The following is a 219,304-nucleotide window of genomic DNA, read 5'->3' on the forward strand; positions in this document are numbered from 1 at the left end:
CCGGGCTGGGCCTCTCCACCGCCCAGACGATCATCCATGCCCACGGCGGCCGGATCGAGGTGGAGTCGAACGAGCGCAGCGGCACGACCGTCACCGTCGGCATGCCGCTGAGCGAGGCCGACGGCAGCACCCGCCGCTGACGTACGACGAGGGCCGAGGACGTCACCGTCCCCGGCCCTCGTACGTGGTCGCTCGCGGCCTGCGTCAGGCCCGGTTGACCGCGCTCACCACGGCCTTCAGGGAGGCGGTGACGATGTTGGCGTCGAGCCCGACGCCCCACAGCACCTTGTCGCCCACGGCGCACTCGACGTACGCGGCGGCGATGGCGTCGCCGCCGGCCGAGAGCGCGTGCTCGTGGTAGTCCAGGACGCGGACGTCACCGCGGTCGGCGTACGCGGGGTTCCCCGCCGCCTGCTCGGCAGCGACCAGCTCACCCAGGGCGTTGGTGAAGGCGTTGATCGGGCCGTTGCCCTCGCCGGTCAGGGTGCGGGCCTCGCCGTCGACGTAGACGTTGACGGTCAGCTGGTCCTTCTCGCCCGCAGCCGAGGAGGTGTGCACCGAGTTCAGGCGCAGCGGCTCGGTGCGATCCAGGTACTCCGCGCTGAAGACCTGCCAGATCCGCTCGGGGGTGATCTCGCCGCCCTCGGTGTCGGTGTGCTGCTGGATGACGCGGCTGAACTCGATCTGCGCGCGACGCGGCAGGTCCAGGTTGTGCTCGGCCTTCAGGACGTAGGCGACGCCGCCCTTGCCCGACTGGCTGTTGACCCGGATGACGGCCTCGTAGCTGCGGCCGACGTCCTTCGGGTCGATCGGCAGGTAGGGCGCCTCCCACTCGATGTCCCGCACGGAGATGCCCTGCTCGTCGGCACGGCGCTCCAGGTCCTCCAGACCCTTCTTGATCGCGTCCTGGTGGGAGCCGGAGAAGGCCGTGTAGACCAGGTCACCGGCGTACGGGTGGCGCGGGTGGACCGGCAGGCCAGTGCAGTACTCGACCGTGCGGCGGACCTCGTCGATGTCGGAGAAGTCGACCTGCGGGTCGATGCCCTGGCTGAACAGGTTCATGCCCAGGGTCACCAGGTCGACGTTGCCGGTGCGCTCGCCGTGGCCGAAGAGGCATCCCTCGACGCGGTCGCCGCCGGCCATCAGGCCCAGCTCGGTGGCCGCCACCGCGGTGCCACGGTCGTTGTGCGGGTGCAGGCTGATCGCGGAGTGCTCGCGGCGGGTCAGGCCACGGCTGAAGTACTCGATCTGGTCGGCGTAGGTGTTGGGCGTCGACATCTCGACGGTCGCCGGCAGGTTGAGGATGATCTCGCGACCCACCTCGGGCTGCCACACGTCGCTGACCGCCTCGCAGACGCTCAGCGCGAAGTCGGTGTCGGACTGGGTGAAGATCTCCGGGCTGTACTGGTAGCCGAAGTCCTCGGTGCCCACGATGCCGCCCAGGTGCTGCTCGGCGTACTTCATCACCAGCTCGGTGCCGCGCACCGCGATCTGGGTGCACTCGGTCGGGGTGACGCCGAAGACGACGCGCTGGAAGAGCGGCGCGGTGGCGTTGTACAGGTGGATGGTGGCGCGCGGGGCACCGGCCAGCGACTCGGCGGTGCGCTCGATCAGGTCCTCGCGAGCCTGCGTCAGCACCGAGATCTGGACGTCGTCGGGGATCCGGTCGCCCTCGATCAACTGGCGCACGAAGTCGAAGTCGGTCTGGCTGGCGCTGGGGAAGCCGACCTCGATCTCCTTGTAGCCCATGGAGACCAGCAGGTCGAACATCTTCAGCTTGCGGGCCGGCGTCATCGGGTCGATCAGCGCCTGGTTGCCGTCACGCAGGTCGGTGGAGAGCCAGCGCGGCGCCTTGGTGATCTTCTGCGACGGCCAGGTGCGGTCGGGCACGGTCACCGGCTCGAACGCCCGGTAGCGGCCGAACGGCATGGGGCTCGGCTTCTGCTGGTTGGCGGCGTTGCTCAGGTTGGTCATGGTCTTCCTCGTCTTGTGGTCGAACGGGCGACCGGCGCGCAGCATGCACTCCGCAACGAGGGGGCCGGGGGTTTCAGGCCTCGTTGCGGCAGCGAAGAAGAAGGGCGAATCGCATCATGACCCGGCCATGCTAACTCCGAGTGGGCGCGGATGGCGATCCGGGGCTCTCGTAGGCTCGCCCCATGGAGTCCAACCCGCCCCGACTGCTGGTGGTGCACCACTCGCCGACGGCGAGCTCGCGTGCGCTCACCGACGCCGCGCTCACCGGCACCCGCCTTCCCGAGCTCGCGGAGCTGGGGCCGCTCGAGGTCGTTGTCCGTGAGGCGCTCGAGGCCACCGCCGACGACGTACGCGGGGCAAACGGGCTGCTGCTCGGCACCCCGGCCAACTTCGGCTACATGAGCGGGGCGCTCAAGCACTTCTTCGACTCGACGTTCCTGCACCTCGGCGGGGCACTGGGAAGTGACGGCCAGGGCAGTGAAGGCCAGGGCGACGGCGCCGCAGCCACCGGCGCCAAGCTCCCGTACGCACTGTGGGTGCACGGCCGCTACGACACGGTCGGCGCGACCCGCTCGGTGGAGTCGATCGCCCAGGCACTGCCGTGGCGCCGGGTGCTGCCCCCGCTGGAGCTGCTCGGCGACGTCGACGACGACGCGCGGGCGGCCGCCACCGAGCTCGGCGCCACCGTCGCCGCCATGACGCTGGAGTCACGATGAGGAGCCTCGCCGCCCTGGCCACCGTGCTCCTGCTGGTGCTGACCGGGTGCAGCGGCGGTGACGACGACTCGTCGGCCCCGTCGCCCTCGGCCTCCACCGCCAGCGAGACGGCCGAGCCACCCAAGCCGCCGCGGCGCCCCCAGGTGGGCGACTGCTACCGGCTGAGCTTCGACGAGGCGTTGGCCCCCACCGCCCCCACGAAGCGGGTGCGCTGCGGCCGCAAGCCCACCGCCATCACGTTCCACGTCGGCAAGGTCGAGCGCAACCGTGCCGGGCGTCCACGCCCGGTCGACTCCGTGCGCGTGCAGCGCCAGGTCGCCCGAGCCTGCCCGGAGCGGCTCGCCGGCTTCCTCGGGGCCACCCCCGAGCAGCTGCGCCGCAGCCTGGTGCGCGCGATCTGGTTCACCCCCACGCTCGAGCAGGCCGACGCCGGTGCGGACTGGTTCCGGTGCGACGTCGTGGCCGCCGGCCCGGGGCGTACGTTCATGGTGCTGCCCCGGAAGATGGCCGGGGCCTTCGGCGACGACGGGTTGCGGGAGAAGTTCTCCCTCTGCGCGACGGGCGAGCCCGGGACGAAGTCGTTCACCCGCGTGACGTGCTCGGCGCCGCACGCGTGGCGTGCGGTCTCCACCGTCGACATCGCCGGTGACGGCTACCCCGGCAAGGACGCGATCGCCGCCGCCATGGACGACCCCTGCAGCGACGCCGCCACCGACGCCGCGAGCAACCCGCTCGACGTGCGCTGGTCGCAGGAGGGCCCCACCCGGGCGCAGTGGCGGGCCGGCCAGCGCTACGGGATCTGCTGGGTGCCCTGACCCGCGCCCGTCATCGGCTCAGAAGCCCAGCTTGCGCAGCTGACGCGGGTCGCGCTGCCAGTCCTTGGCGATCTTGATGTGCAGGTCGAGGTAGACCGGCGTGCCGAGCAGCGCCTCGATCTGCTGCCGAGCCGCCTTGCCGACCTCGCGCAGCCGGGCGCCCTTGTGGCCGATCATGATCCCCTTCTGTGAGTCACGCTCGACGTAGAGGCTGGCGTAGATGTCGAGGAGCGGCTTGGACTCGTCGCGGCCCTCGCGCAGCCCCATCTCCTCGACGGTGACGGCGATGGAGTGGGGCAGCTCGTCGCGCACGCCCTCGAGCGCGGCCTCACGGATCAGCTCGGCGACCAGGATCTCCTCCGGGGCGTCGGTGAGGTCGCCGTCCGGGTAGAGCGGCGGGCCCTCGGGCAGCTGCTCGACCAGCAGGTCGGCGAGCAGGTCGATCTGGTCGCCGGAGACCGACGACACCGGGATGACCTGCGCCCACTCGGTGTTGGTGGCCCGGCCGAGCTCGGTGATCGCCAGCAGGTGCTCGGCGATCTGCTCGGGGGTGGCCAGGTCGGTCTTGGTGGCGACCGCGATCTTCGTGGTGCGCTTGACCTTGGCCAGCTCGTTGACGATGAAGGTGTCTCCGGGGCCGATCTTCTCGTTGGCCGGGAAGCAGACGGCGACGACGTCGACCTCGGCCCAGGTGGTCATCACCAGGTCGTTGAGGCGCTCGCCGAGCAGGGTGCGCGGGCGGTGCAGGGGGGTGTCGACGAGGATGAGCTGGGCGTCGTCACGGTGGACGATGCCGCGCACGACCGTACGTGTGGTCTGCGGCTTGTTGGAGGTGATCACGACCTTCGAGCCCACCAGCGCGTTGGTGAGGGTCGACTTGCCGGCGTTGGGTCGGCCCACGAAGGAGACGAATCCGCTCCGGTGGGCGGGGGTGGTCTCGTGGTCGTCGTTCATGCCTGTTCCCTTGCCTCGGTCGCCGCGTCGTAGTCGGCCCAGATCTGCTGGTCGCTCTTGCCGGCCGCCTTGCCCGCCCGGTGGATCGGTGCGGGGTCGACGGCGCGCGGCTGCCGCGCGGCGGTGCTGCGCCAGTAGCCCATCACGTCGTAGGCCGAGGTGGGCAAACGGCGCTCACGCATCAGGTGCTTGCGGATGGCCCGCATCTGCGCCGACTCCCCCGCCATCCAGAAGTAGCCCTCGCCCTCCGGCCAGTCGATCGCCTCGACGGCGGCTGCGAGGGCGGAGGTCTCGTGGTGCGGCACGTCGAGCCAGGTCACGTCCGACTCGGGCGGCAGGTAGGACGCGACGTCGGAGGGCACCTCGGCCCAGATCCGGGTGGGCACGTCGACCGCCTCGCGGATCCTCGCCATCGCCGGCAGGGCGGTGAGGTCGCCGACCAGCAGCAGCCACGCCGCGTCGTCGGGCATCGCGAAGGAGCCCTTGGGCTCGGTGACCGTGACGACGTCGCCGACGCAGTCACCGGCCGCCCACTCCGTCACCAGGCCGGTCTCGTGGACCACGACGTCGAGCACCAGCTCCGCGCCGTCCCACGACCGGACGGTGTAGTAGCGCGACTGGAACTGGCCGGGCACCACGAGCCCCACCCACTCGTCGGCGATCCCGGTGCTGCGGAACTCCGCCAGGCCAGGTCCGCCGAGGACGAGGCGCACGAAGTGGTCGCTGAGCTGGGTGCGCCGCAGGACCTCGGCGCTGAACTGCTGGGCTCGGGTACTCACGTGCTCAGGTTAGTTGGTCCCCGACCAGGTGAGGGTGCCGCGAGGGTCGCCCAGGTGCACCTGCACCCCGGCCCCGGCGAAGTCGCGCACCACGGCGGCCTCCGCGTCGGTCAGCCCGGCGCCGTCGGAGAGGCGTACGACCGCCTCCAGGCCCGTCGAGCCGGACGCGATCGCCATCGCCACGCAGACCTGCACCGCGCCCAGCTGCAGCGAGGGAAGGTCGACCGAGGCCGCGGCGTACGTCCGTCCGTCGCGGTCGCGGACGGCTGCCCCCTCGGCTGCCCCCACCCGGGCTCGGGTGGCGCGCGCCAGCGTCACCAGCTTGGCGTCCTCGGCGGAGAGCTGCTGCTCGGTCATTCCTCGTCCTCCTCGACGTCGTCCGACGCCTTGTCGTCGTCGCCGGCCACCTCGACCGGACTCACCAGGACCGTGCCGATGCGGTTGCGCCGACCGGTCCCCTCCTCTGCCTCGAACCGCAGGCCGTGGACCTGCACGACGGCACCGGGCAACGGCACCCGGCCGAGGTGCTTGGCCAGCAGGCCACCGACGGTGTCGACCTCGTCGTCGATCACCGAGATGCCGAAGAGCTCCACGAGGTCGTCGACGGAGTAGCGCGCCGAGACCCGCGTGCCGCCCTCGACGACCTCGGCCTCGTGCCGCGCCACGTCGTACTCGTCGGTGATCTCCCCGACGATCTCCTCGAGCACGTCCTCGATGGTGACCAGGCCGGTCGTGCCGCCGTACTCATCGACGACCAGCGCCAGGTGCTCGCGGCGGGCCTGCATCTCGGCCAGCAGGGCGTCGGCGGGCACGGTGTCGGGCACGAAGTGGGCGTCCCGCATGACCTCGTCGACCCGCATCGTGGTCTCGAATCTCCGGGTCGTCGAAGTCACGGCGTACGACGTCCTTGAAGTAGGCCACGCCCACCACGTCGTCGAGGTTCTCGCCGACCACCGGGATGCGGGAGTAGCCCGAGCGCAGGAAGAGGCTGGTGGCCTGGCGCAGGTTCTTGTGCCGCTCGATCCAGACCATGTCGGGCCGCGGCACCATCACCTCGCGGCAGATCGTGTCGCCGAGCTCGAAGACGGAGTGGATCATCCTCCGCTCCCCCTCCTCTCGATCACGTGGGAGGCCTCGGCCAGGTCGACCAGCTCCCGCAGCTCGGTCTCGGAGGCGAAGGGGCCGCGACGGAAGCCGCGGCCGGGCGTGATCGCGTTGCCCAGCAGGATCAGGAACTGCGGCAGCGGTCCGAGGACCCTGGTCACCGCCACGACCGGCCCCGCCGCGGCGAGCGCCACGGTCGCGTCGTGCTGGCGCCCCAGGGTGCGCGGGGCGACACCCACCAGGACGAAGGAGACGACCGTCATGGCACCGGCGCTGGTCAGCGCGGCGGTCCACCACCGACCGTGGACGAGGTCGTGGACCCACAGGGCGACCGACCACCGCGGCGACCTCGCAGGCGATGCGCAGGAGCAGGATCGTGCTGAGGTAGCGGGCCGGCTCGTCGAGGATCGTGCCGAGCGCCCTGGCTCCGGCCCGTCGCTCGTCGGCCAGGTCGGCCGCCCGGGCCCGGGAGAACTGGCCGAGGGCGCTGTCGGCCGCCGAGAGCAGGCTCGCGAGCAGCACGAGCACGACCACCGTGACCAGCAGGGAGACCCCGCTCACGTGGCGCTCCTCAGCTCTCGCAGGGTGTCACTCGGACGGCCGGGCGCGCCACTGCGCGAGCAGCTGGTCCTGGAGGCCGAACATCTCCTTGTGCTCCTCGGGCTCGGCGTGGTCGTAGCCCAAGAGGTGCAGGATGCCGTGGACGGTGAGGAGCTCGATCTCGGCGAGGGTGCCGTGGCCGGCCGTCTCGCCCTGGCGCTCGGCGACCACGGGGCAGAGCACCAGGTCGCCGAGCACGCCCTCCTCGGGCTCCTCGTTGACCAGGCCGGGCCGCAGCTCGTCCATCGGGAAGGCCAGCACGTCGGTGGGGCCCTCTTTCTCCATCCAGTGTTCGTTGAGCTCGGCGATGGTCTCCTCGTCGACGGCCTTGATGCAGAGCTCGGCCTGCGGGTGGACGCGCATGGCGTCCATCACGAAACGGCTCAGGGCCGAGAGGTGCTGCACGTCCAGGTCGTACCCGGACTCGTCGAGGACCTCGATGCTCACGGACGGCTCTCCTTCTTGCTGCTCCTGCTGGGGGCGGACGAGCCCTCGCGACGGCTGGCCGCGATCTCGCTCCGGGCGTCGAACTCGTCGTACGCGGCGACGATCTTGCCGACCAGGCGGTGGCGCACGACGTCACCGCTGGTCAGGCGGTTGAAGACGACGTCCTCGACGCCGGTGAGGATCAGCTCGACGACCTTGAGGCCCGACTTCACGCCGCCCGGGAGGTCGACCTGGGTGACGTCACCGGTGACCACGATCTTGGAGCCGAAGCCCAGTCGGGTGAGGAACATCTTCATCTGCTCGGGCGAGGTGTTCTGCGCCTCGTCGAGGATGATGAACGCGTCGTTGAGGGTGCGTCCGCGCATGTACGCCAGTGGTGCCACCTCGATGGTCCCGGCGGCGAGCAGCTTCGGGATCGTCTCGGGGTCGATCATGTCGTGCAGCGCGTCGTACAGGGGGCGCAGGTAGGGGTCGATCTTCTCGCTGAGCGTGCCGGGCAGGAAGCCCAGGCGCTCGCCCGCCTCCACCGCGGGACGGGTCAGGATGATCCGGCTCACCTGCTTGTTCTGCAGGGCCTGGACCGCCTTGGCCATCGCCAGGTAGGTCTTGCCCGTGCCGGCCGGGCCGATCCCGAAGGTGATCGTGTGCTGGTCGATCGAGTCGACGTAGCGCTTCTGGTTGAGCGTCTTCGGACGGATCGTGCGGCCCCGGTTGGACAGGATGTTGTGGCTCAGCACCTCCGAGGGGCTCTCGGGGGCGGCGGTGCGCAGCATGCCGATGATCCGCTCGACGGTCTCGCGGGTGATCCCCTGGCCGGTGCGGATGATGGTGACGACCTCGTCCAGCAGCTTCTCCGCGAGCGCGACCTCCTGCGGCTCACCGTGGAAGGTGATCCGGTTGCCGCGGACGTGGATCTCGGCCTCGAAGGCATCCTCGATCAGCGACAGGAACTCGTCACCGGGGCCGAGCACGCTGACCATGTTGACGCTGGGCGGGACGACCACCGTGTGCTTGGTGAGGAGGGGTGACTCAGACATGGATGCTTTCAGCGTCGGCAGCGGGATCTTCCCCATGCTACGGGAGCGGCGTCACGCCGCCCACCGAGAATCGGGGCGACGCCGTGACCGGGGCTCGGCTCAGCCGGGCGGCCAGGTGAAGGGGCGCCCACCCAGCACGTGGAGGTGGGTGTGGAAGACCGTCTGGCCGGCGCCCGCGCCGGTGTTGAACACCAGCCGGTAGTCGTCGCCGACCCCGTCGGCGCGGGCCACCTCGGCAGCAGCGCTGACCAGGTCGGCCACGGTGGCCGGCTCGGCTGCCGCCAGCGCGGCCGCGTCGGCGTGGTGCGACCGCGGCACGACCAGCACGTGGGTGGGCGCCTGGGGCGAGACGTCACGGAAGGCCACGGTCGACGGCGACTCGTGGACGACGGTGGCCGGGATCTCGCCCGCCACGATCTTGCAGAAGAGGCAGTCGGCGTCGGGAGTGCTCATGGCCCCACCCTAGGACGGGCGATGATGCGTGGATCACAGGGCTGGCCTGACCCGAACGCCCACGCAATCAGGGGGTGGTGATTACCGTTGGGTACATGAGCACCTTGTCCAGCCTGCGCCACCGCCGGCGCGCGATCGCCGCTGCCCTGGCCGTCGCGACACTGACCCTGGCCGGTTGTGGCACCGAGCAGTCCACCACCTCCGGGGAGACCACCGAGTCCACCCCCGACGCCACCCCGTCCCCCTCCGACGACTCGTCCGAGGCGCCCGCGCCGATCACCGTGGCGGTCCCGCTGTACTACGCCGGCGACGCCGGGGGCCAGGTCCGCCTGTTCCGCGAGTTCCAGCAGGTCGAGGGCCAGGCCCTCACCGAGGCAGCCCGGCTGGTCGACGGCGGCGAGCCGCTCGACCCCGACTACCGGACCCTGTGGCCCGGCGGCGCCGTGAAGCGCGCCGCCGTGACCGGCAACCTGATCACGGTCACCCTCAAGGGTGACGCGTTCACCGAGCGCCCCGACGGCATGCCCGAGGCCGAGGCCAGGCTGGCGATCCAGCAGATGGTGATGACCCTCCAGGGCGTCGAGCAGAGCAACGCCCCGGTGAAGTTCGTCCGCCCGCAGCCGGAGTCCACCGACGGCACCGAGTCCGACCCGCTCCCGACCACCCTCTTCGGCGTGGACGTGACCGAGCCGGTCAAGCGGGCCAAGTGGATCAACACGATGTCGATGCTCAACGTGACCGTCCCGGCGCAGGGCTCTGCCGTCACCGGCGACGAGCTGGTCGTCGAGGGCGTCGCGAGCTCCTACGAGGCCAACGTGCCGTGGGAGATCCGTCAGGGCGACACCGTCGTCCTCGAGGGCTTCGCCACCGCCGACGGCTGGATGGACCGCCTCTACCCGTGGGACATCACCATCAACATCTCCCAGCTCGAGCCCGGCGAGTACACGTTCGTCGCCCGGACCTCCGACCCCTCCGAGGGTGAGGGCCGTGGACCGACCGAGGACTCCAAGGACTTCGTGGTCAACTGACCGACCCCGCCCTGCCGCCGCCCTGACGCCACGCTGACTGCGTGGCCCTGACGTACGAGGCCCCGCCGACCAGCCGGTCGGCGGGGCCTCGTCCCGTCCGGCGGGCACCCAGCGGTCAGGTGCTCCAGCGCCGGGTCCGCGAGAGCAGGGCGCCGACGGCGACCACGCCCGCGGTGGAGGTACGCAGCACCTCGCGCCCCAGGCGTACGGTCACGGCCCCCGCCGCGGCGAAGGCCTCCAGCTCCTCAGGGGCCACGCCTCCCTCGGGACCCACGACGACGAGGACCTCGCCCCGCTCCGGCAGCTCGACGGCCGACAACGCCGACATCGCGTCCTCGTGCAGCACCAGCGCGACGTCGGCCGCCTCGATCCGGGCCACGACGTCGCTCGTGCTCGACAGCGCAGTCACCTCCGGGTGCCAGACCCGTCGCGCCTGCTTGGCCGCCTCGCGCGCGGTGGAGGACCACTTGGCGTGGGACTTCGCGGCCCGCTCACCACGCCACACGGCGACGGAGCGGGAGGCTGCCCACGGGACCACCACGTCGACGCCCACCTCGGTGAGCACCTCGACCGCGAGCTCCCCGCGGTCGCCCTTGGGCAGCGCCTGGACCACGGTGACCCGCGGCTCGGGGCGAGGAGCGTCGTCGAGCTCCTCGACGACGAGGTCGAAGGCACGCTTGGCGGTGCTGGAGACAGGCCCGGTGACGGACCGGCCGGAGCCGTCGGTCAGCACGACACGCTCCCCGACCGCGAGGCGCCGCACCGCCACGGCGTGGTGCGCCTCGTCACCGGTGACCGCGACGGTGGCGCCGACCGTCACGCCTGCCAGGTCGTCGACCACGTGCACGGGGAGCGTCATGGCCTGCTCAGTGGTTGCCGAAGGCGTCGCGGAGACGCCCGAAGACCGACTTCTGGCTGGAGCGCATGGTGCCCTCGGCGCCTCCTCGCCGCGCAGGGTGGCGAGCTCGCGGAGCAGCTCCTCCTGGCGCGCGTCGAGCTTCGTGGGCGTCTCCACGACGACGGTGGCGATCAGGTCGCCGCGGCCACCACGCAGGCCCGGGACGCCCTTGCCGCGGAGCACCTGCTCGGTGCCCGACTGGGTCCCGGGACGGACCTCCAGGTCGTAGGTGGTCTCGCGCTCGGCCTTCTCCTCGCCGTCGTCGGAGCCGTCGATGTCGGCCTCGAGCAGGGGCAGGGTGAGCGTCGTGCCGAGGGCGGCCGCGGTCATCGGCACGGAGACCGTGCAGTGCAGGTCGTTGCCGTTGCGGACGAAGGTGGGGTGCTGTGCGACCCGGATCTCGACGTAGAGGTCACCGGCGGGGCCACCACCGGGGCCGACCTCGCCCTGCTCGGTGAGCTGGACCCGGGTGCCGTCGTCGACGCCGCCGGGGATCTTGACGTTCAGGGTGCGGCGCGAGCGGACCCGGCCGTCGCCGGAGCACTCACGGCAGGGGTCCGGGATGATCGATCCGTAGCCGCGGCAGGCGGCGCAGGGACGCAGCGTACGGATCTCGCCGAGGAAGGAGCGCTGGACCTGCGCGACCTCGCCGGCACCGTGGCAGGTGCCGCAGGTGACGGGCTCGGTGCCCTCGGCGGTGCCGGCGCCGTGGCACAGGCTGCAGGTGACGGCGGTGTCGACCTTGATCTCACGGGTGACGCCGAAGGCGGCCTCGGCCAGCTCGATCTCGAGCGCGATGAGCGCGTCCTGTCCGCGGCGGGTGCGCGGACGCGGGCCACGCCCACCACCGGCACCACCGGGCGCCGCTCCGCCGAAGAAGGCGTCCATGATGTCGGTGAACGAGAAGCCGGCCCCCTGGCCGAAGCCCCCACCCTGGCTGAACGGGTCGCCGCCACGGTCGTAGTGCGCGCGCTTCTGCGGGTCGGACAGGACCTCGTACGCCGAGGAGACGTGCTTGAACTTCTCCTGGGCCTCGGGGTCGGGGTTGACGTCCGGGTGCAGCTGGCGGGCGAGCTTGCGATACGCCTTCTTGATCTGGTCCGCGTCAGCGTCGCGGGAGACACCGAGAAGTTCGTACAGGTCCTGGCTCAACGTCGTTCCTCGTACTGGTTGATCGATGGGTGGGTCGTTGGACGGGCGTCAGGCCTCGTCGAGGATGCGCGAGACGTAGCGGGCCACGGCCCGCACGCTCGCCATGGTGCTCGGGTAGTCCATCCGGGTGGGGCCGACGACGCCGAGGGTGGCCAGGGCGTCGTTGCCGGGGCCGTAGCCGGACGAGACCACGCTCGTCGCGGCGAACTGGCTGAAGGGTCCCTCGGTGCCGATCCGCACGGTCAGCTCTCCGTCGGCGCTGGCCTCGCCGAGCAGCTTGAGCAGGACGACGTGCTCCTCCATCGCCTCGAGCAGCGGGCGCACGGAGGTCTCGAACTGGTCGCCGTGGCGGGCCAGGTGCGCGGCACCCGAGACGGCGACCCGCTCCCCGCGACGGTGGTCGGACATCGCCTCGACCAGCACCTCGGTGACGGCGGTGATGAGGGCGCCGTCGGCGGCCGGCACCTGCCCGGGCAGCTCGCCCAGCGCGGTGCAGGCGTCGGCGATGCGCTGCCCGGCGGCGACGCGGTTGACCCGGGTACGCAGCTCCGCGAGGCGGTCGTCGTCGAGCAGGCTCTCGCCGGTCTCGACGATGCGCTGCTCCACCCGGCCGTTGGAGAGGATCAGCACGACCAGCAGCCGGGTCGTCGACAGCGCCACGAACTCGACGTGGCGCACGGTGCTCCGCGACAGCGTCGGGTACTGCACGACGGCGACCTGCTGGGTCAGCTGCGACAGGGTGCGCACCGAGCGCTGGACGACGTCGTCGAGGTCGACCGCGCCGTCGAGGAAGGTGGCGATGGCCCGCTTCTCGGCGGCGCTCATCGGCTTGAGGGTGGCGAGCCGGTCGACGAAGAGGCGGTAGCCCTTGTCCGTGGGCACGCGTCCGGCGCTGGTGTGGGGCTGGTGGATGTAGCCCTCGTCCTCCAGCGCCGCCATGTCGTTGCGCACGGTCGCCGGCGAGACCCCGAGCCCGTGCCGCTCGACCAGGGCCTTGGAGCCGACGGGCTCCTCGGTGGCCACGTAGTCCTCGACGATGGCTCGCAGGACGGCGAGCTTGCGTTCCTGGGACATGCCGGCTGCTCCTGTTCCTCGTCGACGCGGTGGGTCCTCACGTCCGACGAGGCGGTCTGGCACTCACGTCGGACGAGTGCCAAGCCTACCCGCCGGTCCCCACCGATGCCGAGCGCGCGCGGCTAGGCTCCGCGCATGGACTCCCCCTTCGTCGAGGTCGCCGACCGCGTGTGGGTCTCGCGCCGCCCGTGGCTCGACGCCAACGTCACCGCCATCGGGGGTGACGACGGCCTCCTGCTCGTCGACACGCACGGCTCGCGCAGCGCGGGTGAGGACGTGGCCGCCGGCGTACGAGGCCTGGGTGCCGGCCCCCTCCTGGGCGTCGTCAACACCCACTGGCACTTCGACCACACCTTCGGCAACGGCGCGGTGCTGGCCGCGCTCGGACCTGTGCCGGTGCACGCCCACGAGACCGCCCTGGCGGAGTTCACCGCGTTCGCGGCCGAGGCGCGGACGACCCGGGCGGTGGCCGGCCACCCCGAGAGCGAGGGGTACCACGAGGAGGTCGCCGCGACCGAGCTGCACGCACCGGACCACACCTTCGCCTCGGTGCGGGTCCTCGACCTGGGCGGACGCCTGGTCGAGCTGGTCCACCCCGGGCGCGGCCACACCGGGGGCGACGTCGTCGTCAACGTGGCCGACGCCGACGTGCTCGTCGCCGGCGACCTGGTGGAGCAGTCCGGCGCCCCGTGCTACGGGGAGGACTCCTGGCCGCTGGAGTGGCCGCTGGCCCTCGACACGGTGCTGGGGATGCTGCGTCCCTCCGCCGTCGTGGTGCCCGGGCACGGGGCGCCGGTCGACCGGGAGTTCGTGCAGGACCAGCGCGCGGCGGTGGGCATCGTCGCCGAGACGATCCGCGACCTCGCGGCTCGTGGCGTACGCCAGTCCGACGCCCTCGCCGCAGCCCAGTGGCCCTACCTGCCCGAGGGACTCGTCCACGCCGTGGCCCGGGGCTACGAGCACCTCCCCCGGAGCCAGAAGCGCCTGCCGCTGATCTGAGGCGCCGCCGGCGGATCAACGGCGGATCAACGGCGGATCGGCGGCACGCCGCCGACGCTGCCGACGGCTGTCGGCGCTCGCGCCTAGCGTTGGACCCGTGCCTTCCCCCACCGATCGTTACGGCTCCGACGTCCTCTCCGGCGACTGGCGCGCCCCCGTGCGCGGCCGCGCCACCGAGACACCCGTGCAGATGGGCATGGTCGTCGAGGAGGTGACGACCGAGTGGTGCGGCGAGGTGGTCGGCATCGACCGCGACCTGCGCACCGTCACCCTCGAGGACCGTCGCTACAAGCGGCGGACCTTCCCCATGGGACCGGGCTACCTGGTCGAGGGCAAGCCGGTCATTCTGACGCCGCCGGTGCAGGTGGCTGCTCCGAAGAAGGCGACCCGTACCGCCTCGGGCTCGGTGGCCGTGCACGACGCGAAGGCCCGCGTGGCGCGGCAGAGCCGGATCTTCGTCGAGGGTCGCCACGACGCCGAGCTGGTGGAGAAGGTCTGGGGTGACGACCTGCGCATCGAGGGCGTCGTCGTCGAGTTCCTCGGCGGTGTCGACGACCTGGCCGACCACCTCAAGGAGTTCCGGCCCGGCCCCGGTCGGCGCGTCGGGGTGCTGGTCGACCACCTCGTGCCCGGGTCCAAGGAGAGCCGGATCGCGCAGGCGATCATGCGCTCCGAGGTGGGCAAGCACGTGCTGATCGTGGGCCACCCCTTCATCGACGTCTGGCAGGCGGTCAAGCCAGAGCGCCTGGGCTTCGAGAAGTGGCCGTCCGTGCCCCGCCACATCGACTGGAAGAAGGGCACCTGCCAGCAGCTGGGGTGGCCGCACCGCGACCAGGCGGACATCGCCAGGGCGTGGAAGCACATCCTCGGCGGCGTGCGTGGCTTCCAGGATCTCGACCCCGCCCTGCTCGGTAGGGTGGAGGAGTTGATCGACTTCGTCACTGCCGAGTGACGGGCCCCGAGCTCCAGGAGGAGTCATGAGCAACCCCGAGCAGCCGACCGAGGGGCCCGATCCGACGCAGCCGTCGGGCACGCAGCCCCCTGCCACGCCCCCGGGCCAGCCCCAGTACGGTCAGCCTCCGTACGGCCAGCCTCCCCACGGTGGCCCGCAGGGCGAGCCCCCGTACCCGCCCCAGGGACATCCGGGACAGCCGCAGTACGGCCAGCCTCCGCAGGGCCAGCCGCCGTACGGGCAGCCCCAGTACGGGCAGCCCCAGTACGGGCAGCCGCAGTACGGCCAGCCCTCCTACGGCCAGCCCCAGGCGCCCCAGTTCGGGGCAGCCCTGTCGGGTCCGATGAACCCGACCCAGGAGCGCTTCCTCGCCTCCGCCTCCCACTGGGGCGCGCTGATCGCAGGCATCTTCACCTCCGGCTCGCTGGCCTGGCTGGTGCCGCTCGCGGTCCTCATGCTCAAGGGCAAGGAGTCGCCGGTCGTCCGTCGTCAGGCGGTCGAGTCGCTGAACTTCCAGATCTCGATGCTGATCTACGGCGCCATCGTCCTGGTGCTCGCCCTGGTCACGCTCGGCGTCGGACTCCTGCTCTTCCTGCCGCTGGCGGTGTGGTGGCTGGTCGCCGTCGTCCTGGCTGCGGTCAAGGTCAACAACGGCGAGGACCACCGCTACGCAGCGATCTTCCGCTTCGTCACGTGACGCCGGCTTAGGCCCCGCTCAGGTCAGCAGGTCGCGGACGACGCCGTCGGCGAGCAGCCGACCACGGTCGGTCAGCACGATGCGGTCGCCGGTCTCGACGAGCAGGCCCTGAGCCACCTGGCCGGGGACGGCAGCACGCTCGTCCGCGTCGAGCGCGTCGAGCGGCAGGCCCTCGCGCAGCCGGAGCTCGAGCAGCACGCGCTCGGTGTGTGCCTCTGCGGCGGTCAGCACCTCGCGGCCCTGAGCCGGACTGAGGCCCTCGGCCAGGCGCCGACCGTAGGCCGCCGGGTGCTTCACGTTCCAGAAGCGCACGCCTCCGACGTGGGAGTGGGCCCCGGGCCCGACGCCCCACCAGTCAGCCCCGCGCCAGTAGAGCAGGTTGTGCTGGCACCGGCTCTCCGGACGCCTGGCCCAGTTGGAGACCTCGTACCACTCCAGGCCGGCCGCCCGGAGCGCGCGGTCGGCGACGTCGTACTTGTCCGCCAGGTCGTCCTCGTCCGGCATCGGCAGCTCGCCACGGCGTACGCGGCGTGCCAGCGCCGTGCCCTGCTCGACGATCAGGGAGTAGGCGGAGACGTGGTCGGGGGCACAGGCCAGCGCCGCCTCGAGCGAGGTCTGCCAGTCGGCGAGGCTCTCGCCGGGAGTCCCGTAGATCAGGTCGAGGCTGACCTCCTCGAAGCCGGCGGCACGGGCCCACTCGACGGCACGCGGCACCCGGAGCGGGTCATGGGTGCGGTCGAGGGTCTCCAGCACGTGCGGCACGGCTGACTGCATGCCGAAGGAGAGGCGGGTGAACCCGCCCTCGCGCAGCACGGCCAGGCTTTCGGGGGTGACCGAGTCGGGGTTGGCCTCGGTCGTGACCTCCGCGCCGTCGACCAGGCCGAACTCGTCGGAGACCGCGCGCAGCATCGAGACCAGGTCCTCGGCCGGCAGCATCGTGGGCGTCCCGCCGCCGAAGAAGACGGTCGAGACCCGGCGGGTGTCCTCGGCCAGCACGCGCCGGGCCAGTCGGACCTCGGTGGCGGCAGCGGCCGCGTACGAGGCGATCGAGGCCCCGGCGACGTCGCCCAGCTCGGGCGCGGTGTAGGTGTTGAAGTCGCAGTAGCCGCACCGCACCCGGCAGAACGGCACGTGCAGGTAGAAGCCGAGCTCGCGCTCATCGGCCCCGTGCAGAGCGGTCGGTGGAAGTGCCCCGTCCTCGGGGGCCGGTTCACCGTCGGGGAGGGCGGAAGGCACGGCCCCATCCCACCACAGGGCCTCGGTCGGGAGGAAAACCGCTGCACGGACGACGAAGGGCGCCGACGCAGTCGCGTCGACGCCCTTCGGCTGTCCTGTCCGGACGAACCTGTCAGTCGTACATCGAGTCGAGCAGGTCCTGGTAGTTCGCCTGGACGACGTTGCGCTTGACCTTCATCGAGGGGGTCAGCTCGCCGGACTCGATGGTCAGGTCGTGGTCGAGCAGGCGCCACTTCTTGATGGTCTCCCAGCGGTTGAGCTGGGCGTTGGTCTCCTTGACGTAGCCCTCGACCATCTCCTGCGCCTGGGGGCTGTTGACGATCTCGGTGTACGACTTGCCCGAGAGGCCGTTCTCCTCGGCCCACGGCTGGATCGCGTCGGGGTCGAGGGTGACGAGGGCGACGCAGTACTGACGGCCCTCACCGAAGACCATGAACTGGCTGGCGTAGGGGCAGACCGCCTTGAACTTGGCCTCGATCGCCGGCGGGGCGACGTACTTGCCGCCGGAGGTCTTGAAGAGCTCCTTGATGCGGCCGGTGATGGTGAGCAGGCCGTCCTCGTCGAGCGAGCCCTTGTCGCCGGTGTGGAACCAGCCGTCGGCGTCCAGCGCCTTGCTCGTCTCCTCGGGGAGGTTGTGGTAGCCCTCCATGACGCCGGGGCCCTTGATCAGGACCTCGTCGCCGTCGCCCAGCTTGACCTGGGTGCCCGGGAAGGGCAGGCCGACGGTGCCGAACTTGTTGTGGTCGGGGTGGTTGACGAAGGCACCGGCCGAGACCTCGGTGAGGCCGTAGCCCTCGAGGATCTGGATGCCTGCGACGTTGAAGAACTGGGCGATGTCGCTGTTGAGGGCGGCGGCGCCGGAGATGAAGAAGCGCACGCGGCCGCCGAAGCGGGCGCGGATCTTCGAGTAGACGAGCTTGTCGAAGAGGTTGTGCTGGAAGTTGAGACCGGCGGGGATCTTCTCGCCGGCGGCCTTGCGGCGCTCGTACTCGCGACCGACCTCGAAGGCCTTGTTGAAGATCTTCTCCTTGAGGCCACCCTCGGCCTCCTGCATCGTGACGATGCGGCCGTAGGCCTTCTCGAAGATGCGGGGGGCGGCACCCATGAAGGTGGGCTGCACGACGGCCAGGTTGTCGACGATCTTGTCCACGCGACCGTCGATCGCGGTGGCGAAGCCGCACGCCATCTGCGTCGACATCAGCACCTTGCCGAAGACGTGGGCCATCGGCAGCCACAGGAACTGCAGGTCGTCCTCGCTGAGGATGTTCATCGAGGCGATGGCGGTGCCCTCGTAGACCCACGAGGAGTGGCGCAGGCGCACGCCCTTGGGGCGGCCCGTGGTGCCCGAGGTGTAGACGAGCGTCGCGAGCTGGTCGGGGCGGATCTCGGCCGCCTTCTGCTCCAGCAGGCCCGGGTTGGCCGCCAGGTGGGCCTCGCCGAGGGCGGCGAGCTCCTCGAGGCTGATCACCCAGTCGCCGTCGGCGGTTCCGTCGAAGGTCACGACCTTCGCGACGTAGGGCAGCTCGGACTTGCGGTTGCGCAGCTTGGCGATCTGCTCGTCGTCCTCGGCGAAGACGACCCGGCACTCGGAGTCCGCGAGGATGTACGCGGTGTCCTCCTCGTTGGTCGTCGGGTAGACCGTGGTGGTGGCGCCGGCGGCGCACCCGATCGCGAGGTCGGCCAGGAGCCACTCGTAGCGGGTGCCGGAGGTGATGCCGACCCGCATCTCGGGCTGCAGCCCCAGCGCGAGGAGGCCGCCGGACAGCTTGCTGACCAGCTCACCAGCCTGCGCCCAGGTGACTGACTCCCAGGTCTCCGCCTTGGTCGGGTAGCGGAACGCCTCCCGGTCGGCTGACTTGGCGACCCGGTCCCAGAACTGGACTGCCGTGTTCGGCAGCATCGTGTCCACGAAACTGGTGTCATACGTGATGGGCATGCGTCTCCCCTGCATCGGTGCCATGTGCGGACGCCCTCCGACGTCCGTGAAGGACTTGCTGACCTTTGTGGGACGTAACCTAGATCACTCTGCAACTCACCGGTAGCCATTCCACGCCTCGAGTGCGAAATAGGTGCCACAACCGGCCCACCGGGCTCGAGAATCCCCGAAATGCGCGAAACCCCTCGGACGACCGAGGGGTTCCGACGACGCCGGGAGGGCGTACGAGGTGGGCGCTACTTCTTGGTCTCGCCGCCGCCGCTGGTGGCGAGCGCCGCGACGAAGGCCTCCTGGGGCACCTCCACGCGACCGACCATTTTCATGCGCTTCTTGCCCTCCTTCTGCTTCTCGAGCAGCTTGCGCTTGCGGCTGATGTCACCGCCGTAGCACTTGGCGAGCACGTCCTTGCGGATGGCGCGGATGTTCTCGCGGGCAATCACCCGGGCACCGATGGCGGCCTGGATCGGCACCTCGAACTGCTGGCGCGGGATGAGCTCCTTGAGCTTGGCCACCATCATCACGCCGTAGGAGTAGGCCGAGTCGCGGTGCACGATCGCACTGAACGCGTCGACCGGCTCGCCCTGGAGCAGGATGTCGACCTTGACCAGGTCGGCGGCCTGGTCGCCCTTGCGCTCGTAGTCGAGCGAGGCGTAGCCCTTGGTGCGCGACTTCAGCTGGTCGAAGAAGTCGAAGACGATCTCACCCATCGGCAGGGTGTAGCGCATCTCCACGCGGTCCTCGGAGAGGTAGTCCATGCCGAGCAGCGTGCCTCGCTTCTGCTGGCACAGCTCCATGATTGTGCCGATGTAGTCGGACGGCGACAGGATCGTCGCGCGCACGACCGGCTCGAGGATCTCGTGGATCTTGCCCTCGGGGAACTCGCTCGGGTTGGTCACCTCGAGCTGGGAGCCGTCCTCCATGATGACCTCGTAGACCACGTTGGGGGCCGTCGAGATGAGGTCGAGGTTGAACTCGCGCTCGAGGCGGTCGCGGGTGATCTCCATGTGGAGCAGGCCGAGGAAGCCGCAGCGGAAGCCGAAGCCCAGCGCGCCGGAGGTCTCCGGCTCGTAGGTCAGGGCCGCGTCGTTGAGCTGGAGCTTCTCGAGCGCCTCGCGCAGGTCGCCGAACTGGTCGCCGTCGATCGGGTACAGCCCGGCGTAGACCATCGGGTTGGGGTGCTTGTAGCCGCCCAACGACTCGGTCGCACCGCTGTGCTGGGTCGTGATCGTGTCACCGACGCGCGACTGGCGGACGTCCTTCACACCGGTGATGAGGTAGCCCACCTCACCGACGCCGATCTTGTTCGCCTTCACCTGCTCGGGGCTGATCACCCGAGCTCGAGGAGCTCGTGGGTCGCACCGGTCGACATCATCTTGATGCGGTCGCGGTGGGTGAGCTCGCCGTCGACGACCCGGACGTACGTGATGACGCCGCGGTAGGTGTCGTACACGGAGTCGAAGATCAGGGCCCGGGCGGAAGCGTCGGCGTCGCCGACCGGAGCGGGAGTCTGCTTGACGATCTCGTTGAGCAGCTCCTCCACGCCCACGCCGCTCTTGGCGGAGACGCGCAGCACCTCCTCGGGCTCGCAGCCGACCAGGCCGGCGAGCTCGGCGGCGTACTTCTCCGGGTTGGCGCTCGGCAGGTCGATCTTGTTGAGCACCGGGATGATGTGCAGGTCGGCGTTCATCGCCAGGTAGAGATTGGCCAGCGTCTGGGCCTCGATGCCCTGAGCGGCGTCGACCAGCAGGATCGCTGCCTCGCACGCCTCGAGGGACCGGGAGACCTCGTAGGTGAAGTCGACGTGCCCGGGGGTGTCGATCATGTTGAGCACGTAGGTGCCGGGCTCGGCCTCCTGCTCGTTGCCGTCCTTGACCGTCCACGGCATCCGCACGGCCTGCGACTTGATCGTGATGCCGCGCTCGCGCTCGATGTCCATGCGGTCGAGGTACTGGGCGCGGGCCTCGCGCTCCCCCACGACGCCGGTGAGCTGCAGCATGCGGTCGGCCAGCGTCGACTTGCCGTGGTCGATGTGGGCGATGATGCAGAAGTTGCGGATGATCGACGACGGGGTCGAGCCGGGCATCGGCGCGGGGTTCGGGCTCATCTGCTGCTTTCTCACAGGCACGGACGGGATCGCGCCATTCTCCCACGCCGACCGGCCAGAGCCGAACCCCCGCTGCGCGTCGCCGCTGCCGGCGCGAGGTGGTCCGGCAGGATGGGCAGGTGCTCCCCCTCCCCCCGTACCCGGTCCCGCCGCTGGACAGCGCACGGCGCCTCGAGTGGGCCCACCCCCACCGTGGCTGCGTGCCGAGGTCGAGGTCCGCTGCGGCGCCCCGGTGCTGGGCGCGGAGTCCGTCGAGGCGGGCTTCACCCCCGGGATGGCGACCGTGCTCACCTGCGCCGACGGCTCGCGGCACTTCGTGAAGGCCGCTTCACACCGGGCGCAGCGCGCCTACGCCGCGTCGTACGCGAGGAGGTGCGGCACCTGCGCACCCTGCCGCCGACCGTGCCCGCCCCGGCGCTGCGGTGGGTGCTGGAGGCCCCGGAGTGGATCGTCTTCTCCACCGAGCACGTCGACGCGGCCCCCGTCGCCCGCCCGTGGACCCGTGGTGACCTCGACGCCTGCCTGGACGCCCTGGCCCGGGTCGCCGAGACCGGCAGCCCGGCGCCGAGCGGCATGGAGCTGCCCACCTTCACCGACGAGACCGCCTCGTGGGCGCAGGCGTGGACGGGCCTGACCCCGCCGACTCACCCCGAGCGTCTCGACGAGGCGGTCGACCTGGCTCGACGCGCCACGACGCTGCTGCTCGGCGAGACGCTCGTGCACGGCGACCTGCGTGCCGACAACGCGTTGGTCGACGAGGGCGGCAACGCCTGGTTCTGCGACTGGAACTGGCCGGCCACCGGTCCCGCCTGGCTGGACTCGATGATGCTGCTGGTGGGCGCCTACGGTGACGGGGTCGACGTCGACCAGGTCATCGAGAGCCGTCCGCTGCTGCGCGAGGCACCGGCCGAGGCCGTCGATTCGCTCCTGGCGCTGATGGCGGGTTATTTTCTCCGGGCAGGGTGTGGCTCGGTTCCACCGAACTCACCGCACGTGCGTGACCACCAGTACTGGACGGGAACGGTCTGCTGGCTCTGGCTGGCGGAACGCCGCAGGTGGTGACAACCGGCGTTGTCCATGATCGGCCCCGGGCCGGACGAGGGCAAACCCTGCTGGCAACGCCCGTCCGCCCCATCGTCAGGCCCTTCCCGGGGGGCTCCGGGCAGGCAGGCATCCTTCCAGAAGCAGGAGCTCCTCATGGCGAACATCAAGTCGCAGATCAAGCGCAACAAGCAGAACGAGAAGGCGCGCGAGCGCAACAAGGCCGTCAAGTCGGGCCTGAAGACCGCGGTCCGCAAGTTCCGCGAGGCCGTCGCCGCTGGCGACAAGGAGGCCGCGATCGCTGCTGGCCGCGAGGCCAACCGCAAGCTCGACAAGGCCGTCTCGAAGGGTGTCATCCACCCCAACCAGGCTGCGAACCGCAAGTCCTCGATCTCCAAGCAGTCCGCCGCTCTCTGAGCCGGACCCGCTGACGCAGGAGGCGCCGCACCCCGCCGGGGTGCGGCGCCTCCTGCCATTTCTGCCACTCGTTCCGGCATGGCTCCAGCGGGAGTGATCCGGGTCACGGTTGCTCAGGTCGAGGCGCCTCCGGCCGACGGTCAATCGGGGGCATCCTCGTCCATCCGGAAGGAAACATGACTCCGTCGACCTCGCCCACGGGCGCAGAGCGGCACCTCCACCAGGAGGAGCTGATCGTGACCAAGACCGATCTCCAGGGACGGCTGACCTACGCCAACGACGTCTTCCTGCACTTCAGTGCGTTGACCGAGGACGAGGCCATCGGGCAGCCGCACAACCTGATCCGGCACCCCGAGATGCCCGGCGGCGTCTTCGCACTGCTCTGGGAGCGGGTCCAGGCCGGCAAGGAGATCTTCGCCTACGTGAAAACCTCGGCCACGACGGCGTCGCGTACTGGGTCTTCGCGCACGTCACCCCGACCTTCGACGGCACGGGCGCGATCACCGGCTACCACTCGATGCGTCGGGCCCCGCGCCGCAGCGCCCTGCCCGCCGTCGAGCGGGTCTACGCGCAGATGCGCGCGTTGGAGGCCGGCAAGCCGGCCCGGCCGGCCGCTCAGGAGTCGTTGGAGTGGCTCGTCGGGCAGCTCGCGGAGCAGGACATGGACTACGACGCGTGGGTGTGGAGCCTGGAGGCAGCGGCATGACTCGACGACGCCAGACGCAGCTCGCGCTGCAGCAGGAGAACGCCGCGCTGAGGGACGTGGTGAGGGAGCTGGCGCGGGTGGCTGCGGCCACGAGCCGCGGCGACCTGGAGGAACGGGTCCAGCCGCTCCCGGCCGTCGAGGGTCTGGACACCGAGCACGTACGCCGTGACGTCAACCGGATGATCGACGTCACCGACGGCTTCGTGCGGGAGGCCAGCGCCTCGCTGCTCGCCGCCACTGCCGGGCGCCACGAGCGCCAGCTGCTGCTGCGCGGCCTGCCGGGGACCTTCCGCGGCCACGCCACGACGATCAACGACGCACGTCGCACGATGGCGGAGAGCGACCGCGCCATCGCCGCCTTCGCCGAGCAGCGCCAGGGGGCCGTGCTCGAGTTCGAGCGCGAGATCCTGACCAGCTCCCAGCGGGTCGACGCCGCCGCGTCGGACATGACCCAGACCGCCGCCGCGATGCTCCAGGACGTCACCGACCTGCAGCAGGACGCGGTCAGCGCGGGCGACTCGGTGGCCCACCTGGCCGAGTCGTCCGAGGTGATCAGCCAGGTCGTCGGCCTGATCGCCAACGTCTCGGGCCAGACCAAGCTGCTCGCGCTCAACGCCTCGATCGAGGCGGCGCGCGCCGGTGCGGCCGGCAAGGGCTTCTCCGTCGTCGCCGACGAGGTGAAGCGTCTCGCCGAGGAGACCGGTGCGGCGTCCAAGCGCGTCGAGGAGCAGCTCAGCGAGGCACGCAGCGCGATCGACGCGGTGTCGACGGCCCTGGACGCGATCGTGGCCTCGATCGACGGCGTACGCACGCGGGTCGACGCCCTGGACGACCGCATCGCCGGCGCGACCGACGACAGCCTGCGGGCGACCTCGTCGTACCTCGACAGCCACGTCCGCAGCTTCCTGGAGCGTCTGCGGTCCTGAGGACGGAGCCGGGCGCGTCCCTCAGCGGTGCGAGCGGCGCAGCCCGGCGATCGTCAGGACGAGCCGCTCGAGCGTGTAGTTGGCGTCGTGGGCAGCGCCCTTGATGTCGGCATCGGCCCGGGCGACCGCCCGCAGTGCCTCGGCGATGCCCTCCTCGTCCCACCCACGTGCCTGGGAGCGGATGCTCTTGACCTTCCACGGCGGCACGCCGAGGTCGCGGGCCAGGTCGGCGTCGCGACCCCCGCGGGTGGTGCTGCCGAGGAACTTGGCGACGCTGCGCACCGACCCCGCCACGGCCGAGGTGACCAGCACGCCGGCCGTCCCCCCGTCGAGGGCCCAGCGCAGCTCCTCCAGCGCCTGGGCGGTGTGACCGGCCATCACGGCGTCGGCCACGGCGAACGACTTGGCCTCCGCGCGCCCGCCGAAGTAGCGCTTCACCACATCGAGGGTGATCTGCTCGCCGGGGAAGTCGCTGGTCAGCTGGTGCGCCGCCGCGGCGAGGGCTCGCAGGTCCTGCCCGACGGCGACCACCAGGAACTCCGCTGCCTCCGGCGCGATCCGCGCACCCCAGTGGGCGAACTCGCCCTTGGCGAACTCCTGGAAGCCCGAGGCGTACTTGACCTCGGCCGCCTTCACCTCGGTCACCGAGGCCAGCTTGCGCAGCTTGGTCAGCAGGCCGCTGCCCTTGGACCCTCCCCCGTGCATCAGCACCAGCGCGACGTCCTCCACGGGGGCCTTGGCATAGTCGAGCACCCGGTCGTGCAGCTCCTCGGGCAGGTCCTCGAGGCTGCGTACGACCGCACACCGGGTCGAGGAGAAGAGCGACGGGGCCGACATCTCCTCGAGCGAGGAGGCGGTGAGCTCGGAGGCCAGGGCCTCGGAGAACTCGCCGTCGGCGTCGTGGGCGCGCACGGCCTGGCGCACCGACGAGACCGTGCGTTCGTTGAGGAACTCCTCCTTGCCGGTCACGAGCGTGACGCGACCGAGGACCTGCGATGCGCTGGGTGCCTGAGCCATGGTGCGGCAAGCCTGCCACACCCCGCCGACAGCTCAGGGCGACGGCGTCCCCACGGCGGGGAGCGCCGTCGTGGCCAGGCCCCCGTCACGCACGACGACCAGCGAGTCGCCGTCCCGGTCGGTGCGCAGGACAGTCATCCCGGCGCCCCTCAGCACGTCCAGCAGCGCCGGCGCCGGGTGTCCGTAGGTGTTGTCGCGCCCGGCCGAGACGAGCGCGACGCTGGCCCCGGTGGCGGTCAGCCACTCCACGGACTGGTGCCGACTTCCGTGGTGGGGCACCTTGAGGACGTCGACCTCCAGGGCTCCGAGCGTACGACCGAGGCCGCGCTGCGCCTCCGGCTCGACGTCGCCGGTGAGCAGGACGTCGACCCCGCGCACGGTCGCCACCAGCACCACGCTGGCGTCGTTGGGCCCGGCGGCCGCCAGGGCCTGGGGCGTGGCCGACGGCTCCGGCCACACCCGGTTGACCACGACGTCGCCCACCTGCCGCGGCACGCCGTAGGCACTCACCACCGGCGACAGGCCACGCTCGGCCAAAGTCGCGGTCACGGCCGCGGCCGACTCGGCAGGGTCGGAGACCGGCGACACCTCGACCTCCCCCACCGTGCGACCGTCCAGCACCCCGTCGAGCCCGTCGACGTGGTCGGCGTGGAAGTGGGTCAGCACCAGGAGCGGCACGTGCTCGATGCCCAACCGGTCGAGGCAGCGGTCGACCAGGCGCGCGTCCGGACCGGCGTCGACCACCACCCCCGCCCCGGGACCGGCGTTGAGGACCACGGCGTCGCCCTGACCCACGTCGCAGGCCGCGACCACCCAGCCGTGCGGCGGCCACCCGGGAGTGGGCACCGGCACCAGGACGGCGAGCAGGCCCAACCCTGCGGCGGCGAGGCTCCAACGGGCACGGCGCAGCAGCCGGTGGGCCGTCAGCGCCGCCACCACGCACAGCGCCGTCAGGAGCACGAGCGGCCACCCACCCGTGCCCCACCCGATCGACGGGACCGGGAGCCCGGCTCCCCACCGCGCCACCACGACGATCCACCCCACCGACCAGGCGGCCGGCATGGCGACGAGCTGGCCCACGGGCACCACGGCGATGGCCAGGAGGCCACCGGCCAGGCCCAGCACCGTCGCCGGCGCGACGGCAGGCGCCACCAGCAGGTTCGCGACGACGGCGACCAGGCTCACCTCGCCCGAGAGCGCTGCGACCACCGGCGTGCAGGCGAGCTGGGCCGCGGCCGGCACGGCGATCGCCTCGGCCGCCCACCGAGGCACCCACCGCGCGAGCGCGTCACGCCAGACGGGCGCCACGAGCAGGATCCCTGCGGTGGCCAGGACCGAGAGCGCGAACCCCGCCGCGACCGCCATGCGCGGCTCCCAGGCGAGCAGCGCGAGCACGGCGACCGCGAGCGTACGGATGCCGCGTCGACGGCCGTCGTGGGCCAGCGCCAGCAGGGCGACCGCCCCCATCGCCGCCGCCCGGACCACGCTGGGCTCGCTGCGCGCCACGAGCACGAAGGCCACGATCGTCAGCGCGCCCAGGAGCAGCCGACCACGACCACGGACGCCGCACCAGCGCCCGAGCAGGACGACGAAGCCGAGGACCAGCGTCAGGTTGGTGCCGCTGACCGCCAGCAGGTGCGTCAGGCCCGTGGTCCGGAAGTCGTCCGCGAGCTCGGGGTCGAGCTCGGAGTCGTCACCGACCACCAGCGAGGGCACCAGCGCCCGCTGGTCGCGTGGCCGCGGCGCGACGGCGTCGCGCACCCCTGCCCGGACCACCTCGGCCGCACGCCACCAGACGTCGGGCTCGCCGACGACCGTCGGCTCCCCACGCGGGCGGACCAGGGCAGCCGCGTCACCGTCGGCCGTGGCGAGTACGCCCCGGAACCGCACCGTCGCCCCCAGGCGTACGTCCTCCCACGCCCCCTCCCCGAGCACGACGACCGTGCTGCGTACGTCCCACTCACCGCGCGCCGCAGTGATCCGGTGCACGAGGACCCGCACCACGACCGTCCGCTCCCCCGCGCTCGCGAACCCGGAGGACGCCACCGGCCGTGGGTCGCTGACCACGCTGCCGACGACCGTCGCGGGGCTCGAGCGGGCGGCGACCTCGGCCACCGCGCCGCTCCCGGCCCCACCCGTACGCAGCGACGCCGACGTCACCATGGCGACGAGGACGAGCAGGGTCGCGGTCGCCGTCACGGCCGGCGAGGTGAGGGACAGGTCGGACGCACGCCGCCGGGCGGCCACGGTCAGGGCGACGAGCGCCACCACCACCGAGGCGGCACCCACCAGGAGCAGGCCTCCACCGGGCGGCCTGAGCGCTCCCCACAGGGCCGCCCCCCAGGCCACGGCCGCCAGCCACGGCAGGCGCAGGTCGGCCGGGGCCGGGAGCGCCACCGGGTCAGACCGTGACGAGGGGTGAGAGCCGTTCCATGGTCACCTCGCCGATGCCGTGCACCTCGAGCAGGTCCTCCACCGAGGAGAAACCGCCGTGGGTGGTGCGCCAGTCGACGATGGCGGCAGCAGTCACCGGACCAACGCCCGGCAACGCCTCCAGCTCGGCCTGGGTGGCGAGGTTGAGGTTCACCAGTCCGCCGGGGGCCTGTGGGCCTCCGGCAGGTGGCGGGGCCCCCGGGGCCGGGGCGGGGGCGCCCACGACGATCTGCTCGCCGTCGACCAGGACCCGCGCCAGGTTGAGGCTCTGCAGGTTGACGCCCCGCCTGGCTCCGCCGGCCGCCTCGACGGCGTCGACGACCCGCGACCCCTGGGGCAGCACGACGATGCCGGGGCGGCGGACCTTGCCGGCCACGTCGACCACCACCTCGGTGGACGACTCACCACCGACCGTCGCCGCAGCGGCCCCCTCGGGAGCCGTCGTCGCGGGCGTCGCCCCGGCGGACGGCTGGGGGGACGGCTGGGCCGCAGTCTGCGAGGCCACGGGCGTGACGACCACCGACTCCTTCGCCCGCACCAGCCACCAGGAGGTGCCCGCCAGCGCCACGGCGGCGAAGACCGCCACCCAGACCAGGTGGGCCAGTCGCAGCCCGACCCGGTCCAGCCCCGAGGTGCCGGCCTCCGCGACCCGGCCGAGCGCGGAGGTCGTCGGTCGCCGCGCTGCGTGCCGCCCGGGCGCTCGTACGCCGTCGCCCACCCCGTCGGGCCCGAACCCGTCGCGCCCCGCCTCGTCCCCCACCGCGTTCGCCACGGGAGCCGGCTCGGCGACGACCGGCGCCACCACCGCGCCACGGACCTGCGTGTGCTCGTCCCAGGACCAGTCCTCCATGCCCTCCGCCCACGGCGGGACCGCCACGGTCCCCGCCCGGGTCACCTCGTCGCGCGCCTGCTCCCACTGGCCGCTGAGCGCCGCCAGCCGGCGGGCGACGGCCTGCTCGTGCTCAGGTGAGGGGCGTCGGTTGCGCATGCCCTGAACCGTAGGGAAATCCCGACGACCGCGTCGGCCGGGGATCGCCGGCCTGTGGACAACTCGGTCAGGGCCGGCCGGCAGCCACTCACAACCGGGGGGCGAGCACCCCGGCGAGCATGCCCGGACCCACGTGGGCGCCGAGCACCGCGCCGACCTCGGTGCAGTGCACCTCCCGGCCCTCGAGGTTGTCGGCGAGCCGCTCGGTCAGCCGGGTGGTCAACGCCTCGGCACGACTCGGGTTGGCCAGGTGGGCGATGCAGATGTCCACCGGGGTGGACCCAGCGGCCTGCACCAGGAGGTCCTCGAGCCGGGCGAGCGCGCGGTTGGCGGTGCGCACCTTCTCCAGCGAGGCGACCCTGCCGTCGCGGATCTCCAGCAGCGGCTTCACCGACAGGGCACCACCGAGGACGGCGGCTGCCGCACCGATCCGGCCGCCGCGGCGCAGGTACTCCAGGGTGTCGACGTAGAACAGGGAGCGCGACGCGGCCGACCGGGCCCGAGCCGCAGCGGCAGCCGCCTCCGCGTCGCCACCGGCGTCGACCACGTCCTGCGCGGCCAGGGCTGCGTACCCGGTCGCGGCACCCACCTGACGGGAGTCGACCGTGGTGACCGGGACGGGTGCCTGTCGCGCCGCCAGCTGGCACGACTCGTAGGTGCCGCTCATGTCGGCCGACAGGTGGACCGAGACGATCTGCTCGGCCCCCGCCTCGGCCAGCTCGCGGTAGACCTCGAGGACCGCGGCGGGGTTGGGGCGCGAGGTCGAGACCGGGGTGAAGGCCTTCAGCGCGGCAGCGACTGCCTCGGGCGAGGCGCCCTCGGTGCCCTCGTCGTACACGTGGGCACCGATCACCACCTGGAGCGGGATCACGGTGATCCCGCGTGCCTCCGCGACGCCGGGGGCCAGGCAGGCGGTCGAGTCGGTGACAACCACGGTGCGGGTCATGGCGTGCACCCTAGTGCGTCCCTCCCGTCAGCGACGTGTCCACGCCGACGGAGGGCCCCTTCGGGGCACCCCCTCGGTCACACCGTGGATCCGTCAGACGACGATGTTGACGAGCTTCGGCGCGCGGACGATCACCTTGCGCACGGTCTGGCCCTCCAGGGCCCGCTGGACGCCCGCGTCGGCCAGCGCCGCTGCCTCCAGGTCGGCCTCGGAGATGTCGGGCGCGACCTCGAGGCGGCCCTTCACCTTGCCCTTGACCTGGACGACGCAGGTGACCGAGTCCTCGACCAGGAGGGCCTCGTCGACCTCGGGCCAGGCGACCTGGGCGACGGAAGGCTGGTGGCCCAGGCGCTCCCACATCTCCTCGGCCGTGTAGGGCGCGACCATCGACAGCAGCATCGCGACGGCCTCGGTCGCCTCGCGCACGGCCGGGTCGGCCCCACCGCAGCCGGAGTCGATCGCCTTGCGCACCGCGTTGACCAGCTCCATGGTGCGGGCGACCATCACGTTGAAGCGGTGGGTCTCGACCAGGTGGGCGGCGTCGTGCAGCACCTTCGCGGTGACCTTGCGCAGCGCCAGGTCGCCGGTGGTGACCTCGACGCCGGGCTCGGAGGTCACGTCGCCGCTGAGGCGCCAGGCGCGCTGCAGGAAGCGCAGGGAGCCGGCCGGCGAGACGTCGGCCCAGTCGATGTTGTCCTCCGGCGGGGAGGCGAAGACCAGCGTCAGGCGCACGGCGTCGACGCCGAACTCGGCGAGCTGGTCACCGAGGTTGACGCCGTTGCCGAGCGACTTGCTCATCTTGCGGCCCTGGTTGAGGACCTTGCCCTGGCTCAGGTAGGCCGAGAAGGGCTCGTCCCAGTTGACCAGGCCCATGTCGCGCAGCGCCTTGGTGAAGAAGCGCGCGTAGAGCAGGTGCAGCACGGCGTGCTCGTCGCCACCGACGTACAGGTCGACGGGGCCCCACGCGTTGGCGAGCTCGGTGTCGAAGGCCTGGGTGTCGTCGTTCGGGGAGACGTAGCGGAAGAAGTACCAGGACGAGTCCACGAAGGTGTCCATGGTGTCGGTGTCGCGCTCGGCGGGACCACCACAGGTCGGGCAGGTGGTGGCCACCCACTCGGTCGCACCGCCCAGCGGCGAGGTGCCCTTGGGCTTCAGGTCGGCGCCCTTCAGCTCGGGCAGCAGCACGGGCAGCTGCTCGACGGGCACGGCGACCTCGCCGTCGACGGGGCAGTGCACGATCGGGATCGGGGCACCCCAGTAGCGCTGGCGGCTCAGCAGCCAGTCACGCAGGCGGAAGTTGACGGTGCCGGTGCCACGCGAGTCGGCCTCGAGGATCTCGATGGCCTTGTGGATGCCGGCGGTCTTGTCGGCCAGGCCGTCGAGGGGCCCGGAGTTGACGTACGTCCCGTTCCCCGTCGTCGCGACGAAGGTCTCCTCGGGGTTCTCCTCGCCGGTGTCGACCACACGGCGCACGGGCAGCCCCATCGCCTTCGCGAAGTCGAGGTCGCGCTGGTCGTGCGCCGGCACGGCCATGATCGCGCCGGTGCCGTAGTCGGCCAGGACGTAGTCGGAGGCGTAGACCGCCACCTGCTCGCCGGTGACCGGGTTGGTTGCCGTGACACCCAGGTCGACACCGGTCTTCGGCCGGTCGGTGGCCAGACGGTCGATGTCGGAGGCCTTGCGGACCTCGACCAGGTAGTCCTCCAGGGCCTGGGCCTGCTGGGCGGAGACCAGCTTCTTCGCCAGGTCGGCGTCAGCGGCGACCACCATGAAGGTCGCGCCCCACAGCGTGTCGGGGCGGGTGGTGAAGACCGTGACCGGCTCGACCTCGCCGGAGTCCAGGGTGATGTCGAAGGTGACGTGAGCGCCCTCGGAGCGACCGATCCAGTTGCGCTGGGCGTTGACGACCTTGCTCGGCCAGGTCGGCGCCAGGTCGTCGAGGGAGTCGAGCAGCTCCTGGGCGTACGCGGTGGTGCGGAAGTACCACTGGGTCAGCTCGCGCTTGGTGACCTCGGCGCCGCAGCGCTCACAGGCACCGTCGACGACCTGCTCGTTGGCCAGCACCGTCTGGTCGTTGGGGCACCAGTTGACCGGCGACTTCTTGCGGTAGGCCAGCCCCTTGGCGTGGAACTGCGTGAAGAGCCACTGGGTCCACTTGTAGTACTCGGGGTCGGAGGTGTTGAAGCGGCGCGTCCAGTCGAAGCTCACGCCGTAGCGGCGGAACGACTCGTACTGCGTCTCGATGTTGCCGTAGGTGTACGTCGCCGGGTGCTCGTCGTTCTTGATCGCGGCGTTCTCGGCGGGCAGGCCGAAGGAGTCCCAGCCCATCGGGTTGAGCACCTCGTGGCCCTTGAGCCACCAGTAGCGCGAGATCACGTCGTGCAGCGCCATCACCTCGGCGTGACCCATGTGCAGGTCACCCGACGGGTAGGGGAACATCGTCAGCGCGTACTTCTTGGGCTTCTCGGTGTCGTCGTGCGCGACGAAGAGGTCGAGGGAGTCCCACACGCCGCGCCACTTCGCCTCGAAGGCGGCCGCGTCGTACGTCGGTTCGGCTGCGTTGGTGTCGTGCTCGCTCATCGTCTCTCCTCGTCGGGTGCTGCGTGTCGCCCCTCGGCACAAAAAAACCCTCCGTGCAGGAGGGTGGCCAGGCCGATCGTGATGATCAGCGCGGCAGGCCGAGAAGGAGCGTCGTACGCATGTCCCCATCCTAGCGCCGACGGCTCGGCGGTGGCGATCCGAGGGGCGTCCGCCCTCGACGCGCTCCCCCGCACCGTGCCACGCTCCACCTCCCGCCCCATGGGGGCCGACTACGAGGAGATCCATGGACACCTTCCGCACCGCCGTCGAGACCCGGGACCTGGAGGCCGTCGAGGACCTGCTGGCCGACGACGTCGTGTTCCGCAGCCCCGTCGCCTTCCAGCCCTACCCCGGCAAGGCCGTCACGCTCGCGATCCTGCGGGAGGTGGTCGAGGTCTTCGAGGGCTTCACCTACGTCCGTGAGCTGCACGACGAGGGCGGCGGCGCGTACGTCTTCGAGGCGACCGTGGACGGCCTGGCGATCACTGGCTGCGACTTCCTGACGCTCGACGGCGACGGCCGGATCGTCGACTTCATGGTGATGACGCGGCCGCTCAAGGCGTCGCAGGCCCTGGCTGCCCGGATGGCCGAGCGCTACCCGGCCATCGTGGAGGCCGCCTCGGCCTGGACGCCGCGCGCCTAGCCGGCTGCCGCCCGCGCGACGTCCGTCGGAAATGCGAGAAGGCCGCCCGGAGGCGGCCTTCTCGTGATGGTGGAGCTGAGGGGACTCGAACCCCTGACCCTCTGCATGCCATGCAGATGCGCTACCAGCTGCGCCACAGCCCCATCTTTGTCCCCCGCCTTGCGGCCGGCAACGAGGAAGACATTAGTACATGGTTTCCGACCTTGCGAAATCGGGGTCCCGTTCGTGGCCACCCGACCCGTTCGGGCGCTCAGACGTGGCGGTTGTAGGCCGCCAGACGACGCACGGGTGAGGCCCCCGCGGCGCCCTCCGACTCCTCCAGCAGCACCCAGTGGCAGTTGCCGAGGGCCTGGAGGGTGAGCACGGTCTCCGGCGGCCAGCCCAGCCACGCCGTCAGGCCGACCTTGAGGGCGGCGCCGTGCGCGACGACGACGCCCAGCTGCCCCGGCGACAGCAACGCGACCGCCTCGTCGAGCGCCGGAACGAAGCGTGCCTCCAGCTGCGCGCGGGACTCCCCGCCCGGCACGACGTCGTACCGGCCCGTGCGGAACGCGGCGAACTCGTCGGCGTTGGTCTCGGCGTACTCGCCATGGGTCAGGCCCGCGCGCTCCCCCAGGTCGAACTCGCGCAGGCGCGGGTCGACCTCGACCTCGAGACCGGCAGCCTCAGCGACCTTCTCGGCGGTCACGCGCGCACGGGAGAGGTCGGAGGACCGTAAGAGGCTCGGGCCCATCGCCGCGATGACGGGCGCGACCTTCTCGGCCTGGACGACGCCGGTGTCGTCCAGGGGAACGTCGGTGTGGCCCTGGATGCGGTGCTCCAGGTTCCATGCCGTCTGCCCGTGCCTCAGCAGGAGCAGGCGACGCGGTGCAGCAGCGTCCTGGATCACTCGGCGTCGTCGGAACCGGCCAGCTCGGCGACCGGGGTCTCGTCGGCAGCGCGGTCCGCGACCTCGGCGGCCGGGGCGATCGACTCCGGGAGCTTGATCTCCGGGCAGTCGCGCCACAGGCGCTCGAGCGCGTAGAACTGTCGCTCCTCGGCGTGCTGGACGTGGATGACGACGTCGGCGTAGTCGAGCAGGACCCAGCGGCCCTGCTGGTGGCCCTCACGGCGCAGCGGCTTCTCGCCGACCTGCTCGCGCAGCTGGTCCTCGATCTCCTCGACGATGGCGCGCACCTGGCGGTCGTTCGAGGCCGAGGCCAGGACGAAGGCGTCGGTGATGGCGAGGGTGTCACTCACGTCGTAGGCGACGATCTTCTCGGCCAGCTTGTCGGAGGCCGCGCGCGCCGCGATCTGGACGAGTTCGAGGGCGTGCTCGGTGGCGGTCACGGGAGTTCCTTCTGCTCCGTGGCGCCCGCCGCGGAGTCGGTGTAGAGGTGGTGCTTGGCGATGTACTGCACGACCCCGTCGGGCACGAGGTACCAGACCGGTTCGCCGCGCGTGGTGCGCAGACGGCAGTCGGTCGACGAGATGGCCAGCGCCGGGATCTCCACCATGGTCACACGATCGGCCGGAATCGCCGACAACGTCGAGGGGTCCATCTCGTAGCCGGGCCGGGTGCAGCCCACGAACCGGGCGAGCTCGAAGAGCTCCGCGGCGTCGCGCCAGGTGAAGATGTCGGCCAGCGCGTCGGCACCGGTGATGAAGTAGAGCTCCGCGTCCGGCATCTTCGCCTTCAGGTCGCGCAGGGTGTCGATCGTGTACGTCGGACCGTCACGGTCGATGTCCACGCGCGAGACGCGGAAGCGCGGGTTGGAGGCGGTGGCGATGACCGTCATCAGGTAACGGTCCTCGGCCGGCGACACCTCACGGTCCGCCTTGTGCCACGGGTCCCCGGTCGGGACGAAGACGACCTCGTCGAGGTCGAACCAGGCCTGGACCTCGGAGGCGGCCACGAGGTGGCCGTGGTGGATGGGATCGAACGTCCCACCCATCACCCCGACCCGTCGGGGGGCGCTCAACTCAGCTGTGCTCGCGCCCGCCACCGAAGGCGACGAGGACGCCCATGGAGGCGAGGAAGATCAGCAGGACGACGGCTCCGACCACCCACGGGTTCACGCCGGCCCAGAGGTGCGACTCTTCGGCGGCCAGGACAATCTCGTTCAGCGACATGGCCGTGATCCTACCGGTAGCCGCCGACGGTCAGCGGACGTGCCCGTCACCCGTGACGACGTACTTGCTCGACGTCATCTCGGGCAGGCCCATCGGACCGCGCGCGTGCAGCTTCTGCGTGCTGATCCCGATCTCGGCCCCGAAGCCGAACTCACCACCGTCGGTGAAGCGGGTCGAGGCGTTGACCATGACCGCGGCCGAGTCGACGGCAGCCGTGAAACGCCGGCTCGCGGAGAGGTCCTCGGTGACGATCGCGTCGGTGTGGCCGCTCGACCAGCGGCGGATGTGGGCCACTGCCTCGTCGAGCGAGTCGACGACCCGCGCGGCGATGTCGAGCGCGAGGTACTCGGTCTCGTAGTCCTCCTCCGTGGCCGGCACGACCCAGTCGAAGTCGGCGAAGGAGTCGTCTCCGTGGATCGTCACGCCGGCCCCCTGCAGCGCCTCCACGACGCGCGGCAGGAACTCGCCGGCGATGTCGGAGTGCACGAGCAGCGACTCGGCGGAGTTGCAGACGCTGGTGCGGTGGGTCTTGGAGTTGAGGACGATGGCCAGCGCCTTGTCGAGGTCGGCGCCCGCGTCAACGTAGACGTGGCAGTTGCCGACGCCGGTCTCGATGACGGGCACGGTGGACTCCTCGACCACCGAGCGGATCAGCCCGGCACCACCGCGCGGGATCAGCACGTCGACCAGGCCCCGGGCGCGCATCAGCTCCTTGACGCTGTCGTGGGTGTCCCCCGGCACGAGCTGGACCACGTCGGCAGGCAGGCCTGCGGTGACCACGGCCGTACGCAGCGCCTCGACGATCGCCGCGTTGGAGCTGCGCGCGCTGGAGGAGCCGCGGAGCAGCACGGCGTTGCCGGACTTGAGGCAGATGCCGGCGGCGTCGGCCGTCACGTTGGGGCGGGCCTCGTAGATCATCCCGACGACGCCGAAGGGCACGCGCACCTGGCGCAGCTCGAGTCCGTTGGCGAGCGTCGATCCCTGCAGCACCACGCCCACCGGGTCGGGCAGGCCGGCGACGTCACGCATGCCGTCGGCCATCGCCGCCAGGCGGGCCTCGTCGAGCCGCAGGCGGTCGATGATGTTGGGCGGCGTGCCACCGGCCTCGGCACGGGCCACGTCGTCGGCGTTCGCGGCCAGGATCGCCGGCGCCTGGTCGAGCAGCGCCTGTGCCATGGCGTGCAGGGCGGCGTCCTTGGTCGCGCGGGTGGCGACGGCCAGCTCGAAGCTGGCCTCGCGGGCGCGCAGGGCTACGGCGGTGACGTCAGACGTGCTCATGGTCCAAGCCTAGGTCGCGCGTGGCGCACCGGCGTACGCACGCCTGTCCCCCGGACAGCAACGGACCCCGCCACCCACGAGGGGTGACGGGGTCCGGAGTGGCGCTGCGGCGCGATCAGCCCTTGCGAGCGTTGATCTGCTCGGTGGCAGCCGGGAGGACCGAGTGCAGGTCGCCCACGACACCGAAGTCGACCAGCTCGAAGAGGGGGGCCTCCTCGTCCTTGTTGACCGCGATGATGGTCTTCGAGGTCTGCATGCCGGCGCGGTGCTGGATGGCACCGGAGATGCCGGCGGCCACGTAGAGCTGCGGCGACACGGTCTTGCCGGTCTGGCCGACCTGGAAGGTGTGCGGCTTCCAACCGGAGTCGACGGCGGCACGGGAGGCACCGACAGCGGCGCCCATCGAGTCGGCGAAGTTCTCCACCGGCTCGAAGTTGCCGCCGGTGCCACGACCACCGGAGACCACGATGGCGGCCTCGGTGAGCTCGGGGCGACCGGTCGACTGACGCGGCTGCGAGGCCACGATCTGGGCGGTCTTGGCGGCGTCGGAGATCACGGCGTCGAACTGCTCGACGGTGCCGGCGCCGGCCTTCTCGACCGGCGCGGCCGAGTTGGGCTTGACCGTGATGATCGGCGTGCCCTGGGTGACCTTGGCGGTGACGGTGAAGTTGCCGGCGAAGACCGACTGGGTGGTCACGCCACCCTCCTGCACGTCGACCGCATCGGTGATCAGGCCGGACGAGGTCTTGATCGCCAGGCGTGCGGCGACCTCCTTGCCCTCGGCGCTGGACGGGATCAGCACGGCGGCCGGGCTGGTCTTGGCGACCAGCTGCTCGAGGGCCTCGGCCTTGGGAGCCACGAGGTAGCCCTTGATCTGCGCGTCGTCGACGACGTAGACCTTCTCCGCGCCGTAGCCCTTGACGGCCTCCGCGACGGCGTCACCCTCGGCGGCCGCACCGATGAAGACGGCCGACGGCTCGCCGAGGCGGGCAGCGAGCGCGAGCAGCTCGTACGTGGGCTTCTTGACGGCGCCGTCGACGTGGTCGACGACAACGAGAACTTCAGACATTCTCAAACGCTCCTCAGATGAACTTCTTCGAGGCGAGGAACTCGACCAGCGCCGTGGCGCCCGAGCCGTCCTCGTCCTTGACGATCTCGCCGGCGGTGCGCGGCGGGCGGGCGGCGGTGTCCTCGACGGCCGTCCAGGCAGCCGCGAGGCCGACCTGGCCGGCGTCGACGCCGAGGTCGCTCAGCGACAGGGTCTCGAGCGGCTTCTTCTTGGCCGCCATGATGCCCTTGAAGGACGGGTAGCGGGCCTCGCCGGACTGGTCGGTCACCGAGAGGACCAGCGGCATGGTGCCGCCGATGACCTCGGTGGCGGCGTCGCCGTCACGCTTGATGCGGACCTGGTCGCCCTGGGTCTCCACGACGGCGGCCTGGGTGACCTGCGGCAGGCCGAGGCGCTCGGAGAGCATGGCCGGGACGACGCTCATGCCGGCGTCGGTGGAGGCCATGCCGGTGACGACGAGGTCGGCGGGGCCGACCTTCTCGATGGCCTTGGCGAGGACGAGCGAGGTGGCGATCGCGTCGGAGCCGGCGATCGCGTCGTCGACCACGTGGACGCCCTTGTCGGCGCCCATCTGGAGGGCCTTGCGGACAGCGTCCACGCCCTTCTCCGGGCCCACGCACAGCGCAGTCACGGTGATCTCCTCACCGTCGCGCTTCTCCTTGATCTGGAGAGCCTGCTCGACCGCGTACTCGTCGAGCTCTGACAGAAGACCGTCGACGCCCACTCGGTCGACGGTGTTGTCCGACTCGAACTGCCGATCGGCAGTGGCGTCGGGGACGTACTTCACGCAGACAACAATGTTCATGGCGGTGTGCCCGAAGGCTCCTCCTGTGCACTCGGATGTGTACGCGAGAGTACAAGGAGAGACCCCACCGCGGAACACGGGTCCACGTGGGGTCTCTCACATCGTCCTGGCCCCTCTCAGGGGCGCTCGCGAGGGGTGTCGATCAGCACTTGATGATCTTGCAGGCGAGCTTCTTCAGCAGGCCCAGCAGGACGTTGACGACCGCCTTGATCGGGTCGGTTCCCGGTGCCGGCGTGGTGGTCGGCGGCGTGGTGGGCGTCGGGGTCGGGCTGGCCGTGGGCGTCGGGCTCGCGGTGGGCGACGGCGAGGCGGTCGGCGACGGCTCGTCGGTCGGGGTGGGCTCGTCGGTCGGCGTCGGGGCGACGACGTTGACGGTCGCGACGACGGTCTCCGGCGACTTGGCGGTGCAGGTGACGGCGAGGGCGCTGGTGCTGCCGTCGCTCTTCGTCATGGCCAGGTCGGCGGTGAAGCCGTCGATGGTGACGTTCTGCGAGCCGAGCGTGTCGGCCACGACCGACCCCTTGCCGCTGACCGGCAGGCTCAGCGAGCCGGTGGTCGACGGGATCGGCGTGCTCGGCAGCGTGGCGCCCGCGGTGAAGCTCTTGCTCCCGAGCTTGGCGTTGACGGTGGCCGGGCCGGCGAGCGAGCGACCACCCAGGAACGTGTACGCAGCGGCGCGCACGTTGTCAGGGATGGTCACGGTGCCGGAGAAGGTGGCCTCCGCGGACTGGCCCTGGACGACCTCGGCGGGCGCGGAGATCTCAGCGTCCAGGGTGAACTCCTGGTTGGTGACGATCGAGGCGGAGCAGTTGAACTTGAGCGACGTCGGAGCGGCGTTGGCCGACGACGACAGGCCGATCAGACCGACGGTGCTCAACGCCGCGGCGGCGATGAGCGCCACCGGGCGCTTGGTGAATGAACGCATTGGGTTTCCCTCCCTAGGAACTGCGCTACGCCTCCGTAGGTTACCCCCGCGTAACGCATATGTGACGGTAGCCACACGACCCCCTGGGAGCCCTTTACGTTCTCACATGACGGACTCCCCAAAATGAGGCAAGCCCCGCCGCGACCACGGGGTCGCGACGGGGCTCGACGTCAGGAGTCAGCGCGTCACTTGACGGTGAACTTCGCGGTCGCCTTCGACTTCTTGGCGGTCTTGTTGCCCTGGAACTCGGCGATGACCGTGTACTTGCCCTTGGCCTTCACCTTGGTGAAGACGCCCTTGGCCACGCCCTTCTTGCTGAGGGTCACGGTGCGCTTGCCGACGACCTTCTTGCCCTTCTTCAGGGTCAGCTTGACCTTGCCCTGGACGGCCTTCTTCTTGTTGTTCACGACCTTGACGTTGACCGTGGCCTTCTTCGCCTTCTTGGCGTAGCCTGGGCGGTGGCCTTGGTGGCGACCTTGGCCGGAGCGGTGGACTTGGTGACCTCGACGGTCGCCACGGCGGCAGCGGCGTCCTTCGCCACGCAGGTGGCCTCGACGTCAGCGGTCGTGCCGTCCGACTTCTCCGACTTCAGGTTCGCCTTGAAGCCGGCGATGGTCACGGTCTGGGTGCCCACGGCAGTGGGGGTGAAGGTGGCCGACCCCTTGGCGGGCAGCACCAGCGGCTGCACCTCGGTGCCACCGGGAACCTCGGTACGGGCCACCTGGGCCACGAGCGGGAGGTCCTGGCCGCCGAACTTGGCGTCGATGTCCGCGGTCCCCGAGAGGGCGCGCGCGTTGAGGATGTAGTAGGCCGACTGGCGCACGGTGTTGGAGGCCGACACGGTGCCGTCGAAGGAGAGGGTGAGCGGCTTGCCCTGCTCGGCCGTGGCGGGAACCTCAACCGCGGCGTCGAAGCCGAACTCCTCGCCCGTCAGGATCGAGACGGAGCAGTTGAACTTGAGCGAGACGTCGGCCGCCTGGGCGGTGGACGTGACGGTGCCGAGGCCGACGAGGGCGACGGCCGCGGAAGCGCCGGCCACGACGGCACGGCGGAAGATGTTGGTACGCATTGAGGCTGTTCCCTCCAAGGAAAACGTGGAGCACCGGCGTGTTACCAGTGCGTAACTTCAAGGGTGAGCGTAGTCACAGTCGTCGAGGAATGGAAGCGCATCGCCAATTGTCTCGACATGAAGCTCCACGCGCGGGGGCGCGGCGCACGACGTCTCAGCCGCGAGGCCGCACCAGCCACTGCACGAGGCCGCCCGTCAGGAGCACCGCCCCGGCCGCACTCCCCCACCGCAGCACGGTGGCGCGTACGTCCGCCCCACCACACGACACCGGCGTCCGGGCGCGCGAACCACCCGAAGGTCACCGCGTCGGCGGCACGCAGCCACCAGCCCCAGGGACTCCCGGGGTCGGCCTTGAGAGCGACGAGCAGGCAGGCGCCGGCCAGCAGCAGCGCGAGGAGCACGCAGAGCCACCACACGACGTACGCGGTCGTCGTGCGCAGGCGGGAGAGGGCAGCCACGGCGGGGCTCGACGGTGCCGTGCGGCTCAGTGGCCGACGAACTCGGCCTTGCCCGGACCGTTCTCGACGAACGAATCCATGCCGATCTGACGGTCGGCGGTGGCGAAGAGCGCCGCGAACTGCTGACGCTCGATCTCCAGGCCGGTCTCGAGGTCGGTCTCGATGCCGCGGTCGATCGACTCCTTGGCCGCGCGCAGCGCCAGGGTCGCCCCCGTGGTGAACTGCGAGGCCCACTCGACGGCTTGGGTGTAGACCTCGTCGGCGGGGACCACGCGGTCGACCAGCCCGATGGCCAGCGCCTCGTCGGCCTTGACGAACCGGCCGGTGAAGATCAGGTCCTTCGCCTTGGCCGGCCCGACCAGGCGCGTCAGCCGCTGGGTGCCACCCGCGCCCGGGATGATGCCGAGCAGGATCTCGGGCTGGCCCAGGACCGCGTTGTCGGCCGCGAAGCGGACGTCGGCGCAGAGCGCGAGCTCGCACCCGCCGCCCAGGGCGTAGCCGTTGATCGCGGCGACGACCGGCTTGGGGATGCGCGTGAGGGCACCGAGGGAGGACTGCAGGCCGGCGGAGCGCTTGACCATGTCGGCGTGCGACATCTGGGCCATCTCCTTGACGTCGGCGCCGGCGGCGAAGACGCGCTCGCCGCCCCAGATCACCACCGCCTTGACGTCGTCACGCTCGGTCGCCTCGAGGGCTGCGGCGCGGATCTCCTCCTGCACCTGCTTGTCGAGGGCGTTCATCTTCGGCCGGTCGAGGCGGATGGTCCCGACCCCGTCGTTGACCTGGAGACTGACGAACTCACCCATGACTTCTCCTGCACTCGTCGGCGGCGACCCGGCGTGGGCGCCCGTGTGGCGCGAGCCTAGCCCTGCCCGGCCCTGCCGCGGTTCCTAGCCCCGACCGCCTCTGGGGCTCGGGGGTGTGGCGATCCCCGACGAGGGGTAGTGGGAGGTCATGGCCATCTCACGTCGTATCGCTCGCCCCCTGCTCAGCAGCGCCTTCCTCGCCACCGGCGTCCAGGTGCTGAAGGATCCCGGTCCCGCCGGTGAAGGCCTCCGCGCCTGGGCCGACCGGGTCGTCCCGGCCGCCCGGGCCAAGGGCATCCCGCTCCCCAGGACCCGGCGGTGCTCGCGCGGGCTGCCGCCGCCGTCCAGATCGGCGCGGCCGGTGCACTCGCCCTCGGCAAGGCGCCGCGTCTCTCCGCCGCCCTCCTGGCCGCCTCGCTCGCCCCCACCGCCCTGGCCGCGAACCCCCTCGACTCCTCCGCCGACCCCCGCCACCGGCAGCGCAACATCGCGGAGACCGCCAAGAACGCCAGCCTGCTCGGCGGTGTGCTGCTGGCCAGCGTCGACACCGAGGGCCGTCCGGGCCTGGCCTGGCGCGCCCGCCGCGCAACACGCGACGCCAAGCGGCAGGCTGCCCACCTCGCCAAGGAGGCGCGCCTCGAGGCCCGCCTCGCGGCGAAGTCACTGACCTGACGCGCGGTCCGGCCCGCCGCCACCATCACGTGGCTATCGTGAGCGCGTGACCCTTCCGCCCAGCCTCTCCACCACGCGCCCGGGGGTGGCGCGTGTCTGGTGGCCGGCCGACCTCGTCGACGGCGGGTTCCGCGAGGCGACCAGCTTCGTCGCGGCGCTCGTCGCCCGGGGCCTGCACGACCACGGCCGTGTGGAGGCGTGGATCGACCCGGCCGACGAGACCTCCCAGCGCGTCGCCACCTGGGCAGGGCTGCAGCGCGAGGGCATCGTGCGCGGCGGCCACGTGGAGGACGGGCAGCACCATGACCGCATCGTGTACGCCCGCCTCGCCACCGACCCGCCGATCACCGAGCCGGGCGGCTTCCGGGCGCTGCTCAACTCCTTCCTCCCCCGCAAGCGCGCGATCGGGCAGATGCTCATGCGCGACCCGGACGACCGGGTCCTCATGTGCGAGCTCACCTACAAGCCCGACTGGGACCTCCCCGGTGGCGTGCTGGAGGTCGGCGAGTCGCCCGCCACCGGCGTCACCCGCGAGATCGACGAGGAGTGCGGCATCCACGTCCCGGCCGGGCGCCTCCTGGTCACCGACTGGCTCCCGGAGTGGAGCGGGTGGGACGACGCGTTGTGCCTGGTCTTCGACGGCGGCGTCCACGACGTCGACCTGCCCCAGCGGGTGACGCTGGAGGAGCGGGAGATCCGCGCCGTCCGCTTCTGCACCCTCGACGAGGTGCGTGCCAACGCCGCCGAGTTCACCGCGCGCCGCGTCGAAGCCGCGCTCGCGAGCGTGCCGTCGGGAGCTGCGTACACCGAGTCGGGTCGCCCCGCCTCGTCACCCCACCCCCACTGACGCCTTGTTCCGCTGACGCCTTGTTCCGCTGGGTGGAAAACCCCCATCAGGACCTCACCCAGCCCTTCCCGGCGAAATCTGTCTGAGGTTTCATTGGGGGCATGACGTGGGTGACTGACTTCGCGGCCGGCAACAAGGACCAGAAGGACCTCCTGGGTGGCAAGGGGGCAAACCTGGCGGAGATGACGAACCTGGGGCTGCCCGTCCCACCGGGGTTCACGATCTCGACGGAGGCCTGCCGCGCCTACCTGGCCGAGGGCGGTGACCCCGAGGGTCTCCAGGACGAGATCGCCGAGCAGCTGGCCGCGCTCGAGACCGCCATGGGACGCCGTCTCGGCGACGAGGCCGACCCGCTGCTGGTCAGCGTGCGCTCCGGCGCGAAGTTCTCGATGCCCGGCATGATGGAGACCGTCCTCAACGTCGGCCTCAACGACGCCTCGGTCCGCGGCCTGGCCGCGCGCAGCAACGACGAGCGGTTCGCGTACGACTCCTACCGCCGCCTCGTGCAGATGTTCGGCGGCACCGTGATGGGGGTGGAGTCGGAGCACTTCCACGACGCCCTCGACGCGCTGAAGACCGAGCGCGGCACGGAGGCCGACCTCGACCTCGACGCCGACGACCTGCGCGGCCTCGTGGAGACCTTCAAGGCGATCATCCGCGAGCACACCGGCCACGACTTCCCCCAGGACCCGCGCCAGCAGCTCGACCAGGCCATCCACGCCGTCTTCAACTCGTGGAACACCGACCGCGCCGTCCTCTACCGCCGCCAGGAGCGGATCCCCGAGGACCTCGGCACCGCCGTCAACGTGCAGGCGATGGTCTTCGGCAACGGCGGCATGACCTCGGGCTCGGGCGTCGCCTTCACTCGTGACCCCGCCTCCGGCGACCAGGGCGTCTACGGCGACTACCTGCAGAACGCCCAGGGCGAGGACGTCGTCGCGGGCATCCGCAACACTGTGTCCCTGGCCGACTTCGCCCAGGTCGACCGGAAGTCGCACGACGAGCTACTCGCGATCATGGCGACGCTCGAGAACCACTACCGCGACATGTGCGACATCGAGTTCACCGTCGAGGACGGCAAGCTCTGGATGCTGCAGACGCGCGTGGGCAAGCGCACCCCCGAGGCGGCCTTCCGGATCGCCATCCACATGGTCGACGAGGGCCTGATCGACATGGACGAGGCCGTACGCCGCGTCACCGGCGCCCAGCTCGCCTCGCTGATGTTCCCGCGCTTCGACGCCACCGCCGAGCGCACCCTGCTCGCCAAGGGCATGAACGCCTCCCCCGGCGCCGCCGTCGGTCGCGCGGTCTTCGACTGGCGCACCGCGGTCGAGTGGGCCGAGCGCGGCGAGGACGTCATCCTCGTCCGCAAGGAGACCTCGCCCGAGGACCTGCACGGCATGGTCGTGGCCCAGGGCATCCTGACCAGCCGTGGCGGCAAGACCTCGCACGCCGCCGTCGTGGCGCGCGGCATGGGCCGCACCTGCGTCTGTGGCGCCGAGGCGCTCGACGTCGACACCAAGAGCGGCCAGTTCACGGTCCGCGGCGGCGTCACGGTCCGTGAGGGCGACGTCATCTCGATCGACGGCTCGACCGGCGAGGTCTTCGCCGGCGCCGTCCCGGTGACCCCCTCGGCCGTGGTGCGCCACTTCGAGGGTGAGGAGGTCGTCGGCGACCCGCTCGTGGACGCCGTGGCCCGCATCGTCGCCCACGCCGACAGCACCCGGCGTCTCATGGTCCGCACCAACGCCGACACCGCCGACGACGCGGCCCGCGCGCGCCGCTTCGGCGCCCAAGGCATCGGCCTGTGCCGCACCGAGCACATGTTCCTCGGCGACCGGCGCCAGCTGGTCGAGGACCTGATCGTGGCGGAGGACGCTGCTGGTCAGACCGAGGCGCTCGCCGCCCTCGGCCCCCTCCAGCGGGGAGACTTCGAGGAGATCCTCACGGCGATGGACGGCCTGCCGGTCACCATCCGCCTCATCGACCCGCCGCTGCACGAGTTCCTGCCCGACATCACCGACCTGTCGGTGAGCCTGGCGCTGGCCGACACCAAGGGCCACCGCAAGAAGCACGAGCGCAAGCTGCTCGACGCGGTCCAGCGGCTGCACGAGCAGAACCCGATGCTGGGCCTGCGCGGCGTACGCCTGGGCATCGTCATCCCTGGCCTCTTCGAGATGCAGGCCCGGGCGATCCTCGAGGCAGCGGCTGCCTGCGTCCGCCGGGGCGGCGACCCGCGCCCGGAGATCATGGTCCCGCTGGTCGGGTCGGTGCGCGAGCTCGACCTCATCCGTGGCCGGATCGAGCAGGTGGCCGACGAGGTCCAGGCCGACCTCGGCCAGGAGATCGACTACAAGGTCGGCACGATGATCGAGCTGCCGCGCGCGGCGTTGACGGCCGACGAGATCGCCCGTTCGGCGCAGTTCTTCTCGTTCGGCACCAACGACCTCACCCAGATGACGTGGGGCTTCTCGCGCGACGACGTCGAGGCCGCCTTCTTCTCGACCTACATCGAGCACGGCGTCTTCGGGATCTCCCCCTTCGAAACCCTGGACGTGGAGGGTGTCGGCCAGCTCGTCCGCACGGCCGCCGAGCGGGGCCGGGCGGCCAACCCCGACCTGCACCTGGGAGTCTGCGGCGAGCACGGAGGCGACCCGCACTCGATCCACTTCTTCGACGAGGTCGGCCTCGACTACGTGTCGTGCTCGCCCTTCCGGGTGCCGATCGCGCGCCTCGAGGCGGCACGTGCCCACCTGATGAAGGGCTGAGCCCTCTGACGCCGAAGGGCGCCGACCCGCGTGGGTCGGCGCCCTTCGGCGTCGTCAGGGTGCCTCAGAAGAGCGCGGAGGCCAGGTTCTGGCGCCCGCGCAGCACGCGCGGGTCGTCGTTGCCGACGGCGCCGAAGAGCGCGACGAGGTGGTCGCGCACCTTCGTACGCTCGTCGCCGGACGTGCGGCGTACGGCCTCGACCAGACGGTTGAAGGCGTCCTCGACGTGGCCGCCCAGCATGTCGAGGTCGGCCACCATGATCTGGGCGTCGAGGTCGTCGGGCGCGTCCGCGGCAGCGCGGCGGGCCTCCTGCAGGTCGACGCCGCGGGTGCGCTGGAGCAACTTGGCCATCGCGAGCCCGGCCGCCGCCTCGGTGTCGGCGGGGTTGGCGTCGACCAGTTTCTGGTACTCGGCCACGGCGCGGTCGATGTCGCCCTCGCCGAGCGCGTCCTGGGCGGCGGCGTAGCGCGGGTCGACCGCGGGGACGCCCGCCTCGTCGGCCACGACGGTGCTGCGGGGCTGGTGGCGCCCGGTGATGCCCTGGGTGGTGAGCTGCTGGGCGACCTGGGTGAGGGCGGTGCGCAGCTGGTCGATCGGCGCGACGTCCTGGAAGAGCGGCATCGGACGACCGTCCACGACGGCGACCACGATCGGGATGCTCGGGATCTGCATGGCCTGGGCGATCTGCGGCACGGCGTCGACGTCGACGGTCGCGACGAGGAAGCGGCCCTCGAACTCGTCGGCCAGCGTCGTCATGTCCTCGGCCAGGTCGGCGCTCTCCGGCATGCGGGCCGCGGAGAAGAAGACCAGCAGGACGGGAGCCGTCATCGACGCCTCGAGCACGGCCTGGAAGTTCTGCTCGTCGGCCGGCACCGAGTAGGCCGTGCCTCCCCCGACACCGCCACCACCGCCACCGGTCGCCGCACCGCTGGCGGGCTGGCCGGAGGGAGCGCTGGGAGGAGCCTGACGCTTCAGCGCGGAGAGGTCGTAGGCACCGGGACGGGAGAACGGCTGCTGGCTCATGGCGCCCATTGTCGCGGATGCCGACAACGGCCCGCCCGCAGGCTCGGCCTGTGCACCTCCCCCTGCCCGTCCGGGCGCGGCGCCGCTCTCGCATACTCCACGGGTGACCACCCGCTCCACCGGCCCTGCGCGCGCCGCGCAGGCGTTCACGGAGGCGAGCACGTGGCGGCAGGTCGGGGGCCGGCTCGCGGTCCTCGCGCCCGTCCACCTGGCCCTGGCCTGGGTCGCCTCGACGTCCCGGCTGCCGGAGGTGCCCGCCGGGGCGGTCTGGCCCGCGGCCGGGGTCGCTGCCCTGTGGATCTCGACGGCCTCACGGCGCAGCCTGCCGTGAGACCTGGCCACGCTGGCGCTGAGCACGTTCGTGGTCGCCGCGGCGCGCGGCGATGTCCTCCCCAGCCTCGCCGCTGCCGCGGTGGCGGCGGCAGCCGCCTGGCTCTTCCGACTCCTCGTACGCGGGTGGTCGCCCTCACGGAGCACGCCCGCCACCGCAGTCGCACGCCTCGCTCCGTTCCTCTCGCTGGCCGCCGCGTCCGTGGTGGTCGCCCTGGCGGAGAACGCGGCGACCGCGGCCGTGCTGGCGCTGACCGACGGAGCGGTGGAGTGGCCCGTCGGGCTGCGCTGGTGGCGGACCCTGACGGGCGTCTTCACGCTCACCGCGACGGGGCAGCTCGTGCTGGCGGCGATGGCGTCGTCCGGGGTGCCGCGCAGCGGAGCCGTGGCCGGACGGAGGCCCCTTCCCGCCCGACGGGTCCTCGAGGTCGTCGCCCTGCTGCTCCTCACGCTGGGCCTGACGGCCGTGACGCTGCAGCTCTTCCCCGACCTCCCCCTCGCGTTCCTGCTCTTCGTCCCGGCTGCCTGGGTCGGCGTCCGCTTCCCTCCGGTCGCCGCCGCGAGCAGCGCCGGCGCCGTGGGCGGGGCGACGATCGCCTTCACCCTCGCCGGCCGGGGGCTCTTCTCCGACCTCGGCTCCGCCCTGGTCTCCGTGCTCGTCACGCAGACCTTCTTCGTGGTGCTCTTCACCACGACACTGGTGCTGTCCCTGCTGAGCACGCAGCTGCGCACCGCGGAGCAGCGAGCCCAGCAGCGTGCCCAGCTCCTGGACCGGGTGATGACCGCCAGCAGCAGCGGCGTGGTGCTCATCGACCGGGACGAGCGTGTCCTGCTGGCCAACCGCGCGGGCCGCCAGCTGCTCAGGCTGCCCAGGCCCCCCGTCACGGCCGACCAGCTCGGCTTCGGGCGCTTGACGCGCGGCGACGGCACGCCCCTCACGCCCCACGAGCAGCCGCACCGTCGGGCGCTCGCCGGCGGCACCGTGACCGACGAGGACCTCCACCTGCCGGACGGCACGCGCACGTCCGTGCTCCGCGTCACCGCACTCCCGCTGGGCGACGAGGTGCTGCTGACCTTCGCCGACGTCACCGCGGAGCTCGCCCACACCACCGCGTTGCAGGAGTTCGCGGGCGAGGTCGCCCACGACCTCAAGAACCCGCTCACCGTGGTGGAGGGCTGGAGCGAGGTCCTCGAGGGCGAGTTCCTTGAGGCCGGGGCCGTGCCGTCGAGCAGCGGCCTGCCGATGGAACGCCGCGTACGGACCGCGGCCGCACGGATGAGCAGCCTCATCGACGACCTGTCCAGCACCGGGTGGCGGCCGACCGGGTCCTGCTGCACCAGCTGCTCGACAACCTGGTCGGCAACGCGGTGAAGTACGTGGCCGCCGGCACGCGACCCCGGATCCTCGTACGCAGCCTCCTCGACGGGGACGGCCGGGTGCGCGTCGAGGTCGCCGACAACGGCCTGGGCATCCCCGACGACCAGCGCGCCAGGATCTTCGAGAGCCTCTACCGGCTGGACCGGCCGGGCTACTCAGGGACCGGCCTGGGGCTCGCGATCTGTGCCCGCATCGTGCAGCGGCACGGCGGCGTGCTGCGCGTGGAGGACGGCCCCGGCGGGACCGGCAGCACCTTCGTCCTGACGCTCCCCGCGGCCGACTGAGACCGTGACGCCCCGTGGTCCCGTGAATGGCCGGTGGAGTGGTCCAGACACTTACCGTCAGCGATGCCGGAATGTGGGAACGGCCCTTCCCTCCCCTGCTCGCGGAGTGGTAGAAACGATGGGTCTGCTGACTGCCGCCAGCAGACGCATCCCGACCGGCGCGACAGCCTGAGCACCTGTCGCCCGTGAGTTCCGTGGGGGGACAACTGTGATCGACGTCGGTTTTGACTTCACCGGCCGCCACGTCCTGGTGACGGGCGGGACGCGCGGCCTCGGCCTCGCCATGGCGCAGGCCTTCCGCACCGCCGGCGCCCGGGTGTCCGTGACCGGCACGAAGATCCTTCCGTCCCTGTACGACGCCGACCTCTCGGGCTTCGACTACCACCAGCTCCAGCTCTCCAGCGCCGACGCGATCGAGTCCTTCGTCGAGAAGATCGGCTCCGTCGACGTGCTGGTCAACGCGGCTGGTGCGCGCCTCTCCTCCAGCATGGACGAGCACGAGCGCGAGTTCCTCTGCCACTCGGCCCGCCTCGGCTTCGTGGGCCCGCAGCGCCTGACCCAGCAGCTGCGCCACCGCATCTGTGCCTCCACGGCCCCGGGCGGCGGCGCCGTCGTGCACACCAGTCCGACGCTCGCGTGGCTGGAGCTGACCCAGACCTCGGCCGACGCGGAGAACGAGCTGCGCGCGCAGACCGCCCAGGCCGGTCGCGCCTGGTCGCGCATCGGGGCCCGGGTCAACACCGTCCTCACGCCCCACCGGGTGGCGGTGCCCAGCCAGCAGCGCCTCGTCGCCAGCGTGGTGACCGTCGACTCCGGCACGGTGCTCACCCGCCCCCGGACCACCCCCGAGGTGAACGCCGACGAGGTCGCCACCATCGCGATGTTCCTGGCCAGCACCGGCGCGGCCGCCCTCAGCGGCCAGACCATCCACGCGACGGTCCGCCGCTAGGCCAGCGGGTGCCCCTCAGTTGGGGCGGGGGCCACGCAGGCCAGCGCGCTGCACGACGCGCTGGATCGACTGGTCCCGCTCGTTGGGTCGACTGACGAACCGGATGTCGCGCAGGCCCTGCTCCTGGGCGGCCGACTCGAAGCAGAAGTGGCCGTAGCCCAGGACCCGCCCCACGAAGGGCTTGGTCACGGTGATGTCGAGGATGCGCGACAGGGGCATGGTGGCGGCCTGCCGGTCGAGGACCCCCTTGACGCGGAAGACGCGCATGTTCGTGATGACGAACCGGTCCATGTGCTCGGTCAAGGCCAGCCAGGCGGCGTGCCCCCACAGCAGCAGCCAGACGACCAGCGGGAGCCAGCCGATCTCGGCCCGCACGAACGGGACGGCCAGCAGCACCAGCCCGCCGAGCACGAACTCCATCCCCGCGCGCACGTAGGCGGCCCAGTGGTGGCGCACCTCGTCGACCACCACCTCGCCCTCGTCACGCAGGAGGTACTGGCCGATGTCGGGGTCGAGGAACCCGGAGATCAGGCCCATGGTCAGCCGGCCGCCATCGTCGCCTCAGCCCAGGGCGGAGAAGAAGTCGAGCAACGCCTCGAAGAGCTGGATGAGGAGCTCCCAGAGGTTGGAGAAGAGGGACTCGCCGGAGTCGGCCAGGCCTGCCGGGTCGGAGAACATCCAGTAGAGGAGGAATCCGACCAGGAGGATGAGGATCACCTTCTTGGCCTTCATTGCTCGCTTGCTCCGTCCGAGATCAGGTCACAGGTCCCGACATTGGTACCAGTCGTCGACCGGCAAACCGCGCAGGCGCACCACGCGCCACGCGAACTACCCAGAATTTCGTGGCCGCGCGCCGGCCGACGACCCGTCAGCGGTCGAGCAGCTGGTCGGCGGCGGTGTGCGGGTCGAGCCGCCCCGCCACCACGCGGCCTGCGAGGTCGGCCAGGATGCCCTGCTCCCCCACGCTGCCCCAGCGACGGCGCATCGTCTCGAGCGCGATCGCCTCGACCTCCCGCTGCGCCCGCGCGGTGCGGCGTCGGGTGAGCTCGCCGGACGTCGACAGCCACTCCTTGTGCTCGGCGAGCTTGGCCACCACCTCGGGCATCCCCTCACCGGAGCGGGCGACCGCCTTGAGCACGGGCCGGCGCCACGACCCCTCGGGGCGCTCGGAGTGCGACAGCATCGTGCGCAGGTCACGGCGTACGACGTCGGCGCCGTCACGGTCGGCCTTGTTGACGACGTACAGGTCGCCGATCTCGAGGATGCCGGCCTTGGCGGCCTGGATCCCGTCACCCATGCCCGGTGCCAGCAGCACGACGGTGGTGTCGGCCAGCCCTGCGATCTCGACCTCGCTCTGGCCCACGCCCACGGTCTCGACCAGCACGGTGTCGAAGCCGACGGCGTCGAGCACCCGCACTGCCTGGGGCGCGGCCCACGAGAGGCCACCCAGGTGGCCGCGCGACGCCATGGAGCGGATGTAGACGTCGGGGTCGCCGGTGTGGTCGCCCATGCGTACGCGGTCGCCAAGGAGCGCCCCGCCGGAGAACGGCGACGAGGGGTCGACGGCCAGCACGGCGACCCGCTGGCCGCGTCGCCGCAGCTCGCCGACCAGGGCGTTGGTGGAAGTCGACTTGCCAACCCCGGGAGATCCCGTCAGACCCACGACGTGCGCCCGGCCCCAGTGGGGGGCCAGCGCCGTCATCACCTCGTGCAGCAGCGGCGAGGCGTCCTCGACGAGCGTGAGCAGCCGCGCGACCGCCGCGTGCTGCCCCTCGCGGGCGCGGGAGACGAGATCGGGGACCGACACCTCGCGGCGTCGGCCCCCGGTCCGTACGTTCATCGGTGCGGTCAGGCCTTCGGGACCCGGATGATCAGGGCGTCACCCTGACCGCCGCCACCGCACAGGGCGGCAGCGCCGATGCCGCCGCCGCGACGCTTCAGCTCGTGGGCCAGGTGCAGGACGATGCGGGCGCCCGACATGCCGACCGGGTGGCCGAGGGCGATCGCGCCACCGTTGACGTTGACCTTGTCGGACGAGACGCCCAGCTCGCGGGCCGACTCGATGCCGACGGCCGCGAACGCCTCGTTGAGCTCGAAGAGGTCGATGTCGGAGACGGAGATGCCCTCCTTCTCGACGGCCTTCTTGATCGCGTTGGCCGGCTGCATCTGCAGCGTGGAGTCGGGGCCGGCGACCTGGCCGGAGGCGCCGATCTCGGCGATCCAGGTGAGGCCCAGCTCCTCGGCCTTGGCCTTGCTCATCACGACGACCGCGGCAGCACCGTCGGAGATCTGCGAGGCCGACCCGGCGGTGATGGTGCCCTCCTTGGAGAAGGCGGGGCGCAGCTTGCCCAAGGACTCGGCAGTGGTGTCGCCACGCACGCCCTCGTCCTGGGAGACGGTGACCTCGCCCTTGCGGGTCTTGATCACGACCGGGACGATCTCGTCGTCGAAGAGGCCGTTGGCCTGGGCCTTGGCGGCGCGCTGGTGCGACTCGGCCGCGAACTGGTCCTGCTCCTCGCGGGTCAGGTTGGCACCGGCAGCGTTGCAGCCCTCGGTGAGGCCGCCCATCGCCTGGCTGGTGAACTGGTCGTAGAGCGCGTCGTAGGCCATCGAGTCGACCAGCGCGGTGTCGCCGTACTTGAAGCCCTCGCGCGACTTCGGGAGCAGGTGGGGGGCCTGGGTCATCGACTCCATGCCGCCGGCGACCACGATCTCGTGCTCACCGGCACGGATCAGCTGGTCGGCCAGCGCGATCGCGTTGATGCCCGAGAGGCAGACCTTGTTGATGGTCAGCGCGGGGACGTTCATCGGGACGCCACCCTTGACGGCGGCCTGGCGGGCGGTGATCTGGCCCGTGCCGGCCTGGATGACCTGACCCATGATCACGTACTCGACCTGGTCGCCCGAGACGCCGGCCTTCTCCAGGGCGCCAGCGATGGCGACGCCACCGAGGTCTGCGGCGCTCTGGTCCTTGAGGCCACCGAGCAGACGGCCGATCGGGGTGCGCGCGCCGGCGACGATGACAGAAGTGGTGCCTGACATGGGTGGGCCCTCCTTGGATCCGAACAGATGGGACGAGCCTAGACCCCGACCTCACAGGGTGGTGCGATGTCCCGGATGTGGACCCGATGACGCGCCCACGGGGGCGGGGGCGACCATGGTGCGCATGACTGTGCAGATCCCCTCACACCTGTTCACCGCGATCGACCACGTCGGCATCGCCGTGCCCGACCTCGACGAGGCCATCGCCTTCTACCGCGACGTCTTCGGCATGGAGGTCGCCCACTCCGAGACCAACGAGGAGCAGGGCGTGCGCGAGGCCATGGTGGCCGTCGGCGAGTCCGGCTCCTTCATCCAGCTGCTCGCCCCGCTCAACGAGCAGTCCACGATCGCCAAGTTCCTCGACCGCTCCGGCCCGGGCCTCCAGCAGCTCGCCTACCGCGTCACCGACGTCGAGGAGGTGAGCGCGATCCTCCGCGAGCGCGGCGTGCGACTGCTGTACGACGCCCCCAAGCGCGGCACGGCCAACTCGCGCATCAACTTCGTGCACCCCAAGGACGCCGGCGGCGTCCTGGTCGAGCTCGTCGAGCCGGCCGCCGACGCGCACCACTGACGCGTCCGGACGGGCGGCACGGGCCGCGGGGCCCGGCGTACGCCGTCGCGCCCGCAGCCGCCCGTCCGCCCGAGCCCGTGTGAACTGCCGCACACCCCTTCCCGTGAAGGTTACTGACACGTAACCTTCACCGGAACGCCCTTGATCCTCCCTAGGAGAGCACCGTGCAGAACATCCTCGACGCCATCGAGTCCGGCAGCGCCACCGCCGAGGACTTCTCGAACCTCGAGATCCCCGACCACTACCGCGCCGCGTTCGTCCGCAAGGAGGACGCGAACATGTTCGAGGGCATGGCCAGCCGCGACAAGGACCCGCGCAAGTCGCTCCGCGTCGACGACGTGGCCCTCCCCGAGATCGGCCCGGGCGAGGCCCTGGTCGCCGTGATGGCCTCCGCCATCAACTACAACACCGTGTGGACCTCGATCTTCGAGCCCGTCTCCACCTTCGGCTTCCTCGAGCGCCTCGGCCGCACCGGCGCCCTCGGCAAGCGTCACGACCTGCCCTACCACGTGGTCGGCTCCGACCTCTCCGGCGTCGTCCTGGCCACCGGCCCGGGCGTGCAGAAGTGGAACGCCGGCGACCGCGTCGTCGCCCACTGCCTCTCGGTCGAGCTCGAGGGCCCCGACGGTCACAACGACACGATGCTCGACACCGAGCAGCGCATCTGGGGCTTCGAGACCAACTTCGGCGGCCTGGCCCACATCGCCCTGGTCAAGGCCAACCAGCTCATGCCGAAGCCGGAGCACCTGACCTGGGAGGAGGCCGCCTCCCCCGGCCTGGTCAACGCGACCGCCTACCGCCAGCTCGTCTCCGCCAACGGCGGCAACATGAAGCAGGGCGACAACGTCCTCATCTGGGGGCGCCTCGGGCGGCCTCGGCGGCTTCGCCACGCAGTACGCGATCAACGGTGGCGCGACCCCGGTCTGCGTCGTCTCCAACGAGGAGAAGGCCAAGATCGCCCGCTCGATGGGCGCCGAGCTGATCATCAACCGTTCCGAGGAGAACTACCAGTTCTGGAACGAGGACGGCACCCAGCAGAACCCGAAGGAGTGGAAGCGCTTCGGCGCGAAGATCCGCGAGCTCACCGGCGGCGAGGACATCGACATCGTCTTCGAGCACCCGGGTCGTGAGACCTTCGGCGCCTCGGTCTTCGTGACCCGCAAGGGCGGCACGATCACCACCTGCGCCTCCACCACGGGCTACATGCACGAGTACGACAACCGCTACCTGTGGATGAACCTCAAGCGCATCATCTCCAGCCACTTCGCCAACTACCGCGAGTCGTGGGAGGCCAACCGCCTCATCGCCAAGGGCGCCATCCACCCGACCCTGTCGAAGACCTACACCCTCGACGAGGTCGGCCAGGCGTCGCTCGACGTGCACAAGAACGCGCACCAGGGCAAGGTCGGCGTGCTCTGCCTCGCCCCCGAGCCGGGCCTGGGCGTGCTGAACCACGAGATGCGCGAGAAGCACATCGACGAGATCAACCGCTTCCGCGGGGTCTGAGGAGTGAGGCGGAGGGACGCCGAGCTGGAGCAGGCCGAGGAGTGAGCCGCAGCCAGGCCGAGCGCAGCGAGGTCTGGCGAAGGCGAGCCCCGCAGCGCCTGCGACCTGATGACCAGCGAGGTGTCCCGAAGCCGAGCCCCGCAAGACGCCCCGCACGTCAGCACCGCGAGGTCTGATCCGGAGGCCAGACCTCCCCGCAGCACCCGGAACCTGTCGGTTCCCTCACACACCCCGGCGCGCCGGACTTCATCCACGTGAAGTTCAGCGAGCCGGGGTGTGTTCGCTTCTCCCATGAGTCAGACTGGTCCTTCGGGGGGTCGAGAAACCCACACCAGCACTGAAAGGGCGTTCCCACACATGAGCCGCGACGAGGGCCTGTCCATCTTCGACTCGGAGCCGCAGGAAGGCTCCGACGAACAGAAGACGCAGCGCGTCGCCGTGCAGCCACGGTCCAGCGAGGTGGAGAAGACCCAGGTCCAACCCGCCGTCGCGGCCCCGGTGCGCGTCACCCAGGCGCGCCCGGCCACGCCCGGGGCCACCGCTGCGCCCGTCCAGCCCGGTCAGCCCGACCTGCCGCTGGTGCGCCGCGGCGGCTACGACAAGGACGCCGTCGACCGCCACCTGGCGCGCCTGGCCTCGAGCCAGTCCGAGCTGGCGGCCCAGCTCCAGCGCACCAAGGCGCAGGTCGCTGCCATGGAGAGCGAGCTGGAGCAGACCAAGGCCCTGCTCGCCGAGGCCGAGAAGCCCACGTACGCAGGTCTGGGCGGTCGCGCCGCCTCCATGCTGCGCCTGGCCGAGGACGAGGCCGCCGACGTGCGTGCCGCCGCCGAGCGCGACGCCAACGACATCCGTGAGCAGGCCCACCGCGACGGCAAGGCCATCCGCGCCGAGGCCGCCCGCGAGGCCGAGGACATGCGCACGGTGCAGCTCAAGGAGCTCGAGGACAGCCGCGCCCGCGTGATGGCCGACGCCGAGCAGGAGCGCACCCTGGCGATCGCCGAGGCCGAGGACCTGCGCGCTTCCGCCAAGCGTGAGGCCGACCAGCTCCGTCTGGCCGCCCAGCAGGAGGCGCAGGACCTGCGCACCACCGCGATCCGCGAGGCCGAGCAGGCCCGCGCGGCAGCCGACCGTGAGGTCCAGGAGGCCCGCCGCACGCTGGCCGTCGAGAAGGAGCGCCTGGCCAAGGAGGCCGCCGAGCACCACTCCTCCGCGACCGCCGAGACCGCCCGACTGGTCGCCGAGGCCGAGGAGCGCGCCACCACGGCCGAGGAGCGCGCCCGCGCCGCCACCACCCAGGCCACGACGCAGCGCCAGCAGGCCCAGACCGAGGCGGAGGCCGTGATCTCGCGGGCCCGCCGCGAGGCCCAGCAGATCGTCACCTCGGCCAAGACGCAGGCCGAGGCCATCGCTGCCGCTGGCCACGCCGAGTCGGAGCGCGAGCTCGCCGCCCTGCGGGCCGAGGTCGACCGAATGGCCAAGCGTCGCGAGGCGATCACCGCCCAGCTCGGCGCCCTGCGCGACGTCGTCGCCGGGTTCGCGGAGGACGACAACTGACCTCGGGGTCGGGGCTCGGCAGTGGCCGACGCCCCCGGCCTACGTCAGCGGGTCAGTACCTCAGGCGTCGGCGGGACGCCCGTCGAGGAAGCGCCGGAGCACCTCGACGAAGACGTCAGGACGCTCGGAGTGCACCCAGTGCCCGGCGTTCTTGATGCTGACCTTGCGCACCCGCGGGAAGAGCGCCTCCATCGCGGGGGCGTACTCCTCCTTCACGTAGTGCGAGTCGGCGCCCGCGATCCAGAGCACGGGGCCGTCGTACGGCGCGACGCCGTCGCTCCACTCCTCCGGCCAGCCGCCGATGTCGGCCAGGTGGGCCCGCAACCCGTCGAGGTTGGCGACCCAACCCCACGCGCCGTCCTTGTCGCGGCGCAGGTTCTGCAGCAGGAAGCCTCGTACGCCGGCTGACCGCACCGCGTCCCGCAGCGCCGCGTCGGCCTCGTCGCGCCGCTCGAGCGTCGCCAGGTCGATGGCCTTCATCGCGTCGATGTAGCCCGCGAACTCGTTCAGGTGGCGGTAGGTCACGGGCGAGATGTCCACGACCACGAGCCGCTCGACGACCTCGGGGTGGCGCAGGGCGGTCAGCATCGCCACCTTGCCGCCCATCGAGTGACCGACGAGCGCGACCGGGCCCAACGGCCGCAGCTGCTCGGCCAGCCGGTCGGCGTCAGCGACGAGGTCGACCTGCTCGGTCCACGGCGACTGGCCGTGGTTGGGCATGTCGACGAGCAGCACGCGGTGGTCCGCGGCGAACTGCTTGCCGATCTGGGTCCAGTTGCGCCCTTGGCCGAAGAGGCCGTGGCAGAAGACCAGGGGGCTCCCCTGCTCCCCCAGCTGGACCGTGTGCAGGGGGGCGGCGGCTGTGCTCACTCGCCGAAGCCGTCGAATCCGTCGAACATGTCGCCCATGGTCTCACCCAGGCCGCCGAAGGCGTCACCGATCCCCTCGCCGATGCCACCCAGCATGTCGCCGAAGCCGTCGAGTCCACCGGCGAAGAGCGCTCCCATGAACATCCACTGCATCGGGGCGAAGGCACCGTAGTAGCCAGCGGCGTACGGCTGGTAGGCGCGCCCACCTTGCCAGTACGGCACCCGCTGGGAGCCCACCATGACCTGGCGGACGTGGGGTTCGGCGCCGGCGCGCACCCGCTCGACGTCAAGGGCGCACGCAGGGACGTCGCGCAGGGCACCACCCGGCGGCGCCCAGGCGACGTCGGCCACCGACAGCCCGTGGCGCGGGTCGAAGAAGCACGGCGGGCGTCGGGTCGGCAACGGGAGCCCGGCCACGCGGGCGCGCACGCAGGCCATCGCGTAGCGGCCGTCCTCGAGGATCTCGGTGACGTGACGCACCTCGTCGGGGGCGCTGAGGCGGGCAGCGGCCAGCTTGGCGGCCTCGTACGCGTCCAGCGCGCGCTGGTAGTCGGCGGACGCCCCTTCGTCGAGCGCGTGCGCGGCCACGTCGGCGTCCAGCTCCTGGAGCTCGACCCCGAGTGCGGTGACGTCCTCGTCGACCAGGACTCGCACGGGTGCCAGCTCCGCCTCGGCGCGCTCAGCCGCCCGCTTCCTGGACCGGGAGGACAGCACCACGGCGGCCCCGATGAAGACGGCGACCAGCACGAGCGGGAACAGGAGCTCCATGCGTCCAGCGTAGGCAGGTGGTCCAATCCACCTCAGCCACCCGGAGCGGCCACGAAGAAGGTGGAGGTCGCGGTCTCCCCCGAGAACCACGACCTGCCACCACGTGGCTGGCGCTCCGGCCCGTCCCCCGATCGGGCCGCCAGCGCGAGCATGGGACAACCCTGCTCCGCCCGGTCGGTCACGCGCATCCGTAGTCCTACGTATTTCAGCCTGCGCGTCTCGTGGTGGGCGCTGTCACGGAGCGATAGATTGCTCGGGTGTTCTCACGGTGCACGGGCCGCGAGCGGCTCCTCGACGGGCTGGTCGACGTACTGGCGACCGCCCGCTGGGTCACGGTCACCGGTCCCCACGGATGCGGCAAGACCCTGGTGGTCCGCCACGCCACGCAGAGCCTCGACGCGGTCTGGGTCGACGCCGTCGGGCTCAGCTCGGCCGACGAGGTGCTGGCCGCCTGCGTCGACACCCTCCAGTACGACCGCGCCCCCGGCGACACCCTGCACGGGGCGCTCGGCCGCGGGCTCGACGACTCCGGCGCCCTGCTCGTCGTCGACGGCCTCGAGCTCGACGACGCCTCCCTGGGGCCCGTCTTCCAGGAGGTCATGGAGGCCACCACCCGGGGTCGGCTCGTCGTCACCTCCACCTCGCAGACCGGCCAGGTGGGCGAGCGCGTCGTCCGGGTCGGCCCCCTGCCCGTCCCGGGACCGATCGGCCCCCTGACGGGCTCAGCCGTCCAGCTCTTCGTGCAGCGGGTGCAGGAGGCCGGCAGCCAGGTTGACCTGACCGCACACGAGGACGAGGTGCGACGACTGCTCCGGGCCACCGGCGGCCTTCCCCTCCTGATCGAGCAGGTGGCCGTGCAGTGCGCGCTGCTCGGCGTGGCCGGGGTCGCGCCGCAGGCGACGTTGAGCGAGGCGTTCCGGGGCTCGTACGACGTGCTCGCGCCCGAGGCGCAGCGTGGGCTGCGACGGCTCGCACACCTCGACTCGCACGCCAGCATCGAGGTGCTGGCCGCGATCTGCGAGGTCGACCTCCCCACCGCCCGGCAGCTGGCCTCCCAGCTCGTGCGGCGCAACCTCCTCGAAGTGCATCCCGACGGCCGTTTCGCCCTGCTCGCCCCGGTCCGGGCCTTCGCCCTCACCCGGGCCGACGAGACCGACCGTCAGCGCTGCCACGCCGGGCTGCAGCGCTGGGCCGACTCGGTGCCCCGGACGACGACAACTTCGGCGCGGCCGACGCGGTCTGGCTGACCGACTTCCCCGCCATGCGGGCGGCCGTGCTGACCGCGTGCGCCGACCCGGCCACGCGAGACCTCGGCTACTCCCTGGCCAACCGGATCTTCTCCTCCCTCTACACCTCGGCGGGCGCGCGACGCCGTCGAGGTGCTGGAGGCCGCCCTGCGCAGCGGCGACGGTCCTGCCTCGATCGGCGCCCAGCTGGCCCGCCGCGCCGGCATCGCCGCCTCCGAGGTCCGGGGCACCTACGAGGGTCTGTGGCTGCTCGACCGTGCCGACGAGCACGCCCAGCTCGCACCCGACCCGACCCTGGAGCTGGCCCGTACGGCCGCCATCCGGGCGGAGATGCACCTCGACGCGGGCGACTTCACCCGGGCCGAGGCGGAGGCTCGGCGTGCGATCGAGCTCGACGCCCGGGGCCACGGCGCCAACCGCCAAGCCATGCGCACCCTGGTCGACGTGCACGTCTCACGTGCGGAGTTCTCCGCTGCGACGTCGCTCGCCAGCCAGGTCATCCGCTCCCAGAGCGGCGACAGCGAGGCCTGGGTCAGCCTCTCGACCCGCGTACTGATGGGTCGCACCGCACTGGAGCAGGGTCGGTTGGCCGAGGCCCAGGCCTTCGCGCGCACCGCCGCCGCGGAGGCCCGCGGGCTCGCCGAGGACCGGATCCAGCTGCTCGCCGAGACCCTGCTCCGGCAGATCGACCCGTCCGCCCCGATCACGACCACCGAGCGGGCCTCGCTGCCCTGGGCCGTCCGGCTGCCGGTGCTCCTGCAGGACGCCCGCGACCTGCTCGAGAGTGGCGAGGCGGCGGAGGCCAAGTGGCTCGCTGCCGACGTCGTCGCCCTGGCCGACAGCTGCCAGCTGGGGCGCGACGCCGTCGACGCACGACTCATCCTGGCCTTCTCCCTGCTCGAGCTCGGCGACCTGACCCAGGCTGCCCAGACCTTCCGTACGGCGCTGGAGCAGGCCGTGGCGATGCCGATGCCGCTCCGGGTCGCGGACGCACTGGACGGGATGGCCCTGGTCGCCGAGGCGCAGGACCTGCGCGACGGGCGTACCTTGGCCACCGTGGCCGCCGCGGTCCGCGAGCACCACGGAGCTGCTCCCTGGGGCCTGCTGGCCCGGCGCCGGCCCCTCGCCGCACGCGTCCTGCCGACGGGCTGGCTGGAGGCTGGGCGACTGACTCCCCTAGGGCTGCGTCACGCGAAGGTGACGCACCACCAGACGGAGGTGGAGGACACCGTCCTGGAGGCCTTGACCCGGGCCGAGCGCGAGATCGCCGACCGGGTCGCCGACGGGCTCACGAGCCGCCAGATCGCCCAGGAGCTCTTCGTCTCCCCGCGCACGGTCGACAGCCACCTGACGAACATCTACCGCAAGCTCGACATCAACACCCGTGCCCGGCTCGCCGCCATGGTGGCCGACACCCGCTGACCGCCACGCTGCTGACGACCCCGGACGTGGCAATCCCGCCCCGGGAGCCGCAGCGGGCTCCCGGGGCGGGACGTCAGTGGGTGCTCAGGAGTAGTCGTGGAAGCCGCGCTTGGTCTTGCGACCCAGGCGACCCTCGGCGACGACCTGCTCGAGGAGCGGGGCGGGGGCGAAACCGTCGTGCTTGAACTCGGCGTGCAGCTCCTTCTGGATGGCCAGTGAGACGTCGTTGCCCACGACGTCGAGGAGCTCGAAGGGACCGAGGGGCAGCTTCACGTCCTCCTTGATCGCCGCGTCGATCGTGGCCATGTCGGCCCGACCGGACTCGAGGGCCTTCACGGCGTCGTTGAGGTAGGGGAAGAGCAGCGCGTTGACGATGAAGCCGGCACGGTCGCCGCACGAGACGGCCACCTTGCCGAGCACGCTGCACAGGGCACGGGTCGTCTCGTCGACCTCGGCGGAGGTGGAGGCGGTGGTGACGACCTCGACCAGCTTCATGACCGGGGCCGGGTTGAAGAAGTGCATGCCGATGACCCACTCGGGGCGCGAGGTGGTCTGCGCCAGGGTGGTGATCGGCAGCGACGAGGTGGTCGTCGCCAGGATCGCACCCTGCTTGCAGATGCGGTCCAGGTCGGAGAAGAGCTGGGTCTTCACGGCAAGGTCCTCGGCGATGGCCTCGACCACCAGGTCGACCTCGGCGAGCGCCTCACGCTCGGTGGCGCCGGTGAGTCGGCCCAGCACCTCGGCCTTGGCCTCCTCGGTCAGCTTGCCCTTCGAGATCGCGCGGTCGAGCGACTTGGTGATCCCGGCGACGACGCCGTCGAGCTTCTCCTGGCTGCGACCGACGAAGACCACGTCGAAGCCGCCCTTGGCGAAGACCTCGACGATGCCGGCGGCCATGGTGCCGGTGCCGACGACACCGACGGTACGGACGTCGTGGCGCAGCTGCGGGGCAGCGGTCTCACTGCCGTCGGCGGCCGCGAGGGTGGTGGCCCCCTCCTGCACCCGCTGCTCCAGGAGCGCTGCGGGCTTGTGGAGCTCGTCGCCGGTCACGGCGTACTGGGCAGCCAGGAGGTCGCGAACCTTCTCCAGGCCGAGCTCCTCGACGGCGGCGAGCGGACCCACGGGGTAACCGCACCCGAAGCGCATGGCGGCGTCGATGTCGTCACGCGAGGCGTAACCCTCGGCGTACATGCGGATCGCGTGGTTCAGGTACGGCAGCACCAGGTCGTTCGTGAGCTGTGCGGTGCCAGCAGCGGTCTCAGTCATGGACGCACCATGCCAGCCTTACCCATCGGTAACAAGAGGCTTGCGGCGTATATATCGAGACGAGCACCACATTGACGAACGCACTTCCCAATGCTGTGGAACTGAGTCCCGCAGGCTCACGCAAGAGGGGCTCGGATGGCACGGAACTGAGTCCCACCCGGTAGATTCCCTGCCGTGAGACTCGTCGTTGCCACGTGCCAGATCGACTACGCCGGACGCCTGTCCGCCCACCTCCCGATGGCCACCCGCGTCCTGATGCTGAAGAACGACGGCTCGGTCCTGGTGCACAGCGACGGAGGGTCCTACAAGCCGCTCAACTGGATGTCGCCGCCCTGCACCCTGCGGGAAGGCATCTCCGAGGATGGGCGCCCGGAGTGGACCGTCACGTCGAAGACCGACGACACCCTGCGCATCCTGATCGACGAGATCCACCACGACTCGTCGCACGACCTCGGCATCGACCCCGGCCTGCAGAAGGACGGCGTCGAGAAGCACCTCCAGGAGCTGCTCGCCGAGCACCCGGCGACGATCTCCGAGGGCCTCACCCTGGTACGCCGCGAGTTCCCCACCGCGATCGGTCCCGTGGACCTGATGTGCCGCGACTCCTCCGGTCTCTCCGTCGCTGTCGAGATCAAGCGGCGCGGCGAGATCGACGGCGTCGAGCAGCTCACCCGCTACCTCGAGCTGCTCAACCGGGATCCGCTGCTGACCACCAAGGGACCGGTCCGCGGCATCTTCGCCGCGCAGCTGATCAAGCCCCAGGCGCGCGTGCTGGCCGAGGACCGTGGCATCCAGTGCAAGGTCGTCGACTACGACGCCCTGCGTGGCATGGACGACGCGGAGCACCGCCTCTTCTGACCGTTTCGCCCACGTCGTCGGTGCGGGACGACGCGGGCCACCGTGGGTCGTCAGCGGCCCGCGTCACCCCGGGACCCTCAGCGGATCGGCGCCGCCAGCGGGAGGGTCCGGTCGACCAGGTCACGCACCTTGGAGCCACAGGTGCTGACCACCGTGGCGTCCGTGCACCAGTACGCAGTGGTGCGGGTGTTCGTGGCCAGGTCCCTGGCCCAGTGCGAGCCGAAGTCGCGCAGTCGGGAGGAAGAGGATCGCGCCCGCCAGGCGCTGCGGCGCGGTGCGGGAGAGCTCGGCGCCCACGACGCCCGCGAAGTGGCCTCCGGCGGAGTGACCGCCGACGATGATCCGCTGCGGCAGCGTACGGCCGGGCGGGGCGATGGTGCCGGCCGCGAGCGCAGCCGCCAGGTCCCGGCCGAGCGCGGGGTTGCCCGCGGTCATGTCTCCGTTGACGCAGAGCACCATCACGCCCTTCTCGGCGATCGACCTCGAGGTGCCCCGCAGGTTGCCGCACCCGCGCGAGAAGCCGTGGTTGAGCACCATCACGGCGCTCGCGGTGACGTTGGGCAGGTACCAGTCGGTGCTGTACGTCGTTCCCGCGATCGTGCGCTGGGTGTTGACGCAGGTGCTGCTCGACGACGAGTAGCTGGTGCAGACCTTGTCGACTGCCTGGGCCGCAGGCGCCAGGGGACCCAGTCCGGCCAGCGCGGCTGCTGCTGCCCCGACGACGGCCATCAGTGTCTTCTTCACGCGGAAACGCCTCCTCGTACTCCCCCGTTTCTGGGTGGTTCGGGGAACGTAGCGAGCCAACGTGGCGTGTCCAGACCGAATCTCAGCCCCGACGGCAGCGCTACCGGATCGAGTCCGGGATTCCGCAGGCCGGAACAGGCGGGCTCCCGAAGTGGGGAGGCGTGTTCCGCAAGCCGGAACCGGGAGGTGGGACCGTTCCGGTCAGGCGGCCTTGTCCTTCTTCCTGCGCGAGGAGCCAGGCACCTCGGAGAGCTTCACCAGCTTGCGCTTGTGGACGGTGTATCCCTCGGGAAGGGTGCCTTCCTTCAGCATGCGCAGGGGGCAGCGACCGCAGCGGGTCTTCGACTCGCAGCACTTCTTCTTGGGGAGCTTGGCGACGTCGCCCTTGCTCTTCTTGCCCTTGCCCATGCCAGCACCGTAGCACGGGAAGTAAGGGTTGCCTTGCCTGAATTCCGCGGACCGAAATCGCCACAGGCAGGGTCGGCCGGAGCCGGACCCTGCCTGTGGACCTGGTTCAGTCGAGGCCGTTGGCCGCGCGGATGACGTCGACGACGCCGTCCATGATCTCCGTCAGGCCGAAGTCCTTCGGCGTGTAGACGGCTGCCACACCCTGCTCGACGAGCGCCTTGCCGTCGGAGTCGGGGATGATGCCGCCGACGATGACGGGCAGGTCCTCGAGGCCGGCGTCCCGCAGGCCCTGGAGGACGGTGGGCACGAGCTCCATGTGCGAGCCCGAGAGGATCGACAGGCCCACGCAGTGCACGTCCTCGGCCACGGCGGCGGCGACGATCTGCTCGGGGGTGAGGCGGATGCCCTGGTAGATGACCTCGAAACCAGCGTCGCGCGCCCGCACGGCCACCTGCTCGGCACCGTTGCTGTGGCCGTCGAGGCCCGCTTGCCGACCAGGAAGCGGAGGCGTCCGCCGAGCTCCTCGCCGGTGGCCTTGACGCGCTCACGCACCTTGGTGAGGGCCTCGCCGGCCTCCGCAGCACCGACGGCGCCGGAGACGCCGGTCGGGGCGCGGAACTCGCCGAAGACGCCGCGCAGGGTCCCGGCCCACTCCCCCGTCGTCACACCCGCACGGGCCGCGGCCAGCGTGGCCTCCATGAGGTTCACGTCGCTCTTGGCGTCGGCCGCCAGACGCTCGAGCGCCCGGTCGACGGCGGCCTGGTCGCGCTGGGACTTCCAGGCCTTGACGCTGGCCAGGGCGGCCTTCTCGGCCTCCGGGTCAGCAGTCTGGATGGCGCCGTCGAGGTCTGCCGTCAGCGGCGACTGCTCGGTGGACTCGAACTTGTTGACGCCGACGATGATCTCCTCGCCGGCCTCGATGCGGGCCCGACGGGTGGCGTGGGCAGCCACGAGCTCGGACTTCATGTAGCCCGACTCGACGGCCGCGACGGCACCGCCCATCGCCTGCACCTTGTCCATCTCGGCGCGGGCAGCCGCGACGAGCTCAGCGACCTTCTTCTCGACGACGTGGCTGCCGTCGAAGATGTCGGCGTACTCCAGCAGGTCGGACTCGTAGGCGAGCACCTGCTGCAGGCGCAGCGACCACTGCTGGTCCCACGGACGCGGCAGGCCGAGGGCCTCGTTCCACGCCGGCAGCTGGACGGCGCGGGCGCGGGCGTTCTTGGAGAGCGTGACGCCGAGCATCTCGAGCACGATGCGCTGCACGTTGTTCTCGGGCTGCGCCTCGGTGAGACCCAGGGAGTTGACCTGGACCCCGTAGCGGAAGCGCCGCATCTTCGGGTCCTGGACGCCGTAGCGCTCGGAGGTGATCTCGTCCCAGAGCTGGACGAAGGCCCGCATCTTGCACATCTCCTCGATGAAGCGGACGCCCGCGTTCACGAAGAAGGAGATGCGGCCGACGACCTTCTCGAAGTCGTCGTCGGAGACCTGGCCCGACGCCTTGACGCGGTCGAGGACGGCGATCGCGGTGGAGAGTGCGTACGCGAGCTCCTGCGCCGGCGTGGCCCCGGCCTCCTGCAGGTGGTAGCTGCAGATGTTGATCGGGTTCCACTTGGGGATCTGGTTGACCGTGTAGGCGATCATGTCGGCGGTCAGGCGCATCGAGTGCTCCGGGCCGAAGACGTAGGTACCTCGCGAGAGGTACTCCTTGATGATGTCGTTCTGCGTCGTGCCTGCCAGCTGCGCCGCGACCTCGGCCGGGTCGAGGTCGGGGTTCTGCTCCTCCGCGGTGACCTGGTAGAGCGCCAGCAGCCACATGGCGGGCGCGTTGATCGTCATCGAGGTGTTCATCGCCGTCAGCGGGATGTCCTCGAAGAGTCGACGCATCTCACCCAGGTGCGGCACCGGCACGCCGACCTTGCCCACCTCGCCGCGGCTCAGCGGCGAGTCCGGGTCGTACCCCGTCTGCGTGGGCAGGTCGAAGGCGACCGAGAGACCGGTCTGACCCTTCGCGAGGTTGTTGCGGTAGAGCGCGTTGGAGGCGGCGGCCGTCGAGTGGCCGGCGTAGGTGCGCATCACCCACGGGCGGTCCTTGGCGGGCAGGGGCTCAGTCATGTGCCGATGCTAAGCCCAGCGCGCCGCACCCGGAATGAGGTCTCGGAGTGGGATATGCCACTCCACGACGCTTCGTGTCGTCGACCGTCACACCGGCGTCCGACGGCGCCCACATCGGCGTGCGACAACGGCTGGACGCTCGTACGCCGGTCAGGCAGAGACGGCGACGCGCTCCACCTCAACGGCACGGATGAGCCGTGAGATGTGCAGCATGCGCCGCACCGAGGGGCCACACCCGCGCAACCGCAGGTGGTCTCCACGCCGCGCGGCGTGGTGCGTCGCCACTGCCAGGACGCGCAGGGCGGTGACGTCGACCGCGCGCACCTCGGAGAGGTCGACCACGACGTCGTCCTGCTCGGCGAACGCATCGTAGATGGCGTCGCGGACCGCGCCGGTGCTGCGGACATCGAAGTCCCCCACCAGACGCAGCGTGCTCCCGTTCGAGTAGATCTCCATGCCACTCACCCCTTTTCCCGGTGCCCGACCACCGGTCCCGGAGACGTCCCCCGACGCCTCCAGACGATCCAGCACCCCACCCCGTTGTGCGGTGCCCTCGATCTCTATGACGTCGTTGGTATCCCACCGGGTTGCGTCCGGCCAAACATATATTCCGGGCGGCGAGACAGCGGCACCGATAATCGGACGCCCCTCAGGGTGACCCGCCGGTAGTCACCCGGCGGTCAGGAGCGTGCGTGGTGGGACTCCTGGGACTGTCGTGACGGTCGCGCGACCGGTGCGCCGGCCCCGATACCCTCGGTGCATGGTCAACCTCACCCGCATCTACACCCGCACCGGCGACGCCGGCACGACCCGCCTCGGCGACATGAGCGAGACGACGAAGACGGACCTGCGTCTCGCTGCGTACGCCGACGTCGACGAGGCCAACGCCGCCATCGGCGTGGCGCTGGCGTGCGGCGCCCTCGAGGGGCGCATCGACACCATCCTCACCCGCATCCAGAACGACCTCTTCGACGTGGGTGCCGACTTCTGCACCCCGGTGGTCGCGGAGCCCGAGTACCCGCCGCTGCGCATCGAGCAGGAGTACGTCGACCGCCTCGAGGCGTGGTGCGACGAGTTCAACGAGGAGCTGCCCAACCTGCGGTCGTTCATCCTCAACGGCGGCACCCCGGGTGCTGCCCACCTCCACGTCGCCCGCACGGTCGTACGCCGCGCCGAGCGCTCCGCGTGGGCGGCGTGGGCCGAGCACGAGGCGACGATGAACAAGGTCGCCATCACCTACCTGAACAGGCTCTCCGACCTGCTCTTCATCCTCGCCCGCATCGCCAACCGCGAGAACGGCGACGTGCTGTGGGTGCCCGGCGGCGAGCGCGACTGACTAGTACGCCCGGGGTCAGCGCAGGGGCTTGGCGTCCCAGTTGGTCCCGGGCGGCCCGGACTCCAGCCACGACTGGAACCCCATGAGCGACGACTCGCTCATCGCGAGCTCGACCTCACCGCCGGGGGTACGGCAGACGACGACCACGTGGCCGTCGTACAGGGAACCCTCCTCGGGGCCCTCGGGCGAGCGCCGGGCCTCGTACGCGATCTCGTCCCGGTTCCAGACCCGCTTGGGCCGCGGGTCGAGCGAGAAGATGCGGAACCACTCCAGGGACTCACCGGTGTAGCGCCCGACCCCGAGCACCCAGCCGTGTCCGGGCCGCTGGTCGCGGACCCGGTGGCTGAGCTCGAAGGTGGCTCCGGCGCGGGAGATGGCACGGCGCCTCAGCACGAGGCTGACGACCATGCCGGCCAGCAGGACGAGCAGCACGACCAGCAGGATGCCCAACGCATCCAGCACTCCGAGCCAGCCGTCGTGCATCCGTCCTCCTCATGGGGCCGCGTCGTTGGACCGATGGAACCATGCCTGCCCGCGCGATCCGTCACCGGCCCTGCCGACACGGCCAGAAATGCAACAGGGTGAGCACCCGGTCTCCCGGATGCCCACCCTGGTGATGCTACGTGTCAGACGGTCACGAGGCCCGCTCGACGGCCCGGACGCGGGCCTCGGCGCGACGGACGGCCTCGCTGGCCGCGTCGTCGTTCTCGCCGGCCGCGTGGGCACGCTCGAGGTCGCGACGTGCCTTCTCGAGGTCGATCTCGTGCGACATCTCCGCACGCTCCGACAGGATCGAGACCCGGTCGTTCGAGACGGAGAGGAAGCCGGCGTCGACCGCCGCCACCCAGGTCTCGCCCTCGGGGGTCTGGATGTCGACGACGCCCTCGATGATGACCGACAGGACCGGGGTGTGACCGGGCAGGACACCCATGTCACCCTCGGTGGTCCTGGCGATGACCATCTTCGCCTCCCCCGACCACACAAGGCGGTCGGCGGCGACGAGCTCCACCTGCAGCGTGCCAGCCATCAGAGGTTCTTCTGGATCTCGGCCCACTTGGCCTCGACGTCGTCGAGACCACCGCACATGAAGAAGGCCTGCTCGGCGACGTGGTCGTACTCACCGTCGGCGATCTTGTTGAACGCCTCGATGGTCTCGGACAGCGGAACCGTCGAGCCCTCGATGCCGGTGAACTGCTTCGCCACGTAGGTGTTCTGCGAGAGGAAGCGCTGGATGCGACGGGCGCGGTGGACGATCGTCTTGTCCTCCTCCGACAGCTCGTCGACACCGAGGATCGCGATGATGTCCTGGAGCTCCTTGTTGCGCTGCAGGATCTGCTTCACGCGGATCGCGCAGTCGTAGTGCGCCTGACCGATGTACTGCGGGTCGAGGATGCGCGACGTCGACGTGAGCGGGTCCACGGCCGGGTAGATACCCAGCGAGGCGATGTCACGCGAGAGCTCCGTGGTGGCGTCCAGGTGGGCGAACGTCGTGGCGGGAGCCGGGTCGGTGTAGTCGTCGGCGGGGACGTAGATCGCCTGCATCGACGTGATCGAGTGACCACGCGTCGAGGTGATGCGCTCCTGCAGCTGACCCATCTCGTCGGCCAGGTTCGGCTGGTAGCCCACGGCGGACGGCATGCGGCCGAGCAGCGTGGAGACCTCGGAACCGGCCTGCGTGAAGCGGAAGATGTTGTCGACGAAGAGCAGCACGTCCTGCTTCTGCACGTCGCGGAAGTACTCCGCCATGGTGAGTGCGGAGAGCGCGACGCGAAGACGCGTGCCCGGCGGCTCGTCCATCTGGCCGAAGACCAGGGCGACCTTGTCGAAGACGCCGGCCTCCTGCATCTCGACGATCAGGTCGTTGCCCTCACGGGTGCGCTCGCCGACACCGGCGAACACCGACACACCACCGTGGTTCTTGGCCACACGGGCGATCATCTCCTGGATGAGGACGGTCTTGCCGACACCGGCACCACCGAACAGACCGATCTTTCCACCGGTCACGTACGGGGTGAGCAGGTCGATGACCTTGATGCCCGTCTCGAACATCTGGGTCTTGGACTCGAGCTGGTCGAAGGCCGGAGCCTTGCGGTGGATGCCCCAGCGCTCCTGGACGTCGAGGGTCTCGCCGTCCTCGAGGTTCATGCACTCGCCGATGACGTTGAACACCTTGCCCAGCGTCACGTCGCCGACCGGCACGGAGATCGAGGAACCGGTGTCGCGCACCTGGGTTCCACGGACCATGCCGTCGGTCGAGCGCATCGAGATGGCACGAACCATGCCGTCGCCGATGTGCTGGGAGACCTCGAGCACGATGGTCTCGGTCTCGCCGTTCAGCTCGCGGTCGACCTCGAGCGCGTTGTAGATCGCCGGCATCGCGTCGGTCGGGAACTCGATGTCCACAACCGCGCCGATGACGCGCGAAATGCGTCCGACCCCACCGGCAGCGCCGGTCGCCTGGGTCTCTTCAACAGTGGCAGTCATTTCTCTCACTCACTCCCGGCGTTCGCGTCGGCGAGGGCGTTGACGCCACCGACGATCTCGCTGATTTCCTGGGTAATGCCAGCCTGGCGAGCCTGGTTGGCGATTCGCTTGTACTTCTTGATGAGCTCGTCGGCGTTGTCCGTGGCGGACTTCATCGCCTTCTGGCGGGCAGCGAGCTCGGAAGCGGCTGCCTGCAGCAGGGCGAAGAAGATGCGGCTCTGGACGTACTTCGGAAGCAGTGCGTCGAGGACCTCACCTGCCGAGGGCTCGAACTCGTAGAGCGGGAGGAGCTCGCCCTCGGCCGGAGCCTCGGTGCCCTCCACGACCTCGAGGGGCAGCAGGCGGACGGCCTGCGGCTCCTGCGTCAGCATCGACTTGAAGCGCGTGTAGACCACGTGCACCTCGTCGACACCCGTCTCGTCATCGTCGAGGAAGGCCTCGATCAGCGTCCCACCGATCTCAGCAGCCACGTCGTACGTGGGCTGGTCGGAGAAGCCGGTCCATGCCTTCACGACCGCGCGGTCACGGAACTTGAAGTAGGCCTCCGCCTTGCGTCCGGTGACGTAGAGGTCGACCTGCTTGCCCTCCTCCTTCAACTTCTCGACGAGGCGCTCGGCCTCCTTGAGAACGTTGCTGGAGTAGGCACCCGCCAGACCGCGGTCGCTGGTCACGACCAGGACCGCGGCACGGTTGGCGTCCGTGGGCTCGGTGGTCAGCGGGTGGTCCACGTTGGAGAACGTGGCCACCGCCGACACCGCTCGCGTCAGCTCACGGGCGTACGGCGCTGCCGCCTGTGCCCGCTGCTGCGCCTTGATGATGCGAGACGCAGCAATGAGCTCCATGGCGCGCGTGATCTTCTTCATCGACTCCGTCGACTTGATCCGCGCGCGGTACTCACGCAGCGATACGGCCATCGTCAGCCCCGCTTCTGCTTGACGATCTGCTCCTGCTCGACGTCCTCGTCCTCAAGGGCGACGTGGTCCTCACGGCCGGCCTTGATCGAGTGGCCCTCCGAGGTCTCGAACTGGTCGAGGAAGGCGTCGTACGCCTTCACCAGCTCAGCCTCGGTGGAGTCCTCGAACTTCAGCGAGTCGCGGATCGCGGAGAGGATCCCGGCGTGCGAGCGGCGCAGGAAGTCGAGGAACTCGGCCTCGAAGCGCAGCACGTCGTCGGTGGGGACGGCGTCCAGGCGGCCGGTGGTGCCGGTCCACAGCGAGACGGTCATCTCCTCGACCGGGTACGGCGAGTACTGCGGCTGCTTGAGCAGGGCCATCAGCTTCTGGCCACGGTCGAGCTGCTGGCGCGACGCGGCGTCGAGGTCGGAGGCGAACATCGCGAACGCCTCCATGGCGCGGAACTGCGCCAGGTCGACCTTGAGCGAGCCGGTGACGGCCTTGAGGGCCTTCGTCATCGCGGCACCACCGACGCGCGACACCGAGACACCCACGTCGATGGCGGGGCGCTGGTTGGCGGCGAAGAGGTCGGACTGAAGGAAGATCTGACCGTCCGTGATCGAGATGACGTTGGTCGGGATGAAGGCCGAGACGTCGTTGGCCTTCGTCTCGATGATCGGGAGACCCGTCATCGAGCCGGCGCCCATGTCGTCGGACAGCTTCGCGCAACGCTCCAGCAGGCGGGAGTGCAGGTAGAAGACGTCACCCGGGTAGGCCTCGCGGCCCGGCGGGCGGCGCAGCAGCAGCGACACGGCGCGGTAGGCCTCGGCCTGCTTGGTCAGGTCGTCGAACACGATGAGGACGTGCTTGCCGTCGTACATCCAGTGCTGGCCGATGGCCGAGCCGGTGTAGGGCGCCAGGTACTTGAAGCCAGCCGAGTCGGACGCCGGGGAGGCGACGATGGTGGTGTACTCCAGGGCGCCGGCCTCGGCGAGGGCGCCACGCACGGAGGCGATGGTCGAGCCCTTCTGGCCGATGGCGACGTAGATGCAGCGGACCTGCTTCGACGGGTCGCCCGACTCCCAGTTCTGCTTCTGGTTGATGATCGTGTCGATGGCGATCGTCGTCTTGCCGGTCGCACGGTCACCGATGATCAGCTGGCGCTGGCCACGGCCGACCGGGGTCATGGCGTCGATGGCCTTGATGCCGGTGGCGAGCGGCTCGTGCACCGACTTGCGCTGCACGACGGTGGGAGCCTGGAGCTCCAGCGCGCGGCGACCCTCGATGCCGGTGATCTCACCGAGACCGTCGATCGGGGTGCCCAGCGGGTCGACGACGCGGCCGAGGTAGCCCTCGCCGACGGGGACCGAGAGGATCTCACCGGTGCGGCGCACGGTCTGGCCCTCTTCGATCTTGTCGAAGTCACCCAGGATGACGACACCGATCTCGCGGGTGTCGAGGTTCAGGGCGATGCCCAGCGTGCCGTCCTCGAACTCGAGCAGCTCGTTGGCCATGACGGACGGGAGTCCGGTGACACGGGCGATGCCGTCCGCGGCCTCGGCAACGGTGCCGACCTCTTCGCGGCTAGCAGTCTCGGGCTTGTAGTCCGACACGAAGCGCTGCAACGCGTCCCGGATCTCCTCCGGACGGATCGAAAGCTCCGTCATTTCCTCATCCTTACTTTCGTGTGCTCGAAGTTCTTGTGGGTTGACCCTGCTGAGCGAGGCTCAGACGGCCAGCTTGCGGCGTACGCCGTCGAGGCGGGCAGCGACGGTGCCGTCGATGACCTCGTGGCCGATCTCGACCTTGACGCCACCGATGACGGCCGGGTCGACGATGACGTTGACCTGGACCTCACGGTCGTACTGGCGCCCCAGGGCCGCGGTGATGCGGTCCAGGTCGGCGTCGGCGAGCGGCTTGGCCACGGTCACGGTGGCGACCGAGCGGCCGTTCACGGCAGCAGCGGTGTGCTGGTAGCTGTCGATGGCGACCGAGACCGTGCGGTGCGTGCCGGTCAGGGCCTGGTCGACCAGGGCGATGGTGGCGGGCAGGGCCTTGCCGGTGAGCAGGCCGCTGACCAGCGCACGCTTGTCCTCGGTCGCGCGGGCCGGGTCGGACAGCGCCGAACGGAGGTCCGGGTTGTCCTGGAGGACCTGGCCGACGGTGAAGAGCTCGGCGGAGAGCCGCGCTGCGTCGTCACCGGCAGACTTGACCGTGGCGACGACACCCAGCTCCTCGAGGGCGCTGGGCAGGTCGCGCGGGTAGGTCCAACGGCGGACCACGGCGTCACCGAGGAAGGAGACGACCGGGGCCGACACCTTCCCGGTGAAGAGCTCCTGGACGAGGCCAGCCTTCGCCGCCGCGTCGACCGACACGTCGGTCGCGACACGGCGAAGGGCCGGCTCGTCACGAAGCACCTCAGCCACCGAGAACAGGTCAGCACCGACCTGCGCAGCGTCAACGGCCTGGGCCAGCGTGCCCTCGAGCGCGCTGGTCAGGGCCTCGTACGCCTCGGCAGAAGCACCACGAAAGGTCATCAGTTGGCGCCTTCCAGCTCAGCGAGGAAGCGCTCGACGACACGGCTCGAGCGAGCGTCGTCGTCCAAGCTCTCGCCGACGATGCTTCCGGCCAGACCGGCAGCGAGGCCGCCGACCTCGGCACGGAGCGAGGTGATCGCCTGCTGGCGCTCGGCCTCGATCTGGGCCTTGCCGGCCTCGACGATGCGGTTGGCGTCGGCCGTGGCCTGCTCGCGCATCTCGACGACGATCGCTGCACCCTGCTCGCGTGCCTCCTCGCGGATGCGCGCAGCCTCGTGGCGGGCCTCGGAGAGCTGACGGTCGAGCTCGGCGAGCTTGGCGTCGGCCTCGGCCTGCTTGGTCTCCGCAGCGGCCAGACCGCCTTCGATGGCAGCCGTGCGCTCGGCGAACGTCTGCTCGAAGGCAGGCACGATGAACTTCTTCACCAGGATCACGAGGATCGTGAAGAAGAGCGCCGCGAGGAGGATCTCGATCGGGTGCGGGATGAGGGGGTTGAGTCCCCAGCCGCGGCCCGGGTGACCTCAGTCTGCATGGGCAGGTCCTTCAGTTCGGGATCAGTCGGGTATCAGCAGTGGCGCAGCGTCAGGCGCCGAGCACGAAGGCGAGGGCGATACCGATGATGGCGAGGGCCTCGGCGAGGGCGAAGCCCAGGATGGCGATCGGCTGGAGGCGACCCTGCGACTCCGGCTGGCGAGCCACGCCGTTGATGTAGGCGGCGAAGATCAGGCCGACGGCGAGGCCGGGGCCGATCGTCGCGACGCCGTAACCGAGCATGTTGAGAGAGCCTTCCACGGCTTCTTCCTTTCGTAGTTCCCAAGGGCCTGGGAATGTGTGGGGTGTTCGGTTGGTACAAGCAGGTCCGGCAGGCCGGACCCAGGTCTGTGGATCAGTGCTCGTCGGCGAGGGCGCCGGCGATGTACATCGAGGTCAGCAGGACGAAGACGTACGCCTGGAGTCCCATGACCAGCATCTCGAGGACGCAGATCAGCAGGAACATCACGAACGAGACCAGGCCGGCGGCGATGTTGAGGCCACCCATCTCCACGATCAGGTACTCGCCACCGAGGGCGAACAGCAGCAGGAGGATGTGGCCGGCGAACATGTTGGCGAAGAGTCGCAGGGCCAGCGTGACGGGGCGGACCACGATGTTCGAGAAGAACTCGAGCGGGATCAGGAGGACCAGGACGGGGCCCTTGACCCCGGCCGGCACCGTCTGGTGCTTGAGGTAGCCGATGAAGCCGTGCTTGGTGATGCCGACCCAGTTGTAGAACCCCAGGCGATGATCGCCAGGGCGTAGGCCACGCCGGAGCGCGACGCGGTCGGCAGCTGGAGCATCGGGATCAGGCCGAAGTAGTTGTTGACGATGATGAAGAAGAACATCGACACCAGGAACGGCACGAAGCGCATGAAGTCATGGCTGCCGATGTTGTCCCGGGCGAGCCCGTTGCGGACCATGCCGTAGCCCGCCTCACCGAGGTACTGGAGCTTCCCGGGGACCATGGCCCGCTTGCGGGAGGCGTAGTAGAAGAAGGCGAAGATCAGGACGACCGAGAGGGCCAGCTGGATCATCGGCTTCGTCACGCCCAGGTACATCGTCTGCCCGAGGAACTCGAACGTCGGCGCGGTCTCCTGGGTGTAGCCGACCGGGGGAGGTTGAAGTCGCCCGGACCCGGAGGGGTGAACCCCTCGGTCGGAATCGCGGTCATCGCGATCGCACTCACGCTGTCTCCTGTGTCTGCCGCACTGTCAGTTCTTGGTCTCGTCGCTGGGGGTGGCTTCACGCCGAACACCTTCTGGATCGCGTACACACCCAGACCGGCCCCCACGACGATGCCGATGGCCACCATGAAGTTGGTGCCCCACCACTGGTCGAGCCCCCAACCCGCGAGTCCGTAGACCGCCACGCCGGAGACCAGGTATCCGACCACGCTCCAGGGATCTGGACCGCGTGTGGACGAGGGTTCCTCGGCGCGACCGTGGGGTGAGTTCTTCGTGGCCATCGCGGGGCCGAGAATAGCAGTCGTGGATCTTCATCCCTCACTCGCCTCCTGCCCTTGGGACACCTGCGAGCGGGAGAGGTCGTACATCGGGATGCGGGCCCGGCTCGACAGCCAGATCTGCGCCGCGCTCCACGTCAGGCTGGCCACGACGACCCCTGCGACGAGCCACGGACCGTCCACCGAGTCGCCCAGGTCGCCGGAGCGCACCAGGACGAGGAAGAAGGCCCCGACCATCACGATCTGGAGCACGTAGGTCATCAGGGCCATCATCAGCGAGAGGGCCGGGACGGCCTTCGCGACGACGTGCACGACGTACGTGCCGAAGCCCATGACGAGGGCGACGGAGAAGGCGCCGGCGGCCGCTCCTGCAGCTCCGGGCGACCCGCCCAGCAGGGCGCCGACCACCGTCACGACGACGGCCGCGCCGAGAGCCACCAGCATCACGCCACCGAGGATGCGCAACCCCGCGTCACGGGGGCGATCATTCGACTCGGTCGTCATGTGGGCGGCCGTTCTGTGCTGGTGCAAGGGCGGTCCCGGACCAGCGGTCCAAGGCTCGTGAAAACTATCACAAGGTCTCCCCCGCGGCCGAATCTCAGTCGTCGGCAGCGAGCGGCGCACCCTTCAGCTGCGGCGTGGGCATGCGTGGCAGGAGGAAGGTCAGGCCGACCACGAGGACCGTCGCGAGCACCATGACGCCCGCGATCACGACGCCGCTGTAGAGGCTCACCAGCACGGCACCGAAGCTGATCAGCGCGGCCCACAGCCACATGATGAAGACCGCGCGGCGCTGCGAGTGGCCGATCTCCAGCAGCCGGTGGTGCAGGTGCTCCTTGTCCGGGGCGAACGGCGAGCGACCGGCCCGGGTACGGCGCACCACCGCGAGCAGCAGGTCCGTCATCGGCACGATGAGCAGGGACACCGGCAGCAGGAGCGGCAGCAGGACGGCCCAGCCGGGGCTTCCGCCCTCCCCGCCGAAGCTGATCTCCGAGCCGTCGAACTGACCGGTCAGCGTGAGGGCGCTGGCACTCATCACCAGGCCGATGAGCATGGAGCCGGAGTCACCCATGAAGAGCCGCGCGGGATGGAAGTTGTGCGGCAGGAAGCCCGCGCAGGCACCCGCGAGGGCGGCGCTGAGCAGGGCGCCGGTGGTCGCCAGCGTGACGCCGTTGAGGTCGGAGAGCTGGTAGCAGAAGAGGAAGAACGCAGCCGCGCCGATGCCGACGACGCCGGAGGCCAGGCCGTCCAGGCCGTCGACCATGTTGACCGCGTTGACGGTGGTGACCACGAGCAGCACGGTCAGCAACGCACCCTCCTCGTTGGTGAGGGCGAACTGCGACCCGGTGGCGCTCGGGAAGAAGTAGAACTTCACCTCGAAGAGGACCAGGAGACCGGCCGCCAGCACCTGTCCCCCGAGCTTGGTCAGGGCGCTGATGTCGAAGATGTCGTCGAGCACGCCGACCGCGCAGATCAGGGCACCGGCGATCAGCACCGAGCCGGCGTCCCGGAAGACGAACGGGTCGCTCTGCGAGAGGAAGGGCAGGTGCTGCGCGACGACGTACGCCGCCACGAGCCCGCCCAGCATCGCCAGGCCGCCGAGGTAGGGGATGGGCTCCGCGTGCACGTCCCGGTCACGCACCGCTGCGACGGCACCGGTCCGGATCGCGAAGTCCCGGGCGATGACGGTCAGCAGGTAGGTGGTCGCCGCAGCGACGAGGAAGACCAGGAGGAACTCACGCATCAGCCCTGACCGTCGCCCTCGGCCTCCTCGGCGACCGCCTGGCCGTGGACGCCCTCGCCGGTCAGCGTCACGCCCAGCGGCTCCAGCACGGCACGGAGCTGCTCCTCGGAGACCGCGCCCATCCTCAGCACGCGGCACTCGGAGCCGGTCAGGTCAACGATCGTCGAGGGCACCATGCCCGGAGCCAGACCGGCGTCGACGAAGACGGCGACGCTGTCGGCCAGCATCTCCTCGGCCTCCTCGACGTTCAGGGCGGCGGCCACGCCGGTCTTGTTGGCGGAGCTGACGGCCAGCGGGCCGGTGCGCTCCAGCACGGCCAGGGCGACCTGGTGGTCGGGCATGCGCACGGCGACAGTGCCACGGGTCTCCCCCAGGTCCCACTTGAGGGACGACTGCTGGTGGCACACGACGGTCAGCGGCCCGGGCCAGAACTCCCGCACCAGGGCCCGGCCCCACTCGGGCACGTCGGTGGCCAGCGCGTCGAGCGTCACCGCGCTGCTGATCAGCACGGGCGGCGGCATCTCGCGCCCGCGCCCCTTGGCGGCGAGCAGGGCCTGCACGGCCTGGGGCTCGAAGGCGTCGGCCGCGATGCCGTAGACGGTGTCGGTGGGGATGACGACCAGGTCGCCGCGGTTGACGGCCAGGCTCGCTGCCTCGACGGCGTCAGCGCGCTCGGTCTCGGTGGTGGTGCTCAGTCGCATGGTGCTCATCGTGCCAGCCTCGCCGTCAGGAAGCGCGCGCGACCGGCCAGATCACGATGGTCACGGACGTCGCTCCACCGTCCGGCGGCGACGAAGACCTCGGGGGCGCTCTCGCCCTGCACGTCGGCGTGCTCGGCTCCCAGCACTCCTCCGTCGCGCAGCAGGAACGCTCCGCGCGCCTCCAAGACCCGCATGGCGTCCAGGCCGTCCTGGCCGGAGAAGAGGGCCAGGTGAGGGTCGTGGTCGCGCGCCTCGACGGCCACGGACTCCCACGCCTCGAGCGGGATGTAGGGCGGGTTGCAGACCAGCACGTCGACCGTCCCGGCCAGGTCGTCGAAGGCGGCGGCCATGTCACCGAGACGCAGGTCGACCCCGGTCCCGGACAGGTTGCGCTCGGCCCACGCATGGGCGTCCGGGTCCATCTCGACGGCGTGCACACGCGCGCCCGCCACCTCGTCGGCGACCGCCTTGGCGATGGCGCCCGAGCCCGTGCACAGGTCGACGACGACGGGCGACTCCAGGCCGGCGCACGCCTCCACGGCCCACCCGGCGAGCAGCTCGGTCTCGGGACGCGGGACGAAGACACCGGGGCCCACCGCGAGCTCGACGTGGCGGAACCAGGCCCGGCCGGTCAGGTGCTGCAGGGGGACGCGGTCGGCGCGCCGCGCGACCAGGGCCTCGATCGCGTCGGCGTCGGCCTCGCTCACGGCCTCGAGCAGGTCGAGACGCCCCAGGCCGACGTCGAGCACGTGGGAGACCAGCAGGTTGACGTCCGTCTCGGGTGAGGTCACCCCGGCCTCGGCCAACCGGGCAGCCCAGGCCCGGCGGCGCTCGCGCAGCGTCACGCTCAGTCCTCCAGCTCGGCGAGGCGGGCCGCGAGGTCGGCCTGGACGCAGGAGTCGAGCACCGGACCGAGGTCACCGTCGAGGACCTGGTCGAGGTTGTAGGACTTGTAGCCGGTGCGGTGGTCGGAGATCCGGTTCTCCGGGTAGTTGTAGGTCCGGATCCGCTCGGAGCGGTCGACCGTACGCACCTGCGAGCGACGGGCCTCCGACGCCTCGGCGTCCGCGGCGTCCTGGGCGGCGGTGAGCAGGCGGGCGCGCAGGATGCGCATCGCCTGCTCCTTGTTCTGCAGCTGCGACTTCTCGTTCTGGCAGCTCACCACGATGCCGGTCGGCAGGTGCGTGATGCGCACGGCGGAGTCGGTGGTGTTGACGCTCTGCCCGCCGGGGCCCGAGCTGCGGAAGACGTCGATGCGCAGGTCGTTGTCGTCGACCGTGACGTCGACCTGCTCCGCCTCGGGCATCACCAGGACACCGGCGGCGGAGGTGTGGACCCTTCCCTGCGACTCGGTCACGGGGACACGCTGCACGCGGTGCACGCCACCCTCGAACTTGAGCAGGGCGTACGGCGCTCCCCCGGGCTCCACGGCACCGCGCGCCTTCACGGCGACGGTGACCGACTTGTAGCCGCCGAGGTCGGAGCCGGTGGAGTCGAGCACCTCGACCGACCAGCCGGCACGTTCGGCGTAGCGGCTGTACATGCGCAGCAGGTCGGCGGCGAAGAGCGCGGACTCCTCCCCGCCCTCACCCGACTTGATCTCGAGCAGCGCGTCCTTGCCGTCGGCCGGGTCGCGCGGGACCAGGAGGCGCCGCAGCCGCTCCTCGGCGACGGGGATGCGCTCGGCGAGCGTGTCGGCCTCAGCGGCGAAGTCGGGGTCGTCGGAAGCCAGCTCGCGGGCCGCCACAAGGTCGTCCTGCAGGCCCGTCCACTCGCGCCACGCTCCGATGACGGCCGAGAGCTCGGCGTAGCGCTGGTTGAGCTGCTTGGCGAGTCGCTGGTCGGCGTGCGTCTCGGGGGCTGCGAGCCTCTGCTCGAGATCGGCATGCTCGGCGACCATGCCCTCGACGGCCTCGAACAAGGTTCAACTCCTGCGGTGACGTGCGACCCGGAGCGCGGCGTACGCCCGGGGAAATGGACCGACGCCGGTCACCCACCGAAGTGGGGACCGGCGTCGACGAGGCACTTACTTCTTGCCGTAGCGAGCCTCGAAGCGGGCCACGCGGCCGCCGGTGTCGAGGATCTTCTGCTTACCGGTGTAGAACGGGTGGCACTGCGAGCAGACGTCGGCGTGGAGCTTGCCGGACGTGGCGGTGCTGCGGGTGGTGAACGACGCGCCGCAGGTGCAGGTGACCGCGGTCTCGACGTACTCGGGGTGAATGTCCTTCTGCATGTCTTCCTCTCGAGGTCGCCGGGTCGCACTGCCTGGTGCAGGGCGTGAGCCGGTACCGAGGGTCAAGTCTGCCACTTTCGTGGTCAGAGCCAGAAATCCGGGCCCGCGGTTGCGGGGCGGAGGGTCAACGGTTGAGCAACGCCTCGACCCGGGCCGCCAATTCCCGCGGGCTGAACGGCTTGGTGATGTAGTCGTCGGCGCCGGAGTCGAAGCCGGTCTCACGGTCCGACTCCTGCGCGCGCGCCGTCAGCAGGATGACCGGGAGGTCGGCCAGGTCGGGCTCGTTGCGGATCACCCGCACCGCCTCGAGGCCGGACATGCCGGGCATCATGACGTCGAGGACCGCCAGGTCGGGCCGACGCCGACGGACCTCCTCGACCGCGGACGAGCCGTCAGCCACCGCCACGACCTCGTGCCCGAGGGTGGAGAGCTTGAACTCGACCAGTTCGCGGATGTCCACGTCGTCGTCGGCAACGAGGATGTGCGCCATGAGTGTCGGTGACCCTTCGTCGTGATGATGGGGGAAGCCTAGGCCGCGCCGCGGCTTCCGCAGCGAAATGACGGCAAGCGGGGACCTTTTGACCCCCGCTTACCGCAATTGAGGTAGGTGTCAGCGCTTCACGAGCGACTCGGGGACGGCCTGCTGCACCTGGGTGAGGAACTCGACGTTGTTCTGCGTCTTCCCCATCCGGCCCAGCACCGACTCCAGCGCGGTGAGGGGCTCCACGTCCATCAGGGCGGTCCGCAGCTTGAGCAGCGTCTCCTGCTCCTGCTCGCCGAGCAGGTGCTCCTCACGACGGGTGGAGGAGGCCACCACGTCGACGGGCGGGAAGATCCGGCGGCGAGCCAGCTCACCCCGCAGCACCAGCTCCATGTTGGCCGTGCCGGCGAACTCCTCGAAGATCGCGTCGTCGGAGGACGAGCCCGTCTCGACGATCGCGGTGGCGAGGATGGTCAGCGACCCACCGTCCTCGACGTTGCGCGCCGCACCGAAGAGCTGCTTGGCGGGGTGGAGCGCAGCAGCGTCCACTCCCCCGTGCACGACCTTGCCGCTGGCCGGCGCCACCGTCTGGTAGGCGCGACCCAGGCTCGTCAGCGAGTCCATCAGCACGACCACGTCGTGGCCGAGCTCGACCAGGCGCTTGGCCCGCTCGACGGCGAGCTCCGCGATGAGGATGTGGTCGCCCGCCGGACGGTCGAACGTGGAGGCGATCACCTCGCCCCGGATCGAGCGCTGGTAGTCGGTCACCTCCTCGGGACGCTCGTCGATCAGCACGACCATGAGGTGGCACTCGGGGTTGTTGCGGCTGATCGAGCTCGCGATGGCGCCGACCACCTCGGTCTTGCCGGAGCGCGGCGGCGCCACGACGAGGCCGCGCTGGCCCTTGCCGATCGGCGAGGCGACGTCGACGACCCGACCGAGCAGGTTGGCGGCGTCGGTCTCGAGGCGCAGGCGGTCCTGCGGGTGGATCGGCGTGAACTCGCCGAACTCGGCGCGCTCCTTGGCGTTCTCCGGGTCCATCCCGTTGACCGAGTCGATCCGGACCATCGGGTTGAACTTCTCCCGGCGCTCCCCCTCACGCGGGTGGCGCACCTGGCCGACCAGCGCGTCGCCGCGACGGAGACCGTACTTGCGCACCATCGAGAGCGAGAGGTAGACGTCGTCCGGCCCCGCAGGTAAGCCGCTGGTGCGGACGAACGCGTAGTTGTCGAGCACGTCCAGGATGCCGGCGGCCGGCACGAGCACGTCGTCCTCGAGGATCGTGGTGTCCGGCTCGGTACGACCCGTGCGGCCGGCGGTGCGCTCGCGACCGCGGCGGCGACGGCTGCGGCGCCCCGTGCCGTCCTCGTCGAGGTCGTCGTCGTCGCGCCCCTGGTTGCCGTCCTGGTTGCGGTCAGCGTTCCGGTCCTGGTTGCGGTCCTGGTTGCTGCGCTCCTGCTTGGACTGCTGGCCCTGGTCCTGCTTGTTCTGCTGCTGCCCCTTGCCCTGCTTGTCCTGGCCGGACTTGTCCTGCTTGGGCTGCTGTCCCTTGCCCTGCTGGTCCCGGTTCTGGTCCCGGTTCTGGTCCCGGTTCTGGTCCTGGCCACCGGACCTGTCCTGCTTGGACTGCGGGCCCTGCTTGTCCTGCTGCTTGTCCTGCTGCTGTGCCTGCTGCTTGTCCTGCTGTCCCTGGCGGGTGCGCTCACGACGGCGCTCGCCCTCGGGCTGGGGAGCACCACCCTGAGCCGCGGCGGGAGCCTCGGCGGCGACCTCGGCCGGCGCCTCCCCCGGGGTCGGGAGCGGCACGTCGGCACCCGCCCGGGAGGCGCGCGCACCCCGCGTACGCTGCGTGGTCCGCACCGCGGGCGCCTCGACGCCGTCACCGCTGGGAGCGGCCGCGGCGGGCGCGGCTGCCGGCTGCGCGGCGCTCTTCTGCGCGTGCGCGTCCTGGGTCGCCTTGATGGCCTCGACCAGCTGCGCCTTCTTCATGGAGCCGGCACCCTTGATGCCGATCCCCTGCGCCACTGCCTTCAGGTCGGCCAGCAGCATCGTGTTGAGGCTGGTGGCCTTCTTCTTCGGCGCGGCGGCGCCGGTTTCGCCTGTCTCGCTCACGTGAGCCCTTCCCACGTTCGGTGCTGACTCGAGGAGGCCAGCACGACTCTTGAACTTGCTCGCTTCGGCGGGCGTCGCGAGGACACCGTGGGCCTGACGAGAAGGTCACCCTCGATGGCAGACGCCAGAGTCGGGTGGATGCGCCGAGTGGCGCGTCGCCCACGCTACCACCAGCGTGACGGCGTCGAGGGAGTTGGCGCAGGAGCGAGCCGCACTCCCGCGGGACGGTGGTCCCGGGGAGCGGCCACGACGTCAGGTCACTCGACCCGGGCACCCTGGCTGTCGACGGGCAGGTGGCGCGCCGTCCAGCCTGCGGGGCTGCGCTCGAGCAGCGCGGCGACCGACGAGACGTCGGTCAGCGCGAGCACGGTCGGGCCGGCACCGGAGACCACCGCAGGGATGCCGTCGGCGCGCAGCTTGCGTACGAGCTCGAGGGACTCCGGCATCGCCGGCTCGCGGTAGTCCTGGTGGAGCTTGTCCTCGGTGGCCGCGAGCAGCCACTCCGGGCGTGAGGTGAGGGCGGCGACCAGCAGGGCGGCACGCCCGGCGTTGGCCGCGGCGTCACCGTGCGGGACGGTCGCCGGCAGGAGGCCGCGGGCGACCTTGGTGGAGACCGGCTCGGCGGGCACGAAGGCCACCGTGGTGACCCGCGGGTCGACCGGCACGTTGACCGAGAACCAGCGCTCCCCGTCGTGGCCGGCGATGGTGAAGCCGCCGTACATCGCCGGGGCCACGTTGTCGGGGTGGCCCTCCAGCCCGGCGGCGAGCCGGAAGATGGCGTCGTCGTCGAGCAGCAGCTGACCACCGGCGACCATCGCCCGGGCGAGCACGAGGCCGCCGATGATGGCGGCCGAGGAGGAACCCATGCCCCGGGTGTGCGGGATGACGTTCTTGCAGACCAGCGAGAAGCCCGGCGGCTCCGCACCCATCGCGCGGAACCCCATCCGCATCGCGCGCACGACCAGGTGGGACTCGTCGCGGGGCACGTCGTCGGCACCCTGGCCGCGGACGTCCACCTCGATCCCGCCGGTGGTCACCTCGGCGACCAGCTCGTCACGGGTGCCGAGCGCGAGGCCCAGGGCGTCGAACCCGGGGCCCAGGTTCGCGGAGGTGGCGGGGACGGTGACGCGCACCGGCCCCTCGACGAACGTCGCCACCCTCAGGCCAGTCCGGCGGCGCGGGCAGCCGCGTCGACGTCGGCGTCGACCACGACGTCGACCAGCTCACCGAAGCCCTCGAGCGCGGTGGCCGTGTCCTTGAGGCCGTGCCCGGTGACCGTGATGACGATCTGCTTGCCGGAGAAGTCCTCGCCGGCCGCGACGGCCTTGAGCAGGCCCGCGACGCCGGCCGCGGAGGCGGGCTCGACGAAGACGCCGTCCTTCGAGGCCAGCTGCGACTGGGCGGCAAGGATCTCGTCGTCGCTCAGCGCGGTGAACGAGCCGCCGGACTCCTCCTTCGCGGCGACCGCGAGGTCCCACGAGGCGGGGTTGCCGATGCGGATCGCGGTGGCCTTGGTCTCGGGGTCCAGGACCGGCTCGCCCTTGACCAGCGGGGCCGCGCCCTCGGCCTGGAAGCCGCGCATGACCGGGCGGCGGGTGGACTTGCCGAGCTTCTCGTACTCGTTGTAGCCCATCCAGTAGGCGGAGATGTTGCCCGCGTTGCCGACCGGCAGGAAGTGCAGGTCGGGGGCGTCGCCGAGGAAGTCGACGATCTCGAAGGCGGCGGTCTTCTGGCCCTGGAGGCGGGCGGGGTTGACCGAGTTGACCAGCGCGACCGGGTACTTCTCGCTCAGCTCGCGCGCCATGCGCAGGCAGTCGTCGAAGTTGCCGCGGACCATGATGACCTGGCCGCCGTGCAGGATCGCCTGGGCCATCTTGCCTGCGGCGATCTTGCCCTCGGGCACGAGCACGAGGGGCTTGAGGCCGGCCTTGGCGGCGTACGCAGCCATGGACGCGGAGGTGTTGCCCGTCGACGCGCAGACGCACGCCTTGGCACCCTCGTGCACGGCCACCGACATCGCGGTGGTCATGCCGCGGTCCTTGAAGGAGCCGGTCGGGTTGTTGCCCTCGACCTTGAGCCAGACCTCGGCGCCGGTCAGGCCGGAGAGCCAGCCGGAGTCGACGAGCGGCGTACCGCCCTCACGCAGGGTCACCGCAGGGGTGCCCTCGGGGATGTCGAGCAGCTCGCGGTACTCCTCGATCACGCCTCGCCACTGGTGCACGGTCATTCCGACTCTCCTTCAACGCGCATCACCGAGGTGACCTCGCGGACGATCTCCATGCCCCGCAACGTCTCGACGGTGGCACTCAGCTGGGCGTCCGTGGCCTGGTGGGAGACGACGACGAGCTGTGCGTCGGCGCCGCGTCCCTCCTGTCGGACGATCTGGATCGAGACACCGTTGTCTGCGAAGGCCTGGGCGACCGCGGCGAGCACGCCGGCGCGGTCCTCCACGTCGATGGCGACGTGGTAGCGGGTGACGGTCTCCCCCATCGGGCGCACCGCGCGGTCCGCGTAGGCGGACTCCCCGACACCGGTGGTGTCGTTGAGACGGTTGCGGCCCACCGTGACGAGGTCACCGAGGACGGCCGAGGCGGTGGGCGAGCCACCGGCACCGGGGCCGTAGAACATGAGCTGGCCGGCGGCCTCGGACTCGACGAAGACGGCGTTGTACGCCTCCCGCACGCTCGCGAGCGGGTGCGAGCGCGGGATCATTGCCGGGTGCACGCGCACCGAGACCTGGTCGTCGCGCAGCTCGGCGATGGCGAGCAGCTTCACGACGGCGTCCATGTCGCGGGCGGAGGCGACGTCGGCGGCGGAGACCTCCGAGATGCCCTCGCGGTGCACGTCCTGGGCGGTGACCCGGGTGTGGAAGGCGAGGCTGGCCAGGATCGCGGCCTTGGCGGCGGCGTCGAAGCCCTCCACGTCGGCGGTCGGGTCGGCCTCGGCGTAGCCGAGCTCCTGGGCCTCCTCCAGCGCCTCGGCGAAGCCGGCACCGGAGGTGTCCATCTTGTCCAGGATGAAGTTGGTGGTGCCGTTGACGATGCCGAGCACGCGGGTGACGCGGTCACCGGCGAGCGACTCGCGCAGCGGGCGCAGGATCGGGATCGCGCCGGCGACGGCGGCCTCGTAGTAGAGGTCGCGACCGGCCTTGGAGGCCGCCTCGAAGAGGGTGGGCCCGTCCTCGGCGAGCAGCGCCTTGTTGGCGGTGACCACCGAGGCGCCCGACTCCAGCGCCTTGAGGATCAGGGTGCGGGCCGGCTCGATGCCACCGATGACCTCGACCACGACGTCGACGTCCTCGCGGGTCACCAACGCCTCGGCGTCGGTCGTGAGGAGCCCCTCGGGGACCTCGACCTCGCGCGGGGCGTCGAGACGGCGTACGGAGACGCCGACCAGCTCCACCGGAGCGCCCACCCGTGCCTCGAGGTCGCCCGCCTGCTCCGTGAGGAGCCGGACGACCTGGGAGCCCACCGAGCCGCAGCCCAGGAGCGCCACCTTCAGCGGCTTGTTGCTCATGATTCACCCATGTCGGTTGCCAACAGATCTTCCTCGGTCTCGCGGCGCACGATGACTCGCGACGCCCCGTTGCGCACGGCGACCACCGGGGGCCGCAGTGCGTGGTTGTAGTTCGACGCCATCGAGCGGCAGTACGCGCCGGTCGCGGGCACGGCGAGCAGGTCGCCGGCGGTGACGTCGGAGGGCAGGAACTCGTCCTTGACGACGATGTCGCCGGCCTCGCAGTGCTTGCCGACGACGCGGGCCAGCCGGGGCTGGGCCTCGGAGCCGCGGCTCGCGACGGTGCAGGAGTAGTCGGCGTCGTAGAGGGCGGTGCGGATGTTGTCGCTCATCCCGCCGTCGACGCTGACGTAGAGCCGGCTGGCGCCACCGTCGAGGGCGACGTCCTTGACGGTGCCGACCTCGTAGACGGTGCACATCGACGGGCCGACGATCGCGCGCCCGGGCTCGATGGAGAGTCGCGGGGCCGAGATGCCCAGCGCGCGGCACTCGTGCGCCACGATCTCGGTCATCTCCTTGGCCAGCTTCGCCGGGGTCGAGGGGTCGTCCTGGGTCGTGTAGGCGATGCCGAAGCCGCCGCCCAGGTCCATCTCGGGCATCGTCACGTCGAGCTCGGAGGCGACGCGGGCCTGCAGCGCCAGGACGCGACGGGCCGCGACCTCGAAACCGGCGGAGTCGAAGATCTGGCTGCCGATGTGCGAGTGCAGGCCCAGCAGCGTCACGCCAGGCGCGGCGGAGAGCCGGCGTACGGCCTCGAAGGCGTCGCCCGAGGTGATCGAGAAGCCGAACTTCTGGTCCTCGTGGGCGGTCGCGATGTATTCGTGGGTGTGCGCCTCGACGCCGGCGGTGACCCGCACCATCACGCGTACGTCGGACTCCCCCGCCGCCGCGCGACGCTCGCCGAGCGTGGTGACCCGGGCGACCTCGTCGAAGGAGTCGACGATGATGCGGCCCACGCCGAGCTCGACGGCGCGCGCGATCTCGGAGGGCGTCTTGTTGTTGCCGTGGTAGCCGACGCGGGCCATGTCGAGGCCGGCGCGCTGGGCGACCAGGAGCTCGCCGGCACTGCAGACGTCGAGGTTCAGCCCCTCCTCGGCGATCCACCTCGCCACCGCGACGCTGAGGAACGCCTTGCCGGCGTAGTAGACGTCGAAGTCGGCGAACGCGTCGCGGAAGGCGCGGGCACGACCGCGGAAGTCGTCCTCGTCGAGGACGTACGCCGGGGAGCCGTGCTCGGCGACCAGGTCGGTCACCTTGACGCCGGCGACCTCGAGGACGCCGTCGACCTTGCGGGCGTTGCTCGACCACAGCTGCGGCACGAGCGCGTTGGGGTCACGCGGCTCGCGCAGCCACGTGGGTCCGCGCAGCGCGCCGGAGGCGTGGGCCCAGCCGGCCTCGTGGGTGGTGCTCACATCCGCTCCGGGGCGGAGACGCCGAGCAGCTCCAGGCCGTTGGCCAGGACGGTGCGGGTGGCGGCGACCAGGAGCAGGCGGGCGGCGTGCAGGTCGCCCGGCTCCTCGTCGCCCATCGGCAGGACGCGGCAGCTGTCGTAGAACCGGTGGTAGGTGCCGGCGAGGTCCTCGAGGTAGCGGGCGACGCGGTGCGGCTCGCGCAGCTGTGCCGCGCTGGCGACGACCCGCGGGAACTCGGCCAGGGCGCGCAGCAGCTCGCCCTCCTTCTCGTGGGACAGCAGCGAGGGGTCGAAGTCGGTGCCGGCCGGGGCCAGGCCGAGGTCGGCGCCGTTGCGCAGGATCGAGCTGACGCGGGCGTGCGCGTACTGCACGTAGTAGACCGGGTTGTCGTTGCTGGCCTTGGCCCACAGGTCGAGGTCGAGGTCGATGTTGGAGTCGGAGCTGTAGCGCGCCAGGGCGTAGCGGGCGGCGTCGACGCCGATGGCACCGACCAGGTCGTCGATGGTGACGACGGTGCCGGCACGCTTGGACATGCGCATGGGCTGGCCGTCGCGCAGCAGGTTGACCATCTGGCCGATGAGGATCTCGAGGTTGGTGCCGGGGGTGTCACCGAAGGCGGCGCACATGGCCATCATCCGGCCGACGTAGCCGTGGTGGTCGGCGCCGAGCATGATCAGGCAGCGGTCGAAGCCACGCTCGCGCTTGTCGAGGTAGTAGGCGAGGTCGCCGGACAGGTAGGCGCCCTGGCCGTCGGACTTGATGATCACCCGGTCCTTGTCGTCACCGAACTTCTCGGTGGACAGCCAGATGGCCCCGTCCTTCTCGTAGGTGTTGCCGAGCTCACCGAGGCGCGTGACCGCGCGGTCGACGGCGCCGGACTTGTGCAGCGTGTCCTCGTGGAAGTAGACGTCGAAGTCGACGCCGAAGTCGTGCAGGCTCTTCTTGATCTCGGCGAACATCATGTCGACGCCCACGGAGCGGAAGATCTCCTGCGCGGTCTCCTCGTCGGCCTCGAGCGCGTCGGGGCGCTGGGCGACGACGGCCGCGGCGATGTCGTGGATGTACTGGCCGCCGTAGCCGTCCTCCGGCGTCGGCAGGCCCTTGGCAGCGGCGAGGAGCGAGCCGCTGAAGCGGTCGATCTGGCCGCCGTGGTCGTTGAAGTAGTACTCCCGGGTGACGACGGCGCCGGTTGGTGAAGATGCGGCCGAGCGCATCGCCCACGGCGGCCCAGCGGACCCCACCGATGTGGATCGGGCCGGTCGGGTTGGCGGAGACGAACTCGAGGTTGATCTTCTCGCCGGCGAAGGCGTCCGAGGCCCCGTACGCAGCTCCCGCGGCGACGATGTCGGCGGCGACACGGCCCTGGGCACCGGCGTCCACGGTGATGTTGAGGAAGCCCGGCCCGGCGATCTCGACGGCGGCGACGCCCTCGGTGGCCTCGAGGCGGGTCTTCACCAGCTCGGCGAAGGCGCGGGGGTTGCTGCCGGCCTTCTTGGCGAGCTGGAGCGCCACGTTGGTGGCGTAGTCGCCGTGCCCCTTCTGGCGGGGTCGCTCCACCGTCACGTCGCTCGGCACGCCGTCGGGCAGCGTGATCGATCCGTCGGCCACGAGGCCGTTGAGTGCGTCGACGATCAGGGAGGAGAGATGCTCGGGGGTCACCCGCCCAGCCTATCCGCGCCGGAGACCGGACCTCTCATCGGTTTCACTCCGTGCGACCAGCGCGACCGGGGACACACCGGCACCGGGGTGGTTTCGCGGCTGTTGCGAAGGAGCGGTAGGGTTCGTGGACGCTACGGGCCCCCGTAGCTCAGGGGATAGAGCACCGCCCTCCGGAGGCGGGAGCGTAGGTTCGAATCCTACCGGGGGTACGGACCACCCAGTGGTCACGAGATCGAAGCGAGTACGACGAAGGGGCAGCGCCGCGGCGCTGCCCCTTCGTCGTTCTCGTGGCGCCCGTGGGCGACGTCGTACGCCTCTCAGCACCGCTTGATCGTGGCGTCCTTGCGGGCGTCGTTGCCGTAGCGGCGGGCCGTCGCGACGTCGGGGAAGACGACGCTGGCCGAGCCGGCCTGGCCGATGCTGCCCTTCACCACGCAGGTGGAGATCTTGTTCGCCTTCACCTGGGTGATCGCCTGGGCGATCCGGTAGAGCTCGACCGGCGAGGCGTCGGTGTGGGTGTGCTTGAGCACCGCAGCCACGCCGCCCTCGATGAAGCCCGGCTTGCGCTGCTCCGCCACGATCTTGGCGTGGATGCCGCGGATCACCCGCTGCTGGTTGGCCGAGCGCCGCCGAAGTCACCGTCGACCAGGCCCTTGCGGATCCTGGAGAAGGCGAGGGCGTCGTACCAGCCGAGCTTGATCCTGCCGGCCCGGAAGCCCTCCTTCTTGAGGTTCACGTCGGAGAAGGCGTACGGGTTGTCGACCTGGATCGGCCCGATCTCGCGGACCATCCCCTCGACTCCCTCGAAGCGCGCCACCATCACGTAGTCGGGCTCGATCCCGATCAGTCCGGCGACCGTCCTGGCCTGCAGCTGCGGCCCGCCGAAGACCATCGCCGAGTTGATCCGGTTGCGGCCGTGCCCGGGGATGTCGACGTAGGAGTCGCGGGCCAGGCCGATCGCGGTGGCCGCGCCGGTCTTCGTGTGGATGCCGACGAGCTGCAGCGCGTCACCACGGGTCTTGACCTTGTCCTCCCACGGGCGCGCGTCCGAGCCGATGGCCAGGATCCAGACGACGTCGGGGCTGAGGTCGACCCCCTGGGCGCGCTCGACCTTCACGAAGCTCACCTCGGTGGAGGCGACCTCGGAGTCGGGCACGACGACGGCGACGCCGGCGAGCACCGCCGCGAGCGCCGTCGTACGCACCACTCGCCGCACCCAGCGACGTACGCGTGAGGTCTCGGGGCTGCTCATCGCTCACCCTCCGTCAGGTCGAAGCCGAAGATCTTCCAACCGTCCTCGGTCGGCGTCAGGAGCAGACGACCGCGCACCTGCACGGCCTTCTCGACCTCCCCGGTGGTGTCGTAGTCCAGGACGACGCGGGCCGTGACGCCGCGCGCCCTGCCGCCCGCGGCCAGGACGTCGTACCGCACGACCCGTCGGGTCGCGGTGACGGAGTCGACCTGCTCGCTGATCTCGGCGGCCGAGGTCAGGGCCCGGTCCTTCGCCGCCAGCGCGGCGGCGTCGGGGGTGAATCCCGCCCACGCCTCCTTGCCGATCGAGCGGGGCCACTCCCCCGCCACGTGGGCCGCGTCGATCCAGCCGTCGACGACCGGCGTGACCGCGGAGACGAGCGCGCGGCGCTGCGGCGGCCGCAGCCGTCCGCGGACGGTGGCGACCTTGGTGGTCGTCTCGATCGCCGCCGCCTTGCCACTGTCGTTGTCAGGGGTCTCGGGCTCCTCGTCACCGCTGTCTCCGGAGCAGGCCGCGAGGCTACCCAGGAGTAGGGTCAGGACCACTGCGACGGACCCTTGTCGCACTCTTCGGAACATTCGTGCGCTCCTTCCGGCGTCGGCACGCGTGTGTCTCGCCACAGCCTGCCCGAAACCCGACCCTGCACCCCGCATTTGGTTCCGGGTGGGTCTAGCCTTGACCGAGACTTACTTGCACATTCAGCGCGCATACCGGAAGAGGCGAACCAAGCCGTGCCGCAGTCCCCCAGCTCTGACCAGCCTGCATCGACCAGCCCCAGCGCCGACTTCGGCGCCAACGAGTGGCTCGTCGAGGACATGTTCGAGCAGTACCAGAAGGACCCCAAGAGCGTCGGCCCCGAGTGGGCCGAGTACTTCGCCGGACGCGGCAAGGAGACGGCCGCCCAGGCCGCCCCCGCTGCGGCGAAGGCCGCCCCGGCCGCGCAGCAGGCCGCTCCCGCCAAGGCAGCCCCGGCACCGGTGGCGACGTCGCCGGCGACGGGCCCGACGCCGGTCGCCAAGCCGCGCCCGACGGCTGCGGCCGCCGAGCCGGCCAAGGGCACCGCCACCCCGGTGGCCAAGGACCCCGCGCCCGCCGCGAAGTCCGAGGCGAAGGACGAGCCGACGTACACGACGCTGCGTGGCATCCCCGCCGCCACCGCCAAGAACATGGACCTCTCGCTGTCCGTGCCGACGGCGACCTCGGTGCGCAACGTGCCCGTGAAGCTGATGTGGGACAACCGCACGGTCATCAACAACCACCTCAACCGCGCCCGCGGCGGCAAGGTCTCGTTCACGCACCTGATCGGCTACGCGATCATCCGCGCGATCCGTGACTTCCCGGCGATGAACAACACCTACGCCGAGGTCAACGGCAAGCCGACGCTGGTCACCCCTGCGCACGTCAACTTCGGCCTGGCGATCGACCAGGTCAAGGCCGACGGCACCCGCCAGCTGGTCGCCCCCTCGATCAAGGGCTGCGAGTCGATGGACTTCGCCGGCTTCTGGACGGCCTACGAGGAGATCGTCAAGAAGGCCCGCGACAACAAGCTGGGCATGGACGACTACGCCGGCACCACGATCTCGCTGACCAACGTCGGCGGACTCGGCACCAGCCACTCCGTGCCGCGCCTGATGGCCGGCCAGGCCGCCATCTTCGGCGTCGGCTCGATGGAGTACCCGCCGGAGTTCCAGGGCGCCTCCGAGGAGACGCTGACCCGCAACGCGGTCAGCAAGATCATGACGATCACCTCGACCTACGACCACCGCGTCATCCAGGGCGCGCAGTCGGGCGAGTTCCTCCGCCGCGTGCACCAGCTGCTCAACGGTGAGGACGGCTTCTACGACGAGATCTTCGCGTCGCTGCGCATCCCCTACCAGCCGATCCGCTGGAGCAAGGACATCGCGACCTCGCACGACGAGGACATCAGCAAGCAGGCCCGCATCCTCGAGCTGATCCACGCCTACCGCGTGCGCGGCCACCTGATGGCCGACACCGACCCGCTGGAGTACCGCCAGCGCACCCACCCCGACCTCGAGATCGAGTCGCACGGCCTCACGCTGTGGGACCTCGACCGCGAGTTCGCGACGGGGTCGTTCGGTGGCGAGGGCAAGCGCTTCATGAAGCTGCGCGACATCCTCGGCATCCTGCGTGACTCCTACTGCCGCACCATCGGTGTGGAGTACATGCCATCATGGACCCGGAGCAGCGTCGCTGGATCCAGGAGCGCATCGAGGTCCCGCACGAGAAGACCCCGCGCGAGGAGCAGCTCCGCATCCTGCTCAAGCTCAACCAGGCGGAGGCCTTCGAGACCTTCCTGCAGACGAAGTTCGTCGGCCAGAAGCGCTTCTCCCTCGAGGGCGGCGAGACCACCATCCCGCTGGTCGACGAGATCTGCGAGGCGGCCGCCGAGGCCGACCTCGACGAGGTCACGATCGGCATGGCGCACCGCGGACGCCTCAACGTGCTGGCCAACATCGTCGGCAAGTCCTACTCGCAGATCTTCCGCGAGTTCGAGGGCAACATCGACCCGCGCACCGTGCAGGGCTCCGGCGACGTGAAGTACCACCTCGGCGCCGAGGGCGAGTTCGTCGCCGGCACCGGCGACACCGTCAAGGTGTCGGTGGCTGCCAACCCCTCGCACCTCGAGGCCGTCGACCCGGTCCTGGAGGGCATCGCCCGCGCCAAGCAGGACGTGCTCGACCGCGGCTCGGAGTTCCCCGTGCTGCCGCTGCTCGTCCACGGTGACGCGGCGTTCGCCGGTCAGGGTGTCGTCGCCGAGACCCTCAACCTGTCGCAGCTGCGCGGCTACCGCACCGGTGGCACCGTGCACGTGGTCGTCAACAACCAGGTCGGCTTCACCACCTCGCCCGGCTCGTCGCGCTCGTCGCTCTACTGCACCGACGTCGCCCGCATGGTCCAGGCGCCGATCTTCCACGTGAACGGCGACGACCCGGAGGCCTGCATCCGCGTGGCCCGCCTGGCCTTCGAGTTCCGTCAGGAGTTCAACAAGGACGTCGTCATCGACCTCGTCTGCTACCGCCGCCGCGGCCACAACGAGGGTGACGACCCGTCGTACACCCAGCCCTGATGTACGACCTCATCGAGCAGAAGCGCTCCGTGCGCAAGCTCTACACGGAGTCGCTCATCGGTCGCGGTGACATCACCGTGGAGGAGGCCGAGCAGGTGCTGCGCGACTACCAGCAGCAGCTGGAGCGCGTCTTCACCGAGGTCCGCGAGGCCACCTCGGAGCCGTCCGAGTGGACCACCGTCCCGGACTACCGGAGAAGTCGGCGGGCGCCGCCACCTCCTCAGCGGTCAGCCAGGAGGTCCTCAAGCGCATCTCCGACGCCTACCTGACCCGCCGAGGGCTTCACCGTCCACCCGAAGGTCATGCCGCAGCTGCAGCGTCGTGCCGCCGCGATCATCGACGGCCCGATCGACTGGGGCACCGGCGAGATCCTCGCCTTCGGCTCGCTGCTCATGGAGGGCCGCCCGGTCCGCCTGGCCGGTCAGGACTCGCGCCGCGGCACGTTCGTGCAGCGCTTCGCGACGATCATCGACCGCAAGAACGCCGACGAGTGGACCCCGCTGACCACCCTCAGCGAGGACCAGGCGAAGTTCTACGTCTACGACTCGCTGCTCTCCGAGTACGCAGCCCTCGGCTTCGAGTACGGCTACTCCGTGGCCCGTCCCGACGCCCTGGTCCTGTGGGAGGCGCAGTTCGGTGACTTCGTCAACGGCGCGCAGACCGTCATCGACGAGTTCATCTCCTCGGGCGAGACCAAGTGGCGCCAGCAGTCCGGCGTCGTGCTCCTCCTGCCGCACGGCTACGAGGGTCAGGGACCGGACCACTCCTCGGCCCGCATCGAGCGCTTCCTGGCGATGTGCGCCGAGGACGCCATGGTCGTGGCCCAGCCGTCGACCCCGGCCTCGCACTTCCACCTGCTGCGGACGCACTCGCTCGGCGAGGAGCACCGCCCGCTGGTGGTCTTCACGCCGAAGTCGATGCTGAAGCGCAAGGAGGCGGCCTCGCTGCCTTCCGACTTCACCGACGGCACCTACCGCCCCTTCATCGGCGACGACGAGGCCGACCCCAGCAAGGTCGAGACCCTGCTGATGTGCTCGGCCGCGTCACCTGGGACCTGGTCGTGAGCGCAAGAAGCGCGACAACGGCGAGACCTTCGCCATCGGTCGGGTGGAGCAGCTGTACCCGAACCCGGTCAAGGAGATCAAGGCCGAGCTGGCCAAGTACCCGAACCTGAAGACGGTGCGCTGGGTGCAGGACGAGCCGGAGAAACAACGGCCCGTGGCCGCACTACGCCCTCAACGTGTGGACGGAGCTGGACCTCGAGGTCGAGCCGGTCACCCGTCCCGCCTCCGCGTCGCCGTCCGTCGGCACGCTGAAGCGCCACGTGGAGGAGCAGAAGTCGCTCATGGAGAAGGCGTTCGCGCCGCACCGCGGCTGACGCACGACGAGGGATCGCACCATGTACTACACCGACCGCGGCATCGAGGAGCTCGAGAAGCGCCGGGGCGACGAGGAGGTCACCCTTGCCTGGCTCGCCGACCGGCTCCAGGAGTTCACCGACATCCACCCCGAGTTCTAGGTGGCGGTGGAGCGACTGGCCACCTGGCTGGCGCGTGAGGACGATCCCGAGGACTGAGCACGTCCTCTGAGCACGAGCACGACCGCGGGGGCCGGACACCGAGAGGTGTCCGGCCCCCGCGGCATTTGGGCGGCACTTGATTGCGGCTCTTGTCCGCGTACCTCTAATGAGGCCTTCCCGGACGGGACGCAAAACGCTACGTTCGGGTAACTTACGCCCAGACCAGGAGCAGGACGCATGCCGAAGTTCCGAGCCCTTCCCGTCCTCAGCGGCCTCACCGCCGCTGGCCTCGCCCTCAACGGCAAGCGGCTGCGCGAGCGCGCGTCACACCTGCAGGGCCTGCCTCCCGCCCTTGGCCCGGTGGACACGACCAGGTGGCGGGTCGTCGGCGCCACAGGCGTGGAGCTGCACCCCGACACGCTGCCGGCCGCCGTCGCGTGGGCCGAGGAGCAGGGGCTCGACGCCGTCGACCTGGTGCCCGGCGACCTGCCCGTGGCCCGCACCCTCGACCTTCTCCGGTCGTTCGACCCCTCGACCTACCGGACCCTCGCCACCACCCAGGGACGCACCGCCGGGCACGCCGTCGTGGTCCGCACCGAGCTGGCCGAGCGCGCCGGCCTGCCGATCGCCCCGGTCGCCCCCGCAGAGATGGTCGAGGTGGGCCGCCAGGTCAAGCGTTACGCGCCGCGCACCAGCGACCTGGCCGTCGCCCCCGCCGAGCGGGCCGTGGACCTCTCCCCCGACGAGCAGCTGAGCGTGCAGCGCGCGGTCTTCGACCGCTACGGCACCACGAACCTCACTACCCTCGGCCTGCAGCTGGCCGTGCTCGGTGGCGGCCTGCTGGCCTCGCGCCCGGCCGGGGTCGCCGCGCTGGCAGCGTACGAGGCCCAGCCTGCGGCGGTCTTCGCAGGACGTCCCGGGGGCCTGGCACCGCGCGACCTCGGGCGTTCGGTGGGTACGCGGTGGGTGCGCGACGCCGGTCGGCTCGCCGGGCTGCTGCGGGCCGACGCACCGCAGGCGGAGACGATCACGCAGAGCGACGCGCTGCGCGACGAGTACGCCGCGGAGATCGCCCGCGGCACCGAGCGCTTCTTCGAGGCCCCCGTCGACAAGTGCCGCTGGTGCGGGTCGACGGAGCTGAGCACGCTCCTCACCACGCCCGACCTGATCCAGAACAAGCCGGGCACGTTCGCCCTCGACGAGTGCGGCTCGTGCGGCCACGTCTTCCAGAACCCGCGCCTCTCCCCCGAGGGCCTCGACTTCTACTACAAGGACTGCTACGACGGCTTAGGCGGCGCCGAGATGGAGCGGATCGCGCGACGCAGTCGACCGACTACGAAGGACGCGCCGCCCTGGTGCGCGAGCACGACCCCGCGCCCGCCCGCTGGCTCGACGTGGGCAGTGGCCACGCCCACTTCTGCCTGGTGGCCCGCGAGATGTTCCCCGGGACCTCCTTCGAGGGGCTCGACCTGGGCTCGGCGATCGACGACGCGGCGCACCGCGGGTGGATCGACCGCTCCTTCCGCGGCATGTTCCCCGACGTGGCGCCCGAGCTGGCCGGGCAGTTCGACGTGGTGAGCATGCACCACTACCTCGAGCACACCCGTGAGCCCGCCGAGGAGCTCGACGCCGCTGCCACCGCTCTGCGGCCCGGCGGCCTGCTGATGATCGAGGTGCCGAACCCCGACTGCCCGACCGGCCGCACGCTCGGGCGCTACTGGATGCCGTGGCTCCAGCCGCAGCACCAGCAGTTCGTCTCCATGGACCGCCTCCAGCAAGCCCTGGAGGAGCGCGGCTTCACCGTCCTGGAGCGGCACACCACCAAGCCCACCCCCGGCTTCGACACCGTCGCCGCCGCCTGGCTGCTGTCGGGCCACCTCGCGCCCCGCCTGTGGATGCCGTGGCGACGTCGCCCCACGGCCCTCGACCGGGCAGTGCGGACCGGCGTGGTGGCGGCGACCGTGCCCGCCGCAGTCGTCGCCGCGGTGGGCATGGAGGTCGCCAGCCAGGTCTCGGGCGCCCAGGACACCGGCAGCGCCTTCCGGATGCTGGCGCGCCTGGCCGCACCGGCCTCCGCCTGACGCGGCCGGCGCGGTCACACCAGAAGCAGCTCCAAGGCCTCGGCCGTGCGTACGCCGGACCGCAGCGCGCACTGGTCGTGGCAGGGCAGCGCGGCGACCCGGGGACCGTCAGGGGTCGCGACCACGGCGACGTCGACCTCCCGGCGCGGCGCGGTGGTGGTCTCGCTGGCCAGCCGCTGCGGCTCGTGCCCCAGATGGAGCACGACGCCGGGCTCCGGCCCGCCCGGCGGCCGCATCCCCAGGGCCAGCATCGCGCCCTCGAGCGCCGCGGCGTCGGCCAGCGCGGTGCCCACGGGCGTACGACGGACGAGGAAGACCGCGAACCGGGCAGCCTCGGCCTCGAAGTAGAGGCCGTGCGGGAGGTGGCCGGCCCAGAACTCGCGCACCCGCTCGGCCAGCTCGTCGGGGTCGCCGACCCCGAACGTGAGCGGCATCAGGGTGAGCAGCTTGGTGAAGCGCCAGCCGTGGTGCAACGTGCGGGTGAGCCGCATGCCGGGGTCGCTCGCCTGGCTGACGAGGCGCTCACGCTCGACGTCGGTGAGCTGCTCCCCCAACTCACCGAGCTCCCCGCGGGCGATCCGGGCTGCCTGCTCCCGGTCCAGGACCAGCGCAGCCTGGAGCCGCTGGAACGCCTGGAGGGTCATGTGCGGCTCACCGCAGGAAAGAGCGAGCGGGCCCGCTCCACCACCTCGACGAGACCAGCTGGCCCGACCTGGTCGAACCAGGAGCCCAGCAGCTCGAAGGTCACGCCGCCGAGCCGGGGGCACCGGTCGACCACCTGCTCCAGCAGCTGCCAGACCTCCTCGGGCGGCGCACCGGAGTGGGCGTCGACGTAGAAGCCGTCGACGGTCATGCCGCCCGCGATGTGGATCTCGCGGACCGCACCGAGGTCGAGGGCGTCGAGGTAGGCCTCGGCCTCCATGACCCCGTTGACCACGTTGGTGTGCAGGTTGTGCAGGTCGAGCAGGACCGACGCTCCCCACTGCCGCACCAGTGCGTCGAGCACCTCGGGCTCGGTCATCTGCTCGCCGGGCGTCGCGAAGTAGTAGACGTTGTTCTCCAGCAGGAACGGCCGTGCGAGCCGCTCCCGCAGCGCGCGGACGCGGGCGCCGACGAGGTCGACCGTCGCCTGCTCGAGCGGGACCGGCAGGGTGAGGCCGACGTTCACGGGCTGGCCGTCGACGGAGGTGCTGCAGTAGGCGAGGTGCTCGCTCACCCACGGGCAGTCGAGCCACTCGGCCCAGGCGCAGAGCTGGTCGACGTAGGCCTCGTCGAGCTCGTCGGCGCTGCCGATGGACAGCCCGATGCCGTGCAGCAGCACCGGCATCCGCGAGCGGACGTCGTCGAGGAGGCGGCGTACGGAGTCGTCGACCTGGAACCGCGGCACCGCCCCGGCCCGGCGTCGCGCCAGAGGGTGTCCGGGATCACCTCCAGGTAGTCGGCCGGCCACGCGGGAGAGCGGAGCAGCTGCTCCAGCGCAGGCTGGTGCAGCACTCCGACCCCCGCCGGTCGACCTTCCTCAGAAGCGCTGCTGGAGCCGCTCGAAGATGACACTGTCGATGGTGAGACGGTCGAGACCCGACAGGCACGGCGCACAGCCGCGCGGGAAGTTGAAGGTCAACGACTCCTTCAACAGTCGACGACGAAGCGGTCGAACTCCATGTCCGGCTCGAGGGCGATGCGCAGCTCGCGCACCCCTTGTTCGCGCTGCTTGAACTTCTCCTCCATGGGGTCCTGCCTTCCCCCTGGACGGCACGACCCGAGCGTCGTGCCGGTCACTTCACGAATACTCCCGCGGCGGGAATTCCACAAGAGTCAGTTGCGGCGTGGCGCGAGGTCCGGCACGACGTGGGGCGGCTCGTTGGAACGGTCCTCCCCTCAGCCACCCCGGCATGCCCAATTATGAGTAGGGTGGCGCCTGTCGACAGCTCGGGGACGGCGAGTAGGAGTGCGGGTGGGCATCTCGACCGAACAGGACCGCGTGCACGCGCTGCACCGTCTCGGGGTGCTCGACACCCCACCCGAGGAACGGTTCGACCAGGTCGTACGCCTCGCGCAGCGACTTTTCGACGTGCCCCAGGTGGCCGTCAACCTGGTCGACGCCGACCGCCAGTTCACGAAGGCGGCCGTCGGACTCGAGCTCGGCGACACCCCCCGGGAGGAGTCCTTCTGCTCGACCACCGTCGGGGTCGCCGAGCGTCTGGTGGTCCGGGACGCGCTGCTCGACGAACGCTTCGTCGACCACCCGGCGGTCGTCGGCGGGGGCGGGGTCCGGTTCTACGCCGGCCAGCCGCTCGCCGCCCCGGGCGGTGAGGTGGTCGGCGCGCTCTGCCTGGTGGCCGACGAGCCCCGCGACCTGACGCAGCACGAGCTCGACCTGCTGGCCGGCCTCGGTCGGTGGGTCGAGCGCGAGCTGGCCCTCGACGCCGACGAGGTCCAGGCCCGCGAGGTGCAGCGCCGGCTCCTCCCCTACGGCCCCCTCTCCGTCCCCGGCTACGAGATGGCCGGGACCTGCCTGCCGGCACGGTTGGTGGGTGGCGACTACTTCGACTGGCGGATGGTCGACGACACGCTGCAGCTGGTCGTCGCCGACGTGATGGGCAAGGGCCTGACGGCGGCAGTGCTCACCGCCGGCATCCGGGCGATGATGCGAGGCGCCTCGACCTTCAACACCCTCGGCGAGTCGGTCCGGCGCACCGCGGTGGGCATGACCGACGACTTCGCCGAGACCTCGACCTTCGCCACGCTCTTCGCCTGCCGCATCGACCCGGGGACGGGCGACATGGAGTACGTCGACGCCGGTCACGGCCTCGCGCTGGTGGTGCCCCCGGACGGCCCGTCACGACGGTTCGACTCAGAGGGCCTGCCGCTGGGCACGTTCGTCGACGACACGTGGACGACGCACCGCGAGCACCTCGCCCCCGGCGAGACCCTCTTCCTGGTCAGCGACGGCGTCCTCGACATCCACCCGAGCAACGCGGCCGTGCTGGAGGCAGCCACCCGCGTGGTCCGCGAGTACGGCGACCCGGAGGCGATCATCGCCTACGTCGAGGAGTTCGTCCGCGACCTCGACCTCGAGGACGACCTCACGGTCGTGGTGGTCAGGAGGTTGCCCTGATGCTGCGACAGCTCGTGGTGCGCGTCCTGGTGGTGCTGACCCTGCTCACCGGGACCTCGTACGTGGTGTGGCGCTGGGGATGGTCGGTCAACTGGGACAACTGGTGGATCGCCGTGCCCCTGGTGATGGCCGAGACCTACGCCCTGGTCGACGCCTACCTCTTCGGGCTCACGATGTGGAAGATCAAGGTGCGCGGGGAGGCTCCGCCCCCGCCCGAGGGCGCCACGGTCGACGTCTTCATCACCACCTACAACGAGCCGGTCGAGATGGTGATGGCGACCGCCACGGCGGCCCAGAGGATCACCTTCCCGCACCGGACCTGGATCCTCGACGACGGCAACCGGGCCGACCTCGCGGCCGCGGCGGCCGAGCTCGAGATCGGGTACCTCACCCGCAGCGACGACTGGGCCGACCGTCCGCGGCACGCCAAGGCCGGCAACCTCAACAACGCCCTCTTCGCCACCGACGGCGAGTTCATGCTGATCCTCGACGCCGACCAGATCCCCGACCCGAGCATCCTCGACAGGACGCTGGGCTGGTTCACCGACCCCGAGGTCGCGCTGGTGCAGACCCCGCAGTGGTTCACCAACGTCACCGACTCCGACCCGCTCGGCAGCCAGGCGCCGCTCTTCTACGGCCCGATCCAGCAGGGCAAGGACGGCTGGAACTCCGCCTTCTTCTGCGGCTCCAACGCGGTGCTGCGGCGCGAGGCGCTGATGCAGCTCGGCATCGTCGGCTACGTGCGCGAGGTCGAGGCGGCGGTCGAGGACGCCCTGCGCACCTCCCGCCGCATCCTGGCCCGTGCGGCGCGCGCGGCACGGCGTACGGAGCCCGAGGTCGCGGCCGACCTGGAGAGCCTGCGTACGTCGGCCACCCAGGCCTCGCGCGACCTGCGGGCCGGCGCCTCCGTCGGCGAGGTGACCTACGCCTTCCAGAAGGCGGTGGACGAGGTGAGCCGCGGCGCCGTGCAGCGTGACTTGGCCGGCATCCGGGCCGACCTCGACTCCATCGCCCAGCTGCCCGTGGCCCTCGACGACGAGGTGGGGGTGCTGGTCGTCGACGACGTGGCGCTCGACCAGCTCGCCGAGCGCGACTTCTCGCCGCTGGGGGCGCTGGAGTCGGTCCGTTCGCTCATCCGGGCCGTCGACGTCGACCGGGGCGACGAGGCGCAGCCGATGATGCCGCTGGCCACCGTCTCGGTCACCGAGGACATGGCGACCTGCATGCGCCTGCACGCCCTGGGCTGGAAGTCGGTCTACCACCACGAGGTGCTCGCCCACGGCCTGGCGCCCGAGGACCTGCGCACGATGCTCCAGCAGCGGTTGCGCTGGGCGCAGGGCACGCTGCAGGTGCTGCTCAAGGAGAACCCGCTGGTCCAGCGGGGGCTCAGCCTCGCCCAACGGCTCATGTACTTCTCCACGATGTGGAGCTACCTGTCCGGCTTCGCGGCGCTGGTCTTCATGGCCGCACCGGTCTTCTACCTGTGCTTCGGCGTGCTGCCCGTGCACGCCTACGGCATGGAGTTCCTGGCGCGGTTCCTGCCCTACATCGTGCTCAACCAGCTGCTCTTCCTCGTCGTCGGCTACGGCGTGAAGACGTGGCGTGGCCACCAGTACAGCCTGGCGCTCTTCCCCCTGTGGATCCGCGCCTGCACGACCGCCTTCGCCAACGTCTTCCTGCACCGGCCGCTGGGCTTCGTGGTCACGCCCAAGACCCGGCAGGCCGGCGGCAGCTTCCCGTGGCGGCTGATCTGGCCGCAGGTCACCGCCACCGTCGTCCTGGTCGGCGCCTGCGTCGTCGGCGTCGTACGCCTGTGGACCGGCGCCGCGACGAGCACGATCGGCACCGGCGTCAACGTGGTGTGGGTGGCCTACGACCTGCTCGTCATGAGCATCATCTACCGAGCGGCGCTGCACCGGCCCGCCGACACCGAGGAGCTGGAGTCCTGATGCAGATCGACAAGACCGTCACCGACGAGATGGCCGTGCTGAGGTGCGAGGGCAGGCTGACGATGGTGGCGGCCCCGGCCCTGCGCAGCGCCGTCGAGGAGTGCGTGGCCGCGGGCCAGCGGCACGTCGTCGTCGACCTCTCCCCCACCTCCTTCGTCGACTCGTCCGGGCTGGGGGCGTTGGTCAACGGCCTCAAGTCCGCGCGGGTCGCCGGGGGTGACCTCCGCATCGCCGGGGCACCCGACCAGGTGCGCTCGGTGCTGCGACTGACGAACCTCGACCGCGTGCTCAAGCCGTACGCCGACGTCGACGAGGCCCGCGATGGCTGGTGACGAGAGCGAGTTCACCCTGGAGGGGCTGGCGGTCCCCGAGGGGCTTGAGCGGCTCCACGACCTGGTCGAGCGAGCGCGGGAGGCACACCCGGACGTCGAGGCCGAGGCCTTCATGATGATGGAGACCGCCGTCATCGAGATCGCCGGCAACGTCGTCGAGCACGGCCTCCCGCCCGGCGAGGTCTCGTGGTCCTTCACCCTGCGGGTGCGGCCCGGTGTCCTCGAGGGCCTGCTGGCCGACGACGGGCAGAAGTACGAGGGTGACCTCAGCACCGTCATGCCTGACCCGCTCGCCGAGTCGGGGCGTGGCATCGCGCTGGCCCAGGCTGCCCTCGACGAGCTCGACTACGCGCGGGCGGACGGCACCAACGTCTGGACGATGCGGCGGCACCTGCGGGGGTGACGGCGCCGCACGTCACAGCGGCGAGCGCACGAACGGCAGGAACGTCGACACCCAGTCGAGCTTGTCGTCGAGCCAACCGAGCAGGCCCAGGGACTCCGTGACCGAGACGGGCGGGTCCGAGACCAGGGTGTCGGCGCGCAGCAGGCGGACGAAGTCGATCGTGACCGGGTCGGAGCGCGGGTTTCCCTGGCGGTCGAAGAAGGCCACCCCCGCGGTGCGCAGCACCCGGATGACCTCCTGGGCGAGGATGCCGTAGCCGATCGTCGTCGGGTGCACCCCGTCGAGTGAGAAGAGCCCGCCCTCGGTGCGGCCGCGCGGACCCGAGCGGAAGAAGCGCGTGCTCGGCACCGGGTCGAGCGCCTGGAGCTCGGGCGGCAGCTCGTAGGGCTCCCACCAGGCGGGGCGCGCCCACGGGCTGTTGAGGTAGCGCCGGGTGGCGAGCCGGTCGAGCACCCCACCCATGTCGAAGAGGTACCAGTCGAGGCCGTCCTGGCGCGCCGCACGGACGGAGGCGATGATCGTCTCGTTGTAGGCGTCAATCGCCGAGTCGATCGCGCGCACCTCCTCCTCCAGCAGGTGCGGGTCGTGGCGCGGGTCGAAGTCCTCGTCGGTGACCCACGGGCGCGTGTAGTAGGGGAAGTAGCGCGAGTCCGGGCGTACCTTGCGGTGCGTGCCGCGGGCGATCGGCGCGATGGTCACCGAGGGCACCGTCGCCACGACCACGTGCTGCGCCCGGACGGTCCGCAGCGTGGCGACGAGGTCGGCCCAGTCGGCCGCGAAGGCGCTCGGACGCCACAGCGTGCAGCCGCCGCGGGCGTCGCGCCGCTGCGTCAACGACATCTGGTCGTAGCCCTCCGGCGTCCAGACGGCCTTGAGCTGCACGACCGACCCCAACGCGTTGTTGGAGCCCAGGACGACGACGAGCGTCTCCACGCCCTCCCCGGCGGCCAGGTCGGTCACGGAGTCGAGCACCGTACGGCCGGGGTCACCGCCCGCGGCGCGGTGCAGGATCGGCCGCGCGGCGCGCAGTGCGTGGTGCTCCACGAGCTGCTTGAGGAAGTCGTCGTCCGGAGGTGTGGCGAGGCGCTCCTCGACCCGCGTGGCCGTGATCACCTGCGGGTCCAGCACGTCCCAGCCGTAGACGGCTGTGTTGTGGAAGGGCGGACCGTCACTGGGCCTCCGAGCGCCCTCGCCGCGCTCCCAGTAGTCCTCGACCTCGTCCATGTGCCGCCGCAGCCACGGCACGGCCCGGAAGGTCTCCAGGAGGTCGAGCTTGCTGCCGAAGCGGCGGTCGAACTCCCGGGCCAGGTGCTCCAGGTCGAAGGGCAGCCCGCCGGGACCGGTCGGCCACCCGTAGGTCGGGAAGGTGAACTCGTCGGCGGCGAGCCCGAGCTCGTACGCCGTGATGGCCGGCCACGAGAGGTCGGTGCGGTGGACGGCTCCGCTCATGAAGCCATGGGTGAGCGAGTCGCCCACCGTCACGAGCCGGTGACGGGCGCGGGCCGCCGGCATCTCGGCGCCGACCGTGATCCCCAGCGTCGGGTCGGTCTCGGGCCGACGCGGTTGGTCGTGGATCTCCACCTCGCGCGGAATCGGCTCTCGTGCCATCTCGCCACTCCTCTCCAGCTGTGCGGTCACGGCAACGGCAGGCCGTCGTCGCCCGTGCGCAAGGACTGGGTGTTGAACTTGACCTGCCAGATCGTCACGTGGTCCCCCGCGGTCCGCACCGCGACGGCACCGTCCTGCCAGATGCCGTTCTCGACCTGGTGCGGACCAGGAGGGTCGCCCTGGTTCTGGTGGACGTTGTGGACCCCGAGGCCGGTGGTGAAGGGCTCCCCGAAGATGTAGATCCGGGTGGCGGTCGGGAGGAGGGCCTCGAGGACGTTGAGCGTGTGGTCACCGCTGCTGGGGAGCCACGGGAAGGAGCGCCAACGCAGGCGAGGAATCCATCGGGCCACGGGGTGCAGGCGCCCCAGGATCCGGTCGAGCCAGCTGGCGTACCAGAGCTTGAACCAGATGCGGACCCACCGCACCACGAAGCCGTCGCGCAGGACCGGGCTGCGGACGTAGTCGAGTGCGCCCGATGTCGGTGTGGCCGCCAGGACGTGGAAGCCGGGCGCCAGGCCCGCGACCGGGCCGAGGTCGTGGCTGCGCAGGTCGTCGACGATCCGGTAGCTGATGCCGCCACCGGGCTTGTCGACGTCGAGCGCAGCCCGGTAGTGGCCGCTCGGCGTCGCGATGACCAGGTGCCCGTGGTACCAGTGGCCGTACTCCTCGGCCGGGTCGCGGGTGAACTCGACGAAGCTGCCGACGGCCACGCCGTATCCGTGGCTGAGGGTCATCGGACCGCCTCCTCCGGCGGGAGGGCGACACTCAGGAGCGGGTGCTCCTCCCCGCAGGATGCTCCTCCCCCGGCTGGCGCGGCAAGGGCGTGGTCCGACCTCCTCGACGGGTCGCCGGCACGTCACTAGGGTGCAGAGCATGGCGATCAAGCTGGAGAACGTCGGGATCGCGGTGCGTGACCTCGACGCCGCCATCGCCTTCTTCACCGACCTGGGCCTGACGCTCCTGGGCCGCCAGACCGTGAGCGGCGGATGGTCGGACACCGCGGTCGGGCTCGACGACAACCACGCCAAGATCGCGATGCTCGCCACGCCCGACGGCCACGGCCAGCTCGAGCTCTTCGAGTACGTCCATCCCGAGGCGGTCGAGACGGAGCCGACCCGACCCAACGAGGTCGGCATGCACCGGGTCGCCTTCTCGGTCGACGACCTCAACGAGTCCCTGGCCGTCGCGGCCAGGCACGGATGCCGTCCGCTGCGCGGGGTCGCGACCTACGAGGACCTCTACAGGCTCTGCTACGTCCGCGGCCCCAGCGGCATCATCGTGATGCTCGCCCAGGCGTTGACTCCTCCCCGCTGAAGTCGGCGTCAGCCCCGCGCCGGCTTCGGTGGCCTGGCCAGCGAGCGCTCGACCGCGGGGCGCACCCACGCGTCCAGGCTCGCCCGGTCGGGCAGGTCGTCGGCCGCGACCAGCACCACGCCACCCATGGTCCGCTCACCCATGGTCGCGCGACGCGCGCCCTGCCCCAGCGCCGGATCGACGCCCTCCTTGCCGACGTGCACCATCAGGTCGTCGCCGGCCGTCCCGACGGCCATGTGGGTGTTCACGGTCCAGCACAGGCCGCCGAACATGCGGATCTCGCGGTAGCCGTCGTCCCCCGCAGCAGCGCCGACCGCCTCCCGGATGCGCTGGGCCAGCACCTCGTCGTACGCCATGGTTGCCCCTCACTCCTGGTCCGCGGGCGACCCACGCAGGTGCTCGTCGAAGAAGGCGACGATCCGCCGCCGCGCGTCCACGGTGGCGGCCTCGTCGTACCGTGTCCCCGAGACGCGGGCCAGGAAGCGCAGGAGCAGGGTCTGGTCCCGGGGCGCGTGGTCGTTCATGAACCCGTGCCCCACGCCCGGGTAGATCTTCACGTCGTGGGGCACGTCGTACGCGGTCAGCAGCTCCTCGAGGCGCTCGCCCGCCCGCGCGCCGAGAGGTGAGCGGTCCTCCGCGCCGAAGCTGCCGACGACGGGGCAGGCCCGGGGCAGCCAGTCCGGGGCGTCCGAGGGACAGCCGCCGTAGTTGACCGCCGAGGCGTCGAAGCCGTGCCCCCCCCCGCCATCGCGATGGCGAAGCCGCCGCCCATGCAGAAGCCGATCACCCCGACCCGCCCCGAGCAGCCGTCATGGCCCCTCAGCACTGACGGGCCGCCTCGACGTCGTCGAACGTACGCCCCCGTCGAGGCCCCAGGTCCCGCACGATCGTGCGCAGGCAGCGCAGGCGACTGCCCCAGTGGTAGAGGTCGGGAGCGATCGCGAGGAATCCCTCGGAGGCCAGCCAGTCGGTGTGGCGGCGCAGGTCCTCGCTCATCCCGGTGAAGTCGTGGATGACCACCACCCCCGGCCACGGAGGTGGCGTGGAGGGTTGCGCGGCGTAGGCAGGCATCCGCCCCCGCGCGGTGTCGACCTCCAGCAGCGAGCCGGTCCCCATGCCTCAGTATGCGCAGGGGTGGAGGACGGTGACCAGCACCGCACCCGGGGCATTGCCAGGACGCTCGCGGGGCGTCGACACTGGCGGGACCGACCCGAGTCCGCGAAGGGTGCCCCATGCACACCGTCTCCTACGCCATGAATCCTTCCGTCGACGGCTTCGTCGAGGGCCCCGACGGCGACTTCCAGTGGGGCGTCCCGGACGACGAGGTCTTCGCCGCCCACCTCGACGAGCTGCGCGGCACCCACGTCCACCTGCTCGGCCGCAAGCTCTACGAGACGATGCTCTACTGGCAGGACCACGAGGACGACCCGGCGCTCAGCGATGCGGAGCGGGAGTGGGCCGTCCTGTGGAACGCGCTCCCGAAGGTGGTCTTCTCGACCACCCTGTCGGAGGTCCGGGGCAACGCGCGCCTCGCCACCCGCAGCCTCGCCGAGGAGGTCGACCAGCTGCGCAACGAGCCCGGTGACGGCACCGTCGCGATCGGTGGTGCGACGCTCGCGGCGGAGGTCGCCTCCCTCGGGCTCATCGACGAGTACCGCCTGATGATCCACCCGGTGCTGGTCGGTGGCGGCCGCCCCTACTTCCCCCGCGACGAGCGTGAGGTGCCGCTCGAGCTGGTCGAGACCCGGGTCTTCGGCTCCGGCGTGCTGCACCTGACCTACCGGGTCCGACGGTGACCTGACGCCCCGGAGCGACGGCTCACGGCCGGGTCCGGCAGGCTGGGGCGGTGACCACTGCGACCGTCCGCGCCTGGCTCGTCGAGGCCCTCACCGACCGTGCGCCCACCTCACCCCTCGACGTGGCCCGCGCCGTCTGGCTGCGCCACGAGTCCGACCTGCGCTCCGGCGGCGACCTGGTCCTCACCTGGCAGCTGGACCTGCACGCGGCGGCCGCGGCCATGGTGGCCGAGGGGACGCTCGTGGTCGACGCCGACGGCCGTTGGCTCCTGGTCGGGACGCCGGCGCCCGGGCGCGGACAGGGCCCCTGGAGCGACGAGGAGATCGCGGTCGCCGTGGCGGCGTACGTCGCCCTGCTGCGCGCCGAGCACGCCGGACGGCCCCTGCACCGCAGCGGCGTCGTCGCCGACGTGCTGGCACGCACCGGGCGTACGCCGCCACAGCTCGACGCAATGATGGCCAACGTGTCCGCGGTGGTGCAGGAGCACGGCTACGTGCCCCTGTCGACCTTCCCGCCGCGCTCCAACGTGCCCCGCGGGGTCCGTCCGGCCGTCGCCGCGGCGCTGGCCCAGGAGTGAGCTCAGACCGGTTGCAGCGGGACGTGCGGCTCCTCCGGAAGGGTGACCGTGATGGCGGCGCCCGGCACCACCTCACCGCCTCGCTCGACCACTGACATCACGCCGGCCTTGCGGACCAGCGGGGACGCCGTGGCGATCCGGGGGTCGGCGGTCGAGGGGGCAGGCTCGCCGACCGGGGTGCCGTCGGGCGGGCCAGCACGACCTTCAGCAGGCCGGGCCGGAAGGTGTTGATCTGGGCACACGGGTTGCGCAGCCCGGTCAGCCGGACCACCGGGCCGCCGAGGTCGAGCAGGGTCCCGACGGGCAGCGCGAGCAGGTCGAGGCCGCCGGTCGTGACGTTCTCCCCCAGGTCGCCCGGCGACAGCTCGTGACCGGCGGCACGCGCCTCGTCAAAGAGCTCGGCGTGGATCAGGTGCACCTGGCGCAGGTTGGGTTGGAGCGGGTCACGACGCACGCGCGAGCGGTGCTGCACGTGCTCACCCGCGTGCGCGTCGCCCTCGACGCCGCGCCCGGCCACGAGCGCGATCGCCTCCACGGGTGTCTTGCTGAACCGGTGCTCGCCGTCGCGGCAGACAGCGACGACCCTGGGCGATGACATCCCGCCATGGTGGCGCAGCGGACCGGGCACGGCAAGGCTCAGACGGGCTCCATCGCCACGTGGGGGCCGTCCGGCAGCGTGACCGTGACCGGGGCTCCGGGCACCACCTCACCGCCCCGCTCCACCACCGACATCACGCCTGCCCGGCGAATCACCGCAGGCGCGTCGGGCCGCGGCTCGTCCGGCACGGCGCGCCCCATCGGCGTCCCGTCCGCCCTGGCCAGCACCACCTTGAGCAGGCCGGGCCGGAAGCGGTTGATGAGCACGCACGGGTTGCGCAGCCCGGTGAGCCGGACCACCGGACCACCCAGGTCGAGCAGCGTGCCCTCGGGCAGCGTCAGCAGGTCGATGCCTGCGGTCAGCACGTTCTCCCCGAGGTCGCCCGGACCGAGCTCGTAGCCCTGCTCGCGCGCCTGGTCGAAGAGCTCGGACTGGATCAGGTGGACCTGGCGCAGGTTGGGTTGGTTGGGGTCGCGGCGGGCCGAGTAGCGGTGCTGGACCAGCGTGCCGGCGTGGGCGTCGCCCAGCACGCCGATGCCCTCGATGAGGGTGATCGCCTCGGTCGGGACCTTGCTGAAGCGGTGGGTCCCGTCACGGCTGACGGCGACGACGTGCGGCATGCCCCCATGGTGCCGTCACGATCAAGCGTCACGGCCGAGCAGGACGGTCAGGCGGCACGGCCCAGCCAGTCGACGACCAGGTCGGCGACCGCCTCGGGCGCGTCGTCGGTGATGAAGTGCGACGCCCCGTCGACGTACGCGAACTCCGCGCCGTCGGCGTACTTCTCCGGCTCGCGGCACACGATGCCCATGATCTTCTCGTTCCAGTAGCGGTCCTCGCGGCCGAAGACGAAGAGGGTCGGCACCCGTAGGCGCTGTCGGCGGTAGGTGCCCCCGGCCAGGCGCGGCGCCTCGCCGAGCACCATGGCGCGGGAGACCGTGCGGACCGCGGCGTCGATCTCGGGACGCTGCATCGGCGCCAGGTGGGCGGCGATGTCCGCCTCCGACATGGGCTGCGCGACGTAGCGCTCCGAGAAGGTGAAGCGGAGGCTCGTTCCGCTCCGGTGCCAGAAGAAGGCCGGCAGGTGCCGGAAGCCCGGGAGGGTGCGCGGGCTGAGGGTCATGAAGGCCGGCGGCACGCTGAGCTGCACGGCGCGACGCAGGCGCTCGGGGTGCCCGTAGGAGAGCTGGATCGCGGTGACGGAGCCCAGGTCGTGCGAGACCAGGTGCACCCGGTCGAGCGCCAGCGCGTCGAGCAGCGCGAGCACGTCGTCGAGCCGGCTCGTACGCGTGATCTCGGGGCTCGTCGCCTCGGTCCACCCCGACCCCCGCAGGTCGGGGCACAGCGCGCGGTAGCCCTCGTCGGCGAGGCGGGACGCCACGACCCGCCACTGCCACCAGTGCTGCGGGAACCGTGCAGCAGGAGCACGGGGTCACCCTCGCCGACGGTGGCGAGGTGGGTCCGCAGCCCCGGGGTCTCGACGACGTGGTGCTCGAAGCCCGGTGCCTCCGGCATGGGCGGACGGGTGACGCTGCGCCACTCGGCATGGCGACCTCCTGGCTCCACGCTGACGTCCCTCAGCCTAGGACTCAGCGCGGGACGCGTCCACGCCCGACAGCCAGGGCGACTGCGACGACCAGGACCACAGGGTGACGAGCCCCCATGACGCCGGCCGGCGACCCGGGGACCAGGCCCCAGGCCAGCAGGAGCACGAAGAGGCCACTGAAGCGGTGACGCCCGGGTGGAGCACCCGGTGGCGCAGGCCCGCCAGCGCGGTGGCGCCCCCATGACCAGGCCGGGCGCCACGGCCACGCGCGCGGTCTCCCACCCGGCCACCACCAGGAAGCGGGCGGCCCCCGCGTCGCCGAACTCCGCCGCGGTCATCGCCACCGCGAGACGCCCGAGGAGAAGAGCATCGTCGCCCCGATCATCACGCCACCCACGACGGCCACCACGGCCAAGGGGCCGGAGCCACGGCGTACGCGGGCCCACAACGGCCCCAGGAAGGCCCACAGCGACACCGCGGCGAGGGCGTGCAGCGTGGAGGCCAGGACCTCGCGCTCCTGCGCGACGGACGCTGCTGCGGACTGATCTGTGACGGGCACGGGGCACCTCCGGCTCGGGACCTTCGTCGGTGCGCGCCAACGTAGCGGCACGGGCGGGTTCCTGTCGCGGCCCCGGGGACGGCGAAGGGCGTCGCCCCCGTGGGTGCGACGCCCTTCGTCTGCGCGCGTCAGCGCTGGCTGGTGCTCAGATCACGCCCATGGCGAGCATGGCGTCGGCGACCTGCGTGAAGCCGGCGATGTTGGCGCCCGCGACGTAGTCGGCACCCAGGCCGTACTCGTCGGCGGTGGTGAGCGTGAGCTCGTGGATGCCCGTCATGATCTTGTCGAGGCGCGCCTCGGTGTGCTCGAAGCTCCACTTGTCGCGCGAGGCGTTCTGCTGCATCTCCAGGGCCGAGGTGGCCACACCTCCGGCGTTGGCGGCCTTGCCCGGGGCGAAGAGGACACCAGCGCCCTGGAACGCCGCGACCGCGGTCGGGGTGCAGGGCATGTTGGCGCCCTCGGCGACCAGCTTCACGCCGTTGCCGATCAGGGTCTTGGCCGCGACCTCGTCGAGCTCGTTCTGGGTCGCGCAGGGCAGCGCGACGTCGGCGGGGACGTCCCAGATGGAGCCGTCGGCGACGAACTTCACGTGCGCACCACGGGCGGCGGCGTAGTCGGCGACGCGACCACGCTGGACCTCCTTGACCTCACGCATGAGGTCGAGGTCGATGCCCTGCTCGTCGACGATGTAGCCCGACGAGTCGGACATCGCGACGACGGTGCCGCCGAGCTGGTGGACCTTCTCGGTGGCGTAGATGGCGACGTTGCCGGAGCCGGAGACCAGGACCCTCTTGCCCTCGAAGGTCTCGCCCTTCGCCTTGAGCATCTCGCGGGCGAAGAAGACGGTGCCGTAGCCGGTGGCCTCGGTCCGCGCCTGCGAACCGCCCCAGCTGAAGCCCTTGCCGGTGAGGACGCCGGACTCGTAGCGGTTGGTGATGCGCTTGTACTGGCCGAAGAGGTAGCCGATCTCGCGGCCGCCGACGCCGATGTCACCGGCAGGGACGTCGGTGTACTCGCCCAGGTGGCGGTAGAGCTCGGTCATGAACGACTGGCAGAAGCGCATGATCTCGGCGTCCGAGCGACCCTTCGGGTCGAAGTCGGAGCCGCCCTTGCCGCCGCCGATGGGCATGCCGGTGAGGGCGTTCTTGAAGATCTGCTCGAAGCCGAGGAACTTCACGATGCCGAGGTAGACGCTCGGGTGGAAGCGGAGGCCACCCTTGTAGGGGCCGAGCGCGGAGTTGAACTCGACGCGGAAGCCGCGGTTGATGTGCACGCGGTTCTGGTCGTCGGTCCACGGCACGCGGAAGATGATCTGGCGCTCGGGCTCGCAGATGCGCTCGATGATCGAGGCCTCGACGAACTCGGGGCGCTTGGTGACGACGGGGCTCAGGCTCTCGAGCACCTCGTAGACGGCCTGGTGGAACTCGAGCTCACCCTGGTTGCGACGCAGGACGTCGTCGTACACAGGGGTCAGAGCGGGATGCAAGGACTTCATGGGGAGACTCTTTTGGTGTGTGCGTAGGGCTCCACGCGGGGTGAGTTGGACTGCTCAGGACGGCGACGGTGACGTCCTGAGGGTGAGGTCGGTCAAGGTGGTGTCGGCCGGCAGGTCGAGCACGTGGACGATGGACGAGGCGACCGAGGCCGCGCTCATCCACTCGTCGTCTCGGTACTCCTTGCCCTCCTGGGCACGGACCCGCGCCTGCATGCCGGTCGCCGTGCGGGAGGGAAAGACGGTGGTGACCCGAAGACCGTACGACGACTCCTCCGCGCGCAACGACTCCGCGAGCGCGCGCAGGCCGTGCTTCGAGGCTGCGTACGCCGCCCAGCTCGGGCTGGCGGCCAGGCCGGAGGTGGAGTTGACGAAGACGACCGTCGACCCGCCGTCGCGCAGCGCCGGCAGCAGGCCGGCCGTGAGCATCGCAGGGGCCGTCAGGTTGACGTCGAGCTGGTGCTGCCACGTCTGCGGGTCGAGGTCAGCGACGCGGGCGAGGTCGACCACGCCGGCACAGTGCACCAGCGAGTCCACCCGGCCGAGCTCGGCGGCCAGGCGACGCCCGGCCTCCAGGACGCCGGCCGCGTCGGCCAGGTCGACCACCTCGACGCGGTGCCGGGCACCCAACGCCTCGCTGACCTCGGCCGCGCGTCCGGGCGTACGGACGAGCAGCACGAGCTGGTCCCCACGGTCGCTGAGCTGCTGCGCGAGTGCGGCTCCGATGCCCGCCCCGCGCCCGTCAGGACGTGGGTGCGAGTCATCGCGTGAAGACGATCTTCCCGAAGAGGTCACCCTCGGCCATGGCCTTGAACCCCTCGCGGGCGTCCTCCATGGCGATGGTGCGGTCGACCAGCGGACGGGTGCCGGTGGCGTCGAGCAGGCGCACGAGCGAGGCCAGCTCGTCGCGCGTGCCCATGGTGGAGCCGATGACCTGCAGCTGCAGGAAGAAGATGCGGGTGAGCTCGGCGTCGTCGAGCTGCGGGCCCGAGGTGGTGCCGGAGATGACGATCTTGCCGCCGGGCCGCAGCGAGCGGATCGAGTGCGACCAGGTGGCCCGACCCACGGTCTCCATGACCGCGTCGACCTTCACCGGCAGCCGGGCGCCCGACTCGAAGACCTCGTGGGCGCCGATCTCGAGGGCACGGGCGCGCTTGGCCTCGTCGCGCGAGGTGGCGAGCACGGTGAGGCCCCCGGCACGGGCGAGCGTGATGAGTGCGGTGGCCACGCCTCCGCCGGCCCCCTGGACCAGCACGGTGTCGCCGGGCTTCAGGTTGCCCTGGGTGAAGAGCATGCGGTACGCCGTGAGCCACGCCGTCGGGAGGCACGCGGCCTCGGCGAAGCTCATCGACGCCGGCTTCGCCACGACGTTGCGGGTGGGGACGACCACCTTGTCGGCAAAGGTGCCCTGGTGGCGCTCCGACAGCAGCGAACGCCTCGGGTCGAGGGTCTCGTCACCGGTCCAGTCGGGGCTGGAGACGACGGCGTGCACGACGACCTCGTTGCCCTCCTCGTCGAGACCGGCCGCGTCGCACCCGAGGATCATCGGGAGGGCCTCCTCGCGCAGGCCGACGCCCTGCAACGACCACAGGTCGTGGTGGTTGAGGGAGGCGGCCTTCACCGTCACCGTGGTCCACCCCTCGGGGGCGACCGGGTCGGGTCGCTCCCCCACCACGAGGCCGGCCAGGGGGTCGGCAGCGTCACGGGGCGCGAAGGACGAGGCGTAGACGGCGAACATGCGATGAACCTTACCTGCGGGCGACCCCGTCACGTCGTGCCGCGTCCGCGACGGCCTGCGAGACGGCGGGTCCGACCCGCGGGTCGAAGGGCGACGGGATGATCATGTCCTCGGCGAGCGCGTCACCGACGAGGTCGGCGAGCGCGTCGGCGGCCGCGAGCTTCATGCCCTCGGTGATCTTGGTGGCGTGCACGTCGAAGGCACCGCGGAAGATGCCGGGGAAGCAGAGCACGTTGTTGATCTGGTTCGGGAAGTCGGAGCGCCCCGTGGCCACGACGCGGGCGTACTTGTGGGCGAGGTCGGGGTGCACCTCGGGCGTCGGGTTGGCCAGGCCGAAGATGACCGCGTCGGGGGCCATCGAGGCCACGATCTCCTCGGGCACCGAGCCGCCGGAGACGCCGATGTAGACGTCGGCGCCGTCCATCGCGTCGGCCAGCGTGCCCTTGCGGCCGAAGTTGTCGGCCGTGTCGCGGGCCAGGGCGGCCTTCACGTCGGTGAGGTCGCTGCGCTCGGAGTTGAGCACGCCCCGGCGGTCGAGCACGGCGATGTCGCGGATCCCGGCGCCCAGCAGGATGCGGGCCACGGCGACACCGGCCGCACCGGCGCCGGAGACGACGACGCGCGTCGACTCGGGCGTACGGCCGGTCAGCTTGAGCGCGTTCTTCAGGGCAGCCAGGGCGACGACGGCAGTGCCGTGCTGGTCGTCGTGGAAGACCGGGATGTCGAGGCGCTCCTTGAGCCGCTCCTCGATCTCGAAGCAGCGGGGGGCGGAGATGTCCTCCAGGTTGATGCCACCGAAGCTGGGCGCCAGGCGCGCCACGGTCTCGATGATCTCCTCGGTGTCGGTGGTGTCCAGGCAGATCGGGACGGAGTCGACCCCACCGAACTGCTTGAAGAGGACGGCCTTGCCCTCCATCACCGGCATCGCGGCGGCCGGGCCGATGTCGCCGAGCCCGAGCACGGCGGTGCCGTCGGTGATGACCGCGACCACGTTGGGGACCCAGGTGTACTCCTGCGTCATGGCGGGGTCGGCGGCGATCGCCTCGCACACACGAGCCACACCGGGGGTGTAGGCCAGGGAGAGCTCGTCGGCTCCCTTGAGCGCCACGCGCGACACCGTCTCCAGCTTGCCACCTACGTGAAGGTCGAAGACCGGGTCACCGTGGAAGGGGTGGGAAACGATTTCGGGCGCCTGTGACATGGCCCGAATTCTCTCACGTCCTGCTGTCATGCCCCCAGCAGGATCCGCGCTCGGAGCCCGGGGTGACGGACCTCACCCACATATATCCTCTTACACGTTGCCGCGGGCTGCAGGAACGCGTGCAGGCAGGCGCCGGGGACAGGGCCAGAGGCGTGCGATCGCCACGCCGAGCACGTCGTCCGCCGGCACGGTGCCGCGGTGGCGCGAGTCGACGCCGACCCCCGGGTCGTCGCTCAGCAGCCACCACCCGGGAGCGTCGACCCTGGTCCGGCGGGCCTCCGCGGCGCGCTTCACCACCAGGGTCCCGTCGGCGAAGCGGGCCACCACCACGGCACCCGGTCGCACCGCCGCGCCGTGGTGGACCAGCAGCCAGTCACCGGCCCGCAGGCTGGGGCGCATCGAGTCGCCGCGTACGCGTGCGAGCCCCACGCGTGAGGCACCCGTGAGGAAGCGTCGGACCATGCGAGTAGTGTCGCAGTCACCAGTCAAGGCTCGACGTACGACCGAGAGGAACACCGATGTTCTCCCGCTTCATCGCCCCGACCGTCACCGTGTCCGCGCACTGCGACCTGCCGTGCGGCGTGTACGACCCCGCCCAGGCCCGCATCGAGGCCGAGTCGATCAAGGCCCTGATCGCCAAGGTCGCCGACAACGACGACGCTGACTTCCGCACCCGCGCCATCCTGATCAAGGAGGAGCGCTCGGAGCTCGTCAAGCACCACCTCTGGGTCCTGTGGACCGACTACTTCAAGGCTCCGCACTTCGAGAAGTACCCTCAGCTGCACACCCTCTTCAACGAGGCCACCAAGCTCGCCGGCGCCGGCGGCACCAAGGGCACCCTCGACGCCGCCGCGGCGGACGAGCTGCTCGCCAAGATCGACGAGATCGCCGAGATCTTCTGGGAGACCAAGAAGGCCTGAGGCACTCCCCGGACGGGGGTGGGCCCGCGCAGCTGCGCGGCTCGCCCCCGTCCGGTGTCCTCACCCCGGCCGCGTCGAGCGGCCGAGCACAGCACCGCCCCACCCATCCCCCCGTCAGCCTCCCAGGCTGACCTCCGCAGGACGGAAGTGACGACCTTGGACGACCGCTCCCCCGCCGCCACGACGACAGCCCAGGTGCGCATGAGCGTCCCCGCCGACAGCGCCTTCGTGTACGTCCTGCGCAGCACCGCAGCGAGCATGGCCGCCCGTCTCGACTTCACCCTCGACGACATCGAGGACCTGCGCATCGCGGTGGGCGAGGCAGCCGCGCTGCTGGTCGCCTCGGCCACCCCCGGCGCCGACCTGGAGTGCACGTTCGCGGTGACCCCCGGCGAGGTCAACGTGACCCTGTCCACCCCCAGCGACGTCCCGCTGGCGGTCGTGACGGACTCCTTTGCCTGGCAGGTGCTCACCACCCTGACCACCTCGTGCACCAGCACGCACGACGCCGGTTTCGCGGTCGTCAACCTGCAGGTCAACTCCATCCTCCCCCCGGAGCCGCAGGGGACCGTGGCCTGAGATGACTCCCATTGCCCAGGGCACAGCCCCAGGGGAGGAAGCCGAGACCCACTTCGAGGCGCTCCGACGGCGTAGCCACGAGCTCTTCGACGTCCTCGTCGCGGCCGAGCCCGACTCCGTCGAGGCCCGGGTCACCCGCGACGAGCTGGTCCAGCTCCACCTCCCCCTCGTCGAGCACTGCGCCCGACGCTTCCGCAACCGCGGCGAGCCGCTCGAGGACCTGGTCCAGGTCGGCACCATCGGCCTGATCAAGTCCGTCGACCGCTTCGACGTCGAGCGCGGCGTCGAGTTCACGACGTACGCGACGCCGACCATCATCGGCGAGATCAAGCGCCACTTCCGCGACAAGGGATGGGCCATCCGGGTGCCCCGGCGCCTGCAGGAGCTGCGCATGCAGATCTCCACGGCGACCGGTGAGCTCTCGCAGAAGCTCGGCCGCTCCCCCACGCCGCGCGAGATCGCCGAGGAGCTCGGCGTCACCCTCGAGGAGGTCGTCGAGGGTCTCGCGTCCTCCAACGCCTACTCGACGCTGTCGCTCGACGCCGGCGACGACGACGACGACCGCGCCCCGTCGCTGGCCGACTCGTTGGGCACCGAGGACGACAACCTCGCCCACGTCGAGATCCGTGAATCGCTCAAGCCGCTCCTGGACCAGCTCGAGCCGCGTGAGAAGAAGATCCTGATGCTGCGCTTCTTCAAGAACATGACCCAGTCGCAGATCGCGGCCGAGGTCGGCATCTCCCAGATGCACGTGTCGCGACTGCTCAGCCGCACCCTGGAGCAGCTGCGGCGCTCGCTGGAGACCGACTGAGCAGGCGTCCGGTCAGCGGTCGACGGCCTTGAGGCTGGCGGGGTGGAAGATCCCCACCAGGACGACCAGGGCCGTCGCCGCGGCCAGCGCGGCCAGCACCGGGTTGGCGTCGCGGTTGCTCCACGCCGTGCCGAGGTGGATCAGCTGCGCCATCACGACGATGCTGCGCGCCCAGGCCTCGCGCTGCCAGAGCGCGCGGCCGCAGAAGGCGAGCAGCGCTCCGTAGCCGACGAAGAAGCCTGCCGTGCTCAGCCCCATGGCGAGCCGCTTCGAGTCGAGTGCCACGAGCTCGGCGACTCCCAGACCCACGAAGACCACGGCCTCGACCATGATGCCCAGGACGGCCATCGCCAGAGCCCACGGAACACGGGACGTCGGGGCACCGTCGAGCGCTCCGGTGGGCTCGGATCCGGGGGAAGGCACAGGAGGCGGGTTCACGTCAGCCACTTTAGTTGTGACGGATGTGACGCCCGGCAGGGGTTGTGCGATCTGCAATCTGTTGGAAGATTGGGTTGCGCCCTACAGAGGACTGCTCGGACGTCCCTTTGCGCATTGCTTCACCTCTCTGGACGCAGGGTCCACAGACCTTGCTCCAGTCACTCACTCCCCCACCCCAGGAAGAGGACTCCTCCCCCATGGATTGGCGCCACCGTTCAGCGTGCCTCGACGAAGACCCCGAACTCTTCTTCCCGATCGGCAACACGGGTCCTGCGATCCTGCAGATCGAAGAGGCCAAGCAGGTCTGCCGCCGCTGCGACGTGCGCGAGCTCTGCCTGCAGTGGGCCCTCGAGGCCGGCCAGGACCACGGCGTGTGGGGTGGCCTCAGCGAGGACGAGCGCCGCGCGCTCAAGCGCCGCAACGCCCGCGCCCGGGTCCGCACCGCCTGACCGTCGTACCGCTCGGGGCTGGGGGGCTCAGTCGAGCGGGACGTCGATCACGACGCGAGTGCCTCGCCCGTCAGGGGCCGCACCCATCGTGATGTGCCCACCGAGCTCCGACTCGACGAGGGTGCGCACGATCGAGAGTCCGAGGTTGGTGGAACCCACCAGGTCGAACCCATCCGGAAGACCGACCCCGTCGTCGACGACCTCGACCTCGAGCCGGTCGCGCACCTGACGCACGCTGAGGACGATCAGTCCCGTGGCGGGCTCCACGGCATCGTCCGCAGACGCCACCTGGTCCTCGTCGGTCGGGTAGCCGTGCTCGACCGCGTTCTGCAGCACCTCGGTGACCACCATCGCCAGCGCGGTCGCGACCTCGGAGGAGAGGTCGCCGAACGACCCCTCGCGGCGGATCTCCACCCGGTGGCCGGTCGCACTGACGTCGCTGACCATGCGGGCCAGCCGGTCGGCGATCTCGTCGAACTCGACGTGCTCGGCCACTGCCTGGCTCAAGGTCTCGTGGACGATCGCGATCGAGCCGACCCGCCGCACGGCCTCCTCGAGCGCCCACTTGGCCTCGGGGACGTCGATGCGCCGCGCCTGCAGCCGGAGCAGGGCGGCCACGGTCTGGAGGTTGTTCTTCACCCGGTGGTGGATCTCCCGGATGGTGGCGTCCTTCGTCATCAGCTCGCGCTCACGGCGACGCAGGTCGGTGACGTCGCGCAGCAGGATGAGGGCTCCGATCCGCTCACCCCGCGGCAGCAGCGGGATCGACCGGACGATCACCGACGCCCCGTCGGTGGTGACCTCGGCGGCCCGCGGTGCCCGTCCGCCCAGCACCGCACTGAGCGTCTCCTCGTCCTGCCGCCGCCGTGCCGGCACCAGCTCGCGGGTGAGGTCGCCCAGCACCAGGCCGGCCAGGTCGCCCTGGTGCCCCAGGCGGCGGTAGACGGACAGGGCGTTGGGGCTGGCGTACGTCACGCGCCCGGAGGCGTCGACGCGCATGAAGCCGTCGCCCACGCGCGGTGCGTCGGCGTCCTCGCTGCGCTGCCCCTCGGGCGGGAAGTGCCCGTGCGAGATCATCTGCGCCAGGTCGGAGGCGGTCTGCACGTAGGCGAGCTCGAGGCGGCTCGGCGTACGCACGCCCAGCAGGTTGGTGTTGCGCATGATCAGCGCGATGACGCGGTCGCCCCGGCGCACGGGGACCACCTCGACGCGCACCGGCACGTCGTCGCTCCACTCCGGGTCGCCCTCGCGGATCAGCCGCTGCTGCTCCCACGCCTTGTCGAGCATCCGGCGTCGCCCGGCCGGGACGAAGGTGCCCACGACGTCGTCGACCAGCGCCGTGGGGCCGGTCGTGGGGCGCATCTGGCCCCCGGCCCAGAAGCCGCGGTCGTCCCCGTCACGCAGCCACAGCACGAGGTCGGCGAAGGAGAGGTCGGCGATGATCTGCCAGTCCGCCATCAGCCTCGTCAGCCAGTCCACGTCCGCGTCGTCGAGGTCGGTGTGGGCTCGCACCAGTTCAGTCAGGGAGGGCACGAGAACCACACTAGGACGCGCTCCGGCCTCCCCCGTCGCTGACGCCCACCAAGGGCCGCGAGAGCGCTCACTTTCGGCCCCTGACTCCTCGGTACCCTCCCCAGATCCATGCCCCGGCTGGCAGGATGGACGCATGGGTGTTGGGTACTGGCGCGGGGTGGTGCGCGACGGCGTGCACGTGCCGCCCGACCGCACCCTGGGCGACCTCACCGCCGAGCTGACCACCATGCTCGGCTCCCCCGACCCGGAGATCAGGGACGGGCTCGCACTGCAGGTGCTGACCGTCTGGATCGGCCGCGGCGTCTACGACGATCTGCTCGTCGGGCTCGGCGACGGCATGGTGGCAGGGCTCCGGGTCGGCATCGGCGAGACCGGCACCCCGACCGTCTTCCGACGCAGCTGGTCGGCGCGCGTCATCGCGCACGTGCTGCGCCGCGACAACGACGAGCAGCTGCTCCCCCGCGAGGACGTCCTGCGCTGGGGCGACCTGCTGACCAGCTGGCTGCTGCGGGAGCAGGACGTACGCGGCTGGATCCCCGAGCAGGGCACGGCACGCGCCGTGGCGCACGGCGCCGACGCGATCGGAGCACTGGCCGGCTCGCGCCACCTCGACGCCATGGAGCTCACCGTGCTCCTCGACGTCGTCGCCGACCGCCTGGTGCGGCCCTCCCCGTTGGACCACGGCGAGACCGACCACCTCGCCGCTGCGACCGTGCAGGTGCTGGCCCGCGAACGGGTCCCCTTCGACGTGGTCGAGCGGTGGGTCGCGCGGGTGGGTGCCGCGGCCGACCCCGAGAGCGTCCCCGCCTCCTCCGACCCGTGGCTGCGCACCCGCAACGCCCAGGAGCTGCTGCGCTCGCTCCACCTCCAGCTGCTGCTCGGACCGCACCGGCCCAGCACTCGGGCCGACCTGCTCCTGGCCATCAACGACGCCCTGCGCTCCAGCAACGGACAGCACCTCCCCAGAATGGTGACCGGCAAGTAACCTGCGTCACATGACGGACGAGACGACCACAGGCCACGCCGGTGAGCTGGCCGTGACCGCGGCCCGCGCCCACGGGGTGTCGACGATGTTCACGCTCTCGGGTGCCCACGTCTTCCCGATGTACGACGGTGCCGTCAAGGCCGAGCCTCCGATGCGGCTGCTGGACGTGCGCCACGAGCAGACCGCCGCCTTCGCCGCGGAGGCGACCGGCAAGCTCACCCGCACCCCGGGCCTGGCCGTCCTCACCGCCGGCCCCGGCGTCACGAACGGCATCAGCGCGATCGCCCAGGCCCAGTTCAACGGCTCGCCGATGGTGGTCGTGGGCGGGCGCGCCCCGCAGAACCGGTGGGGCACCGGAAGCCTCCAGGAGCTCGACCAGCCACCCCTGGTCGCCCCGGTGGCGAAGGACGCGCGCACCCTCCCCACCGCCGGCGACGTCCTGGGCGGAGTCGACGCCGCCTTCCGCACGGCGGGCAGCTCGCACCGCGGCCCGGTCTTCGTCGACGTGCCGATGGACGAGTTCTTCAACAGCGCCTCCGGTCCGACCCCGACCGGCGAGCGGCCGGCTCCCCTCGAGCCGGACGGTGACGCGCTCAGCACGATCGCCGCCCTGCTCGCCCGCGCGCGACGCCCGGTGCTGGTGCTGGGCACCGACGTCTGGGCCGACCACGCCGAGGAGGCGGCCCTTCGCCTGGTCGAGTCGCTGGGCATCCCCACCCTGACCAACGGGATGGGTCGTGGCGTGCTGCCCGCCGGGCACCCCCTCCTCGTGACCAAGGCTCGCGGCCAGGCCCTCGGCACCGCCGACCTGGTGGTCGTGGTCGGCACGCCGCTGGACTTCCGCCTGGGCTACGGCTCCTTCGGCGGCAAGGACGGTGCCCCGGTCGCCGAGGTGGTCCACGTGGCCGACTCCCCCGGGCAGGTCTCCGCGCACGCCACCCTGGCCGCCTCGACCGCCGGCGACCTGACGCTGGCCCTCGACGGGATCGCCAGCGCCTTCGAGCGGGCGGGCCAGCGCCCGGACTGGACGGCCTGGACCACCGACCTGCAGGCAACGGTGGCCGCTACCACCGAGCGGGACCGGGCGCTGCTCTCCGCCGAGGCCGACCCGATCCACCCCGCCCGCATCTACGGCGAGCTGGTCCCCCGGCTGGCCGACGACTCCGTGGTGATCGGTGACGGCGGCGACTTCGTGAGCTTCGCCGGCAAGTTCGTGGAGCCGAAGCGCCCCGGCGGCTGGCTCGACCCCGGTCCGTACGGCTGCCTCGGCGCCGGTCTCGGAGCCGCCATCGCAGCCCGCATCGCCCGCCCCTCGGCCCAGGTGACCCTGCTGCTCGGCGACGGCGCGGCGGGCTTCTCGCTGATGGACGTCGACACCCTCGTGCGCCACAACCTGCCCGTGGTCATGGTGATGGGCAACAACTCCGCGTGGGGGCTCGAGAAGGGGCCGATGCAGATGCTCTACGGCTACGACGTCGCCGCCGACCTGGCTCAGCGCACCCGGTACGACGACGTGGTGAGGTCGCTGGGCGGTGCCGGTGAGACGGTGACCGACCCCCGGCAGATCGGGCCGGCCCTCGACCGGGCCTACGCTTCGGGAGTGCCCTACCTGGTCAACGTCATCACCGACGTCGAGGCGGCCTACCCCCGGGCCACGTTCGGCATCTGACCCCCGACCGCAGCGACTGGAGAGACATGGACACACCGACGACCCACACCGTCGCTTCACCGTCGCCGAGGACGACACGGCCGTCGCGGTCGGCAGCGGCAGCCTCCGCGTGCTGGGCACGCCCCGGTTGATCGCATGGCTGGAGATGGTGACCTGCGAAGCGGTCGCTCCCTCCCTCCCGCCGGGCGGCACCAGCGTCGGCACCCGGATCGCCGTCGAGACACTCGCGCCGAGCGCGGTCGGTCAGGTCGTCGAGGTGCAGGCCTCGACGGCGTACGTCGACGGGCGCCCTGCACCGCTTCACCGTCGCCGCCCGCAACGTGGTGGGCGACGCGCCCGGCAAGGTGGTCGCCTCGGGCGAGATCACCCGTGTCGTCGTCGACGCGGAGAAGTTCATGGCCAAGCTCGCCTGACGGCGACCACGACGAAAAGCAAGGACCCCCGGCGCCGTGAGGCTCGGGGGTCCTGGTGCTTCAACGCTCAGGCGTTGGGGCGCTTGCCGTGGTTCGCGCCCTTCTTCTTGCGAGCGCGGCGCTTGCGACCGGTCTTGCCCATGGTGTCCTCCTGGATGTCAGTGCGGGCCATCTTCTCAAACTCCGGGGCGCGGAGGCCAATCGCCTCCCTGTTCGCCCCGGCGAGAGGCGTACGTCCGGGGCTCAGCCCTCGGTGATGCGGACCTGCACCTCGCGCAGCTGCACCAGGACCCGCTCCCGCAGACCCTCGGGAGCGGACTCGCTGCACGAGCGCGCGACGACGGTCTTCACCGTGCGCTGGAGGTCGTACTTCTGCAGGCACGGGCCGCACTCGTCGAGGTGCGCCTGGACGGCCGCGCAGTCGGCGCCGTCGAGCTCGTTGTCCAGGAAGTAGACGATGCGTTCGAGGTAGTCCGCACAGTCGTCGTTGTGCTGGTGGCTCATTGGTCCTCGCCCTTCGTGCTGGCGCCCCCGGGGAGCAGGTCGTTCTCGCGTACGTAGTCGCTCAGCAGGTCGCGCAGCTGACGGCGGCCACGGTGGAGGCGCGACATCACGGTGCCGATCGGCGTCTCCATGATCTCGGCGATCTCCTTGTAGGCGAAGCCCTCGACGTCGGCCAGGTAGACCGCCAGTCGGAACTCCTCCGGCAGCTTCTGCAGCGCCTCCTTGACCTCGGAGTCGGGGAGGTGCTCGAGCGCCTCGGTCTCGGCCGACTTGAGGCCGGACGAGGTGTGCGACTCGGCACGGGCGAGCTGCCAGTCCTCGACGTCCTCGGCCATCGACTGCTGCGGCTGCCGCTGCTTCTTGCGGTACACGTTGATGAACGTGTTCGTCAGGATGCGGTAGAGCCAGGCCTTGAGGTTGGTGCCGGCCTTGAACTGGTGGAACGAGGCGAAGGCCTTCGCGTACGTCTCCTGGACCAGGTCCTCCGCGTCGGCGGGGTTGCGGGTCATCCGCATCGCGGCCGAGTAGAGCTGGTCGAGGTACTGCATCGCGTCGCGCTCGAAGCGCTGCGCGCGCTGCGCGTCAGTCTCTTCGGTGAGGGAGTCAGTCATCGGATCCCACACTACCGTCGTGTCGTCGGTCGTCAGTGTTGCCAGCACGAGCAGCACAACACGGCCTCATGCGGATTGATTCCCCACCACGTCACCGGCTGCCTCCCGGACCACCCACTCCAGCGTTGCCTCCACCACGATCGCCAGCGCCTCCTCCTGCTCCAGGGGCGCCCGCTTGGGCACCTTGAGGGAGTGGTCGGCGTACGGCACGACGCAGACGTCGACGTCGTCGGGGAACTCCGACGGGGTGCCCATCGTGTCGCGCTCGCCCTGCACCACCAGGGTCGTGACCTCGGCGCCGTGCAGCTCCTCCAGCCGCGACTTCTCCGGCTTGCCCGGCGGGTGCAGCGGGAAGGAGAGGGCCAGGCAGCCACTCGCCCCCACCTGCAGGGCGGTACGGGCGGCGGAGCGGGCGCCGGCCGAGCGACCCCCGACGATGAGCGGCAGGTCCGACGGCATCAGCCCGGCGGCCACGACGAAGGCCTCGTCCAGGGTCGCGGGCGCGGTGGCGATCTTGCGTCCGGCGCGGCGCCAGGGCTGCTCGAAGAGCGCGACCGTCACGCCCTGCGGCGGCAGCGCCTCGGCCAGGGCCACGAGGTCGATCGCCTCGATGCCACCCCCGGCGCCGTGGCTGAGCAGGAGCACCGCGACGGGGTCGACGGCGTGGTGGACGACCAGGCGCCCCTCGCCACGCGGCGTCTCGACCAGCTCTTCCTCGACCCTCATCTGCGCTCCCTCGTGTCCTTCTTCTCGATCTCCTCGGCGGCGAAGAGGGCGTCCTCGCCCTCCCCTTCCGCCCCGGTGTCGTGGCCCGCGACGTCCTCGAGCGGCAGCGGCTCCACCAGCTGCGGACCGTTGTTGCGGTGGTTGCCCACGGCTGTCGAGACCGGGTAGGCCTCCAGCACGCCCGGGGCCGCGGGGACCAGCAGGTCACCGACCTGCTCCACCTCACCCAGCGCGGGGTCGAGCCAGTCGTCCCACCGCTCGCGCTCGACCATCAGCGGCATCCGGTCGTGGATGTGGCCGAGGTCGTCGGCGGCCTCGGTGGTCAGGACCGTGCAGGTCCACCGGAAGCGATCCGGGTCGTCGTCGGCCCGGTCGGGGTCGCGCCAGATCTCGTAGAGCCCGGCCATCGCCAGCACGCCGCCGTCGCGGGGCCGGATGAAGTAGGGCTGCTTGACCGGCTTCCCGGCCTTCGTCACCTCCGAGGTCACGTACCACTCGTAGTAGCCGTCGGCGGGGAGCAGGCAGCGCCGCGAGCGGAACGCCTTGCGGAAGGCCGGCTTCTCGCTGGCGGTCTCCGCGCGGGCGTTGATCATCCGGCTGCCGATCGCGGGATCCTTGGCCCACGACGGCACGAGCCCCCACGTCAGCGTGCGCAGCTGCCGCTGGGCCGGCACCGCGGAGCCATCGGCCTCGGTGCGCGCCGGGCGCTCGAGGACGGCGTACACCTCCTTGGTGGGGGCGACGTTGTAGTCGGCCGCCAGGGGCGCGGGCACCCTGTTCTCGACCACCTCGAACTCCTCGACGAGGTCCTCGGGGCGTCGGCTCGACGCGTAGCGACCGCACATGCGCCCACCCTAGCCGCGCTCGGCGCCGCGACGGGGCGTGCGTCAGGCGCGCGCCAGCTCGTCGAGCATCAGGCCGCTGGCCAGGTCGCTGGCGGGCAGGCCCTCGATCCAGACCCGGGCGTCGTGGCCCCGCACGTCGACCCCGTCGACGAGTCGGCGCAGCAGCCGGACCTTGACCCCGAGGCGGGCGTCCCGCTCGGCCAGGACGGCGACCCGGTTGACGCCGAGGCGTCCGACCACCTCGGCGGGGGTAGACGGTGCGCAGGGCCTCCCCCAACGCCGCCATCCGCATCGCCCGCCCGATCGGGTCCCCGCCGCCGTCGCCGCCGTGCCGGTCACGCGGCAGGTCGACGACGACCAGGGCGTGCGAGTCACGCGGGTGGACGCCACCCGGACGGTGGCGGCGGTAGAGCGTCGACAGGGTGCTGCGCACGTGGGCCAGGCTGGAGAGCCCGGTCATCGGGTCCTCGCAGCTGATGTGGCTCACCACCGAGAGGGTCGCCTCGCTCCAGGCCGCGACCAGGGCCGCGACCGCCTCGTAGGCGGGGTCCTCCGCGCGGACCTGCTGCCACGTCGTACGCAGGCTCGCGAGCGTTCGTCCACCGACGCGCCGTCCAGGGCGCTCTCCCGCCCCGCCGCCTCGCAGCAGCGAGCGGGCAGCCGTCCGAGAGGAGCGCCTCACCGACGCCCTCGAACCCCACGGGGAGCCCCATGCTCCCTCCGGGGGTCGCGAGCGAGGGGTCGAGCGTGCTCGCGGGAGCCGTGGCGCTCTGGCGCCCCCATGCGGCGAAGATCCCATGGCTCCCTCCTCGTTCGTCGGACCACTCGTGGAAGGGACGGCGCAGGGTGCCTTCCATGACGCGATCGGAGAAGTTTTTGCCGACCCGGGCACGTGCTGCCCGAATCGCTACGCTGGTCACGTCCCATCGTCCTCGGATGCGAGTGCCGTGACCCAAGCGCTGCCATTGATCGACGAGCCCGGAGACGCCGAACTCATCTCGGCGGTCCGCGGCGGAGATCTGGATGCCTACGGACTGCTGTACGCACGCCACGTCGACGCAGCCCGTCGGCTCGCCCGACAGCTCGCGCAGCGCGCGGACGCCGAGGACCTGGTCGCCGACGCGTTCGCCAAGGTGCTCGGCGTGCTGCAGCGTGGAGGCGGGCCCGACGTCGCCTTCCGGGCCTACCTGCTGACCGCGCTGCGCAGCCTGCGCGTCGACAAGGCCCGCGCCGCGTCGAAGGTGCAGCCGACCGACGACCTGGAGCCCTTCGACCCCGGTGTCCCTTCCGCGACACCGCCGTCGAGGGCTTCGAGAACGCGGCAGCCGCACGGGCCTTCGCCTCGCTGCCCGAGCGCTGGCAGCTGGTCCTGTGGCACACCGAGGTCGAGGGGCAGAAGCCGGCCGACGTGGCTCCGCTGCTCGGCATGACGCCCAACTCCGTCTCGGCGCTGGCCTACCGCGCACGCGAGGGCCTGCGCCAGGCCTTCCTCAACGAGCACGCCAACGAGCTCGAGGGTGACACCTGCCGGTGGGTGCACCAGACACTGGGCGCCTACATCCGCAACGGGACGTCGCGGCGCGACTCCGCGAAGGTCGAGACGCACCTCGACGAGTGCCGCACCTGCATGGCGATCTACCTCGAGCTCACCGAGGTCAACAACAACCTCGCCGGCATCCTCGCGCCGTTGCTGCTCGGCGGGCTCGCCTCGGCGTACGTCGCCTCGGGTGCGGCCGGAGCGGCGAGCTCCTCGGGCGTCATCTCCACCGTGGTCGGGCGCGTGCGCGACGCGGTGCTCGGCAACACGGTCACCGCGGCGGCCGTCGGGGCTGCCGGTCTGGCCGCGGCCGGCGCCGCGGCTGCGGCGGTGGTGATGGTGATGAGCCCCAACGAGCCCCCGGCGATCACCTCCGACCCGCCGCTGGTCGCGACGGCGTCGGCCTCGCCGCTGCCCGGGATGCCCGAGGGCCGGGTCGGAAGCGACGACCGCCAGGGCGTGGAACCGCCCGGCGGGCCCCTCCCCTTCGGCCTCCCCACCGCGACGTACGCCCCACCCACCGCCGGCGCGCCGGGTGATCCCTCGCAGGAGCCGACCGACGGCGGCCCGGGCGACCCCACCGACGCCCCACCCGACGGCGACCCGACCGACGCGCCGACGGGCGCACCGGACCCGTCGGACTCACCTGCCCCCACGGACGAGCCCACGGCTGGCCCGACGCCGACCGCTGGGCCGACCTCAAGCCCCACAGCTGAGCCCACGACTGGGCCCACAGCCGGGCCCACCTCGACGCCCGAGCCGTCGCAGACGCCCTCGGCGTCGACCAGCCCTGACCCCTCCACGGGTCCCACCTCGGAGCCCTCCACGACTCCGTCGCCCGAGCCCACGCCTTCGACCACCCCGTCGCCGTCCCCCTCCACGTCGCCGTCGCCGGAGCCGACCGACGAGCCGACCACATCACCGGAGCCCACGCCGGACCCGACCGACGAGCCGACCACGTCACCGGAGCCCACGCCGGACCCGACCGACGAGCCGAGCACCACACCGGACCCGACCCCGACGACGGAGCCCAGCCCTCAGCCGAGCCCGGACCCCACCCCGTCTCCGGAGCCCAGCCCGGACCCGACGCCGACGGACCCGTCCTCGCCGAGCCCCCAGCCAAGTCCCGACCCGTCGCCCAGCCCGTCGCCCAGCCCGTCGCCCAGCCCGTCCCCCAGCCCGTCCCCCAGCCCGACGGACGAGCCGACGCCCACCGACGAGCCCACCCCCACGGACGAGCCGACGCCCACCGACGACCCCACGCCGACCGACGACCCCACGCCAACCGACGACCCCACGCCGACCGACGACCCCACGCCAACCGACGAGCCCACGCCGACCGACGACCCCACGCCGACCGACGAGCCGACCCCGACGGACGAGCCCACGCCCACCTCTGACCTGAGCGTCTCCGCGACCTCGACCCGCGGTTGTTGAGCTACGAGGTCACGGCGACGATCTCCGGGCTGCCGGTCGACGCCGTGGCCACCTTCGACGTCAGCGACGAGGGCATCTACCTCTACGGGACGAGCACCCCGGGATGCAGCTCGTTCTTCGGCGGACCGGTGAGGTGCACGTTGATCGGCACCGGCGCGCCCCAGGTCGTGAAGTTCACGGTGATCCGCATCAGCGGCTCCCCGGTCCTCACCATGAGGGTGGCGAGCGACCAGGTCGACGACGCCGACCTCTCCAACAACAGCGTCGACCTGCACCTGCACCGGGACTCCACCGATGACTAGGCTGGGCCGGTGAGCCTGCTCCCCGACACCCTCGACCCCTGGCCCGCCCCCTTCGCGTCCGCACCGGTCGACCTCGTGGTCGACCTGCCCGGCAGCAAGTCGCTCACCAACCGCGCCCTGATCCTGGCAGCGCTGGCCGACGGGCCCTCCGTGGTCCGCAAGGCGCTCCACTCGCGCGACACCCTGCTGATGGCCGGGGCCCTGAGCAGCCTCGGCGCCGAGGTCGACACCGACGGCGACGACTGGCACGTCACCCCCGCCCCGCTGGGCAGCTCGGCGCCCACCGACGACCGCCGGGTCGACTGCGGCCTGGCCGGCACGGTGATGCGCTTCGTCCCGCCGCTCGCCGCCCTCGTCCCCGGCGTGACCGCCTTCGACGGCGACCCGCACATGCGCAACCGCCCGGTCGGCGAGATGCTGGCCGCGCTGCGCGCCCTCGGCGTCCGCGTCGACGACGGCGGCTCGGGTGGCCTGCCGTTCGCGGTGCACGGCACCGGCAGCGTACGAGGAGGCCGGGTCGTGCTCGACGCGTCGGCCTCCAGCCAGTTCATCTCGGCCCTGCTCCTGGTTGGCGCCCGCTTCGACGAGGGGGTGGAGGTCGTCCACTCCGGCGCCCCGGTGCCCTCGCTCCCCCACATCGAGATGACGGTGCAGCTGCTGCGTCACCACGGTGTGGCGGTCGACGACTCGGTCCCCGACCGGTGGGCCGTCGCGCCGGGCCCGATCACGGCCCGCGACCACCTCGTGGAGCCAGACCTCTCCAACGCCGCCCCGTTCCTGGCCCTGGCCGCTGTCTCCGGCGGACGGGTCGTGGTACGCGACTGGCCCCGCTCCACCACCCAGGCCGGCGCGGCCACGGCCGACATCCTCGGCCGGATGGGCTGCGACGTCGCACTCGTCGACGAGGGCCTGGCCGTGACCGGCCCGCAGCGGCTGCGCGGCGTCGACGAGGACATGCACGACGTCGGCGAGCTGACCCCCGCGGTCGCCGCCCTCTGCGCGCTGGCCGAGAGCCCCTCCCGGCTCACCGGCATCGGCCACGTCAGGGGCCACGAGACCGACCGCCTGGCCGCACTGGCCACCGAGATCAACGGGCTCGGCGGCCACGTCGTCGAGCACCCCGACGGGCTCGAGATCCACCCCGCGCCGCTGCACCCCGGCGTCTTCCACACCTACGCCGACCACCGGATGGCCCACGCCGGCGTCATCCTGGCGGCGGCCGTCGAGGGTGTCACCGTGGAGAACATCGCGACCACGTCGAAGACCTTCCCCGACTTCGCCGCCTACTGGTCCGGACTCTGGGCAGCCCGGGTCTGAGGCCGACGACAGATGAGCAACCGCTACGACGAGACCGACCACGAGAGCTACGAGCGACCCCGCCGACGGACGCGGCCCCGCACCAAGGACCGCCCGACCTACGACGACGCGCTCGACGCCCGCGTGATCACGGTCGACCGCGGACGCTTCACCCTGGACGTCGACGGCCAGCGCGTGATGGCGATGAAGTCACGCCCCCTCGGCCGCAAGGGCGTCGTCGTCGGTGACCGCGTCCGCGTGGTCGGGGACGTCTCGGGACGCGACGGCAGCCTCGCCCGGATCGTGGAGGTCACCGAGCGCACCACCGTGCTGCGGCGCACCGCGGACGACGACGACCCGGTCGAGCGGGTCATCGTCTCCAACGCCGACCAGCTGGTCGTGGTCACCGCGCTCGCCGACCCCGAGCCCCGCCCCCGCCTGATCGACCGGGCCCTGGTCGCGGCGTACGACGCCGGCATGGCGCCCCTGCTCTGCCTCACCAAGGCCGACCTGGCCGACCCCGAGCCGTTGCTGCGCACCTACCGCTCCCTCGGGGTGCCGTGGGTGGTCACCCAGCGCGGCGACGACCTGTCCGAGGTGCGGGCGGCGCTGCAGGGCGTACGAGCGTCCTGGTCGGCCACAGCGGCGTCGGCAAGTCGACGCTGGTCAACGCGCTCGTGCCCGACGCCAGGCGCGAGGTCGGGCACGTCAACGCCGTCACCGGACGCGGCCGCCACACCTCGACGTCGGCCTACCTCCTGGCGCTGCCCGACCACGCCGGCTGGATCATCGACACCCCCGGCATCCGCTCCTTCGGACTGGCCCACGTGCAGCCCGAGCGGCTCATCGAGGCCTTTCCCGACCTCGACGAGATGACGAGGACTGCCCCCGCGGCTGCACCCACGGGGCCGGCGAGCCGGAGTGCGAGCTCGACGAGGCACTGGCCGCTGGCGACGCCGATCCCGACCGCGTGGAGTCGTTCCGTCGGCTCCTCGCCGCCCGCGAGGGCGGGCAGGAGTACTGAGCGGTCGCCGCAGCACATAGCCTTGCCCCATGTCGATCACCGGCTCCGGCTCCTCTGACTACACCGACGACCTGCGGCTCGCCCACGTGCTGGCCGACGACGCGGACTCCCTCACGACGTCCCGCTTCAAGGCGATCGACCTCCACGTGATGAGCAAGCCGGACCTCACGCCGGTCACCGACGCCGACCGCGACGTGGAGGAGGGCATCCGCCGCACGCTGTCGAAGGCCCGCTCGCGCGACGCGATCCTCGGCGAGGAGCAGGGCTCCACCGGCCACAGCCAGCGCCAGTGGATCATCGACCCGATCGACGGCACCAAGAACTTCGTCCGCGGCGTCCCGGTCTGGGCGACCCTGATCGCGCTCGTCGTCGACGGCGAGGTCGTGGTCGGCGTCGTCTCCGCACCGCAGCTGCAGCGCCGCTGGTGGGCCTCCAAGGGCGGCGGCGCCTGGACCGGCAAGAACCTGCTCAAGGGCCAGCGCATCGAGGTCTCCGACGTACGCCGCCTCGAGGACGCCTCCTTCTCCTACAGCTCCCTGTCGGGCTGGGAGGAGCGGGAGCAGCTCGACGCCTTCATCCAGCTGTCGCGCCGGGTCTGGCGCACCCGCGCCTACGGCGACTTCTGGTCCTACATGCTGCTCGCCGAGGGTGCCGTCGACATCGCGGCCGAGCCGGAGCTCGAGCTCTACGACATGGCGGCGCTCGACATCATCGTGCGTGAGGCCGGCGGCCGCTTCACCTCGCTGACCGGCGAGGACGGCCCCTGGGGCGGCAACGCGGTCGCGACCAACGGCCACCTCCACGACGCGGCGCTGGCCTTCCTCGGCACCTCCGAGCACGACGGCAGCGACCCCGACCAGCAGGCCCGCCGCTCGGGGTCGGTCACCGAGCTGCGCCGCCGCCCCACCTCCTGAGGCCCTCCTGGCCCACGTGCTCCAGGTCACATTGGGGCATGTCCGGCCCTTCTCAGGCCCGCCCGCGACCACTACGGTGACCGCAAGGGTTCCGGGACCAGGAGGAGAGCCATGCGTGTCAACGACGTACTCAAGGGCAAGCAGATCCAGGAGATCGTGACGATCTCCCCCGACGCCACCGTCGCCGAGCTGGTCTCACTGATGGCTCGTCACAACATCGGCGCCGTCGTGGTCAGCGCCGACGGCACCGCCCTGGACGGGATCGTCAGCGAGCGCGACGTCGTACGCCGGCTCAACGAGGAGAGCACGGTGCTCGACCACACCGTCTCCTCGATCATGACCGCCGAGGTGCGCACCTGCGAGGGCACGGAGAACGTCACCGACCTCATGCAGCTGATGACCGACCAGCGCATCCGCCACGTCCCGGTGCTCACCGACGGCGCGCTCACCGGCGTGATCAGCATCGGCGACGTGGTCAAGAGCCATAGGTGAGCTGAGTTCGAGCGCGACCAGCTCGACAAGTACGTCCACACGACCTGAGTCGCGCCCCCGGACGGACGAGGCCCTCCCGCTGCGCAGCGGGAGGGCCTCGTCGGTGGGCGGTCAGCGGTCAGCCGCGGATCTCCGGCAGGGTCGAGAGCGACTTCTCCAGGTCGGCGTCGGAGAGCAGCGAGTCGCCGGTCAGGTTGCCCTTGAGGTAGGAGTCGAAGGCGCCCAGCTCGAGCAGGCCGTAGCCCGACAGACCGATCACGATGACCGGCTCGGTGCCGGCCTCGTTGGCCGCCAGCACCTCGCGGCGGGCCTGGGCCAACGCGTGCGACGACTCAGGAGCGGCGACGATGCCCTGCGTACGGGCGAACTCGACCGCGGCGGCGAAGCACTCGTCCTGGTCCAGGGCGACGGCCTCGACCATGCCCTCGTGGACGACGTGGCTGACCAGCGGCGCCATGCCGTGGTAGCGCAGGCCGCCGGCGTGGATCGGGGACGGCACGAAGTCGTGGCCCAGGGTGTACATCTTCATCAGGGGCGTGAGGCCCGCGGTGTCCCCGAAGTCGTAGGCGTAGGTGCCCCGGGTCATCGTCGGGCAGGACGACGGCTCGACGGCGACCAGGCGCGCCGACTTGCCGGCGGTGAGGTTGTCGCGCAGGAACGGGAAGATCAGGCCGGCCAGGTTGGAGCCGCCGCCCGCGCAGCCGATCACGATGTCGGCGCCGGACTCCCCGGCCTTCTCCAGCTGGAGGACCGCCTCCTGGCCGATAACGGTCTGGTGCAGCAGCACGTGGTTGAGCACCGAGCCGAGCGCGTACTTCGCGGTCTCGTCCTGGGCGGCGAGCTCGACGGCCTCGGAGATCGCGATGCCGAGCGAGCCGGGGTGGCCCTCCTCGAAGGCGCGACCCGACTCGGTCATCTGCGACGGCGAACGGTGAACCGTGCCGCCGAAGACCTCGATCAGGGTGCGGCGCTGGGGCTTGGTGTCGAAGGAGTGGCCGACCTGCCACACCTCGCACTCCATGTCGTAGAGCGAGCAGGCGTAGGCCAGGGCGGTGCCCCACTGCCCGGCGCCGGTCTCGGTGGTGAGGCGGTTGATGCCGTTGAGCTTGTTGTAGTACGCCTGGGGCACGGCCGTGTTGACCTTGTGCGAGCCGGCCGGCGAGCCGCCCTCGTACTTGACGTAGATGCGGGCCTTCGTGCCGAGCTTCTCCTCCCACTTGCGGGCGCGGATGAGCGGCGCGGGGCGGTACTGGGCGTAGACCTCCTGCACGGCCTCCGGGATCTCCACGTAGCGCTCGGTGGTGACCTCCTGCGCGATCAGCTCCGGCGGGAAGAGCGCCGACAGGTCGTCGGGACCCACGGGCTGGTGGGTGCCGGGGTGCAGCGGCGGCGGAGGCGGCGTCGGCAGGTCGGCGACGATGTTGTACCAGGACGTGGGGCGCTCGTCCTCGGACAGGGTGAAGGTCATGGGCTGCGTCATCGGCAATCTCCTGCGAGTCGTGAGGGCCGTCCAGGCCCGGGCGCAGCCTACGTGGCCGACGCCGTCACCGGTGGAGGACCCGAGGCCTCGGCACGCAGGGAGGCGACGCTCCGGGGCTGCATAGGATGGAGCCCGCAGGCACACGAGTGCCGGCACCCGCACAACGAGAGGCAGCCATGGAGAAGCCCGAAGTCGACCCGCACATGGGCGACGCCCCCGCAGACCTGGAGATCACCGACCTCGTCGTGGGTGACGGCGACGAGGCCACCTCCGGCAGCACCGTCTCCGTCCACTACGTCGGAGTCGCGCACTCCACCGGCGAGGAGTTCGACGCCAGCTACAACCGCGGCAACCCGCTGCAGTTCCGCCTCGGCATCGGCCAGGTCATCTCCGGCTGGGACACCGGCGTGCAGGGCATGAAGGTGGGCGGCCGCCGCCGCCTCGTCATCCCGCCGCACCTGGGCTACGGAGCGTGGCGCCGGTGGCGTGATCAAGCCGGGCGAGACCCTGATCTTCGTGGTGGACCTGCTCGCCGTGAAGTGACCCCGTACGCAAGCCGCCCGCGCCCCTCGTGGGTCGCGGCGGCTTCGTCGTCCCGGGGCTGCCCCGGGCCCCGTCAGCGGGCCCCGGTCACCAGGGCAGGTCGTCCTCGACCTCGCCGTGCACGACGCGCGCGGCCTGCGAGCCGAGCACCACGACGTCGCCGTCGCGCAGCTGGCGACCGCGTCGGGTCTCCACCTCGCCGTTGACCTGGACAGCACCCTGGGCGACGAGCTCCTTGGCCTCTCCCCCGTGCTCGACCAGGCTGGCGAGCTTGAGGAACTGGCCGAGACGGATGGACTCGTCATTGATGCCCACGTCCATGGGGTCGGGTCCGGAGCCGGGGTGGGTCGTCATGGCTCCAGTCTCGCACCGTCCCTGCCGGCTGGGGTCAGCGCACGTGTCAGTGGCCCAGCGCCTGGCTGACGGCGTGGATGAGCAGGCCGACGAAGCCGCCGACGACGGTGCCGTTGATCCGGATGAACTGCAGGTCGCGCCCGACGTGGAGCTCGATCTTCTCCGCCGCCTCGCGGCCGTCCCAGCGCTCGATCGTGTGGGTGATGACGGTGGTGACCTCGGCGCCGTAGCGGGCGACCACGAAGACCGCCGCGTCAGCGGCCATCCGGTCGAGCCGCTCCCGCAGAGTGGCGTCGGAGCGCAGCGTCGCCCCGAGGTTGAGCAGCTCGACGACCGCTCGCTCCCGCAGCGCGCCCGAGGGGTCGCGCAGCGAGGTGAGGGTCGCGCGACGCAGCGCGTTCCACACCGACACCACCGTCGAGCAGCGCGTGCGACCGTGCGGTGACCTGCGGTGGTCGAGCAGCCGCTCCTTCATCGCCTCGGCCCGCGCCTGCGTGGCCTCGTCGTGCAGGAGGTCCTTCGCCAGCTGCTCGAGCATCGAGTCGAACGCCTCACGGGCGTGGTGGCGCGGGTCGTCGCGGATGTCCTCGAGCCACTTGAGCGCCTCGGTGTGGAGCTTGGCGGTGACCACCTCGTTGAGCCGCGGCGGCGTCCACCACGGAGCGCGCTCCGACAGCACCCGGGCGAAGGTCTCGGGGTTGTCGAGCAGCCAGCGGTGCAGCTCGACGACGCCCAGGTCGACGAGGCCGTGGTGCACGCCGTCGTCGACGACCTCGGTCAGCAGGCTGCCGGCCAACGGGGCGACGGGCTCCTCGCGGAAGCGCGGCACCAGCGCCTGGGTGACGAAGTCGACGACGTGCTCGTCGCGCACCTTCCCCAGCGCGATCGCCGCGACCTCGGAGGCCTCGTCGACCACGCGGCGGGCGTGCGCTTCGTCGTGCAACCACTCGCCGATCCGCAACGAGATCGTGGAGGCCGCCACCCGGTCGCGGATGATCTCCTCCTGGAGGAAGTTCTCCCCGACGAACTCCTCGAGGCCGCGGCCCAGCTCGTCCTTGCGCTTCGGCACCAGCGCCGTGTGCGGGATCGGCAGTCCGAGCGGATGGCGGAAGAGCGCCGTCACGGCGAACCAGTCCGCGATCGCGCCGACCATGGAGGCCTCGGCGCCGGCGTTGACGTAGCCCCAGAACCCGTCGCGGCCGAGCGTGGCGACGTACACCACCGCGGCCAGCACGAGCAGGCCGACGGCGACCGTACGCATGATCCTCAGGCCGCGGCGACGCGCGGCGTCGGCGGCGGGCTCGGGGGTCACGATCGAGATCGGGGTCTCGCGGCGGTGCGTGGCGGTGTCAGTCATCCCCTCCATCCTGCCCTGCTCGTGAAAGGATGACGCCCATGTCCCGCACCGTCCTCACGTTCGGCACCTTCGACGTCTTCCACGTCGGTCACCTGCGGATCCTGGAGCGGGCCGCCGCGCTGGGTGACCGCCTGGTGGTGGGCGTCTCCGCCGACGAGCTCAACATGAGGAAGAAGGGGCGCACCCCGGTCTTCAGCCAGGCCGAGCGGCTGGCCATCGTCAAGGCCCTGAAGGTGGTCGACGAGGTCTTCGTCGAGGAGAGCCTCGAGCAGAAGCGTGACTACATCGTCGAGCACGGCGCCGACGTCCTGGTGATGGGTGACGACTGGGCCGGCAAGTTCGACGAGTTCAACGACGTCTGCGAGGTCGTCTACCTCGCGCGCACCCCCGCCATCTCCACCACCGCGATCATCGAACACATCGCGGACCTGTGACCCGCCTGCTGCCTGCCCTGACGGCGGGCCTGCTGAGTGCCCTGCTCACGCTGGGCAGCCTGTCGGGGCTCCCCGCCGCCTCAGCCGCGGCCACCACCGAGCAGCCGGACGACGCCGCGGCCGCGCTCGCCACCGCCCTCGACCAGGTCGCCGGCGAGACGCCCGACCGCTCCGCCGGCGGGGAGGCCGAGCCACACCCCGACCTCTCACTGGCCCTGCGCGACCTCTGGCTGGCGCGCCAGGACCTGACCGGCCCCGACCGCCGTGCCGCTGCCCGGCTGCTGGCCCGCCCGACCACCGCCGCCGCTCCCGCCCAGTGGCGCTACCCCAGCGGCACCACCCCTGAGCGCCTGTGCGGCGTCGAGGTCTGCATCACCCGGGTCACCACCTCCCGCCACGCGGCCTCCGACGCCTGGGCCGCGCGCACCCTCGAGCTGGTCGAGACGACCTGGCGCCGCGTGGTCGACGACCTCGGCTACCGCGCCCCGCCGACGACGTGGACGCCGGCGGCGACGACCGCTTCGACGTCTACCTGGCCGACCTCTCCCCGCAGGGCTACTACGGCTTCTGCGCCCCTGAGGACCTGCTGCCCGGCCAGAACGCCCGCGCCACGTCGTACTGCGTGCTCGACAACGACATGCTCGGACTCGGCGGGCGCCCCGACGACGCGCTCGCCGCCACCGCGGCGCACGAGTTCTTCCACGCGGTGCAGTTCAACTACGACCTCTCCGAGGACTCCTGGTTCATGGAGTCGTCGGCCACCTGGGTCGAGGAGGTCGTCTTCGACGCCGTCGACGACAACCGCCAGTTCCTCGGCAAGGGCCAGCTCGGCTCCCCCACCACGCCGCTCGACGCCGCGGCGGGCCACTACGGCAACTGGATCTTCGTGCAGTTCCTCGCCCAACGCTTCGGCGACGGCGTCGTGCGTCGGGTCTGGGAGCGCCTCGACGCCTCCCGCGGCGCGCTCGACGAGTGGTCGCTGCAGGGGGTCCGCTCGGTGCTGGCTGCACGCGGCGTGGCCTGGCCGTCGTTCTACGCCGACTTCGCCCGCGCCAACCTCTTCCCCCGGCGCCACTACCGTGAGGGCGCTGCCTACCGCGCGGCCCCGGTCACCGACCACCTCCGGCTGGACCGTTCCCGCCAGCGGGCAACCCGGACCGCCGCGGTGCGCCACCTGTCGTCGCGCACCACCGGGGTCACGGTCGGCGCGCTGCCGCGCGGTCGGCGTACGTTGCGCCTCGACCTCCGGGCCTCGCACGCGGCGTACGCCCGGGTGTCGCTGCTCGTGCACCGCGCCGACGGCTCGTTGCGGCTGCGGCGCGTGACGCTGGACCGCAAGGGTCGTGCCACGGCGCGGATCCCGGCGTCACGGGCCAAGGTGCGGCGCGTCGTCGTGCTCACCGTGCACACCGCCGCCGACCACCGTCGCTGCGGCGGGGCGTCGGGGTGGGCCTGCGGCGGCGACCCGGTCGGCGCGCTGTCGTGGCGCCTGACCGCGCGCCTCGTGCGCTGAGGGCCCAGCGCCCAGTCAGCCCTGCAGCATGGCCGCGACCTCGCGGCGCAGCACCTTGCCCATCGGGTTGGTGGGCAGCGCGTCCACGACGACCACGCGGCGCGGCACCTTGTAGGGCGTGAGCTCACCGCGGGCGAACTGGCGCAGCCCGTCGGGGTCGACGGTCTCGCCCTCGGCCGGGACCACCGCGGCGACGACCTCCTCGGCGCCGTCCGACGACCGCACACCCACGACCGCCGCGTCCCCCACGCTCGGGTGGCGGCGCAGCACGGCCTCGACCTCGGAGGGGTAGACGTTGAAGCCGCCGGTGATGACGACCTCCTTGATCCGGTCGACCACGGTGATGAAGCCGTCCTCGGCCATCGTCACGATGTCGCCGGTGCGGAACCAGCCGTCGTGGAAGGCGGCCTCGGTCTCCTCGGGCAGGCCGCGGTAGCCGTCGAAGACCTGCGGGCCCTTCACCAGGAGCTCGCCGCGCTCGCCCAGCGGGACCTCGCGGTCGAGCTCCTCGGGGTCGACGATGCGGATCTCCGTGTCGGGGAAGGGCACGCCGATCGAGCCGGGGCGCCGGCCCTTCGACATCGGGTTGCCGACGATCACCGGGGAGGTCTCGGTCAGGCCGTAGCCCTCCACGAGCAGGCCACCAGTCGCGGCCTCCCAGCGCTCGACGAGCGGCGCCTGCAGCGCCATGGCGCCCGACAGCGCCCACTTGATGCCGCGGATGGAGACGCCACTGCGCTCCGCCTCGTCGACGATCTTTTGGTAGAGCGGCGGGACGGCCGGCACGAAGGAGGGGACGTCGCGCTTGATCGCCTCCATCACCAGCGGCAGCTCGGGCTTGGGCAGGAGCACCAGCTTGGCCGCCACCGAGAGGCCCAGCAGGACGCTGACGGTGACGCCGTAGGCGTGGAAGAGGGGCAGCGCGACCAGCACCGACTCCTGGCCGGGGACCATCCCGGAGACCCACTGCTGGCCCTGGAGGACGTTGGCGACCAGGTTGCGGTGGCGCAGCGGGACGCCCTTGGGGGCGCCGGTGGTGCCCGAGGTGTAGAGCGTGAGCGCCACGTCGTCGGCGACCGGGCGCGGGTGGTCGTCGGTCAGCGGGGCGTGGTCGAGCAGCTCGCGCCAAGCGATGGTGCCGGGGGCCGGGGCGTGCAGCTGGTCGCGGGCGGCCCGGGCCTTGGCGATCGGCAGCTTCAGGGCGAGGCGCTTGGCCAGCGGCAGCTCGGCGGTCAGGTCGACGGCCACCACCTGCTCGAGGGCGCAGCCCTCCTTGAGCGAACCCACCACGCCGGCGACCTTGTCCCAGACGATCGCGACGCGGGCGCCGTGGTCGGCGAAGGGGCCACGCAGCTCGGCGGCGGTGTAGAGCGGGTTGTGCTCGACGACGGTCGCTCCCAGGCGCAGCACCGCCATGAAGGCGATCACGTTCTGCGGGCAGTTGGGCATTACCAGGGCGACGCAGTCGCCGGCCCCGACGCCCAGGTCACGCAGCGCGGCGGCGACCCGCAGGACGGCGTCGTGGGTGTCGGCGTACGAGGTGGTGCGGCCCATGAAGTCGAGGGCCGGTCGGTCGGCGTGCGCCCGGGCGGCCTGCTCGAAGAGGTCGAGGACCGTGGTGTCGCCGTACTCGAGGGTGAGCGGCACACCGGGGGCGTAGGACTCCGCCCACCGAGGGGACTGGGCACACATGGAATCGCCTTCCGGACGCAGGGCGGCACGGGCCGTACACATCGGTCCGCGCCACGACAAAACTACAACGCGGCGCTGGTGCCTCCGCGCCACCGGGTCCGGCTGCAGGGTCGCTGGCTAGCATCACGGGTGTGACCTCTCGTACGCGTGTCTCCCTGGCCCTGGGCGGCGGCGGCGCCCGCGGCTACGCCCACATCGGTGTCCTGCAGGTGCTCGAGGAGCACGGGTACGACGTGGTGGGCATCTCGGGCACCTCCATGGGGTCGCTGGTCGCCGCCCTGCACGCCAAGGGCGTCGTCGCCGAGTACACCGACTGGGTCACCCACCTGACGCAGCGCGACGTCATCCGCCTCCTCGACCCGGCACTCCGCTCCCCCGGCGCGATCAAGGGGGCCCGGGTGATGGCGCGGGTCTCCGAGCTCCTCGACGGGGCTCGGATCGAGGACCTGCCCATCCCCTTCACGGCCGTGGCCACCGACCTGCTGAACCGCAAGGAGGTCTGGTTCCAGGAGGGGCCGGTCGACATGGCCGTGCGCGCCTCCATCGCGCTGCCGAGCTTCATCACCCCGGTGATGCTCAACGGCCGCCTGCTCGCCGACGGCGGGATGATGAACCCCGTGCCGATCGCTCCGCTGAGCGGCCTCGACGTCGACCTCACGATCGCCGTCAACGTCAACGGCGCTCCCCTGCACACCTCCAGGTCGTCGCAGGTCGCCGAGTCGGCCGAGCCGCGGCCCGTCAGCGAGTGGCAGGAGAAGCTGCGGCGCAGCGCCTCCCAGGTCTTCGACAACGAGACCGGGCGTCGCCTCACCACCTGGCTGGCGGCCCGCCGCGCCGAGGGCGACCACCACGCCGACGAGCCGTCCCACGCCCCGGCGCACGAGGCAGCCGAGCCGGAGTTCGAGGACCTCCCCTCCGACCTCGGCATGCTGAGCGTCATGGAGCTCTCGCTCGACGCGCTGCAGAGCGTGGTGACCCGCTACCGGCTCGCCAGCTATCCGCCCGACGTGATGATCACGATGCCCAAGGACATCTGCAAGACGCTCGACTTCCACCGGGCGGGCGAGCTGATCGAGGTCGGCCGCGAGTACGCCGAGAAGGCCCTGGCCCGCGGCACCGACCCCGAGGACCTGCAGCCCGACCGCGTGCAGCTCTGAGCGACACTCCCCGCCCTCGGGCGGGCGGGTCAGCCGGGTCAGCCCCGGGACATCGGGCGACGGCGCGGGAGCATCAGCACCGCGACCAGCCCGTGCGGCTCGTTGTCCCGCAGCGCGAGGGTGCCGTGGTGGGCGAGCGCGACCGCGTGGGCCAACGGCAGGCCAGCCCGCGCGCGGGGTCCCGTCAGGTCGCTGCTCCCGCGCTCGAAGGGGCGCACCAGCCGCGCCCGCTCGGCGGCCGCGATGCCGGGTCCGTGGTCGGAGACCTGCACGCTGACCACAGCAGGGGTGCCCACGACGTCGATGCGGACCGTGGCGTCGGGCGGCGAGTGCTGCACCGCGTTGGCGAGCAGGGCGGTCAGGGCCCGGCAGAGCAGGGCGCCGTCGATGTCGGCGTCCAGCGACTCGGGGGGTGCGTGCAGCTCGACGGTGACGTCGGGGCGCTCCAGCGTCTGGCGTACGCGGTCCAAGCACTGCCGCACCACGTCGGTGAGGTCCTCGCTGGCCAGGGTGACGTGGCCGGCAGCCTCCAGGTCGACCAGGTCGGAGACCGACCCGACCAAGTCGCGCATCCGCTCCCCCGCGTCGAGCACCGCCCGCAGCGAGCGCGCCGCCCACCGGCAGCTGCGGCCCGAGGTCCTCCAGCAGCTCGGCGTGGCCGAGGAGAGCGGTCAACGGCGTCCTCAGCTCGTGGTTGACGGTGTCGATGAGCCGCTCGCGGAGCTCGGCCTGCTCGCGCTCGAGCGCCCGCTGGGCCGTGATGTCGGTGAAGATGACGATGCCACCCTGCACGGAGCCGTCGTCGGCCAGCAGCGGGGCACCGCTGCAGCGCAGGTGGACGCGGCGCTCCTCACCGAACTCCAGGCTGACCACCTGGTCGTGGAAGGAGGCGCCCAGCCGCGCCGGTTGAGTGGCTCCTCGGCGGGGGTGAGCAGGCGCGACCCGTCCTCGGTGCGCACCTGGAAGTGGGTGGCGATCGACTCGGCCGGCACGGGCGCGAAGTCGTTCTCGACGAGCGCCTCCAGGGCGGGACTCATCAGGGTGACGGTGCCCTCCGCGTCACTCACCGCCACTGCCAGCGTGGTGTCGTGCAGCAGCGCGTCGAGGAGTATGCCCCGGAGCGCCTCCTGCGGCGCCGGGGCGCGTTCGTCAGCAGGCACAGGCTCTCTCTACCACGCGTGCCGGGTGCCCGCCAGCGCTCGCAGCTGCCTTCCCCAACACGGCACACGCCGCTCCCGGCAGCGGGATCAGTGCGGCAGGAGTGCCGCCCTCACTGCTCCCGGATCGAGTTGTGGTTGCGGATGACCTGCTCGATGATCAGGCCGAGGATCTTCTCCGCGAACTGCGGGTCGAGGCCGGAGCTCTCGGCCAGGCCACGCAGCCGCTTGATCTGGTACTCCTCGCGGGCCGGGTCGGCCGGCGGCATCTCGGAGACGGCCTTGAGCTCCCCCACCCGCTGGGTGCACTTGAAGCGCTCGGCGAGGAGGTGCACCAGGGCAGCGTCCAGGTTGTCGATGCTCGCGCGCAGGCGACCCAGTTCGGCGAGGGCGGTCTCGTCGGTCATGGGCATATGCAAACAGGCGGACGGCACCCGCTCGGCACCGGGGCCACGACGCGGACGCTCATCCGCGTCGTACGAACCCTCGACGCACCCGGGCGAGCAGTCCACCGCGGGGCTGGGCGACCGGGGCAGGCTCCCGCGCACCGAGCGAGCGCAGCCGCAGGACGACGTCGTCGAGCCCGGCCCGGTGGGCTGCCGCCAGGGGCGTCGTCTCCTCCATCGCGGAGGCGACCGTGGGGTCGGCGCCGTGGTCGAGGAGGAGGTGGGCGATCTCGCGGCTGCCCGCCAGGCAGGCCTCGACCAGCACCGTCGACTGCATCTCCGGGTGGATGAAGTTGGGGTCGACCCCCGACTCCAGCTGGAAGCGCGCCAGCTCGACGTCGCCGCGCTGCGCGGCATGGAAGAGGTCCTTCCACTCAGCTCCTGCGGTCACCGTCTCCCCTCCTCGACGTCCGCGCGTCAGCGCGGGACGAAGGCCCAGTAGTCCAGGTCGAGCAGCACGCCGGGGGCGTACTTGCCGTCCTCGCCGCGCAGCGTCATCGACTCGTCACGACCCCGGGTCGCCACCAGGCGCAGGCGCAGGGCGCCGACACCCGGCGCGGAGGTCTCGGCCTTGTCGAGGACCTCGGACCACGCGTACACGGTGTCGCCGGCGAAGGCGGGCGAGGTGTGTGCGCCCCCGTTGATCGCGGCGACCAGCTGCGCGTTGGCCAGGCCGTTGAAGGAGAGCGCGCGCGCCATCGAGATGACGTGGCCGCCGTAGATGAGGCGGTTGCCGTCGACGGGCCTCGGTGTTGAAGTGCACCTTCGCCGTGTTCTGCCAGAGGCGGGTGGCCATCATGTGCTCGGCGTCGGTGAGGGTCACGCCGTCGACGTGGTCGATCTTCTCGCCCACCGCGTAGTCGTCGAAGCGGTGCGGCTCGCCGGCGGCGGCGAAGTCGTAGTCGGTGAAGTCGAGGCCCTCGGGGATCGCCAGGTCGGCGACGTCGACGACCTTGGCCAGCTCGGGCACGACGGTCTCGGGAGCGGGCGAGGAGGCGTCGCGCTTGTGCACCATCACCCAGCGGCACCACTCGACGGCGACCTCGTCGCGCTGGTTGGTCGCCGTGGAGCGGACGTAGACCACGCCGGTCCTGCCGTTGGAGTTCTCCTTGAGGCCGATGACCTCGGACCTCGTGCTCAGCGTGTCGCCGGGGACCACCGGCTCGTGGAAGCGGCACTCCGCGTAGCCCAGGTTGGCCACGGCGTTGAGCGAGACGTCGGGCACGGTCTTGCCGAAGCCGATGTGGAAGGCGATGAGCTCCTCGACCGGGGCGCCACGCAGCCCGACCGACGCGGCGAACTCCGCGGAGGACGGGAGCGCGAAGCGGGTCGGGTAGAGCGCGCCGTAGAGCGCCCGGTCACCCTCGGTGACGGTGCGCGGGGTCGCGTGCTCGATCACCTGGCCGACGGTGAAGTCCTCGAAGAAGTTGCCGGCATTGGTCTTGGCAGTGGTCGTGGGCATGGCGGACATTGTGCCCAAGCCCACCGACAGCCCGCACGGGTGTGCCCGACGTCCCACTCCGCGGGCAGGTCGCCGGCTCGGGCGCCGGGACCGCGCTGCGTATGCTGGCGCGCATGAGTTGGGTCCTGTCGACGCCTGGGAAGTCACTCGTCCTCGAGGTCCTGGAGCCGACCGTCGACGGCGCCACCATCGCGCTGCGCTACCGCATCTCCCACGCCGAGGGGGCGGGCGGCGAGCCGGTCGAGCTCACCGAGCGCGTCACGCTGCCGGGCGACTCGGCCGTGACGCCCAGCCCGGGGCTGCTGCGCCTGCTGGCGCTCGCCGCGGCGCCCAGCTACTACAAGACCTGCATCCCCGCCACGGTGCGCGTGCCCGGCGGGTTGACCGCGACCGAGCGCACCTTCGTCACCGAGGTCCTGGCGAACGGCCTGGGCGAGTTCGCCTACCGCAACCAGGTGCCGCAGGCGCTGCGTCCTCGGATCGAGGCCCCCGAGCGCGCCGAGGAGGCCCCCGGGGCACCGGCCGTCTCCGACCCGGTGCGCCCGCTGGTCGCCGTCGGCGGCGGCAAGGACTCGATCGTGACCATCGAGTCGCTGCGCGCGATGGGCGTCACCCCGACGCTCTTCTCGGTCAACTCGTACGCCCCCATCGAGGCCACCGCGAGGGCCGCCGGGCTGCCGCTGGTCGTCGCCCGCCGCGCCCTCGACCCGCTGCTCTTCGAGCTCAACGCCGCCCGGCGCCCTCAACGGCCACGTGCCCGTCACCGCGGTCAACTCGGTGGTGGGCCTGCTCACCGCCGAGCGACTGGGCCTCGACGCGGTGGTCTTCTCCAACGAGGCCTCCTCCTCCTTCGGCAACGTCGCGTGGGGAGGCATCCAGGTCAACCACCAGTGGTCCAAGGGCATCGACTTCGAGCGGCTCCTGGCCGAGGCCTCGGCCGCCAGCGGCGTGCGCTACTTCTCCTTCCTGCGCCCCCTGACCGAGCTCGCGATCATGCGGCGATTCGGGGCGCTGACCGACTACCACTCGGTCTTCACGAGCTGCAACCGCGCCTTCCACCTGGACGAGTCGCGGCGCCGCCTGTGGTGCGGCGAGTGCCCCAAGTGCCACTTCGTCTTCCTCTGCCTCTCCCCCTTCATGGGTCGTGAGGCCCTGCAGGGCATCTTCGGGGGCCGCGACCTCTTCGCCGACCCGCAGCAGCGCGAGGGGTTCCTGGAGCTGCTCAACGCCGGCGGACGGATGAAGCCCTTCGAGTGCGTCGGCGAGCCCGACGAGTGCCGGGCCGCGTTGACCCTGGTCAGCCGCCACCCCGAGTGGGCCGGTCACCCGTTCTTCGACGACCCCGACGTCGCTGCCTGCCTCGTCGACGAGGCCAGCGTCGAGGCCGCCTTCGGCTTCAGCGACGACCACCTGCTGCCGCCGTCGTACGAGAAGGCCGCCCGTGAGGTTCTCTGACCTGGCCGGGCGCCGGGTCGTGGTCTGGGGCTACGGACGCGAGGGCGCCTCGGTCACCGCGCACCTGCGCGACCTCGGCGTCGACGTCACCGTCGCCGACCCGGACCGGACCGACGGTCCGCACGCCGAGGTGGCCCACGGCGAGGAGGGGCGTACGCGGCTGCTCGACGCCGATGTCGTCGTGAAGTCGCCCGGCGTCCCCGTCGTGCACCCGCTGCACCTCGAGCTGGTCGCCTCCGGGATCGAGGTCACCAGCCTCACCGACCTGTGGCTGGGCGACAACGCCGAGCGGGTCGTCGCGATCACCGGCACCAAGGGCAAGTCGACCACCGCCAGCCTCCTGCACCACCTGCTCACCGCCGGCGGGCTGCGCTCCTCGCTGCGCGGCAACATCGGCACCAGCGTGCTGGCCGAGACCGATCCGCCGGCCGAGGTCGTGGTCATGGAGCTCTCCAGCTACCAGGCGCAGTCGCTGACCCGTTCGCCCCGGATCGTCGCGGTGACTTCGCTCTTCCCCGAGCACCTCACCTGGCACGGCTCGCTCGAGGCCTACTTCCACGACAAGCTCAACGCGGTGGCCCACGGCCCCGAGACCGTGGTCGTGCCGGGCGATGCCCCGGAGGTCGTACGCCGCGTGCGCGACCGCCTCTCCCCCGGCGCCCAGCTGCTGCTCACCGACTCGGGCGGCGTGCACGTCGACGAGACCGGTGACGTGGTCTGGCCAGATGGCACCCGGGTCGCCGCCGCGGACCTGCCGCTCCCCGGGCGCCACCACGCCGGCAACATCGCACTGGCGCTGCGGATCGCCGGGCTCTTCGACCTCTCCCCGACCGACCTGGCCGCCGCGTTGCGCACCTTCGCGCCACTGCCGCACCGGATGGAGCCCGTGCCCTCGGGCGACGGCCGCCGCTGGATCGACGACAGCCTCGCCACCGCGCCCGAGGCCGTCGTGGCCTCGCTGACGTCACTGCCCGGCGAGCGGGTCTCGGTGGTCGTCGGCGGTGACGACCGGGGCCTCGACTTCACCCCCCTGGTCTCGCACCTGCGCGCCCACCCCGACCTGGTGGTGCTGCTGGTGGGCCCGGCCGGTGCGCGGATCGCTGCCGAGAGCCCGGACCTGTCCGCCCGAGTCTTCGACTTCTTCGGCGCTGCCGTCGCCTGGGCCGGCTCGGCCGCCAACCCGGCCAGGGTCGTCCTGCTCTCCCCCGGCGCCCCGAGCTACGACGAGTTCGCCGACTACACCGAGCGCTCGGCCGCCTTCCGTGCCGCTGCCCTGGCTGCCGACGGGCGCTGACGTGGAGGGCGGGGCCGCGCCCAGGGCACGCACCTGGGTCGACGGTGTCGAGACCACGACCTCGCCCGAGGAGTGGGACCGCACGGTCGCCCGCTTCCTCGGCTTCGGCCACCGCGTCGTGCTCCCGCCGGGCGAGGTGGGCAGCGCAGCGGCGCAGCACGCGCTCGGCCAGGTCCGGCGGCTGGCAGCGCTGCTCGACGCCCGGGTCGACGAGGCGCCGTGGTCCCGGCTGGCGACGACCGAGCGCGGGCAGCCGGTCGAGGTGGTCGGCGGCTGGGAGCACCGCTTCCGCCAGTCGCCCGGCGTCCCCAGCACCCGGGTCACGCCTCTGCCGACCGTGGATCCCGGGCCGCACCGGGCCCGCGGGGTCGAGCTGCCCTGGCCGGTCAACGAGCACTCACCCACGGCCGGCCTGCCGATGGTCTCCTCGCACGCCGACGCTTTGGCGCGGCAGCGGTTGGCTTCCGGCGAGGTCGGCCTGTGGCGCAACGACGACGGCCTGCTCGTCGGCACCACCGCGGGCGTGCCACTGCTGCTGACCACCCACGGTTGGGCCGCGCCCAGCGCGCTCTCCGGGGCGGTGTGGCCGCTCGTGCCCGACCGCGTACGCCGGTGGCTGGGCGCCGCCGACCTCACGCCCACCCACGTCGTGCTCGCCGTGGCCTGCGTCGACCCGTGCGGGGGGACGACGTGGCTCACCGAGCTGTGCGGGCGTGCGCTCCCCGTGCCTCCCGAGGCCGAGGCAGACCTGGCGGCGGCGCGGACGAGCGCGCTCGACGCCTGAGCTCAGTCGCGCGCGAGTCGAGCGGCGACCACGGCCGCCAGCAGGGTGGTCAGCGGCACGGCGGCGATCAGTCCGATCGTGGCGACGGCGCTCCGGACGATCTCCTGGGCGAGCACCTGGTCGCTGACCACGTCGGCGATCGAGGGGTTGCTGGCCACGATGAGCACGAGCAGCGGCAGCGTCGAGCCGGCGTACGCGAGGATGATCGTGTTGATCACCGACGCGATGTGGGCCCGTCCCACGCGCGCCGCGGCGCGGTAGAGGTGTCCGGTCCCGTACGCCGGGTTGGCGCGCGCGAGCTCGGCCACGGTCGCCGACTGGGTGACGGTGACGTCGTCGAGCACGCCGAGCGAGCCGATCACGATGCCGGCCAGCAGCAGGCCGCGCATGTCGACGCCGAGGTCCATGCCGACGGTGGTCGAGATGTCGTCGGTGACGCCGGTCAGGTGCAGGCCCTCGACGGCCAGCCACGCCAGCGCCCCGGTGAGCGCGAGGCTGGCGATCGTGCCGAGCATGGCCACGGTGGTCACCATGCCGATGCCGTGGGTCAGGTACATGACGCTGAGCACGATGAAGGCCGAGCCGACCAACGCCATCACGATCGGGGACTCCCCGCCCAGGATCCCGGGCACCACGAACCACAGCAGCACGGCGAAGGTCAGGGCCAGACCGGCCAGCGAGGTCACCCCGCGCCACCGCCCGAAGGCGACGACGGCGAGCGCGAAGGCCGCGGCGAGCACCCACATCTGGGCGCCGCGCTGGTGGTCGACGACGTCGAAGGTCCGCCCGTCGGGGGTGGCCATGTGGATCATCAGCACGTCGTCGCCGACGTCGATGCGCGGGGCGCCGGGGCCGTTGGGCAGCGCCACCTCGACGCTCTCCCCCACCTGGACGGGATCACCCTGGTCGTCACCGTCGTCGACCTCGGTCACCTCGGTGACCTCGACGGTCGCGGTGCCGCACCCGTTGACCTCGTCGGCGAGCTCCTCGGAGCAGGTCACCTCGTCGACCGAGACGACCGTGCCCCTGGCCTGACCGGCGCCGGGGGTCTGGTCCTCGCGCTCGACGGCGCCGGGCCAGAGCAGCACCATGGCGACCACCGTGACCAGCGCCAGCGGCACCAGGACGACCAGCGCCCACCGCCGCATCCGGACGCTCTCGGGGTGCGCCTCGTGCGCATGGCTGCCGCCCACAGGTAGTCCTCCGGTGCTCGTTGCTCCACACGGTCGGGAGACTCCTCAGCCCCAACGATCTCAGAAGCGCGCCATCCCTTGACCCCGGATGCCCGCGCCACGGATCCTCCGTGGAATGTCGATGATCCGTTCCGCCGGCCTGCACGGCTTCCGTGCCACGGTGCAGGAGTTGGGCGGTGACGCCGACGACATCGCCCGGCGTGCGGGGATGTCGCGCACGGCGTTGGACTCGAGCAACGAGCTGGTCCCCGACGTGGCCGTCGCCGTCGCGCTGGAGACGGCAGCCGAGGAGCTCTCCTGCCCCGACTTCGGGCTCCGGATGGCGCGGCGCCAGGACCTCTCCCTGCTCGGGCCGCTGGGACTGGCGGTGAAGCACTCGGAGTCGTTGGCGGCCGCGTTGGGCTACGTCAGCGACTTCCTCTTCGTCCACGCGGAGGGACTGCGGCTCCAGGCCGTGCCGGACCCGTTGGGAGCCCCCGGGGTGGCCGGCGTGCAGTTCGACGCCGGTCCGGACCGGGTCCCGACGCCCCAGAGCGTGGGACTCGTCCTGGGCTTCGCGCACCGGGCCGCGGTGGAGCTGGTCGGCGGCTCCTACGGCCTGCGCAGCGTCGAGCTGCCGCACGTGCCGTCGGCGCCGGAGGCGGAGGCGTACCGGCGCTACTTCCGCGGGCCCGTGCGCGGTGGCCGTCCGGCAGCGGTCGTCCGGATCACCGGCAACCTGGCCAGCCTGCTGCTGCGCGACCACGACGAGGAGCTGCACCGGCTCGCCATCGCCATGCTGGCCCGCCACCGCCGCGACCCGGCCGACGACGTCGTCCACGTCGTACGCACGGCGCTCTCGCACGCGATGGGCAAGACGCCGCTGACGATCACCGCGGTGGCACGGCAGGTGAGCGTCCACCCGCGGACGCTCCAGCGCCTCCTCGAAGCCCGGGGGACGTCGTTCGCCGAGGTGCTCGACGACCTGCGCCGCCACACCGCGCGCCAGCTGCTCACCGGCACCGACCTGCCGGTCGCGCAGATCGCTCACCGCATCGGCTACGCGGAGGCCGCGACGCTCTCCCGCCGGGCGCGGGGATGGTGGGGCACGACGCCCCTCCATGTGCGGCAGGGCACAGACCTGTCGTCATCGGACAAGACATTGTCGTGATCCGACAACCAGAAGGCGGCTAACTCCGCGACGGTGGTCACGGAAGGGAGACATCCGTCTCGCATGGCCGTCCTGCGGGGCGGCCTGATCGCGCACCATCAGTGTCAGGGAGCCTGGAATGACCCGATCGACCCGCGTCGCTGCCGCCGTCAGCGTCGTGGTGCTCAGCCTGCTGAGCCCCACCACCGCCTCCGCCGCGGAGGCCGACTTCTACACCCCGCCGGCGGAGCTGCCCGCCGCCGACGGCGCGCTCGTGAGGTCCGAACCGATGAAGCTCGGGATCTCGTTCCCGCTGGGCGGCAAGGAGACCCGGCTGCCGGGCACCGCGACCCGGATCCTCTACAGGACCACCACCGAGGGCGGCACCGCGTCCGCCGTCTCGGGCGTCTACATCGAGCCGTCGAAGCCGTGGACCGGCAAGGGTGACCGCCCCCTCGTCTCCTTCTCCGTCGGCACCCAGGGCGTGGCGGACGCCTGCGCCCCGTCGAAGACCCTCGAGAGCTTCCTCAACGTCGAGGACGGCAAGTTCATGGTGGGCTACGAGGTGCCCTCCATCTACGGCTTCCTCAACGACGGCGTCGCCGTCGTGGTCACCGACTACGTGGGCCTCGGCACGCCGGGCGTGCACACGTACATGAACCGCGTCGACCAGGGCCACGCCGTCCTCGACGCCGCGCGCGCCGCGCTCGCCCTGCCGGGCACGTCGCTGACGAGGCGCTCGGCGATCGGGCTCTACGGCTACTCCCAGGGCGGCGGCGCCGCCGGCTCGGCCGCGGAGCTGGCCCCGACCTACGCCCCCGAGCTCAACCTCAAGGGCGCCTACGTGGGCGGTCCGCCCGCCGACCTGTACGAGGTGATGAAGTCGGTCGACGGCTCGCTGCTCACCGGCGCGATCCCGTGGTCGATCAACGCCATGCACGCCTACCGCCCGGCCCTGACCCCCTACCTGGGCCAGCTCGTCAACGCCGAGGGCATCGCCGCGATCGAGAAGTCGAAGGAGCAGTGCGTCGCCGACACGATCCTTGCCTTCGGCCTGCAGAAGACCTCGAGGTGGACCCGCAGCGGCAACCTGGCCGCGGTCGACTTGGCCAAGGTGCCGACCCTGATGAAGGCGGTCGACGACCAGCGGATCGGACGCCTCCGGCCGACGATCCCGGTGCAGGTGCTGACCGGCACCAAGGACGACGTCGTCGCCCACGGGCAGGCCAAGCAGCTCGCGCTGGACTGGTGCGCCAAGGGTGCGCACGTCACCTACAAGCCGGTGGTCCAGCTCGCCAGCAGCGGCGGACTGATGCTGACGCACCTCGGTCCCCTGCTCTCCCAGCAGGGTGCTGCCCGCGACTGGGTCGTCGACCGGCTGAACGGTCGGGCCACCACGTCGAACTGCAGCACGGCACGGTTCCTGCCGTGACCCCCTGACGCCCCGGGTCTCCCGGGACTGAGCGAAGGCCGGCCCGGCCTCACCCCCGGGTCGGCCTTCGTGCGTCGGTGTGCGTGGCGGGCGGAGGGGCGCGTCAGGCCACCTCGCCGCCGGTGCGCAGGGCCAGGTCGTCGCGGGTCTCGGACATCGCCGCCCAGAAGATGTCGAGCATCAGCTCCAGGTGGAAGTCGGCGAAGGGCATCGCCGGGACCATCACGCTCTGCCACACCGAGCGGTCACGCAGGCTCCACTTCACCCACGGGTGGTCACGGTTGAGCAGGCCGATCTCGACGGCGGCGCCCCGTCGCGACCGCACCCCGTGCACCACGCGGGTGAAGATCTGCACGGCCGGCTGGTCGGCCAGCGCGCTGACGAAGACGGGCTGCCCGAGGTGGACCACCACGAAGTCGCCGTCGTCGTCGATCGTCACCGTCTCGAACTTGTGGCGCAGCACCGCACCCACCAGGGCGAGCAGGTCGTCGCGGCTCTCGGGCTCGTGCACGGCGGCGTCCGGGAACGCCTCGGCGGAGGCACCGCGCTGGTCGACCGTGTCGATCGGCACCGAGGTGCTCGCGCAGAGGCCCAAACGGGCGGCCGACTCGGCAGCCGGGCCCCAGGCCCGGTAGGTCAGCAGCTCGGGATGGGCCACCCCGAACTGCGCCCTCAGCGCCTCGACCACGCTGCGCGACACCGCCGCGGCCTGCGGCACCGGGTCGTCGCGGAACCAGTTCTTCTCGTCGGCGTCGGCCCCGACCACCCGGCGGCCCGCATGCGGGCGCACGACGCGTCGTCGAGCATGAAGGGCCGCTCCAGGTAGGCGTTGCCGGAGACCTCCGTGTGCAAGGCCTCGCCCGCGTCGCCGACGGCGAACTGGACGTACGGCGCCGTGCCCGGCACGTCGTCGTCGAAGCCGGGCACCTCGAGGATCAGCAGGTCGGCCTCGTCGGGGTCGACCATCCGGGCCAGCTGCTCGGAGAGCGCCCGTTCGAAGCCGGCCCACAGAGCCTCGACCTCCCCCCACTCGACGCCAGCCGGGTCGTCACCGCGCGTTGCCTCAGTCATCGCACTCTCCCTTCGCCGCTCCTGTGATCGACAGTAGCCGCGGCCGTACGACAATCCCGGCCAACGCGCGAAGCCTCAGTGCTCCTCGAGCAGGCGCCCGTAGCCGGAGATCCAGTCCTCGATCCCGTTGACCCGGAAGGCGTGCCAGGCGGTCGCCACGTTGATCGCGATGACCGGCTTGCCGATCTCCTTCTCCAGCGCCGCGGCGGTGGCGGCCACGCACTCGAGGTTGGTGCCGCACTGGATCAGCGCGTCCACGTCGTCACCGTCGACCGACAGGAAGGCCTCGCGCAGCTTCTCGGGCGACTCGCTGGCGATCGAGGTCGCCGACTCGGAGCAGAGGCCGGTGATCCCGGCGACGTCGAAGCCGAGCTCGGTGAAGTAGGCGACGACCTGCTCGTCGCCCACCGGCTGGTAGGGGGTGACGATGCCGATCCGCTTGGCACCGAACGCCTTCAGCGCCTCACCCGCCGCGGGGCGCCGGTGGTGACCTCGCGCCCGGTCAGGTCGCGCACCCGCTGCTCGAACTCCGCGTTGCCGGCGACGCCACCCCAGAAGGTCTCGGCGCTCATGCCCATCACGATGTAGTCGGGGCTGCAGGTCATCACGATCTCGAGCGCCGAGGGCATCGCCTCGTTGAGGCCCTCGCGGAAGGCGCCGAAGGCGTCCGCGGAGTCCAGCGCCGGAGCGGTGATCATGATCCGTCCGGTGTGCCACGAGCAGTCCTGCGGACGCAGGTCGTGCAGCTCGCGCTCCACCGAGGTGTTGGTGGAGGGCAGCACCAGGGCGAACTTCCTGCCCTTCTTCTCGTGCGGGGTGATGACGGCTCCGGTACCGATGGGCATGAGGTGTCTCCTTCTCGGGTGGTGAGGGGTCTGCGTGACGGGGGGTCAGCGGGGTGCTGCTCCGTCAGGACTCGCCAGCCGCCAAGCGGGCGGCGCGCTCGAGCTGGTCGTCCTGGCCGAGGACGGCGGTGAAGGCCTTCCAGTCCTCCTGGCCCTTGCCGGACGAGCCGGCCGACAGCAGGCGGCGGCAGGTCTCGGCGATCCCCTCGGCCGCGGCGAGCACCGCCGAGACCGGGTGGATGAGCAGGCCGACGCCGGCCTCGTGGGCGATCTCGATCGGCGGCAGCGCGGAGGCGTCTCCTGCCTCGGAGAGGTTGACCATCAGCGGGCGTCCCTGCACGACGCCCCGCAGGGCGGTGAGCTCCTCGCGGGAGTACACGCCCTCGGCGAAGACCAGGTCGGCGCCGGCACGGGCGTACGCGGCTGCGCGCTCGAGCACGGCGTCGAACCCGTCGACCCCCTTGGCGTCGGTGCGCGCGATCACCAGCGCGGAGGTGCGCTCGGCGACCGCGATCCGGATCTTGGCGACCATCTCCTCGGTCTCGACGAGCTCCTTGCCGGCCAGGTGGCCGCAGCGCTTCGGGGCGAGCTGGTCCTCGAGCTGGACCGCTGCGGCGCCGCCTGCTCGAGGCGGCGTACCGCCTCCCCTGTCTGCAGGACACCGCCGTAGCCGGTGTCGCCGTCGACGATCACCGGCAGCGAGGTGGCGGAGGTGATCCGTCGGACCGCCTCGGCCATCTCGGCCAGACCGATGTAGCCCAGGTGGGCTGCCCCGTCACGGAGGCGGAGACCGCGGAGCCCGGCACGTAGACGGCCTTGAAGCCCGAGCTCTCGACCAGCTTCGCCGAGACCCCGTCGTAGGCGCCGGCGGCGTAGACCGGCCCCTGGCCGAGGAGCTTCGAGAGCTGCTGCCCGCCGGAGAGGTTGGGCGCCTCCACGGCATGCAGCACGCGCTTGAGCCGGCCCTGGGTCAGGCGCAGCGAGGTGAACATCGCCGCGGTGCGCTGGTGCTCGCGCTTCTCGAAGAGGTCGCGGTCGAGCGCGGAGAGCTGATCGGCCTGCTCGGCACGCGCGGCGTCGTCCGCTCCTCGGCTGGCGCGGCGGGCTGCCGACCCGCTGAGCAGGAGCGGTCAGGCGGGGGTGCCGGGCCGGAGGTCGCGACGCTCGACGTCGAAGGTGACCCCCCGGCGCCGCAGCTCGTCGAGGTCGCGTGCGAGGTCGGGCGCCTGCTCCGGAACGCTGACCCCCGCCGGCACCGGCTCACGCGTCGGGTCGAGCAGCCGGGCGACCTGCGTCGCCGCACTGGCCCCGACCAGGTGGGCACGTCCACGCGGGTCGTGCACCCGCACCCGCGCCGCGGCGGACTCCCCGACCCGGGTCACCCAGATCTCGTGGCCGGCCGCCGGGACCGCCCGGACAGGACGCAGCGCCGCCCGGCGCCACCGCCTGGGCAGGAAGCGCCAGGCTCCCGATCCGACCCCGAGCGCCAGCCAGAGGTCGGTGGCACGGCGGGCGAAGGCGACGCGCACGGCGACCGAGCCGGCGTGGCCGTTCTCGACCAGCGTCTCCTGCTCGGGGCTGGCGACCCGGCGGGCGCGACGTGTGCCGGCGGCGAAGCGCACCAGCTTGGCCTCATCCAACCCCCGCACCAGGCGTCGCTCCCCACGGTCGTAGACGGCGAAGGTGCGGTGCAGGCCGGCGAACCGCTCCCACCAGGCGTCGGAGGCCTCGTCGCCGGCGTCGAGGAGGACGTCGACCTCGACGTGGTCGGAGCCCAGGTCGACCGACTCCTCCGGTCGGGCCAGCCCGACGGCCACCAGGGCGGCGACGCCGCCGGCCCAGCCGTCGGCCGCCACCAGGCGCGCGCCGGCGTGGTCGGCGAGCAGCTCCCCGGCCCGGTCGAGCGAGGCGATCGAGCGGTGCACGTCGACGACCGGCAGGCCCCGCTCGGCACAGGCCAGCAGGGTGCGGTCGCCCGGGTCGGGGCCGGTGAGGACGACGACGTCGGCGCCCCGGTCGAGCGCGGGCTCGACCTCCCCCGACGTCACCGGCACGGCGTCGGCCAGCCCGGCGAGCTCCTCGACGGTGGCCGCGGCCCAGGGACCGTCGCCGACGACCACCACCCGTGCCACGTGGCTCATCCGTGCCGCTCGACGAGGAGCGTCTGCGCGATCCGCCCGACGGGGCCGTCAGCGCCGTGCAGCGAGCCGGCGCTCAACCCGATGCCGTCGGGTCCCACGGAGGTCTCGGCGCGGATGCCGGTCCACTCCCCCGACGGCGGAGCGTGCAGGTGCACGCTCACGTCGGTGTTGAGGAAGGTGTGCGTCATCGGGTCGAGCCGGGCGCCGACGCCGTTGGCCACGTCGACCACCGTCATCAGCCGCACGGTCGGCGTGGGCTCCTCGCCCTCCACCAGCGGGCGGAGCAGCTTCAGCCACGCCGTCGTCGGAGTGCCGGGGTCGGTGCCGTGGTCGGTGATGTGCCAGTGCACCGACGAGATGAAGCCGGCCCGCGGCCACACGTCCGGCAGGTGGAGTCCGGTGTCGACGACGCCGACGTCGTCGGGCAGCGCGACAACGGGGTCGGCGTGGCGCGACACGTCGTGGGTGGGCTGGTTGGCCAGGCGCCAGGCAGCGGCGGTCGCCGCAGGTCGCCACGCGCCGGCGGGGTCGCGCGCCTCGAGCACGGCGTTGACGAGCTCGACGCGCCGCCCCGGGCGTACGACGCGGGCACTCACCCGCACCTCGTCGATCGGCACCGGCCCCAGGATCTCGACGGTGACCCGGCTCAACCGGGTCCCCTCGCGGGGCGCGCACTGCTCCATGGCGCGGGTCAGCAGGCCGGAGAGGGGGCCACCGTGCTGGATCGGCCCCCACGCGCTCGCGACGCCGTGGCTGGAGGAGAACGTCTCGTACGTCGTGCCGTCCGGCCCGTCCTCGGTCTTCAGCAGGACGTACAGTCCGTCGCCGCCGCCAGCGGGGTGGGTCATGGGGTGCGCTCCTTCGCCGGCTCCGGGGGTGAGCCGTCCGGGCATCCTGCCAGTCAGACCCCGTCGGGCGGGTGCGGCCCCTGCTCGGCGAGCGACTGCACCTCGGAGCGCAGTGCCCCCATCTCGACGTCGAGCGCCGCCGCGATCCGGGCCACCTCGGTCAGCGTCCGGGTCAGGTGCTCCGGCACCTGGCCGGCGTACTTGTAGTAGATCTGGTGCTCGACGCTGGCCCAGAAGTCCATGGCGATGGTGCGGATCTGCACCTCGACCGGCACCTCGACGGTGCGGTCGGAGAGGAAGACCGGCACCGAGACCACCAGGTGGAGGCTCTGGTAGCCGTTCTCCTTGGGCTCGGCGATGTAGTCCTTGCGCGCCAGCAGGGTGAGGTCTCCCTGCCGGGTGAGCATCTCGGCGATCTGGTAGGTGTCCTCGACGAACGCGGTGGTCACGCGGATGCCGGCGATGTCGCGGATCTCCTCGCGGATCGCGCCGAGGTCGCTCGGCACGCCCATCCGGGTCACCTTCTCGGCCAGGCTCTCCAACGACTTGAGCCGCGACTTCACGTGCTCGATGGGGCTGTAGTCGTGGATGAGCTCGAACTCCTCGCGCAGGATGTTCGTCTTCGTCTCGACCTCGTCCAGGGCGAACTTGTACTCCATCATGAAGGTCGCCAGCCGGGACCGTACGTGGCGCAGCACGTCGCTGGGGTCCTCGCCGGGGGTGATGTCGGCGAGCGAGCGCAACGGCCCGAAGGCATCCGCCCGCACGGCCGCCTCGGCCCTCACCACCGCCGCCGGGTCCACCTCCGTGGGGTCCGCCGGTGCGGTCTTCTCGGGCTGCGCGTCGAACGAACTCACCTCCCATTGATACCCCACCCGGCTGCATCCCAGCCCGGGCGCACTCAGGTGGCGCGAGTCCCGCGGCCCTCCGGGCCCGGCGACTGGACCAGACCAGTGCGTGGCTTTTTCGACCAGTTTCTGCGATTCCACCCCGGGGCCACCTCGCGGTGGCGCACGATTGTCCTCGACCCCGCTGGAGACCCGAGACTCTGGCGGGGTCATTCAATTTCCGCACTCTCGCGCCCGGCTGCCCGCGCAGCTGCCCTCAGCCGGCGACGACCGCCGCGACCCGGGCCAGCCCCCACTCGAGGTCGTCCTCCGAGATCGTCAACGGCGGCGAGAGCCTGATCGTCGAGCCGTGGGTGTCCTTGGCCAGCACGCCCCGGCGCAGCAGCTGCTCGCAGACCTCACGCCCCGTGCCGCGGGCCGGGTCGACGTCGAGCCCTGCCCACAGCCCCAGGGCGCGCAGCTCCACCAGGCCGTTGCCCACCAGAGGGGTGAGCGCGGCGCGCAGGCGCTCCCCCAGCCGGGCCGCCCGGGCCTGCACCTCGCCGCTCCGGAGCAGGTCGACGACCGCCAGGCCGACCGCGCAGGCCAGCGGGTTGCCACCGAAGGTCGAGCCGTGCTGGCCCGGACGCAGCACCTCCAGCACACGGCGGTCCCCCACCACCGCGGAGACCGGGACGATGCCGCCGCCCAGGGCCTTGCCCAGGACGTACAGGTCGGGGACGACGTCGTACGCCTCGCAGGCCACGGTCGTGCCGGTGCGCCCGAGCCCCGACTGCACCTCGTCGGCCACCATCAGCACGTCGTGGACCGTGCAGAGCTCGCGCACCCGGCGCAGGTAGCCCTCCGGCGTGAGGACCACCCCGGCCTCGCCCTGGACGGGCTCGAGGAGCACCGCTGCCGTACGCGGCGTGATCGCGGCCTCCAGCGCCGCGGCGTCGCCGTAGGGGACGAGCACGAAGCCGGGGGTGAAGGGCCCGAAGTCGCGACGCGTCTCCGGGTCGTCGGAGAAGCCGACGATCGTGGTGGTGCGGCCGTGGAAGTTGCCCGACATGACGATGATCTCGGCGGCGTCCTGCTCGACGCCCTTGACCTCGTACGCCCACTTCCGTGCCACCTTGATCGCCGTCTCGACGGCCTCGGCGCCGGTGTTCATCGGGATCACCATCTCCTTGCCGACCAGGTCACCCAGCGCGGCGGCGAAGCGCTCCAGCAGGGAGTGCTCGAAGGCCCGGCTGACCAGCGTCATCCGCGCGAGCTGGGCCTGCGCGGCAGCGACGAGGGCGGGATGGCCGTGGCCGAAGTTCATCGCCGAGTAGGCACTCAGCATGTCGAGCAGGCGGCGACCGTCGACGTCGGTGACCCAGGCACCGGCGGCGGAGTCGATCACCACCGGCAGGGGGTGGTAGTTGTGCGCGAGGCGCGATGTCGTGGTGTCCATGCGACAGGGCATCACGAGGCATCGCGCGTGGCAAGGGGCGGCAGCAGAGTGACGCAGGCCACTGTTGGCGTCGGCAGTAACTAAGGTTAGCCTTACCTTCATGACCACCGCCCTCGCCGGACACGACCTCGTCCTCGGCTACCCGCGTACGACGGTCGTGCACGGCGTCTCGGTCGACATCCGGCCCGGCGTGGTCACCGCGCTCGTCGGCCCCAACGGCTCAGGCAAGTCGACCGTGCTCCGCTCGCTGGCACGGCTGCACCCGGTCTCCTCCGGCTCGGTCGAGCTGGACGGCAGCGACAGCGCTCCGCTGAGCGCACGCGCCTTCGCCCGCCGGGTCACCCTGCTCTCCCAGTCACGGCCGCATCCCTCGGGGGTCACCGTGCACGACGTCGTCACCTGGTCGCCACCCGCACCGCCGTCGCTTCGCCGCGCTGGGCGAGGACGACCGGCGCAGCATCGCGCGCGCCATGGAGCTGACCGGCACCACGCGGATGGCCGACCGCCCGGTCGACCAGCTCTCGGGCGGTGAGCTCCAGCGTGTGTGGCTGGCCAGCTGCCTGGCCCAGGACACCGGCGTGGTCCTGCTGGACGAGCCCACGAACCATCTCGACCTGCGCTACCAGGTGGAGACCTTGGACCTGGTCCGCGACCTCGCGGACCAGCACGGGACGGCCGTCGGCGTCGTCCTCCACGACCTGAACCAGACCGCCGCCGTGGCGGACCGGGTCGTCCTGCTGCACCACGGGCGCGTGCACAGCCGCCGGCGACCGGCCGATGTGCTCACGGCCGAGCACCTCACCGAGGTGTACGAGATCCCGATAGAGACCACCTGCGACCCCGAGACGGGTCGCCTGCGGATCGATCCCGCAGCAGGCACCTCCGCGCTGACGCCGGCACACACCAAGAGGGAAGAGATGCTCAAGCACACCATTGCTGCCGCCCTGACGACGGTCACGGCGCTGACCCTGTCCGCCTGCGGACAGACCACCGACTCCGAGGGCACCAAGGACGCCGCGCCGAAGGCCTCTGCGGAGTGCCAGGACGTGAAGACCTCGACCGACCCGGTGAGCCTCACCGACTCCTACGGCCGCACGGTGGAGCTCGACAAGCCCGCCGAGCGTGTCGCCGTCCTGGAGTGGCAGCAGACGAGGGCCTGCTCGCCTCTGCGTCGACCCCGTCGTCGGTCGCCGACGCCAAGGGCTACAGCACACCTGGGTCACCTCCGAGGAGCTGCCCTCGGGCACGAGGACGTCGGCACCGTCAGGAGCCCAACCTGGAGGCGCTCTTCGCGACCAACCCGACCTGGTCGTCGTCGAGGCCTACACCGCCGAGGACGAGATCCTGAAGCACAGCTGGCCAAGTACGACGTGCCGGTGCTCGCCACCAAGGGGGCCGACGCCAAGGACCCCATCGCCAACATGAAGTCGACCTTCGAGCTGATCGCCGAGGCCACCGGGCGCGAGGAGCGCGCCGAGGAGCTCATGGAGGAGTTCGACGAGAAGCTCGAGGAGGGCAGGAGGCGATCGCCGAGAGCGACGCCGCCGGCACCGAGTTCGTCTACTTCGACGCCTACGTCGACGGCGCCAACGTCTCGATCCGACCCTTCGGCCAGGGCGCCCTCGTGGCCGAGATCGGCGAGGAGCTCGGGCTCGAGAACGCCTGGACCGGCAAGGTCGACCCGGCCTACGGGCTGGGCCAGACCGACATCGAGGGCTATGACCAAGGTCGGCGACGCCACGTTCTTCTACACCGGCACCAGCGACCGGCCAACCTGACGCGGACGCCGACGCCGAGCTCTCCAGGAGCAAGGTCGGACCTCCATCCGGCCGTCGCGAGGACCGGACCCACGCCTTACCCAGCGGCATCGGACCTTCGGCGGTCCGAGCTCGGCCTCGCAGGTGGTCGACGCGTACGTGACGCTGCTGACGAAGTGAACGATCGATGATCGCGGCACCCCGGCCCAGCTGACGCCCTCCGCCCCGGCGGAGGCGCCCAGTGGACCACCGCGCCCCCGGGCCGGGGGTGCCGCGCTCGTCCTCGTCGGTTGCTCGTCGCACTCGTCCTGGCCGGAGCCTGGCACTGACCCAGGGCACCTCCGCCGTCGGCGTACGCGACCTCGTCGACCTCGTCCTCGGTCGCACTCCCTCCCACGACTCCACCGCCACCAACCCGGGAGATCCTCACCGGCTCCCGCATCCCGCGGCTGCTGCGGCATCGCGGTCGGCTTCGCCCTCGGCGTGGGGGGTGCGCTGCTGCAGTCGTTGGCCCGCAACGCCATGGCCTCCCCCGACACCCTGGCCGTGACCGGCGGGGCCCACTTCGTCACCCTGGTGCGCCGCCCTCGGCCTCTCGGTGCCGTTGTGGGCTCGGGGCTGACGGCCTTCGTCGGCGGCGTGGCGCCGCCGCGGTCGTCCTCGCACTCGCCGGCGGGGCCGGTACGTCGACACCCGGCTGATCCTCGCCGGATCGGCGGTCGCACTGGCCCTGCAGGCCGCCACCTCCACCCTGCTCATCCTCTTCCGCGAGGAGACCACCAGCCTCTTCGCCTGGGGCAGCGGGTCACTCAGCCAGCTCAGTCTCGATGCCTTCAGCCAGGCGGCGCCCGTCGTGGTGGTGGCGACCCTGGCCGCCCTGCTGCTCGCCCGACGCCTCGACCTGCTCGCGATGGGCGACGACTCCGCCTCGGTGCTCGGCGTCCCGGTGCGTGCCACCCGGGCGACCGGGACGATGCTCGCGGTCCTGCTGGTCGCCTCCGCAGTGACGCTGGCCGGACCGATCGGCTTCGTCGGCCTCTGCGCGCCGGTCATCGCCCGCCTGCTGGGCAAGGTCGCCCCGGCGCTGCTGCGCCACGCCGTCCTGCTGCCCACCGCGGGCGTCCTCGGCGCGCTGGTCGTCGTGCTGGCCGACGTCGGGGTCCGGGCCGCCCTCGGCGCGGACGACGCGATGTCGGTGCCGACCGGCGTCACCACCACGATCTTCGGCGCCGTCGTCATGGTGCTGCTCGCCCGCAGCAGCCGCGACGCAGGCCCGAGCCGACAACCTCCCGGCGCCAAGGTCGCCGCTCGCGGACGTACGCGGTTCGTCGTCGTCCTGGTCGTCTCGATCCTGCTGACCGCGGGCACGGCGGTCGTCGGGCTGCTGGCCGGTCACCAGTGGCTCCTCCTGGGGGACGTGGCTGCGTGGTTGCGCGGCGAGGGGCTGCCGCTGGTCCAGTTCGCCCTCGACGAGCGGGCGCCGCGGGTCGCGGCCGCCCTGCTGGCCGGTGGGGCACTGGCGCTGTCTGGGGCGATCGTGCAGGCGACCTGTCGCAACCCGCTCGCCGAGCCGGGCATCCTCGGCATCACAGGAGGCGCCGGCCTGGGCGCCGTCGTCGTGGTGACCGGGCTGGGCAGCGGCTTCAGCAGCGGCACCAGCGCAGCCGCCTCCACCACGACCATGTTGGCGGCGGCCACCTTCGGGGCGCTGGTCGCCTTCTCGGTCGTCTACGGCCTGGCCTGGCGCGGCGGCCTGGACGCCGACCGCCTCGTCCTGATCGGCATCGGGGTCTGGTACGGCACGATCTCGTTGAGCACCTTCCTGCTGGTGCGCTCGAACCCGTGGGACACCCCGCGCATCTACACCTGGCTCTCGGGCTCGACGTACGGGCGCAGCTGGGAGCAGGTGGTCCCGGTGGCGATCGCCCTGGCGGTGGCGCTGCCGCTGGCCCTGGTCGTCCGCCGTGAGCTCGATCTCCTCGCCCTCGACGAGGACACCCCGCGCCTGGTCGGCATCCCGTTGGAGAAGGTGCGGCTGCTCGTCCTGGTGACCGCCGCCGTGCTCACGGCGATGGCGGTCTCGGCCGTCGGCGTGGTCGGCTTCGTCGGCCTGGTGGCGCCGCACGTCGCGCGGGCCCTGGTGGGCGGGCGCAGCGTACGCGTGGTCCCCGTCGCGGTGCTCGTGGGCGCGCTGCTGCTGGTGCTCGCCGACACCATCGGCCGCATGGCGATCAGCCCGGCCCAGGTGCCTGCCGGACTGGTCGTGGCGCTGATCGGGGCGCCGTACTTCGTCTACCTGCTCGCGCGCTCGCGGGCGTAGCGGGGGCCGTCACGGCCCCTCGCCGGCGACGACCTGCTGGGCGAGGTACTGCTGGGCGCCGATCCGCTCGATCGCGTCGAGCTGGCTCTCGAACCAGTCGGCGTGCTTCTCCTCGTCGCGCACCATCTCCTCGAAGACCGAGGCCGTGCCGTGGTCGCCGAACCCGTGGCACTCCTGCGCGGCGGCGTTGAACTGCGCGACCGCGGCCCGCTCGCTGTCGAGGGCGAGCCGCAGCATCTCCTCGGCGGTCTCCCCCACGTGGATGGCACCGAGACGCTGCAGGTTGGGGTGCCCGTCGAAGAGGAGGATCCGGTTGATCAGGTCGTCGGCGTCGCGCATCTCGTCGATGGAGAGGTCGTAGAAGACCTTGCCGAGCTTGCCCAGGCCCCAGTTGTCGAGCATCCGGGCGTGCAGGAAGTACGTGTTGGTGACGGTCAGCTCGAACGTCAATGCGTCGTTGAGGAGCTCGACCACTCGTGGACTGAGGGGCTGCATGGACTACCTCCGAGATCGGGACTGACCCAGGTCTCGACTCTGGCACATCCCGGTGGCGGTGAGGCCAGCCTTACTTCGCCGAAAGTCGGTCAGCTCGCCGCGCCGTCGGCGACCAGCAGCTCGCACTCGCGGGCGTGGTGACGGGAGACCACGTTCTTGACGGAGAAGATGCACGAGCCGCAGTCCTGGGCGGCTCCGGTCGACCGGCACACCGCAGCCACCGTGCGCGCACCGTCGCTCAGTGCGGCATCGATGTCCCGGTCGCTCACGACGCGGCAGTGGCACACGATCACGCGTCGCTCCTGTCGATTAGGTTGCCCTAACTAAGGCTAACCTTACCCCGTCTCCGTCCCCAAACGCCCATCCACGGAACGGGCGAGTAGTTGAATTCTGCATCAACTGCGCTAGCGTGGCGAGCGTCCACACGTCCCTCCCCACACCGGAAGCAGCCATGACACCCCTCTCGACCGGCAGCCCCTTCACTCCCCCGGTCGTCGCGACCACCCACCCTGACCCGGCCGCACCGCTCGTCGTCCTGCTGCACGGTCGCGGCTCGCACGAGCAAGAGATCCTCGGCCTGGCGCCCCACCTCCCCGCCGGCCCGGAGTACGCCGCCGTACGCGCGCCGATCGCGGAGGGCGGCGGCTACGCCTGGTTCGCCAACCGTGGCATCGGACGGCCGGTCGCCGAGTCCCTGCGCAGCACCATGGACTGGTTCGGCACCTGGCTCGACGAGGTCGCTCCCGCCGGGCGCCCGGTGGTGCTGGTCGGCTTCAGCGGTGGCGCGGCCTTCGCCGGCGGCCTGGCCCTCGACGACCCGTCGCGCCACGCCGGGGTCGCGGTCCTGCACGGCACCCTGCCCTTCGACGCCGGGCTCAGCACCGACCCCGGTCAGCTCAACGGTCTCCCGGTCTTCGTCGCCCAGGGCGACGCCGACCACGTGATCCCTCGCGAGCTGCTGGGCCGCACGTGGGACTACCTGCACACCACCTCGGGTGCGACGGTCACCTCGCAGCGCCACCCGGGCGGCCACCAGCTGACCACCTCGACCGTCGAGCAGCTCGGCGACTGGATCACCCGGGTACTGAGTCAGGTGCTCGGCCAGGCAGGGCCTGCTCCTCGTCCGTGAGGATCGTGGTGACGACCGCGGTGAGGGCCGGCGTACGTGGCGAGGAGCTGAAGCCGAACCGGCACGGCGGGTCGACCGGCGCCAGCGAGCCCAGGTCGACGCCGTCGAAGGATCCCTGCGCCGAGGTGATGCGGCGGACGTCCGTCGCGCCGTAGACCTCCGTACGCCCGCCCCCGGCGCTCCCGCGGGTCCGGACGCCGCGCATCACGACGCGGGCGACCGGGTCGGTGACCCGAGACCAGGCCGGCGCGGTGGCCAACCGCGGCGGCACGAGGCGCAGCAGCGCACCCAGCGGCGTACGGCCGCCGACGGCGAGCTGCAGCCGCAACGACGGCGTCTCCACGCTCCACCCCGGTTCGCCCGCTCGTTCGACGACGTCGACGGGCTCGACCCGGACCTCGTCGAAGCGGTAGGTCGTGGCGACGAACTCGGCCACCTGCTGCGTCGGGGCGAGCAGCACCCGGTGCCCGTCAGCAGTCTCGACCATCACGTCGGCGAAATTCCCGAAGGGCGAGGAGCCCCAGCGTCCGACGACGGCACGTAGGCCGCTCGTCGTGCCGACCCCGGCGATGTGGCCCTCGAAGCGGAGACGGGTCATGGCCGCGACGCTACCGGGGCGGGAAAGCACGAAGGCCCGGATCCGTGAGGATCTAGGCCTTCGTCATGAGTAGCGGGGACAGGATTTGAACCTGCGACCTCTGGGTTATGAGCCCAGCGAGCTACCGAGCTGCTCCACCCCGCGTCGGTGAGATGAACCGTACCTGACCCGTTCAAGGGAGTCACATCGGTGGGTCGGCAACCGGCCGCAGCCGCGCCGCCGCACCGCCCTAGGATCAGCTCATGGCCGACACGCTCCCGCCCTGCCCGCAGTGCTCCAGCGAGTACACGTACGAGATGGGCGAGCTGCTCGTCTGCCCCGAGTGCGCGCACGAGTGGTCGCCGAGCGAGCAGGCCGAGGCCGAGGCGGCCGAGGCGGCCGCGGTGATCCGCGACGCCGTGGGCAACGAGCTCCACGACGGCGACACCGTCACGATCGCCAAGGACCTCAAGATCAAGGGCGCCTCCGGCACCATCAAGGTCGGCACACGGGTCAAGGGCATCCGGCTCGTCCAGGGCGTCGGCGACCACGACATCGAGGGCAAGGTCGACGGGTTCGGCCCGCTCCAGCTCAAGTCCAGCGTGGTGAAGAAGGTCTGACCCCGCCCGGCCCGCCGGAACTGCGGAGAAGATGAAGGCGGGACGGCGTTTCGCGGCATCATCTCCACAGTTCGCGGGGCAACGAGCGACCCAGAGCGCTCAGGCGCTGGTCAGCCGGGTGACCATGACGTAGTCCTTGTGCGGGCCACCCACCTGCCAGGTCACCCGCCACGTCGTCGGCCCGAGCTCGACCAGCCGGCATACGTGTCCGCCCCGCACAGGTGCACCACCTGCGCCCCGGGCGACCAGGGGTGGAAGTCGCGGCCGTCGTCGAAGATGACCATCCAGCCGCCCTCGCGCTCGACGACGTACAGCACCCGGCTCACCTCGATGTCGGCGCCACGGCGGTGCATCGTGCCCTGCTCGGCCCACCGGACCCGTCCGTCGTCCTCGACGGAGAGCTCGACCGTCCCGTCGACGTCGATCACCTCGTCGGCGAGGCGGTCGGTGACGACGCGCTCGAAGGCCCACCGGCCGACCAGGCTGCGGGGGTCGTGCGGGGAGGACACCTCGGTCACCGTGCGCTGCGGGCGGCCAGCGCCACCAGGTCACGGGCCGGGCCCTCGGGCGGCTGCGGGCCACCCAGCCACACGGCGTGCAGGACGCGGGTCAGGTCGAGGCCGGTGACCTGGACCGCCACCAGGCGTCGGGTGGCCAGGTCGTCGCGGACCGCGTGACGGCCCAGGGCGGCAGGTCCGGCGCCGGCGGCGACCGCGGAGCGTACGGCGGTGGTGCTGGAGAGCTCGAGGGCCGGCGGCACCATCCGGTGACGGGCGAGCGCCCGCTCCAGGACGGTCCGGGTGCCCGACCCCTGCTCGCGCACCACCAGCGGGGTGGCGGCGAGCTGCTCGGCGGTGACGGGACGACGGCCCCGGCGGGCCCACGGGTGACCGGGGCCGACGACCACGACCAGCTCGTCGACCCCCACCTTGCGCCGGCGCAGGCCGCGCGGAGCCTCCGGCCCTTCGACGAAGCCGAGGTCGACCGCGCCGTCCTGCACGAGCTTCACCACGTTGGCGGAGTTGGTCGCCGTCATGGTCAGCTCCGAGGGGGAACGGCCCCCGCGGGACTGCTCGGTGCGCAGGGCCACCATCCAGCCGGGCAGCAGGTGCTCGGCGATGGTGAGGCTGGCGGCCACGTTGAGGTGGCCGCGGCGGTCGATCTTGAGGGCGGCGATGCCGGTGTCCAGCTCCTCCGCCGCCTCGACGACGCGCGCGGCCCACTGCGAGACCAGCTCACCGATCGGCGTCAGCTCCGAGCCGCGCTTGCTGCGCACCAGCAGGGGCTCGCCGACGAGGCTCTCCATCGTCTGGATCCGGGAGCTCGCTGCCTGCTGCGTGATGCCGAGCTGGATGGCCGCGGCGCCCATGCTCCTCGTACGCCCGACGACCAGCAGCAGCTCCAACGCGCGCAGGTCGGGGACGTGGGGTGACAGCACTCTCACAACAGTATCTTGTGACGACACAGGCGAACCCTCGTTGTGACAGGTTGGACCGATCACGCAGGCTTGTCCCATGACTCTTCGTGTTGCCGTCGTGGGCGCTGGGCCCGCCGGGATCTATGCCGCCGACATCCTCACCAAGTCCGAGGTCGACGTCTCCGTCGACCTCTTCGAGCGTCTGCCGGCGCCGTTCGGCCTGGTGCGCTACGGCGTCGCCCCCGACCACCCGCGCATCAAGGAGATCATCAAGGCTCTCCAGCGCGTCCTCGCCAAGCCCGAGGTCCGCTTCATCGGCAACGTCGACTACGGCACCGACGTCAAGCTCGAGGAGCTCCGCGAGTTCTACGACGCCGTGATCTTCTCGACCGGCGCCATGGCCGACCGCGACCTCCGCATCCCCGGCGAGGACCTCAAGCGCTCCTACGGCGCGGCCGACTTCGTCTCCTGGTACGACTCGCACCCCGACGTGCCGCAGACGTGGGACTTCGGCAACGGCACCCACGCCGCCGTGATCGGCGTCGGCAACGTCGCGCTCGACGTGGCCCGGGTGCTGGCCAAGACCGCCGACGAGATGCTGGTGACCGACATCCCGAGCAGGTCCACGCGGGCCTCGCCTCGAAGAAGATCACCGACGTCCACGTCTTCGCGCGCCGCGGCCCGGCGTACGCGAAGTTCTCGCCGATGGAGCTGCGCGAGCTCAACCACTCCCCCAACGTCGAGGTCATCGTCCACCCCGAGGGCTTCGAGGTCGACGACCACTCGATGGAGCACATCTCCAAGCACAAGACCCACAAGCTGGTGCTCGACATCCTGGCCAACTGGGTGGGCCGCGACATCGAGGGCAAGCCGCACCGCATCCACCTCCACTTCATGGAGGCGCCCACGGAGGTCCTCGGCGAGGACGGCGAGGTCGTCGGCCTGCGCACCGAGCGCACCGAGCTGGTCGGCGACGGATCCGTGCGTGGCACCGGCGAGTTCACCGACTGGCCCGTCCAGTCGGTCTACCGCGCGGTGGGCTACGCCTCGTCGCCGCTGCTGGGCCTGCCCTTCGACGAGCGCGAGCTGGTCATCCCCAACGAGGGTGGCCGCGTGCTGGGCCTCGACGGCGACCACGTGCCCAACACGTTCGTCACCGGCTGGGTCAAGCGCGGACCGGTCGGCCTGATCGGCCACACCAAGTCCGACGCCGCCGAGACCGTCGGCCACGTGCTCGAGACCACGTCGGAGACCGCCCCGTCCCGCGAGCCCGCCGACGTCGACGCCTTCCTGCGCGAGCGCGGCATCGACTTCGTGACCGTCGAGCAGGGAGCAGATCGACGCCGCCGAGATCGCCCTCGGCGAGGCGCAGGAGCGTCAGCGCGTCAAGCTGCCCACCCGCGCGGACATGCTCGGCGCGCGCCAGGCCTGAGGCACGTCGTACGAACGACGCCGCGGCCGCTCGGATCTCTCCGGGCGGCCGCGGCGTCGTTGCGTGGGGCGGGGTCGTCAGCGACCCATCATGCGGCTGAACCAGCTGCCGCTGCTCGCCTTCTCCTCGGCGGCGTGGCCGGTGCACCACTGGTTGGCAGGCACGGACGCCTTGACCTGGGCGACGTGCTGGCCGCAACCGGACCAGGTGGTCTTCTTGCAGGTCTTGCAGGTGACGGGTCGGCACATGGGGTTTCTCCTCGTTCGGTCGAGCTGGGTGGGGGTGGGTGTGGTCAGGGGTCGGAGGGCGTCAGCCCTGGCCGGTCTCGAGCGGGTGGCCGGCACGGGCCCAGGCGATGGTCCCGCCCAGGACGTCGACGGCGTCGATGCCGGCGGCGCGCATCACGTCGGCCATCGCCGAGCTGCGCCCGCCCGACGCGCAGATCACGTGCACGGGGCGGGTGCGGTCGAGCTCGTCGAGACGGGTCATCAGGCGGCTCATGGGGAGGTTCGTCGCGCCGGGCACGTGCCCCTCGCGGTACTCCTGCACCTCCCGGACGTCCACGAACAACGCGCCCTCGGCGTGCACCTGCGCCGCTCGGGCGATGTCGATCTCGCTCTTCATCTGGTCTCCTCGCCATCCCGTGATTGATCCCCCTGGGGGGATGTCACTACCGTAGCAGAACCCCCTAGGGGGATGTACAGTTGGCGTAGGTCCTCGCGGACGAGCGCGACCGACCGGGCGCCACGCCGGCGCTGACGAACGAAGGACATGACTGATGGACCTGGACCCCACCGACATCAAGGCGATCATCACCCGCATGAAGCGGGCCAACGGCCACCTCGCCAGCGTGATCCGCATGCTGGAGGAGGGCTCCGACTGCGAGTCGGCCCTGACCCAGCTCGCGGCGGTCAACAAGGCGCTCTCGCGCGCCGGCTACGCCCTCGTGGCGACCGGGCTGCAGCAGTGCCTGGCCGCCAGCGAGGACGGGCTCGACGGCGTCGACGCCAAGAAGATGGAGAAGCTCTTCCTCTCGCTGGCCTGACCCGCTCCCCCGTGCCCCCCACGCACGACGCGGTCGCCAGCAGGGCTGGCGACCGCGTCGGTGGGGTCAGGGGTCAGGTGCGGGTCACACGTCGATCGGGCGCAGCACCAGGAAGATGCCGTGCGCGATCTGCTTGTTGCCCTTGTTGATGTCGAACTTGCCCGGCACCAGCAGCGGGTCGAAGTCGTTGCGGTCGAGGTCGCGCAGCTGCACGATCCCGAACCGCTTGGAGAGGACGTCGACCGTGACCGCGCCACCCTGCGCCGTGGTCAGCGAGGCGTTGTCGGACTTCAGCGCGGTGGCGGAGTCGATCGTCGCCCCGGGCACCACGTGGTAGAGCAGGACCTGCTCGATGGTGTCGACGCCGACCGCGTCGACGAGGGTCTGGAAGGTCGCCTTCTCCGACCAGCGGTACTTCCCGGTGAGGTCCTTGGCGAGCAGCTTGAACGAGAAGTCGTTGGGCAGGAAGGCCGTCAGTGCGACGTTGCCGTCGGCGAGCACGGAGACCGCGCTGTCGGGCTTGGCCTCGAGGACGGCCAGCACGGCCTCGGTGAGGATGTCGTAGTCGGCGGAGTTGCGGTCGAACTGGTTGCCGTCGGCGGTCAGCACGGCGGCGAGGCTCCTGGTCCCGGTGGGCTCGGCGGCCGTCGCGGTGCTCGGCGCGAGCAGGCCGGCGCTGAGCACGGCGGTGCTGGCCAGGGTGGCTGCGATGGTGCGGACCTTCATCGTTCCTCCCAGAAGGACGGGGACACTCGGTGCGTCCCTCGCGGATGGTTCGCCGCGGGCGCCCAGCCGGATTGGTCTGGACCAGCAGTTACCCAACGCGAGCTACGCACCCCGCCGCGGCTCCGGCGACCCGGCCGTGGGATTTCGTGCGGTGACTACGCTCGGAGAGATGCAGACGTTCCTTCCGTACGCCGACTTCGAGGCGTCTGCGCGCGCCCTCGACGCCAAGCGCCTGGGCAAGCAACGGGTCGAGACGATCCAGATCGTGCGTGCCCTCACCCGCCCCGGCTACGGATGGGCGCACCACCCCGCCGTGCTGATGTGGAAGGGGTTCGAGGAGGCGCTGGGGCGCTACGGCTTCGTCTGCTGCGACGTCTGGACCGAGCGCGGCTTCGACGACACCTGCGCCGCCACCATCGCCGAGGACCTCGCCACCGCCGGCGTCACCGGCATCCGGACCGAGGCCGAGCTGGCGGAGGCCGGCGCCCTCCCACCGTGGCTGGGCGACGAGGAGCTCCACCGCAGCCACCGTTCCTCGCTGCTGCGCAAGGACCCCGAGCACTACGGCGCCTCTTCACCGACGTCCCCGACGACCTGCCGTACGTGTGGCCCGTGCGCTCCGAGAAGGTGCTGGCGGCCGAGCGGCGGCGCGCGGAGAACGTCGTACGCCGTGCGCAGCGCGCCGCTGAGCGCCGCGTGGAGGAGGCCGTCCGCACGACGGATCAGCGGTGCAGGTCGAAGCGGTCGAGCTCCATCACCTTGGTCCAGGCGGCGACGAAGTCCTCGACGAACCGCTGCTGGGCGTCGTCGCTGGCGTACGCCTCGGCCAGCGCGCGCAGCTCGGAGTGGTGGCCGAAGACCAGGTCGACGAGCGTGGCCGTGCCGACGACCTCGCCGCTCTCGCGGTCGCGGCCCTCGTACGTCCCGTCGCCGACGGCCTTCCACTCCGTCGCCATGTCGAGCAGGTTCGCGAAGAAGTCGTTGCTCAGCACCCCGACGCGGTTGGTGAGGACGCCGTGCTGGCTGCCGCCGTGGTTGGCGCCCAGCGCCCGCATGCCGCCCAGCAGGACGGTCATCTCCGGCGGGGTGAGGCCCAGCATGTAGGCCTTCTCCACCATCAGCACGTCGGCCGGGACCCGGTCGTCGGCGCGGGCGTAGTTGCGGAACGCGTCGGCGCGCGGCTCCATCACGGTGAACGACTCGACGTCGGTCTGCTCCTGGGTGGCGTCGGTGCGGCCCGGGTGGAAGGGCACGGTCACCTCGACCCAGCGTCACGCGCTGCCTTCTCGATGGCGGCGTTGCCCGCCAGCACGAGCAGGTCGGCGATCGAGATGGTTGTCCCCCGCCCGGCGAAGTCGTCGCGGATGCCCTCCAGCGCCCCGATCACACGGGACACCTCGGCCGGGTCGTTGACCTCCCAGCTGCGCTGCGGCTCCAGCCGGATGCGGGCGCCGTTGACGCCGCCGCGGAAGTCGGTCCGGCGGTAGGTCGACGCAGCGGCCCACGCCGTGCGTACGAGCTCGGGGACGCCCAGGCCGGAGTCCAGCACGGCAGCCTTGACGGCGTCGAGGTCGGGCCGCCGACGAGCTCGTGGTCGACCGCCGGCACCGGGTCCTGCCACGGCTGCGGCTCGGGCACCCACGGGCCGAGGTAGCGCTGGGCCGGCCCCATGTCGCGGTGGAGCAGCTTGTACCAGGCCTTGGAGAACGCCTCCGCGAACGCGTCGGGGTTCTCGTAGAAGTGGCGCGAGACCTTCTCGTACTCCGGGTCGAAGCGCAGCGCCAGGTCGGAGGTCAGCATCCGGGGCTCGCGACGGGTGGAGGGGTCGTGGGCCATCGGCACCATGTCGGAGCCCGCACCGTTCTTCGGACGCCACTGCTTCGCGCCGGCCGGTGACTCGAAGAGCTCCCACTCGTAGCTGAAGAGGATGTGGAAGAACTCGTTGTCCCACCGGGTCGGGTGGTAGGTCCAGGTGACCTCGAGGCCGGAGGTGATGGTGTCGTCGCCCTTGCCCGTGCCGAAGGTGCTCTTCCACCCCAGGCCCTGCTGCTCGACCGGGGCGGCCTCGGGCTCGTCGCCGACGTGGTCGGCCGGCCCGGCGCCGTGGGTCTTGCCGAACGTGTGGCCGCCCGCGATCAGCGCGACGGTCTCCTCGTCGTTCATGCCCATGCGTCGGAAGGTCTCGCGGATGTCGCGCGCCGACGCCCGGGGGTCGGGGTTGCCGTTGGGGCCCTCGGGGTTGACGTAGATCAGGCCCATCTGGACGGCGCCGAGGGGCTCGGCCAGGTCACGCTCGCCGCTGTAGCGCTCGTCGCCGAGCCAGGTGTCCTCGGGACCCCAGAAGATCTCCTCGGCCTCCCAGACGTCCTCGCGCCCGAACCCGAAGCCGAAGGTCTCCAGGCCCATGTCCTCGATGGCGACGTTGCCGGCGAAGACCAGCAGGTCGGCCCACGAGATCTTCTGGCCGTACTTCTTCTTGACCGGCCAGAGCAGTCGACGGGCCTTGTCGAGGCTCACGTTGTCGGGCCAGCTGTTGAGCGGGCGAAGCGCTGCTGGCCGGTGCCGCCGCCACCGCGGCCGTCGTAGATGCGGTAGGTGCCGGCAGCGTGCCAGCTCATCCGGACGAAGAGGCCGCCGTAGTGGCCGAAGTCGGCCGGCCACCAGTCCTGCGAGTCGTGCATCACCGCGACGACGTCGGCCTTGAGCTGCTCGACGTCGAGCTTGGCGAACTCCTCGGCGTAGTCGAACTCGGGACGCAGCGGCGCGGAGGCGGGCTGGTTGGTGCGCAGCACCGACAGGTCGACCTGGTTGGGCCACCAGTCACGGTTGCCTCGCGGGCGGGCGACCTTCGGCTCCGGGGACGGGATCGCAGGGTTCTCGCTCTCGCTGCCCCCGGACCCGGTCGCCGAGTCGTGCATGACGGGGCAGCCGGCCTCGGCCTTGCGCTCCGTGCCCTGGGGGTCGGTGGGGGTGTCGTTCCGGTTCTCGCTCATGGTTCCTTCCGGATTCCTCTTCGGTTGCTGGACGGGTCGGTGGGAGGACGTGGGGGTCACGCCGTGGCGGCCGTGCAGGAGGGGCAGGTGCCCCACCAGACGACCTCGGCCTCGTCCACGGCGAAGCCGTGGTCGTCGGAGGCGACGAGGCACGGCGCCTGGCCGACGGCGCAGTCGACGTCCTCGATCGCGCCGCAGCTGCGGCAGACGACGTGGTGGTGGTTGTCGTCGGTGCGGGCCTCGTAGCGGGCGGTGGCGCCGGCCGGCTGGATGCGACGCAGCAGCCCGGCCTCGGTGAGGGCGCGCAGCACGTCGTACACGGCCTGGTGCGACACGGTGCCGAGCTCCGCGCGTACGCGGTGGATGACGGCGTCGGTGTCGAGGTGCGGCTCCGCCGCGACCGCTGCCAGCACCGCCTGCCGCGGGCGGGTCACCCGCAGTGAGGCAGCGCGCAGCACCGACGCGAAGTCAGGGGTGCTGGTGGTCTCGGGCATGACTCCAACCTCTCCCCTTTCTTGGAATGAGTCAAGGGTGGAGCGTGCCCCGGTCGCGGCCACTTCTCCATGGCACCCTGTTGCCGTGGACGACACCCGTCGGCGATCCCTCATGGAACGCCGACGCTCGAGGTGAAGGGGCGCACGATCGACGACAAGGCGCCGGAGCAGGCCCGCGAGATCGAGGTGGTGGTCATCGGCGGCGGACAGGCCGGCCTGGCCACCGGCTTCTACCTGCGGCGCGGCGGCCTCGTCCCGGGACGCGACTTCGTGGTCGTCGACGCCGCCGACCGACCGGGCGGGGCGTGGCCACGCACGTGGGACGGGTTGCGCCTGTTCTCGCCGGCAGGCTTCTCGTCGCTGCCCGGCTGGATGATGCCGCCGTGGGACGACGCGACCCGGGGCTACCCGCCGCGGGACCACGTGGTGTCCTACCTGACCAGGTACGAGGAGCGGTTCGAGCTGCAGGTGGCGCGGCCACACCGGGTGGAGTCGGTCCGCAGGGCCGACGAGGATCCCATCGGCCGCCTTCTGGTGGAGGCTCCGGGGTGTTCCTGGTCGGCCCGAGCGGTGGTCTCGGCCACCGGCACCTGGGACCGGCCGTTCTGGCCCACCTACCCGGGGATCGCCACCTTCCGGGGCCGTCAGCTGCACGCTGCCGACTACCACTCGCCGGAGGACTTCACCGGTCAGCGCGTCGTCGTGGTCGGCGGCGGGAACTCCGCCGCCCAGATCCTGGCCGAGGTGTCGACCGCGGCCGAGACCCGGTGGGTCACCAACCGACCACCACGCTTCCTGCAGGACGACGTGGACGGTCGGGTCCTCTTCGCCACCGCCCGGGCCCGGATCGAGGCCTTGGCCCAGGGGCGCGAGCACGACGGCGTGGCAGGGCTCGGCGACATCGTGATGGTCGCGAGCGTGAAGGCGGCCCGCGACCGCGGCGTCCTGCACGCCCTGCCGATGTTCGCCCGCCTCACCGAGGGCGCAGTGGCCTGGGCCGACGGCACTAGCTGGGAGTGCGACGCCGTCATCTGGTGCACGGGGTTCCGGCCAGCGCTCAGTCACCTGCGCCCGTTGCGGTTGACGAGGCATGGACGCATCGCGGTCGGCGGGCCGTCGGGCACGCAGGCCCTCGAGGAACCCCGGCTCCACCTCGTCGGGTACGGCGACTGGACGGGCCCCGCGTCCGCAACCCTGGCCGGAGTCGGCCCCTCGGCGCGGGCGACGGCTTCCCTCATTCTGGGGATCCGATCCTCCTGACGGACGTTCCCCCACTTTTTGGTCGGCGTGTCAGGCAGTGGCCGGGCGGCTCCTCCCTACGGTCGTGCGCGGCCCGATCGAACGTTCGGGCTGACATCTCGGAAGGCATAGAACGCATGAACTCGCTCAAGAAGGCAGCCCTCGGCGCAGGCGTCACCCTCATGGCCGCAGGTGGCTCGCTGTTCGCCGTGCCGGCAGCCCACGCAGCTCCCGCGCCGGTCGGCTCGGTCGTCGCGAACCGCACCGAGCCCGGCGTCTGCACCGTGCGGTGGACCTACGGACCCACCGACGTCTTCTTCGACCTCAAGGAGACCGACCTCTACACCGGCGAGGTGCGCAACGCCGTGTACGCCGGCACGGTGCGCCGGGCCGTCTTCACGTTCCGCAACGGCACCCACCGCTTCCGTTACGCCGTCCGCGTGAGCAAGGGCGGCGAGGTCAGCACCTGGAAGAGCGACATCTGCGAGAAGGCCTGACCCTGAAATGCGAAGGATCCGAACCCCTGAGGGTTCGGATCCTTCGTTCTTTGTAGCGGGGACAGGATTTGAACCTGCGACCTCTGGGTTATGAGCCCAGCGAGCTACCGAGCTGCTCCACCCCGCGTCGGTGAGTCACACGTTACCGGACGGGGTCGAGCGGTTCCTAATCGGGGTGGGTCACACCCACCGGATCACTTCTTCTCGGAGAGCTCCACGGCCTCGTTCACGAGCTCCTTGGCCTTCTCGATCGCCTCGGCCCACGCCACGGTGTCCCCGTCGCGCTGGGCCTTGTCGGCGGCCGCGAACTGCTTCTCCGCCTGGGCGAGCAGCGACCGGATCTGCTGGTTGACCGTGCCGGACGCCGGCGGCTGGTCGCCACCCTTGTCGCCGCCCTTGCCACCGTCACCCGAACCGCTGGGAGTCGGGCCGGAGTCGTCGACGCCGAGCACGTCCGCGATCGCCCCACGCAGCGTCGGCGCGATCCCGACGTTGCCGCCGTAGGAGACGAGCACGAAGCTCAGGATCGGATAGCTCGACTCCGACGCGTCACGCGCGGCGTACAGCGGCTGCACGTACATCAGGCCGTCGCCGACCGGCAGGGTCAGCAGGTTGCCGTAGCGCGGGTTGATGCCGCCCTGGTCGAACGAGAAGAGCTCGTCACGCACGTCCTCGTCGGACGCGATCTCGTTGGCCACCTGGACCGGACCGTTGGTCCGCTCGTCCGACAGCTCCAGCACCTGGATCTTGCCGTAGTCGCTGCTGGTGGCGTCGGAGTTCACCGAGACGAAGGCCGCGAGGTTGTTCTTGTCGCGCGGCACGTAGACCGACGTGAGCGACCAGATCTGCTCCGCGTTCGGGTCCTCGTCACCCTGGGGGTTGGCGAAGAGGCGGTAGGGCGGCTGCTGGCTGTTCTCCACGTTCGGGTCGTTCGGGACCTCCCACCGGTTGTTGCCGGCGTACCAGTCCTTGGGGTCGGTGACGTGGTAGCGGGCGAACTGGTAGCGCTGCGCCTTGAAGAGGTCCTCGGGGTAGCGCAGGTGGGAGACCAGGGCCTCGGGAATCTCGTCCTTGTCGAGCACGGTGCCGGGGAAGACGTTGCGCCAGACCTTGAGGATCGGGTCCTCCTCGTCCCAGGCGTACAGCTTCACCGTGCCGTCGTAGGCGTCGACCGTGGCCTTGACCGCGTTGCGGACGTAGTTGATCTCGTCGGTCGGCAGCGTCTGGAAGCCCAGGTCGTCCTGGAGCGAGTCGTCGATCATGTCCTCGAACGACTCCTTCTGCGACAAGGGGTACTTGTCGGTGACCGTGTAGCCGTCGAGCACCCACTGGATGCGACCGTCGACGACGACCGGGTAGGGGTCGGAGTCGACCGTGAGCCACGGGGCGACCTTCTCGACCATCCGCCGCGGGTTGCGGTCGTACAGGATCTTGGAGTCGTCGTAGATGCGGCCGGAGAGCAGGAAGTTCGGCTCGCCGTACTTCACCGCGTACAGCAGGCGGTTGAAGGCGCTGCCCACCGGCACGCCGCCCTCACCGTCGTAGGTCGAGGTGGGGCTAGAGCCCTCCTCGCCGCGCGGCAGGTCGAGCTCGACGTCCTTGCCGTCCTCACCGGACTTGCCGACGACCGAGTAGCTGGGGCTGGTCTCACCGAAGTAGACCCGCTGCTCGAACGGCTCGTCGGAGAGCTCGCTGAGCGCCTTCTGGCCCGCCTCCTGGCCCTCGGCCCACTGGATCGCCTCGGCCTGGCTGCCGTCGTCGGCCGGACGCTGGTTGGCGTAGGCCGCGATCATGCCGGAACCGTGGGTGTAGACGGTGTGCAGGTTCGCCCAGTTGCGGTCAGACTCGGCGAGGCCGCTCTGGTCGAGCTCACGCACGCCGAGCACGAGGGCGCGCTCCTGGCCGTCGAGGGTGTAGCGGTCGACGTCGAGCACGTCGGGGACCGTGTAGTACGCACGGACCTGCTGCTGCTGCTCGAAGGTGGGGCTGACCAGCTTGGGGTCGACCAGCGGCACCGACGAGGTGCCGGTCTCCAGCTGCGCGAGCGCGGAGCCGAGGTCGGGGGCGCTGGTGTAGCGGTTCACCTCGACGTCGTCGAGGTTGTACGCGGCCCGCGTCGCCTCGATGTTCTTCTCGATGTACGCCGCTTCCTTGTCGGGCTGGTTGGGCGCAACCTGGAAGCGCTGCACGATGCCCGGCCAGAGCATGCCGAGCAGGATCGCCGAGAGCGCCAGCAGGGCGATGCCGACCGACGGCAGCATCCAGGTGCGGCGCCACACGTTGAGGAAGAAGAGGACCGCACAGATGATGGCGATGCCGACGAGGATGTTCTTGGCCGGCAGGACCGCGTTGTCGTCGGTGAAGTTCATGCCCGTGATCAACGAGCCCGAGCTGTTGAGCAGGTCGTAGCGGTCGAGCCAGTAGTCCGCGGCCTTCGCCAGCACGGCGACACCGAGCAGCACCGAGACCTGGATCTGGGCGGCCGGGCTGAACTTGTCGCGCTGCGCCTGGAGGCGGATGCCGCCGTAGAGGTAGTGCACGACCAGCGCCGCCAGCAGGCCGACGACGGCCGCCGCCAGCAGGAAGTCGACGACGAAGTGCAGCCAGCCGAGCTCGAAGACGTAGAAGCTGACGTCCTTGTCGAAGTAGGGGTCCTTGGTGCCGAAGTTCTCGCTGTGGCGCCACGTGGTGAACTCACGCCACCGGCCGGAGCCCGACGCGCCGGCGAAGAGACCCATGAGCACCGCGAAGCCGGCGAGCGCCCACCCCTTCACCGGCTTGATCGCCTCGCGGTAGCGGTCGAGGCTCTCCTGCTCCACCGAGGTGGGACGGAAGAACGGCCGGAACCGGTGGGCCAGGTACATGTTGAGCGCGACCACGACGGCCATCAGCACGCCGAAGACGAGGAAGAGACCGATGCGGGTCAGCACCAGGGTGGTGAAGACGCCGGAGAAGTCGACCGACTTGAACCACAGGCGCTCGGTCCAGAACGCCGAGAAGGCGGTCAGCGCGAGGAAGCCGACCAGGAGGATGCCGGCGGTGATGACCAGCGCACGCGAGCGTCGCTGGGGAGGGCCCGGCGCCGGCGCCGCAGCCGCGGGAGGACCGAAGAGGCTCATGCCTGCACCTCGTCCGCGTCACGCAGGGTGCCGAGCACCAGCTCGACGAGACCCGGTACGAGGTCGGTGCCGTCGACCACGGACTGCTCGTCGTCGTGGGCCTTGAGGCGCAGCGCGCAGTAGGTCGCGCCGGCGCGGGTCGCGCCCGCGACCATGCGGACCTCCTGGCGCAGCGGGTGCTGGCGCGCGAAGGCGGCGGCCTCCTCCGGGTCCTCGGGGATCTCGGGGTCGACCTCGGGCGGCAGCACCAGGCGCTCGACGACCACGCAGCACCCGTCGACGGTGGGCGGCCAGACGATCGACTCCAGCGCCTGCTCGATCGGGTTGTCGCTGGAGTACTGCTCCTGCTCGATCGCGGTCAGCGACCCGGGCACGGCGCTGTCGGCCAGGCCCATGGCCTGCGCCATCTGGGGCTCGGCCTCGAGGAAGCGCATCGTGTCGACCAGCGCGTAGAGGCGGGCCGGCTGGTCCCACCCCTCACGGCCGACGTGGGCCTCGACCTCGAGCACCGCCGACGCGAGGGCTGGGTCGGTCAACGTGGCGTCCATGGGCTCGTCGGTCACTTCTCCTGCTTTCTGTCACAACTGGGCAGTGCGGCGTCGGGGTCGTCGACCCACGCCTCGATCGACGTCAAGGCGTCGTTGAACTTGTCGGCGCGCACCAGGCGCATGTCACCCGGACGCGCACCGAGTGCCTCCTCGCAGTTGGAGGCAGGGACCATGAAGAGCTCGGCGCCGGCGTCGCGGGCCGAGGCGATCTTCTGCGCCACTCCCCCGATCGGGCCGACCGTGCCGTCGGCGGCCATCGTGCCGGTGCCGGCGATGGTCGCCCCGTCGGTGAGCGAGCCGGGGGTCAGGGTGTCGTAGACGCCGAGGGAGAACATCAGCCCGGCGCTCGACCCGCCGATCGACGGGTCGATGTTGAGGTCGACGTCGAAGGGGAACTCGTAGCCCTGCGCGGGGGTGATACCGATGCGCAGGTCGCCCTCGACCATGCGCGGCTGCACCTCGACGGTCCGCTCGGCCCGGGCGCGACGGATCGTGAAGGACAGGGTGTCGCCCTCCTTGGCCGCGTCGACGGCGTCGACCACGTCCTGGGGCGTGGAGACCGCCTTGTCGCCGACCGCGAGGATCACGTCACCGCGCTCGAGGACCCCGTCGGCGGGCATCCCGTCGCTGATCAGCAGCACCTCCACGGCCGACGGCACGTCGAAGCCGAGACGCTGCATCGCCACCGCGACCGCCACGTCCTGGGACGAGGCCATCTGCACGGCGCCCTCGAACTCGACGTCCTCACGGCTCTGGTCGGGCGAGTAGACCGCTTCGTACGGGAGCACCGCCTTGTCGCGGTCGAACCACGCGGCCATCACCTCGAAGAGGTTGACGCGGGCGTTGGGCCGGGTCACGTAGACGGTCGTGAGCAGCAGCTCACCCGAGTCGCGGTGCGCCTTGTCGTCGGAGACCTGGACGATCTCGTCGCCCTGGCTCTCGCCGAGGACGTCGACGGTGAGCCCGGGCGAGTAGGTGACGTAGGGAAGGGGCACGAAGACCGCGACCAACCACAGTCCCACCACGAGGGGCAACGCGAGGAGGCCCGCAAGGGTCCGCTGACTCATGGCGCCAAGCCTCTCAGACCGCGGCAACTAGCGCGCGGCGCGGGGGCGACGCTCGTCCGACCCCGGTCCGGAGGCGGACGAACCGCCCTGCTCGCGCGGGGGTCGCACGGCGATCCCGGTGCTGCGGTCACGCTCCCGGGCCGGGGGCGTACGCGGCACCGCACGCTCGCGCTCCAGGGCCTTGGCGAGCCGGGCCGCGGCGACCTCACGGTCGACCTCACCACGGCCGTCGCGGCCGAGCCAGCCGATCCACGCCATGGCCACGCACGTCACCACCACGCTCGGCGCGAGCCACCACAGGATCTCCACGGTGCAACGGTAGGACGCTCGTGGCGCGGTACGACGGTCCCACGCCGCAGGGAGGCGCCGACCCACGTCAGGCAGCGTCAGGGGGTGCCGACCCACTCGTCGGAGCCGTCGTCGAAGCGCTGGTGCTTCCAGACCGGCACCTCGGCCTTGAGGGTGTCGATCAGTGCACGGGAGGCCCGGAACGACTCGTCGCGGTGGGCCGAGGTGGTGGCCACGACGACGGCGACGTCGCCGATGTGCAGCGTGCCGACCCGGTGCACGGCAGCGACGCCGAGCACGTCGAAGTCGGCGGCGACCCGGTCGGCCACCTCCTGCAGCCGCGCCATGGCCGTGGGGTGGGCGGAATAGCCGAGGCCCTCGACGCCCCGCCCGCCGTCGTGGTCGCGGACCTGCCCGACGAAGAGCGTCAGCGCGCCGGCCGCGTCGTCCTGCAGGGCCGCCACCACCTCGCCCACGTCGAGCGGCGCCTCGCGCAGGTCCACCAGGCGTACGACGTCAGGGGTGCTCATCCGCCGCAGTCTAGGCGGGTCTACGACGACTCCGGCGACCGTCCGGCCAGTAGGCTCGCAGTCATGAATGAGATCCCCGGCGGCACCGGAGCTGGCGACGACGACGGCGACCAGAACCCCTTCAAGGGCACCCCGTTCGAGCAGATGTTCTCCGCCTTCGGTGGGGCCTTCGGTGGGGCCTTCGGCGGCGCCACGGGCGGCGCCGGTGGGCCGGTGCCCGACCTCAGCGCGATCATGGCGCAGTTCCAGCGCATGATGACGCCGCACGACGGCCCCCTCAACTGGGAGTTGGCCGTCGACACCGCCCGCAAGGCCGTGGCGCAGGGCAGCGACCCCTCCCCGACCCAGCGCCAGAAGGACGCCGTCGCCGACGCGATGCGACTGGCCGACCTGTGGCTCGACCCGACCACCGACTTCCCCTCCGGCGTCGTGAGCGCGACCGTCTGGAGCCGCGCCGAGTGGATCGTCGAGACCACCGACGTCTGGAAGAAGCTCGTCGAGCCGATGGCCGGCTCGGCCGGCGACGCCCTGGCCCAGGCCCTGCCCGAGGAGATGCGGGCGATGGCCGGCCCCCTGCTCGGGATGCTGCGCCAGGCCTCCGGCGCCATGCTCGCCAACCAGGTCGGTGCCGCCCTCGGCGGCCTGGCCGGTGAGGTCTGGAGCTCGACCGACGTCGGCCTGCCGCTGGCGGCGCCGGGCCGCGCCGCGATCGTGCCGGCCAACGTCACCGAGTTCGCCGCCGGCCTCGACGTCACCGAGGACGACGTGCTGCTCTACGTCGCGCTGCGCGAGGCGGCCCACCACCGCCTCTTCGCGCACGTGCCGTGGCTCTCGGCGCACCTGCTCGGCGCGGTCTCCGACTACGCCGCCGGCATCGAGATCGACACCAGCGGCATCGAGGAGCAGATGCGCGGCCTCGACATGAACGACATGGCCTCCATGCAGCAGGCCTTCGAAGGCGGTCTCTTCGACCTGAAGCCCTCCCCCGCCCAGCAGGCAGCGCTCGAGCGCCTCGAAGTGACCCTGGCCCTGGTCGAGGGCTGGGTCGACGAGGTCGTCGGCCAGGCCGTCGGCGAGCGGATGCCCTCGGCCGGCAAGCTCCAGGAGGCCGTGCGCCGTCGGCGCGCTGCCGGCGGCCCCGCCGAGCAGACCTTCGCCAACCTGGTCGGCCTGGAGCTGCGTCCCCGACGCCTCCGCGACGCCTCCACGCTGTGGGGGTCACTGCGTACGCGGCAGGGCACCGAGGCGCGCGACGGCGTGTGGATGCATCCCGACCTTCTGCCCTCGGCCAGCGACCTGGACGACCCGCTGGGCTTCCGCGAGGGCGCTGACGCGACGACGCTGAGCGACGAGGAGTTCGAGGCGGGGCTCCGCGACCTCCTCGGCGGCCCGGGCGAGGACACCGACCCCGGCCCCGGCACGGAGCAGCCGTGAGTGGTGAGGCGTTGCACGCCGACGCCTGGGCCCGGCTGGTGGAGTGGCAGCCGACGGCCGGCCGGCAGGCCCGGCTGCGCGACCGTTTCGTCGCCCACCTCGCCTCCCAGCCCGAGGGCATGACCCGCGCCTGCTTCCCCGACCACGTGACCGCCGGCGTCGTCGTCCTCTCGGCCGACCTCGACCACGTGCTGCTCAACCTGCACCGCAAGGCCCAGCGGTGGTTCGCCTTCGGCGGCCACTGCGAGCCCGGCGACGCCACCCTCGCCGATGCGGCCCTGCGCGAGGGGCTGGAGGAGTCAGGGCTGGAGAGCCTTCGGCTGGACCCCGTCCCGGTGCACCTCGACGAGCACGAGGTCGGCTTCTGCGACCCGCGTGGCCCTGTGCGTCACCTGGACGTGCGCTTCACCGCGCTGGCTCCCGAGGGCGCGTCGCACCGGGTCAGCGAGGAGTCCCTGGACGTCCGGTGGTGGCCGATCCACGCTCTGCCGGACGACCTCGAGGACGAGATGCACGAGCTGATCGCGACCGCCCGCGCCCGGTGGGCGAGCCGGGTGGGCGCTGCGGCGGGCGAGGCCTGAGCGGGCCTGCTCAGTCGACGTACTCGCTGCCCGGACGGTCGACGTCGGCCGCGTCGGACCACCCCAGCAGGTAGCCGCGGGCGCGCTCGGTCTTGGGGTAGCGGTTGACCCACGCCCAGAAGTCGTCGTCGTGACCGGGCACCAGCAGGTGGGCGAGCTCGTGCACCAGCACGTAGTCGATGACCCAGGTGGGCATCCCCTGCAGCCGTGAGGAGAGGCGTACGGAGCGGTCCCCCGGCGTGCAGGACCCCCAGCGGGAGCGCTGGTTGTCGACCCAGCGCACCGAGGCCGCGGTGGCCAGGCCGCCGAAGATCTCGTCGTTGAGCTGGGCGGCACGCGCCATGAGCTGCTCGTCGGAGGGGCGCTTGCGGGCCTCCGAGCGCTCGAGCCGGCTCACCATCTCGGCGACCCACTTCTGCTCCTCGCGCTTGCTCATCCAGGCCGGCATGAGCACGACGACCTTGTCGCCGTCGCGGTAGGCGGAGACGGTCCGACGGCGGCGCGCGCTGCGTCGCACCTCGATCGCCGCACCGTCCTCCATGTGGATTGAGGTTACGGGTTCGCCCACGCCAACAGGCGTGCTTCGGGCCAGGTGTTGACGATTCGGTCGATCTCGATGCCCGCCGCCTCGGCCCGGGCGCAGCCGTGGGCCAGCAGGTCGAGCTGCCCGGGGGCGTGGGCGTCGGAGTCGATCGAGAAGAGGCAGCCGATGTCGCGCGCCAGCTCGATGAGGGCGGTGGGCGGGTCCCGGCGCTCAGGGCGGGAGTTGATCTCCACCGCGACGTCGTTGGCCGCGCAGGCCTCGAAGACGGCGCGGGCGTCGAACTGGCTCTGCCCGCGGGTGCCGCGGCTGCCGGTGACCAGGCGACCGGTGCAGTGGCCCAGCACGTTCATCCGCGGGTGCTCGGTCGCCGCGACCATCCGCCGGGTCATGGCGGCCTTGTCCATGCCGAGCTTGGAGTGGACGCTGGCGACCCGCACGTCGAGGCGCTCCAGCATCTCGTCGCTCTGGTCGAGCGAGCCGTCGTCGAGGATGTCGACCTCGATGCCCTTGAGGAGGGTGAAGCCGCTGCCGGCCAGGTGGCCGTTGACCGCCTCGACCACGTCGAGCTGGCGGGCCAGCCGCTCGGCGGAGAGCCCGCGGGCCACCTTGAGCCGGGGTGAGTGGTCGGTGAGGACGAGGTACTCGTGGCCGAGCTCGATCGCCGTGAACGCCATCTCCTCGATCGGCGAACCGCCGTCGGACCAGTCGGAGTGCGAGTGGAGGTCACCGCGCAGGGCAGCCCTGACGGTCTCGCCTCCGGTGACGCCACGGTCGCCGTGCTCCTGCTCGGCCCGGGCCAGCCGCTCGGGCAGGACGCCGGCCAACGCGTCGGCGATCACCGAGGCCGTGCTGGAGCCGATCCCGGGCAGCGAGGTCAACGTGCCCGCGTCGGCGTGGGCACGCAGCTCCTCCTCGCCCAGGGGCAGGATCGTGGCGACGGCCGCCCGGTAGGCCTTGACCTTGTAGGTGTCCTCACGGGCCCGTTCCAGCAGGAAGGCGATGCGGCGCAGGGCCGCGACCGGGCCGTCGTCGTACGGCGTGTCAACCACCGTTCCTCCTCCACAGGTCGTTCCCTCGGATCTGTGCAGGTCAACTGCCCTGGGCGGCGCTCACGCCGGGCGTGTCCTACACATCTGGATCCCCAGGGCTTCCGGCGTTTTCCACCGTGGTCCCCGGCGATCAACAGGGTTGTCCCCAAGGTTTTCCACAGGTTGTGGGTTGCTCTTGGCGCCAACCGGTTGACCGGCGCCGGATCTGCCTCATACCGTGTGCCGCAGATGAGGCCCCCGGCCATCATCCACGGACGTTCGCAAGGGGAAGGCTAGCGGCCGTGGACGGCAGGGGGCCTCTTCATGTCCGCAGGGCTGTACGCGGCTCGCTCAGCGCCCCTCGAAGCGCGGCGCACGCTTCTCCTTGGCGGCGCGGATCCCCTCCTGGAGGTCCTCGGTGGCCAGCGTGATCGGCTGGGCCATCGCCTCCCACTGGAGCGCCCGCTCGATCGAGGCGTGCCCACCGTCGCGCAGGGCCAGGGTGGTGAGGCGCGACGCGATCGGTGCCCGGGCCGCGATGTCGGCCGCCACGGCCAACGCCTCGTCCAGGAAGCCCTCGCGCGGCAGCACCCGCGAGACCAGGCCGAGGCGCAGCGCCTCGTCGCCCTGCACGATCCGACCGGTCAGGAAGAGGTCGCGGGCGGCGGCGTGGCCGACCACCTCGGGCAGGAGGAAGGTGCCGGCCATGCCCGGGTGCAGGCCGAGCTGGGTGAAGGGGACGCCCATCTTGGCGCCTTCGACCGCGAGCAGCGCATGTCGCAGGCCAGCGCCAGGCACAGGCCGGCACCGATCGCCGGGCCGTTGACCGCGGCGATCGTCGGCACCTCGAGGCGTCGGATCGAGAGCCAGGCGCGGTAGAAGGGCAGCATCCGGTCGCGGAGCGCGTCGACGCTGGCGTCGGGCTCGCTGGCCAGCCAGTCCAGCTGGCCACCGGAGGTGAAGGCGCTGCCCTCACCGGTCACCACGACCGCCCGCACCGACCGGTCTCCGGCCAGCTGGTCGACCGCGCGCACCCACGAGGCGGTCATCTCGTCGGACATCGCGTTGCGCTGGTCGGGGTTGTCCAGGGTGAGCAGGACGACGCCGTCGCTGGGCCGCTCGAGACGCAGATGGGTCAGTTCACCGGTGTCAGCAGTCATGGAGGGCAGCGTACGCACGCCTGAGGCCAACCGCGGCGCGCCGGTGTGCCGCGCTTGCGTGAGCGTGAGCGTGTCGTAGTGTTTCCAAGGTCCAAGGGCATCAGCCCGGACTCCGGCGGGCTTCCCCCGAATCCCCGTCGCGACGACCGAGAACCACAACAAGCAAGGAGGCCGTCATGGCGGAGACCTGGAGCGGCGAGTTCTACTGCGTCAAGTGCAAGGAGAAGCGCGAGGCGTCGGGCGAGGTCAAGGTCAACGAGAAGGGCACCCGGATGGCCAAGGCCGTCTGCCCGACCTGTGGCACCAACCTCAACCGCATCCTCGGCAAGGCGTGACGCACGCCCCCTAGCGGTTTCGGACGGCGTCGCCCCACTGGGGCGACGCCGTCCTGCATTTCCCCGGCACCTGGGCGCTCGGCGCCTGTGGATGACTCCGGCGAGGGCGCTCAGGCGCTGCCAAGGTGGATGCATGCCAGCCACCGCTCCCCTGACCCGTCTGCGCCGCGGCGTCCCGGTGCTGCCCCGCGGCGACGGGCTCCTCCTGGTCGGCACCGACCCCGAGCACCACGTCCTCCTGCCCGACACCCCGTCGGTGGCGCGGCTGCTGGTCCAGCTCCGCGTCGGGATCCCGCCGGCCGGCACCCGGGCCGACGACGCCGCGACGGCGACCGTCCTGGCGGCCCTCACCCATGCCGGACTGCTCGTCGACGCCGAGGAGCAGGCCTTCCTGGCTGACGCGCGGAGGGCGACGAAGGTGGTCGTGCACTCCCCCGGACCGTGGCGCTCGATCGTCGAGGAGTGTGTGCGGGCGGCCGGCCTGGGCGTGACGACCGGTGCCGGCGACGTGACGTGGGTGGTCGCCGCGGGCGCGCCCAACTGGGAGCTCCACGACGCCCTGGTGGGGCAGGACGACCCGGTCCTGTTCACCACCGTGCACCCGTCGCGGGTCTGCCTGGGGCCGTTCGTGCTGCCCGGCACCACGGCGTGCCTGCGCTGCCTGGCGGCGCAGAGTCACGACGTACGCCCGCCGCGCACCGCCGCGCGTGAGCCCGTCGACCTGCCCGAGGACCTCGAGCCCCTGCTGCTGCGCCAAGCGCTGCTGCGGGCGGTCGGCGACCTCACGGCGTGGGCCGAGGGGCGGAGGCCCACGACGTGGTCGGCCACCTCGTGGATGGACGGGTCAGCGACCCCGGGGCCGGTGCGCACCTGGGAGCACCACCCCCACTGCGGGTGTGGCTGGGACCAGTCGCTGACCGGGTGACCTCACCACCAGTCGCTGTCGAACTTGCCCTCGATCGCGCGCAGGTGCTCGCGTGAGCAGGTCACGCAGTGGTGGAGGGTGCGCCCGCGCTCGACCGACGTCGTCCAGCTCAGCGCCTCCGCCTCGGAGGTTGCGCGGGTTCCGCAGAGCGCACAGGTCACCACTCCTCCACCGTACGCCCGTCGCCCCGGACGCGCCTCGAGCCGGACCCGTCGCATCGGGTCCGGCTCGAGGGTGTGTGCACCCAGCGATCAGATGAGTGCGGATCGGCCTGCTCGTCACCCACCGGGGTCACGGAGCAGGGGTCACAGTGCTCGCGCGATGGCGAGACGTGCCTGGAGCGCGGCCTTCTCGGCCTGGCGGCTCAGGCGGCGGGCGAGGACCATCTGGTGGCCGCGCCTCAGCTCCTGCGCCTCTCCCAGGCGCGCGGCCATGCGTGCGCGTGCGAGCTCTTCAGAAATCATGTCGTGCATCTCGGTGGTTCCGTTCTCTTCACGTGTGGTCGTCCCGGTCGGGACAGGAATGTTCATCGGGTCAGGCCGCCGCGCCGGCGTCCGGGTTCTTGCGGGGCCGGCCGCGGGGCCGCTTGCGCGGGATCACCACTCCCTGGAGGAGCAGCTCGCCACCCCACACGCCCCACGGCTCACGCCGTTCGAGCGCGCTCTCGAGGCAACGACGACGGGCGGGGCACGCCTGGCACAGGCTCTTGGCGCGCTCCACGTCGCTCGGGGACTCGGCGAACCACAACTCCGGGTCGTGGGTCAGGCAGGGCGACACCCCTGAGTCGGAGACGGGGACGACGACCGGTGCCTGGAATGACATCGACGGGTCGAGGAGCATTGCGGTCATTCTGGTCACCTCCTTCACTGCTGATCTGATCGCTGGTGCTGGGTCTGATCGGGCTGGGTCGTTCGCGCTGGGTCTGTGTTCCCCAAATGCGAAAGGCCGCGGATTCCCTGGTGGGATTCCGCGGCCCGGAGGTGCCGTCCTGTGTCTCTCAACAGGGCGGTGGACTCCAGACGACGGGTCCCTGGATGGCAGCGATGGCTGCCGGCTTGGCAACGTGCTCGGCGTGCTTGGCGGCGGCCGTCGTCACGACGACGGCGTGGGCACCCGCAAGGGCGTCCACAGCCACGAAGCCAGCAGCACGGGCGGCGCGCTCGGCACGGAGACGGACTCCTCCACCGAAGCCATTGGTGGCACGCCACGCCTGAGCGATGGCGGCACCCGGCACGAGGGCGCGCTGGCACGACTGCTGGGCCGTGTAGGTCACGTTGATGTTCTCCATGGGGTTCCACCTCCTCAGGTGCGTCGGGCGCCGACCTTGATGGGGCCGTGTGCGCTGCTCGAAAAGTACGTGGACGAATTTAGTGCTGGGTTCGCTGAGGGCGCAAACCATTTATTGAAAGAATTCTTCCCGAGCCTAAAATGCGACTCGGACGGGTCGTTGTTTCACCCGTCGGCGAGCAGCGCGAAGAGCTCTTCCCCGTACTGCTCGACCTTCTTCGGGCCGACCCCCGAGATCTTCAGCAGGGCCGCGTCGGACTGCGGCTTGTGCTCGGCGATCAGCTGGAGCGTGGTGTCGCGAAGACGACGTACGGCGGCACCTCGTCGTCGGCCGCACGGGCCTTGCGCCAGGCGCGCAGCTCCTCGAAGAGCGCCTCGTCGTACGTCGCGGGGCACAGGTCACAGCGACCCACCTTCTTCTCCGCCGCGGTGCTCAGCGGGCGGTTGCAGACCCGGCAGTGCCGACCCTTCGCCGGGCCCTTGCGCCGCAGCGTACGGGTGCCGGCTCCGGCGGAGTCGTCACCCTCCCCCACCACCGAGTCGAGGAAGCGGGAACGGTTGCGGTTGCCCTTGCCGCCGGGGTTGCGGGCGTAGGCCCAGCTCAACGACAGGTGCTCGCGGGCTCGGGTGAGGCCGACGTAGAAGAGCCGTCGCTCCTCCTCGACCTCGGCCGGCGTCTTCGCGTAGATGATCGGCATGGTGCCCTCGACCAGGCCGACGAGGAAGACCGCGTCCCACTCGAGCCCCTTGGCGGTGTGCAGGGTCGCCAGCGTGACACCCTCCGCGACCGGGGCGTGCTGCTCGGCGGCCCGGCGGTCCATCTCGTCGACGAAGGCGCCGAGGTCGTGGCCGGACTCGGTCGCGAAGGCGACGGCCTGGTCGACCAGGGCCTGCCACGACTCCCACTGGTCACGGGTCTGGCCGCGCGAGGCGGGCGGCGTGGTCGACCAGCCGAGCCCGGACAGGGTGGCGCGCACGGTGTCGAGCATGTCCTCACCGGCCTCGCCGGAGCGGGCGGCACCACGCAGCAACGTGACGGCCTTGCGCACCTCGGGCCGCTCGAAGAAGCGGGCGGCGCCGCGCACGACGTACGGCACGCCCTTGTCGGCGAAGGCGTCCTCGAAGTTCTCGGTCTGGGCGTTGATGCGGGTGAGCACGGCGATCTCACGGGCGGGGAGCCCGCCCGCGATCAGGGCGGCGACCCGCTCCGCGACCGCGGTGGCCTCGGCGACCTCGTCGCTGTGCCCGGTCGCGGTGATCTCCGGCCCGGCCGGACGCTGGGCCCGCAGCCGGACCCCCTGGCTCCCCGTCCCGGCGAGGACGGCGTTGGCCGCCTCGACGATCTGCGGCGTCGAGCGGTAGTTGCGCACCAGCTCCACCGAGGTGGCCTGCGGGTGGCGGTCGGTGAAGGAGCGCAGGTAGGAGGCGTCGGCACCGGCGAACGAGTAGATCGTCTGCGCCGGGTCGCCGACCACGCAGATCTCTTCACGCCCACCCAGCCAGAGGTCGAGCAGCGCCGACTGCAGCGGCGAGACGTCCTGGAACTCGTCGACCACGAACCACTTGTACTGCCGGCGCACCTGCGCCGAGACCCGCTCGTCGTCGGCCAGCAGGCCAGCGGTCCAGAGCAGGACGTCCTCCATGTCCATCCGGCCCGCGTTGCGCTTGACCTCCTCGTAGGCCTCGTAGACGTGGCCCACGGTGGTCGGGTCGACGTCGCCCAGCTGGCGACCGCGCCGGATCGCGGCGACCGCGTAGCCGTCGGGCGAGACGTTGGAGACCTTGGCCCACTCGATCTCGGAGGCCAGGTCGCGCAGCAGCGCCTGGTCGGAGGCGATCCGCTGGCGGCGGGCGGCACTGGCGAGCATGCCGAGCTTGGACGCGGTGAGCTCGGGCAGCTCGCGGCCGTGGACCCTGGGCCAGAAGAATCGCAGCTGGCGCAGGGCGGCGGAGTGGAACGTGCGCGCCTGGACGCCCCCGGCGCCCAGGGTGCGCAACCGCGTACGCATCTCGCCTGCGGCCCGGGCGGTGAAGGTGACGGCCAGGACCTCGCCGGGCGCGTAGAGGCCGCTGGCCACCCCGTAGGCGATCCTGTGCGTGATCGCCCGCGTCTTGCCGGTGCCGGCGCCGGCGAGCACCCGGACGGGGCCGCGCAGCGCCTCGGCGACCCGTCGCTGCTCGGGGTCGAGGGCGACCAACAGGTCGTCGGGGGTCACTGGCGTCACTGCTCCTGCGGGTCTCGTGCTGACGGGTCGAGCCTAGACGTCACCGACGACAGTCCTGCGTGCGCCTGTGGAGGAGCAGGAGCCGGCGCCGGGACGGGCCTTCGCCCCGCGCCGAAACCCGGCACCATGACGCCATGGACCTACGCATCTCGCCCGCCGACTTCGACGACCTGGCCCTGCCGGCGTTCCTCACCGACCACCTGGCGGAGCTGGAGCCGACCGCGCCTGCCGAGAGCAGGCACGCGCTGGACCTCGACGGGTTGCGCGCCCCGGGCGTACGTCTCTGGGTCGCCCACGCCGACGGCCCGCTGGTCGCCACCGGCGCGACGGCTGCGCTGGCGGAGCCGGGGCACGAGGAGGTCAAGAGCATGCGGATCGCACCCAGCCATCGCGGGCGCGGCGTGGCCCGGCGGATGGTGGAGCACCTGGTGCGCGACGCCCGGGCTCGCGGCGTCACCCGCCTGTGGCTGGGACCGGGAGCATGGAGTTCTTCGTGCCCGCGCGCTCGCTCCACGCCACGGTGGGCTTCGAGCCCTGCGGCCCCTACGGCTCCTACACCGACGACCCGAACAGCTTCTTCATGACGCTGGCTCTCTGAGGAGATGCGGGGCCGGGTCAGGACGCGTCGGCGCTCACCAGCTCCGGCCCACGGTCGCCGGAGAACCGGTGGTGGAGCTTCAGCGCGACCAAGGCCAGGAGGGCGCCCAGCGCGGCGCCGATGGTGTTGGAGACCCAGTCGTTGGTCGAGCAGGAGCGCCCCAGCGCGGGCACCACGGCCTGCACGGCCTCGATGAGGAGCGACGCGCCGCTGGCTCCCAGCAACGCGACGACGGGACGGCGCAGCAGCACCCCCAGCAGCAGCACCACGGGGACGAAGAGGATCACGTTGGCGACCAGCTCGACCGCACCGAGGGTCGGGACCGACCACTCCACGAAGCAGCCGCGCTCCAGGTCGCGGCTCGTCGGCACCAGCGTCAGCGCCGTCAGCACGACCAGGGCCAGTCCCAGCAGGACCCCCGTGGTCCGACGACGGTCGACCAGCCAGGCCCCCACGAAGCGGGCCGAGCACGACCAGGGCCGCCAGGGTCACGGTGGTGAGCCAAGGATGTTCGACAAGGATCGTGGAGAGCACCGGCGTACGTTACGACGGGCAGCAGACGCGTCGGGGAATCGGGGACGCGCCCGTACTGTTCCCCCCAGACGGAGCGAGGCAGCCGTACGGGCTTCCCGCTCGCCACCCCGTCCCAGCAGAGGAGTTCGTGTGAGCGCCGAGGCCCAGTTCACCATGTACAGCACGCCGTGGTGCGGCTACTGCCACCGCCTGAAGAGCCAGCTCGACCGCGAGGGCATCCCCTTCGAGGTCGTCGACATCGAGCGGGTCCCGGAGGCGGCGAAGCTGGTCGAGGAGGCCAACGGCGGCAACCAGACGGTGCCGACCCTCGTCTACTCCGACGGCAGCGCGCAGACGAACCCGAGCCTGGCCCAGGTCAAGGAGAAGCTGGCCTCGCTCGCCTGAGCGCGACGCTGATGAGCCGGTGAGGACTCAGCGGCGCCAGACGTCCCCGCCGGGCAACGGCCCGCCGTGGAAGGCGGTCAGCAGCGACGCCGAGATGGAGACGCTGCGCGGCACCGTGAGGGTGCCGTCCTCGAGGCCGGCGCGCAGCTGCGCGCGGGTGAACCAGCGGGCGTCCTCGATCTCGGCGCCGTCGACGTGGATCTCGCGTGAGGTCGCGCGGCCCGTGAAGGCGACCATCAGGCTCGCCGGGAGCGGCCACGGCTGGGAGCCGAAGTAGGAGACCTCACCCACGCGTACGCCCGTCTCCTCGTAGGTCTCGCGGCGCACGGCGTCCTCCAGGGTCTCCCCCGGCTCGCAGAAGCCCGCCAACGACGACCACTGCGTGGCGGGCCACTTCGCCTGCCGGCCCAGCAGCACGGCCTCGTCGTCGCTGCCCGGCTCGCCGACGGTGATCGTCATGATCACCGCCGGGTCGGTGCGGGGGAACTGCGAGCGGCCGCAGTCGCCGCACCGCAGCTCGTGGCCGGCGGCGTACGACGTCAGCCCACCACCGCAGCGGGGACAGAACCGGTGGGAGCGGCGCCACTCCGCGAGCCCGATGGCGTGGAAGAGCCACGGCGCCTCGTCGGCCGCGGTCTCGTCGCCGGGGGCCAGCAGGCCGAAGAGCCCACGCAGGCCGACCCAGTCGTCGGTGCCCCCGACGACGTCGTCGCGCTCGGCGAGCAGCGCAAACCGCGTACGTCCGTCGCGCTGCCCCAGCAGCAGCCGCTCGCCGTGCGGGGCCAGGGCGGCCGCCTCGGTGGGCGTGAGCCACGGAACCGTGCCACCGGTGGCGTCGACGCGTCCCCCGGAGACCACCAGCACACGGGTGGCCGGGTCGGCCCACTGCTCGTCGAGCCAGGCCGCGTCGGTGCGGTGCAGGGCTTCACGGTTGTGGGCCCGCACCGACAGGGCCACGTGCGGGAGGGACTGCTCGTCGCGGCTCACACGGCGACCCTACTGGCGCGCTGCACGGACCTGCGTTGGCCGGCGCTGACCTGCCCTGGCCGGCGCTGGCCGGGTGAGTGTCGGCGGACGCGGGTAGGTTGCCGGGATGAGCACGCACATCGGAGCCGACCCCGGTCAGATCGCCCCCACCGTCCTCTTCCCGGGCGACCCGCTGCGGGCGAAGTGGATCGCGGAGACGTTCCTCGACGACGCCACCTGCTACTCCCAGGTGCGCGGGATGCTCGGCTTCACCGGCACCTGGAACGGCACCCCCGTCTCGGTGCAGGGCTCCGGGATGGGCCAGCCGTCGATGGCCATCTACGCCAACGAGCTCTTCCGCGACTACGACGTGCAGTCGCTGATCCGGGTCGGCTCGTGCGGCGCACTGACCGAGAAGGTGGCGATCCGCGACGTCGTGCTCGCCTCCGGCGCCTGCACCGACTCCTCCAAGAACACCCACCGCTTCAGCGGCTACGACTATGCCCCCGTCGCAGACTTCGGGCTGCTGCGCGCCGCCCACGACGCGGCGGCCGAGATGGATGGGGTCACCACCCACGTGGGGCTGATCTTCTCCAGCGACTCCTTCTACTCGCCGCGCCCCGAGCTGATGAAGGCCCAGGTCGAGCACGGCGTGCTGGCGGTCGAGATGGAGGCGAGCGCGCTCTACACGCTGGCCGCGCAGTACGGCCGTCGCGCCCTGGCGATCTGTACGGTCTCGGACCACATCGTGACGGGCGAGGAGACCACCGCCCAGGAGCGGGAGCAGACCTTCGCGGCGATGGTCGAGATCGCCCTGCGGGCCGGCCTCTCCCCCCACCTGGCCTGACCTCCCACCCAGGGTCGTCCCACTGCTGGCGCACCGGGTTCCGGTGATCACCGGGGTCGCGTGAGCGCCTCAGAACCACCACGACGAGACGACGGGCCGGAGTCGTAGGTGCAGGTGAAGCCCGACCGGCCCCAGGCGTATGTCACCGACTCCGACGCACCGTCGGTGGTGCAGGCCGCCTCCATGCGCCACCACCCGAGGCGGAGGTAGGCACACGTCGCGGCCAGGAGGAGCGTCACGGCCAGCAGGGCGAAGAGCCACGGGCGCAGCCGGCGCCGGGCGGTGCGAACAGGGGCGGCGGTCGACATGCCCCCTGTTCTCCCACAGCTCGGTCGTGCTCGGGTGGGGACGACGTGAAGATCCCGTGCAGGTAGATGGGGAGCGCCTTGTCCTGACGGGGCGCAGCGGCGCAGGCTGTGAGCATGACCGACCACCAGCACGACCACGAGCACGACGCGGACGCGCCCGACTACTTCGAGGCGACGGGGTGGGAGGAGCGCTACGCCGGCGAGGAGAAGATCTGGAGCGGCGAGCCCAACCCCCAGCTCGTCGCGGAGGTCACGCCGCTGACGCCGGGAACCGCGCTCGACGTGGGCTGCGGCGAGGGCGGCGACGTGATCTGGCTGGCCCAGCACGGCTGGCAGGTGACGGGGGCGGACTTCTCGGCCAACGGGTTGGCGCGCGCCGCTCGGCACGCGGAGGAGGCGGGCGTCGCCGACAACACCGACTGGTGGCAGGTCGACGCCCGTGAGTTCGACGCCGGCGGGCGTCAGTGGGACCTGGTCACCACGCACTTCCTGCACCCGCCGGCCGGCGGCATGGTCGAGGTCGTGAGCAGGCTGGTCGACGCGGTGGCGCCGGGCGGTCACCTGCTGGTGGTGGGGCACGCTCCGACCGACGACCACGGCCACCAGCTCACCGGGCCGCAGCACGAGGCGATGTTCCGGGCCCGTGACCTGCTGCCCGCCCTGCCGGAGAACTTCGAGGTCTTCGTGGTGCAGCAGCGGCCCCGGGTCGTGACCCGCGACGGCGTACGCATGGAGATCGAGGACTCGACCCTGCTGGCGCGCCGCGTGGGCCTGTGAGCCTTCAGCCCTCGACGGACTGGGTGGGCAGGACCGGCTCCTCGTCGGTCTCGGCGGCGGGTGAGGACTTGCCTGCCTCGGCGTAGGAGCGGACGACCGAGGCACTGAGCGGGAAGTCGATGCTCAGCTCGCGGAAGACCAAGGCCGACGCGGTCGCTGCGGCTTCCCGGGCTGCCGCAACCACCTGCTCGGCCAGGTGGGCGGGCGTGTGGACGACGACCTCGTCGTGGAGGAAGAGCACCAGGTGCGGACGTGCCTGCAGCGGGCCGTGGGCGCCCAGCGCCCACAGCCGGTTGCGCAGGTCAGCGATCCAGCACAGCGCCCACTCGGCGCCGGTGCCCTGGACCACGAAGTTGCGGGTGAAACGGCCGTACGCCCGGCGCCGGCTCGCCTCCCGCTCGACGTCGGCCTCCGCGTCGGCCCAGGCGTCGTCGACGCTCGGGGAGCCGCGGCCGAGCAGCGTACGCACCGTGCCCCCGCGCTCCCCCTCGTGCGCGGCGCGCTCGAGCAGCGCGAAGGCCTGCGGGTAGCGCCGGGTCAGCTCGGCGACCATCCGGCCGCTCTCACCGCTGGTGGCGCCGTACATCGCGCCGAGCAGGCCGAGCTTGGCGTCGTTGCGGCCCGCGACGGCGCCGTCGTCGACCATCCCCTGGTAGAGGTCGGCACCGCGGGCCGCGTGGGCCAGCGCCCGGTCACCGCTCATCCCGGCCAGCACCCGCGGCTCCAGCTGGGAGACGTCGGTGACGACCAGCGCCCAGCCGTCGTCGGCGATCGCGGCCGGGCGCACCAGGGCTGGGAAGGAGAGGGCCCCGCCCCCGTTGGACGACCAGCGGCCGGTGACCGAGCCGGCCGGTTGGTAGGTCGGGCGGAACCGGCCGCCGCTCGTCCACTCCTCGCTCCAGGCCCAGCCGTTGGTCTGGAAGAGGTGCGCGGCCTGCCGGTAGCGCAGCAGCGGTTCGACAGCCGGGTGGCGCAGCGCCCGCAGGGTGTGCGCGCGGGTGTCGGGCACCTCGAGCCCGGCCCGGCGAAGCGCGGCCAGCAGCTCGGGGTTGGAGTCGGGGTTGAGGCGTGGGGTGGCCAGGGCCTCGCGCACCCGGTCGGCCAGCTGCTCCAGCTTCTGCGGGCGGGCGCCCCGTGGCGGGCGGGGGCCGAGGACGTCCCTCAGCAGTGCCTCGTGCACGTCGTTGCGCCAGGGCATCCCGGCGTACGTCATCTCGGCGGCGACCAGTGCCCCGGCGGACTCCGCCGCGACGAGCAACCCCAGGCGCGTGGACTCCGGCGACTCGGCGACGGTGCGCAGCTGCCGGGCGTCCTCCAGGTCGGCGCGCAGCTGCTCGGTGGTGTCCTCGACGGCGAAGAGGCCGACCTCGGAGGCCACGCTCGGACCGAGCCGGTCCCACCGCTCGGACTGCTCCCCCGCCAGCAGCCGTTGGTCGGCTGCCGGGGCACGGCGCAGGAGGGGTGGACCAGACGGAGGTCCTGGCACCGCGACACCCGTACGCCCGCGGCGAGGAGCTCGGGGTACCAACGGCCGGTGTCGTCCCAGACCCACCTCGGCGCCTCGCGGCCCTCACGCTCCGCGACGTACGCCGGCAGGTCGTCGAGGCCGACCTCTCGGTGGCCCGCCTGCTCGGTGACGAGGACGCGCCCTCCCGGCAGGCGGGAGAGCTGGACGCGGGTCACGGGCACGATCCTCCCACCAGGAGCGGACGTGCCGGGCGCTGGTCGTCCGACCAGCTCAGAAGAGCATCCCGGACTCCTCCGCCCGCGGGTCGGGACCGGAGTCGGGCACTGGGTCCGTCACTGGGTCAGGCACTGGGTCCGGCACAGGGTCCGGCCGCAGCAGGGCCGCCAGGTCGTCGCGGCCGGGCAGGTCGTCGAAGCGGACGGTGCGCCCGGTGCGTACGTAGTGGAAGGCCGCAACCACCTGGTCGACGGGCACCCCCGTGAGCTCCGCCCACGCCACCCGGTAGACGGCCAGCTGGAGCGGGTCGGCGGTCTCGTGGCGACTCGTCTTCCAGTCGACGACGAGGAACCGCTGGGGGTCGCCCTCGGTGTAGACGGCGTCGATACGCCCGCGCACGACCGTGCCGTCCAGCACCAACGAGAACGGCGCCTCGACGGCGTACGGGGCACGGTCGGCGAACTCGCCGGACTCGAAGGCCTTCTGCAGCGCCTCGAGGTCGGCGTCGTCGTCGATGTCGGCGTCGAAGCGGCCGGGAAGGTCGTCGGGGTCGAGCAGTCCCTGCTGGCCGAACCGTGCCTCGACCCAGGCGTGGAACCTGGTGCCGAACCTGGCCGCCGGGGCGGGCGGGCGGGGCATGGGTCGCAGCAGGTCGAGGGCGAACGCCTCCGGGTCCTCCTGGAGCCGCATCAGCGCGGTCGCCGACAGTGAGGAGGGCACCGCGACCTCGACGCTCGTACGACGCTTGGCTCGCTCCTCGAGCAGCAGCCGCTCGATCTCCGCGTCCCACCGCTCCACGACCTCGGTGCCGCTCTCGCCCTCGGGCGTGACCGCCTCGGCCAGGGCCGCGCGGTCGTCGGCCTCCTCCGGGTCGGCCGCCAGCACGCGGCGGGCAGCCTCCTCACGCCGCACCCGCTGCTCGCTGCGGTCGCGCGAGGGCCACTCGACCCGCTGCACCTCCTCGAGGGCGGGGTGGGGCTCCTCCTCTGCGGGCGCGTACCAGGGAGCGAGGTCGACGCCCCAGCGCTGCTCCATCTCGCGCACGGTCTCCAGGTAGGGCGACGGGGCGAGCGGCTTCTGCCGGGTGCCCCAGACGTGGCTGCTGACGACGAACTCGTGCCGGGCCCGGGTGAAGGCCACGTAGCCGAGGCGCAGCTCCTCCATCTCGTGGTGGGCCTTCGCCTCCTCCTTGAGCGCGGCCAGGCCTTCGGCCGACCGCTCCTCCAGCTGGGGCACGGAGGCCGCGTCGCCGCGCAGGCGGGACGGCAGCTCGTGGCAGACGGTGGTCCACTGCGAGCGGGCGGTCTTGCTGGGGAAGCGCTCCGCGGCGACGCCGATCATGAAGACGACGTCGTACTCCAACCCCTTGGAGCGGTGCACCGTCAGCAGCTTGACCGAGTCGGACTCGCTCGGCGGCGCCAGGTCGAGGCCACCGCCGGCGTCGTCCTCCACGGCCAGCCAGGCGTTGAGCGCGGGCAGGGTGACGGTGCCGTCGACCGCCTGGAACTCGGCGACCGCCTTGACGAAGAGGTCGAGGTTCTCGCGGCGCGCGGTCGTGGCCGGCGAGGTGGAGGAGGAGAGCTCGATGTCGAGCCCGGTGACGTCGATGATCCGACGCAGCAGGTCGAGCAACGGCTCGCCCACGTAGCTGCGCAGGTGCTCGAGCTCGGAGGCCAGGCGGGCGAACCGCTCCAGCGCCTCGGCGGAGTAGGGCAGGTCGCCCGGGGACTCCAGGGCCTCGTTGAGCGAGGAGAGCTCGGTCGGGTCGGCGCCGGCGACCGAGTCGGAGAGCTGCTCGGCCAAGGAGCGTTGGTCGTCGTCGACCCACTGCCCCTTCGCCAGCTCGGTCGAGCGCCGACCCAGCAGGGCGAGGTCACGGACGCCGATCTCCCAGCGGGGGCCCGCCAGCAGGGTGAGCAGGGAGGCGTTGTCGGTGACGTCCTCCAGCAGGCTGAGCGTGGCGACCACCTGGGCCACCTCGGGCAACCGGATCAGTCCGCCCAGGCCGACGATCTCGACCGGGATGCCCGCCGCACTCAGGGCGTCGTAGGCGTCGGCGCCTTCCTTGTTGGTGCGCACCAGCACACCGATCTCGCGCCACGACGACTCGGCCTTCTCGTCCAGGGCGCGCGCGTCGTCGAACCGCTTCTCCAGGCGGGCGCGCCTGGCCTCGTCGCGGGCTGCGGCCCGGATCCGGTCGTGGGCCGCCTCCACCTCGCACGCCAGCCAGTCGAGCTCGTCGGCGGTGGTGCGGTGCACCACGGAGCGGACCACGCCCTCCTCGGCGCCGGGCTTCCACTCCAGCGGCTCCACGAGGCCGGCCTGCTCCCGCAGCAGCGGGGTCGCCAGGACGTTGGCGACGTCGAGGATGCGGCGGTCGGAACGTCGGTTGACCGTGAGGGAGAAACGGGCGGACGGGGTGCCGTCAGCCTGCGGGAACTGCTCGCGGAACTGGGCGATGTTGGCGACGGAGGCGCCGCGCCAGCCGTAGATGGCCTGGTTGGGGTCACCCACCGCGGTGACCGCGTGGCCTCGGCCGGAGGCCGCGTCGGGACCGCTGAAGAGCGGGCGAGCAGCAGCGCCTGGGCGACCGAGGTGTCCTGGTACTCGTCGAGCAGCACGACCTTGTACTTGGCACGCTCGGCGGCAGCCACCTCGGGGAACTCGTCGGCGATGCGGCAGGCGCCGGCGATCTGGTCGGAGAAGTCCATCAACCGGTAGCGGGCCTTGGCCTCGCGGTAGGCCTCGACCAGGTCGAGCAGCTCGCGGCGCTGGTCCATCTTCTCGAGGACCTTGCGCACCTCGGTCTGCTTGGTCTTCGTGCGTGGCTGTCGCTCCAGGTCGGCCAGCTCGGCGGCGAAGATCGGCCGTTCGTGCGACTGGAAGGCCCGCACCTGGGCCGGCGTGACGAGGTGCTCGCTCATCGCCCCGTCCAGGGCGAGCAGCCAGCTGATCACGGTGGGCGGGTGGTCGGAGAGGTGCTGGACCTCGCGCTGGTGCTCGGCGATGACCCGCTGGGCCAGCTGGAAGCGCGCGGCGTCACCCATGATCCGGATGTCGGCCTCGTGGCCGATCCGCAGCCCGTGCTCGATGAGCAGGCCGGCCGCGTAGGCGTTGTAGGTCGAGACGGTCGGCTCGAGCAGCTCGGCAGGGCCGCCGTCCTCGGGCACCTGCCCGCGGTCGAGGCCAGCCCTGGCCAGCGCTGCGCGGATCCGGTGCGAGAGCTCGGCGGTGGCCTTGGTGGTGAAGGTCAGTCCGAGGACCTCGTCGGGCGCGACGAACCCGTTGGCGACCAGGTAGATGACGCGGGCCGACATCAGCTCCGTCTTGCCGGAGCCGGCGCCGGCGATGACCACCCCGGGCGCCGGCGGCGCGCTGATCGCCTCCCACTGCTGGTCGGAGACCGTGAAGGAGGCGCCGGTGACGGCCCGCAGGTCGGCCGGCGAGGCGATGCGGGTCGTGGGCTGGTGGGCGCTCAACTGATCACTCCGGGCTTCGTCGTGGCAGGGCAGAGCGCGGTGAAGGCGCAGAAGTCGCAGTGCTTGCCGCGGATCGCAGCGAACTGCTCGTCGCGGATCACCCTGGCGGTCTCGGCCAGCTGGCGCTCGGCCAGCAGCCACCCCTCCTCGTCGCGCTCCTGGCGGGCTTGCGCCTGGACCTTGGGCACGTCCTTGCTCGACGCGCGCAGCTGCCAGAGCTCGGCACCACCGGAGAGGGCCCCCTCCTCGAGGGCGTCGGAGAAGCCACCGTGCTCGACGGCGTACTGGTAGATCCCGAGCTGCGGATTCTCCACCAGCGACTTGTCGGTGGGTGGGTACTTGCCGGTCTTGAGGTCGACGACCACGACCCGACCCTGCGCGTCGATCTCGAGCCGGTCGGCGAAGCCGCGCAGGTGGACCTGCGACCCGTCAGGCAGGGTCGAGGTGAAGGAGAACGGCACCTCGGTGCCGACCACCCTGCGGGTGCTGGAGCGGTGGTGGTGAGGAAGCGCTCGATGGCGTTGCGCGCCTCGAGCCGCTCCTTCGCCCGCGACCACGGCGTACGGAAGGGCAGCCTGTCCCAGACCCCGTCGACCAGCTCCATCAGGTCGTCGACCTCGGCGTCGGCCATCTCGGGGCGGGTGACGTGCTCGGCGATCTTGTGCACCACGTTGCCGAAGGCTGCGCCCTGACCGGAGAAGGAGGCGCCCCCGGCCTCGTGCTCGAGGAACCACTTGGCCGGGCAGTCGGCGATCGCCTGGACGGTCGAGGCCGAGACCTTCACCGGCACCTCGACGTCGCGCACCGGCGCCTCGCTGGCGGTGGTGCCGTTGGTGCCCACCACTGGCGCGGGTCGGCCGCCGGCACGAGCGCACGTCCGTTGACCTCCTCCCCCGCAGGGCAGCCAGGCGTCGGGCGGCCGCGGCGCGGAGCACCTCGGGCGTGGCGGGATCGGCGACGGTGCGGCGCAGGTGGGCGACCACCCCGGCCAGGGTCAGGGGCCGCGACGGCCTGCCCTGCTGGTGGCGCACCAGGACCTCGTCGGCACCGGCCGCGACCTCCTGCGGCGTCGGGCAGAGCTCGTCGAGGAAGCGGGAGGCGACCTCGCCGTCCTCGTGGGTCGACTGCACCGCGGTCACGACGAGGCGCTCCTTGGCGCGCGTGCAGGCCACGTAGAAGAGTCGTCTCTCCTCTGCCAGCATCGCGGTCCGCGACGCCTCGTCGACCAGCTCGAGCTCGCCGTAGCGGCTGGCCCCGAGCCGGTCGGCCCCCAGGAGGGTGGCGCGCGCAGGTCGGGCCAGTTGCCCTCCTGCACGTGCGCCACCACGACCAGGCGCCACTCCAGCCCCTTCGAGCGGTGGGCGGTGAGCAGCCGGACGGCGTCACCTCGTACGCCCTTGTCGACGAGCGAGTCGGCCGGGATCTGCTGGGCCTTGACCTCCTCGAGGAAGTTGCGGGCCGAGGTGCGACCACGCTGCTGCTCGGTGCGCGAGGCGGTGTCGAAGAGGGCGCAGACGGCGTCGAGGTCGCGGTGGGCCCGACGAGCGGCCGCTCCCCCGCGCAGCACGGCGGCGCGCAGGCGGGCACCCCACTCGGTGCCGGACCAGACCTGCCACAGCAGCGACTCGACGTCGGCGCCCGCGAGCATTGCCTCGCGGCACTCGCCCAGGAGACCGAGCAGACCCCGTGCCTTGTCGACGCCCGGACCCTCGAGCCCGTCCAGGAGCTGCGGCGTCACCAGGGCACGGGCCAGCAGGTCGCGGGAGCCGACTGCGGCTCGACGCTGCTCGACCGCGGCGGTCAGCTCGCGCTGGCGCAGGGCCCGGGCCAAGGACCTGAGCTCGGTGACGCCGAGCCCGGCCAGCGGTGAGAGCAGCAGGGCCTCGGCGGTCTCGGAGGTGGGCGTCCACTCCTCGTCCTCGACGGAGCGTACGACCGTCTCGAGCGCGGTCAGCAGCTGCTCGGCGGCAGGCTCCTGGCCGAGCGGGATCTCGTCGGCTGCCACCCGACGGGCACGCCTGCCGCCGTGAGCAGGCGTCGCATGACGGGCAGCGTGCTGCGGCCCGACCGCACCAGCACCGCCATGTCGGACCACGCCACGCCGTCGTCGAGGTGGGCGCGGCGCAGCAGGTCGGCGACCCGCTCGGCCTCGGCCCGCTCGCTGTCGTAGGTGAAGACCTCGACCCGCCCGGGAGGCGCGTCGGGCATGGCGCGAGGTCGGGCGAAGCGCTCACGGGCCTCGGGCGGCAGGGCGCCGGTCAGGGACAGGTTGCGGGCGACCCGGGTCGCGGCCTCCAGCACCGCCGGACCGAACCGACGGGTGGTGTCGAGCACGACCACCGGTGCCCTCTCGCCCGACCGGGTCAGGAACTCGTCGGGGAAGTCGAGGATGCCGCGCACCTCGGCGCCGCGGAAGCCGTAGATGGACTGGTGCGGGTCACCCACGGCCACCAGGTTGGCGCCGTCACCGGCCACGGCGCGCAGCAGCTCGACCTGCCCGGGGTCGGTGTCCTGGTATTCATCGACGAAGACGTGGCGGAACTCCCGGCGCAGGTCGACCGCGTGGGCCCGGGCCTCCATGACGGCCCGGCGGACCAGGTCGGCGTAGTCGGTCGAGCCGTGGTCGTCGAGGCTGTCGAGGTAGCGCTCGAGGAAGAGTCCGGCGGCCAACAGCTCGGGTGCGGACGGGTTCTCCCGGCCGAGGCGGACCAGCTCCTCGTGGTCGGCGCCCTTCTCGCGGGCCCGGCCCAGCACAGCCGCCACCTCGCGGGCGAAGCCTCGCGTGCCCACGGCCTCCCCCAGGCTCGTCGGCCATCCCAGCGCAGGACGGTGCATCTCGAGCAGCTCGTGCATCATCACGTCGGCCTGCGGTGCGGTGAGCAGCCGCAACGGCGCCGTGTAGAGCTCGGCTGGGGTGAACCGGCGTACGAGACCGTAGGCGAACGAGTGGAAGGTCATCGACAGCGGGCTCGCCACGGTGCGGCCCAGCCGGGCGGTGACCCGGTCACGCAGCTGCTCGGCCGCCTTGCGCGAGAACGTCAGGGCCAGCACCGAGGCAGGGTCAGCCCCTCGCACGTCGATCCGGTCGACGATCGCCTCGACGAGCGTCGTCGTCTTGCCCGTGCCGGGACCCGCCAGGACCAGGAGCGGCCCACCGGCGTGGTCGACCACGGACCGCTGCGCCGGGTCCAGCACGGGGACCGGCGTCGCGGTGGCGGGAGGCCTGACGAGGCGCACCTGGGAGCTCATGCCGACCACCCCATCACACCGCGCCGACAGTTCTGCACCGACGCTTCCGGCCCTCAGGCGTCGACCGGGCGCTCGTTGTAGGCGCCGGCCTCCTCCTGGCCGCTCAGGAGCTGGATCTCGCGCATGATCGTGTCGGTCACCTCGCGCCGCAGCCGGCCCAGCGGGGCCGTGCCGACGAGGCCGGTGAAGTCGAGCGGCTCACCGAAGGCGACCCGGACCTTCGCCAGTCGCGGGAGCGTGGCGCCCACCGGCTGGATCTGCTCGGTCCCGCGCAGGCCCACGGGCACCACCGGCACGCCCGCGGTCAGCGCCAGGTGCGCCACCCCGGTGCGTCCGCGGTAGAGGCGCCCGTCGCGGCTGCGGGTGCCCTCGGGTAGATCCCGAACGCCTCGCCCCGGCCGAGGACCGACAGCGCGGTGTCGAGGCTGGTCAGCGCAGCCTTGGTGTCGTCCCGGTCGACCGGCAGCATCCCCAGGCTCTCGAACCAGACCCGGCTGAGCGTGCCCTTGACGCCGGGTCCGTCGAAGTAGTCCGACTTCGCCAGGAAGACCACCTTGCGCGGCACCAGGACGGGGATCACGACCGAGTCGACGAAGCTCAGGTGGTTGCTCGCCAGGATGACCGGACCGGTCCGCGGCACGTTGTCGAGACCGACGACCTCGGGGCGCCACACCGCGCGGGCCAGCGGGGGGACGACGCGGTGCAACACCTCGTACAGCATGGGCTCATTCTCCTCCGAGGTCGACGACGGCGTGCGCACGGTCCACGTCCACGCGACCGTCGGCCCGCAGCGGCGTGCCCTCGGCGAGGTACTCGGGCCGGGCACGCCGGGCCAGGTCGTCGGGCAGCGAGCCGTCGGCCCGCACCACGCGCCACCAGCAGACCGCCGAGCCCTCACGGGCCATCACCTGGGCGACCAGGCGCGGGCCACCGCGTCCGAGCAGCTCACCGACCACGCTGGCCACGGCGCCGTACGTCGTCACCCGCCCCCGCGGGACCCGCTCCACGCAGCGCAGCACGAGCTCGGCGTAGCCCTCGAAGCCGGCGTACGCCTCGGGGCCCACGGTCGGTCTCGGTGCTGCCGTGCTCAGTACGCGGGCTGGCTCTGGTCGATCTGGTTGACCCAGGCCGCGACGCCACCACCGACGTGGATCGCGTCGGAGTAGCCCGCACCCTTGACGATCGCCAGGCACTCCGCCGACCGGACACCGGTCTTGCAGTAGAGGACCACCTGCTTGTCGCTGGGCAGCTGCTCCAGCGCCTGGCCGTTGAGGAAGTCACCACGGGTGATCAGCACCGAGCCGGGGATCTCGTTGATCTCGCGCTCGTTCGGCTCACGCACGTCCACCAGGACGAAGTCGCGGGTGCCCTCCTCCCGCTCGGCGAGCAGCGTCTCGAGCTGGCGCACCGAGATCGTGGAGTCAGCGGCCGCCTCGGCGGCCTCGTCGCTGATCGCACCGCAGAAGGTCTCGTAGTCGATGAGGTCGGTGACCGTCGGGTTCTCGCCGCAGAGCGCGCAGCTGGGGTCCTTGCGGACCTTGAGCTTGCGGTACTCCATCTCGAGCGCGTCGTAGATCATCAGCTTGCCGATGAGCGGCTCGCCGCCCCGGTCAGCAGCTTGATGGCCTCGGTCGACTGGATGGAGCCGACGGAGGCGCAGAGCACGCCCAGCACGCCGCCCTCGGCGCACGAGGGGACCATGCCCGGCGGCGGCGGCTCGGGGTAGAGGCAGCGGTAGCAGGGCGCGTCGTCGACCAGCGTCGGCGCGAAGACCGAGGCCTGGCCGTCGAAGCGGTAGATCGAGCCCCACACGTACGGGATGCCCATGAAGTACGCCGCGTCGTTGACCATGTAGCGCGTCGCGAAGTTGTCGGTGCCGTCGACGATCAGGTCGTAGCCGGCGAAGACGTCGCGCACGTTGTCGTTGTCGAGGCGCACGTCGTGCACCACGACCTCGACCAGCGGGTTGATCTCGGCGATCGACTCACTCGCCGAGACGGCCTTCGGGCGCCCGATGTCGGACTGCCCGTGGATCACCTGCCGCTGGAGGTTGGACTCGTCGACCTCGTCGAACTCGACGATGCCGATCGTGCCGACGCCCGCCGCGGCCAGGTAGAGCAGCGCCGGGGAGCCGAGCCCTCCGGCGCCGATGACCAGCACCTTCGCGTTCTTGAGCCGCTTCTGCCCGGTCATGCCGACGTCCGGGATGATCAGGTGGCGGCTGTAGCGACGAACCTCGTCGACGGTCAGCTCGGCGGCTGGCTCGACGAGCGGCGGGACGGTCACGGGGACTCCTCGGAGGATCGGGGACGGGCGCGGCTGGGGCGCGTGCACACGCGGGCCCGGGGGCTGGGCCGCCACGTGGGAACGCCCGCAGCGGGTCACATTGTTCCCTCCGGGCGGGCGTGGCGCGCCCTCCGGGGGCGCAGAGAGGGGTTCCGGACCAGTAACATCGCCCGAGACGACCTGAGGAGGACGACCTGTGAGCGTTGGACGGTACGACGTGGAGCCCCGGCCCAAGGGCGCTCGCATGCCGCGGCGTGAGCGCCGCGCGCAACTGCTCGCCTCAGCGCTGGAGGTCTTCGTGGCCCACGGCTACCACTCGGCGGCGATGGACGACATCGCCGACCGCGCAGGCGTGTCGAAGCCGGTGCTCTACCAGCACTTCCCGGGCAAGCTCGAGCTCTACATGGCGCTGTGGACCAGTCCAGCGAGGCCGTCACCGACGCCATCCGCGAGGCGTTGGCCCAGACCGAGGACAACAAGCAGCGCGTGGCCGCGGCCATCGCCGCCTTCTACGACTACGTGGCCAACGAGTCCGGCGCCTTCCGCCTCGTCTTCGAGTCCGACCTGACCAACGAGCCCGCCGTCCGCGAGCGCGTCGACCGGGTGACCGACGACTGCGCCGCGGCGATCGCCGAGGTCATCCAGCAGGACACCGGCCTTCCGCGCGAGGCCAGCCTCCTGCTCGCCGTCTCCCTCGTCGGAATGGGACAGGTCAGCGCTCGGTTCTGGCTCTCGGGCTCAGGCGCCGACGGCACGATCACGCAGGCCGACGCCGCCGCCCTGGTCGCGGGCCTCGCCTGGCGAGGCATCCGCGGCTACCCCAAGGAGTCCTGAGGCACCCGGGCTCCGCCCGTCCCACCCAGTCCCCCGCCGGCTCCGCCGGCACCTGTACGGAAGGAGGCCTCCAGTGGAGGTCAAGATCGGCATCCAGAACGCGGCCCGCGAGCTCGTGGTCGACGTCACCGGGACCCAGGAGGAGATCACCGCCAAGGTGACCGAGGCCGTCCAGGGCGGCACCCTCACCCTCAGCGACGTGCGCGGACGCCTCGTCCTCGTGCCCGGCGAGAAGATCGCGTACGTCGAGCTCGGCCACGCGAGCACCGGCACCGTCGGCTTCCGCTGAGGCAGGCACGCCGACGGCGTCCCTGGACGCAGGACCGGCCTCCACCCGCACGGGTGGAGGCCGGTTCTTCGTTCGCGGGTGGCTCAGGCCTCGAGGCCGAGCTCGTCCATCCGCTCGCTGTGACGCTCGGTGAGGCGGGTGAACATGCGGCCGATCGCTGCCAGGTCGAGGCCCGGGCGGTCGACGCCGCCGGCCAGCAGGGCCGTCATGGCGTCGCGCTCGGCCGCGATCCGCTGCGCCTGGATCAGCGCCTCCCCCATCAGCCGACGGCCCCACAGGGCCAGGCGGCCACCGAGGCGGTGGTCGGCGGCGATGCCCGCGCGCACCTTCTCGACGATGAAGGCGGAGCGCTGGGAGTCCTCCAGCGCCTCGGTGATGAGCGCCCGCGTCTCCGGGTCGAGGTAGGCGGCGATCTCCCGGTAGAAGTCGCGGGCGAGGCCGTCACCGACGTACGCCTTGACGAGCCCCTCGTACCAGTCGGACGGGGCGGTGTGGGCGTGGAAGTCGTCGAGCGCCTGACGGAAGGGCTCCATCGCCTCGTAGGGGTCGGCGCCCAGCTCGGAGATCCGGTCCTCGAGCTGCGCGAGGTGGGAGAACTCCGACGCGGCCATCGACGACAGGGCGATCTTGTCGGCCAGGCCGGGGGCCAGCTTGGCGTCGTCGGCGAGGCGCTCGAAGGCGGCCAGCTCGCCGTAGGCGATGGCCCCCAGCAGGTCGACCACGGCCTCCGCGTACTCGGGATCGGCGAAGGCGCCCTTCGACGCTCCCGGCTGAGATTCAGTCATGGTCCGACCCTACCGATAGAATGACCGAGATCCGTGCGCGCCCGAGCGCGCAGGACACGGGTCTCAGGACGGGCCGGCCGACGGCCGCCCGAGCATGTGCGCGGCAGATCGCGGGCGTGGGGGCACGAAATCCCGCCTCCGTCGAGTCAGCCGCAAGTGCTAGAACTTCGACGAAAGCGACAACGCGTGACCACCTTCCGTGACCTCGGGGTGCACCCCGAGATCTGCGACTCGCTCGAGCGCGCAGGCATCACCACCCCGTTCGCCATCCAGGAGATGACCCTCTCGGTCGCCCTGATGGGGACCGACCTCATCGGCCAGGCCCGCACGGGCACCGGCAAGACGCTGGCCTTCGGCATCCCCGTGCTGCAGCGCAGCGTCTCCCCCAAGGACCCCGACTACTCCGAGATCCCCCAGGGCAAGCCGCAGGCGCTCATCGTGGCGCCGACGCGCGAGCTGGCCCTCCAGGTCTCCTCCGACCTCGAGGTCGCCGGCGCCGACCGCGACCTGCGCGTCCTCACCATCTACGGCGGCGTGGGCTACGACGTCCAGACCGACGCGCTCGAGGCGGGCGTCGACGTGGTCGTCGGCACCCCCGGCCGCCTGATCGACCTGGCCAACCGCAAGGTCCTCGATCTCTCCCACGTGCACGCGCTCGTGCTCGACGAGGCCGACGAGATGCTCGACCTTGGCTTCCTCCCCGACGTGGAGCGTCTGCTCTCGCTCACCCCCGAGACCCGTCAGACGATGCTCTTCTCGGCCACCATGCCGGCCGCGATCGTCTCGCTGGCCCGCACCCACATGCGCCACCCGATGAACATCCGCGCGGAGTCGTCGTACGAGAACGCGACGGTCCCGGCGACCGCGCAGTTCGTCTACCAGGCGCACGACCTCGACAAGCCCGAGATGATCGGCCGCATCCTGCAGTCGGAGACCATCGAGAAGATGGTCGTCTTCACCCGCACCAAGCGCCAGGCGCAGCGGGTGGCCGAGGACCTGCAGGAGCGTGGCTTCAAGGCCGCGCCGCTGCACGGCGACATGGCCCAGGTCGCGCGCGAGAAGGCCCTCAACAAGTTCCGCGAGGACAAGCTCCAGGTCCTGGTCGCCACCGACGTCGCCGCCCGCGGCATCGACGTGCGCGGCGTCTCGCACGTCATCAACTACACGTGCCCCGAGGACGACAAGACGTACGTCCACCGCATCGGCCGCACCGGTCGTGCGGGCGCCTCGGGCATCGCCATCACGTTCGTCGACTGGGCCGACCTCGCGCGCTGGAAGATGATCAACAAGGCGCTCGACCTGCCCTTCGAGGAGCCGGTCGAGACCTACTCCTCCTCCGAGCACCTCTTCCACGAGCAGGGCATCGCCCCGGGCACCAAGGGCCGCGTCGTCGACCCCGCCCCGGTGGCCCCCAAGAACAGGTCGAAGGACGACAAGCCGCGCGAGCGTGCTCCCCGCAACCGTGAGCGGACGCGTACGCGCACCCGCGGCGGCTCGACCGTCGAGGGCGGCGAGTCGACGCCGAAGCAGGCCCCGGCCGCCGAGGGTGCACCTGCCGGTGCCGAGGGCGAGGACAAGCCGCGCCGCCGTCGTCGTCGCCGCTCCGGCGGTGGCAGCGCGCCCGCCCAGGGCGCCCCCGCCGACGCCTGAGCCTCCAGCAGCAACGACCGCAGCCCCCGTCCACGGACGGGGGCTGCGGTCGTCTGCGGCGGTCGTCCGCGGCGTTCTGTCGGCTGCGTCAGCCGTCGCGCCCGGCGCGGACCTCGAGCCACTCGGCGACCTCTCGGTAGGCCTTGGCGCCCTTGCTGCTGCGGGCCGTGGCGAGGATCGAGCGGCCAGCGGCCGGTGCCTCGGCGAACTTGATCGTCTTGGGGATCGGCGGGCTGACCACGTCGAGGTCGTAGGTGTCGGCGATGGTCTCCAGCACGGCCCGGGCGTGGCCGGTGCGGCCGTCGTACATCGTCGGCAGCACGCCCCAGACCTGCAGCGAGGGGTTCGTGTGCTCACGTACGTCGTGCACCGTGTCGAGCAGCTGCCCGACGCCGCGGTGCGCCAAGGTCTCGCACTGCAGCGGGACCACGAGGCCGTCGGCCGCGGTGAGCGCGGCGACCGTGAGCACGCCCAGGGTGGGCGGGCAGTCGAGGATCACCCAGTCGTAGGTGATTCCGTCGGCGGCCAGCGCGTCCAGCAGCGTCGCGACCAGGCGCTCGCGCCCGGCCACCCCGGCGACCTCGGTCTCGATGCGGGCCAGCTCGATGGTCGCCGGCACGAGGTCGGGCCCGTCCTCGGTGCCGACGAGCACGTCAGCGGCCCGGGCCGTGCCGGCCATCACGTCGTGCACCGACGCCTCGAGGTCCTCGGGGTCGAGACCCAGCGAGAAGGTCAGGCAGGCCTGCGGGTCCAGGTCGACCAGCAGCACCGAGTGGCCTCGTTCGGCCAGGGCGGCACCCAGGGTCGCCACGGACGTGGTCTTGGCCACGCCACCCTTCTGGTTGGCTAGGGCAATCGTCGTCGTCATCGGTGCCCATCATGCCGGTCGACGAGCCTCCTGACCCGAACGACTCGAAAAGGTGACCATGGGAATCTCCACCGCACTCGTGACCGGCCCCACCGCCGGGATCGGCCGCTCCTTCGCCCACCAGCTCGCCGCTCGCGGCCACGACCTCGTCCTGGTCGCGCGCGACCGGGAGCGGCTCGAGGCGGAGGCCGAGGACCTGCGCCGGCGCCACGGCATCGAGGTCGATGTCCTCGTGGCCGACCTCACCGACCGGGCCCAGCTGGCCCGGGTCGAGGCCCGGCTCAAGGAGACCGAGCGACCGGTCGACCTGCTCGTCAACAACGCCGGCTTCGGCCTCAAGGGGCGCTTCGCGGACAACGACGTGGAGGCCGAGCAGGCGATGCTGGACGTGCTCGTCACCGCCGTGATGCGCCTGAGCCATGCCGCCTTCGCAGCCATGTCGGCCCGGGGTCACGGCGGGGTCATCAACGTCTCCAGCGTGGCGGCCTTCCTCCCGCGCGGCACCTACTCGGCAGCCAAGTCGTGTGGGTGAACTCGTTCGGTGAGTGGGCGGCCGAGGAGTACCGCCCGGCTGGTCTCACCGTCACCACGCTCTGCCCGGGCTTCACGAAGACCGAGTTCCACGAGCGCATGGACGTCAGTCGTGACTCGGCCCCGTCGTTCCTGTGGCTGGACGCCGACGACCTGGTCCGTCAGGCGCTGAAGGACCACGACGCCGGCAAGGTGTTCTCGATCCCCGGCGCAGTACAAGGTGGTCGCCGGGGTCACCCGCGTGGTGCCGACCCGCCTGCTGCAGAAGTTCCAGTCGCTCGGACGACGCTGAGGCTCGCCGGGTTGTCCGGGTGGCAAGCGCCTCGGCCTGCCGCCCGGGCGGCCCGGGTGGCGTGGGCGAGCAGCCGTTCGTACTCCTCGACCGCCGTGGTGTGGCACCCCAGGTCGTGCCCGATCTTCCCGCTCCCGTGGTGGTCGCTGCCCCCGGTCACGACCAGGTCGACCTCGCGCGCCACGTCACGCAACGCGCGGCGCTGCTCAGGGCTGTGGTCCTCGTGGTCGACCTCGACCCCCACCAGGCCGTGCGCGCGCAGCTCGGCGAACCCCTCGACGTCGAGGGCGCCGGGCCGGCCGCGCCCCCACGGGTGCGCGACGACGCTCACCCCGCCCGCCTCGGTGACCAGTCCGAGCACGTCGACGAGGTCGGCGCCCGTACGCGGCACGAAGGCCGGGCGGCCCGACTGCAGGTAGGTGGTCATCGCCTCGGTGCGGGTGGCCGAGACCCCGCCGCCACCATCGCGTCGGCCACGTGCGGGCGTCCCGGGGCAGCGGTGCGAGGGGCAACGGCCAGCACGTCGTCGAGGTCGAGCTCGATCCCGAGCGCGTGGAGCTTGGCCAGGATCCGGGGCACCCGCTCGCGCCGCGAGCGCAGCACGGCGTCGAGCCGCTCCAGCAGACCCGGGTGCCGGGGGTCGGGCAGGTAGACGAGCAGGTGCACGCTGCGGCCGCGCCAGAAGGTGCTGACCTCCATGCCGGGCACCAGGACGAGGCCGACCTCGTCGGCCGCCCGTTGGGCCTCGGCCCAGCCGCCCGAGGTGTCGTGGTCGGTGAGCGCCAGCACGTCGAGCCCTGCCCGAGCTGCGGCGTGCACCACCTGCGTCGGGCTCTGCGTCCCGTCGCTCACGGTGCTGTGGCTGTGCAGGTCGATGCGCACGGCCACAGGCTATCGGGGGTCGACCACCCGAGCGGGCGGTCGACCTTCCCGACAGCCGGGCGATCCGGTCAGGATCCCCCGCCACCCGCCTTGCGCCGGTGCATCGGAGTGCCCACGTTGCGCTCGGAGACCTCCGAGCCGTGCGCCTTCTCCTTGGTGGGGCCGTCGGCGTGGACGCCCTGCTCGTGGTCGTTCTTGCGGGCGAGAGCCTCGCGCATCTGCGCCTTGAGGTCTTCGTTCGTCATCCTGGACTCCTGTCCCTCGAGTCCCACCCACCCTGCCACGGGCGGCGCCGGAAGTCAGCCCGGTTTTCCGGGCCGGCCATCAGGGGGCGTCGTAGCGCTCGCGCAGGGGGCGACAGGGCCCTGGCACCCCTCCATCCCGGCGGTGGCGGCGGCCAGCTGCTGCTCGGCCGGCACGGCGCCGGGGGCGACCCCGGGGGGGTGGGCAGCGGCGCAGCTCGGCGAGGTCGCCGATCACCGCGACGCCCAGCGCGTCGATGTTGGCGACCATCCGGTCGGCCGCGGGCACCAGCACCCGGGGACCTCGAAGCCGATCGCCGGTTCCTCGGCCCGGCGCGGCCCCAGGGTCTTCTTGGCGAGCCGGTGCTGACGACGGGTGCGTACCGTCCGAAGTCGAGGTCGCCGAGCGACTCGTTCAGGCGGCGGACCACCTCGACCGACGCGGCGCACCAGCGACTCGTTGGACCTGGCCGGCTGGACGACCACACCCGGGTCGACCTCCAGGGTCCGGGCGAACCGCTTCCACAGCTCCTCCCCCGGCACACCCGGCTTCGGCACCGTCACCACGGTCACCGCGTCGAGGCCGAGCACGTCGGACCAGCGACGGGCCATGGCGCCGATGCTCTGCTCGCGCCAGAACCGGGCGCCCTCCTCCTCGCGCGCGGACCTTCTCGACGTAGCGCTCCAGCGACGTGGTGCCGCCGTTCTTGACGAACTCCTGCCACATCGCCGGGATGTTGCGTCCGAGGTCGCGGGCGGTGATGACGGCCTCCACCCGCATCCCGTCGAAGGAGTCGCGGACCTTCTCGATCTTGGGCAGCCCCACGGGACCGAGGAACTCCATCGAGATGACCGAGGTGCCGTCGTGCGCCTGCACCTCGTCGACGAGGGACTGCCAGGCGTCCTCCCCCGGCTTGCGCATCACCTTCTGACGCTCGAGCACGTGCGAGACACCGGCGACCTGGTCGCCCCACCGTGCGCCGGGCACCACCACGCCGTGCTCGGCGAGACGGGCCTTGTTGTCCATCAGCAACGTCTGGAGGTAGCTGGTGCCCGACTTCATGGCACCGACGTGCAGGACGATCCGCTTGCCCACTGCTGCTCCTCGTTCACCGTTGCCGCTTGGCCCCCGGGGCATTCTGTCGCGCGCTGGGCAGCAGCGCGCGCACGTCTCGACCCGGACGTTCGACTAGCCTACGAAAGTGATCTTCAGCGCCAGCACCGTCCTCGACTCCGTGGCCGTGGTGACCGACTTCGTCGAGACCAACCTGGCGATGGGGTGGACCATCTGTTCGTCTTCCTGGACGCGCCCGACGCCCCCGGCCAGGCCGAGGTCGCGGCCTTCCTCGCCGCCCACCCGCACACCACCCCGATCGCCTGCGACGACGAGTGGTGGGGCGGTGACCGGCCCGACTCGCTCAACCTGCGCCAGACCCTCAACGCCAACGTGGCGGCCTGGCTGGTGCGCGAGCAGCGCGACGCCTGGCTCTTCCACCACGACGTCGACGAGGTGCTGGCGGTCGACCTCGACGTGCTGGCCGCGGTGCCCGAGCGCTTCCACGCCGTCCACCTGGAGACCCTCGAGGCGGTCAGCGTCTACGACCGGGACCGTCCCGAGACCCGGTTCAAGACGATCCCGACCGAGGAGCAGCTCGCGCTGCTGCACGCCGAGGGCATCATCGCCAAGCCCGTCGTGCGCCAGTACTTCCGCGGGCACGTGCGCGGCAAGACCGGCATCCGGCCCGGCTCCGGGGCCACCTTGGCGGTCCACTTCGCCGTCGACGCCCGGGGCAAGGTGCCGGCCTACGAGCACCCCTCGCTGCGCGTGCTGCACCACCACACCCAGTCCGGCGCCTCGCTGGCCGCCAAGGCCGTACGCATGGCTGCCGCCGGCGACGTCGTCTACCGCCCCGGCAAGGCCATGGTGATGGACGCACTGGCCGCCGTCGCGGCGAGCGACCTCCCCGACGCGGAGAAGGAGGCCGAGTTCCGGCGCCTCTTCGACGAGCACGTCGCCGACCCGGTGGAGCGCCTCGAGGAGCTCGGGCTGCTCGCCCACGTCGACGCCTCCCTGGGCGACCACACGCCTGAGGCGCTGCCGGCGCAGGCCGAGGCGCTGGTGACCACGCGCCTCGCCTCCTCGTTGCGCGGTGAGTCGAAGCTGCGGTTCCGCTTCGCCGACGGCGACGAGGCAGCGTACGAGGCCAACAGTCGCCCTGCCCCGGCGCGGCTGCTGCGACTCCGGCGCCGTGCAGGAGCGCGCGGGGCGGGGCGGCCGCCTCCTGGGTGCACTGCGCGACCGCCTGCGCGGCTGAGCAGGCCACACCCGCGCAGCTCCCGGAACCGCAGCAGGGCCCCACTCGTGCGAGTGGGGCCCTGCTGCTGCGTGAGGGGTCAGCCCTTCAGCGCGTAGTCCTTGAGCATGTTGCGGCCGATGATCATCTTCTGGATGTCGGAGGTGCCCTCGCCGATCAGCATGAACTTGACCTCGCGCATGAGGCGCTCGATCTCGTACTCCTTCGAGTAGCCGTAGCCACCGTGGATGCGGAAGGAGTCCTCGACGACCTCGTTGGCGTACTCCGAGGCGAGCATCTTGGCCATGCCGGCCTCGACGTCCATGCGCTGGCCGGTGTCCTTGAGGCGGGCGGCGCGGACCATCATCTGGTGCGCGGTCTCGACCTTGGTGGCCATCTCGGCGAGGCGGAAGAGGATCGCCTGGTGCTGGGCGATCGGCTTGCCGAAGGTCTCGCGCTGCTGGGCGTAGGCGATGCCGAGCTCGAAGCCACGGATCGCCAGGCCGCAGGCGCGGGCGGCGACGTTGACGCGGCCGACCTCGACGCCGTCCATCATCTGCGCGAAGCCCTTGCCCGGCTCGCCGCCGAGGATCTGGTCGGCCGAGATCTGGTGGCCCTCGAAGACCATCTCGGTGGTGTCGATCCCCTTGTAGCCCATCTTGTCGATCTTGCCGGGGACGGTGACGCCCTGGGCGGTCTCGCCGAAGCCGGGAGTCTTCTCGACCAGGAAGGTGGTCATGTTCTTGTAGACCGAGTCGGCGCCCTCGTCGGTCTTGGTGAGCACCGCGACCAGGGTGGAGGAGCCACCGTTGGTCAGCCACATCTTGGAGCCGGTGATCGAGTAGGAGCCGTCGTCCTGCTTGGTCGCCTTGGTCGAGATGGCCGAGACGTCGGAGCCCAGGCCCGGCTCGGACATCGAGAAGGCGCCGCGGACCTCGCCGGTCGCCATGCGGGGCAGGTACTTGCGCTTCTGCTCCTCGGTGCCGTGCTTCATCAGCATGTAGGCCACGATGAAGTGGGTGTTGATGACGCCGGAGACGCTCATCCAGCCGCGCGCGATCTCCTCGACGCACAGCGCGTAGGTGAGGAGCGACTCGCCGAGTCCGTCGTACTCCTCGGGGATCATCAGGCCGAAGATGCCCAGCTCCTTGAGCCCCTCGACGATCTCCGTCGGGTACTCGTCGGCGTGCTCCAGCTCCTGGGCCACCGGGATGATCTTCTCGTCGACGAACTGCTTGACGGCCTTCAGGATCTCCTGCTGGTCCTCGGTGAGTCCGTCGGTCTGGGCGAGGCGGGGCATCTGGGCGTCCCTTTCATCAGTCGCGGCGTGGGGCCACGAAGTGTCGTGTACGGCGCAAGGGCCTGGCGGGTCAGCGCCGGGGCCACCCAGGGGCGTCCGGATCCGGCGCTGGCACCGTACTGGTCAGTATCCCCCACGAGGGCAATGACGCACCTCACACGACCAGCCCGAGGACTCCTCGGGCCGATCGTGGGCGGTCACTTGTCGCGCCACTCCTCGGAGTCGGTGCCCAGGCCGTCGCTCAGCGTGTAGCGCGGGGCGACCAGGCCGTTGGCGGTGCGGGCGCCGTAGACCGACCAGTCGAAGCCGTGGGTGTGCTCGTTCCACAGCTCGCCCCAGTTGTCGGCGTACTGGCGGTAGATCGCCGGGCTGTAGACCCGCAGGATCAGCTCGTCGCCGTACTGGCCGCCGTTCTGGAAGTTGCTGGAGCCGGTGACGACCATCTTGCGGTTGCGCACGCCGTCGTAGTTGCCGTTGACCAGCAGGATCTTGGCGTGGCTGTAGAGGTCGATCTCGCCGTCCTCGTCGGTGTCGAAGCCGGTGCTGCGGAAGGGCACCCGGCCCCGCTTGGTCGGGCGGGCGAAGATGTCGCGCACCTTCTTGCCCGCGTAGCCGACGTGCATCTTGACGTCGCAGCCCTTGTTGTAGAGGTCCCAGAGCTTGTTGGCGATCAGGGAACCGCGGTCACCGTCCCAGGCGTGCATGTTGACGCGGACGATGGTGCGACCGGAGTTGGTCTGCGCACAGGTGCACCTGATCGGCGCGAGCAGCTTGACGATCGGGTCGCGGGCCGGCGTCCACTTCGTACGCCGCGTCGCCTTCTTGCGCGCGAAGGGCATGACCTCGAGCTGGAACCGCTTGCCGATGGCGTACTTGCGGTAGGAGTTCTTGAGGACGCGGTCGGCGCGCATCTCGTCGAAGACCTCGTTGAGGACGCTGTGGAAGCGCTTGTTGTCGTTGATCGTGAGCAGGTCGTTGAACTGGTTCAACGAGCCGTTGAGCTTCATGTTGAGCGAGCCCAGCATGACGACGTTCCTCGCGCCGCCAGTGTGCGTGAAGAGCACGAACTTGCTGTGCTGGACGTCGCCGTCGCCGCGGCAGGCCGAGACGCACTGGAAGTGGAACTGGCGGCGCTGCACGACCTTCTTGTGCTTCTTGCCGTTCTTGTCCTTCCAGGTCCGCGTGACGGTGCGGTTGCCCAGGGCCTTGCGCAGCTTGCGCTGGGCCGACGGCATCTCGTGGTTGTTGACGATGACCTGGACCCACACGCCGCGCTTCTTGGCGCGGATGAGCGCGTCGGCGACCTGGTGACGGTCGAAGGAGAACATCGCCATCCTGATGTACGACCCGGGCCTGGCCCGGTTGATCGCCGCGATGACCTGGTTCTCCAGGCGCAGCTGACGCTCGCCGCCGACGCGGGGCACGTTGAACTTGGCACCCTCGGTGGGCTTCCACGGCTTCTTCGCGGCCGTCTTGACGGCCGGCACCGCCGGGGCCGCCTCGGCCGGAGCGAGCAGCGCACCCACCAGTACGACGGGGAGCAGGAGCGCGGCAGCACGCGCACGCAGGTTCCTCGTGCGGGCGCGGTCACGACGTGCGGGCTGGCTCGACATGCGGCCGAGGATACCGATGAACCACCGTCGACAGGATTTCGCCGACGTTACCGGCGGGGAACCGTCAGGAGAACCACGCAGGTCCCACCCGTCTCAGGAGTAGCGCAACCGGCCCAGCCTGGCCCGCGCGCGCGACAGCAGCGAGGGCGCGTCCGCCTGTGCGTCCTTGAGGTCGCGCACGTCGTGGAGCATGGTGCCGACCAGCTCGGCGAGTGAGTCCGCCACCTCCAGGCGCGTGACCGACCGAACGGTGCGGTCACCCGTCGGCTCGACGGGCCCGGCCAGGCGAGAGACGTCGCCCACGACGTCGATGTCGAGCTCACGGACCAGCTCCACCGCCCGGGCGCTGCGCTCACGGCACACCTCGAAGAGGTCGTCGTCGAGGCGGAGCCGTCCGCCGCCCGACTGGCGGGCCAGGTGGTTCTCGCCGAGGTAGCCCCGCAGCCACTCACCCCGCTCGAAGGGAGTGTCGAAACCCGTGCGGTGGGCGTTGACCTTGCGCAGCGCCTCGACCTGGACGACCCCGATGGACTGGTTGAGCGGGCGTCGAGGCATCTCGCACTCGCCGGTGAAGCCGATGGTCCGGGCGAGCTGGTGCCAGTGCTGGTCCGGCCCCTCGGAGCGGTCCGGCACCGGGAGGACGTGGATGCGCGCGGCGTCGACCACCGGCAGCCACCGGCGCAGGACCTGCTCCAGGTCCCACACCCACCACCCGAAGTGCGCGCGCTGCTCCCGCTCGGCCGTGCGGCGCAGGCCCCGGGCAGCGCCGTTCTTGACGTCCTCCTGCCAGCCGGCCGCCAGCATGCTGGCGGCGTCGCGGGCGGTCACGACGAGGTGGACCTCGGCCGGGGCGAGCCGCTCGGCCGCCCGCCGCGCCTGCTCGGTGGTGGCGGCGCAGAAGAACTCGTGCGTCAGCAGCGCGGCGCCCGGGGTCGCCTCGACCTCGGCGGCGAGCCGCTCCCACGCACCGGTCGCGCGCGGGTCACGTCGTACGAGGCTGGGGTCGTCCTGCATGTCGAGCGCGGCCCACAGGTGCTCGCGGTGTCCGCTGCCCGGCAGCGTGATGCCCTGGGCAGCCAGCGCGTCGACGTTGGCCCACAGGATCTCCTGCAGGTAGGTGGTGCCGGTCTTGGGCAGACCGACGTGCCAGTACACCCGCTCAGCCATCGACCCTCCCTCGGTTGCAGCGGCCGGGACGGGCACGAGGTTACCCAAGCATTGGCCGAGGAGTGCGCCCCTGCCCCCGGACCCCGGTATCCTCGCGGGGTGACGGGACGCCGCAGGGCTGAGGATCCGGGGTCGGGGCGCCATCGTGCCCCCGAGACCTCGGTGTCGCGCGGCCATGCGTGGAGCGTGCGCCTGATCGTCCTCGGCGTGGTCGCCGGGCTGGCGACCGTGGTCGCCACGGTGGCCATCCCCCTGCTCACCACCGAGCGCGCACAGCGCGTCACCGTCTCGGCCGGCGTGGTCACCAGCCAGAGCACCAGCGTCGAGGTGTCCACCCCCGAGCCCACGCCCGAGGCGGACCGCGACCCCGAGGCTGACTCGCTGCCGAAGCCGAAGGTCCCGGTGGGCCCGCCCGGGCTCAAGGTGCTCGACCACCAGTTCCGTGAGCGCGGCATGGTCCGCGTGGACAAGTCGGCCCTGCAGCCCTTCGTCTTCCGCGTCGCCTCCTACAACGTCCTCGGGGCCAGCCACACCTCCGGCAAGGGCGCCCGCAAGGGTTACGCCGGCTACGCCGCCCGCACCCCCGGCCAGGTCGGCCTGATCGAGGCCCACCGCGCCAGCGTGGTCGGGCTGCAGGAGTTCCAGCACCCCCAGGCCCGCCAGTTCGCCGGGCTGCGAGGCAGCGCGTACGGGGTCTACCCGGGCCTGCAGCTGGGTGAGGCGCTCTCCCAGAACTCCATCGCCTGGCGCACCGACACGTGGAGCGTCGTGGAGACCCACACGATCGGCATCCCCTACTTCGGCGGGCGTCCGGTGCAGATGCCCTACGTCCTGCTGCGCCACCTCGGCTCCGGACGCACGGTCTGGTTCGGCAACTTCCACAACCCGGCCAACATCGGCGGCAACCACGCCGGCTGGCGCGCGGCGGCGACCCGGATCGAGGCCGACCTCGCCAACCGCCTGGGCGCTGACGGCACGCCGGTCGTCATGACCGGCGACTTC

General features: G+C 71.6%; 232 protein-coding genes, 4 tRNA genes and 25 pseudogenes (2 of these 261 running past the window's edge). 89 read left to right on the forward strand and 172 right to left on the reverse strand.

The features are described 5' to 3' along the window. Positions 1–140: the 3' end of an ATP-binding protein gene (locus tag E2C04_RS11550; protein ID WP_238694515.1), read on the forward strand. Its footprint begins 1,747 nt before the window's first position; the window shows 140 of its 1,887 coding nt (coding positions 1,748–1,887); its start codon lies off the left edge, out of view; its stop codon occupies positions 138–140. Between the two features lie 64 nt (positions 141–204). On the opposite strand, the gene leuA is transcribed toward E2C04_RS11550, so the two are convergent. Beyond that, the gene (leuA, locus tag E2C04_RS11555) at positions 205–1,974 is read right to left on the reverse strand and encodes a 2-isopropylmalate synthase (protein WP_135832691.1); all 1,770 of its coding nucleotides are present in this window, start codon (positions 1,972–1,974) and stop codon (positions 205–207) included. Positions 1,975–2,156: 182 nt separating this feature from the next. Between leuA and E2C04_RS11560 the strand changes: the two genes are divergently transcribed. Together E2C04_RS11560 and E2C04_RS11565 are read left to right on the forward strand one after the other, a co-directional pair. Then, positions 2,157–2,690, forward strand: a complete 534-nt coding sequence (locus tag E2C04_RS11560) for a flavodoxin family protein (RefSeq protein ID WP_135832692.1) — start codon at positions 2,157–2,159, stop codon at positions 2,688–2,690. Then, positions 2,687–3,505 carry a septum formation family protein gene (locus tag E2C04_RS11565; protein WP_135832693.1) on the forward strand — a complete coding sequence of 273 codons (819 nt, stop codon included), beginning with the start codon at positions 2,687–2,689 and terminating at the stop codon, positions 3,503–3,505. The genes E2C04_RS11560 and E2C04_RS11565 overlap by 4 nt, the downstream gene beginning before the upstream one ends. 18 nt (positions 3,506–3,523) lie before the next feature. On the opposite strand, the gene era is transcribed toward E2C04_RS11565, so the two are convergent. From era to E2C04_RS11600, 10 genes and pseudogenes are all read right to left on the reverse strand, one after another. Further along, on the reverse strand, positions 3,524–4,459 hold the full coding sequence (era, locus tag E2C04_RS11570) for a GTPase Era (RefSeq protein WP_135832694.1): 936 nt from the start codon (positions 4,457–4,459) through the stop codon (positions 3,524–3,526). Next, the gene (locus tag E2C04_RS11575) at positions 4,456–5,238 is read right to left on the reverse strand and encodes a siderophore-interacting protein (protein WP_135832695.1); all 783 of its coding nucleotides are present in this window, start codon (positions 5,236–5,238) and stop codon (positions 4,456–4,458) included. The genes era and E2C04_RS11575 overlap by 4 nt, the downstream gene beginning before the upstream one ends. A 9-nt stretch (positions 5,239–5,247) precedes the next feature. Further along, the gene (locus E2C04_RS11580; RefSeq protein ID WP_135832696.1) at positions 5,248–5,595 is read right to left on the reverse strand and encodes a cytidine/deoxycytidylate deaminase family protein; all 348 of its coding nucleotides are present in this window, start codon (positions 5,593–5,595) and stop codon (positions 5,248–5,250) included. Next, positions 5,592–6,062, reverse strand: a complete 471-nt coding sequence (locus E2C04_RS22050; protein ID WP_420873108.1) for a transporter associated domain-containing protein — start codon at positions 6,060–6,062, stop codon at positions 5,592–5,594. Before E2C04_RS22050 ends, E2C04_RS11580 begins: the two co-directional genes overlap by 4 nt. Then, positions 5,983–6,336 (reverse strand): CBS domain-containing protein, encoded by a 354-nt coding sequence (locus tag E2C04_RS22055; protein WP_420873109.1) that lies wholly within the window; start codon positions 6,334–6,336, stop codon positions 5,983–5,985. The genes E2C04_RS22050 and E2C04_RS22055 overlap by 80 nt, the downstream gene beginning before the upstream one ends. Beyond that, the gene (locus tag E2C04_RS22060; RefSeq protein ID WP_420873081.1) at positions 6,333–6,605 is read right to left on the reverse strand and encodes a CNNM domain-containing protein; all 273 of its coding nucleotides are present in this window, start codon (positions 6,603–6,605) and stop codon (positions 6,333–6,335) included. Before E2C04_RS22060 ends, E2C04_RS22055 begins: the two co-directional genes overlap by 4 nt. 133 nt (positions 6,606–6,738) lie before the next feature. Next, a pseudogene (locus tag E2C04_RS22065) lies at positions 6,739–6,903 on the reverse strand (hypothetical protein); the annotation flags it as partial. 27 nt (positions 6,904–6,930) lie between these two features. After that, a complete protein-coding gene (ybeY, locus tag E2C04_RS11590) occupies positions 6,931–7,389 on the reverse strand; it encodes an rRNA maturation RNase YbeY (protein WP_135832697.1) in 459 nt (152 codons plus the stop codon). Further along, complete coding sequence (locus tag E2C04_RS11595; RefSeq protein WP_135832698.1) at positions 7,386–8,426, reverse strand: PhoH family protein; 1,041 nt, start codon at positions 8,424–8,426, stop codon at positions 7,386–7,388. Before E2C04_RS11595 ends, ybeY begins: the two co-directional genes overlap by 4 nt. A 99-nt stretch (positions 8,427–8,525) precedes the next feature. Continuing rightward, positions 8,526–8,879, reverse strand: a complete 354-nt coding sequence (locus E2C04_RS11600) for a histidine triad nucleotide-binding protein (RefSeq protein WP_135832699.1) — start codon at positions 8,877–8,879, stop codon at positions 8,526–8,528. Positions 8,880–8,974: 95 nt separating this feature from the next. Here E2C04_RS11600 and E2C04_RS11605 point away from each other — a divergent pair, with 95 nt between their 5' ends. Continuing rightward, entirely contained in the window at positions 8,975–9,907 is a 933-nt protein-coding gene (locus tag E2C04_RS11605; protein ID WP_135832700.1) for a Gmad2 immunoglobulin-like domain-containing protein, read from the forward strand. Positions 9,908–10,022: 115 nt separating this feature from the next. Here the strand turns inward: E2C04_RS11605 and E2C04_RS11610 are convergent, their stop codons facing one another. The 3 genes and pseudogenes from E2C04_RS11610 to hrcA form a co-directional block, all read right to left on the reverse strand. Further along, positions 10,023–10,766 carry a 16S rRNA (uracil(1498)-N(3))-methyltransferase gene (locus E2C04_RS11610; protein WP_135832701.1) on the reverse strand — a complete coding sequence of 248 codons (744 nt, stop codon included), beginning with the start codon at positions 10,764–10,766 and terminating at the stop codon, positions 10,023–10,025. A gap of 7 nt (positions 10,767–10,773) precedes the next feature. Next, positions 10,774–11,957 (reverse strand): annotated as a pseudogene (gene dnaJ / locus E2C04_RS11615) (molecular chaperone DnaJ). A 48-nt stretch (positions 11,958–12,005) separates the two neighbouring features. Further along, positions 12,006–13,031 (reverse strand): heat-inducible transcriptional repressor HrcA, encoded by a 1,026-nt coding sequence (gene hrcA, locus E2C04_RS11620; RefSeq protein ID WP_135832702.1) that lies wholly within the window; start codon positions 13,029–13,031, stop codon positions 12,006–12,008. Positions 13,032–13,166: 135 nt separating this feature from the next. Here hrcA and E2C04_RS11625 point away from each other — a divergent pair, with 135 nt between their 5' ends. From E2C04_RS11625 to E2C04_RS11635, 3 genes are all read left to right on the forward strand, one after another. Then, a complete protein-coding gene (locus tag E2C04_RS11625) occupies positions 13,167–14,030 on the forward strand; it encodes an MBL fold metallo-hydrolase (protein WP_135832703.1) in 864 nt (287 codons plus the stop codon). Positions 14,031–14,127: 97 nt separating this feature from the next. Continuing rightward, entirely contained in the window at positions 14,128–14,982 is an 855-nt protein-coding gene (locus E2C04_RS11630) for a DUF3097 domain-containing protein (protein WP_135832704.1), read from the forward strand. Positions 14,983–15,007: 25 nt separating this feature from the next. Beyond that, a complete protein-coding gene (locus tag E2C04_RS11635; protein ID WP_135832705.1) occupies positions 15,008–15,679 on the forward strand; it encodes a DUF4870 domain-containing protein in 672 nt (223 codons plus the stop codon). An 18-nt stretch (positions 15,680–15,697) separates the two neighbouring features. On the opposite strand, the gene hemW is transcribed toward E2C04_RS11635, so the two are convergent. The 3 genes and pseudogenes from hemW to lepA form a co-directional block, all read right to left on the reverse strand. Continuing rightward, positions 15,698–16,915, reverse strand: a complete 1,218-nt coding sequence (gene hemW, locus E2C04_RS11640; RefSeq protein WP_135832706.1) for a radical SAM family heme chaperone HemW — start codon at positions 16,913–16,915, stop codon at positions 15,698–15,700. 112 nt (positions 16,916–17,027) lie between these two features. Further along, the gene (locus E2C04_RS11645; protein WP_135832707.1) at positions 17,028–18,851 is read right to left on the reverse strand and encodes an AMP-dependent synthetase/ligase; all 1,824 of its coding nucleotides are present in this window, start codon (positions 18,849–18,851) and stop codon (positions 17,028–17,030) included. Positions 18,852–19,087: 236 nt separating this feature from the next. After that, positions 19,088–20,955: pseudogene (lepA, locus tag E2C04_RS11650) on the reverse strand (translation elongation factor 4). 372 nt (positions 20,956–21,327) lie between these two features. Between lepA and E2C04_RS11655 the strand changes: the two are divergent. The 4 genes from E2C04_RS11655 (at position 21,328) to E2C04_RS11670 (ending at position 24,045) form a co-directional block, all read left to right on the forward strand. Further along, the gene (locus E2C04_RS11655; protein WP_238694263.1) at positions 21,328–22,017 is read left to right on the forward strand and encodes a phosphotransferase; all 690 of its coding nucleotides are present in this window, start codon (positions 21,328–21,330) and stop codon (positions 22,015–22,017) included. Between the two features lie 135 nt (positions 22,018–22,152). Continuing rightward, on the forward strand, positions 22,153–22,413 hold the full coding sequence (gene rpsT / locus E2C04_RS11660; RefSeq protein ID WP_135832708.1) for a 30S ribosomal protein S20: 261 nt from the start codon (positions 22,153–22,155) through the stop codon (positions 22,411–22,413). Positions 22,414–22,930: 517 nt separating this feature from the next. After that, a complete protein-coding gene (locus E2C04_RS18765; RefSeq protein WP_202977777.1) occupies positions 22,931–23,119 on the forward strand; it encodes a hypothetical protein in 189 nt (62 codons plus the stop codon). After that, complete coding sequence (locus E2C04_RS11670; protein ID WP_135832709.1) at positions 23,116–24,045, forward strand: methyl-accepting chemotaxis protein; 930 nt, start codon at positions 23,116–23,118, stop codon at positions 24,043–24,045. Before E2C04_RS18765 ends, E2C04_RS11670 begins: the two co-directional genes overlap by 4 nt. Before the next feature lie 21 nt (positions 24,046–24,066). Here the strand turns inward: E2C04_RS11670 and holA are convergent, their stop codons facing one another. The 5 genes from holA to leuS all read right to left on the reverse strand — a co-directional run bounded on the left by holA (position 24,067) and on the right by leuS (position 32,009). Further along, on the reverse strand, positions 24,067–25,062 hold the full coding sequence (gene holA / locus E2C04_RS11675; RefSeq protein WP_135832710.1) for a DNA polymerase III subunit delta: 996 nt from the start codon (positions 25,060–25,062) through the stop codon (positions 24,067–24,069). Positions 25,063–25,095: 33 nt separating this feature from the next. After that, a complete protein-coding gene (locus tag E2C04_RS11680) occupies positions 25,096–27,459 on the reverse strand; it encodes a ComEC/Rec2 family competence protein (protein ID WP_135832711.1) in 2,364 nt (787 codons plus the stop codon). A 4-nt stretch (positions 27,460–27,463) separates the two neighbouring features. After that, positions 27,464–28,483 carry a ComEA family DNA-binding protein gene (locus E2C04_RS19930; RefSeq protein WP_135832712.1) on the reverse strand — a complete coding sequence of 340 codons (1,020 nt, stop codon included), beginning with the start codon at positions 28,481–28,483 and terminating at the stop codon, positions 27,464–27,466. Between the two features lie 88 nt (positions 28,484–28,571). Further along, the gene (locus tag E2C04_RS11690; RefSeq protein WP_135832713.1) at positions 28,572–29,429 is read right to left on the reverse strand and encodes a DegV family protein; all 858 of its coding nucleotides are present in this window, start codon (positions 29,427–29,429) and stop codon (positions 28,572–28,574) included. 93 nt (positions 29,430–29,522) lie between these two features. Next, positions 29,523–32,009 carry a leucine--tRNA ligase gene (gene leuS / locus E2C04_RS11695; RefSeq protein WP_135832714.1) on the reverse strand — a complete coding sequence of 829 codons (2,487 nt, stop codon included), beginning with the start codon at positions 32,007–32,009 and terminating at the stop codon, positions 29,523–29,525. A gap of 244 nt (positions 32,010–32,253) precedes the next feature. Here leuS and E2C04_RS11700 point away from each other — a divergent pair, with 244 nt between their 5' ends. Next, positions 32,254–32,652 (forward strand): nuclear transport factor 2 family protein, encoded by a 399-nt coding sequence (locus tag E2C04_RS11700; protein WP_135832715.1) that lies wholly within the window; start codon positions 32,254–32,256, stop codon positions 32,650–32,652. 67 nt (positions 32,653–32,719) lie between these two features. Here the strand turns inward: E2C04_RS11700 and E2C04_RS11705 are convergent. From E2C04_RS11705 to E2C04_RS11755, 13 genes are all read right to left on the reverse strand, one after another. Beyond that, positions 32,720–32,795, reverse strand: a tRNA-Ala gene (locus E2C04_RS11705). Positions 32,796–32,902: 107 nt separating this feature from the next. Further along, the gene (locus E2C04_RS11710; RefSeq protein WP_158630683.1) at positions 32,903–33,541 is read right to left on the reverse strand and encodes a histidine phosphatase family protein; all 639 of its coding nucleotides are present in this window, start codon (positions 33,539–33,541) and stop codon (positions 32,903–32,905) included. Next, positions 33,538–33,981, reverse strand: coding sequence for a ribosome silencing factor (gene rsfS / locus E2C04_RS11715; RefSeq protein ID WP_135832717.1), 444 nt, complete (start codon positions 33,979–33,981; stop codon positions 33,538–33,540). Before rsfS ends, E2C04_RS11710 begins: the two co-directional genes overlap by 4 nt. Further along, positions 33,978–34,613: a nicotinate-nucleotide adenylyltransferase gene (gene nadD, locus E2C04_RS11720; RefSeq protein ID WP_268234044.1), complete on the reverse strand. Its 636-nt coding sequence runs from the start codon at positions 34,611–34,613 to the stop codon at positions 33,978–33,980. The genes rsfS and nadD overlap by 4 nt, the downstream gene beginning before the upstream one ends. Position 34,614: 1 nt before the next feature. After that, positions 34,615–34,764 carry a hypothetical protein gene (locus E2C04_RS18105; RefSeq protein WP_170213507.1) on the reverse strand — a complete coding sequence of 50 codons (150 nt, stop codon included), beginning with the start codon at positions 34,762–34,764 and terminating at the stop codon, positions 34,615–34,617. A 30-nt stretch (positions 34,765–34,794) separates the two neighbouring features. Then, entirely contained in the window at positions 34,795–36,042 is a 1,248-nt protein-coding gene (locus tag E2C04_RS11725) for a glutamate-5-semialdehyde dehydrogenase (RefSeq protein WP_135832719.1), read from the reverse strand. Between the two features lie 115 nt (positions 36,043–36,157). Further along, positions 36,158–37,111 (reverse strand): electron transfer flavoprotein subunit alpha/FixB family protein, encoded by a 954-nt coding sequence (locus E2C04_RS11730; protein WP_135832720.1) that lies wholly within the window; start codon positions 37,109–37,111, stop codon positions 36,158–36,160. 13 nt (positions 37,112–37,124) lie between these two features. Continuing rightward, entirely contained in the window at positions 37,125–37,898 is a 774-nt protein-coding gene (locus E2C04_RS11735) for an electron transfer flavoprotein subunit beta/FixA family protein (RefSeq protein ID WP_229721680.1), read from the reverse strand. A 160-nt stretch (positions 37,899–38,058) separates the two neighbouring features. Next, positions 38,059–38,841, reverse strand: a complete 783-nt coding sequence (locus tag E2C04_RS17790; RefSeq protein ID WP_158630684.1) for a hypothetical protein — start codon at positions 38,839–38,841, stop codon at positions 38,059–38,061. A gap of 185 nt (positions 38,842–39,026) precedes the next feature. After that, complete coding sequence (locus tag E2C04_RS17795) at positions 39,027–39,248, reverse strand: hypothetical protein (RefSeq protein WP_158630685.1); 222 nt, start codon at positions 39,246–39,248, stop codon at positions 39,027–39,029. After that, positions 39,245–39,910, reverse strand: coding sequence for a hypothetical protein (locus E2C04_RS17800; RefSeq protein WP_158630686.1), 666 nt, complete (start codon positions 39,908–39,910; stop codon positions 39,245–39,247). The genes E2C04_RS17795 and E2C04_RS17800 overlap by 4 nt, the downstream gene beginning before the upstream one ends. Positions 39,911–39,951: 41 nt before the next feature. Beyond that, positions 39,952–40,368, reverse strand: a complete 417-nt coding sequence (locus E2C04_RS11750) for a hypothetical protein (protein ID WP_135832724.1) — start codon at positions 40,366–40,368, stop codon at positions 39,952–39,954. Positions 40,369–40,394: 26 nt separating this feature from the next. Continuing rightward, positions 40,395–41,174, reverse strand: a complete 780-nt coding sequence (locus E2C04_RS11755) for an enoyl-CoA hydratase/isomerase family protein (protein WP_135832725.1) — start codon at positions 41,172–41,174, stop codon at positions 40,395–40,397. A 318-nt stretch (positions 41,175–41,492) separates the two neighbouring features. Between E2C04_RS11755 and E2C04_RS11760 the strand changes: the two genes are divergently transcribed. The 3 genes from E2C04_RS11760 to ppdK all read left to right on the forward strand — a co-directional run bounded on the left by E2C04_RS11760 (position 41,493) and on the right by ppdK (position 45,461). Then, positions 41,493–41,846: a hypothetical protein gene (locus E2C04_RS11760; protein WP_158630687.1), complete on the forward strand. Its 354-nt coding sequence runs from the start codon at positions 41,493–41,495 to the stop codon at positions 41,844–41,846. Positions 41,847–41,892: 46 nt separating this feature from the next. Continuing rightward, complete coding sequence (locus E2C04_RS11765) at positions 41,893–42,693, forward strand: NUDIX hydrolase (RefSeq protein WP_135832727.1); 801 nt, start codon at positions 41,893–41,895, stop codon at positions 42,691–42,693. 101 nt (positions 42,694–42,794) lie between these two features. Further along, the gene (gene ppdK / locus E2C04_RS11770) at positions 42,795–45,461 is read left to right on the forward strand and encodes a pyruvate, phosphate dikinase (RefSeq protein ID WP_135832728.1); all 2,667 of its coding nucleotides are present in this window, start codon (positions 42,795–42,797) and stop codon (positions 45,459–45,461) included. Positions 45,462–45,525: 64 nt separating this feature from the next. Here the strand turns inward: ppdK and E2C04_RS11775 are convergent, their stop codons facing one another. Next, positions 45,526–46,485 carry a tetratricopeptide repeat protein gene (locus E2C04_RS11775; protein ID WP_135832729.1) on the reverse strand — a complete coding sequence of 320 codons (960 nt, stop codon included), beginning with the start codon at positions 46,483–46,485 and terminating at the stop codon, positions 45,526–45,528. Between the two features lie 103 nt (positions 46,486–46,588). Between E2C04_RS11775 and E2C04_RS11780 the strand changes: the two genes are divergently transcribed. From E2C04_RS11780 to E2C04_RS11795, 4 genes are all read left to right on the forward strand, one after another. After that, a complete protein-coding gene (locus tag E2C04_RS11780) occupies positions 46,589–46,816 on the forward strand; it encodes a hypothetical protein (RefSeq protein WP_135832730.1) in 228 nt (75 codons plus the stop codon). A 30-nt stretch (positions 46,817–46,846) separates the two neighbouring features. Next, positions 46,847–48,187: an MASE1 domain-containing protein gene (locus E2C04_RS11785; RefSeq protein WP_135832731.1), complete on the forward strand. Its 1,341-nt coding sequence runs from the start codon at positions 46,847–46,849 to the stop codon at positions 48,185–48,187. Continuing rightward, entirely contained in the window at positions 48,127–48,477 is a 351-nt protein-coding gene (locus E2C04_RS11790) for a sensor histidine kinase (protein ID WP_135832732.1), read from the forward strand. The genes E2C04_RS11785 and E2C04_RS11790 overlap by 61 nt, the downstream gene beginning before the upstream one ends. Before the next feature lie 208 nt (positions 48,478–48,685). After that, positions 48,686–49,426 carry an SDR family NAD(P)-dependent oxidoreductase gene (locus tag E2C04_RS11795; protein WP_135832733.1) on the forward strand — a complete coding sequence of 247 codons (741 nt, stop codon included), beginning with the start codon at positions 48,686–48,688 and terminating at the stop codon, positions 49,424–49,426. Between the two features lie 15 nt (positions 49,427–49,441). On the opposite strand, the gene E2C04_RS11800 is transcribed toward E2C04_RS11795, so the two are convergent. The 4 genes from E2C04_RS11800 to E2C04_RS11810 form a co-directional block, all read right to left on the reverse strand. Further along, entirely contained in the window at positions 49,442–49,963 is a 522-nt protein-coding gene (locus E2C04_RS11800; protein ID WP_135832734.1) for a PH domain-containing protein, read from the reverse strand. Between the two features lie 24 nt (positions 49,964–49,987). Next, positions 49,988–50,158 (reverse strand): hypothetical protein, encoded by a 171-nt coding sequence (locus E2C04_RS17805; protein ID WP_158630688.1) that lies wholly within the window; start codon positions 50,156–50,158, stop codon positions 49,988–49,990. 136 nt (positions 50,159–50,294) lie between these two features. Beyond that, the gene (gene meaB / locus E2C04_RS11805) at positions 50,295–51,266 is read right to left on the reverse strand and encodes a methylmalonyl Co-A mutase-associated GTPase MeaB (RefSeq protein ID WP_135832735.1); all 972 of its coding nucleotides are present in this window, start codon (positions 51,264–51,266) and stop codon (positions 50,295–50,297) included. 8 nt (positions 51,267–51,274) lie between these two features. Continuing rightward, positions 51,275–52,468 carry an acetyl-CoA C-acetyltransferase gene (locus tag E2C04_RS11810; protein WP_135832736.1) on the reverse strand — a complete coding sequence of 398 codons (1,194 nt, stop codon included), beginning with the start codon at positions 52,466–52,468 and terminating at the stop codon, positions 51,275–51,277. A 124-nt stretch (positions 52,469–52,592) separates the two neighbouring features. Between E2C04_RS11810 and mce the strand changes: the two genes are divergently transcribed. From mce to E2C04_RS11825, 4 genes and pseudogenes are all read left to right on the forward strand, one after another. After that, on the forward strand, positions 52,593–53,039 hold the full coding sequence (gene mce / locus E2C04_RS11815) for a methylmalonyl-CoA epimerase (protein ID WP_188422363.1): 447 nt from the start codon (positions 52,593–52,595) through the stop codon (positions 53,037–53,039). A 383-nt stretch (positions 53,040–53,422) separates the two neighbouring features. Then, positions 53,423–53,722: pseudogene (locus tag E2C04_RS22340) on the forward strand (alcohol dehydrogenase catalytic domain-containing protein); the annotation flags it as partial. A gap of 217 nt (positions 53,723–53,939) precedes the next feature. Continuing rightward, entirely contained in the window at positions 53,940–54,545 is a 606-nt protein-coding gene (locus E2C04_RS22345; protein ID WP_238694516.1) for a zinc-binding dehydrogenase, read from the forward strand. Positions 54,546–54,902: 357 nt separating this feature from the next. Next, the gene (locus tag E2C04_RS11825) at positions 54,903–56,099 is read left to right on the forward strand and encodes a coiled-coil domain-containing protein (RefSeq protein WP_135832738.1); all 1,197 of its coding nucleotides are present in this window, start codon (positions 54,903–54,905) and stop codon (positions 56,097–56,099) included. Positions 56,100–56,159: 60 nt separating this feature from the next. Here E2C04_RS11825 and E2C04_RS11830 read toward each other — a convergent pair whose 3' ends face one another. From E2C04_RS11830 to E2C04_RS17810, 3 genes are read right to left on the reverse strand one after another with little or no spacing between them, the layout of a single operon-like run. After that, positions 56,160–56,969 carry an alpha/beta fold hydrolase gene (locus tag E2C04_RS11830; protein ID WP_135832739.1) on the reverse strand — a complete coding sequence of 270 codons (810 nt, stop codon included), beginning with the start codon at positions 56,967–56,969 and terminating at the stop codon, positions 56,160–56,162. Continuing rightward, the gene (locus E2C04_RS11835) at positions 56,966–57,736 is read right to left on the reverse strand and encodes a hypothetical protein (RefSeq protein WP_135832740.1); all 771 of its coding nucleotides are present in this window, start codon (positions 57,734–57,736) and stop codon (positions 56,966–56,968) included. The genes E2C04_RS11830 and E2C04_RS11835 overlap by 4 nt, the downstream gene beginning before the upstream one ends. Before the next feature lie 32 nt (positions 57,737–57,768). After that, on the reverse strand, positions 57,769–57,924 hold the full coding sequence (locus E2C04_RS17810) for a hypothetical protein (protein ID WP_158630689.1): 156 nt from the start codon (positions 57,922–57,924) through the stop codon (positions 57,769–57,771). Between the two features lie 69 nt (positions 57,925–57,993). Here E2C04_RS17810 and E2C04_RS11840 point away from each other — a divergent pair, with 69 nt between their 5' ends. Continuing rightward, the gene (locus tag E2C04_RS11840) at positions 57,994–58,983 is read left to right on the forward strand and encodes a hypothetical protein (protein ID WP_135832741.1); all 990 of its coding nucleotides are present in this window, start codon (positions 57,994–57,996) and stop codon (positions 58,981–58,983) included. Positions 58,984–59,115: 132 nt separating this feature from the next. Beyond that, positions 59,116–60,405 carry a LuxR C-terminal-related transcriptional regulator gene (locus tag E2C04_RS11845; RefSeq protein WP_135832742.1) on the forward strand — a complete coding sequence of 430 codons (1,290 nt, stop codon included), beginning with the start codon at positions 59,116–59,118 and terminating at the stop codon, positions 60,403–60,405. 84 nt (positions 60,406–60,489) lie between these two features. On the opposite strand, the gene E2C04_RS11850 is transcribed toward E2C04_RS11845, so the two are convergent. After that, positions 60,490–61,671 carry a 3-hydroxyacyl-CoA dehydrogenase NAD-binding domain-containing protein gene (locus tag E2C04_RS11850; protein WP_135832743.1) on the reverse strand — a complete coding sequence of 394 codons (1,182 nt, stop codon included), beginning with the start codon at positions 61,669–61,671 and terminating at the stop codon, positions 60,490–60,492. 174 nt (positions 61,672–61,845) lie between these two features. Here E2C04_RS11850 and nucS point away from each other — a divergent pair, with 174 nt between their 5' ends. Then, the gene (gene nucS / locus E2C04_RS11855) at positions 61,846–62,529 is read left to right on the forward strand and encodes an endonuclease NucS (protein WP_135832744.1); all 684 of its coding nucleotides are present in this window, start codon (positions 61,846–61,848) and stop codon (positions 62,527–62,529) included. 120 nt (positions 62,530–62,649) lie between these two features. Here the strand turns inward: nucS and E2C04_RS11860 are convergent, their stop codons facing one another. From E2C04_RS11860 to E2C04_RS11875, 5 genes and pseudogenes are all read right to left on the reverse strand, one after another. Beyond that, positions 62,650–63,273: a hypothetical protein gene (locus E2C04_RS11860; RefSeq protein ID WP_135832745.1), complete on the reverse strand. Its 624-nt coding sequence runs from the start codon at positions 63,271–63,273 to the stop codon at positions 62,650–62,652. Positions 63,274–63,474: 201 nt separating this feature from the next. After that, positions 63,475–63,681 carry a hypothetical protein gene (locus E2C04_RS11865; protein WP_135832746.1) on the reverse strand — a complete coding sequence of 69 codons (207 nt, stop codon included), beginning with the start codon at positions 63,679–63,681 and terminating at the stop codon, positions 63,475–63,477. A gap of 106 nt (positions 63,682–63,787) precedes the next feature. Further along, positions 63,788–64,132, reverse strand: coding sequence for a cobalamin-dependent protein (locus tag E2C04_RS19945; protein ID WP_338088753.1), 345 nt, complete (start codon positions 64,130–64,132; stop codon positions 63,788–63,790). A gap of 212 nt (positions 64,133–64,344) precedes the next feature. Then, positions 64,345–65,796: pseudogene (locus E2C04_RS11870) on the reverse strand (methylmalonyl-CoA mutase family protein); the annotation flags it as partial. A gap of 150 nt (positions 65,797–65,946) precedes the next feature. Beyond that, positions 65,947–66,252, reverse strand: a complete 306-nt coding sequence (locus E2C04_RS11875) for an STAS domain-containing protein (RefSeq protein ID WP_135832747.1) — start codon at positions 66,250–66,252, stop codon at positions 65,947–65,949. A 304-nt stretch (positions 66,253–66,556) separates the two neighbouring features. On the opposite strand from E2C04_RS11875, the gene E2C04_RS11880 reads away from it, so the two are divergent. After that, entirely contained in the window at positions 66,557–67,132 is a 576-nt protein-coding gene (locus E2C04_RS11880; RefSeq protein WP_135832748.1) for a cob(I)yrinic acid a,c-diamide adenosyltransferase, read from the forward strand. Positions 67,133–67,147: 15 nt separating this feature from the next. Here the strand turns inward: E2C04_RS11880 and E2C04_RS11885 are convergent, their stop codons facing one another. The 23 genes and pseudogenes from E2C04_RS11885 to E2C04_RS20990 form a co-directional block, all read right to left on the reverse strand. Continuing rightward, on the reverse strand, positions 67,148–67,615 hold the full coding sequence (locus E2C04_RS11885; protein ID WP_188422355.1) for a DUF2550 domain-containing protein: 468 nt from the start codon (positions 67,613–67,615) through the stop codon (positions 67,148–67,150). Between the two features lie 151 nt (positions 67,616–67,766). After that, positions 67,767–68,159: a F0F1 ATP synthase subunit epsilon gene (locus E2C04_RS11890; protein ID WP_135832749.1), complete on the reverse strand. Its 393-nt coding sequence runs from the start codon at positions 68,157–68,159 to the stop codon at positions 67,767–67,769. Further along, entirely contained in the window at positions 68,159–69,616 is a 1,458-nt protein-coding gene (gene atpD, locus E2C04_RS11895; protein WP_135832750.1) for a F0F1 ATP synthase subunit beta, read from the reverse strand. The genes E2C04_RS11890 and atpD overlap by 1 nt, the downstream gene beginning before the upstream one ends. A 5-nt stretch (positions 69,617–69,621) precedes the next feature. After that, positions 69,622–70,530 carry a F0F1 ATP synthase subunit gamma gene (locus E2C04_RS11900; protein WP_135832751.1) on the reverse strand — a complete coding sequence of 303 codons (909 nt, stop codon included), beginning with the start codon at positions 70,528–70,530 and terminating at the stop codon, positions 69,622–69,624. Positions 70,531–70,532: 2 nt separating this feature from the next. Continuing rightward, the gene (gene atpA, locus E2C04_RS11905; protein ID WP_135832752.1) at positions 70,533–72,176 is read right to left on the reverse strand and encodes a F0F1 ATP synthase subunit alpha; all 1,644 of its coding nucleotides are present in this window, start codon (positions 72,174–72,176) and stop codon (positions 70,533–70,535) included. Positions 72,177–72,236: 60 nt separating this feature from the next. Then, the gene (locus E2C04_RS11910; RefSeq protein ID WP_135832753.1) at positions 72,237–73,046 is read right to left on the reverse strand and encodes a F0F1 ATP synthase subunit delta; all 810 of its coding nucleotides are present in this window, start codon (positions 73,044–73,046) and stop codon (positions 72,237–72,239) included. After that, complete coding sequence (locus tag E2C04_RS11915; protein WP_135832754.1) at positions 73,046–73,531, reverse strand: F0F1 ATP synthase subunit B; 486 nt, start codon at positions 73,529–73,531, stop codon at positions 73,046–73,048. The genes E2C04_RS11910 and E2C04_RS11915 overlap by 1 nt, the downstream gene beginning before the upstream one ends. Positions 73,532–73,628: 97 nt before the next feature. Then, on the reverse strand, positions 73,629–73,838 hold the full coding sequence (locus E2C04_RS11920) for an ATP synthase F0 subunit C (RefSeq protein WP_275106499.1): 210 nt from the start codon (positions 73,836–73,838) through the stop codon (positions 73,629–73,631). 94 nt (positions 73,839–73,932) lie between these two features. Further along, positions 73,933–74,639: pseudogene (gene atpB / locus E2C04_RS22070) on the reverse strand (F0F1 ATP synthase subunit A). A 437-nt stretch (positions 74,640–75,076) separates the two neighbouring features. Further along, positions 75,077–75,547 (reverse strand): hypothetical protein, encoded by a 471-nt coding sequence (locus E2C04_RS11935; RefSeq protein WP_135832755.1) that lies wholly within the window; start codon positions 75,545–75,547, stop codon positions 75,077–75,079. Positions 75,548–75,641: 94 nt separating this feature from the next. Beyond that, positions 75,642–76,787, reverse strand: coding sequence for a glycosyltransferase family 4 protein (locus tag E2C04_RS11940; RefSeq protein ID WP_135832756.1), 1,146 nt, complete (start codon positions 76,785–76,787; stop codon positions 75,642–75,644). Further along, the gene (locus tag E2C04_RS11945) at positions 76,787–77,497 is read right to left on the reverse strand and encodes an L-threonylcarbamoyladenylate synthase (protein ID WP_135832757.1); all 711 of its coding nucleotides are present in this window, start codon (positions 77,495–77,497) and stop codon (positions 76,787–76,789) included. Before E2C04_RS11945 ends, E2C04_RS11940 begins: the two co-directional genes overlap by 1 nt. After that, positions 77,494–78,327, reverse strand: coding sequence for a peptide chain release factor N(5)-glutamine methyltransferase (gene prmC, locus E2C04_RS11950; RefSeq protein WP_371870098.1), 834 nt, complete (start codon positions 78,325–78,327; stop codon positions 77,494–77,496). The genes E2C04_RS11945 and prmC overlap by 4 nt, the downstream gene beginning before the upstream one ends. A gap of 8 nt (positions 78,328–78,335) precedes the next feature. Further along, positions 78,336–79,409, reverse strand: a complete 1,074-nt coding sequence (gene prfA / locus E2C04_RS11955) for a peptide chain release factor 1 (protein WP_135832759.1) — start codon at positions 79,407–79,409, stop codon at positions 78,336–78,338. Positions 79,410–79,514: 105 nt separating this feature from the next. Then, entirely contained in the window at positions 79,515–79,721 is a 207-nt protein-coding gene (rpmE, locus tag E2C04_RS11960; RefSeq protein ID WP_135832760.1) for a 50S ribosomal protein L31, read from the reverse strand. A 124-nt stretch (positions 79,722–79,845) separates the two neighbouring features. Beyond that, entirely contained in the window at positions 79,846–80,211 is a 366-nt protein-coding gene (locus E2C04_RS11965) for a response regulator transcription factor (RefSeq protein ID WP_135832761.1), read from the reverse strand. A 120-nt stretch (positions 80,212–80,331) separates the two neighbouring features. After that, entirely contained in the window at positions 80,332–82,314 is a 1,983-nt protein-coding gene (gene rho / locus E2C04_RS11970) for a transcription termination factor Rho (protein WP_135832762.1), read from the reverse strand. Between the two features lie 257 nt (positions 82,315–82,571). Next, positions 82,572–83,471, reverse strand: a complete 900-nt coding sequence (gene thrB / locus E2C04_RS11975) for a homoserine kinase (protein WP_135832763.1) — start codon at positions 83,469–83,471, stop codon at positions 82,572–82,574. 2 nt (positions 83,472–83,473) lie between these two features. Then, the gene (gene thrC / locus E2C04_RS11980) at positions 83,474–84,541 is read right to left on the reverse strand and encodes a threonine synthase (RefSeq protein WP_135832764.1); all 1,068 of its coding nucleotides are present in this window, start codon (positions 84,539–84,541) and stop codon (positions 83,474–83,476) included. Beyond that, on the reverse strand, positions 84,538–85,830 hold the full coding sequence (locus E2C04_RS11985; RefSeq protein ID WP_135832765.1) for a homoserine dehydrogenase: 1,293 nt from the start codon (positions 85,828–85,830) through the stop codon (positions 84,538–84,540). Before E2C04_RS11985 ends, thrC begins: the two co-directional genes overlap by 4 nt. Continuing rightward, positions 85,827–87,242, reverse strand: coding sequence for a diaminopimelate decarboxylase (gene lysA / locus E2C04_RS11990; protein ID WP_135832766.1), 1,416 nt, complete (start codon positions 87,240–87,242; stop codon positions 85,827–85,829). The genes E2C04_RS11985 and lysA overlap by 4 nt, the downstream gene beginning before the upstream one ends. Next, entirely contained in the window at positions 87,239–88,456 is a 1,218-nt protein-coding gene (argS, locus tag E2C04_RS11995; protein WP_275106500.1) for an arginine--tRNA ligase, read from the reverse strand. Before argS ends, lysA begins: the two co-directional genes overlap by 4 nt. Before the next feature lie 226 nt (positions 88,457–88,682). Further along, positions 88,683–88,901: pseudogene (locus tag E2C04_RS20990) on the reverse strand (arginine--tRNA ligase); the annotation flags it as partial. A gap of 137 nt (positions 88,902–89,038) precedes the next feature. Between E2C04_RS20990 and E2C04_RS12000 the strand changes: the two are divergent. Further along, positions 89,039–89,110: transfer RNA gene (locus tag E2C04_RS12000), tRNA-Arg, on the forward strand. Between the two features lie 108 nt (positions 89,111–89,218). Here the strand turns inward: E2C04_RS12000 and E2C04_RS19950 are convergent. From E2C04_RS19950 to E2C04_RS12010, 3 genes are read right to left on the reverse strand one after another with little or no spacing between them, the layout of a single operon-like run. Beyond that, positions 89,219–89,506 carry a hypothetical protein gene (locus E2C04_RS19950; protein WP_238694265.1) on the reverse strand — a complete coding sequence of 96 codons (288 nt, stop codon included), beginning with the start codon at positions 89,504–89,506 and terminating at the stop codon, positions 89,219–89,221. Then, positions 89,503–90,153, reverse strand: coding sequence for an LCP family protein (locus E2C04_RS12005; RefSeq protein WP_238694266.1), 651 nt, complete (start codon positions 90,151–90,153; stop codon positions 89,503–89,505). Before E2C04_RS12005 ends, E2C04_RS19950 begins: the two co-directional genes overlap by 4 nt. After that, positions 90,150–90,698, reverse strand: a complete 549-nt coding sequence (locus tag E2C04_RS12010; protein WP_135832767.1) for a hypothetical protein — start codon at positions 90,696–90,698, stop codon at positions 90,150–90,152. The genes E2C04_RS12005 and E2C04_RS12010 overlap by 4 nt, the downstream gene beginning before the upstream one ends. 186 nt (positions 90,699–90,884) lie before the next feature. Between E2C04_RS12010 and E2C04_RS12015 the strand changes: the two are divergent. The 3 genes and pseudogenes from E2C04_RS12015 to E2C04_RS12020 all read left to right on the forward strand — a co-directional run bounded on the left by E2C04_RS12015 (position 90,885) and on the right by E2C04_RS12020 (position 96,841). Continuing rightward, positions 90,885–94,619, forward strand: a pseudogene (locus E2C04_RS12015) (multifunctional oxoglutarate decarboxylase/oxoglutarate dehydrogenase thiamine pyrophosphate-binding subunit/dihydrolipoyllysine-residue succinyltransferase subunit). 21 nt (positions 94,620–94,640) lie between these two features. After that, a pseudogene (locus E2C04_RS19955) lies at positions 94,641–94,817 on the forward strand (DUF6104 family protein). A gap of 1,337 nt (positions 94,818–96,154) precedes the next feature. Continuing rightward, entirely contained in the window at positions 96,155–96,841 is a 687-nt protein-coding gene (locus tag E2C04_RS12020; protein ID WP_238694267.1) for a class I SAM-dependent methyltransferase, read from the forward strand. Positions 96,842–96,855: 14 nt separating this feature from the next. Here E2C04_RS12020 and E2C04_RS12025 read toward each other — a convergent pair whose 3' ends face one another. Both E2C04_RS12025 and E2C04_RS12030 read right to left on the reverse strand, forming a co-directional pair. After that, the gene (locus E2C04_RS12025) at positions 96,856–97,485 is read right to left on the reverse strand and encodes a hypothetical protein (RefSeq protein ID WP_135832769.1); all 630 of its coding nucleotides are present in this window, start codon (positions 97,483–97,485) and stop codon (positions 96,856–96,858) included. Then, entirely contained in the window at positions 97,482–98,228 is a 747-nt protein-coding gene (locus E2C04_RS12030; protein WP_135832770.1) for an MbnB/TglH/ChrH family RiPP precursor modification enzyme, read from the reverse strand. Before E2C04_RS12030 ends, E2C04_RS12025 begins: the two co-directional genes overlap by 4 nt. 567 nt (positions 98,229–98,795) lie before the next feature. Here E2C04_RS12030 and E2C04_RS12035 point away from each other — a divergent pair. Genes E2C04_RS12035 through E2C04_RS12050 form a run of 4 tightly spaced genes read left to right on the forward strand, consistent with a single transcriptional unit; the run spans position 98,796 to position 102,643 of the window. Beyond that, positions 98,796–99,959, forward strand: coding sequence for a PP2C family protein-serine/threonine phosphatase (locus E2C04_RS12035; protein WP_135832771.1), 1,164 nt, complete (start codon positions 98,796–98,798; stop codon positions 99,957–99,959). Beyond that, a complete protein-coding gene (locus tag E2C04_RS12040; RefSeq protein WP_135832772.1) occupies positions 99,959–101,908 on the forward strand; it encodes a glycosyltransferase family 2 protein in 1,950 nt (649 codons plus the stop codon). Before E2C04_RS12035 ends, E2C04_RS12040 begins: the two co-directional genes overlap by 1 nt. Further along, positions 101,908–102,240, forward strand: a complete 333-nt coding sequence (locus tag E2C04_RS12045; protein WP_135832773.1) for an STAS domain-containing protein — start codon at positions 101,908–101,910, stop codon at positions 102,238–102,240. Before E2C04_RS12040 ends, E2C04_RS12045 begins: the two co-directional genes overlap by 1 nt. Beyond that, entirely contained in the window at positions 102,230–102,643 is a 414-nt protein-coding gene (locus E2C04_RS12050) for an ATP-binding protein (RefSeq protein WP_135832774.1), read from the forward strand. Before E2C04_RS12045 ends, E2C04_RS12050 begins: the two co-directional genes overlap by 11 nt. Positions 102,644–102,655: 12 nt before the next feature. Here the strand turns inward: E2C04_RS12050 and E2C04_RS12055 are convergent, their stop codons facing one another. Beyond that, positions 102,656–104,251 (reverse strand): hypothetical protein, encoded by a 1,596-nt coding sequence (locus E2C04_RS12055; RefSeq protein WP_135832775.1) that lies wholly within the window; start codon positions 104,249–104,251, stop codon positions 102,656–102,658. A 26-nt stretch (positions 104,252–104,277) separates the two neighbouring features. Further along, on the reverse strand, positions 104,278–104,985 hold the full coding sequence (locus tag E2C04_RS12060) for a DUF2278 family protein (RefSeq protein ID WP_158630691.1): 708 nt from the start codon (positions 104,983–104,985) through the stop codon (positions 104,278–104,280). Positions 104,986–105,124: 139 nt separating this feature from the next. Here E2C04_RS12060 and E2C04_RS12065 point away from each other — a divergent pair, with 139 nt between their 5' ends. Next, positions 105,125–105,565 carry a VOC family protein gene (locus tag E2C04_RS12065; protein WP_135832777.1) on the forward strand — a complete coding sequence of 147 codons (441 nt, stop codon included), beginning with the start codon at positions 105,125–105,127 and terminating at the stop codon, positions 105,563–105,565. Between the two features lie 8 nt (positions 105,566–105,573). Here the strand turns inward: E2C04_RS12065 and E2C04_RS12070 are convergent, their stop codons facing one another. Genes E2C04_RS12070 through E2C04_RS21000 form a run of 3 tightly spaced genes read right to left on the reverse strand, consistent with a single transcriptional unit; the run spans position 105,574 to position 106,681 of the window. After that, on the reverse strand, positions 105,574–105,921 hold the full coding sequence (locus E2C04_RS12070; protein WP_135832778.1) for a TfoX/Sxy family protein: 348 nt from the start codon (positions 105,919–105,921) through the stop codon (positions 105,574–105,576). A gap of 9 nt (positions 105,922–105,930) precedes the next feature. Continuing rightward, positions 105,931–106,371 (reverse strand): dienelactone hydrolase family protein, encoded by a 441-nt coding sequence (locus E2C04_RS20995; protein WP_338088842.1) that lies wholly within the window; start codon positions 106,369–106,371, stop codon positions 105,931–105,933. Between the two features lie 13 nt (positions 106,372–106,384). Continuing rightward, complete coding sequence (locus tag E2C04_RS21000) at positions 106,385–106,681, reverse strand: dienelactone hydrolase family protein (protein WP_202977780.1); 297 nt, start codon at positions 106,679–106,681, stop codon at positions 106,385–106,387. A 116-nt stretch (positions 106,682–106,797) separates the two neighbouring features. On the opposite strand from E2C04_RS21000, the gene E2C04_RS12080 reads away from it, so the two are divergent. Beyond that, complete coding sequence (locus tag E2C04_RS12080; protein ID WP_135832779.1) at positions 106,798–107,361, forward strand: dihydrofolate reductase family protein; 564 nt, start codon at positions 106,798–106,800, stop codon at positions 107,359–107,361. A 50-nt stretch (positions 107,362–107,411) separates the two neighbouring features. Further along, positions 107,412–107,939: a hypothetical protein gene (locus E2C04_RS12085; protein WP_135832780.1), complete on the forward strand. Its 528-nt coding sequence runs from the start codon at positions 107,412–107,414 to the stop codon at positions 107,937–107,939. Positions 107,940–108,036: 97 nt separating this feature from the next. On the opposite strand, the gene E2C04_RS12090 is transcribed toward E2C04_RS12085, so the two are convergent. From E2C04_RS12090 to E2C04_RS12130, 9 genes and pseudogenes are all read right to left on the reverse strand, one after another. After that, positions 108,037–108,537, reverse strand: a complete 501-nt coding sequence (locus E2C04_RS12090; RefSeq protein ID WP_238694268.1) for an MOSC domain-containing protein — start codon at positions 108,535–108,537, stop codon at positions 108,037–108,039. 38 nt (positions 108,538–108,575) lie between these two features. After that, positions 108,576–109,157: an MOSC domain-containing protein gene (locus tag E2C04_RS12095; protein ID WP_135832781.1), complete on the reverse strand. Its 582-nt coding sequence runs from the start codon at positions 109,155–109,157 to the stop codon at positions 108,576–108,578. Positions 109,158–109,204: 47 nt separating this feature from the next. Then, positions 109,205–109,936: pseudogene (locus E2C04_RS12100) on the reverse strand (alpha/beta fold hydrolase); the annotation flags it as partial. Positions 109,937–110,417: 481 nt separating this feature from the next. Then, positions 110,418–110,642, reverse strand: coding sequence for a hypothetical protein (locus E2C04_RS12105; RefSeq protein WP_135832782.1), 225 nt, complete (start codon positions 110,640–110,642; stop codon positions 110,418–110,420). A 145-nt stretch (positions 110,643–110,787) separates the two neighbouring features. Beyond that, positions 110,788–112,137, reverse strand: a complete 1,350-nt coding sequence (gene gdhA / locus E2C04_RS12110; protein WP_135832783.1) for an NADP-specific glutamate dehydrogenase — start codon at positions 112,135–112,137, stop codon at positions 110,788–110,790. A gap of 54 nt (positions 112,138–112,191) precedes the next feature. Next, a complete protein-coding gene (locus E2C04_RS12115) occupies positions 112,192–112,929 on the reverse strand; it encodes an SDR family oxidoreductase (RefSeq protein ID WP_135832784.1) in 738 nt (245 codons plus the stop codon). Next, positions 112,895–113,872, reverse strand: a complete 978-nt coding sequence (locus E2C04_RS12120; protein WP_135832785.1) for a zinc-binding dehydrogenase — start codon at positions 113,870–113,872, stop codon at positions 112,895–112,897. Before E2C04_RS12120 ends, E2C04_RS12115 begins: the two co-directional genes overlap by 35 nt. Before the next feature lie 10 nt (positions 113,873–113,882). After that, positions 113,883–115,073: an NAD(P)-dependent malic enzyme gene (locus E2C04_RS12125; protein WP_188422326.1), complete on the reverse strand. Its 1,191-nt coding sequence runs from the start codon at positions 115,071–115,073 to the stop codon at positions 113,883–113,885. A gap of 90 nt (positions 115,074–115,163) precedes the next feature. Further along, entirely contained in the window at positions 115,164–115,535 is a 372-nt protein-coding gene (locus E2C04_RS12130; RefSeq protein ID WP_135832787.1) for a S24 family peptidase, read from the reverse strand. 56 nt (positions 115,536–115,591) lie between these two features. Between E2C04_RS12130 and sodN the strand changes: the two genes are divergently transcribed. The 3 genes from sodN (at position 115,592) to E2C04_RS12145 (ending at position 117,383) form a co-directional block, all read left to right on the forward strand. Further along, positions 115,592–115,993 (forward strand): superoxide dismutase, Ni, encoded by a 402-nt coding sequence (gene sodN, locus E2C04_RS12135; protein ID WP_135832788.1) that lies wholly within the window; start codon positions 115,592–115,594, stop codon positions 115,991–115,993. 147 nt (positions 115,994–116,140) lie between these two features. Further along, the gene (locus E2C04_RS12140; RefSeq protein ID WP_135832789.1) at positions 116,141–116,572 is read left to right on the forward strand and encodes an ATP-binding protein; all 432 of its coding nucleotides are present in this window, start codon (positions 116,141–116,143) and stop codon (positions 116,570–116,572) included. Position 116,573: 1 nt separating this feature from the next. Next, positions 116,574–117,383, forward strand: a complete 810-nt coding sequence (locus tag E2C04_RS12145; RefSeq protein WP_135832790.1) for an RNA polymerase sigma factor SigF — start codon at positions 116,574–116,576, stop codon at positions 117,381–117,383. 12 nt (positions 117,384–117,395) lie between these two features. Here the strand turns inward: E2C04_RS12145 and E2C04_RS12150 are convergent, their stop codons facing one another. Then, positions 117,396–117,731, reverse strand: a complete 336-nt coding sequence (locus E2C04_RS12150) for a hypothetical protein (protein ID WP_135832791.1) — start codon at positions 117,729–117,731, stop codon at positions 117,396–117,398. A gap of 287 nt (positions 117,732–118,018) precedes the next feature. Between E2C04_RS12150 and E2C04_RS12155 the strand changes: the two genes are divergently transcribed. Next, positions 118,019–118,270: a WhiB family transcriptional regulator gene (locus tag E2C04_RS12155; RefSeq protein ID WP_068113543.1), complete on the forward strand. Its 252-nt coding sequence runs from the start codon at positions 118,019–118,021 to the stop codon at positions 118,268–118,270. 27 nt (positions 118,271–118,297) lie between these two features. On the opposite strand, the gene E2C04_RS12160 is transcribed toward E2C04_RS12155, so the two are convergent. Beyond that, on the reverse strand, positions 118,298–119,782 hold the full coding sequence (locus E2C04_RS12160) for a sensor histidine kinase (protein ID WP_338088756.1): 1,485 nt from the start codon (positions 119,780–119,782) through the stop codon (positions 118,298–118,300). Between the two features lie 154 nt (positions 119,783–119,936). Between E2C04_RS12160 and E2C04_RS12165 the strand changes: the two genes are divergently transcribed. From E2C04_RS12165 to E2C04_RS22075, 3 genes and pseudogenes are all read left to right on the forward strand, one after another. Continuing rightward, positions 119,937–120,788, forward strand: coding sequence for a DUF2785 domain-containing protein (locus E2C04_RS12165; RefSeq protein WP_135832793.1), 852 nt, complete (start codon positions 119,937–119,939; stop codon positions 120,786–120,788). 10 nt (positions 120,789–120,798) lie between these two features. After that, positions 120,799–122,457, forward strand: coding sequence for an acetolactate synthase (locus tag E2C04_RS12170; RefSeq protein WP_135832794.1), 1,659 nt, complete (start codon positions 120,799–120,801; stop codon positions 122,455–122,457). A 109-nt stretch (positions 122,458–122,566) separates the two neighbouring features. Then, positions 122,567–122,686: pseudogene (locus tag E2C04_RS22075) on the forward strand (thioesterase, FlK family); the annotation flags it as partial. A gap of 251 nt (positions 122,687–122,937) precedes the next feature. Here the strand turns inward: E2C04_RS22075 and E2C04_RS22080 are convergent. The 6 genes from E2C04_RS22080 to E2C04_RS12200 all read right to left on the reverse strand — a co-directional run bounded on the left by E2C04_RS22080 (position 122,938) and on the right by E2C04_RS12200 (position 125,796). After that, on the reverse strand, positions 122,938–123,012 hold the full coding sequence (locus E2C04_RS22080; RefSeq protein ID WP_369759046.1) for a 50S ribosomal protein bL37: 75 nt from the start codon (positions 123,010–123,012) through the stop codon (positions 122,938–122,940). 101 nt (positions 123,013–123,113) lie between these two features. Next, positions 123,114–123,374, reverse strand: a complete 261-nt coding sequence (gene rsrA, locus E2C04_RS12180; RefSeq protein ID WP_135832795.1) for a mycothiol system anti-sigma-R factor — start codon at positions 123,372–123,374, stop codon at positions 123,114–123,116. Next, positions 123,371–123,985: a sigma-70 family RNA polymerase sigma factor gene (locus tag E2C04_RS12185; protein WP_135832796.1), complete on the reverse strand. Its 615-nt coding sequence runs from the start codon at positions 123,983–123,985 to the stop codon at positions 123,371–123,373. Before E2C04_RS12185 ends, rsrA begins: the two co-directional genes overlap by 4 nt. Positions 123,986–124,051: 66 nt before the next feature. Continuing rightward, positions 124,052–124,711, reverse strand: coding sequence for an alpha/beta hydrolase family protein (locus E2C04_RS12190; RefSeq protein WP_135832797.1), 660 nt, complete (start codon positions 124,709–124,711; stop codon positions 124,052–124,054). Next, positions 124,708–125,556: an SOS response-associated peptidase gene (locus E2C04_RS12195; protein WP_135832798.1), complete on the reverse strand. Its 849-nt coding sequence runs from the start codon at positions 125,554–125,556 to the stop codon at positions 124,708–124,710. Before E2C04_RS12195 ends, E2C04_RS12190 begins: the two co-directional genes overlap by 4 nt. Before the next feature lie 42 nt (positions 125,557–125,598). Beyond that, the gene (locus tag E2C04_RS12200) at positions 125,599–125,796 is read right to left on the reverse strand and encodes a hypothetical protein (RefSeq protein ID WP_135832799.1); all 198 of its coding nucleotides are present in this window, start codon (positions 125,794–125,796) and stop codon (positions 125,599–125,601) included. 707 nt (positions 125,797–126,503) lie between these two features. Between E2C04_RS12200 and E2C04_RS12205 the strand changes: the two genes are divergently transcribed. From E2C04_RS12205 to E2C04_RS12235, 7 genes and pseudogenes are all read left to right on the forward strand, one after another. Beyond that, the gene (locus E2C04_RS12205) at positions 126,504–126,986 is read left to right on the forward strand and encodes an RNA polymerase sigma factor (RefSeq protein ID WP_158630692.1); all 483 of its coding nucleotides are present in this window, start codon (positions 126,504–126,506) and stop codon (positions 126,984–126,986) included. Then, positions 126,983–128,530 (forward strand): zf-HC2 domain-containing protein, encoded by a 1,548-nt coding sequence (locus E2C04_RS12210; RefSeq protein ID WP_135832801.1) that lies wholly within the window; start codon positions 126,983–126,985, stop codon positions 128,528–128,530. Before E2C04_RS12205 ends, E2C04_RS12210 begins: the two co-directional genes overlap by 4 nt. Next, positions 128,527–128,832, forward strand: coding sequence for a hypothetical protein (locus E2C04_RS12215; protein WP_135832802.1), 306 nt, complete (start codon positions 128,527–128,529; stop codon positions 128,830–128,832). The genes E2C04_RS12210 and E2C04_RS12215 overlap by 4 nt, the downstream gene beginning before the upstream one ends. 9 nt (positions 128,833–128,841) lie before the next feature. Then, positions 128,842–130,149 carry a 3-phosphoshikimate 1-carboxyvinyltransferase gene (aroA, locus tag E2C04_RS12220; RefSeq protein ID WP_135832803.1) on the forward strand — a complete coding sequence of 436 codons (1,308 nt, stop codon included), beginning with the start codon at positions 128,842–128,844 and terminating at the stop codon, positions 130,147–130,149. Between the two features lie 12 nt (positions 130,150–130,161). Beyond that, positions 130,162–131,152, forward strand: a pseudogene (rsgA, locus tag E2C04_RS12225) (ribosome small subunit-dependent GTPase A). 29 nt (positions 131,153–131,181) lie between these two features. Further along, positions 131,182–132,066, forward strand: coding sequence for a histidinol-phosphatase (gene hisN / locus E2C04_RS12230; protein WP_135832804.1), 885 nt, complete (start codon positions 131,182–131,184; stop codon positions 132,064–132,066). 111 nt (positions 132,067–132,177) lie between these two features. Beyond that, positions 132,178–132,558 (forward strand): CBS domain-containing protein, encoded by a 381-nt coding sequence (locus E2C04_RS12235; RefSeq protein WP_135832805.1) that lies wholly within the window; start codon positions 132,178–132,180, stop codon positions 132,556–132,558. 118 nt (positions 132,559–132,676) lie between these two features. Here the strand turns inward: E2C04_RS12235 and E2C04_RS12240 are convergent, their stop codons facing one another. Beyond that, positions 132,677–134,038, reverse strand: a complete 1,362-nt coding sequence (locus E2C04_RS12240; RefSeq protein ID WP_135832806.1) for a TrpB-like pyridoxal phosphate-dependent enzyme — start codon at positions 134,036–134,038, stop codon at positions 132,677–132,679. Between the two features lie 176 nt (positions 134,039–134,214). Here E2C04_RS12240 and E2C04_RS12245 point away from each other — a divergent pair. Then, positions 134,215–134,581 (forward strand): annotated as a pseudogene (locus tag E2C04_RS12245) (FKBP-type peptidyl-prolyl cis-trans isomerase). Between the two features lie 87 nt (positions 134,582–134,668). Here the strand turns inward: E2C04_RS12245 and E2C04_RS12250 are convergent. Both E2C04_RS12250 and E2C04_RS12255 read right to left on the reverse strand, forming a co-directional pair. Continuing rightward, positions 134,669–134,902, reverse strand: a complete 234-nt coding sequence (locus E2C04_RS12250; protein WP_188422410.1) for an RNA-binding S4 domain-containing protein — start codon at positions 134,900–134,902, stop codon at positions 134,669–134,671. Between the two features lie 79 nt (positions 134,903–134,981). Next, a complete protein-coding gene (locus E2C04_RS12255) occupies positions 134,982–136,292 on the reverse strand; it encodes a DUF445 domain-containing protein (protein WP_202977782.1) in 1,311 nt (436 codons plus the stop codon). A gap of 38 nt (positions 136,293–136,330) precedes the next feature. Here E2C04_RS12255 and E2C04_RS12260 point away from each other — a divergent pair, with 38 nt between their 5' ends. Next, the gene (locus E2C04_RS12260) at positions 136,331–136,726 is read left to right on the forward strand and encodes an FAD synthase family protein (RefSeq protein WP_135832808.1); all 396 of its coding nucleotides are present in this window, start codon (positions 136,331–136,333) and stop codon (positions 136,724–136,726) included. A 352-nt stretch (positions 136,727–137,078) separates the two neighbouring features. Then, positions 137,079–138,239, forward strand: a complete 1,161-nt coding sequence (locus E2C04_RS12265; RefSeq protein WP_338088757.1) for an MXAN_6640 family putative metalloprotease — start codon at positions 137,079–137,081, stop codon at positions 138,237–138,239. Between the two features lie 15 nt (positions 138,240–138,254). Here the strand turns inward: E2C04_RS12265 and E2C04_RS12270 are convergent, their stop codons facing one another. After that, the gene (locus E2C04_RS12270; protein WP_135832810.1) at positions 138,255–139,931 is read right to left on the reverse strand and encodes a long-chain-fatty-acid--CoA ligase; all 1,677 of its coding nucleotides are present in this window, start codon (positions 139,929–139,931) and stop codon (positions 138,255–138,257) included. 131 nt (positions 139,932–140,062) lie between these two features. On the opposite strand from E2C04_RS12270, the gene E2C04_RS12275 reads away from it, so the two are divergent. Beyond that, positions 140,063–141,088 carry a patatin-like phospholipase family protein gene (locus tag E2C04_RS12275; RefSeq protein ID WP_135832811.1) on the forward strand — a complete coding sequence of 342 codons (1,026 nt, stop codon included), beginning with the start codon at positions 140,063–140,065 and terminating at the stop codon, positions 141,086–141,088. 38 nt (positions 141,089–141,126) lie between these two features. On the opposite strand, the gene E2C04_RS12280 is transcribed toward E2C04_RS12275, so the two are convergent. The 5 genes from E2C04_RS12280 to E2C04_RS12300 all read right to left on the reverse strand — a co-directional run bounded on the left by E2C04_RS12280 (position 141,127) and on the right by E2C04_RS12300 (position 144,153). Continuing rightward, positions 141,127–141,681 carry a sensor histidine kinase gene (locus E2C04_RS12280; RefSeq protein WP_135832812.1) on the reverse strand — a complete coding sequence of 185 codons (555 nt, stop codon included), beginning with the start codon at positions 141,679–141,681 and terminating at the stop codon, positions 141,127–141,129. 90 nt (positions 141,682–141,771) lie between these two features. Next, positions 141,772–142,248, reverse strand: coding sequence for a hypothetical protein (locus tag E2C04_RS19965; protein ID WP_238694269.1), 477 nt, complete (start codon positions 142,246–142,248; stop codon positions 141,772–141,774). A gap of 110 nt (positions 142,249–142,358) precedes the next feature. Continuing rightward, complete coding sequence (locus E2C04_RS12290) at positions 142,359–142,652, reverse strand: chorismate mutase (RefSeq protein WP_135832813.1); 294 nt, start codon at positions 142,650–142,652, stop codon at positions 142,359–142,361. Between the two features lie 58 nt (positions 142,653–142,710). After that, the gene (locus tag E2C04_RS12295) at positions 142,711–143,082 is read right to left on the reverse strand and encodes an ankyrin repeat domain-containing protein (protein WP_158630693.1); all 372 of its coding nucleotides are present in this window, start codon (positions 143,080–143,082) and stop codon (positions 142,711–142,713) included. A gap of 114 nt (positions 143,083–143,196) precedes the next feature. Continuing rightward, positions 143,197–144,153, reverse strand: coding sequence for a MaoC family dehydratase (locus E2C04_RS12300; protein WP_238694270.1), 957 nt, complete (start codon positions 144,151–144,153; stop codon positions 143,197–143,199). A 113-nt stretch (positions 144,154–144,266) separates the two neighbouring features. Here E2C04_RS12300 and E2C04_RS22350 point away from each other — a divergent pair. From E2C04_RS22350 to E2C04_RS12320, 4 genes and pseudogenes are all read left to right on the forward strand, one after another. Beyond that, positions 144,267–144,824: pseudogene (locus E2C04_RS22350) on the forward strand (MurL-like N-terminal domain-containing); the annotation flags it as partial. A 73-nt stretch (positions 144,825–144,897) separates the two neighbouring features. Continuing rightward, positions 144,898–145,608: pseudogene (locus tag E2C04_RS12310) on the forward strand (MurL C-terminal domain-containing protein); the annotation flags it as partial. Next, entirely contained in the window at positions 145,595–146,902 is a 1,308-nt protein-coding gene (gene murD, locus E2C04_RS12315) for a UDP-N-acetylmuramoyl-L-alanine--D-glutamate ligase (protein ID WP_158630694.1), read from the forward strand. The pseudogene E2C04_RS12310 and the gene murD, both read left to right, overlap by 14 nt. Beyond that, the gene (locus tag E2C04_RS12320; RefSeq protein WP_135832818.1) at positions 146,871–147,686 is read left to right on the forward strand and encodes a hypothetical protein; all 816 of its coding nucleotides are present in this window, start codon (positions 146,871–146,873) and stop codon (positions 147,684–147,686) included. The genes murD and E2C04_RS12320 overlap by 32 nt, the downstream gene beginning before the upstream one ends. Before the next feature lie 2 nt (positions 147,687–147,688). On the opposite strand, the gene E2C04_RS12325 is transcribed toward E2C04_RS12320, so the two are convergent. Next, the gene (locus E2C04_RS12325; RefSeq protein WP_202977783.1) at positions 147,689–148,879 is read right to left on the reverse strand and encodes a YibE/F family protein; all 1,191 of its coding nucleotides are present in this window, start codon (positions 148,877–148,879) and stop codon (positions 147,689–147,691) included. A 115-nt stretch (positions 148,880–148,994) separates the two neighbouring features. Between E2C04_RS12325 and E2C04_RS12330 the strand changes: the two genes are divergently transcribed. After that, positions 148,995–150,029, forward strand: a complete 1,035-nt coding sequence (locus E2C04_RS12330) for an AraC family transcriptional regulator (protein ID WP_135832819.1) — start codon at positions 148,995–148,997, stop codon at positions 150,027–150,029. A 118-nt stretch (positions 150,030–150,147) separates the two neighbouring features. After that, positions 150,148–151,440 (forward strand): lipase family protein, encoded by a 1,293-nt coding sequence (locus E2C04_RS12335; protein ID WP_135832820.1) that lies wholly within the window; start codon positions 150,148–150,150, stop codon positions 151,438–151,440. A gap of 103 nt (positions 151,441–151,543) precedes the next feature. On the opposite strand, the gene E2C04_RS12340 is transcribed toward E2C04_RS12335, so the two are convergent. The 10 genes and pseudogenes from E2C04_RS12340 to rocD form a co-directional block, all read right to left on the reverse strand. After that, positions 151,544–152,230: a T3SS (YopN, CesT) and YbjN peptide-binding chaperone 1 gene (locus tag E2C04_RS12340; protein ID WP_158630695.1), complete on the reverse strand. Its 687-nt coding sequence runs from the start codon at positions 152,228–152,230 to the stop codon at positions 151,544–151,546. After that, the gene (locus E2C04_RS17815; RefSeq protein ID WP_158630696.1) at positions 152,113–152,511 is read right to left on the reverse strand and encodes a TY-Chap domain-containing protein; all 399 of its coding nucleotides are present in this window, start codon (positions 152,509–152,511) and stop codon (positions 152,113–152,115) included. The genes E2C04_RS12340 and E2C04_RS17815 overlap by 118 nt, the downstream gene beginning before the upstream one ends. Before the next feature lie 75 nt (positions 152,512–152,586). Then, the gene (locus E2C04_RS19970; RefSeq protein ID WP_229721677.1) at positions 152,587–152,919 is read right to left on the reverse strand and encodes an aspartate racemase/maleate isomerase family protein; all 333 of its coding nucleotides are present in this window, start codon (positions 152,917–152,919) and stop codon (positions 152,587–152,589) included. Positions 152,920–152,966: 47 nt separating this feature from the next. Further along, complete coding sequence (locus E2C04_RS19975; RefSeq protein ID WP_229721676.1) at positions 152,967–153,356, reverse strand: hypothetical protein; 390 nt, start codon at positions 153,354–153,356, stop codon at positions 152,967–152,969. A 64-nt stretch (positions 153,357–153,420) separates the two neighbouring features. Next, a pseudogene (locus tag E2C04_RS12350) lies at positions 153,421–153,963 on the reverse strand (isocitrate lyase/phosphoenolpyruvate mutase family protein); the annotation flags it as partial. 82 nt (positions 153,964–154,045) lie between these two features. Further along, positions 154,046–154,348 carry a hypothetical protein gene (locus E2C04_RS12355; protein ID WP_135832823.1) on the reverse strand — a complete coding sequence of 101 codons (303 nt, stop codon included), beginning with the start codon at positions 154,346–154,348 and terminating at the stop codon, positions 154,046–154,048. Positions 154,349–154,486: 138 nt separating this feature from the next. After that, on the reverse strand, positions 154,487–155,497 hold the full coding sequence (locus E2C04_RS12360; protein WP_135832824.1) for a hypothetical protein: 1,011 nt from the start codon (positions 155,495–155,497) through the stop codon (positions 154,487–154,489). Beyond that, positions 155,494–156,345, reverse strand: a complete 852-nt coding sequence (locus E2C04_RS12365; RefSeq protein WP_158630697.1) for a thioesterase family protein — start codon at positions 156,343–156,345, stop codon at positions 155,494–155,496. The genes E2C04_RS12360 and E2C04_RS12365 overlap by 4 nt, the downstream gene beginning before the upstream one ends. A gap of 53 nt (positions 156,346–156,398) precedes the next feature. Beyond that, entirely contained in the window at positions 156,399–157,202 is an 804-nt protein-coding gene (locus E2C04_RS21005; RefSeq protein ID WP_275106501.1) for a GTP pyrophosphokinase, read from the reverse strand. 247 nt (positions 157,203–157,449) lie between these two features. After that, positions 157,450–158,631, reverse strand: a complete 1,182-nt coding sequence (gene rocD, locus E2C04_RS12375) for an ornithine--oxo-acid transaminase (protein WP_229721675.1) — start codon at positions 158,629–158,631, stop codon at positions 157,450–157,452. Between the two features lie 100 nt (positions 158,632–158,731). Here rocD and E2C04_RS21010 point away from each other — a divergent pair, with 100 nt between their 5' ends. From E2C04_RS21010 to E2C04_RS18795, 5 genes and pseudogenes are all read left to right on the forward strand, one after another. Beyond that, entirely contained in the window at positions 158,732–159,163 is a 432-nt protein-coding gene (locus E2C04_RS21010; protein WP_275106502.1) for an ATP-binding cassette domain-containing protein, read from the forward strand. Continuing rightward, the gene (locus tag E2C04_RS19985) at positions 159,102–160,409 is read left to right on the forward strand and encodes an ABC transporter ATP-binding protein (protein WP_275106503.1); all 1,308 of its coding nucleotides are present in this window, start codon (positions 159,102–159,104) and stop codon (positions 160,407–160,409) included. The genes E2C04_RS21010 and E2C04_RS19985 overlap by 62 nt, the downstream gene beginning before the upstream one ends. A 438-nt stretch (positions 160,410–160,847) precedes the next feature. Continuing rightward, positions 160,848–160,952 (forward strand): annotated as a pseudogene (locus E2C04_RS22355) (iron chelate uptake ABC transporter family permease subunit); the annotation flags it as partial. 118 nt (positions 160,953–161,070) lie between these two features. Then, positions 161,071–161,631 (forward strand): annotated as a pseudogene (locus E2C04_RS18790) (iron chelate uptake ABC transporter family permease subunit); the annotation flags it as partial. Then, positions 161,608–162,708, forward strand: coding sequence for an iron chelate uptake ABC transporter family permease subunit (locus E2C04_RS18795; protein ID WP_338088843.1), 1,101 nt, complete (start codon positions 161,608–161,610; stop codon positions 162,706–162,708). The pseudogene E2C04_RS18790 and the gene E2C04_RS18795, both read left to right, overlap by 24 nt. 9 nt (positions 162,709–162,717) lie before the next feature. Here E2C04_RS18795 and bfr read toward each other — a convergent pair whose 3' ends face one another. Further along, a complete protein-coding gene (bfr, locus tag E2C04_RS12395; protein WP_135832826.1) occupies positions 162,718–163,203 on the reverse strand; it encodes a bacterioferritin in 486 nt (161 codons plus the stop codon). A gap of 89 nt (positions 163,204–163,292) precedes the next feature. Further along, positions 163,293–163,496 carry a (2Fe-2S)-binding protein gene (locus E2C04_RS12400; RefSeq protein WP_135832827.1) on the reverse strand — a complete coding sequence of 68 codons (204 nt, stop codon included), beginning with the start codon at positions 163,494–163,496 and terminating at the stop codon, positions 163,293–163,295. A gap of 158 nt (positions 163,497–163,654) precedes the next feature. On the opposite strand from E2C04_RS12400, the gene E2C04_RS12405 reads away from it, so the two are divergent. Next, positions 163,655–164,332, forward strand: a complete 678-nt coding sequence (locus tag E2C04_RS12405; protein ID WP_135832828.1) for an alpha/beta hydrolase — start codon at positions 163,655–163,657, stop codon at positions 164,330–164,332. Here the strand turns inward: E2C04_RS12405 and E2C04_RS12410 are convergent. Together E2C04_RS12410 and E2C04_RS12415 are read right to left on the reverse strand one after the other, a co-directional pair. Continuing rightward, complete coding sequence (locus tag E2C04_RS12410) at positions 164,277–164,930, reverse strand: hypothetical protein (RefSeq protein ID WP_135832829.1); 654 nt, start codon at positions 164,928–164,930, stop codon at positions 164,277–164,279. The two genes, E2C04_RS12405 and E2C04_RS12410, sit on opposite strands and share 56 nt — an antisense overlap. 70 nt (positions 164,931–165,000) lie before the next feature. Then, positions 165,001–165,074 (reverse strand) — tRNA-Met (locus E2C04_RS12415). Positions 165,075–165,172: 98 nt separating this feature from the next. Here E2C04_RS12415 and E2C04_RS12420 point away from each other — a divergent pair. Further along, positions 165,173–165,529, forward strand: coding sequence for a zinc ribbon domain-containing protein YjdM (locus tag E2C04_RS12420; protein WP_135832830.1), 357 nt, complete (start codon positions 165,173–165,175; stop codon positions 165,527–165,529). A 161-nt stretch (positions 165,530–165,690) separates the two neighbouring features. Here E2C04_RS12420 and E2C04_RS12425 read toward each other — a convergent pair whose 3' ends face one another. Together E2C04_RS12425 and E2C04_RS12430 are read right to left on the reverse strand one after the other, a co-directional pair. Continuing rightward, on the reverse strand, positions 165,691–166,038 hold the full coding sequence (locus tag E2C04_RS12425; RefSeq protein ID WP_135832831.1) for a DUF6314 family protein: 348 nt from the start codon (positions 166,036–166,038) through the stop codon (positions 165,691–165,693). Positions 166,039–166,043: 5 nt separating this feature from the next. Then, a complete protein-coding gene (locus E2C04_RS12430; protein ID WP_202977785.1) occupies positions 166,044–166,967 on the reverse strand; it encodes a LysR family transcriptional regulator in 924 nt (307 codons plus the stop codon). A gap of 76 nt (positions 166,968–167,043) precedes the next feature. Between E2C04_RS12430 and E2C04_RS12435 the strand changes: the two genes are divergently transcribed. Further along, a complete protein-coding gene (locus tag E2C04_RS12435) occupies positions 167,044–168,135 on the forward strand; it encodes an FAD-dependent oxidoreductase (RefSeq protein WP_238694271.1) in 1,092 nt (363 codons plus the stop codon). 320 nt (positions 168,136–168,455) lie between these two features. On the opposite strand, the gene E2C04_RS18110 is transcribed toward E2C04_RS12435, so the two are convergent. Both E2C04_RS18110 and E2C04_RS12440 read right to left on the reverse strand, forming a co-directional pair. Beyond that, a complete protein-coding gene (locus E2C04_RS18110; RefSeq protein WP_170213508.1) occupies positions 168,456–168,626 on the reverse strand; it encodes a hypothetical protein in 171 nt (56 codons plus the stop codon). Positions 168,627–168,687: 61 nt separating this feature from the next. Next, complete coding sequence (locus E2C04_RS12440; RefSeq protein WP_135832833.1) at positions 168,688–169,002, reverse strand: rhodanese-like domain-containing protein; 315 nt, start codon at positions 169,000–169,002, stop codon at positions 168,688–168,690. Between the two features lie 154 nt (positions 169,003–169,156). On the opposite strand from E2C04_RS12440, the gene E2C04_RS12445 reads away from it, so the two are divergent. Beyond that, positions 169,157–169,423, forward strand: coding sequence for a metal-sensitive transcriptional regulator (locus E2C04_RS12445; protein ID WP_135832834.1), 267 nt, complete (start codon positions 169,157–169,159; stop codon positions 169,421–169,423). 84 nt (positions 169,424–169,507) lie between these two features. Here E2C04_RS12445 and E2C04_RS12450 read toward each other — a convergent pair whose 3' ends face one another. Then, the gene (locus E2C04_RS12450; protein ID WP_135832835.1) at positions 169,508–170,149 is read right to left on the reverse strand and encodes a fasciclin domain-containing protein; all 642 of its coding nucleotides are present in this window, start codon (positions 170,147–170,149) and stop codon (positions 169,508–169,510) included. Between the two features lie 169 nt (positions 170,150–170,318). Between E2C04_RS12450 and E2C04_RS22085 the strand changes: the two are divergent. Next, positions 170,319–170,678: pseudogene (locus tag E2C04_RS22085) on the forward strand (MSMEG_6728 family protein); the annotation flags it as partial. Between the two features lie 193 nt (positions 170,679–170,871). On the opposite strand, the gene E2C04_RS21515 reads toward E2C04_RS22085, so the two are convergent. The 5 genes and pseudogenes from E2C04_RS21515 to E2C04_RS12465 all read right to left on the reverse strand — a co-directional run bounded on the left by E2C04_RS21515 (position 170,872) and on the right by E2C04_RS12465 (position 173,636). Continuing rightward, a complete protein-coding gene (locus E2C04_RS21515) occupies positions 170,872–171,408 on the reverse strand; it encodes a peroxidase family protein (RefSeq protein ID WP_338088758.1) in 537 nt (178 codons plus the stop codon). Further along, positions 171,405–172,025 (reverse strand): peroxidase family protein, encoded by a 621-nt coding sequence (locus tag E2C04_RS22090; RefSeq protein WP_420873110.1) that lies wholly within the window; start codon positions 172,023–172,025, stop codon positions 171,405–171,407. The genes E2C04_RS21515 and E2C04_RS22090 overlap by 4 nt, the downstream gene beginning before the upstream one ends. Then, a pseudogene (locus E2C04_RS22095) lies at positions 171,941–172,666 on the reverse strand (peroxidase family protein); the annotation flags it as partial. The pseudogene E2C04_RS22095 and the gene E2C04_RS22090, both read right to left, overlap by 85 nt. After that, positions 172,663–173,142, reverse strand: coding sequence for a hypothetical protein (locus tag E2C04_RS21530; protein WP_338088761.1), 480 nt, complete (start codon positions 173,140–173,142; stop codon positions 172,663–172,665). The pseudogene E2C04_RS22095 and the gene E2C04_RS21530, both read right to left, overlap by 4 nt. 56 nt (positions 173,143–173,198) lie before the next feature. Beyond that, entirely contained in the window at positions 173,199–173,636 is a 438-nt protein-coding gene (locus E2C04_RS12465; RefSeq protein WP_135832836.1) for a Fur family transcriptional regulator, read from the reverse strand. Positions 173,637–173,768: 132 nt separating this feature from the next. On the opposite strand from E2C04_RS12465, the gene E2C04_RS12470 reads away from it, so the two are divergent. Together E2C04_RS12470 and E2C04_RS12475 are read left to right on the forward strand one after the other, a co-directional pair. Beyond that, the gene (locus E2C04_RS12470) at positions 173,769–174,896 is read left to right on the forward strand and encodes an ArsO family NAD(P)H-dependent flavin-containing monooxygenase (RefSeq protein WP_229721673.1); all 1,128 of its coding nucleotides are present in this window, start codon (positions 173,769–173,771) and stop codon (positions 174,894–174,896) included. 116 nt (positions 174,897–175,012) lie between these two features. Beyond that, the gene (locus E2C04_RS12475) at positions 175,013–175,372 is read left to right on the forward strand and encodes a hypothetical protein (protein ID WP_135832838.1); all 360 of its coding nucleotides are present in this window, start codon (positions 175,013–175,015) and stop codon (positions 175,370–175,372) included. Positions 175,373–175,425: 53 nt separating this feature from the next. Here E2C04_RS12475 and E2C04_RS12480 read toward each other — a convergent pair. The 6 genes from E2C04_RS12480 to E2C04_RS12505 form a co-directional block, all read right to left on the reverse strand. Further along, positions 175,426–175,499: transfer RNA gene (locus E2C04_RS12480), tRNA-Met, on the reverse strand. Between the two features lie 67 nt (positions 175,500–175,566). Beyond that, a complete protein-coding gene (locus tag E2C04_RS12485; protein WP_135832839.1) occupies positions 175,567–178,491 on the reverse strand; it encodes a UPF0182 family membrane protein in 2,925 nt (974 codons plus the stop codon). Beyond that, positions 178,488–179,054, reverse strand: a complete 567-nt coding sequence (locus tag E2C04_RS12490; RefSeq protein WP_229721672.1) for a PPA1309 family protein — start codon at positions 179,052–179,054, stop codon at positions 178,488–178,490. Before E2C04_RS12490 ends, E2C04_RS12485 begins: the two co-directional genes overlap by 4 nt. After that, complete coding sequence (locus E2C04_RS12495) at positions 179,051–180,106, reverse strand: YlbL family protein (protein ID WP_135832840.1); 1,056 nt, start codon at positions 180,104–180,106, stop codon at positions 179,051–179,053. Before E2C04_RS12495 ends, E2C04_RS12490 begins: the two co-directional genes overlap by 4 nt. A gap of 27 nt (positions 180,107–180,133) precedes the next feature. After that, complete coding sequence (locus E2C04_RS12500) at positions 180,134–180,415, reverse strand: hypothetical protein (RefSeq protein ID WP_229721671.1); 282 nt, start codon at positions 180,413–180,415, stop codon at positions 180,134–180,136. 77 nt (positions 180,416–180,492) lie between these two features. Next, positions 180,493–180,924: a molybdenum cofactor biosynthesis protein MoaE gene (locus tag E2C04_RS12505; protein ID WP_135832841.1), complete on the reverse strand. Its 432-nt coding sequence runs from the start codon at positions 180,922–180,924 to the stop codon at positions 180,493–180,495. 63 nt (positions 180,925–180,987) lie between these two features. On the opposite strand from E2C04_RS12505, the gene E2C04_RS12510 reads away from it, so the two are divergent. Continuing rightward, the gene (locus E2C04_RS12510) at positions 180,988–182,358 is read left to right on the forward strand and encodes a zinc-dependent metalloprotease (protein WP_135832842.1); all 1,371 of its coding nucleotides are present in this window, start codon (positions 180,988–180,990) and stop codon (positions 182,356–182,358) included. Next, positions 182,355–182,939, forward strand: coding sequence for an NUDIX hydrolase (locus tag E2C04_RS12515; RefSeq protein WP_135832843.1), 585 nt, complete (start codon positions 182,355–182,357; stop codon positions 182,937–182,939). Before E2C04_RS12510 ends, E2C04_RS12515 begins: the two co-directional genes overlap by 4 nt. A gap of 10 nt (positions 182,940–182,949) precedes the next feature. On the opposite strand, the gene E2C04_RS12520 is transcribed toward E2C04_RS12515, so the two are convergent. From E2C04_RS12520 to E2C04_RS18805, 4 genes are all read right to left on the reverse strand, one after another. After that, positions 182,950–183,480 carry a M48 metallopeptidase family protein gene (locus E2C04_RS12520; RefSeq protein ID WP_135833795.1) on the reverse strand — a complete coding sequence of 177 codons (531 nt, stop codon included), beginning with the start codon at positions 183,478–183,480 and terminating at the stop codon, positions 182,950–182,952. Positions 183,481–183,491: 11 nt separating this feature from the next. Beyond that, a complete protein-coding gene (locus tag E2C04_RS12525; RefSeq protein ID WP_135832844.1) occupies positions 183,492–184,532 on the reverse strand; it encodes a PHP domain-containing protein in 1,041 nt (346 codons plus the stop codon). A gap of 330 nt (positions 184,533–184,862) precedes the next feature. After that, on the reverse strand, positions 184,863–185,219 hold the full coding sequence (locus tag E2C04_RS18800) for an enoyl-CoA hydratase/isomerase family protein (RefSeq protein ID WP_202977786.1): 357 nt from the start codon (positions 185,217–185,219) through the stop codon (positions 184,863–184,865). Next, positions 185,156–185,671 carry an enoyl-CoA hydratase/isomerase family protein gene (locus E2C04_RS18805; RefSeq protein WP_202977787.1) on the reverse strand — a complete coding sequence of 172 codons (516 nt, stop codon included), beginning with the start codon at positions 185,669–185,671 and terminating at the stop codon, positions 185,156–185,158. Before E2C04_RS18805 ends, E2C04_RS18800 begins: the two co-directional genes overlap by 64 nt. A 176-nt stretch (positions 185,672–185,847) precedes the next feature. Between E2C04_RS18805 and E2C04_RS18120 the strand changes: the two genes are divergently transcribed. Beyond that, positions 185,848–186,006 carry a DUF5679 domain-containing protein gene (locus tag E2C04_RS18120; RefSeq protein WP_170213509.1) on the forward strand — a complete coding sequence of 53 codons (159 nt, stop codon included), beginning with the start codon at positions 185,848–185,850 and terminating at the stop codon, positions 186,004–186,006. Between the two features lie 133 nt (positions 186,007–186,139). Next, positions 186,140–186,931: a hypothetical protein gene (locus tag E2C04_RS12535; RefSeq protein WP_135832845.1), complete on the forward strand. Its 792-nt coding sequence runs from the start codon at positions 186,140–186,142 to the stop codon at positions 186,929–186,931. 2 nt (positions 186,932–186,933) lie between these two features. Here the strand turns inward: E2C04_RS12535 and E2C04_RS18125 are convergent, their stop codons facing one another. From E2C04_RS18125 to E2C04_RS12555, 5 genes and pseudogenes are all read right to left on the reverse strand, one after another. Further along, a complete protein-coding gene (locus tag E2C04_RS18125; protein ID WP_170213510.1) occupies positions 186,934–187,095 on the reverse strand; it encodes a hypothetical protein in 162 nt (53 codons plus the stop codon). A 141-nt stretch (positions 187,096–187,236) separates the two neighbouring features. Continuing rightward, a complete protein-coding gene (locus tag E2C04_RS12540) occupies positions 187,237–187,461 on the reverse strand; it encodes a hypothetical protein (RefSeq protein WP_135832846.1) in 225 nt (74 codons plus the stop codon). A gap of 4 nt (positions 187,462–187,465) precedes the next feature. Beyond that, the gene (locus tag E2C04_RS12545; protein WP_135832847.1) at positions 187,466–187,780 is read right to left on the reverse strand and encodes a WhiB family transcriptional regulator; all 315 of its coding nucleotides are present in this window, start codon (positions 187,778–187,780) and stop codon (positions 187,466–187,468) included. Positions 187,781–187,928: 148 nt separating this feature from the next. Next, entirely contained in the window at positions 187,929–188,219 is a 291-nt protein-coding gene (locus tag E2C04_RS12550; protein ID WP_135832848.1) for a hypothetical protein, read from the reverse strand. A gap of 164 nt (positions 188,220–188,383) precedes the next feature. Then, a pseudogene (locus E2C04_RS12555) lies at positions 188,384–190,443 on the reverse strand (ATP-dependent DNA helicase UvrD2). Between the two features lie 134 nt (positions 190,444–190,577). On the opposite strand from E2C04_RS12555, the gene E2C04_RS12560 reads away from it, so the two are divergent. After that, entirely contained in the window at positions 190,578–191,027 is a 450-nt protein-coding gene (locus tag E2C04_RS12560; protein WP_202977788.1) for a GNAT family N-acetyltransferase, read from the forward strand. Positions 191,028–191,058: 31 nt separating this feature from the next. On the opposite strand, the gene E2C04_RS12565 is transcribed toward E2C04_RS12560, so the two are convergent. Beyond that, complete coding sequence (locus E2C04_RS12565; RefSeq protein WP_135832849.1) at positions 191,059–191,496, reverse strand: VanZ family protein; 438 nt, start codon at positions 191,494–191,496, stop codon at positions 191,059–191,061. Positions 191,497–191,728: 232 nt separating this feature from the next. Here E2C04_RS12565 and E2C04_RS12570 point away from each other — a divergent pair, with 232 nt between their 5' ends. Then, positions 191,729–191,959, forward strand: coding sequence for a mycoredoxin (locus tag E2C04_RS12570; protein ID WP_135833796.1), 231 nt, complete (start codon positions 191,729–191,731; stop codon positions 191,957–191,959). A gap of 27 nt (positions 191,960–191,986) precedes the next feature. Here the strand turns inward: E2C04_RS12570 and nudC are convergent, their stop codons facing one another. Continuing rightward, complete coding sequence (gene nudC, locus E2C04_RS12575; protein WP_135832850.1) at positions 191,987–192,946, reverse strand: NAD(+) diphosphatase; 960 nt, start codon at positions 192,944–192,946, stop codon at positions 191,987–191,989. A 106-nt stretch (positions 192,947–193,052) separates the two neighbouring features. Here nudC and deoD point away from each other — a divergent pair, with 106 nt between their 5' ends. Next, positions 193,053–193,772 carry a purine-nucleoside phosphorylase gene (deoD, locus tag E2C04_RS12580; protein WP_135832851.1) on the forward strand — a complete coding sequence of 240 codons (720 nt, stop codon included), beginning with the start codon at positions 193,053–193,055 and terminating at the stop codon, positions 193,770–193,772. Between the two features lie 47 nt (positions 193,773–193,819). Here the strand turns inward: deoD and E2C04_RS12585 are convergent, their stop codons facing one another. Beyond that, a complete protein-coding gene (locus E2C04_RS12585; protein ID WP_135832852.1) occupies positions 193,820–194,080 on the reverse strand; it encodes a hypothetical protein in 261 nt (86 codons plus the stop codon). 114 nt (positions 194,081–194,194) lie between these two features. On the opposite strand from E2C04_RS12585, the gene E2C04_RS12590 reads away from it, so the two are divergent. Beyond that, positions 194,195–194,857 carry a class I SAM-dependent methyltransferase gene (locus tag E2C04_RS12590; protein ID WP_135832853.1) on the forward strand — a complete coding sequence of 221 codons (663 nt, stop codon included), beginning with the start codon at positions 194,195–194,197 and terminating at the stop codon, positions 194,855–194,857. A 4-nt stretch (positions 194,858–194,861) separates the two neighbouring features. Here E2C04_RS12590 and E2C04_RS12595 read toward each other — a convergent pair whose 3' ends face one another. The 4 genes and pseudogenes from E2C04_RS12595 to E2C04_RS22100 all read right to left on the reverse strand — a co-directional run bounded on the left by E2C04_RS12595 (position 194,862) and on the right by E2C04_RS22100 (position 200,825). Next, positions 194,862–196,235 (reverse strand): bifunctional 3'-5' exonuclease/DNA polymerase, encoded by a 1,374-nt coding sequence (locus tag E2C04_RS12595; RefSeq protein WP_202977789.1) that lies wholly within the window; start codon positions 196,233–196,235, stop codon positions 194,862–194,864. 360 nt (positions 196,236–196,595) lie between these two features. After that, positions 196,596–199,055 carry an ATP-dependent DNA helicase gene (locus E2C04_RS21020; RefSeq protein ID WP_275106504.1) on the reverse strand — a complete coding sequence of 820 codons (2,460 nt, stop codon included), beginning with the start codon at positions 199,053–199,055 and terminating at the stop codon, positions 196,596–196,598. Positions 199,056–199,171: 116 nt separating this feature from the next. Beyond that, positions 199,172–199,897: pseudogene (locus tag E2C04_RS21025) on the reverse strand (UvrD-helicase domain-containing protein); the annotation flags it as partial. Positions 199,898–200,016: 119 nt separating this feature from the next. Further along, positions 200,017–200,825 (reverse strand): annotated as a pseudogene (locus E2C04_RS22100) (RecB family exonuclease). Here E2C04_RS22100 and E2C04_RS20010 point away from each other — a divergent pair. Further along, a complete protein-coding gene (locus tag E2C04_RS20010) occupies positions 200,755–200,904 on the forward strand; it encodes a hypothetical protein (RefSeq protein WP_238694559.1) in 150 nt (49 codons plus the stop codon). The pseudogene E2C04_RS22100 and the gene E2C04_RS20010 sit on opposite strands and share 71 nt — an antisense overlap. Positions 200,905–201,365: 461 nt before the next feature. Here the strand turns inward: E2C04_RS20010 and E2C04_RS21535 are convergent. The 7 genes and pseudogenes from E2C04_RS21535 to E2C04_RS22365 all read right to left on the reverse strand — a co-directional run. Beyond that, a pseudogene (locus tag E2C04_RS21535) lies at positions 201,366–201,668 on the reverse strand (ATP-dependent helicase); the annotation flags it as partial. A 302-nt stretch (positions 201,669–201,970) separates the two neighbouring features. Further along, positions 201,971–203,269 carry an ATP-dependent helicase gene (locus E2C04_RS20020; RefSeq protein WP_170213513.1) on the reverse strand — a complete coding sequence of 433 codons (1,299 nt, stop codon included), beginning with the start codon at positions 203,267–203,269 and terminating at the stop codon, positions 201,971–201,973. Positions 203,270–203,322: 53 nt separating this feature from the next. After that, a complete protein-coding gene (locus E2C04_RS22105; protein WP_420873116.1) occupies positions 203,323–203,592 on the reverse strand; it encodes a lysophospholipid acyltransferase family protein in 270 nt (89 codons plus the stop codon). A 9-nt stretch (positions 203,593–203,601) separates the two neighbouring features. Then, positions 203,602–203,990 (reverse strand): annotated as a pseudogene (locus tag E2C04_RS20025) (lysophospholipid acyltransferase family protein); the annotation flags it as partial. A 4-nt stretch (positions 203,991–203,994) separates the two neighbouring features. Continuing rightward, positions 203,995–204,333 (reverse strand): MGMT family protein, encoded by a 339-nt coding sequence (locus E2C04_RS12615; RefSeq protein ID WP_135832854.1) that lies wholly within the window; start codon positions 204,331–204,333, stop codon positions 203,995–203,997. Between the two features lie 23 nt (positions 204,334–204,356). Beyond that, complete coding sequence (locus E2C04_RS22360) at positions 204,357–204,848, reverse strand: rhodanese-like domain-containing protein (RefSeq protein ID WP_477529287.1); 492 nt, start codon at positions 204,846–204,848, stop codon at positions 204,357–204,359. Then, positions 204,848–205,555 (reverse strand): ThiF family adenylyltransferase, encoded by a 708-nt coding sequence (locus E2C04_RS22365; protein WP_477529288.1) that lies wholly within the window; start codon positions 205,553–205,555, stop codon positions 204,848–204,850. The genes E2C04_RS22360 and E2C04_RS22365 overlap by 1 nt, the downstream gene beginning before the upstream one ends. Positions 205,556–205,966: 411 nt before the next feature. On the opposite strand from E2C04_RS22365, the gene E2C04_RS12625 reads away from it, so the two are divergent. Both E2C04_RS12625 and E2C04_RS12630 read left to right on the forward strand, forming a co-directional pair. After that, a complete protein-coding gene (locus E2C04_RS12625; RefSeq protein ID WP_238694560.1) occupies positions 205,967–206,389 on the forward strand; it encodes a hypothetical protein in 423 nt (140 codons plus the stop codon). A 73-nt stretch (positions 206,390–206,462) separates the two neighbouring features. Then, positions 206,463–206,678 carry a DUF3107 domain-containing protein gene (locus E2C04_RS12630; protein ID WP_135832855.1) on the forward strand — a complete coding sequence of 72 codons (216 nt, stop codon included), beginning with the start codon at positions 206,463–206,465 and terminating at the stop codon, positions 206,676–206,678. Between the two features lie 83 nt (positions 206,679–206,761). Here the strand turns inward: E2C04_RS12630 and E2C04_RS12635 are convergent, their stop codons facing one another. Next, positions 206,762–207,463, reverse strand: a complete 702-nt coding sequence (locus tag E2C04_RS12635) for a ferritin-like fold-containing protein (protein WP_135832856.1) — start codon at positions 207,461–207,463, stop codon at positions 206,762–206,764. A gap of 186 nt (positions 207,464–207,649) precedes the next feature. Between E2C04_RS12635 and E2C04_RS12640 the strand changes: the two genes are divergently transcribed. After that, complete coding sequence (locus E2C04_RS12640; RefSeq protein WP_229721667.1) at positions 207,650–209,113, forward strand: DEAD/DEAH box helicase; 1,464 nt, start codon at positions 207,650–207,652, stop codon at positions 209,111–209,113. An 88-nt stretch (positions 209,114–209,201) separates the two neighbouring features. Here the strand turns inward: E2C04_RS12640 and E2C04_RS12645 are convergent, their stop codons facing one another. After that, positions 209,202–209,981 (reverse strand): ParA family protein, encoded by a 780-nt coding sequence (locus E2C04_RS12645; RefSeq protein ID WP_135832857.1) that lies wholly within the window; start codon positions 209,979–209,981, stop codon positions 209,202–209,204. A 58-nt stretch (positions 209,982–210,039) separates the two neighbouring features. Between E2C04_RS12645 and E2C04_RS20035 the strand changes: the two genes are divergently transcribed. Beyond that, positions 210,040–210,513: an SDR family NAD(P)-dependent oxidoreductase gene (locus E2C04_RS20035; RefSeq protein ID WP_238694272.1), complete on the forward strand. Its 474-nt coding sequence runs from the start codon at positions 210,040–210,042 to the stop codon at positions 210,511–210,513. Positions 210,514–210,745: 232 nt separating this feature from the next. Here E2C04_RS20035 and E2C04_RS20040 read toward each other — a convergent pair whose 3' ends face one another. From E2C04_RS20040 to E2C04_RS12665, 5 genes are all read right to left on the reverse strand, one after another. Next, positions 210,746–211,231, reverse strand: coding sequence for a PHP domain-containing protein (locus E2C04_RS20040; RefSeq protein ID WP_238694273.1), 486 nt, complete (start codon positions 211,229–211,231; stop codon positions 210,746–210,748). Beyond that, positions 211,228–211,686 carry a PHP domain-containing protein gene (locus tag E2C04_RS20045; RefSeq protein ID WP_238694274.1) on the reverse strand — a complete coding sequence of 153 codons (459 nt, stop codon included), beginning with the start codon at positions 211,684–211,686 and terminating at the stop codon, positions 211,228–211,230. The genes E2C04_RS20040 and E2C04_RS20045 overlap by 4 nt, the downstream gene beginning before the upstream one ends. A 68-nt stretch (positions 211,687–211,754) precedes the next feature. Next, complete coding sequence (locus E2C04_RS17825; protein ID WP_158630699.1) at positions 211,755–211,931, reverse strand: DUF5302 domain-containing protein; 177 nt, start codon at positions 211,929–211,931, stop codon at positions 211,755–211,757. A gap of 79 nt (positions 211,932–212,010) precedes the next feature. After that, positions 212,011–212,223, reverse strand: coding sequence for a hypothetical protein (locus tag E2C04_RS12660; RefSeq protein WP_135832858.1), 213 nt, complete (start codon positions 212,221–212,223; stop codon positions 212,011–212,013). A gap of 120 nt (positions 212,224–212,343) precedes the next feature. Next, positions 212,344–213,024, reverse strand: coding sequence for a hypothetical protein (locus tag E2C04_RS12665; protein WP_135832859.1), 681 nt, complete (start codon positions 213,022–213,024; stop codon positions 212,344–212,346). Positions 213,025–213,207: 183 nt separating this feature from the next. On the opposite strand from E2C04_RS12665, the gene E2C04_RS12670 reads away from it, so the two are divergent. Then, positions 213,208–214,341: a hypothetical protein gene (locus E2C04_RS12670; protein WP_135832860.1), complete on the forward strand. Its 1,134-nt coding sequence runs from the start codon at positions 213,208–213,210 to the stop codon at positions 214,339–214,341. Here E2C04_RS12670 and E2C04_RS12675 read toward each other — a convergent pair. From E2C04_RS12675 to E2C04_RS12685, 3 genes are all read right to left on the reverse strand, one after another. After that, a complete protein-coding gene (locus E2C04_RS12675) occupies positions 214,323–215,522 on the reverse strand; it encodes an acyl-CoA dehydrogenase family protein (RefSeq protein WP_135832861.1) in 1,200 nt (399 codons plus the stop codon). The genes E2C04_RS12670 and E2C04_RS12675 overlap by 19 nt on opposite strands. Before the next feature lie 197 nt (positions 215,523–215,719). Then, entirely contained in the window at positions 215,720–217,135 is a 1,416-nt protein-coding gene (locus E2C04_RS12680; protein ID WP_135832862.1) for a phospholipase D-like domain-containing protein, read from the reverse strand. 93 nt (positions 217,136–217,228) lie between these two features. Continuing rightward, positions 217,229–218,302 carry a hypothetical protein gene (locus E2C04_RS12685; protein WP_135832863.1) on the reverse strand — a complete coding sequence of 358 codons (1,074 nt, stop codon included), beginning with the start codon at positions 218,300–218,302 and terminating at the stop codon, positions 217,229–217,231. A 99-nt stretch (positions 218,303–218,401) separates the two neighbouring features. On the opposite strand from E2C04_RS12685, the gene E2C04_RS12690 reads away from it, so the two are divergent. Beyond that, positions 218,402–219,304: the 5' portion of an endonuclease/exonuclease/phosphatase family protein gene (locus tag E2C04_RS12690; RefSeq protein ID WP_158630700.1), read on the forward strand. 300 nt of this gene lie beyond the right edge of the window; the window shows 903 of its 1,203 coding nt (coding positions 1–903); the start codon lies at positions 218,402–218,404; the stop codon falls past the right edge of the window.

The organism is Nocardioides daphniae (assembly GCF_004777465.1).
GTDB classification, from domain to species: Bacteria; Actinomycetota; Actinomycetes; order Propionibacteriales; family Nocardioidaceae; genus Nocardioides; species Nocardioides daphniae.

Coding starts and splice junctions, on each gene's coding strand:
- E2C04_RS12070 (WP_135832778.1), bottom strand. CDS start 105,921: ATGGCGTACGACGAGGTGCTGGCCCAGCGCATCCGGGAGGCGGTCGGC.
- E2C04_RS12155 (WP_068113543.1), top strand. CDS start 118,019: ATGGATTGGCGCCACCGTTCAGCGTGCCTCGACGAAGACCCCGAACTC.
- bfr (WP_135832826.1), bottom strand. CDS start 163,203: ATGCAGCCCCTCAGTCCACGAGTGGTCGAGCTCCTCAACGACGCATTG.
- E2C04_RS11700 (WP_135832715.1), top strand. CDS start 32,254: ATGGACACCTTCCGCACCGCCGTCGAGACCCGGGACCTGGAGGCCGTC.
- E2C04_RS12335 (WP_135832820.1), top strand. CDS start 150,148: ATGACCCGATCGACCCGCGTCGCTGCCGCCGTCAGCGTCGTGGTGCTC.
- E2C04_RS20020 (WP_170213513.1), bottom strand. CDS start 203,269: ATGAGCTCCCAGGTGCGCCTCGTCAGGCCTCCCGCCACCGCGACGCCG.
- E2C04_RS12560 (WP_202977788.1), top strand. CDS start 190,578: ATGGACCTACGCATCTCGCCCGCCGACTTCGACGACCTGGCCCTGCCG.
- E2C04_RS20040 (WP_238694273.1), bottom strand. CDS start 211,231: ATGACCACCTACCTGCAGTCGGGCCGCCCGGCCTTCGTGCCGCGTACG.
- E2C04_RS12675 (WP_135832861.1), bottom strand. CDS start 215,522: ATGCCCCGCCTCGCCCAGACCGACGGACTCACCGAGGACCAGCAGGAG.
- E2C04_RS21010 (WP_275106502.1), top strand. CDS start 158,732: ATGACCACCGCCCTCGCCGGACACGACCTCGTCCTCGGCTACCCGCGT.
- E2C04_RS11835 (WP_135832740.1), bottom strand. CDS start 57,736: ATGGAGCTCCTGTTCCCGCTCGTGCTGGTCGCCGTCTTCATCGGGGCC.
- E2C04_RS22360 (WP_477529287.1), bottom strand. CDS start 204,848: ATGATCTACGACGCGCTCGAGATGGAGTACCGCAAGCTCAAGGTCCGC.
- E2C04_RS12405 (WP_135832828.1), top strand. CDS start 163,655: ATGACACCCCTCTCGACCGGCAGCCCCTTCACTCCCCCGGTCGTCGCG.
- E2C04_RS12050 (WP_135832774.1), top strand. CDS start 102,230: ATGGCTGGTGACGAGAGCGAGTTCACCCTGGAGGGGCTGGCGGTCCCC.
- rsrA (WP_135832795.1), bottom strand. CDS start 123,374: ATGAGCCACCAGCACAACGACGACTGTGCGGACTACCTCGAACGCATC.
- holA (WP_135832710.1), bottom strand. CDS start 25,062: ATGGCTCAGGCACCCAGCGCATCGCAGGTCCTCGGTCGCGTCACGCTC.
- E2C04_RS12685 (WP_135832863.1), bottom strand. CDS start 218,302: ATGGCTGAGCGGGTGTACTGGCACGTCGGTCTGCCCAAGACCGGCACC.
- E2C04_RS12045 (WP_135832773.1), top strand. CDS start 101,908: ATGCAGATCGACAAGACCGTCACCGACGAGATGGCCGTGCTGAGGTGC.
- E2C04_RS12090 (WP_238694268.1), bottom strand. CDS start 108,537: ATGTCATCGCCCAGGGTCGTCGCTGTCTGCCGCGACGGCGAGCACCGG.
- atpD (WP_135832750.1), bottom strand. CDS start 69,616: ATGACTGCCACTGTTGAAGAGACCCAGGCGACCGGCGCTGCCGGTGGG.
- E2C04_RS12255 (WP_202977782.1), bottom strand. CDS start 136,292: ATGACTGACACCGCCACGCACCGCCGCGAGACCCCGATCTCGATCGTG.
- E2C04_RS12535 (WP_135832845.1), top strand. CDS start 186,140: ATGCCAGCCACCGCTCCCCTGACCCGTCTGCGCCGCGGCGTCCCGGTG.
- E2C04_RS21000 (WP_202977780.1), bottom strand. CDS start 106,681: ATGGGGACCGGCTCGCTGCTGGAGGTCGACACCGCGCGGGGGCGGATG.
- hisN (WP_135832804.1), top strand. CDS start 131,182: ATGTCGATCACCGGCTCCGGCTCCTCTGACTACACCGACGACCTGCGG.
- E2C04_RS12360 (WP_135832824.1), bottom strand. CDS start 155,497: ATGAGCCACGTGGCACGGGTGGTGGTCGTCGGCGACGGTCCCTGGGCC.
- E2C04_RS11580 (WP_135832696.1), bottom strand. CDS start 5,595: ATGACCGAGCAGCAGCTCTCCGCCGAGGACGCCAAGCTGGTGACGCTG.
- E2C04_RS12130 (WP_135832787.1), bottom strand. CDS start 115,535: ATGGTCCGACGCTTCCTCACGGGTGCCTCACGCGTGGGGCTCGCACGC.
- E2C04_RS17790 (WP_158630684.1), bottom strand. CDS start 38,841: ATGCGTTCATTCACCAAGCGCCCGGTGGCGCTCATCGCCGCCGCGGCG.
- E2C04_RS11880 (WP_135832748.1), top strand. CDS start 66,557: ATGGTCAACCTCACCCGCATCTACACCCGCACCGGCGACGCCGGCACG.
- E2C04_RS12680 (WP_135832862.1), bottom strand. CDS start 217,135: ATGTCGAGCCAGCCCGCACGTCGTGACCGCGCCCGCACGAGGAACCTG.
- meaB (WP_135832735.1), bottom strand. CDS start 51,266: ATGAACGTACGGACCGGGGGCCGACGCCGCGAGGTGTCGGTCCCCGAT.
- E2C04_RS12250 (WP_188422410.1), bottom strand. CDS start 134,902: ATGGACGTGGGCATCAATGACGAGTCCATCCGTCTCGGCCAGTTCCTC.
- E2C04_RS12235 (WP_135832805.1), top strand. CDS start 132,178: ATGCGTGTCAACGACGTACTCAAGGGCAAGCAGATCCAGGAGATCGTG.
- E2C04_RS12120 (WP_135832785.1), bottom strand. CDS start 113,872: ATGTTCGCCGTCTACGCCTCGTCCTTCGCGCCCCGTGACGCTGCCGAC.
- E2C04_RS17825 (WP_158630699.1), bottom strand. CDS start 211,931: ATGACGAACGAAGACCTCAAGGCGCAGATGCGCGAGGCTCTCGCCCGC.
- E2C04_RS11730 (WP_135832720.1), bottom strand. CDS start 37,111: ATGTCTGAAGTTCTCGTTGTCGTCGACCACGTCGACGGCGCCGTCAAG.
- E2C04_RS12170 (WP_135832794.1), top strand. CDS start 120,799: ATGACGGACGAGACGACCACAGGCCACGCCGGTGAGCTGGCCGTGACC.
- E2C04_RS11565 (WP_135832693.1), top strand. CDS start 2,687: ATGAGGAGCCTCGCCGCCCTGGCCACCGTGCTCCTGCTGGTGCTGACC.
- E2C04_RS11755 (WP_135832725.1), bottom strand. CDS start 41,174: ATGGGTGAGTTCGTCAGTCTCCAGGTCAACGACGGGGTCGGGACCATC.
- E2C04_RS12445 (WP_135832834.1), top strand. CDS start 169,157: ATGGACCTGGACCCCACCGACATCAAGGCGATCATCACCCGCATGAAG.
- E2C04_RS17810 (WP_158630689.1), bottom strand. CDS start 57,924: ATGCGCGTGACCGACCGGGCGGAGCAGGGTTGTCCCATGCTCGCGCTG.
- E2C04_RS12475 (WP_135832838.1), top strand. CDS start 175,013: ATGAACTCGCTCAAGAAGGCAGCCCTCGGCGCAGGCGTCACCCTCATG.
- E2C04_RS12485 (WP_135832839.1), bottom strand. CDS start 178,491: ATGAGCCTCTTCGGTCCTCCCGCGGCTGCGGCGCCGGCGCCGGGCCCT.
- leuS (WP_135832714.1), bottom strand. CDS start 32,009: ATGAGCGAGCACGACACCAACGCAGCCGAACCGACGTACGACGCGGCC.
- E2C04_RS11595 (WP_135832698.1), bottom strand. CDS start 8,426: ATGTCTGAGTCACCCCTCCTCACCAAGCACACGGTGGTCGTCCCGCCC.
- E2C04_RS12145 (WP_135832790.1), top strand. CDS start 116,574: ATGACTCCCATTGCCCAGGGCACAGCCCCAGGGGAGGAAGCCGAGACC.
- E2C04_RS11965 (WP_135832761.1), bottom strand. CDS start 80,211: ATGGCGCACATCCTCGTTGCCGACGACGACGTGGACATCCGCGAACTG.
- E2C04_RS12570 (WP_135833796.1), top strand. CDS start 191,729: ATGTACAGCACGCCGTGGTGCGGCTACTGCCACCGCCTGAAGAGCCAG.
- E2C04_RS12585 (WP_135832852.1), bottom strand. CDS start 194,080: ATGTCGACCGCCGCCCCTGTTCGCACCGCCCGGCGCCGGCTGCGCCCG.
- E2C04_RS12520 (WP_135833795.1), bottom strand. CDS start 183,480: ATGGAGGACGGTGCGGCGATCGAGGTGCGACGCAGCGCGCGCCGCCGT.
- E2C04_RS12040 (WP_135832772.1), top strand. CDS start 99,959: ATGCTGCGACAGCTCGTGGTGCGCGTCCTGGTGGTGCTGACCCTGCTC.
- sodN (WP_135832788.1), top strand. CDS start 115,592: ATGTTCTCCCGCTTCATCGCCCCGACCGTCACCGTGTCCGCGCACTGC.
- E2C04_RS19930 (WP_135832712.1), bottom strand. CDS start 28,483: ATGCGCAACCGACGCCCCTCACCTGAGCACGAGCAGGCCGTCGCCCGC.
- E2C04_RS12590 (WP_135832853.1), top strand. CDS start 194,195: ATGACCGACCACCAGCACGACCACGAGCACGACGCGGACGCGCCCGAC.
- E2C04_RS11605 (WP_135832700.1), top strand. CDS start 8,975: ATGAGCACCTTGTCCAGCCTGCGCCACCGCCGGCGCGCGATCGCCGCT.
- E2C04_RS11645 (WP_135832707.1), bottom strand. CDS start 18,851: ATGCCCATCACGTATGACACCAGTTTCGTGGACACGATGCTGCCGAAC.
- E2C04_RS11865 (WP_135832746.1), bottom strand. CDS start 63,681: ATGGGCAAGGGCAAGAAGAGCAAGGGCGACGTCGCCAAGCTCCCCAAG.
- E2C04_RS12125 (WP_188422326.1), bottom strand. CDS start 115,073: ATGTCACAGGCGCCCGAAATCGTTTCCCACCCCTTCCACGGTGACCCG.
- E2C04_RS12240 (WP_135832806.1), bottom strand. CDS start 134,038: ATGACGCAGCCCATGACCTTCACCCTGTCCGAGGACGAGCGCCCCACG.
- E2C04_RS12420 (WP_135832830.1), top strand. CDS start 165,173: ATGGCCGACACGCTCCCGCCCTGCCCGCAGTGCTCCAGCGAGTACACG.
- E2C04_RS12185 (WP_135832796.1), bottom strand. CDS start 123,985: ATGACTGACTCCCTCACCGAAGAGACTGACGCGCAGCGCGCGCAGCGC.
- E2C04_RS12005 (WP_238694266.1), bottom strand. CDS start 90,153: ATGAGCAGCCCCGAGACCTCACGCGTACGTCGCTGGGTGCGGCGAGTG.
- E2C04_RS12450 (WP_135832835.1), bottom strand. CDS start 170,149: ATGAAGGTCCGCACCATCGCAGCCACCCTGGCCAGCACCGCCGTGCTC.
- E2C04_RS11775 (WP_135832729.1), bottom strand. CDS start 46,485: ATGAGCCAGCAGCCGTTCTCCCGTCCCGGTGCCTACGACCTCTCCGCG.
- argS (WP_275106500.1), bottom strand. CDS start 88,456: ATGCGCTCGGCCGCATCTTCACCAACCGGCGCCGTCGTCACCCGGGAG.
- E2C04_RS12410 (WP_135832829.1), bottom strand. CDS start 164,930: ATGACCCGTCTCCGCTTCGAGGGCCACATCGCCGGGGTCGGCACGACG.
- E2C04_RS21530 (WP_338088761.1), bottom strand. CDS start 173,142: ATGAGCGAGAACCGGAACGACACCCCCACCGACCCCCAGGGCACGGAG.
- leuA (WP_135832691.1), bottom strand. CDS start 1,974: ATGACCAACCTGAGCAACGCCGCCAACCAGCAGAAGCCGAGCCCCATG.
- deoD (WP_135832851.1), top strand. CDS start 193,053: ATGAGCACGCACATCGGAGCCGACCCCGGTCAGATCGCCCCCACCGTC.
- E2C04_RS11850 (WP_135832743.1), bottom strand. CDS start 61,671: ATGACTGAGACCGCTGCTGGCACCGCACAGCTCACGAACGACCTGGTG.
- gdhA (WP_135832783.1), bottom strand. CDS start 112,137: ATGAAGTCCTTGCATCCCGCTCTGACCCCTGTGTACGACGACGTCCTG.
- E2C04_RS12495 (WP_135832840.1), bottom strand. CDS start 180,106: ATGAGTCAGCGGACCCTTGCGGGCCTCCTCGCGTTGCCCCTCGTGGTG.
- E2C04_RS12300 (WP_238694270.1), bottom strand. CDS start 144,153: ATGCCCACGACCACTGCCAAGACCAATGCCGGCAACTTCTTCGAGGAC.
- rpmE (WP_135832760.1), bottom strand. CDS start 79,721: ATGCAGAAGGACATTCACCCCGAGTACGTCGAGACCGCGGTCACCTGC.
- E2C04_RS11625 (WP_135832703.1), top strand. CDS start 13,167: ATGGACTCCCCCTTCGTCGAGGTCGCCGACCGCGTGTGGGTCTCGCGC.
- E2C04_RS12165 (WP_135832793.1), top strand. CDS start 119,937: ATGGGTGTTGGGTACTGGCGCGGGGTGGTGCGCGACGGCGTGCACGTG.
- E2C04_RS18800 (WP_202977786.1), bottom strand. CDS start 185,219: ATGGCCGGCACCTTCCTCCTGCCCGAGGTGGTCGGCCACGCCGCCGCC.
- E2C04_RS11875 (WP_135832747.1), bottom strand. CDS start 66,252: ATGGAGATCTACTCGAACGGGAGCACGCTGCGTCTGGTGGGGGACTTC.
- E2C04_RS17800 (WP_158630686.1), bottom strand. CDS start 39,910: ATGCGTACCAACATCTTCCGCCGTGCCGTCGTGGCCGGCGCTTCCGCG.
- E2C04_RS11670 (WP_135832709.1), top strand. CDS start 23,116: ATGACTCGACGACGCCAGACGCAGCTCGCGCTGCAGCAGGAGAACGCC.
- E2C04_RS17815 (WP_158630696.1), bottom strand. CDS start 152,511: ATGACTGAGGCAACGCGCGGTGACGACCCGGCTGGCGTCGAGTGGGGG.
- E2C04_RS11900 (WP_135832751.1), bottom strand. CDS start 70,530: ATGGCCGTATCGCTGCGTGAGTACCGCGCGCGGATCAAGTCGACGGAG.
- E2C04_RS22060 (WP_420873081.1), bottom strand. CDS start 6,605: ATGACGGTCGTCTCCTTCGTCCTGGTGGGTGTCGCCCCGCGCACCCTG.
- ppdK (WP_135832728.1), top strand. CDS start 42,795: ATGACGTGGGTGACTGACTTCGCGGCCGGCAACAAGGACCAGAAGGAC.
- E2C04_RS18805 (WP_202977787.1), bottom strand. CDS start 185,671: ATGACTGCTGACACCGGTGAACTGACCCATCTGCGTCTCGAGCGGCCC.
- thrC (WP_135832764.1), bottom strand. CDS start 84,541: ATGACCGTGCACCAGTGGCGAGGCGTGATCGAGGAGTACCGCGAGCTG.
- E2C04_RS12025 (WP_135832769.1), bottom strand. CDS start 97,485: ATGACCCTCCAGGCGTTCCAGCGGCTCCAGGCTGCGCTGGTCCTGGAC.
- E2C04_RS18120 (WP_170213509.1), top strand. CDS start 185,848: ATGGCGGAGACCTGGAGCGGCGAGTTCTACTGCGTCAAGTGCAAGGAG.
- mce (WP_188422363.1), top strand. CDS start 52,593: ATGACTGTGCAGATCCCCTCACACCTGTTCACCGCGATCGACCACGTC.
- E2C04_RS11890 (WP_135832749.1), bottom strand. CDS start 68,159: ATGGCTGGCACGCTGCAGGTGGAGCTCGTCGCCGCCGACCGCCTTGTG.
- E2C04_RS11935 (WP_135832755.1), bottom strand. CDS start 75,547: ATGACGACCGAGTCGAATGATCGCCCCCGTGACGCGGGGTTGCGCATC.
- E2C04_RS11985 (WP_135832765.1), bottom strand. CDS start 85,830: ATGAGCAACAAGCCGCTGAAGGTGGCGCTCCTGGGCTGCGGCTCGGTG.
- E2C04_RS12545 (WP_135832847.1), bottom strand. CDS start 187,780: ATGACCGCAATGCTCCTCGACCCGTCGATGTCATTCCAGGCACCGGTC.
- E2C04_RS11910 (WP_135832753.1), bottom strand. CDS start 73,046: ATGACCTTTCGTGGTGCTTCTGCCGAGGCGTACGAGGCCCTGACCAGC.
- E2C04_RS12270 (WP_135832810.1), bottom strand. CDS start 139,931: ATGTGTGCCCAGTCCCCTCGGTGGGCGGAGTCCTACGCCCCCGGTGTG.
- E2C04_RS12210 (WP_135832801.1), top strand. CDS start 126,983: ATGACGCCCAACTCCGTCTCGGCGCTGGCCTACCGCGCACGCGAGGGC.
- era (WP_135832694.1), bottom strand. CDS start 4,459: ATGAACGACGACCACGAGACCACCCCCGCCCACCGGAGCGGATTCGTC.
- E2C04_RS12505 (WP_135832841.1), bottom strand. CDS start 180,924: ATGAGCACCCCTGACGTCGTACGCCTGGTGGACCTGCGCGAGGCGCCG.
- E2C04_RS12355 (WP_135832823.1), bottom strand. CDS start 154,348: ATGTTCACCTCGCTGCGCCTGACCCAGGGCCGGCTCAAGCGCGTGCTG.
- E2C04_RS12260 (WP_135832808.1), top strand. CDS start 136,331: ATGTCCCGCACCGTCCTCACGTTCGGCACCTTCGACGTCTTCCACGTC.
- E2C04_RS18105 (WP_170213507.1), bottom strand. CDS start 34,764: ATGTCGCTGAACGAGATTGTCCTGGCCGCCGAAGAGTCGCACCTCTGG.
- E2C04_RS12645 (WP_135832857.1), bottom strand. CDS start 209,981: ATGACGACGACGATTGCCCTAGCCAACCAGAAGGGTGGCGTGGCCAAG.
- rpsT (WP_135832708.1), top strand. CDS start 22,153: ATGGCGAACATCAAGTCGCAGATCAAGCGCAACAAGCAGAACGAGAAG.
- E2C04_RS11635 (WP_135832705.1), top strand. CDS start 15,008: ATGAGCAACCCCGAGCAGCCGACCGAGGGGCCCGATCCGACGCAGCCG.
- E2C04_RS11810 (WP_135832736.1), bottom strand. CDS start 52,468: ATGTCAGGCACCACTTCTGTCATCGTCGCCGGCGCGCGCACCCCGATC.
- E2C04_RS11690 (WP_135832713.1), bottom strand. CDS start 29,429: ATGACCCGCACCGTGGTTGTCACCGACTCGACCGCCTGCCTGGCCCCC.
- E2C04_RS20035 (WP_238694272.1), top strand. CDS start 210,040: ATGGGAATCTCCACCGCACTCGTGACCGGCCCCACCGCCGGGATCGGC.
- E2C04_RS12290 (WP_135832813.1), bottom strand. CDS start 142,652: ATGACCGACGAGACCGCCCTCGCCGAACTGGGTCGCCTGCGCGCGAGC.
- E2C04_RS19985 (WP_275106503.1), top strand. CDS start 159,102: ATGGAGCTGACCGGCACCACGCGGATGGCCGACCGCCCGGTCGACCAG.
- E2C04_RS11560 (WP_135832692.1), top strand. CDS start 2,157: ATGGAGTCCAACCCGCCCCGACTGCTGGTGGTGCACCACTCGCCGACG.
- E2C04_RS12440 (WP_135832833.1), bottom strand. CDS start 169,002: ATGAAGAGCGAGATCGACATCGCCCGAGCGGCGCAGGTGCACGCCGAG.
- E2C04_RS12150 (WP_135832791.1), bottom strand. CDS start 117,731: ATGGCCGTCCTGGGCATCATGGTCGAGGCCGTGGTCTTCGTGGGTCTG.
- E2C04_RS12465 (WP_135832836.1), bottom strand. CDS start 173,636: ATGCCCGAGACCACCAGCACCCCTGACTTCGCGTCGGTGCTGCGCGCT.
- E2C04_RS12190 (WP_135832797.1), bottom strand. CDS start 124,711: ATGAGGGTCGAGGAAGAGCTGGTCGAGACGCCGCGTGGCGAGGGGCGC.
- E2C04_RS11825 (WP_135832738.1), top strand. CDS start 54,903: ATGAGCCGCGACGAGGGCCTGTCCATCTTCGACTCGGAGCCGCAGGAA.
- E2C04_RS18110 (WP_170213508.1), bottom strand. CDS start 168,626: ATGTGCCGACCCGTCACCTGCAAGACCTGCAAGAAGACCACCTGGTCC.
- E2C04_RS12060 (WP_158630691.1), bottom strand. CDS start 104,985: ATGACCCTCAGCCACGGATACGGCGTGGCCGTCGGCAGCTTCGTCGAG.
- E2C04_RS12095 (WP_135832781.1), bottom strand. CDS start 109,157: ATGCCGCACGTCGTCGCCGTCAGCCGTGACGGGACCCACCGCTTCAGC.
- E2C04_RS18765 (WP_202977777.1), top strand. CDS start 22,931: ATGCGTCGGGCCCCGCGCCGCAGCGCCCTGCCCGCCGTCGAGCGGGTC.
- E2C04_RS19975 (WP_229721676.1), bottom strand. CDS start 153,356: ATGCCCATCGGTACCGGAGCCGTCATCACCCCGCACGAGAAGAAGGGC.
- E2C04_RS12635 (WP_135832856.1), bottom strand. CDS start 207,463: ATGACTGAATCTCAGCCGGGAGCGTCGAAGGGCGCCTTCGCCGATCCC.
- E2C04_RS17805 (WP_158630688.1), bottom strand. CDS start 50,158: ATGAAGGCCAAGAAGGTGATCCTCATCCTCCTGGTCGGATTCCTCCTC.
- E2C04_RS12080 (WP_135832779.1), top strand. CDS start 106,798: ATGCACACCGTCTCCTACGCCATGAATCCTTCCGTCGACGGCTTCGTC.
- E2C04_RS11600 (WP_135832699.1), bottom strand. CDS start 8,879: ATGAGCACTCCCGACGCCGACTGCCTCTTCTGCAAGATCGTGGCGGGC.
- atpA (WP_135832752.1), bottom strand. CDS start 72,176: ATGACGGAGCTTTCGATCCGTCCGGAGGAGATCCGGGACGCGTTGCAG.
- E2C04_RS12055 (WP_135832775.1), bottom strand. CDS start 104,251: ATGGCACGAGAGCCGATTCCGCGCGAGGTGGAGATCCACGACCAACCG.
- E2C04_RS12365 (WP_158630697.1), bottom strand. CDS start 156,345: ATGACCCACCCCGCTGGCGGCGGCGACGGACTGTACGTCCTGCTGAAG.
- E2C04_RS11610 (WP_135832701.1), bottom strand. CDS start 10,766: ATGACGCTCCCCGTGCACGTGGTCGACGACCTGGCAGGCGTGACGGTC.
- E2C04_RS11800 (WP_135832734.1), bottom strand. CDS start 49,963: ATGGGCCTGATCTCCGGGTTCCTCGACCCCGACATCGGCCAGTACCTC.
- E2C04_RS11725 (WP_135832719.1), bottom strand. CDS start 36,042: ATGAGCACGTCTGACGTCACCGCCGTAGCCCTGCGCGCCCGCGAGGCC.
- E2C04_RS12540 (WP_135832846.1), bottom strand. CDS start 187,461: ATGAACATTCCTGTCCCGACCGGGACGACCACACGTGAAGAGAACGGA.
- E2C04_RS12195 (WP_135832798.1), bottom strand. CDS start 125,556: ATGTGCGGTCGCTACGCGTCGAGCCGACGCCCCGAGGACCTCGTCGAG.
- E2C04_RS11940 (WP_135832756.1), bottom strand. CDS start 76,787: ATGCGTGAGTTCCTCCTGGTCTTCCTCGTCGCTGCGGCGACCACCTAC.
- E2C04_RS11945 (WP_135832757.1), bottom strand. CDS start 77,497: ATGAGCACCATGCGACTGAGCACCACCACCGAGACCGAGCGCGCTGAC.
- E2C04_RS12330 (WP_135832819.1), top strand. CDS start 148,995: ATGTCGATGATCCGTTCCGCCGGCCTGCACGGCTTCCGTGCCACGGTG.
- rocD (WP_229721675.1), bottom strand. CDS start 158,631: ATGGACACCACGACATCGCGCCTCGCGCACAACTACCACCCCCTGCCG.
- E2C04_RS12550 (WP_135832848.1), bottom strand. CDS start 188,219: ATGGAGAACATCAACGTGACCTACACGGCCCAGCAGTCGTGCCAGCGC.
- E2C04_RS12510 (WP_135832842.1), top strand. CDS start 180,988: ATGAATGAGATCCCCGGCGGCACCGGAGCTGGCGACGACGACGGCGAC.
- E2C04_RS11885 (WP_188422355.1), bottom strand. CDS start 67,615: ATGCACGACGGCTGGCTCGGAGTGCTGGATGCGTTGGGCATCCTGCTG.
- hrcA (WP_135832702.1), bottom strand. CDS start 13,031: ATGTCCCAGGAACGCAAGCTCGCCGTCCTGCGAGCCATCGTCGAGGAC.
- E2C04_RS12435 (WP_238694271.1), top strand. CDS start 167,044: ATGACTCTTCGTGTTGCCGTCGTGGGCGCTGGGCCCGCCGGGATCTAT.
- E2C04_RS12065 (WP_135832777.1), top strand. CDS start 105,125: ATGGCGATCAAGCTGGAGAACGTCGGGATCGCGGTGCGTGACCTCGAC.
- E2C04_RS22055 (WP_420873109.1), bottom strand. CDS start 6,336: ATGATCCACTCCGTCTTCGAGCTCGGCGACACGATCTGCCGCGAGGTG.